The sequence below is a fragment of the Enterococcus sp. DIV0187 genome, from assembly GCF_051713785.1.
Classification (GTDB): Bacteria; Bacillota; Bacilli; order Lactobacillales; family Enterococcaceae; genus Enterococcus_A; species Enterococcus_A avium.
In genome coordinates, this window is the sequence record NZ_JBIOQO010000001.1 from 2,308,015 (window position 1) to 2,538,700 (window position 230,686).

The 230,686-nt window shown below is 37.8% G+C and carries 221 protein-coding genes, 6 pseudogenes and 1 other annotated feature (2 of these 228 running past the window's edge); of the genes and pseudogenes, 58 read left to right on the forward strand and 169 right to left on the reverse strand.

What is annotated here, in order from left to right; all coding sequences use genetic code 11:
• From IGI52_RS11275 to IGI52_RS11325, 11 genes are all read right to left on the reverse strand, one after another.
• Positions 1-49: the start of a PTS sugar transporter subunit IIC gene (locus IGI52_RS11275; RefSeq protein ID WP_438781327.1), read on the reverse strand. Its footprint begins 1,277 nt before the window's first position; the window shows 49 of its 1,326 coding nt (coding positions 1-49); its start codon is at positions 47-49; its stop codon lies off the left edge, out of view.
• A gap of 21 nt (positions 50-70) precedes the next feature.
• Positions 71-412, reverse strand: a complete 342-nt coding sequence (locus tag IGI52_RS11280; RefSeq protein WP_216409963.1) for a PTS sugar transporter subunit IIB — start codon at positions 410-412, stop codon at positions 71-73.
• Between the two features lie 31 nt (positions 413-443).
• Positions 444-749, reverse strand: a complete 306-nt coding sequence (locus IGI52_RS11285) for a PTS lactose/cellobiose transporter subunit IIA (RefSeq protein WP_016179658.1) — start codon at positions 747-749, stop codon at positions 444-446.
• 15 nt (positions 750-764) lie between these two features.
• Positions 765-1,805, reverse strand: coding sequence for an aminopeptidase (gene ypdE / locus IGI52_RS11290; RefSeq protein ID WP_438781329.1), 1,041 nt, complete (start codon positions 1,803-1,805; stop codon positions 765-767).
• A complete protein-coding gene (locus IGI52_RS11295) occupies positions 1,795-3,660 on the reverse strand; it encodes a BglG family transcription antiterminator (protein WP_070557953.1) in 1,866 nt (621 codons plus the stop codon). Before IGI52_RS11295 ends, ypdE begins: the two co-directional genes overlap by 11 nt.
• 290 nt (positions 3,661-3,950) lie before the next feature.
• Positions 3,951-4,460: a DinB family protein gene (locus tag IGI52_RS11300; RefSeq protein ID WP_016179654.1), complete on the reverse strand. Its 510-nt coding sequence runs from the start codon at positions 4,458-4,460 to the stop codon at positions 3,951-3,953.
• A 140-nt stretch (positions 4,461-4,600) separates the two neighbouring features.
• A complete protein-coding gene (locus IGI52_RS11305; RefSeq protein WP_016179653.1) occupies positions 4,601-5,017 on the reverse strand; it encodes a hypothetical protein in 417 nt (138 codons plus the stop codon).
• Between the two features lie 163 nt (positions 5,018-5,180).
• Positions 5,181-5,567 (reverse strand): C-GCAxxG-C-C family protein, encoded by a 387-nt coding sequence (locus IGI52_RS11310; protein ID WP_016179652.1) that lies wholly within the window; start codon positions 5,565-5,567, stop codon positions 5,181-5,183.
• Positions 5,568-5,595: 28 nt separating this feature from the next.
• Positions 5,596-6,033 (reverse strand): GNAT family N-acetyltransferase, encoded by a 438-nt coding sequence (locus IGI52_RS11315; RefSeq protein ID WP_438781331.1) that lies wholly within the window; start codon positions 6,031-6,033, stop codon positions 5,596-5,598.
• Between the two features lie 26 nt (positions 6,034-6,059).
• Positions 6,060-8,207, reverse strand: a complete 2,148-nt coding sequence (locus tag IGI52_RS11320; RefSeq protein WP_438781332.1) for an ATP-dependent helicase — start codon at positions 8,205-8,207, stop codon at positions 6,060-6,062.
• 305 nt (positions 8,208-8,512) lie between these two features.
• On the reverse strand, positions 8,513-9,859 hold the full coding sequence (locus tag IGI52_RS11325) for a CHAP domain-containing protein (protein WP_016179648.1): 1,347 nt from the start codon (positions 9,857-9,859) through the stop codon (positions 8,513-8,515).
• Positions 9,860-10,279: 420 nt separating this feature from the next.
• Between IGI52_RS11325 and ypfJ the strand changes: the two genes are divergently transcribed.
• Positions 10,280-11,200, forward strand: a complete 921-nt coding sequence (ypfJ, locus tag IGI52_RS11330; RefSeq protein WP_438781334.1) for a KPN_02809 family neutral zinc metallopeptidase — start codon at positions 10,280-10,282, stop codon at positions 11,198-11,200.
• 25 nt (positions 11,201-11,225) lie between these two features.
• Here ypfJ and IGI52_RS11335 read toward each other — a convergent pair whose 3' ends face one another.
• From IGI52_RS11335 to IGI52_RS11355, 5 genes are all read right to left on the reverse strand, one after another.
• Positions 11,226-11,360, reverse strand: a complete 135-nt coding sequence (locus IGI52_RS11335; protein WP_002302374.1) for a hypothetical protein — start codon at positions 11,358-11,360, stop codon at positions 11,226-11,228.
• A gap of 43 nt (positions 11,361-11,403) precedes the next feature.
• Positions 11,404-12,708, reverse strand: coding sequence for an IS91 family transposase (locus IGI52_RS11340; RefSeq protein ID WP_438781336.1), 1,305 nt, complete (start codon positions 12,706-12,708; stop codon positions 11,404-11,406).
• Between the two features lie 206 nt (positions 12,709-12,914).
• Complete coding sequence (locus IGI52_RS11345) at positions 12,915-19,808, reverse strand: VaFE repeat-containing surface-anchored protein (RefSeq protein WP_438781337.1); 6,894 nt, start codon at positions 19,806-19,808, stop codon at positions 12,915-12,917.
• Between the two features lie 95 nt (positions 19,809-19,903).
• Positions 19,904-20,611 carry a helix-turn-helix domain-containing protein gene (locus IGI52_RS11350; protein ID WP_049220891.1) on the reverse strand — a complete coding sequence of 236 codons (708 nt, stop codon included), beginning with the start codon at positions 20,609-20,611 and terminating at the stop codon, positions 19,904-19,906.
• 439 nt (positions 20,612-21,050) lie between these two features.
• Positions 21,051-22,202 carry a glycerate kinase gene (locus IGI52_RS11355; RefSeq protein WP_438781338.1) on the reverse strand — a complete coding sequence of 384 codons (1,152 nt, stop codon included), beginning with the start codon at positions 22,200-22,202 and terminating at the stop codon, positions 21,051-21,053.
• A gap of 559 nt (positions 22,203-22,761) precedes the next feature.
• On the opposite strand from IGI52_RS11355, the gene IGI52_RS11360 reads away from it, so the two are divergent.
• The 5 genes from IGI52_RS11360 (at position 22,762) to IGI52_RS11380 (ending at position 26,469) form a co-directional block, all read left to right on the forward strand.
• Positions 22,762-23,121, forward strand: coding sequence for a LytTR family DNA-binding domain-containing protein (locus tag IGI52_RS11360; RefSeq protein ID WP_438781339.1), 360 nt, complete (start codon positions 22,762-22,764; stop codon positions 23,119-23,121).
• Between the two features lie 108 nt (positions 23,122-23,229).
• The gene (locus IGI52_RS11365) at positions 23,230-23,838 is read left to right on the forward strand and encodes an accessory gene regulator AgrB (RefSeq protein WP_311893106.1); all 609 of its coding nucleotides are present in this window, start codon (positions 23,230-23,232) and stop codon (positions 23,836-23,838) included.
• 734 nt (positions 23,839-24,572) lie between these two features.
• Positions 24,573-25,292 carry an ATP-binding protein gene (locus IGI52_RS11370; RefSeq protein ID WP_225844221.1) on the forward strand — a complete coding sequence of 240 codons (720 nt, stop codon included), beginning with the start codon at positions 24,573-24,575 and terminating at the stop codon, positions 25,290-25,292.
• Positions 25,289-26,044 (forward strand): response regulator transcription factor, encoded by a 756-nt coding sequence (locus tag IGI52_RS11375; protein WP_049220898.1) that lies wholly within the window; start codon positions 25,289-25,291, stop codon positions 26,042-26,044. Before IGI52_RS11370 ends, IGI52_RS11375 begins: the two co-directional genes overlap by 4 nt.
• An 86-nt stretch (positions 26,045-26,130) precedes the next feature.
• A complete protein-coding gene (locus IGI52_RS11380) occupies positions 26,131-26,469 on the forward strand; it encodes a helix-turn-helix domain-containing protein (RefSeq protein ID WP_438781341.1) in 339 nt (112 codons plus the stop codon).
• Between the two features lie 58 nt (positions 26,470-26,527).
• Here IGI52_RS11380 and tnpC read toward each other — a convergent pair whose 3' ends face one another.
• From tnpC to IGI52_RS11395, 3 genes are all read right to left on the reverse strand, one after another.
• Positions 26,528-28,090 carry an IS66 family transposase gene (tnpC, locus tag IGI52_RS11385; protein ID WP_070557863.1) on the reverse strand — a complete coding sequence of 521 codons (1,563 nt, stop codon included), beginning with the start codon at positions 28,088-28,090 and terminating at the stop codon, positions 26,528-26,530.
• Between the two features lie 149 nt (positions 28,091-28,239).
• Positions 28,240-28,593, reverse strand: a complete 354-nt coding sequence (tnpB, locus tag IGI52_RS11390; protein ID WP_070557861.1) for an IS66 family insertion sequence element accessory protein TnpB — start codon at positions 28,591-28,593, stop codon at positions 28,240-28,242.
• A 1-nt stretch (position 28,594) separates the two neighbouring features.
• Positions 28,595-28,780 (reverse strand): hypothetical protein, encoded by a 186-nt coding sequence (locus IGI52_RS11395; protein ID WP_070557862.1) that lies wholly within the window; start codon positions 28,778-28,780, stop codon positions 28,595-28,597.
• 119 nt (positions 28,781-28,899) lie between these two features.
• On the opposite strand from IGI52_RS11395, the gene IGI52_RS11400 reads away from it, so the two are divergent.
• The 6 genes from IGI52_RS11400 (at position 28,900) to IGI52_RS11425 (ending at position 32,558) form a co-directional block, all read left to right on the forward strand.
• Entirely contained in the window at positions 28,900-29,229 is a 330-nt protein-coding gene (locus tag IGI52_RS11400; RefSeq protein ID WP_438781342.1) for a transposase, read from the forward strand.
• 35 nt (positions 29,230-29,264) lie between these two features.
• Entirely contained in the window at positions 29,265-30,122 is an 858-nt protein-coding gene (locus tag IGI52_RS11405; protein ID WP_438782248.1) for an IS3 family transposase, read from the forward strand.
• Between the two features lie 477 nt (positions 30,123-30,599).
• Positions 30,600-31,163, forward strand: a complete 564-nt coding sequence (locus IGI52_RS11410) for a TIGR00730 family Rossman fold protein (protein WP_438781344.1) — start codon at positions 30,600-30,602, stop codon at positions 31,161-31,163.
• Positions 31,163-31,600, forward strand: a complete 438-nt coding sequence (locus tag IGI52_RS11415) for a nucleoside 2-deoxyribosyltransferase (RefSeq protein WP_016179638.1) — start codon at positions 31,163-31,165, stop codon at positions 31,598-31,600. The genes IGI52_RS11410 and IGI52_RS11415 overlap by 1 nt, the downstream gene beginning before the upstream one ends.
• 357 nt (positions 31,601-31,957) lie before the next feature.
• Positions 31,958-32,125 (forward strand): hypothetical protein, encoded by a 168-nt coding sequence (locus tag IGI52_RS11420; protein WP_016179637.1) that lies wholly within the window; start codon positions 31,958-31,960, stop codon positions 32,123-32,125.
• A 109-nt stretch (positions 32,126-32,234) separates the two neighbouring features.
• Positions 32,235-32,558 carry a DUF2188 domain-containing protein gene (locus IGI52_RS11425; protein ID WP_438781346.1) on the forward strand — a complete coding sequence of 108 codons (324 nt, stop codon included), beginning with the start codon at positions 32,235-32,237 and terminating at the stop codon, positions 32,556-32,558.
• 148 nt (positions 32,559-32,706) lie between these two features.
• Here the strand turns inward: IGI52_RS11425 and IGI52_RS11430 are convergent, their stop codons facing one another.
• The 5 genes from IGI52_RS11430 to IGI52_RS11450 are packed head-to-tail and all read right to left on the reverse strand — an operon-like array spanning position 32,707 to position 38,505.
• Positions 32,707-34,071: a bacteriocin secretion accessory protein gene (locus IGI52_RS11430; protein WP_438781348.1), complete on the reverse strand. Its 1,365-nt coding sequence runs from the start codon at positions 34,069-34,071 to the stop codon at positions 32,707-32,709.
• Positions 34,072-34,090: 19 nt separating this feature from the next.
• Complete coding sequence (locus IGI52_RS11435) at positions 34,091-36,244, reverse strand: peptide cleavage/export ABC transporter (RefSeq protein ID WP_438781350.1); 2,154 nt, start codon at positions 36,242-36,244, stop codon at positions 34,091-34,093.
• 25 nt (positions 36,245-36,269) lie between these two features.
• Positions 36,270-37,022, reverse strand: a complete 753-nt coding sequence (locus IGI52_RS11440; RefSeq protein WP_438781352.1) for a LytR/AlgR family response regulator transcription factor — start codon at positions 37,020-37,022, stop codon at positions 36,270-36,272.
• Between the two features lie 10 nt (positions 37,023-37,032).
• Positions 37,033-38,325, reverse strand: a complete 1,293-nt coding sequence (locus tag IGI52_RS11445; RefSeq protein ID WP_065422883.1) for a sensor histidine kinase — start codon at positions 38,323-38,325, stop codon at positions 37,033-37,035.
• A 39-nt stretch (positions 38,326-38,364) separates the two neighbouring features.
• On the reverse strand, positions 38,365-38,505 hold the full coding sequence (locus tag IGI52_RS11450) for an EntF family bacteriocin induction factor (RefSeq protein WP_161799680.1): 141 nt from the start codon (positions 38,503-38,505) through the stop codon (positions 38,365-38,367).
• Positions 38,506-38,875: 370 nt separating this feature from the next.
• Here IGI52_RS11450 and IGI52_RS11455 point away from each other — a divergent pair, with 370 nt between their 5' ends.
• Positions 38,876-39,019: a hypothetical protein gene (locus tag IGI52_RS11455; RefSeq protein WP_161799681.1), complete on the forward strand. Its 144-nt coding sequence runs from the start codon at positions 38,876-38,878 to the stop codon at positions 39,017-39,019.
• A gap of 515 nt (positions 39,020-39,534) precedes the next feature.
• Positions 39,535-40,194: a lysostaphin resistance A-like protein gene (locus tag IGI52_RS11460; protein WP_438781354.1), complete on the forward strand. Its 660-nt coding sequence runs from the start codon at positions 39,535-39,537 to the stop codon at positions 40,192-40,194.
• A gap of 308 nt (positions 40,195-40,502) precedes the next feature.
• Here the strand turns inward: IGI52_RS11460 and IGI52_RS11465 are convergent, their stop codons facing one another.
• The 3 genes and pseudogenes from IGI52_RS11465 to IGI52_RS11475 all read right to left on the reverse strand — a co-directional run.
• A complete protein-coding gene (locus tag IGI52_RS11465; protein WP_438781356.1) occupies positions 40,503-41,120 on the reverse strand; it encodes a hypothetical protein in 618 nt (205 codons plus the stop codon).
• A gap of 509 nt (positions 41,121-41,629) precedes the next feature.
• Positions 41,630-42,184, reverse strand: a complete 555-nt coding sequence (locus tag IGI52_RS11470; protein ID WP_438781358.1) for a helix-turn-helix domain-containing protein — start codon at positions 42,182-42,184, stop codon at positions 41,630-41,632.
• Positions 42,185-42,211: 27 nt separating this feature from the next.
• Positions 42,212-42,361: pseudogene (locus IGI52_RS11475) on the reverse strand (helix-turn-helix transcriptional regulator); the annotation flags it as partial.
• Between the two features lie 528 nt (positions 42,362-42,889).
• Here IGI52_RS11475 and IGI52_RS11480 point away from each other — a divergent pair.
• The 6 genes from IGI52_RS11480 (at position 42,890) to IGI52_RS11505 (ending at position 45,789) form a co-directional block, all read left to right on the forward strand.
• Positions 42,890-43,093, forward strand: a complete 204-nt coding sequence (locus IGI52_RS11480) for a hypothetical protein (protein ID WP_438781359.1) — start codon at positions 42,890-42,892, stop codon at positions 43,091-43,093.
• A gap of 22 nt (positions 43,094-43,115) precedes the next feature.
• Positions 43,116-43,328: a DUF2922 family protein gene (locus tag IGI52_RS11485; RefSeq protein WP_176675240.1), complete on the forward strand. Its 213-nt coding sequence runs from the start codon at positions 43,116-43,118 to the stop codon at positions 43,326-43,328.
• 69 nt (positions 43,329-43,397) lie between these two features.
• Entirely contained in the window at positions 43,398-43,784 is a 387-nt protein-coding gene (locus IGI52_RS11490) for a hypothetical protein (protein ID WP_016180589.1), read from the forward strand.
• A gap of 51 nt (positions 43,785-43,835) precedes the next feature.
• The gene (locus IGI52_RS11495) at positions 43,836-44,444 is read left to right on the forward strand and encodes a hypothetical protein (RefSeq protein ID WP_438781361.1); all 609 of its coding nucleotides are present in this window, start codon (positions 43,836-43,838) and stop codon (positions 44,442-44,444) included.
• 122 nt (positions 44,445-44,566) lie between these two features.
• Positions 44,567-44,980, forward strand: coding sequence for a phage holin family protein (locus tag IGI52_RS11500; RefSeq protein ID WP_137439511.1), 414 nt, complete (start codon positions 44,567-44,569; stop codon positions 44,978-44,980).
• Positions 44,981-45,054: 74 nt separating this feature from the next.
• The gene (locus IGI52_RS11505) at positions 45,055-45,789 is read left to right on the forward strand and encodes a peptidoglycan amidohydrolase family protein (RefSeq protein ID WP_438781362.1); all 735 of its coding nucleotides are present in this window, start codon (positions 45,055-45,057) and stop codon (positions 45,787-45,789) included.
• Positions 45,790-46,062: 273 nt separating this feature from the next.
• Here IGI52_RS11505 and IGI52_RS11510 read toward each other — a convergent pair whose 3' ends face one another.
• The gene (locus IGI52_RS11510) at positions 46,063-46,782 is read right to left on the reverse strand and encodes a lysostaphin resistance A-like protein (protein ID WP_438781363.1); all 720 of its coding nucleotides are present in this window, start codon (positions 46,780-46,782) and stop codon (positions 46,063-46,065) included.
• Positions 46,783-46,882: 100 nt separating this feature from the next.
• Here IGI52_RS11510 and IGI52_RS11515 point away from each other — a divergent pair, with 100 nt between their 5' ends.
• Complete coding sequence (locus tag IGI52_RS11515) at positions 46,883-47,767, forward strand: helix-turn-helix domain-containing protein (RefSeq protein WP_244299440.1); 885 nt, start codon at positions 46,883-46,885, stop codon at positions 47,765-47,767.
• A 146-nt stretch (positions 47,768-47,913) separates the two neighbouring features.
• Here the strand turns inward: IGI52_RS11515 and IGI52_RS11520 are convergent.
• The 16 genes and pseudogenes from IGI52_RS11520 to IGI52_RS11595 all read right to left on the reverse strand — a co-directional run.
• Positions 47,914-48,225: pseudogene (locus IGI52_RS11520) on the reverse strand (JAB domain-containing protein); the annotation flags it as partial.
• Between the two features lie 12 nt (positions 48,226-48,237).
• Entirely contained in the window at positions 48,238-48,384 is a 147-nt protein-coding gene (locus IGI52_RS11525; RefSeq protein ID WP_349720938.1) for a hypothetical protein, read from the reverse strand.
• A 61-nt stretch (positions 48,385-48,445) separates the two neighbouring features.
• Positions 48,446-48,682, reverse strand: a complete 237-nt coding sequence (locus IGI52_RS11530; RefSeq protein ID WP_349720936.1) for a DUF960 family protein — start codon at positions 48,680-48,682, stop codon at positions 48,446-48,448.
• Between the two features lie 325 nt (positions 48,683-49,007).
• A complete protein-coding gene (locus tag IGI52_RS11535) occupies positions 49,008-50,132 on the reverse strand; it encodes an IS4 family transposase (RefSeq protein WP_438780127.1) in 1,125 nt (374 codons plus the stop codon).
• Between the two features lie 639 nt (positions 50,133-50,771).
• Positions 50,772-51,545 (reverse strand): HAD family hydrolase, encoded by a 774-nt coding sequence (locus IGI52_RS11540; protein ID WP_428202827.1) that lies wholly within the window; start codon positions 51,543-51,545, stop codon positions 50,772-50,774.
• Between the two features lie 11 nt (positions 51,546-51,556).
• Positions 51,557-53,419, reverse strand: a complete 1,863-nt coding sequence (locus IGI52_RS11545) for a glucose PTS transporter subunit IIA (protein ID WP_349720932.1) — start codon at positions 53,417-53,419, stop codon at positions 51,557-51,559.
• Between the two features lie 252 nt (positions 53,420-53,671).
• Positions 53,672-56,116: a GH39 family glycosyl hydrolase gene (locus IGI52_RS11550; RefSeq protein WP_349720930.1), complete on the reverse strand. Its 2,445-nt coding sequence runs from the start codon at positions 56,114-56,116 to the stop codon at positions 53,672-53,674.
• A gap of 127 nt (positions 56,117-56,243) precedes the next feature.
• Positions 56,244-57,599 carry an MFS transporter gene (locus IGI52_RS11555; RefSeq protein ID WP_349720928.1) on the reverse strand — a complete coding sequence of 452 codons (1,356 nt, stop codon included), beginning with the start codon at positions 57,597-57,599 and terminating at the stop codon, positions 56,244-56,246.
• An 18-nt stretch (positions 57,600-57,617) separates the two neighbouring features.
• Positions 57,618-58,712, reverse strand: a complete 1,095-nt coding sequence (locus IGI52_RS11560) for a Gfo/Idh/MocA family protein (RefSeq protein WP_349720926.1) — start codon at positions 58,710-58,712, stop codon at positions 57,618-57,620.
• Between the two features lie 60 nt (positions 58,713-58,772).
• Complete coding sequence (locus IGI52_RS11565) at positions 58,773-59,885, reverse strand: Gfo/Idh/MocA family protein (protein ID WP_438781365.1); 1,113 nt, start codon at positions 59,883-59,885, stop codon at positions 58,773-58,775.
• Positions 59,886-59,912: 27 nt separating this feature from the next.
• A complete protein-coding gene (locus IGI52_RS11570; protein ID WP_349720922.1) occupies positions 59,913-61,094 on the reverse strand; it encodes a lactonase family protein in 1,182 nt (393 codons plus the stop codon).
• A gap of 1 nt (position 61,095) precedes the next feature.
• Positions 61,096-62,229, reverse strand: coding sequence for a hypothetical protein (locus tag IGI52_RS11575; protein ID WP_010767740.1), 1,134 nt, complete (start codon positions 62,227-62,229; stop codon positions 61,096-61,098).
• Between the two features lie 16 nt (positions 62,230-62,245).
• Complete coding sequence (locus tag IGI52_RS11580) at positions 62,246-62,704, reverse strand: C-glycoside deglycosidase beta subunit domain-containing protein (RefSeq protein WP_349720920.1); 459 nt, start codon at positions 62,702-62,704, stop codon at positions 62,246-62,248.
• Positions 62,705-62,918: 214 nt separating this feature from the next.
• Positions 62,919-63,878 (reverse strand): ROK family protein, encoded by a 960-nt coding sequence (locus IGI52_RS11585; protein WP_349720918.1) that lies wholly within the window; start codon positions 63,876-63,878, stop codon positions 62,919-62,921.
• 54 nt (positions 63,879-63,932) lie between these two features.
• Complete coding sequence (locus IGI52_RS11590; protein ID WP_349720916.1) at positions 63,933-64,847, reverse strand: sugar phosphate isomerase/epimerase family protein; 915 nt, start codon at positions 64,845-64,847, stop codon at positions 63,933-63,935.
• Positions 64,848-65,164: 317 nt separating this feature from the next.
• Positions 65,165-66,532, reverse strand: coding sequence for an MFS transporter (locus tag IGI52_RS11595; RefSeq protein WP_349720914.1), 1,368 nt, complete (start codon positions 66,530-66,532; stop codon positions 65,165-65,167).
• 533 nt (positions 66,533-67,065) lie between these two features.
• Between IGI52_RS11595 and IGI52_RS11600 the strand changes: the two genes are divergently transcribed.
• A complete protein-coding gene (locus IGI52_RS11600; RefSeq protein ID WP_432763367.1) occupies positions 67,066-67,167 on the forward strand; it encodes an IS3 family transposase in 102 nt (33 codons plus the stop codon).
• A 96-nt stretch (positions 67,168-67,263) separates the two neighbouring features.
• A complete protein-coding gene (locus IGI52_RS11605) occupies positions 67,264-67,824 on the forward strand; it encodes a peptidoglycan amidohydrolase family protein (protein WP_349720912.1) in 561 nt (186 codons plus the stop codon).
• Between the two features lie 286 nt (positions 67,825-68,110).
• Here the strand turns inward: IGI52_RS11605 and IGI52_RS11610 are convergent, their stop codons facing one another.
• On the reverse strand, positions 68,111-68,506 hold the full coding sequence (locus IGI52_RS11610; protein WP_311893098.1) for a MerR family transcriptional regulator: 396 nt from the start codon (positions 68,504-68,506) through the stop codon (positions 68,111-68,113).
• 208 nt (positions 68,507-68,714) lie between these two features.
• Between IGI52_RS11610 and IGI52_RS11615 the strand changes: the two genes are divergently transcribed.
• Positions 68,715-69,476: an SDR family oxidoreductase gene (locus IGI52_RS11615; RefSeq protein WP_311893097.1), complete on the forward strand. Its 762-nt coding sequence runs from the start codon at positions 68,715-68,717 to the stop codon at positions 69,474-69,476.
• A 46-nt stretch (positions 69,477-69,522) separates the two neighbouring features.
• Positions 69,523-70,950: an aldehyde dehydrogenase family protein gene (locus IGI52_RS11620; protein WP_438781366.1), complete on the forward strand. Its 1,428-nt coding sequence runs from the start codon at positions 69,523-69,525 to the stop codon at positions 70,948-70,950.
• Between the two features lie 362 nt (positions 70,951-71,312).
• Here IGI52_RS11620 and IGI52_RS11625 read toward each other — a convergent pair.
• The 13 genes and pseudogenes from IGI52_RS11625 to IGI52_RS11685 form a co-directional block, all read right to left on the reverse strand.
• A pseudogene (locus IGI52_RS11625) lies at positions 71,313-71,564 on the reverse strand (JAB domain-containing protein); the annotation flags it as partial.
• A gap of 319 nt (positions 71,565-71,883) precedes the next feature.
• A complete protein-coding gene (locus tag IGI52_RS11630) occupies positions 71,884-72,765 on the reverse strand; it encodes a hypothetical protein (RefSeq protein ID WP_252654308.1) in 882 nt (293 codons plus the stop codon).
• The gene (locus IGI52_RS11635) at positions 72,762-73,229 is read right to left on the reverse strand and encodes a hypothetical protein (protein ID WP_252654309.1); all 468 of its coding nucleotides are present in this window, start codon (positions 73,227-73,229) and stop codon (positions 72,762-72,764) included. Before IGI52_RS11635 ends, IGI52_RS11630 begins: the two co-directional genes overlap by 4 nt.
• 108 nt (positions 73,230-73,337) lie before the next feature.
• Complete coding sequence (locus IGI52_RS11640) at positions 73,338-74,483, reverse strand: hypothetical protein (protein ID WP_252654310.1); 1,146 nt, start codon at positions 74,481-74,483, stop codon at positions 73,338-73,340.
• Between the two features lie 28 nt (positions 74,484-74,511).
• Positions 74,512-76,416 (reverse strand): hypothetical protein, encoded by a 1,905-nt coding sequence (locus IGI52_RS11645; RefSeq protein ID WP_252654311.1) that lies wholly within the window; start codon positions 76,414-76,416, stop codon positions 74,512-74,514.
• A 428-nt stretch (positions 76,417-76,844) separates the two neighbouring features.
• Positions 76,845-78,539 carry a recombinase family protein gene (locus IGI52_RS11650; RefSeq protein ID WP_438781367.1) on the reverse strand — a complete coding sequence of 565 codons (1,695 nt, stop codon included), beginning with the start codon at positions 78,537-78,539 and terminating at the stop codon, positions 76,845-76,847.
• A complete protein-coding gene (locus tag IGI52_RS11655) occupies positions 78,526-79,914 on the reverse strand; it encodes a recombinase family protein (RefSeq protein WP_438781368.1) in 1,389 nt (462 codons plus the stop codon). The genes IGI52_RS11650 and IGI52_RS11655 overlap by 14 nt, the downstream gene beginning before the upstream one ends.
• A gap of 179 nt (positions 79,915-80,093) precedes the next feature.
• Positions 80,094-80,327 carry a hypothetical protein gene (locus tag IGI52_RS11660; protein ID WP_438781370.1) on the reverse strand — a complete coding sequence of 78 codons (234 nt, stop codon included), beginning with the start codon at positions 80,325-80,327 and terminating at the stop codon, positions 80,094-80,096.
• Between the two features lie 59 nt (positions 80,328-80,386).
• Positions 80,387-80,995, reverse strand: a complete 609-nt coding sequence (locus IGI52_RS11665) for a hypothetical protein (protein ID WP_438781371.1) — start codon at positions 80,993-80,995, stop codon at positions 80,387-80,389.
• A gap of 29 nt (positions 80,996-81,024) precedes the next feature.
• On the reverse strand, positions 81,025-81,459 hold the full coding sequence (locus tag IGI52_RS11670; protein ID WP_438781372.1) for an RNase H family protein: 435 nt from the start codon (positions 81,457-81,459) through the stop codon (positions 81,025-81,027).
• Positions 81,460-81,601: 142 nt separating this feature from the next.
• Positions 81,602-82,414 (reverse strand): replication initiation factor domain-containing protein, encoded by an 813-nt coding sequence (locus IGI52_RS11675; RefSeq protein WP_438781373.1) that lies wholly within the window; start codon positions 82,412-82,414, stop codon positions 81,602-81,604.
• A gap of 96 nt (positions 82,415-82,510) precedes the next feature.
• Entirely contained in the window at positions 82,511-82,942 is a 432-nt protein-coding gene (locus IGI52_RS11680; RefSeq protein WP_438781375.1) for a hypothetical protein, read from the reverse strand.
• 155 nt (positions 82,943-83,097) lie between these two features.
• Complete coding sequence (locus tag IGI52_RS11685) at positions 83,098-84,036, reverse strand: hypothetical protein (protein WP_438781376.1); 939 nt, start codon at positions 84,034-84,036, stop codon at positions 83,098-83,100.
• A gap of 553 nt (positions 84,037-84,589) precedes the next feature.
• On the opposite strand from IGI52_RS11685, the gene IGI52_RS11690 reads away from it, so the two are divergent.
• Positions 84,590-85,462, forward strand: a complete 873-nt coding sequence (locus IGI52_RS11690; RefSeq protein ID WP_270716743.1) for a hypothetical protein — start codon at positions 84,590-84,592, stop codon at positions 85,460-85,462.
• Positions 85,463-85,583: 121 nt separating this feature from the next.
• On the opposite strand, the pseudogene tnpA reads toward IGI52_RS11690, so the two are convergent.
• The 20 genes and pseudogenes from tnpA to IGI52_RS11790 all read right to left on the reverse strand — a co-directional run.
• Positions 85,584-85,907 (reverse strand): annotated as a pseudogene (tnpA, locus tag IGI52_RS11695) (IS200/IS605 family transposase); the annotation flags it as partial.
• Positions 85,908-86,174: 267 nt separating this feature from the next.
• Positions 86,175-86,546, reverse strand: coding sequence for a hypothetical protein (locus tag IGI52_RS11700; RefSeq protein ID WP_270716745.1), 372 nt, complete (start codon positions 86,544-86,546; stop codon positions 86,175-86,177).
• A 2-nt stretch (positions 86,547-86,548) separates the two neighbouring features.
• Positions 86,549-86,893 carry a Mor transcription activator family protein gene (locus IGI52_RS11705; RefSeq protein WP_137439457.1) on the reverse strand — a complete coding sequence of 115 codons (345 nt, stop codon included), beginning with the start codon at positions 86,891-86,893 and terminating at the stop codon, positions 86,549-86,551.
• 104 nt (positions 86,894-86,997) lie between these two features.
• The gene (locus tag IGI52_RS11710) at positions 86,998-87,570 is read right to left on the reverse strand and encodes a DUF1643 domain-containing protein (RefSeq protein ID WP_137439456.1); all 573 of its coding nucleotides are present in this window, start codon (positions 87,568-87,570) and stop codon (positions 86,998-87,000) included.
• A gap of 45 nt (positions 87,571-87,615) precedes the next feature.
• On the reverse strand, positions 87,616-87,765 hold the full coding sequence (locus tag IGI52_RS11715) for a hypothetical protein (RefSeq protein WP_216410781.1): 150 nt from the start codon (positions 87,763-87,765) through the stop codon (positions 87,616-87,618).
• On the reverse strand, positions 87,758-88,060 hold the full coding sequence (locus tag IGI52_RS11720) for a 4'-phosphopantetheinyl transferase (protein WP_438781377.1): 303 nt from the start codon (positions 88,058-88,060) through the stop codon (positions 87,758-87,760). The genes IGI52_RS11715 and IGI52_RS11720 overlap by 8 nt, the downstream gene beginning before the upstream one ends.
• 57 nt (positions 88,061-88,117) lie before the next feature.
• Entirely contained in the window at positions 88,118-88,591 is a 474-nt protein-coding gene (locus IGI52_RS11725; protein ID WP_438781378.1) for a JAB domain-containing protein, read from the reverse strand.
• A gap of 61 nt (positions 88,592-88,652) precedes the next feature.
• Complete coding sequence (locus tag IGI52_RS11730; protein WP_438781379.1) at positions 88,653-88,973, reverse strand: DUF960 family protein; 321 nt, start codon at positions 88,971-88,973, stop codon at positions 88,653-88,655.
• Between the two features lie 163 nt (positions 88,974-89,136).
• Positions 89,137-89,643, reverse strand: coding sequence for a GNAT family N-acetyltransferase (locus IGI52_RS11735; RefSeq protein ID WP_438781380.1), 507 nt, complete (start codon positions 89,641-89,643; stop codon positions 89,137-89,139).
• Positions 89,644-89,778: 135 nt separating this feature from the next.
• Positions 89,779-90,189, reverse strand: coding sequence for an arsenate reductase (thioredoxin) (arsC, locus tag IGI52_RS11740; RefSeq protein WP_438781381.1), 411 nt, complete (start codon positions 90,187-90,189; stop codon positions 89,779-89,781).
• A gap of 134 nt (positions 90,190-90,323) precedes the next feature.
• Positions 90,324-91,094, reverse strand: coding sequence for an ABC transporter permease (locus IGI52_RS11745; RefSeq protein WP_431413860.1), 771 nt, complete (start codon positions 91,092-91,094; stop codon positions 90,324-90,326).
• Positions 91,087-92,022, reverse strand: coding sequence for an ABC transporter ATP-binding protein (locus IGI52_RS11750; protein ID WP_222226326.1), 936 nt, complete (start codon positions 92,020-92,022; stop codon positions 91,087-91,089). Before IGI52_RS11750 ends, IGI52_RS11745 begins: the two co-directional genes overlap by 8 nt.
• Before the next feature lie 94 nt (positions 92,023-92,116).
• Positions 92,117-92,284 (reverse strand): hypothetical protein, encoded by a 168-nt coding sequence (locus tag IGI52_RS11755; protein ID WP_434266829.1) that lies wholly within the window; start codon positions 92,282-92,284, stop codon positions 92,117-92,119.
• A gap of 69 nt (positions 92,285-92,353) precedes the next feature.
• On the reverse strand, positions 92,354-93,439 hold the full coding sequence (gene arsB, locus IGI52_RS11760) for an ACR3 family arsenite efflux transporter (RefSeq protein ID WP_438781382.1): 1,086 nt from the start codon (positions 93,437-93,439) through the stop codon (positions 92,354-92,356).
• Between the two features lie 292 nt (positions 93,440-93,731).
• Complete coding sequence (arsA, locus tag IGI52_RS11765) at positions 93,732-95,459, reverse strand: arsenical pump-driving ATPase (protein WP_438781384.1); 1,728 nt, start codon at positions 95,457-95,459, stop codon at positions 93,732-93,734.
• 34 nt (positions 95,460-95,493) lie between these two features.
• Complete coding sequence (arsD, locus tag IGI52_RS11770; RefSeq protein WP_438781386.1) at positions 95,494-95,871, reverse strand: arsenite efflux transporter metallochaperone ArsD; 378 nt, start codon at positions 95,869-95,871, stop codon at positions 95,494-95,496.
• Positions 95,849-96,196: an ArsR/SmtB family transcription factor gene (locus tag IGI52_RS11775; protein ID WP_137439433.1), complete on the reverse strand. Its 348-nt coding sequence runs from the start codon at positions 96,194-96,196 to the stop codon at positions 95,849-95,851. The genes arsD and IGI52_RS11775 overlap by 23 nt, the downstream gene beginning before the upstream one ends.
• 254 nt (positions 96,197-96,450) lie before the next feature.
• Complete coding sequence (locus IGI52_RS11780) at positions 96,451-96,681, reverse strand: thioredoxin family protein (protein WP_438781388.1); 231 nt, start codon at positions 96,679-96,681, stop codon at positions 96,451-96,453.
• A gap of 20 nt (positions 96,682-96,701) precedes the next feature.
• Positions 96,702-97,688 carry a permease gene (locus tag IGI52_RS11785; RefSeq protein WP_438781389.1) on the reverse strand — a complete coding sequence of 329 codons (987 nt, stop codon included), beginning with the start codon at positions 97,686-97,688 and terminating at the stop codon, positions 96,702-96,704.
• 16 nt (positions 97,689-97,704) lie between these two features.
• Positions 97,705-98,004 carry an ArsR/SmtB family transcription factor gene (locus IGI52_RS11790; RefSeq protein WP_222226320.1) on the reverse strand — a complete coding sequence of 100 codons (300 nt, stop codon included), beginning with the start codon at positions 98,002-98,004 and terminating at the stop codon, positions 97,705-97,707.
• A gap of 496 nt (positions 98,005-98,500) precedes the next feature.
• Here IGI52_RS11790 and IGI52_RS11795 point away from each other — a divergent pair, with 496 nt between their 5' ends.
• Both IGI52_RS11795 and IGI52_RS11800 read left to right on the forward strand, forming a co-directional pair.
• Positions 98,501-99,430 (forward strand): rhodanese-like domain-containing protein, encoded by a 930-nt coding sequence (locus IGI52_RS11795; RefSeq protein WP_438781391.1) that lies wholly within the window; start codon positions 98,501-98,503, stop codon positions 99,428-99,430.
• Positions 99,430-100,140: a TVP38/TMEM64 family protein gene (locus tag IGI52_RS11800; RefSeq protein ID WP_438781392.1), complete on the forward strand. Its 711-nt coding sequence runs from the start codon at positions 99,430-99,432 to the stop codon at positions 100,138-100,140. The genes IGI52_RS11795 and IGI52_RS11800 overlap by 1 nt, the downstream gene beginning before the upstream one ends.
• Positions 100,141-100,479: 339 nt before the next feature.
• On the opposite strand, the gene IGI52_RS11805 is transcribed toward IGI52_RS11800, so the two are convergent.
• The 4 genes from IGI52_RS11805 to rlmH form a co-directional block, all read right to left on the reverse strand.
• Entirely contained in the window at positions 100,480-101,712 is a 1,233-nt protein-coding gene (locus IGI52_RS11805) for a phosphorylase family protein (protein WP_438781394.1), read from the reverse strand.
• A 4-nt stretch (positions 101,713-101,716) separates the two neighbouring features.
• Positions 101,717-102,163 (reverse strand): hypothetical protein, encoded by a 447-nt coding sequence (locus IGI52_RS11810; RefSeq protein WP_438781395.1) that lies wholly within the window; start codon positions 102,161-102,163, stop codon positions 101,717-101,719.
• The gene (locus IGI52_RS11815) at positions 102,160-105,606 is read right to left on the reverse strand and encodes a tetratricopeptide repeat protein (protein WP_438781396.1); all 3,447 of its coding nucleotides are present in this window, start codon (positions 105,604-105,606) and stop codon (positions 102,160-102,162) included. The genes IGI52_RS11810 and IGI52_RS11815 overlap by 4 nt, the downstream gene beginning before the upstream one ends.
• Positions 105,607-105,960: 354 nt before the next feature.
• Positions 105,961-106,440 carry a 23S rRNA (pseudouridine(1915)-N(3))-methyltransferase RlmH gene (gene rlmH, locus IGI52_RS11820; protein WP_252654313.1) on the reverse strand — a complete coding sequence of 160 codons (480 nt, stop codon included), beginning with the start codon at positions 106,438-106,440 and terminating at the stop codon, positions 105,961-105,963.
• A 414-nt stretch (positions 106,441-106,854) separates the two neighbouring features.
• Between rlmH and IGI52_RS11825 the strand changes: the two genes are divergently transcribed.
• Entirely contained in the window at positions 106,855-108,144 is a 1,290-nt protein-coding gene (locus IGI52_RS11825; protein WP_252654312.1) for a S1C family serine protease, read from the forward strand.
• Positions 108,145-108,214: 70 nt separating this feature from the next.
• On the opposite strand, the gene IGI52_RS11830 is transcribed toward IGI52_RS11825, so the two are convergent.
• From IGI52_RS11830 to IGI52_RS11845, 4 genes are all read right to left on the reverse strand, one after another.
• Entirely contained in the window at positions 108,215-108,400 is a 186-nt protein-coding gene (locus tag IGI52_RS11830) for a hypothetical protein (protein ID WP_102871909.1), read from the reverse strand.
• 182 nt (positions 108,401-108,582) lie between these two features.
• Positions 108,583-109,194, reverse strand: a complete 612-nt coding sequence (ytpR, locus tag IGI52_RS11835) for a YtpR family tRNA-binding protein (protein ID WP_016179620.1) — start codon at positions 109,192-109,194, stop codon at positions 108,583-108,585.
• A gap of 193 nt (positions 109,195-109,387) precedes the next feature.
• Positions 109,388-109,843, reverse strand: a complete 456-nt coding sequence (locus IGI52_RS11840) for a universal stress protein (RefSeq protein ID WP_016179619.1) — start codon at positions 109,841-109,843, stop codon at positions 109,388-109,390.
• A 9-nt stretch (positions 109,844-109,852) separates the two neighbouring features.
• A complete protein-coding gene (locus tag IGI52_RS11845; RefSeq protein WP_016179618.1) occupies positions 109,853-110,170 on the reverse strand; it encodes a thioredoxin family protein in 318 nt (105 codons plus the stop codon).
• A gap of 215 nt (positions 110,171-110,385) precedes the next feature.
• On the opposite strand from IGI52_RS11845, the gene IGI52_RS11850 reads away from it, so the two are divergent.
• Positions 110,386-110,721: a PepSY domain-containing protein gene (locus IGI52_RS11850; RefSeq protein ID WP_016179614.1), complete on the forward strand. Its 336-nt coding sequence runs from the start codon at positions 110,386-110,388 to the stop codon at positions 110,719-110,721.
• 61 nt (positions 110,722-110,782) lie between these two features.
• Here the strand turns inward: IGI52_RS11850 and IGI52_RS11855 are convergent, their stop codons facing one another.
• Together IGI52_RS11855 and pepV are read right to left on the reverse strand one after the other, a co-directional pair.
• Complete coding sequence (locus tag IGI52_RS11855; RefSeq protein ID WP_016179613.1) at positions 110,783-111,703, reverse strand: nucleoside hydrolase; 921 nt, start codon at positions 111,701-111,703, stop codon at positions 110,783-110,785.
• Positions 111,704-111,973: 270 nt separating this feature from the next.
• Entirely contained in the window at positions 111,974-113,386 is a 1,413-nt protein-coding gene (gene pepV, locus IGI52_RS11860) for a dipeptidase PepV (protein ID WP_049222237.1), read from the reverse strand.
• A 394-nt stretch (positions 113,387-113,780) separates the two neighbouring features.
• Here pepV and IGI52_RS11865 point away from each other — a divergent pair, with 394 nt between their 5' ends.
• Together IGI52_RS11865 and IGI52_RS11870 are read left to right on the forward strand one after the other, a co-directional pair.
• Complete coding sequence (locus IGI52_RS11865) at positions 113,781-114,620, forward strand: NAD(P)H-hydrate dehydratase (protein WP_102871911.1); 840 nt, start codon at positions 113,781-113,783, stop codon at positions 114,618-114,620.
• 2 nt (positions 114,621-114,622) lie between these two features.
• Positions 114,623-115,057, forward strand: a complete 435-nt coding sequence (locus IGI52_RS11870; RefSeq protein WP_016179610.1) for an acyl-CoA thioesterase — start codon at positions 114,623-114,625, stop codon at positions 115,055-115,057.
• A gap of 46 nt (positions 115,058-115,103) precedes the next feature.
• On the opposite strand, the gene celB is transcribed toward IGI52_RS11870, so the two are convergent.
• The 11 genes from celB to IGI52_RS11925 form a co-directional block, all read right to left on the reverse strand.
• A complete protein-coding gene (celB, locus tag IGI52_RS11875; RefSeq protein ID WP_438781397.1) occupies positions 115,104-116,477 on the reverse strand; it encodes a PTS cellobiose transporter subunit IIC in 1,374 nt (457 codons plus the stop codon).
• A 14-nt stretch (positions 116,478-116,491) separates the two neighbouring features.
• Positions 116,492-117,001 carry a hypothetical protein gene (locus IGI52_RS11880; protein ID WP_311855993.1) on the reverse strand — a complete coding sequence of 170 codons (510 nt, stop codon included), beginning with the start codon at positions 116,999-117,001 and terminating at the stop codon, positions 116,492-116,494.
• Positions 117,002-117,043: 42 nt separating this feature from the next.
• Complete coding sequence (locus IGI52_RS11885) at positions 117,044-117,358, reverse strand: PTS cellobiose transporter subunit IIA (protein WP_016179607.1); 315 nt, start codon at positions 117,356-117,358, stop codon at positions 117,044-117,046.
• 12 nt (positions 117,359-117,370) lie between these two features.
• Entirely contained in the window at positions 117,371-119,392 is a 2,022-nt protein-coding gene (locus tag IGI52_RS11890) for a BglG family transcription antiterminator (protein WP_311855994.1), read from the reverse strand.
• A gap of 15 nt (positions 119,393-119,407) precedes the next feature.
• Positions 119,408-119,722 carry a PTS cellobiose transporter subunit IIB gene (locus IGI52_RS11895; protein WP_016179605.1) on the reverse strand — a complete coding sequence of 105 codons (315 nt, stop codon included), beginning with the start codon at positions 119,720-119,722 and terminating at the stop codon, positions 119,408-119,410.
• A 96-nt stretch (positions 119,723-119,818) separates the two neighbouring features.
• Positions 119,819-121,252, reverse strand: coding sequence for a 6-phospho-beta-glucosidase (locus IGI52_RS11900; RefSeq protein WP_049218101.1), 1,434 nt, complete (start codon positions 121,250-121,252; stop codon positions 119,819-119,821).
• 207 nt (positions 121,253-121,459) lie between these two features.
• The gene (locus IGI52_RS11905) at positions 121,460-122,812 is read right to left on the reverse strand and encodes an APC family permease (RefSeq protein WP_016179603.1); all 1,353 of its coding nucleotides are present in this window, start codon (positions 122,810-122,812) and stop codon (positions 121,460-121,462) included.
• Positions 122,813-123,056: 244 nt separating this feature from the next.
• Entirely contained in the window at positions 123,057-124,058 is a 1,002-nt protein-coding gene (locus IGI52_RS11910; RefSeq protein WP_016179602.1) for an NAD-dependent epimerase/dehydratase family protein, read from the reverse strand.
• 40 nt (positions 124,059-124,098) lie between these two features.
• Positions 124,099-125,304 (reverse strand): glycine C-acetyltransferase, encoded by a 1,206-nt coding sequence (locus IGI52_RS11915; protein WP_016179601.1) that lies wholly within the window; start codon positions 125,302-125,304, stop codon positions 124,099-124,101.
• Positions 125,305-126,181: 877 nt separating this feature from the next.
• Positions 126,182-129,667 (reverse strand): MucBP domain-containing protein, encoded by a 3,486-nt coding sequence (locus IGI52_RS11920; RefSeq protein WP_438781399.1) that lies wholly within the window; start codon positions 129,665-129,667, stop codon positions 126,182-126,184.
• A gap of 667 nt (positions 129,668-130,334) precedes the next feature.
• Complete coding sequence (locus IGI52_RS11925) at positions 130,335-131,261, reverse strand: aldo/keto reductase (RefSeq protein WP_102871957.1); 927 nt, start codon at positions 131,259-131,261, stop codon at positions 130,335-130,337.
• Positions 131,262-131,415: 154 nt separating this feature from the next.
• Here IGI52_RS11925 and IGI52_RS11930 point away from each other — a divergent pair, with 154 nt between their 5' ends.
• Positions 131,416-132,864, forward strand: a complete 1,449-nt coding sequence (locus IGI52_RS11930) for a helix-turn-helix domain-containing protein (protein ID WP_137439402.1) — start codon at positions 131,416-131,418, stop codon at positions 132,862-132,864.
• Positions 132,865-132,873: 9 nt separating this feature from the next.
• Here the strand turns inward: IGI52_RS11930 and IGI52_RS11935 are convergent, their stop codons facing one another.
• Positions 132,874-135,426, reverse strand: coding sequence for an HAD-IC family P-type ATPase (locus tag IGI52_RS11935; protein WP_438781400.1), 2,553 nt, complete (start codon positions 135,424-135,426; stop codon positions 132,874-132,876).
• A gap of 326 nt (positions 135,427-135,752) precedes the next feature.
• Between IGI52_RS11935 and IGI52_RS11940 the strand changes: the two genes are divergently transcribed.
• Entirely contained in the window at positions 135,753-137,069 is a 1,317-nt protein-coding gene (locus IGI52_RS11940; RefSeq protein ID WP_438781402.1) for an ISL3 family transposase, read from the forward strand.
• Between the two features lie 129 nt (positions 137,070-137,198).
• Here the strand turns inward: IGI52_RS11940 and IGI52_RS11945 are convergent, their stop codons facing one another.
• The 7 genes from IGI52_RS11945 to IGI52_RS11975 form a co-directional block, all read right to left on the reverse strand.
• Positions 137,199-137,327 carry a hypothetical protein gene (locus IGI52_RS11945; protein ID WP_016179596.1) on the reverse strand — a complete coding sequence of 43 codons (129 nt, stop codon included), beginning with the start codon at positions 137,325-137,327 and terminating at the stop codon, positions 137,199-137,201.
• 189 nt (positions 137,328-137,516) lie between these two features.
• Positions 137,517-138,191 (reverse strand): GTP pyrophosphokinase, encoded by a 675-nt coding sequence (locus IGI52_RS11950; RefSeq protein ID WP_016179595.1) that lies wholly within the window; start codon positions 138,189-138,191, stop codon positions 137,517-137,519.
• Between the two features lie 316 nt (positions 138,192-138,507).
• The gene (locus IGI52_RS11955) at positions 138,508-139,620 is read right to left on the reverse strand and encodes a M20/M25/M40 family metallo-hydrolase (protein ID WP_311893264.1); all 1,113 of its coding nucleotides are present in this window, start codon (positions 139,618-139,620) and stop codon (positions 138,508-138,510) included.
• Between the two features lie 43 nt (positions 139,621-139,663).
• A complete protein-coding gene (locus IGI52_RS11960; RefSeq protein WP_049218096.1) occupies positions 139,664-140,659 on the reverse strand; it encodes a SepM family pheromone-processing serine protease in 996 nt (331 codons plus the stop codon).
• Between the two features lie 26 nt (positions 140,660-140,685).
• A complete protein-coding gene (locus IGI52_RS11965; RefSeq protein WP_048721992.1) occupies positions 140,686-141,891 on the reverse strand; it encodes a hypothetical protein in 1,206 nt (401 codons plus the stop codon).
• A 15-nt stretch (positions 141,892-141,906) separates the two neighbouring features.
• Complete coding sequence (locus tag IGI52_RS11970; RefSeq protein ID WP_082158204.1) at positions 141,907-142,830, reverse strand: YitT family protein; 924 nt, start codon at positions 142,828-142,830, stop codon at positions 141,907-141,909.
• Positions 142,831-143,170: 340 nt separating this feature from the next.
• Entirely contained in the window at positions 143,171-144,112 is a 942-nt protein-coding gene (locus IGI52_RS11975; RefSeq protein WP_016179590.1) for an L-lactate dehydrogenase, read from the reverse strand.
• Positions 144,113-144,426: 314 nt separating this feature from the next.
• Here IGI52_RS11975 and IGI52_RS11980 point away from each other — a divergent pair, with 314 nt between their 5' ends.
• Positions 144,427-145,863 carry a helix-turn-helix domain-containing protein gene (locus IGI52_RS11980; RefSeq protein ID WP_438781404.1) on the forward strand — a complete coding sequence of 479 codons (1,437 nt, stop codon included), beginning with the start codon at positions 144,427-144,429 and terminating at the stop codon, positions 145,861-145,863.
• A gap of 32 nt (positions 145,864-145,895) precedes the next feature.
• Here the strand turns inward: IGI52_RS11980 and cls are convergent, their stop codons facing one another.
• The 17 genes from cls to IGI52_RS12065 all read right to left on the reverse strand — a co-directional run bounded on the left by cls (position 145,896) and on the right by IGI52_RS12065 (position 159,436).
• Positions 145,896-147,425: a cardiolipin synthase gene (cls, locus tag IGI52_RS11985; RefSeq protein ID WP_137439393.1), complete on the reverse strand. Its 1,530-nt coding sequence runs from the start codon at positions 147,423-147,425 to the stop codon at positions 145,896-145,898.
• 724 nt (positions 147,426-148,149) lie between these two features.
• Positions 148,150-148,869, reverse strand: a complete 720-nt coding sequence (locus tag IGI52_RS11990; RefSeq protein ID WP_438781406.1) for a DUF3800 domain-containing protein — start codon at positions 148,867-148,869, stop codon at positions 148,150-148,152.
• A 204-nt stretch (positions 148,870-149,073) separates the two neighbouring features.
• Complete coding sequence (locus tag IGI52_RS11995) at positions 149,074-149,304, reverse strand: excisionase (protein ID WP_438781408.1); 231 nt, start codon at positions 149,302-149,304, stop codon at positions 149,074-149,076.
• Between the two features lie 91 nt (positions 149,305-149,395).
• Complete coding sequence (locus IGI52_RS12000; protein ID WP_438781409.1) at positions 149,396-151,765, reverse strand: phage tail tape measure protein; 2,370 nt, start codon at positions 151,763-151,765, stop codon at positions 149,396-149,398.
• Entirely contained in the window at positions 151,741-152,103 is a 363-nt protein-coding gene (locus IGI52_RS12005; RefSeq protein ID WP_438781410.1) for a hypothetical protein, read from the reverse strand. The genes IGI52_RS12000 and IGI52_RS12005 overlap by 25 nt, the downstream gene beginning before the upstream one ends.
• Before the next feature lie 129 nt (positions 152,104-152,232).
• On the reverse strand, positions 152,233-153,366 hold the full coding sequence (locus IGI52_RS12010; protein ID WP_438781412.1) for a phage major capsid protein: 1,134 nt from the start codon (positions 153,364-153,366) through the stop codon (positions 152,233-152,235).
• A 6-nt stretch (positions 153,367-153,372) separates the two neighbouring features.
• On the reverse strand, positions 153,373-153,972 hold the full coding sequence (locus IGI52_RS12015; protein WP_438781413.1) for a hypothetical protein: 600 nt from the start codon (positions 153,970-153,972) through the stop codon (positions 153,373-153,375).
• The gene (locus tag IGI52_RS12020; protein ID WP_438781415.1) at positions 153,965-154,264 is read right to left on the reverse strand and encodes a hypothetical protein; all 300 of its coding nucleotides are present in this window, start codon (positions 154,262-154,264) and stop codon (positions 153,965-153,967) included. Before IGI52_RS12020 ends, IGI52_RS12015 begins: the two co-directional genes overlap by 8 nt.
• A gap of 10 nt (positions 154,265-154,274) precedes the next feature.
• Positions 154,275-154,733 (reverse strand): sigma factor-like helix-turn-helix DNA-binding protein, encoded by a 459-nt coding sequence (locus tag IGI52_RS12025; protein ID WP_438781417.1) that lies wholly within the window; start codon positions 154,731-154,733, stop codon positions 154,275-154,277.
• Between the two features lie 111 nt (positions 154,734-154,844).
• Positions 154,845-154,976, reverse strand: a complete 132-nt coding sequence (locus IGI52_RS12030) for a DUF2292 domain-containing protein (RefSeq protein ID WP_438781418.1) — start codon at positions 154,974-154,976, stop codon at positions 154,845-154,847.
• A 31-nt stretch (positions 154,977-155,007) separates the two neighbouring features.
• On the reverse strand, positions 155,008-155,160 hold the full coding sequence (locus tag IGI52_RS12035; protein ID WP_438781419.1) for a hypothetical protein: 153 nt from the start codon (positions 155,158-155,160) through the stop codon (positions 155,008-155,010).
• A 393-nt stretch (positions 155,161-155,553) separates the two neighbouring features.
• Positions 155,554-157,920: a phage/plasmid primase, P4 family gene (locus tag IGI52_RS12040; RefSeq protein ID WP_438781420.1), complete on the reverse strand. Its 2,367-nt coding sequence runs from the start codon at positions 157,918-157,920 to the stop codon at positions 155,554-155,556.
• A 267-nt stretch (positions 157,921-158,187) separates the two neighbouring features.
• The gene (locus IGI52_RS12045; protein WP_438781421.1) at positions 158,188-158,388 is read right to left on the reverse strand and encodes a hypothetical protein; all 201 of its coding nucleotides are present in this window, start codon (positions 158,386-158,388) and stop codon (positions 158,188-158,190) included.
• Positions 158,378-158,554, reverse strand: coding sequence for a hypothetical protein (locus tag IGI52_RS12050; protein WP_438781423.1), 177 nt, complete (start codon positions 158,552-158,554; stop codon positions 158,378-158,380). Before IGI52_RS12050 ends, IGI52_RS12045 begins: the two co-directional genes overlap by 11 nt.
• A 122-nt stretch (positions 158,555-158,676) precedes the next feature.
• A complete protein-coding gene (locus tag IGI52_RS12055; protein WP_438781424.1) occupies positions 158,677-158,883 on the reverse strand; it encodes a hypothetical protein in 207 nt (68 codons plus the stop codon).
• 74 nt (positions 158,884-158,957) lie between these two features.
• Positions 158,958-159,242 carry a hypothetical protein gene (locus tag IGI52_RS12060; RefSeq protein ID WP_438781425.1) on the reverse strand — a complete coding sequence of 95 codons (285 nt, stop codon included), beginning with the start codon at positions 159,240-159,242 and terminating at the stop codon, positions 158,958-158,960.
• A gap of 2 nt (positions 159,243-159,244) precedes the next feature.
• Positions 159,245-159,436: a hypothetical protein gene (locus IGI52_RS12065; protein ID WP_438781427.1), complete on the reverse strand. Its 192-nt coding sequence runs from the start codon at positions 159,434-159,436 to the stop codon at positions 159,245-159,247.
• A gap of 159 nt (positions 159,437-159,595) precedes the next feature.
• On the opposite strand from IGI52_RS12065, the gene IGI52_RS12070 reads away from it, so the two are divergent.
• Together IGI52_RS12070 and IGI52_RS12075 are read left to right on the forward strand one after the other, a co-directional pair.
• The gene (locus IGI52_RS12070; protein WP_438781428.1) at positions 159,596-160,225 is read left to right on the forward strand and encodes a helix-turn-helix domain-containing protein; all 630 of its coding nucleotides are present in this window, start codon (positions 159,596-159,598) and stop codon (positions 160,223-160,225) included.
• A gap of 52 nt (positions 160,226-160,277) precedes the next feature.
• A complete protein-coding gene (locus IGI52_RS12075; RefSeq protein WP_438781430.1) occupies positions 160,278-161,516 on the forward strand; it encodes a tyrosine-type recombinase/integrase in 1,239 nt (412 codons plus the stop codon).
• 37 nt (positions 161,517-161,553) lie between these two features.
• On the opposite strand, the gene rplT is transcribed toward IGI52_RS12075, so the two are convergent.
• From rplT to infC, 3 genes are all read right to left on the reverse strand, one after another.
• Positions 161,554-161,913: a 50S ribosomal protein L20 gene (rplT, locus tag IGI52_RS12080; RefSeq protein ID WP_010747118.1), complete on the reverse strand. Its 360-nt coding sequence runs from the start codon at positions 161,911-161,913 to the stop codon at positions 161,554-161,556.
• Between the two features lie 63 nt (positions 161,914-161,976).
• The gene (rpmI, locus tag IGI52_RS12085; RefSeq protein WP_010747119.1) at positions 161,977-162,177 is read right to left on the reverse strand and encodes a 50S ribosomal protein L35; all 201 of its coding nucleotides are present in this window, start codon (positions 162,175-162,177) and stop codon (positions 161,977-161,979) included.
• A gap of 73 nt (positions 162,178-162,250) precedes the next feature.
• Positions 162,251-162,775: a translation initiation factor IF-3 gene (gene infC / locus IGI52_RS12090; protein WP_010747120.1), complete on the reverse strand. Its 525-nt coding sequence runs from the start codon at positions 162,773-162,775 to the stop codon at positions 162,251-162,253.
• Between the two features lie 27 nt (positions 162,776-162,802).
• Positions 162,803-162,931: a sequence feature (ribosomal protein L20 leader region), on the reverse strand.
• A 192-nt stretch (positions 162,932-163,123) separates the two neighbouring features.
• Between infC and IGI52_RS12095 the strand changes: the two genes are divergently transcribed.
• Together IGI52_RS12095 and IGI52_RS12100 are read left to right on the forward strand one after the other, a co-directional pair.
• The gene (locus tag IGI52_RS12095) at positions 163,124-164,158 is read left to right on the forward strand and encodes an FUSC family protein (protein ID WP_048720971.1); all 1,035 of its coding nucleotides are present in this window, start codon (positions 163,124-163,126) and stop codon (positions 164,156-164,158) included.
• A 79-nt stretch (positions 164,159-164,237) separates the two neighbouring features.
• Positions 164,238-165,047: a Cof-type HAD-IIB family hydrolase gene (locus tag IGI52_RS12100; protein WP_048720969.1), complete on the forward strand. Its 810-nt coding sequence runs from the start codon at positions 164,238-164,240 to the stop codon at positions 165,045-165,047.
• 48 nt (positions 165,048-165,095) lie between these two features.
• On the opposite strand, the gene IGI52_RS12105 is transcribed toward IGI52_RS12100, so the two are convergent.
• The 4 genes from IGI52_RS12105 to IGI52_RS12120 all read right to left on the reverse strand — a co-directional run bounded on the left by IGI52_RS12105 (position 165,096) and on the right by IGI52_RS12120 (position 169,688).
• Complete coding sequence (locus tag IGI52_RS12105; protein WP_016179579.1) at positions 165,096-166,001, reverse strand: magnesium transporter CorA family protein; 906 nt, start codon at positions 165,999-166,001, stop codon at positions 165,096-165,098.
• A gap of 132 nt (positions 166,002-166,133) precedes the next feature.
• Complete coding sequence (locus tag IGI52_RS12110; RefSeq protein ID WP_016179578.1) at positions 166,134-166,973, reverse strand: sugar ABC transporter permease; 840 nt, start codon at positions 166,971-166,973, stop codon at positions 166,134-166,136.
• Entirely contained in the window at positions 166,973-168,334 is a 1,362-nt protein-coding gene (locus tag IGI52_RS12115; RefSeq protein WP_048720965.1) for a carbohydrate ABC transporter permease, read from the reverse strand. Before IGI52_RS12115 ends, IGI52_RS12110 begins: the two co-directional genes overlap by 1 nt.
• A gap of 97 nt (positions 168,335-168,431) precedes the next feature.
• Positions 168,432-169,688 carry an extracellular solute-binding protein gene (locus tag IGI52_RS12120; RefSeq protein ID WP_102871963.1) on the reverse strand — a complete coding sequence of 419 codons (1,257 nt, stop codon included), beginning with the start codon at positions 169,686-169,688 and terminating at the stop codon, positions 168,432-168,434.
• Positions 169,689-170,130: 442 nt separating this feature from the next.
• On the opposite strand from IGI52_RS12120, the gene IGI52_RS12125 reads away from it, so the two are divergent.
• Genes IGI52_RS12125 through IGI52_RS12140 form a run of 4 tightly spaced genes read left to right on the forward strand, consistent with a single transcriptional unit; the run spans position 170,131 to position 176,294 of the window.
• Positions 170,131-171,234 (forward strand): ABC transporter ATP-binding protein, encoded by a 1,104-nt coding sequence (locus IGI52_RS12125; RefSeq protein ID WP_127978020.1) that lies wholly within the window; start codon positions 170,131-170,133, stop codon positions 171,232-171,234.
• 14 nt (positions 171,235-171,248) lie between these two features.
• The gene (locus tag IGI52_RS12130) at positions 171,249-173,015 is read left to right on the forward strand and encodes a glycoside hydrolase family 13 protein (RefSeq protein ID WP_438781431.1); all 1,767 of its coding nucleotides are present in this window, start codon (positions 171,249-171,251) and stop codon (positions 173,013-173,015) included.
• Between the two features lie 28 nt (positions 173,016-173,043).
• Complete coding sequence (locus IGI52_RS12135) at positions 173,044-174,675, forward strand: glycoside hydrolase family 13 protein (RefSeq protein WP_438781432.1); 1,632 nt, start codon at positions 173,044-173,046, stop codon at positions 174,673-174,675.
• A complete protein-coding gene (locus IGI52_RS12140; RefSeq protein WP_438781433.1) occupies positions 174,672-176,294 on the forward strand; it encodes a glycoside hydrolase family 13 protein in 1,623 nt (540 codons plus the stop codon). The genes IGI52_RS12135 and IGI52_RS12140 overlap by 4 nt, the downstream gene beginning before the upstream one ends.
• Before the next feature lie 25 nt (positions 176,295-176,319).
• Here the strand turns inward: IGI52_RS12140 and IGI52_RS12145 are convergent, their stop codons facing one another.
• Entirely contained in the window at positions 176,320-176,976 is a 657-nt protein-coding gene (locus IGI52_RS12145; RefSeq protein WP_048720956.1) for a deoxynucleoside kinase, read from the reverse strand.
• A 380-nt stretch (positions 176,977-177,356) separates the two neighbouring features.
• Here IGI52_RS12145 and mvk point away from each other — a divergent pair, with 380 nt between their 5' ends.
• The 4 genes from mvk to fni are packed head-to-tail and all read left to right on the forward strand — an operon-like array spanning position 177,357 to position 181,401.
• Positions 177,357-178,298, forward strand: coding sequence for a mevalonate kinase (gene mvk / locus IGI52_RS12150; protein WP_438781434.1), 942 nt, complete (start codon positions 177,357-177,359; stop codon positions 178,296-178,298).
• Positions 178,291-179,283: a diphosphomevalonate decarboxylase gene (gene mvaD, locus IGI52_RS12155; protein ID WP_438781435.1), complete on the forward strand. Its 993-nt coding sequence runs from the start codon at positions 178,291-178,293 to the stop codon at positions 179,281-179,283. Before mvk ends, mvaD begins: the two co-directional genes overlap by 8 nt.
• Positions 179,280-180,368 (forward strand): phosphomevalonate kinase, encoded by a 1,089-nt coding sequence (locus tag IGI52_RS12160; RefSeq protein WP_438781436.1) that lies wholly within the window; start codon positions 179,280-179,282, stop codon positions 180,366-180,368. The genes mvaD and IGI52_RS12160 overlap by 4 nt, the downstream gene beginning before the upstream one ends.
• Positions 180,358-181,401 carry a type 2 isopentenyl-diphosphate Delta-isomerase gene (gene fni / locus IGI52_RS12165; RefSeq protein ID WP_349727045.1) on the forward strand — a complete coding sequence of 348 codons (1,044 nt, stop codon included), beginning with the start codon at positions 180,358-180,360 and terminating at the stop codon, positions 181,399-181,401. The genes IGI52_RS12160 and fni overlap by 11 nt, the downstream gene beginning before the upstream one ends.
• A gap of 85 nt (positions 181,402-181,486) precedes the next feature.
• Here fni and IGI52_RS12170 read toward each other — a convergent pair whose 3' ends face one another.
• The 8 genes and pseudogenes from IGI52_RS12170 to IGI52_RS12205 form a co-directional block, all read right to left on the reverse strand.
• Positions 181,487-181,960 carry a hypothetical protein gene (locus IGI52_RS12170; RefSeq protein ID WP_368756849.1) on the reverse strand — a complete coding sequence of 158 codons (474 nt, stop codon included), beginning with the start codon at positions 181,958-181,960 and terminating at the stop codon, positions 181,487-181,489.
• A 231-nt stretch (positions 181,961-182,191) separates the two neighbouring features.
• Complete coding sequence (adhE, locus tag IGI52_RS12175; protein WP_016179564.1) at positions 182,192-184,792, reverse strand: bifunctional acetaldehyde-CoA/alcohol dehydrogenase; 2,601 nt, start codon at positions 184,790-184,792, stop codon at positions 182,192-182,194.
• Between the two features lie 276 nt (positions 184,793-185,068).
• Positions 185,069-186,661: an MSCRAMM family protein gene (locus IGI52_RS12180; protein WP_438781439.1), complete on the reverse strand. Its 1,593-nt coding sequence runs from the start codon at positions 186,659-186,661 to the stop codon at positions 185,069-185,071.
• Positions 186,662-186,962: 301 nt separating this feature from the next.
• Positions 186,963-187,343 carry a preprotein translocase subunit YajC gene (gene yajC, locus IGI52_RS12185; protein WP_034875538.1) on the reverse strand — a complete coding sequence of 127 codons (381 nt, stop codon included), beginning with the start codon at positions 187,341-187,343 and terminating at the stop codon, positions 186,963-186,965.
• An 86-nt stretch (positions 187,344-187,429) separates the two neighbouring features.
• Positions 187,430-188,575 (reverse strand): tRNA guanosine(34) transglycosylase Tgt, encoded by a 1,146-nt coding sequence (gene tgt / locus IGI52_RS12190; protein ID WP_438781440.1) that lies wholly within the window; start codon positions 188,573-188,575, stop codon positions 187,430-187,432.
• A gap of 121 nt (positions 188,576-188,696) precedes the next feature.
• On the reverse strand, positions 188,697-188,903 hold the full coding sequence (locus IGI52_RS12195) for a helix-turn-helix domain-containing protein (RefSeq protein ID WP_016179560.1): 207 nt from the start codon (positions 188,901-188,903) through the stop codon (positions 188,697-188,699).
• A gap of 9 nt (positions 188,904-188,912) precedes the next feature.
• The gene (locus IGI52_RS12200; protein ID WP_438781441.1) at positions 188,913-189,374 is read right to left on the reverse strand and encodes a DUF2975 domain-containing protein; all 462 of its coding nucleotides are present in this window, start codon (positions 189,372-189,374) and stop codon (positions 188,913-188,915) included.
• Between the two features lie 165 nt (positions 189,375-189,539).
• Positions 189,540-192,181: pseudogene (locus tag IGI52_RS12205) on the reverse strand (cation-translocating P-type ATPase).
• An 887-nt stretch (positions 192,182-193,068) separates the two neighbouring features.
• On the opposite strand from IGI52_RS12205, the gene IGI52_RS12210 reads away from it, so the two are divergent.
• Positions 193,069-193,290 (forward strand): hypothetical protein, encoded by a 222-nt coding sequence (locus IGI52_RS12210; protein WP_438781442.1) that lies wholly within the window; start codon positions 193,069-193,071, stop codon positions 193,288-193,290.
• 95 nt (positions 193,291-193,385) lie between these two features.
• On the opposite strand, the pseudogene IGI52_RS12215 reads toward IGI52_RS12210, so the two are convergent.
• The 3 genes and pseudogenes from IGI52_RS12215 to IGI52_RS12225 form a co-directional block, all read right to left on the reverse strand.
• Positions 193,386-193,538, reverse strand: a pseudogene (locus IGI52_RS12215) (hypothetical protein); the annotation flags it as partial.
• Between the two features lie 90 nt (positions 193,539-193,628).
• Positions 193,629-193,928 carry a DUF4176 domain-containing protein gene (locus IGI52_RS12220; RefSeq protein ID WP_438781443.1) on the reverse strand — a complete coding sequence of 100 codons (300 nt, stop codon included), beginning with the start codon at positions 193,926-193,928 and terminating at the stop codon, positions 193,629-193,631.
• A 66-nt stretch (positions 193,929-193,994) separates the two neighbouring features.
• On the reverse strand, positions 193,995-194,309 hold the full coding sequence (locus IGI52_RS12225; protein ID WP_438781444.1) for a hypothetical protein: 315 nt from the start codon (positions 194,307-194,309) through the stop codon (positions 193,995-193,997).
• A gap of 347 nt (positions 194,310-194,656) precedes the next feature.
• Here IGI52_RS12225 and IGI52_RS12230 point away from each other — a divergent pair, with 347 nt between their 5' ends.
• Positions 194,657-196,099 carry an IS5 family transposase gene (locus IGI52_RS12230; protein ID WP_438780235.1) on the forward strand — a complete coding sequence of 481 codons (1,443 nt, stop codon included), beginning with the start codon at positions 194,657-194,659 and terminating at the stop codon, positions 196,097-196,099.
• A gap of 27 nt (positions 196,100-196,126) precedes the next feature.
• Here the strand turns inward: IGI52_RS12230 and IGI52_RS12235 are convergent, their stop codons facing one another.
• The 13 genes from IGI52_RS12235 to IGI52_RS12295 form a co-directional block, all read right to left on the reverse strand.
• Entirely contained in the window at positions 196,127-196,318 is a 192-nt protein-coding gene (locus tag IGI52_RS12235) for a hypothetical protein (protein ID WP_438781445.1), read from the reverse strand.
• Between the two features lie 10 nt (positions 196,319-196,328).
• A complete protein-coding gene (locus tag IGI52_RS12240; RefSeq protein WP_438781446.1) occupies positions 196,329-196,559 on the reverse strand; it encodes a hypothetical protein in 231 nt (76 codons plus the stop codon).
• An 87-nt stretch (positions 196,560-196,646) separates the two neighbouring features.
• Positions 196,647-197,213, reverse strand: a complete 567-nt coding sequence (locus tag IGI52_RS12245) for a hypothetical protein (protein ID WP_438781447.1) — start codon at positions 197,211-197,213, stop codon at positions 196,647-196,649.
• Positions 197,197-198,477 (reverse strand): T7SS effector LXG polymorphic toxin, encoded by a 1,281-nt coding sequence (locus IGI52_RS12250; protein ID WP_438782249.1) that lies wholly within the window; start codon positions 198,475-198,477, stop codon positions 197,197-197,199. Before IGI52_RS12250 ends, IGI52_RS12245 begins: the two co-directional genes overlap by 17 nt.
• Positions 198,478-198,482: 5 nt before the next feature.
• Positions 198,483-199,136: a DUF4176 domain-containing protein gene (locus tag IGI52_RS12255; RefSeq protein ID WP_438781448.1), complete on the reverse strand. Its 654-nt coding sequence runs from the start codon at positions 199,134-199,136 to the stop codon at positions 198,483-198,485.
• 6 nt (positions 199,137-199,142) lie between these two features.
• A complete protein-coding gene (locus IGI52_RS12260) occupies positions 199,143-199,424 on the reverse strand; it encodes a hypothetical protein (protein ID WP_438781449.1) in 282 nt (93 codons plus the stop codon).
• A 12-nt stretch (positions 199,425-199,436) separates the two neighbouring features.
• Complete coding sequence (locus IGI52_RS12265) at positions 199,437-199,880, reverse strand: YwqH-like family protein (protein WP_438781450.1); 444 nt, start codon at positions 199,878-199,880, stop codon at positions 199,437-199,439.
• Positions 199,881-200,590: 710 nt separating this feature from the next.
• Positions 200,591-205,060 carry a type VII secretion protein EssC gene (gene essC / locus IGI52_RS12270; RefSeq protein WP_438781451.1) on the reverse strand — a complete coding sequence of 1,490 codons (4,470 nt, stop codon included), beginning with the start codon at positions 205,058-205,060 and terminating at the stop codon, positions 200,591-200,593.
• The gene (essB, locus tag IGI52_RS12275) at positions 205,041-206,210 is read right to left on the reverse strand and encodes a type VII secretion protein EssB (protein ID WP_438781452.1); all 1,170 of its coding nucleotides are present in this window, start codon (positions 206,208-206,210) and stop codon (positions 205,041-205,043) included. The genes essC and essB overlap by 20 nt, the downstream gene beginning before the upstream one ends.
• Positions 206,197-206,469 carry an EsaB/YukD family protein gene (locus IGI52_RS12280; RefSeq protein WP_438781453.1) on the reverse strand — a complete coding sequence of 91 codons (273 nt, stop codon included), beginning with the start codon at positions 206,467-206,469 and terminating at the stop codon, positions 206,197-206,199. The genes essB and IGI52_RS12280 overlap by 14 nt, the downstream gene beginning before the upstream one ends.
• A 12-nt stretch (positions 206,470-206,481) precedes the next feature.
• A complete protein-coding gene (essA, locus tag IGI52_RS12285) occupies positions 206,482-206,964 on the reverse strand; it encodes a type VII secretion protein EssA (RefSeq protein ID WP_438781455.1) in 483 nt (160 codons plus the stop codon).
• A complete protein-coding gene (gene esaA / locus IGI52_RS12290; protein WP_438781456.1) occupies positions 206,957-210,331 on the reverse strand; it encodes a type VII secretion protein EsaA in 3,375 nt (1,124 codons plus the stop codon). The genes essA and esaA overlap by 8 nt, the downstream gene beginning before the upstream one ends.
• A 56-nt stretch (positions 210,332-210,387) precedes the next feature.
• Entirely contained in the window at positions 210,388-210,684 is a 297-nt protein-coding gene (locus IGI52_RS12295) for a WXG100 family type VII secretion target (RefSeq protein WP_218257399.1), read from the reverse strand.
• Positions 210,685-210,879: 195 nt separating this feature from the next.
• Here IGI52_RS12295 and IGI52_RS12300 point away from each other — a divergent pair.
• Positions 210,880-211,796 (forward strand): IS982 family transposase gene (locus IGI52_RS12300; protein ID WP_438781457.1). Its coding sequence is split into 2 segments (ribosomal slippage): positions 210,880-211,693 and positions 211,693-211,796, totalling 918 coding nucleotides; the frame shifts between segments, so codons are not numbered across the junction.
• 660 nt (positions 211,797-212,456) lie between these two features.
• Here the strand turns inward: IGI52_RS12300 and IGI52_RS12305 are convergent.
• Both IGI52_RS12305 and IGI52_RS12310 read right to left on the reverse strand, forming a co-directional pair.
• A complete protein-coding gene (locus IGI52_RS12305) occupies positions 212,457-214,235 on the reverse strand; it encodes a MucBP domain-containing protein (protein ID WP_438781458.1) in 1,779 nt (592 codons plus the stop codon).
• A 738-nt stretch (positions 214,236-214,973) separates the two neighbouring features.
• Positions 214,974-215,282 (reverse strand): helix-turn-helix domain-containing protein, encoded by a 309-nt coding sequence (locus IGI52_RS12310; protein ID WP_438781459.1) that lies wholly within the window; start codon positions 215,280-215,282, stop codon positions 214,974-214,976.
• Between the two features lie 202 nt (positions 215,283-215,484).
• On the opposite strand from IGI52_RS12310, the gene IGI52_RS12315 reads away from it, so the two are divergent.
• Together IGI52_RS12315 and IGI52_RS12320 are read left to right on the forward strand one after the other, a co-directional pair.
• Positions 215,485-216,861 (forward strand): hypothetical protein, encoded by a 1,377-nt coding sequence (locus IGI52_RS12315; RefSeq protein WP_438781460.1) that lies wholly within the window; start codon positions 215,485-215,487, stop codon positions 216,859-216,861.
• Positions 216,862-216,883: 22 nt separating this feature from the next.
• Positions 216,884-217,633, forward strand: coding sequence for a hypothetical protein (locus IGI52_RS12320; RefSeq protein WP_438781461.1), 750 nt, complete (start codon positions 216,884-216,886; stop codon positions 217,631-217,633).
• A gap of 25 nt (positions 217,634-217,658) precedes the next feature.
• Here the strand turns inward: IGI52_RS12320 and IGI52_RS12325 are convergent, their stop codons facing one another.
• A complete protein-coding gene (locus IGI52_RS12325) occupies positions 217,659-219,104 on the reverse strand; it encodes an IS1182-like element ISEfa7 family transposase (RefSeq protein ID WP_438781462.1) in 1,446 nt (481 codons plus the stop codon).
• Positions 219,105-219,277: 173 nt separating this feature from the next.
• On the opposite strand from IGI52_RS12325, the gene IGI52_RS12330 reads away from it, so the two are divergent.
• Genes IGI52_RS12330 through IGI52_RS12350 form a run of 5 tightly spaced genes read left to right on the forward strand, consistent with a single transcriptional unit; the run spans position 219,278 to position 220,976 of the window.
• The gene (locus tag IGI52_RS12330) at positions 219,278-219,574 is read left to right on the forward strand and encodes a hypothetical protein (RefSeq protein ID WP_438781464.1); all 297 of its coding nucleotides are present in this window, start codon (positions 219,278-219,280) and stop codon (positions 219,572-219,574) included.
• Positions 219,568-219,705, forward strand: coding sequence for a hypothetical protein (locus tag IGI52_RS12335; RefSeq protein WP_438781465.1), 138 nt, complete (start codon positions 219,568-219,570; stop codon positions 219,703-219,705). The genes IGI52_RS12330 and IGI52_RS12335 overlap by 7 nt, the downstream gene beginning before the upstream one ends.
• Before the next feature lie 12 nt (positions 219,706-219,717).
• Positions 219,718-220,047 (forward strand): hypothetical protein, encoded by a 330-nt coding sequence (locus tag IGI52_RS12340; RefSeq protein WP_438781467.1) that lies wholly within the window; start codon positions 219,718-219,720, stop codon positions 220,045-220,047.
• 18 nt (positions 220,048-220,065) lie between these two features.
• Positions 220,066-220,521 carry a JAB domain-containing protein gene (locus IGI52_RS12345; protein WP_438781468.1) on the forward strand — a complete coding sequence of 152 codons (456 nt, stop codon included), beginning with the start codon at positions 220,066-220,068 and terminating at the stop codon, positions 220,519-220,521.
• Between the two features lie 8 nt (positions 220,522-220,529).
• Positions 220,530-220,976: a hypothetical protein gene (locus IGI52_RS12350; protein WP_438781469.1), complete on the forward strand. Its 447-nt coding sequence runs from the start codon at positions 220,530-220,532 to the stop codon at positions 220,974-220,976.
• A 921-nt stretch (positions 220,977-221,897) separates the two neighbouring features.
• Here the strand turns inward: IGI52_RS12350 and IGI52_RS12355 are convergent.
• From IGI52_RS12355 to IGI52_RS12400, 10 genes are all read right to left on the reverse strand, one after another.
• Positions 221,898-222,938, reverse strand: a complete 1,041-nt coding sequence (locus tag IGI52_RS12355; RefSeq protein WP_438781470.1) for a hypothetical protein — start codon at positions 222,936-222,938, stop codon at positions 221,898-221,900.
• Positions 222,939-223,006: 68 nt separating this feature from the next.
• Complete coding sequence (locus IGI52_RS12360; RefSeq protein WP_438781472.1) at positions 223,007-223,486, reverse strand: hypothetical protein; 480 nt, start codon at positions 223,484-223,486, stop codon at positions 223,007-223,009.
• Positions 223,487-223,496: 10 nt separating this feature from the next.
• On the reverse strand, positions 223,497-225,062 hold the full coding sequence (locus IGI52_RS12365; protein WP_438782250.1) for an AAA family ATPase: 1,566 nt from the start codon (positions 225,060-225,062) through the stop codon (positions 223,497-223,499).
• Positions 225,063-225,089: 27 nt separating this feature from the next.
• Positions 225,090-225,533, reverse strand: a complete 444-nt coding sequence (locus IGI52_RS12370; RefSeq protein WP_438781473.1) for a hypothetical protein — start codon at positions 225,531-225,533, stop codon at positions 225,090-225,092.
• Complete coding sequence (locus tag IGI52_RS12375; protein ID WP_438781474.1) at positions 225,530-225,961, reverse strand: zinc-ribbon domain-containing protein; 432 nt, start codon at positions 225,959-225,961, stop codon at positions 225,530-225,532. Before IGI52_RS12375 ends, IGI52_RS12370 begins: the two co-directional genes overlap by 4 nt.
• Positions 225,961-227,676 (reverse strand): hypothetical protein, encoded by a 1,716-nt coding sequence (locus IGI52_RS12380; RefSeq protein WP_438781475.1) that lies wholly within the window; start codon positions 227,674-227,676, stop codon positions 225,961-225,963. Before IGI52_RS12380 ends, IGI52_RS12375 begins: the two co-directional genes overlap by 1 nt.
• Positions 227,677-227,785: 109 nt before the next feature.
• Entirely contained in the window at positions 227,786-228,715 is a 930-nt protein-coding gene (locus tag IGI52_RS12385) for a zinc-ribbon domain-containing protein (protein WP_438781476.1), read from the reverse strand.
• 24 nt (positions 228,716-228,739) lie between these two features.
• Positions 228,740-229,666, reverse strand: a complete 927-nt coding sequence (locus IGI52_RS12390) for a serine hydrolase (protein ID WP_438781477.1) — start codon at positions 229,664-229,666, stop codon at positions 228,740-228,742.
• A gap of 187 nt (positions 229,667-229,853) precedes the next feature.
• Positions 229,854-230,141 (reverse strand): hypothetical protein, encoded by a 288-nt coding sequence (locus tag IGI52_RS12395; RefSeq protein ID WP_438781478.1) that lies wholly within the window; start codon positions 230,139-230,141, stop codon positions 229,854-229,856.
• Positions 230,119-230,283: a hypothetical protein gene (locus tag IGI52_RS12400; protein WP_438781479.1), complete on the reverse strand. Its 165-nt coding sequence runs from the start codon at positions 230,281-230,283 to the stop codon at positions 230,119-230,121. Before IGI52_RS12400 ends, IGI52_RS12395 begins: the two co-directional genes overlap by 23 nt.
• Positions 230,284-230,432: 149 nt before the next feature.
• Here IGI52_RS12400 and IGI52_RS12405 point away from each other — a divergent pair.
• A protein-coding gene (locus IGI52_RS12405) for an IS3 family transposase (RefSeq protein ID WP_438781480.1) occupies positions 230,433-230,686 on the forward strand; the annotation gives its coding sequence in 2 pieces (ribosomal slippage) (positions 230,433-230,661 and positions 230,661-230,686; 1,131 coding nt in all) (it continues 876 nt past the right edge of the window).

Sequence of the window (230,686 nt, forward strand, 5' to 3'; positions counted from 1 at the left end):
CTAATGGGACGAAGAATCGGTTCATAAAAGCCTCAAATTTTGCGAACATAGTATTCCTCCTCAGATATAATTAAACGACTTGTTTAGCTAGCTGATGTTTCTTATGCGTCACTAACGCAAGCTTCATTACGGTTGCGCCATCCATTTGTCCATAAACATCTTTATCAATCACGGCATAAGGAATGTCTCGCGGTTCAAGAATTGACTTGATAAAATCGATTTTATGAGTGATTTGCGGTCCGACTAAAACAATGTCCCAGCCATCAATTTGACTTTCGATGGAATCTGCGGGAATCGCAGTGAAATCAAAGTCCGCATCGTTCAACTTGGCACTCTGTTGCACTACCTTCCGCATATTTTGCATCAGCATATTTGTCGAGAAACCTCCGGCACAGCATAGTAAAATTTTCATGTTCTTTTTCCCCTTTATCTTTATTTTTTTATTATTGCAATACTGAAATAAGTGTTTCGATCAAGTCACGAGCCAATTGACTGGTCATGTAATGATCCTGAGCATGAACCATCAATAATCCAACATTCGAGGACTCCACTTCTTCATTCAACTCACGAGAAATTAGCTCCGTTTGGATATTATGAGCCTCTAAATCAAGGTTGCGAGATTCTTCGATCAGTCCCTTGGCCAAATCAAAATCCTTGGTTTTGACACATTTCAACGCTTCGAAGGCTTTGGCTTTGCTTTCGCCAGCGATCGAGATCAATTGGACGATTTCTTGTTCTTCTTTTGTCATGTCGTTCTATCCCCTTTAAATAAAGTCCACCATGCGGTGATACGTTTCTCCTGTAAAGTTTTTGATTAGGCTTTCATACAAATCGATCATTTGCTGCACATCTCTTATATTCACGATCGAATAAGCACAATGCCCATAGCGAACAGGCAAAATCGTTACAACAGTCGGTTTGCCTTCATTCACCTTATGGGCTTCTCCGCCATCGGTTCCGCCAGAATTGAACATGTCTAATTGCAGCGAAATATTTTGGCTCTGCGCTGTTTCCTTAACATAGTGGATCATTTCCAAATTCGCTGCTAAGGTTCGGTCAAAATGGGTTAAGATCGGTCCTTGACCGATTTGCCTCTGATTCGTGTGATCACGAACGAACTCGGTACTAAAAGTGGCGACATCAATCACGAAAACAATATCCGGGTCCACAGCTTGAACAGCCGTCTTCGCACCGCGAATGCCGACTTCTTCACTGCTAGTATTGGCAAAATGAACGGTTAACGGCAGCTCTGCATTTGCGAAGCGCTTCATTAATTCTCCCATCACAAAGCAAGCCAATCGATCATCAAAGGCTTTTCCAGCGTAAATATCCTTCACAGCAAATTCTTCAAACTCCGTTGCGTAGCAGGCCATGTTCCCTACTTCGATTCCTAACTCAGCAACCTCTTGAGCTGTCGTTGCGCCGATATCACAATAAAGATTTTCCGTTTTTCCATCGCGATACTCGCCGTTAATGACTCCGCTGATTTTTTTTCCGTCAAAGGTCGTAATGCGGATTTTTTGCAGATGCTGGGCGATTGGTTTGACACCGCCAACCACCATTAAATGAATCAACCCCAAATTACTGATGCTGCGCACCATAAAGCCAACTTCATCCATGTGCCCACAGATCATAATACTCTTCGAACTTTTGCCCTTTTTCGTAAAGATCAAGCTGCCAAGTCCGTCTGTCTGTTTTTCGTAAGGCAGTTCCTCCAGCTCGGCTAAAATGGCTTGCCGTACTTCTTTTTCATTGCTGGCAATGCCGTCTGCATTGGATAGATTTTTCAAAAACTCAATGTTCACTTTGCTTCCTTCTTCCTAAAACACGTTTTAATGTATAGTAAAATTCATGGTAATCTTTACTTTCAACCAGCGCGTTGATTGCGGCTGGATGGTTCATTAGCTTGCTTAATTCTTTTGAGATGATTTGGTGAATATCTAGCTGCTCGGCCTTTAACGACACCATAAAAATGATTTTGGCTTCGCGCTCTGTTTCGCTGGCTCCTTCTGGTAATAAGCAAACCGCCACGCGATTCTCCTTGCCTGACATCACCAGCGGATGGGGAATCGCGATCCCATTTTGATAGATGGTTGACAGGTAATGTTCTCTTTCCATCAGGGAACGCTTATAACCTGAAAAGCCAACCTGTTCTTCTACCTGATCAGCTAAGTCGTCCAAAATTTCGGAATAGACACGATCCTTTTCAATACAGAAAAGGCCTTCAGAAAATAAGTCAAAAAACGCACGTTCAATCGAAAAGGTTTCATCGCTTTTTAACAAACTAAGATTTTCACTGACCTCTAAATAATCAAGCTCGCTTTGAATCTCGCTCATTAAGATCACTGGACAATCCACTTCGATCGTTAACTCAATAATCGAAAAGATCAAATCCGGGAAATAGGTTTGAATGTCTTCGATCTCAAACATCGAAAAGGTTTGAATCTTAGCTCGAGGAAAAATTCTGCGCAGCTTCATTTCAACCAGATAAGCCATGCCGCCGCCAGAAGAACAAACCACGGCAATTCGATAAATATTTTCAATCAGATGCTGCTGCCACTTATGATAAGGAACCGTCATATGCGTCGCCAGATAGCCGATCTCATCTGAAGCGATTGTTAACTGGAATCTTTCCTCCAGCCATTTTGAGAACATCACTGCATAATTAAACATCACCGGATAATCCTTGCTGATATCCTCCAAATATGGATTGCTGAAATTTACGTCCTTTCTTGAACGTTCGATCAATGCCGCAACATGGAGATAGACCAGATCAAGAAATTCCTGATCAGTGGAAAACCAAGTCTTCTGTTGCGCATCCATTTGCTGAAAGAAGTGGATAATCTCTTCCTTCAACAATTGTTTGTTGCTTAGAATTTCCAACTTTTTAGTCTTCGCTAGTAGACTAGCTTCAAAAAATTCGTGAACCTCCTTTTGAATCGGAACAGAGAAAGATGTCTTCTGCAGCACCTCCGTTAAATAGGAGACTGGTGCTTCAGCTTGCGTTTTTTGCCACTTGATCAGAAGAAGCAAAAGTAATTCCTCTTCTAATCGCCGAAACTCACCATAATCGATTTCCCATTCATGGCTGTTGATTAACTGATAGAGCTGATCTTTTATTTTCTTTTGTTTTTCAAGATCGTAGGCTTTCTCCAATTTCTCCAGCAATTTATTGTTTCCTCTTTGATAGCAATCCAATAACAATAAGAGTCGATTTTTCACCTCACTGATGATGCGAATTCCATAATGTGCCTTGCGCTCCAGCACTAATGAACTGCCCTTTAGATATAATTCAAGCTTGGAAAGATCCTTTTTTATCTGACTTCCACTGACTAGCAGCTCATCACTTAATTGTTTGACTGTTTGATAATTTTCATCAATCAACAGCAAACTTAATAAAGACTCAATTCGATCCTTTTGCATTTCAATGGTTATCTCAGAAAATCCGGCTAAATATTTAGAAAAAAGCGTATCATCTGAAATAATCAATCGACAACCCAGCTTAGCGGATTTTTCAATCGTAAAGCCCTGTTGTAAATCCGATAACTCTTGCAGATCATTGCGGATTGTTCGGGAGGAAACACCAATCATTTTTGCTAACTGATCAATTTTCAAGTAACCATGCTCTTTCAATGCAGTTAGTATTTGTACCTCTCTCATCCTCACCTCTCCTTTTTTGCAAGCGCAATCATTTACACATTTAGTATAGGAAATCCCTTTCAAATAGAAAAGTTGAACTTTTTCCACTTCACTGTGCAAAACGTATCTGTTTATTGATATACGCGCTTTAAGGATTGTAACAATCGCGAACTCTTCAAACAATAAAAATGAAAATTTTGATATATTGATTATTATTATCTTCTGTAAAAAAAATGAATTGTTTAGCTTGATACAAATTTCTGAATACAAAAAAACAGATCTCCCTCAGAAAAGACCTGTTCTCAAAAAAACTATTTCCCAATAACCATCCGTCTGGTATAAACCGCTTGACCTGAATGCATCACCGCGTCATCGATTGCCGAAACGATCCGTACTTGCCGAGTTACCGGCGGGTCCCAATTCGTATCGATCACATCATTTAGGCTGCTCTCATCTAGCTGCTTCAAATACTCTTTAGTGAATTCGATACTAGCTGCTAGATAATCTAGTACCAATTGTCGATCATTCACAATGACTTTCGCCGCTTCTTCAGGTGTATGTCGATAATCTGGCGTATCATCGGGTAAATCCAAGGCAAATTTTTCTGACCAGCCAGCACTTGTCCATAAGAAATCTGTTCCATTTAAATCAGAGATCTGCATATCCAACTCTCGAGCTGTATGCCACATTAGCCAAACGACTGATTTGATCAACGGAGCGGGCATCTGATTGGCTTCTTCTATGGTCATCTGATCAAAGGTATCCTCAAAACGTTCCTGAGCACGCTCTAACATTTCCATCGCGAATTCCGTGTTCTTCATCTTGAAACCTCCTAAATAGCACTTTCTTTTCACTTTACTACGAGGGTGGGTTATGAGCAACTATTAAACATTCAGCAAAACAATTGGGCTTTATGCAATAATAAAAGACCAATCCTCTTCACAGAATAATTGGTCTTGATCTATTCTTTTTGCAGCTTTAAGCTATTTTTTGACTTGCCGTTTTTCATTATTTCTAGCTTTAGGTGGTTGCGATCCAGCTTGGTCACCTGATATTCTACGGTATTTCCATCATCAGTCAAAATAATGCGTTTTTTATTAGAATTCACCGTTACCCACGCATGCTTTAATACGAATAAGCCTTTACGCTTGATGGCCCATTTAGTGAAGCCCTTATTTTTTGCTTTAAATGAATAGTCGACTGACTGATTCGTCCAATTCCCCTGCAGCCAGGCAGAATTATTCAGCGTTGCTCGCTGAATGATGATAAACAAAAGAAGGACGGTCAAAACCGCCAGAGCACTGGCAATTTGCTTTTTCCATCGGATTAGATAATTCACAAGATTTATTTTGATTTCTTCAATAATTGAAACACTCATCTTATGAACACTCCTTCAACCATCTTTTCAAATTCTACGTCTAGATAGTGAAAATCGTAACATATTATTTTGGAGGTGACAAACTCTTTTTGTACTCGTTTACTTTGTCGGATGAATTAGAAAAGATCACTCAGCTTTATCCGTTGAGTGATCTTGCTTATTTTTACTCTGCTACATTTTCGTCAATAATTTTTATCGCCGCACAGACATAGTCAGAACAAGGGCGTTTTCCCAGCAGCTTTATGCAATAGAGTGAACCACACGCGCCTTCAAAATCTTGGGTCATTTCAACCATCCGTCTGCCAGCCTCATCGTCTTTGCATTTAGCCGGATCATTCAATTCCGGTGAACCCTTCAAATAATTAGCTACTATATAGGTCCCGGCTAATGCACCGCACAACCCCTGATAATTACCGCCGCCGAAACCTGCCGCAAGCTCATTTGCTTGTTCTTCAGTAATCCCAAGCTCCGTACAATAAGCACCCACGACCGCTTGGCAACAGTTACGACCTGCTTGAAAATAAGTCATTGCTTGTTCTTGATGATCCATCACCTGTCCATCCTTTCACTCAATCACTCTAAAGCTGCTTTTCTAATGTAATACAAGGTACGCCATCCTCATCGTAGGGCTTTCCTACGCTACAATATCCCAAACCTTCATAAAATCCGGCCGCTGTTAATTCCGCGTGAATAAGCAGTCGTTCAATCTGCTTTTCCTTTGCCAAAGCTTCCAGCGAATTGACGACACGACTGCCTAATTGCTTGCCTCGATAGTCCTTCAAGGTTGCTACACGACCGATCCGGGCAACACGTTCATCCTCTTGTAAAAAACGAGCCGTCGCCACTGGAAGGGCCTCATCAAAAAGCACACTGTAAATCGTATCTGATTGATCCTTTTGATCAAACCCATCAGATAATGCCAAGGATCTTTCTAAAACAAAGACCTGCAGACGGATATAGCTGCTGGCCGCTCGTAAATGAACGCCATTGCCTACTTCGATGCTCAAATTGTCCATAAGCCCTCCCGTTTTCCTTCATTATACTATTTTTTTTGTTCTTCTTTGAGCGGTAGTCCCGCTTCTTTTAAAAAGGGCGAAGGCTCCGTTGCTTTATTATTGACCGTTTTAGGATAGGTCACATAGAGATTTTCCTTTGCGCGTGTGATGGCAACATACATCAAACGGCGCTGCTCTTCCATTGTGGTAGGCGGAGCAGCTTCTTCCTTAGCCTTCTTCAGATCACACTCTGCCTTTTTGACCGTATGATGGTTCGGCAGCGCATCTTGATACACCCCTTTGATGAAAATATTTTTCTTACCTAATCCTTTACTAGCGTGGATCGATAGCAGATAAACAGCGTTCAATTTATCCTGATCGTAATCATTCAGACGCTTTTTCATGCCCTGATTTTGCTCACTAGCCTGCTGGTAAGCCGCCAAGAGTCCCGGCCAATCACCAGCTGCCGTCAATTCTTTGTTCAGCCAGTCTGCTTCTTCTTCACTCAACTCTTTTTTGAATTTCGGTGTCGCAAGTAACGCAGCCGATAACGGCGCAAGCTCTAACTGCTTGCCTTGATAAAACAAATAGATTTGCTTAAAGAATTGCTTCGCTTGATTTTGAGCTGCTTGCGACAGCTTACGCTCACTGACTAAAAAAGCGACGAGATCATTAATCTTGAATTTATTTTGATTGAATAATTCCTCGCTGAACTTAGCGCTGGCGCCAAATTTGATGAAATGATAAAAAGCGTATTGCTGGATAATTTTTCTTAGTGCTTCATTTTTCTGCTGAATCGTCGTAGCTGCCGCCAGCATGTCCAATTGTTGAAACAGAGTCTTGAACAAGGGCAAACCGAAGATTCCCAGCAAATCATCATTGGTTGGCGTCACAAAAGGAATTTTTTGTTTTTTCAGTTGCTTCAATAATGAACGCAATTGCACACGAGTTGGGTACAAAACCATCGTCTCCCGATAATCTGGACTGCCATCTCTCAGCGGCGTATTTTTCGCCAGTTCTTGGATTTTTCTTCCAATCCACGCAGCCTCTTCCTCATCATCAGAAAAACCAATGGCATAGCAGTCATGTGCCATTGTCGTTTTACTTGCGATCATCGTTTTTTCTAAACGATCATGGGCATTGTGTTGTATCAGCCGATTCCCCGCTTCTACAATCGGTGCCTCCGAACGATAATTGGTCATTAATTTCAAGGACGTTTGCTGATACTCTTGTTCAAACGCTTTGATATAGCTCGGTTCGGCTCCGCGAAAATAATAAATACTTTGATCGTCGTCTCCAACGATAATCAGTTTTCTTGAATTTTTCTCTTCAGCCGTTTTGTCAGGGGGACAAATCAACGCCACGATTTGTTTTTGCAATGGATTGATGTCTTGAAATTCATCAATAAATATATAGCGGTATTTTTCCTGTAAAGAGTTGCGTGCTGCCTCGTCGTTTTCCAAAATCAGCTTGAGATTGTACAACATATCGTCAAAATTAATAAATTGTTCCTTCTTTTTCAACAGCTCTAATTCAGCCAAAAATTGTTGAAAAACCACACTCAGCCTTTGATTTAGCAGAAGTTCCTCCTGATCAAAATGCTGCGCGACAAAATCCACCATCTCCTGATCGGAATACCCCATATTACGCCAATAACTAATTCGCGTAACAATCGGACGTTCTTCGAATTTATCGAAATTATACAAGCGATATTTTTTAATCAATTGATTGACAGTTTGATAATAGTGATCTTCGTCGATCGTACCTATGATTCCCCACTGCTTCGCTGCGGGAAATTGACGGATTAACTCATTGTACTCGGCATTGAACCAGCCGTGAAAGGTTTGAACGCTGATGCGGGCATAGCCACCCAAATAGTGATTGACCCGCGCTTCCATTTCCAGCTTCGCCTTGCGAGAAAAGGTACACATCATGATTGTCTTGGGATCGACGGATTTTTCCAGCACTAAATAAGCTGCTTTGGCACAAATCGTCTGGGTCTTGCCGCTTCCGGCGCCGGCAATAATCCGTAAATGGGTCTGCATCGGAAAACGAATCGCTGCCAGCTGATCCTCACTGAAGGGATGACCGCCATTTTGAGCGATCAATTGTTGCAAGGTGTCTTGATCCTTTCCTGCATTTATGTCAGCCTCGATTAAATCGGATTTTATGTAATTTGAAAGCTTTGTAAGCATCTATCAATGGTCCTTTCTATGTAAAAAAAATCATACCTGTTCATTATACCGAAATTCCAAAACTTTAATAGTGATTCACGGATCATTAAAAAGGATTCGCGAACTCGATCAGCTTTTACTTATTGCCGTGCTTATTTTGCTTAATGAAATTTAATAGTAACTGTATGCGTAGAAAAGCTCGTTCGTGAAGCTGAACATGTATCTACCTACTCTAAAACGATTTATTCATGTGAAATTTTTACATTCCTTGTAGGTTAGAACCCAAAAAAGAGCCTCCGATTTCTCGGAAGCTCTTTGTCTTATCCTTATGGATGAATATATTGTAAACCGGCTGCGCTTAATGTCGCAGTATTTGGTCCAGTTGGTGATGGGAAGCCCATACCGCCTTGAGTAATAGTGATAGTATTGTTTGACGCATTGTATGATTGAACATAGGCAACATGTCCGTATGCTGGATCAGCATTCCATGTTCCAACTGATTGACCTTGTGCGAAGACAACGATCGAACCAGCGGCAGGTGTTCCGTCTACTTGGAATCCGTCAGCAGCAGCTGAGGCACCCCATTGACAACCGTTACCCCAATAAGTTCCAGCCCAAGGTGCAACGTTTTTAACATACCAAGTACATTGACCTACTGCATAAGCATTGCCTGAACCAGTGTGATCTACTTTGCTACCGCCTGTGCTTACAGTAGGAGCAGGTGTTGGTTCTGGTGTTGATGTTTTAGCTGTACTTGATTGCTCAGTTTTTTCAACTGTTGCAGAAGATGACGTTGCGCTTTCTTCACTGGCACTTGATGAAGCTTCAGTTGAAGATGCTGTTGAACTTTCTTCTGTTGCTTTTGCTTGTTCTGCAGCAGCTTTTGCTTGAGATTCTTCGAAGGCTTTTTGGGCTTTCGCCGCTTCTTTCGCTTGGCGTGCTTCTTCAGCTTTTTGAGCTTTGGCCGCTTCTTCTTGTTCCTTCAAGATGCGTGCTTGTTCTGCTTTTGCCGCTTCTTGTTCTTTTTTCAATTTAGACTTATCTTGTTCAGCTGTTGCTTGTTCTGCAGCGTAATTTGCTTTCACAACATTCAATTCAGCTTGTTTGTTTGCAATTTCATTTTTTTGTGCTTCTAATTCTTTTTGGTTTGTTTGAATTTCAGCGACTTTTGTTTCATTGTCTTTAACTTTTGCTTCAACCGCTTTTTCATCGGCTTTTTGTTGTTCCATCAATGAATGGTTCGCCTTCACCATGGTTGACATCGCTTGAACACGACCAATCACATCTGATAATGAATCTGCCTCTAAAACAGCAGAAACATAGCTAGAAGCTTGTCCCTTTACTTGGGTATCACGTGCTTGATTTTTAATGACTTCGTTACGTTTTGCGATACGCACTTTTAAAATGGCGATTTTTTCTTGTAATTTCATTGTATCTTTATTTAATTGATCTTGTTTTGCTTCTAAGTCTTTTACTTTTCCGCTAACTGTTGCAATTTCGTTTGTTAATTCGTCAATTTGTGTTTGAACACCAGATTGTTTTCCTTGTAATTCACTGATCTTTTGATCTTTTTCTTGGATCTGTTGATCGTAATTATCTGCTAGTGCAATATTCGGTACTGCTGATACTGCGATTGTGCATACCAACAATGCTGATAATAAACTCTTTTTCACTAATTATTCCTCCGGCTATTATGTAGATTTAAAATGTTAGATCGCATAACGTCAGAAGTAATTCTACCATAGGGATATATCATGCATATAAAAGAAATGTTACAAATACATTTCAATAATATTTTTTAATTTATTGAATGAATATAAAAACATTGTTATACCGCCTGTTAAACGAGATATCAAGCTAAATCGTCATTCTTCCGTTTTATGCTAATCGTATATATATACTCGAAAAAGTGAAAATAAACTCAAACTAAAAGAATCAATGATTATTTCTAACAGTCTCTCTCATTTATCAAATAAACACCGTTAATCTACTCTGAAAACGTACTAGATTTAAAAACACTAGGCTTAATTCTTTGGTTCTATGGGCTTTTCGTCTAAACTATACTTATATAGATGAAAAAAGGGGGAAATGTTATGCGTTGGCGTGGGGATCGGCAAAGCTCCAATGTGGAGGACCGTTCAGGCGGCGGACGACCAGTCGGGAAAATAGCAACTGGCGGCGGGATCGGTGTCTTTTTGATTGCTGTGATCGTCTTCTTTTTATCGGGCGGAGATTTAAGTACCGTTACTGATACATTAGGCGGCGGGATTACACCAGCAACTTATGAAACAGAAAATGTTTCTTCAAAGGAATATACGGAGCAAAAAGAGTTCGCTGCTGTCGTCTTTGCTCATTTAGAAGACTATTGGAATGGGGAGTTTGAAGAGCTGAATGAATCCTATCAAAATCCAAAGCTCGTCTTGTTTACTGATAGTGTCAATTCGGCCTGCGGACAAGCCAGCTCGCAAGTAGGTCCATTTTATTGTCCGGCAGATCAGAACGTTTACTTAGATCTGAGCTTTGCGGATGAGCTATCTAATAAATACGGAGCAACAGGCGATTATGCTATGGCGTATGTCATTGCCCATGAGGTGGGACACCATGTTCAAAACGAGCTGGGCATCTCCGCTCAATTAGATAAAATTCGCAAACGCGTTTCTGAGACTGAGTACAATAAATACAGTGTTCGCTTAGAGCTGCAAGCCGATTATTTAGCTGGATGCTTTTCGAAATATCTAGCCGGAGAAACCTATGAAGATCAACCGATTTTAGAAGAAGGCGACATTGATGAAGCCATCACCGCAGCCAATGCGATCGGCGACGATACCCTGCAAAAAGAATATCAGGGCTACGTTGTTCCCGACAGCTTTACGCACGGAACTAGTGAGCAGCGCATCAACTGGTTCAAACGCGGATATAAATATGGTGATTTAGATCATGGCGATACCTTTAATGAAAAAAATCTCGATTTATCGACTGCAGCTAAGAAAACCTCAGGAGAAAACCGCTCCTGAGGACTTTTTGTTTAGATAAATCATTTTATTGTCGATCACTGATTCTAAATTCGTATCCAAGTACGTTCTTATAGTATTCTGGATACATCTCTCCACCACATTTTTCGCAATCAAATTGCGGAGCGTTCTCAGGATCAAATGCAACATCTCCTGCATCCAAAAATTGAACTACTTCCTTTGGAATTTTTTCCTTTATCCCACATTCAAGACAAATGTAATGAACCACTCCATTGGAATCGAAGTTTTTTAAAAGCTGCTTCTTTTTCTTTTTCATACTTACGTTTCGATGCTTCTTCCCCAATTTTTTTATTCTCCTCTCGCATGAATCGTTCCGATTCTTTATTCTTCGCATATTTCACTACAAGTCGTCCATTTTTAGACACACTAACTCCACTAAATTCATAATATTCGCCACATCTAGTACATTCCAATGGATTTACTCCGAATTCTTCGGCTATTCGTTCATACCATGATTTTGGTTTAAGTGCTTTCTTCACATTCACAAGCATTCGTTGAATCTCTTTCTGGTAATTACTTAATACTTTTTTCATGATTGTCTTGATCCGCCCACTATAAATGCCGTATCTACGAATTGTTTTGAACTGGTTCTCTGGAATATGACGAATCAGTGCACCAATAAATTCCTCTGCCGACATCGACTTTATCTTATCCGTGTTAGTTCGTTTATCATGATATTGAAACATCACTATTTTCCCATCGTACAAAAGGATACGATTTAAAGCAATGGGACCACGTTTCATATAACGACTGATATATTCTAATATCTTTTTGAGAGAAGTTCGGCTCCTTTTGGGTGCATGCACGTAAAAACCCTCTGCATTTTTCGTGTACGCCGCTTGTAAAAGCGGCTGGACTCGTGCCTTATCCCATTGGGATAAGGTTCTTCGAATGAGCTTTAGGACCGCATTCTGCCAATATTTCCTCAACATTGCGAACGGAAAATAGTCATAGTCCTTCCATTTTCCATCCTTCGTCAGTCCACCCATGGTGACGACTAAATGAACATGCGGATTGTATTCTAGCTGAGAACCGAAGGTGTGGAGTGTTGCCACAACCCCAGCTTGTATATGGTGCTTTCTAAAAAAATCTAATAGTATCCGTGCAGCTTCATCCATTAATCCTTTTAAAAGCTCCTTACGATACTTCTCCTTCAGAAAAATCTCACGTAAACCTTCATCGATCGTGAAGATGACGTGTCGATGCGTCACTGTAAACAGATCATTCGCCGCAACCTCTGCCCACCGTTGACTTTCCCCAGTTGCACAAGTTGGACAAAATTTCCCTTTACAACGAAAAGCCACTTTCTTTACATCATGGCATCCTTCACAGACAAATAGACGATAACCTTTTTTAAGGTCACCACAATCGCGAAACTTCTTCACTTCTCTTTTCACAACGGATCGAATCCTTCTCGTGTACCTTTGATTGAATTTCTCCCAGTTTTGATATTCATCAAAGAAAATAGCGTGTAAAATATTGGGTTTCATATCTCCAGTTTAATAGGAAAAAGACCAGATGAAAAGCGGTCAAAAGATTGATGTATCAATCCTTTGACCGCTTAAAATGTTATACTTCCTTTAATGTCTAAAAAACCGTAAACTTGAGCTATGGCCCAAGTTTACGGTTTTTTCCTTTTTTACATTTTTTTGTTTGTGAAATAGGAATCTCTAAACAGAAATCTTCTATATAATAATTAAATCTGTCTTTTCCGATAGAAATACAACGCGCCTGCCAGAACAACTATTACGAGTCCGATATAAGGTAGAATCTTCAACACTTGTTCGCCAGTTTGCGGCAGACTGCCTCCAGAATCATAACTGCCCCCGTCATAGGATGTACCGATACTACTATTACTAATGGTGTCGCCTTTTGTCTTAGGCAGCTCAGGATTGGTCTTCTTAATCGTCACTGTTTGCGCTTCATCGTTGATATCTTCATGAGCACCGATCAAATTTCCCTTCGCATCAAATAGTTTTTCAAACGCCACTAATGTTAGGTCATTCGATAACAGACTACGACGGAAAGTAAAGCTCATCTCTACAGTACCTGTACCTGTGTCACTAGCTACAAATGTCGCTTGGCTTTCTACATCACGACCCATGATTGTGAACGGTGCATTTGCGTCCTTCATCATCAATTTTCCACGAACAGTATAACTTTCACCTGGAATCAGATTTTCGTAAAATACGATATCTTTGATTACGACGTCTTCGTCACTTTCTTGACTGATTTCAGCCGCTTGTGTTCCAACTTTTGGATAGTGAACCGATTGATCGTTATCTTCAATATCCGTATGAGCGGCTACTTCTTTATCTTCTTGATACAACGTCTCGAAGACTACCACTGTTTTACCAGCTAAATCGCCCTTCGTAATCTTGAATTCCAGTTCGATCGTCCCATCACGTTTCATTGCGGTGAAGGTCTTCTCAGCATGAACTTCATTACCATCACGAGTGATGAACGGTTTATTGGTCTCTTTGTCCATTAACACTCCTTTGACCGTGTATTCTTTCCCTACGATCAAATTCTTGTAGTTGACTTCATCGACGACTGTGACTTCTTCATCCGCAAAGCCTTCATTGGTCCCTGTTTCTTTATCTTTAGCTTTCGTTGAAACTTGTGGTTGACGAACTGTCTGATCCTCATCTTCAAGGTCTTCATGTAATCCAACCAGTTTGCCTTCAACATTGAATAGTTTCTCAAAGACCACGAGTACCGTTTCTTCCGTAAGGTAACTGCGATCAAACTGGAAGGCTACTTCGACAGTGCCGCTGCCAGATTCAGAAGCGATAAAGGTTGCTTTGCCTGTTACCTCTTTATCTCCCGCTTTAAAAGCTTTTCCAGTGGCTTTATCCATCAAGGTACCAGTCACCGTGTATTCCTTGCCAGGAACTAAGTTTTCATAGGAAACGATATCCTTGATGATTACTTCTTTATCAGTCGATCCAGTTGTTTCAGAAGCTTTCGTGCCAACTTTTGGATAAGTCACTGTTTGTGCCTCATCTTCAATGTCTGTATGGACAGCTACTTCTTTTTCATCATGATACAGTTTTTCGAAGACAACGACTGTCTTACCAGCTAAGTCGCCTCGCTTAATATAAAATTCTAGATTGATCGTACCATCAGATTTCTCTGCTTTAAAGGTTTTCTCAGCATGGACTTCATCACCTTCGCGCGTCAAGAATGGTTTGCCGGTTGCTTTATCCATTAAGACTCCTTTGACGGTGTAATTCTTGCCGACAATTAGATGTTTATAAGACACTCGGTCCACGATCGTTACTCGTTCATTCGCTAATCCTTCATCCATTTCTGTGTCTTTATCAATGGCATCTGTTTTCACTTCGATTTCTGGTTTGACTTCGACGGTTTGATCTTTATCTTCGAGATCCTCGTGAAGTCCAACCAATTTGCCTTCAACATTGTACAGTTTTTCGAAGACAACTAAGTTTTTCGGATCTTCTATGGCTTTGCGGTCAAAGATAAATTCGACTTCTACTGTACCAGTCCCTTTTTTATTCGCAGTAAAGGTTGCTTCACCGGTTACTTCCTTGTCATCAACTTTGAAGGCTTCACCAGTAGCTTTATCCATTAAGACACCAGTTACCTTATATTCCTTGCCAGGAACAAGATTATCGTAAGAGACAATATCTTTTAAGACAACAGTATCGCCATGGATGCTAGATTCAGAGGCTTTTGTTCCGACTTCTGGATAATTAACGGATTGCTCTTTGTCATTGATATCTGTATGAGCGCCTACTTCTTTATCTTCCACATACAATGTTTCAAAGACAACCACTGTTTTACCCGCTAGATCGCCTTTAGTCACAGTGAACGTTAACTCAATGGTGCCATTTTGTTTCTCTGCAACAAAATCACGTTCCGCATGAACTTCTTTGCCGTCTTTGGTCAAGAATGGCTTGCCAGTTGCTTTATCCATCAAGACACCTTTGACAGTGTACTCTTGTCCAATATTTAAATTCTTATAAGAAACTGTATCGATGATTTTCACTTCTTCTTTAGCAAGACCTTCATTCATCTCGGTTTCTTCATCTTTTGCGGTGGTTTTGATTTCGACCTCTGGTTTAATTTCAACCGTCTGGTCTTCGTCATCAATGTCTTCGTGGGTGCCGACCAGCTTACCGGTCGAACCATACACGCGTTCAAACACCACTAATTCCTTATTGTCTTTTAACGCCTTTCGATCAAAGGTAAACGTCACTTTGACCGTGCCATTGCCTGTATCAGAGGCGTTAAAGGTTGCAGAACCAGTCACTTCCTTCTTATCGACTAAGAAAGCATTCCCCGTCTCTTTGTCCATCAAGATACCTTCGACTTTGTATTGTTTTCCAGGAATCAAGTTCTCATAGGAAACAATATCCTCGATAACTACCTTATCCCCGTGTATACTTGACTCAGCGGCTTTCGTACCGACATTAGGATAGTAAACGGTTTGGTCATCGTCTTCTATGTCAGTATGGGAGCCTACTTCTTTGTCTTTGTTATACAGTTTTTCAAAGACAACAATTGTCTTTCCTACAAGATCACCTTTAGTGATGGTAAATGTCAGTTCAATACTACCATTTGCTTTTTCTGCAGTGAATTTCTTCTCCGCATGAACTTCGTTGCCGTCCTTGGTTAAGAATGGTAAGCCTGTTTCCTTATCCATCAAGGTCCCTTTAACCGTATATTCACGACCGATAATCAAATTCTTATAAGTTACTTTATCAACAATCGTTACTTCATCTGCCGCATTTCCTTCATTTGTACCTGTATCGCCATCTTTAGCGTTGGTTTCTAATTCAGGATAATTGACTGTTTGATCTTCATCAGTGATGTCTTCGTGGACGGCGACTTCTTTCTCACCTTCGTAGAGTTTTTCATAGACCACGACAGTTTTTCCGCGCATATCTGTTTTCTTCACGACAAAGGCTAATTCGATTGTGCCGTTTTCTTTTTCGGCTTTGAATGTTTCTTCAGCGGTCACTTTCTTGCCATCGGAATCAACAAAAGCCTGTCCCGTTGATTTATCCATCAGCACACCTTTGACTGTGTACTCACGACCGATAACTAAATCTTTGTAAGAAACGGTATCGATGATTGTGATTTCGTCTTTCGGTTGACTATTTTCATCTACCGCATTTCCTTCATTAATATCTGAATCTTTGTCTTTTGCACTTGTTCCGATTTCAATTTTAGGACGGACAATCACATTTTCTGTTTCTTCACCTTTTTTACCTGTGTGAACTAAGTTGCCTTTGTCGTCATAAAGCTTTTCAACATATCCGTAAGAACCGACTTCTTTTGGTGTAAACGTTCCTGTCTTGTACTCACCTGAGGCGCTGACCTTGATCTTTTCAGAAGTCCAAACGATATCTTTATCGGTTGCCTTATCAGCATTCGCGAAATCATTGACTTTATCAGAGAATTTATACAGGTCAACAATGACGTAATACCCATCAGGTACGGTTGTTTCAAGGATGACAGTATCATAAATTGATTCGCCTAAATAGGTATCATTGCTTGAGGCTTTTGTATGGATATTTACCTTGTGAACATTAAAGACTTCACCCGGGTCACCATGTTTTCCTTCATAGATCACTTTATTGGTTTTTGTATCAACAACCTTAGCTACCCAGCCATACGTTCCTTGATCCGTGATGCGAACATCTTCTAAGCCGTAACCTTTCGCATTTGATTTGTATTCACCATATTTCTTAATCGGCATCCCTTTAGACGATTTTGTGATTTCTTTAGGATTTGAATAATCGAAATCATTGGCTTTGTCACTGTATTTGTACAGTGTAAAAGTGACTTCTGCATCATCACTAGACAATGCTTTATTGACATGCAAACTATCATAGACAGGAATGTTCGAGAAGACATTCTCTTCATTTACTTGTGTGTAAAATTCTTCTTCACTGCCAGATGGCACATGGACTGTTTCAGACGGAATACCATAGTCGGTTTGGAACTTCGCTAGACGTCCAGAGTCTGATCCGCCAGTTACAACGATCGTATACCAACCGGCCTTGTCGAAGGCTTTGAATTCAGTTGTACGTAATTCACCAGAAATCAATGGTGCCTTTACGACATCAAAAACTTCTGCCCCAGCAGGGATTTGATCATCGCGGATTGGTTTTGTCGGGCTATAGTACATCGTGAAGGTCGCAGTCAGATCTTCTTTCGAATCTGCGCCGGTTCCCCAACCATCGGGTAGATTGTAATCGCCATTTTTATCTGGATCGCGATCCTTCCCAATCAGCTCAGGATTTTTATTGCCCCATTTATCTGTGTCGCCTTTACCGTCGATTGGTAATCCCCACATCCCAGGAAGATCCAACACTTTGATCGTGTCATAGATTTGAGCGCCCACGGTACCAGAGGCATCAGAAACAGTTGTTTCAACATTTGGCTCCCATGGAACCACGACGTATTCATCCGCGCTACCAAAATTTGAATGCCACTCTTCTGTGTAGGTAGTAGACTCAATTTCTTCAACCCAGACATACCAGCCTTTTTCAGTAACCTCAATCTCAGGTGTAGTAAATGTGCCATTCCCATTGATTGTTGTTGAAACAGTCCCCGCGACTTTTGAACCAGCTGGTACTGTCGTACTGCCGCCATCGTGTTGATTTGGACTTTGATTGAAGTCTGGTTTGGTTAGATAAGGTCCGTACAAGGTACTCTTAACAACCAATTGATGCCCATCCTTATTGCCAGAAACCGTTAATTTATCGGCTACTTTTCCGCCTTTCGGTGACAATTGAGCAACCGTTGTTTCAGTTTTTACTTTTGGTTTCCATGGGGTTTTCGTCTGTTCATCTTGCTCATTAAATTTCGCTTGGAAACCATTGTAATAATAATCTGGATACTCTTGTTCCCCCACAACCAACTTCAAAACTGGATAATAGAAGCCTGGTTTTGTTGAGGTTAAATGTGAATTTACTGTATAGTTACCTTCACCTGTAATCGTCTTTTCATCGCGTCCTAAATATTCGACGTTTCCAGGAAGACTGTTGACATCAATCTGTGTCGTACCAAAATCTTCTTCTGAATAAAACCAGTCAACCACTAATTTCGCGGGAACTTTATCATTTGTACCAAGAATATTTGGCCAAGTCATGTCTGGGTCCTGCAAGGTGATATTCAGATCATCAGTCAGTTGTTCGCCGACTTTTGCCTTTTGTTTCGCTTTAGTTGTTCCTTTAATCGCAAAACGCTGGCTAACTTTAGTTTTTTCATTCGTTTCATTGAATTGAGCTTGGAAGCCTTCTTTCAGATACTTCTGAACATTAGCCGTTTGTTTGCTCTTGTCGATTTTCAATACAGGGTAATAGTACCCTTGTTTATCAGCATCAATACTGTCTAGTCGATAATCGCCAGGCCCAGTGATCGTCATTTCTTTTGTATCAATCTTTTGAACACCGCTCGGCAAATTAGTGACATCGTACTTAGTCGTGCCGAAATCTTGCGTCGAATAATACCAGTCGATCTCCACTTTTACCGGAACGTTATTACCGTTCTCGACTGCCCAACGACCTTCAGTCACTTGAATGTTGAAATTGTCATGTAATTGTTCGCCGACTTCTAATTCAGTTGGTGCTTGAGTCGTTCCACCGAGTTTAAATTCTTCGTCTTCAAGCTTTAATTTATCATTGACATTTAAATTTGCTTGTAGCGGCACATATGCTCCTAACATGTTTTGGCTATCGCTCCAATTGTAACGAATCAATTGGTTCCCCGGTAAATTGCGAATAGTTGCTGTAATTTCTAAATCTTGTCCGGCCGGCCCCTGCACCATTGTATAACCATCTAAATCAGAAGCTTTATTGATAGTAACAGAGGGACTTGTTGTCGATTCGCCATCTTTCCTGATTTGACCGCCTGCAGGCATAGTTACGGTAATATTACTACCATACCATTGACTAACATCCGTTCCGCTTGCAGAGCGAATAATCAATTTCGCCTTTGCTGTCTTCGTCCCAGCTACTTGCGTCATCTTGATTTCAGCTTTATATGGCCCTGCATACTTTTGAGCATCAGCATAATGCTTGCTATAGCTGGCAAGTACTTTTTGTAGATCTGCATCATTGCTGAAAGCAGCTACACTATTTTTAAATTTTTGTGCAGTCGTCGCGTTTGGTCCGCCTGTCTCTAGGACTGTATGGACATAATAAGAAACGGTCGCATGGTTGATGTGCCGATTCCCCGCTCCACCATAATCTTTATTGACTAGCTCATTCATTAAATAAGCACCAATCGGGTCAGTAATAGTTTGCTTCTGAGCAGAACTAAAACTAACTGGGTTAACCATTTTTCCATTCTCCGTACAGAACATATACGATGCTCCGTTTGGTTCTAATCCACCAGTTGAATAAGAGACTGTTCTAAAGCGATTTGCATTGTTAGTCCCTCCAAATAAATAACCATAGGCATTCTGGCCAAATCCAGTTCCCCCACCAGCGGTTGAACCAGCTTCTGCATCCAGCGTCATAAAATTCCCGACACCCACTGAAGAAGCCACCATAAAAATTGTTGCTGCGACTCGAGTCATTTTCCCAAGAATCTTACCAATCCTTGTCTTCATTTTCTTGCACTCCCTTTCCTTTTCGCTCCTTTTTATCACTCTTTTGCTTCATTCCCCGTTAAGCGTCACCTCCTCCCTGGTAACTTACTTAAACCCTACTGTATGACCATTATTTCTTGCTTTATACCGAGATCATTTTCAAAATGATCAAAAAACTCTTTATTTAATCGATAGCCTTTTCCCCAGAGTGTTTGAATCGCTACATGACCAAATTCATTCTCTAGTTTTTCATTTACTTTAGAGACAACTTTTGACAGGCTTGCCAAAACTGAAGCATTCGGTTCTTTCCCCCAAATCTGACGACTAAGCTCCTCTCTGGAGACGATACGATCACCGGCTTGAATTAAATAGTAGACAATCTCTTTTTGCTTTAGCTTTAAGGTCAAATCAGATAATTTTTGTTTGACACTAAGTTGCTGATCCTGTTCTTTCTTTTGAATTGCCAAGCGGGATATTTCCACAATCTGTAAAGTATCTCTAAGATTCTCCAAATTTGAATTCACAGGAATCAAGGCATCATAATTGGACTTCACTCTTTCATCACAATCAACATCAATCACACGACGAAAAAGTTTAAATCGGCCGTTAGGCAACTCCTTTATCAAATCCTCAATTTCTTTTTCAAACAATGTTTCACTGAAAATAATCCCTTCAAATTGTGTTAAAAATTGTTTATTAAACGTTTCTATCCTAATCATTTCAAGCAGCTTGCTCGAGCAGTAAACCTCATTTCCTAGTTGTTTCAATTGATTCTCGAAATTTTCTTCATATAAAGGAACTTTGGTTAAAACTAATAATTGCATTATTATCGCCTTCTCTTCATTGAATTTTTGTTCAAGCATAATTCTTTCTAAATATAAGGATTCAAAAAATTAAATAATTATAAAAAATAAGAATATATCAATAAAATTATTATAGTGTATAGTTAATTTTAAATCAAATGTTATTTATATAGAAATTTATACCGTTATATAATAACTACAATTATTAATTTGCCGTAAAAATTACGATACAATTAAAAAGAGAAATAAATTTTTTTATCAATAAAATACAGTATATTAAAAAGATATAGCAGAAAAGTCCTTCTTCGTAATAAAAAGCTACCGCCTTCCTTAAGATAAATTTTCAATTTTATCAATCGAAAAGATTTTAATACTGAGTCTATTTCCATTTACATGAGACACAAAAAAGGCATTCTTTTTAGAACGCCTTTTCCTACAATCATTATTCATTTATTACCTATCAGAAGAGCCTTCGCCGTACACCTAGCACACGAACGATATTTTCAACCGTTCGTTCCAAATTTATTTCGCCTAAAGCCAAAGCCTCTTCCAGTGGGCCAGCTTTAGCTAAAATGCCAAAAATCGCCGTGATCCCTTCCTTATACAGCGCATCGACTTGCTCGCCGATAAAACCAGCACAAGCAAAAACTGGTTTATTGTATTTCTTCGCGATTTTTGCCACGCCATAGGGAGTCTTGCCAAATTTTGTTTGAAAATCCATTCCGCCCTCACCGGTAAACACGTAATCAGCATGTGCAATCTTTCCCTCTAGGTCGGTCAATTCAATGACTAAATCAATGCCAGAATGCATCTTCGCTCCTGTAAAAACTAAAAGTCCTGCGCCTAATCCACCAGCGGCTCCAGCACCAGGTTGTTCTTTTATCTTTATCTCTAAATCTCTTTCAATGACCGCCGCATAGTGAGCCAGCGCCTGATCCAACTCTTCAACCATCAATGGTGTGGCGCCCTTTTGCGGACCGAAAACAACCGAAGCCCCCTTTGGACCTATCAATGGATTGATCACGTCGCTGGCAATAATGATCTCCGTATCCTTAATCCTAGGATCAAGCTTAGTTGTATCGATCTTAGCTAATGCTTTTAATGCTGCGCCGCCCAGCGGTAATTCATGGTTGTCTTCATCTAAGAAACGAGCGCCCAACGCCTGTGCCATTCCTGCACCGCCATCATTTGTCGCGCTACCGCCGATACCGATAATAATTTTCTCAACGCCTTGATCCAACGCTGCTTTGATCATTTCTCCGGTACCATAAGTTGATGTAAGCAAAGGAATTCTTTTTTCTTTTGCCAATTGTTCGATACCGTTCGCTTTAGCCATTTCTATTACAGCTGTTTTTTTATCACCCAATAGGCCATAATAGGTCAAAACTTTTTCCGGCGGTAGCGGACCAGAAACGGTCACTTCTATTCTTGCGCCCTTGCTGCTGTCAACTAACGCATCAACCGTCCCTTCTCCTCCATCTGCCATTGGAACCTGAATGACTTCGGCCTCGGGAAACACATTGCGAATTCCTCGTTCCATCGCGTTACAGGCTTTTTTTGCAGTCATACTTTCTTTAAAAGAGTCTGGAGCCAAGACAAATGTTTTCTTCATGATAGTTCCTCCTCATAGTGATTCCTGAGCATCCTTCTAAAAAATGGTTGTACTTATCAATATTCAAATTTTCTATGGCGAACGTTAGAAAACTTGAATTTATAGTTTTCTACTTTCCTATATTAATAGCCTCTATTGAAATTGGTTTGACTAATGCTTTAACAGTTTGCTTATCAGACACAGCAGACGATCTTATCTTCCTTCGTAATTTGAATACTATCATGCCCTAAGTGTTCTTGAATACCAAGAGATCAAATATTTTTCGCTAAGCACAGCTACATGTCAAAAATTCCCAATCATATTTTGACATGATCTCTGCTTCCGCGATTCATCACTTTTTTCATCTTTTGAATATTTTCCCACTGCTCTGTTTGCTTAGATCATGCTCTCACTAACATCAGCCATTTCGTCCTTCAATTTTCTTGCATAGAATTTGAAACAACAAACCATTAAAAACTCAAAACATACCGTATACGATTGAAATTGAACCATTCGCGGTATAAGTCTTAACAAATCATCTTCAACTCACTATTATTATTCTTAAAAAGGGGAGAAAAAAATGCGGACGTCGATTTTTTTAGAAACAAAAAAAGGGCCAGTGGTTATCCAAGCGACTGAATTGCTATATATCACTGTAGATCCTGCAAAAAACCATACGTTATGCTTTGTTACTAAAGAAGAGAAGCATTATGCTTCAGGCGACTTAAACGACTTCGAAGATACAAGTCAAAGCTGGCTATTTCGGTGTCATCGCTCCTTTATCGTTAACCTGTATATGATCCGAGAGATTAACAAATACGATCGAAACATTTACTTTTTAGAAGATCATTCTAACAATAGTTGTCCCTTTTCCAGAAGAAAATATGCTCCATTAAAAGACTCTCTTAAAGATTTTTTATTAGCCGAACAAGAAGTATAATTGATCATGTAGGAGTAATTTAGCCTATTCACGTTTTTTCGTTGTAGTCATTAAGCAAATACTTTACAATCGAAAAGTAACACAAAGTTACTCAAAAGAGGTGAGACAATGACACATACCTTCACGTTTTTCTTATTAAATAAGATCCAAGCAAAGAAGTATATGACAGAAGATGAATATGAAAATGTCGCCTATTCTCTGGAAATTTTTTTGATTAATATCTTCAAAACTGTCCAGGTTTATGTAATCGCTTATCTTTTAGGGGTTCTATTTGAAACATTTATCATGAACCTGCCCTACGTTCTTTTGAGGTGGCACGCTGGGGGTTGGCACGCGAAGTCAACCATTAATTGCTCTATTTTTGGTATCACAACATTTGTTGGCATTCCATTTATACTTCAAAAAATGGATTTTAGCTTATCTTTCTTTTGGATGACGATTCTTTCCCTCGTGATCCTATGCTGCGTCTTATTATACGCCCCAGCGGATACTGAAAAAAATCCCTTGGTTAGTGTAAGTGAACGTAAAAGAAAACGAGTATTTTCTTTCTTAAGTGCTTTGTTAGCTATCTTCATAGCTGTATTTTTTGTAAATAACGAAATAGGAACATTAATGATCACCGGGTTATTTGTGGAAATCATCATGATTCATCCACTGTTTTATAAATTAAATAAAAGGAGCTATAAAAATTATGAAAACTATCAAGTACAACCGTAATCAACTGAAAAAGAACATTTCAAAAACTCTTGTCACTGCTTCTACTACTCTATTAGGCGGACCTTGTATCATGTGGGGATATGAACCAAAAAATCCAAAACTAAAAAACTTAAAAATGAAAAAATAGAATGGGAATCCTTACGTTATTCCTATTAACTTCTATAGAAAATTTTTCTCAGTTATTTATCTATTCTAAGTTAATAAACAAAAAGATTCCTATCAGAGTAATGATTATTCTTCCCGTAATTTCGATTCTAGTTTATCTAATCTTTAGTTACGGGATTTTTGTAGCAATTATGATTTATTTTTTGTTTATTGGAAAAAAGTTAAACAAAGACTGTAATATTAATTTAATCTGGTTTTTCGGTATATACACAATATTCTCTTATGTTGTTTTTGCTTATTTCATGAACTCGTCAATTAGTTTTATTATTGGAGAAAAACTTTTTGATCAATACATGTACCTAGTAAACATTGCCGTCTCGCCCATTTTTTCAATAGTATGCAATCTCGTTTTATTGCGATTGATTAAACCTAGCATCTCCCTTTTAGAGAAGTTTCAGGATAGTTGGAATCAAGTTTTTCTATTATTTATAAATGTTTTACTAACTCTATGTTGTATCATTCAGTTCGGGAATTATTGGATAGAAAAGTATATTTTAAAAGACGAAAACCCCATTCGAAAATATCTGATCGCTATATTCATCCTAGTCATCGTCCTATTGGTAATCTATTTGAACATCAAAACTCGTCAGCTGGACAAACAGCGCATCCAACAACTAAAAGACAATCAGTTGGCTGATTTGACCTCTTATGTTCAGCAAATCGAAGCAATGTATAGTGAGCTTAGAAGTTTTCGTCACGATTATCATAATGTGCTGATCAGCTTGAATCAGAGTATCAAAACAAAGGATTTGTCTGTGATTGAAGATACGTATGCCCGGATATTGGAAACGGAAGGAATCGTTTTAGAAGATGACCACTATGCCTTAGGGAAATTGAACAATCTGAAGACTTTACCGATAAAAGGGATATTTTCCACCCACATTATTCAAGCGTGGCAGAAAAATATCCCTGTTCATTTAGAAATTGAAGATATTATTCAAGATGAACCGATTGAGGTTTTAGATTATGTGCGCATCACTTCCATTTTATTAGATAATGCGATTGAAGCTGCTGAGGACGCTGAAAATCCTTTTGTAACGATTGTCTTTTTGAAAAATAAAAAGGAAAAAGAGATACAACTTACTATTGAAAATTCCTGTTCTGATGAACCAATTGATATCGTAAGAATCTTCGATAAAGATTTTTCAACTAAAGGGAAAAATCGTGGTCTAGGTTTAGCCACGATCCAAACAATTCTTCAAAACTATACAAATCTTTCATTGCAGACAGAATATCAGGATGGTGTATTTCGACAAATTTTGATGATCAAGGAGGAAATCCCACGATGAACATTTTTTTATTAGAGGACGATATCATGCATCAGCAACGTTTAGAGCTAGTCATTCGCGAAATCCTTTTAGAAAAACGTTGGCCAGCGAAATCAATCGTTACCACTGCAAGACCAGAAACTCTACTAAAAAAAGTTCAAGAAACCGTTGATCAAAACATCTACTTTCTCGATATAGAAATCAATGGAGAAAAGAAAAAGGGGTTAGAAATCGCTAGTCAGATTCGGACTATGGACCCTTATGGAGTGATCGTCTTTATTACCACTCATTCAGAATTTGCGCCAATTACTTATGCTTATAAGGTTTCTGCTTTTGATTTTATTGCTAAAGACAGTCCCATTGATACTATCAAACAGCATTTAGTTGACTGTTTTGAGAACCTTTTAAATAACCGAGCTAGTGAAAAAAAAGAAGAAACGTTCTTTTTTAGCAATCAGCACAGCAATTTCCAAGTCCCCTTCTCTGACATTCTTTATTTTGAAACAACTGAGATTTCTCATAAACTGCGGCTTATTTGCAAATCTCGTTTAGTCAATTTTTATGCGACACTTGGTGAAATCGAAAGTTTGGATGAACGTTTCTTTAAGGTCCACCGCTCTTTCGTCGTCAACTTAGAAAATATTGCACAGATTGATCGATCAGAAGGTGTAGTTTATTTTGATCAAAATCATTCCTGTTTAATCTCTCGCAGAAAAATTAGACCCGCCCTGGAGAAAATGAATGCTATAAATCAGATTTTTCAAAAAAAATAACCTAAAAAAGACAATCAGTAGTGTTTGATATGCTCCCCCTATATAGGACACTGAAATATAAAGTGGCTTATATAGGGGGAGTTTGTATGTCTAGAGGAAAAATGAAATTAAGTTCAGAAGAACGGCTAGCTCTTGCAGAAAGAGCTTTAAGAAATGAAGCTAGCATAAGCAGCCTGGCCAAAGAAGCACAAGTCGATAGCAGTACGATAGAAAGGTGGATCACTCTTTATGAGAATGAGGGACCCACAGGTTTACTCCCTACAAAAAGGAATCAATCATACTCAACAGAATTGAAACTGAATGCGGTCCATGATTATTTAGCTGGAACATATGGTAGCTTAAGAGCTGTCGCCAAGAAATACGGGCTTCGTAACAAAAAACAATTAGAAGACTGGTTAAAGATATATAATACTCATAGAAAGTAAATGCCCAATCACCAAGTACCTACACACCAAATAACCTAAGCCCTATAATGGACTTAAGTTATTTGGTTGTTTTTGCGTACTGTTTGGCGCACGTTGCTTGTGCGAGAGGCTGCCAAGGCAAAAGCTCATCCAACGCTTCATTAGAAACATGCGCTAGATTAGGAATGCGATCAAATAGAAATTCCAAATAGCTCACTGGATTCAGCCCATTTACTTCAGCTGTTCGATACACGCTTAGAATGATTCCCGAAGTTCGAGCACCTTCCAAACTGCACGAATGCATAGAATTCTTGCGACCGATTACCAGCTCTTTTATCTGGCGCTCTGCTAAGTTATTACTAAGTTCCAAGCGTCCATCCTCAAAAATCCGCTCAAATCCTCCACGCAACTTTAGCGCATACTTGACCGCTGTATCTAGTTTGGATTTTGGAACTGCTGTAAAGGAGCCCAGCCATTCATAGAAATTGATGAATAGAGGGGTTAAATAATCCCGGCGTTTTTTCTGCCGATCTTCAACGGATAAGTCGACCCACTCTCGTTCCAATTGGAACCAGATATCGATCATTTTGACAGCGATCCAAGCAGGCGTTTCCTCGTTTTTATTGTTCTTTGGAAGAGCTTCAAAAAACTTCCGACGTGCATGAGCCAAACAATAAACGAGTGTGACATTTTCCACCGCGTTATAGCCTGCGTAACCATCACAATGCAGATACCCGTTGAAATCTGCTAGAAATTGCTTTGGCACTTCGCCAGCTCGCGATACTGCGTGATGGTAATATACGATTGGATGTGTACTATGCTTTCCTGTGCTGAATAGCCAGTAATGCGTGTCTTTCTTGCCCTTCTCAATGACCCGATACGTGGTTTCATCGGCGTGAAGGATTTCCTCTTGGGTTAAATGACTTTTTAATCGTTGGGCTAAACTGTCTAAGGCGTTATGACAAACTTTGATATGCCAGTTGGTGATGTTATCTCGGGAAATATCCAGACCCAATGTTTCTTGCCAATAACTTTCCTGCCGATTGGCAGGTACTTTTTGACCAAACTTCAATCGGATGGTTTCGGCAATCACGCTGTTTGACCCTAAACTATTGGAAACGACAGGTCTTGGAACAGGAGCTTTTTTATAGGAAGAAACATCTGCCTTTTCGCATTCTTTGCAACAATACGTATGTTGGTAATGAACGAGCCGATCTAACATGGCTTGATGGAAAAGCACCTCTTCGCGAATCTTGGTTGTGCCAATGTCGGTCATTTGAGTGCCGCATTGGTCACAGATTCGTTGCTCAGTTGACAATTCATGGTGTCTTTCTTTTAAGGGAAGATAGGCGATCTTCGCCGCTTTTTGACCGATTTTTCTTTTGTGTCCTTTTACCATTGTTTCTTGTCCTTCTTCTGTTTGGGGAACGGCCTTACTATCTTCAACCTCATCAGAAAATAGGTTTAACTGACCAGTCACTTGTGAATCCAGTGTTTCTTTGGAACGACCAAAAAAACGATCCGTAAAATAGCTCAATTTCTCATTGAGAAGATGAACCTCTTGGTTCAATGCTTGATTCGCATGCTGGAGTTCTTTGATTGTTTCTGTCTGAGATTCAAGGAGTTGAAGTAGGATATTCACATCTACTTCGACGTTATTGTTAGAAGAAGAATTTGTTTGTAAGGACAAGAAATTCACCACCATTTTCATTGTTACTACTGTTATTATTATACCATTTAGACGCATCAAAAAACAGAGAAAACCGCATAAAATCAACGATTTCACTCTGTTTAAAAGAATCCTTTTGTCCCAGCCTTGATTGCTTTGGGTTGGTGAATACTTAATCCCTCAAGTAGCCAGTGAATCTGTTGCACAGACAGTTGGCGAACTTCTTCCTTTTTTCTCGGCCATTGCAGTCGACCGTTTTCAATTCGTTTGTATCCCAGAAAAAAGCCATCGTTATGCCAGTAGAGCAATTTAAATCGATCACAGCGATTGCCGCAAAAAAGAAAGATGGCATCTTCGTAAACATCCAGCTCATAGTCTTGTTGGATAATCCTAGCAAGTCCGTCAATTCCTTTGCGAAGATCTGTCTTACCAGTTACGAGAAAGATTTTTTCTACTTTGGTAAAATCGAGAAACATCTTATCCCAACTCCTTAAGGATCGCCGAGAGGATATAGCTGTTTACGCCATTATAGATCAAAACTTCAGAACCATCCTTCTGACGGATACGCAGGGCAATTTTTGCGGTACTGTTTTTTCTCTGATCACGAGCCGTTCTCGATTGATCGTGAAGTTGAATAGGAACGATATCATTTATGTTTTTCAAAAAAACACCTCCGTTTCACTTGATAGCTCAAGTATAGATGAAGGTGGAAATATTTTATAGGTACCGATTTATTAGGCATTTACCATAGAAACTTCAAATCAGAAAGTGGTGGAAGTAGAATGAGTAAATCCAGAAAAACAACATTGAATGAACGAGTTAAAATTGTGCATGACTGTATTATCAACGGTCGAGACTATGGGAAAACTGCGATTCAGTACCACGTCTCTTACCAACAAGTTCGGAACTGGGTGTTGAAATACGATGAGATGGGGGAAAAAGGCTTAGAAGATCGACGAGGGCAACGAGCGGGAAGTAAACCTGCCAGAACACCCGAAGAAGAAATGCGCGATAAACTGGCTCAACAAGAACGACGGATCAAGTTGCTTGAAATGGAAAATGACCTGTTAAAAAAAGTCAGCGAGTTAGAAAGGAGGCGGGATTTGAATTAGTTCGTCATACGTTTGAATACCAATCGATCAAAGAGCTGCACGAGACAAAAAGCTATCCAATTAACACCATGTGTACCCTGCTCCATGTCACAAGATCGGCCTATTATCGTTGGTTAAAAAATCCCAAACTGCCTGAAGTGTTGTTTAATGAACAGTTGGCTGACCTTGTTCGTTATATTTATGAAGCAGACAACGATAAAGGATATCGCAGAATCTGTGAAGATCTCGTGAATGATTATGGCTTTCAAGTGAATGACAAGCGTATTCTTCGAATCTGTCGCAAACTTCAAATCCAATCAACCATCAAGCATTCAGGCAATAGTATCACTAAGGCATCCAAGACTCCGTATCATATTGCGAAAAATCATTTGAATCGAAAGTTCTATGCGGATCAACCGAATCAAAAATGGCTAACAGATGTGAGTGAATTCAAGTATTATGAAGGGGCCGAAGTGAAGAAAATCTATTTGAGCGCTATTCTTGATCTCGCCGATCGTCGCATTGTTTCATTTGTCATCAGCGACAAAAATGACAATAAATTAGTCTTTGATACCTTCGATCAAGCAGTCGCCGCCGAACCAACCGCTCACCCGCTATTTCATAGCGATCGCGGATTTCAATATACAAGTAAAGTTTTTTGCACAAAGCTAAAGAAAGCGAAAATGAAGCAGAGTATGTCTCGTGTCGCCCATTGTACCGATAATGGTCCAATGGAAGGCTTCTGGGGAATGCTTAAACGAGAAAAATATTATCGGCGAAAGTTTATCAGTAGAGAAAGTCTCGTTGAAATGATCAAAAAATACATGAACTATTACAACAATGGTCGCTATCAACGGTGTTTGAAGAGTAAGACACCGAGCCAAGTTCATCAAGAATTATTAATGGCAGCTTAATCACTCTCCCTCTTGGACAAGCGAATAGAATAAATCCGCTTAACCAAGAAGGAGACCCGCCGAGCAAAGTTGAGGTTAAACAAAGTAAAAAACATAAAAACTGCCTACCGAATTTCGGTAGACAGTCGTCAAAATAATTTTATTCTATTTCATTGTCCACTTGACGGGGAGCCCAGCATTCACCATTGATTGTCTTTTTTTTTTGCCGATTTTTGGTCGTTAGACAGATGCATCATTCATATTGACCGTAAAGCTGTTCCCTTCACCACCACAGCAGAAAACTAAAAATAATAACCTGCATGTATTAATAAATCAGTTAAAAAAATTCATATTAAGCAAGTACGCGCCTTAGCCAAAACACAACATATTGTATGTATTTTAGCTAATAACACAAATTCAATACAATATCTAGTCTTTTATTTTAATTTTTTTAGAGCTATGATGAACTCTCAAAGAAAAAGATTGGTGGTAATATTTATGAAATTAGCAGTTTTTTGTGGCGTATGCTATGGAAAAGAAGCAAAATATAAAGAACTTGCAGAACGTATTGGCGAGTATATCGCTGATAAAGGATTGGACTTAGTTTCTGGCAGCTCAATCAGCGGTTTAATGGGAGCAGTAAGCAATGGTGTTATCAATAAACACGGGAATGTGACCGGAATTTGCTCTCGTGGATTCTTTGATGATGATCTTTCTCGTAAAGAGATCAATGAATTTATTTTTACTGAAACAATGGATGAAAAAAAACAACTTCTGATCAATAAATCAGATGCCTATTTGATCTTACCTGGAGGACTAGAAACACTGGAAGAATTATTTCATTTACTGAGCTCAATCGCCATTGGACTTGTTCCGCCAAAACCTATCGCTATCCTTGATATTGACGGCTACTATCAGTCCTTGATCGAATTTCTGATTAAGGCTTCAAATGAAGATTTCATTGACTATCAAGCAATCAAACACATATTGATCTCAGACGATTACCAATCATTGATCAATAAAGTCTGTATCGAATTATCTGAGATGGGAGTTGTTGCCTAATGAAAATTTATTTAGCAGGGCCATTTTTCTCTAAGGAACAAATTTCTCTAATTCACTCAGTGGAAAAAGCCTTGAAGAACAACCCAACTGTTACCGAATTTCATTCTCCACGTTTAGACCAAACATGCGAGTACGAAGCCTTCACACCGGAATGGGCAAGCGAGACCTATTTTAAGGATATGCATCATATTGAAACAGCCGATGCTATCGTCGCTATTTTAGATTATGAACACGAAATTACCGACCCAGGAACCGCTTATGAAATCGGAATCGCAACGATGCTGAAAATCCCTGTTATCGGTCTGCTGACTGCCGGCGATACGGTCAATATCATGTTGACTGAATCTCTCCATGCTTTCACCAAACACGTAGCCGAGATCGAGAAGTACGATTTCAATACATTACCCTCTTCACCTTACTTAGGAAATTACATTTAATCAGCTCTATCGTCACACATCTGTAACTTTATGAAGAGTTCATCTATCACTTCGTTGACTGATTATCTAATACTAGAGTAAGAGGACGCTCTAGTATCATTAATAAACTTAGCAAGAAGAGAATAGGATACGGGCATTCCAACTGAAAAAAACGAAAACTTCTGAAAAAGCTAAATCTGGTTGTTTCAAAGTCATTTTTACTGGGCTTTACCGTCACCGATACATCTTAGAAGACTATCTCAATCAAGCAATAAAAAAAGCTCAAGTATAAATTTCTCTTAATCCGCAGGCAAATGATTTGCTTTCGTTTTTTCACTCCGTATACTAATAGCTAAACTAAAAAAAGCAGGTGATCTTATGTATGTTGTCAAAGTCCTCCATGGTTATATTGATAAAGAAGGTCAGCGCACCCGTGAAAAAGACCCTGAGAAGCTTTGGGTATTCCAAAGCAAACAAGAATCCGACCATTTTGCTACTAAAATTGGCGGACGCAGCAAACACATTTCGAAAATTCGGAAAGATTGAACCTACACGTCCATAATCGGGCGTGTATTTTTTCTATAAGCGTATTAATTTCAAATCAATCGTTTCCATAGTAAGGTAGATATATAAATTATTGAAGGAGGACGTATGTATGCCTTGGAATACGAATGATTACCCAGCCTCAATGAAAAACCTAGACCCATTGATTCGAAAAAAAGCCAAAGCGCCACAAAAAAATGATTCTCACGACCATGATAAAAATGCAAAAAAATTGATGAATGCCGACGTTTTAGTCAAATATCAAGAAGATCATTGGATCGTCATTTCCGAAAAAGCCAGTCAAGCCAGTGACACCTTCGACAAAAAGGAGCAGGCCGTCGAACGAGCGAAGGAAATTGCGAAAAACAAAAATTCTTCGGTGAAAGTCTATAAACAAGACGGCACGCTGCAGGATACGTTTGATTATTCTGAATAGGTAAAAAGAGAGCAGTGGTCACTATCTAGAATCAATTCTGTTTATGGATTGTTTCAACGTGACTATTGTTCTTTTTTAGTTGTTTAGTAAATTTTATAAGAATAGCTACATAAAAAATGATGAAAAATCAATTTAGAAAGCTTCTAAATCAATCCCGATTCAGTATCGTATCTTTAATGGATTGCCAATACGTTTTTTCCCCAACTATGAGAGACAATTCTCCCGTAAGACCGTATCGATTAGGAATCTTTTTAGTTGGAAACAGCTCTCCCTTTACACTAAATAGCCCTCCTTGCTTCGTATTAGTGCTCTTTTCAGCTATTTCTTTTAACTTACCACTCATAATTACTGGTTCTACTCCTTTTTTATCTAGTTTAAAGTGGACTTTCATTCCAGTTTTAACATGGGTCATTTCATTTGCTGGTATCAAAGCAGTAAATTCCAGATTTTCATTTGAGCTTAAAGGGTATATCTCTGCGAGCAAAGTGCCTTTAGGTATTTCCTGTTGACCACGGATTTCTTCGTTTACATGAATAATACCATCCGTAGGAGCAACCAAATTCCCCTGACTAATTTGATCTGTTAACGATTGAATTGCTAAATCATTTTTTTTCTGGTCATCTGTTAATTCGGATAACTTTTGTTTTGTCGTGGCTAATGCCTGTTCTTTCGTTTGTTTGATTTTTTCATTTTGACTGTTAATTTCATTGTCATAATTTATGGGGGGACTCAGCTTTGACTGCTCTACTTGAATCTGCTCGATCTCCTTTTTGAGTTGAGAAATATGCTCTTCAATTGTTGATAAAATCGTTGCGTTTATTTGGCTCTTTTGTTCTTCGGATGTATTTTCTAATTGGGATCGCCAAGCCTGAAATTGAGCTTGAATTTCTGATGAACCATCTTGAACGCCCTGTTGATTAATCCAAGCAGAACGAACAATATTCCACTGATTCGTATCATTTTGAAGAGCTTGTATTTGTTGTGTCAATTGATTTTTAGTCTTATTATAACTATCCTGAGCTTTTTGATCTTCTTCAACTTTCTGTTTAACTAAATAATCATTAGAAGATTGCTCTAAGAATAGACTTTTCAATTGATTACTGTAACCAAAAGAATCTTCTTCTTCGAATAAATTTGCTCCTTGGGTCAGGCTATCAACAAATAGGTTGCAAGCCTTTTTTTGACTTTCTATTGAAGCATTTTGTTGTTTGATTTGCTCTTTTTCACTTGATAGATTTGACGTATCAAATAGAATTAAAGATTCCCCTTTTTTTACTCGCTGATTTTCGTTTAATTTGTTCTCTATAATTTTTGTATTTATCGGAACTTGTAGTATCTTTGTTTCCGCTGTTAACTGTGCAGAAGTTTTTATGACTATTTCTTTTTTTATAAAAAACAAGAATAATCCTACCAAAAACAGGAGTAAAATTACCGGATACATGATCCAGCGGTAAAACGAATGATGTTGGTGACTATAAATGGTAGAATGATCCAACCATTCTTTTTTTGCCATTTTAACCAACCTCCTTTAGCTAAATTTCCCATAGACGTTGATATATTCCTTGATTAAAGCGTAAAGTTTCGTGAGAACCCTGTTCAACCAACTTTCCTTCATGAAGAACCAGAATCTTATCACATGCCTTAGCTATTGGTAAATGATGAGCAATAAAAAGCAAAGTTTTATTTTCTAAACTTAGAAGATACTCTAAAATGGCATGCTCTAACAAAGTGTCTAATCCGCTTGTTGCTTCATCCAAAATCAATATATCTGCATCTTTTAAAAGTGCACGTGCAATAGCTAAACGTTGCCGCTGTCCACCCGAAAGATTGGCTCCACCCTCTTCTAGTACAGCATCAAAACGCAAAGGTTGTTGGTTGATAAATTCTGTAAGCTGAACCGCATTGCAAACTTCCAAAATCCGCTCAAAACTTGGTATATTCGACAAGCCAAAGGTTAGATTTTCGATAATAGTCCCACTGAAGAAAAAAGATTCTTGCGGGACGTAAGTAACATTTTCTCGTAACAATTTATAGTTGATATCCAAATGATTGATTTGCCCATAGTAGATTGTCCCTTGCGTGGGTTGATAAAAGTTCACAAGTAATTTTGCTAGAGTTGATTTTCCTGAACCGCTAACACCAACCAATGCAATCTTACTCTGAGCCGGAATGGTAAAAGATATATCTTTCAGTGTAGACTCTTTCATGTTGTATCCAAAAGTAACGTGTTCTAAAGAAATTCCCTTTTTGAAATTTTCTTCAGAAAATTGATGACCATTTTCCGTATTTGAGTGCTCCGATTCAATAGCAAATACCTCATTTAATCGTTTGTTAGCAACTTGTGCTGCCTGCATTTTCACTTGGAGATTAATAATATTTTGCAATGGATCTGTAAAAAAAACGAGCAGTGCATTATATGTGATGAGCTGACCCAAGCTAATTTTTCCACTCATAACATAATAAGAACCTACCCAAAGAATTAAAGCACTACTTATTAATTGAATGGACTGCTTGAATCCTTTTTGTACATTATCTAAGGTTACGGAGCGAAATGATTTCTTCATCAGTTTAATGAACTCTTGATCCACGCGATTATATACTCTCTCCTCGCCATTATAAGCTTTGATAGTCTCCATTCCTTTAAGGCTTTCAATAATACTAGAGTTTAATGTAGCACCTGCTGACATTTCTTCTTGATTAGCTTTCTCATACCCCCTAACAAAAGCGAAGATGGCTATCAAATAAAACGGCAGCGAAGCTAATGTAATTAAGAAGAGCGTACCGTTTTGTACCGCTAAAGTAATACCAACTAATAAAACCATTCCGATATCTAAAAAAACAGAAAGTGTTGCGCTTGCTAGTGCATCAATAATCTTATTTGCATCTAGAAAACGAGAAATAATTTCGCCAGATTTTCGTGTCGCAAAAAAGTTCATTGGAAGCGTTAATACATGCTTGAAATAACCAAGCATAATTGCCATACTCATTCGTTGTCCCAAAATCACTAATAAGTAGCTGCGACTATACTCGAAAATAACTTTGAATAGGTATACAACAATTAATCCTACAGAAATAATATTTAATGTCGACTTAGCTTGATTTGGGATAAAATAATCAAGAATACCTTGGAAATAATAGGAGCTAGCTATGCCAAATAAAGTAATAAAAAGAGCTGCTAACACAATATGAAAAACTAATGATTTCTGCTGCCAGATAATTGGAAAAAAAGAACTTAATCCAGCTACTTTTTCCTTGCTCGGTTCATAAGATGCTTTGGGTGTGGGTATAAGTAAGACACCGGTCCACAGTTTAGAAAAGTGTTCAATTAATTCCTTTTGTTTTCCTTTCGCTGGATCAGCGATCAATAAATTTTCACCATTTACTCCATATACAACAACATAATGAGTATAACTATTATCAACGACTATGTGAGCTATCAAGGGAAATGAAAGTTCTTTTTCCTGCCAAACTTCTGAATCTGCTTGAACAGCCAAACAATCGAAATCTAATTTTTCTAGTGTATTCTTTAGCCCAAAAGCAGTTGTCCCTTCCAAATCAGTACCTGATAATTCTCGTAATTTATGAATAGGTATTTCTGTTTTGTAATATTTTAGGATCATAGCCATGCAGGTCACGCCGCAATCTTTTTCATCTTGTTGTTGAATATAGGAAAATGACTTTATCAATGGACAGCGATCCTTTCGAAAAATTTTAGTTTTTAATTTGATTGATTTTCTCTTTAATTTTTGAAGCTTTACCTATAGAAAAAGGTCTCACTAATTCTGAATCAAAAAAGATAGATCTGGCTTTAAAATCAATTTCTTTTATATTACGTAGATTTGCTAAACATGATCGATTAATTCTAAAGAGAACAGGATATTGCTTTTCTAAATCCGTGAGTTTTCCATAGAACTCATAGTGCCCATTTTTTGTATAAAGACGAATTCGGTGCGGTAATTCTGATGGTTCCATAAAATAGATATCTTGTATATCAATCGTGAATGTTTGAGAACCTATAGAGAAAATAAATGCTTTGTCTTGAGATATTCTCAGCGCGTCAATTCTTTCTTGTGCAAGTACAAGTAGTTCAATAATTTCTGCACGGTAGGTTTCAAACGGTTGATCTTTTGAAACGAACCCTAGCGTTTCAACCCGTCTTTGAATGGTCAAGGGGATCATTTCCTCATGGGTAGTGATAAAAATAATTTTTGCTTGAATATCTTTTGCGCGAATTTTTTCTGCGAGGTCAACTCCATTCATTGGATGATTTAAATCAATATCTAAAAAGTAAATTCCTTGCTTTGGATGAAATTTGTTTAAATAATTCTCTACTTCAGTTGGACTTTGCGTTTTCAAACTTAGTTGAAATATATCACTGTGAAAGAGAATAAAATTTTGAACAATTGTCTCAAGTTGATTTAATTGAACAATTTGATCTTCGCAAATAATGATGGGATAGCTCATAATTTCTCCTTTATTGCCACATTAAGATCACTTGAGTGGTAAACGTTAGATGATCTTTCTTATATTGAATAAACATATTGCTATTTTTTTCATTGACTTCCTGAACGGTATTTAGCCCTAATCCTTCATGACCTTTTTTTGTCGAAACTCCTTTATTTACAAGAGAATCTATTGAATGGATCAATTCTTGACTACTATTAACAATCAAAAATTCTACTTGTCGATCGTCTCGATAAATTAATAAAGAAATTTTTCTTTCTTCACTCTCTAAAGCTGACTCTATAGCATTATCCAAAATAATTCCTAAAATACGTACACAATCAAAGATCGGTATAGGTATTTTTTCAATCGGTTTTAAACATTCAAAATGACAGTGAATTTGAGCCTCGTTGGCTTGATAAAACTTTGAAATAAGTAGACTTTTTATGTAGTCGTTCTTCACGTTTTTTAAATATCTATAATCAAAATCCGTTGATGTAATATGACTATTCGAATAATCTTCCAATTGTTGAATTTGTTCAGTAAGCTCAAAATTTTTATTTAAAGAGGATAGCTCCTTTATACTCAATAATAGATTTTTATAATCATGCCTAAATTTTGCTAGTCGTTCTTGATCTTTTTCCAATTGTTCAGTGTACGTTTTCAGATGATCTAACTCCTGAATTTTCAATTGTTGTTCATATCTTTCTTTTTGTCTCAAAGTTGTTCTAATAAATAAAAAAAGGACAAAGATTGTTTGAACAATCAGTAAAATGGCTACACCTAAAATAAATCGATCAAATACTTCATAATAATGAGAAGCATATGAAATGAAAAAACTAATTAAAAAAAGATAAATCATCAAGATGGTTGTAGATTTAGAACTATTCTCTGAAACAAAATTTTTTATACCTAATTTCCTGTAAATACCTGCGAAAAATAGAATAAGAAAAAAATTAATACTTATTTGAATGGAAATGTAGCCGTATCCTTTAATTCCCTCATGAGAAAACATATGAAGCATGGTCACTGAGCTAATGAGCGATACGCTATAAACAATTAGCATACAGATAATAAGCGTATTTAGAAGAATTTGATCAACTTTCCCTTTATTTTTCAATACCAAATAACTACCAAGGATAGGTACAATATCCCCCACCTCGGTAAAAATTTGTACAAAAAAAGTCAACGGAATAAAGAAAAGCACGCTTAGAAACTTCTTTTTGTTTTTCCAACAGTCGCTGATGAGAAAAAAAAGTAGATAAAAATTAATAATATCCATAATCATTCGAACAATGTAGGCCTTAGTATCAATAGTAATCAAGAAATCCCCTCCTGATTAGATAATACCAAAAAAAGACTTTTAGCACTTCTTAAAAAGAGAAAGCACACATTGAGCAACATTTGATTTAGAATTTCCCAAAGTCCATTGATTTCCTCCACAAATTCTTTTTAGCTTTTTGTCTGAACATTCCTTAACATTCATTAGTTTTTTATTTTTCATTTTTTCACTCCTAGTCTTTTGATGAAACAAGCATGCCATTATCTCGGAAAAAGTAGGGAAAAATTCTTAAACAACGGGGAAATCATTCCTAAACGAAGGGAATTCCTAAAAACTTATTGGTTCACGAAGAAAAGTACAAGGTTTCAGGAAGGATTCCTTTAGAGATATGAACCTTATGCTACAGTCATTTTGTACCATAAATAATTTATAAGGAGTGTGTTGAAACATGCAAAAGGTAAAAGAATTGAATGTTAGAGAACTGCGACAGATTAATGGTGGAGGTAACTTTATTGATTATATGAAAAGTTACTACAAAGGTTTATGGAAAGGCTTAACTCAGTAACAAAAAAATAAATGGAGAGTGAAATACATGGAAAACTATAAAAAATTGTCTTCATCAGAAATTTTAAAGATTAATGGCGGTGGTAAATATGATAAACAGGGTTATCAATTGGGACTGAATGTAGGAAAATTTGTTAAAGGCGCAGTCACAATCTGGGGCTTGATTAAATAGTTGCATGTAAGGATCGGATTTACTTATAACCCCGTCTGTGAAAATTACTAATTAATCAAATCACCGTTCTTTATTATCAACAGTAAAAACTTTCAATATTATTACTAAGAATTTGTATTTATAAATTTCTAAATGAATCAAGTCAGAGTTTCAAATAACTTATTAGAGTCCCTATTCAGGGTATTCGATAGTACGATGAGATAAAAGATTTGTAGATACAAATTCTTAGTATTGTTCCTCTTTTTTAATTATTACATTATCGTTGGGAGGTGAGATGAAAATGTTTCAAGCAATAGGTATTTTATGTGGCGTTTTCTTATCAATAGCAGGCCTTATTAAGGGATTTAAGTCGATAAACTGGATGATAAAATTGGGGTTAGTTTTCATACTAGTAGCGGAGAGTCCCTTCATTATCAATTTCATTAGAGGGTTATTCCAAGGTATAGTTGGCTGATAAATCTACTAATAGATTCGATCACTTTATCAAACGTTTAAAAATATAGGAGAATAAAAATATGCGGATTTTTGTGTCAATGCTAAATAAAATAATAGTTGCTATCATCTTGTTTATCTTCATACGCTCAGAGTCAATGCTTATCACGATTGCGCAAAAAAATCCAACAAAATTAGTCTACCTTGTTGTCTCAATAGCAATGGTTGGAGTGATATTCTTAAACTTACTTTTTTCAACAAAATTGACTATTATAAATATAAAAAAGATGAGACTAAGCTGGAAAGATCTCAAGAATAGCTTCTCTTGGTTATTGCTAATTATTGGTGTGAAGCTGATTGGTGGAATCATTTTAACCTTTGAAAATACCGACACGACTTACAATCAAGTAGGTCTTGAGAGTTTTCTGACTGGTGTACCAATTTTTATTATAGCTTTATTTACTATCGTTTCAGCTCCAATCATGGAAGAAATTCTATTTCGCGGATTTCTTTTGAAGCTATGCTTCAAAGATTATTTACTAATTGGTGTGCTCGTTTCTAGTATTCTTTTTGGAACAGCTCACCATCCAACCAATTTTGGAAGTTTCGTTACATATACTGGAATGGGGCTAGTATTAGGTATTTATTACAAAAAATATAAAAGGTTAGAACTTACTATGTTGTTACATTTTCTAAATAATTTAGTTGGTTTTCTGCCTTTTATTTATCACTCTTTTTTTTAGAATTTTAATCACTTTCAGTCAATTATTGTTTAGGCTTATGATGTTCAATTTTTACGCTCTACGATGAGAAAAAAAGTCTATCTAATTTGGATACGTGAAAAAAACATACATAAGCACGCTATTAATTGAAGAATCTTAGAAATCAAAGGGTATTTTTTGAATAATGGTGATTCTGAAAGCCCAGTATTTAAAGCTATCATCAAAATACCTAAACTTAATAGAAATTCAGGATCGAACATTTTATTCAACTACTTTCTGAGGTCATTGTGAAGCTATCCAGTGAGGAATTGGTAATGGTTTATTTATGCCTAGTGTGTGCCTATAAATGCGATAATAACCCCCTGTCCTTTATCGGATCTTTGAATTAGAATCACTTGTGCTCCACAAATGGCTGCCAGAATAGTCCCTAATGGCGCTCCGAGAAACGGAGCAAATACAGTAACCATCTGTTGTGCATCAGTAACATTTTCACAATGAGAATGCTTCAAGTAAAGATCAAAACCTTTCCATGTATTAACAATCTTTGTGACGCCATCAGGTTTTGGATTTGTTGGAACATTTTTATCAACTAGTACAATCGCTGCACCATCTGCGTACACATCATAATCCTTATCTCTATTTTGTATAACGAGATTTGCCTTAATTTCATCGATCCATTTAGGTGTTACTTCCAAATTTCCTGATGAATCGACTTCTAAATAACCGTTCGCAATTTGTTGTTTAGTAAATTCTTCGCCAGTAGCTTCAGCAGTTTTGATTTCTTGATCTGGTGTTTGTAAATAAATCCGAGAATTTTGTTCAGTTTTTCCAGTAGTTGAATCAACTTCTGAAGCCATAACTGTTGATTTGGCGATAAATAAAGGTGAAATTGCTATCAGTAACGTTGCAATGAAACAAAAATATTTAGGACCTCTCGTTTTAATCATAATGCATCTCCTTTTTTATGTTCATTGCAGAGCAAATTAATATTCTACAATGATTTTTTGATTGTCCCTAGATTTCCTTACTGTTATCTGCGAATAGTTTCTTAGATAACACTAATAAAAAGACAATTAAGAGAAAACATGTTTTCAAATTAATAAACGTTTATGTAAATTATGGTAACACGGAAAATTAGTGACTCGTTTATTCTCTATTAAATAAAGGAACCACTTTTTTTATGCATTAAAAAAAAACTGGAAAAAGATTTTTTTAACAGCCATTTATTTCCTGCAAAATTTAACTACCTATTGGAATCTTCATTGTCTCAGTTCTCCAATCCAATACCTACAGAAATCATCCAAAAGAATACATCCCCGGCTGAGGTGTATAAACAAGACGGCATATACGTTTGATTATTCTGAATAACAGTAAAGAAGCAGAACCAATTACTAAGGGGTGTCTTAGCAATTGCTTCTGCTTCAAATTTTTGTTAAATTCTTAAACCAATGCGAAACTATTTATTATTAACCTCTTTCCAAACAACTTCTGTCGCTCGGATATCCCTGTTAAGCTCTTTGCGATACTTTTTCATAATGGCTTTTGCTTCATTAGTGGTGGTTAACTTTGAAAGTTCTTTCTTAGAAACATTTTGATCTAGTCTCTCAAAAGACGGATTACTTTTTCCACTTTTTTTATAACGCAAAAAGAAGTTTGTGTCTTTTGGAACATCTAGATTCGTTCGTCCTGCTAGTTCATAAAGGGCTACATAGATATAGTCCCCGTCTATCCCCACATGGAAGGAGCCCCCTTTATACGTATGGACTGGAATATTCCCATTGTGTAATGGTTCAAGGTAACGAAGATCATGTGCTTGAAACGTATAGTCCCCTTTTTCCAGATAGTTATTTACCTCTGTGTGCTGCCAATGGGCTAGATTTTTATTTTTGGTATAAACCGTACTAAACCAATAGATATTATATAGAACAAATACTGCTAGTAAAACGATCCCAATCCTTTTAATGATTTTGAAATACTGCAAGCTTTTCCGCTCTTTAACAATCGTTTCCATGATCACCGGCTCCTCTTTGATTAATTGGTCTAAGGAAAGATCATACAAATTACTTAGATAAACTAATTTTTCGATGTCAGGAAAGGTTCTCCCTGTCTCCCAACTTAAGATCGTTGCTCTAGAGACATTCAGTTTCTTTGCAACATCCTCCTGAGTGAATTCTTTAGCTAATCTATGTTTTTTTAATCTTGACCATAATTTCCCTCCCTAACCTATTTTCAGTATAGCTCACTAGCGGCGTTGTTCTTGTCTATGAATTGTGTCATAGCCGGTTTGCTACAATTCATAGCGTTCATATTTAGGAAAAAATATGAACTTTTATTATAGCAGCATCTATTATGCAATAAAAACAAGAATAGAAATAATTTATTCTTTGAATGAAAAAGTTATTTTAATACTCTGATACCCAATCAATGTGCCGGTCTGATTGAAGGATGCTGATTATAAGGATAACTGGCTATAGAAATTATTATAAGCGTTTTATATAAACTTTTTATTATACACCATTTTTATCCGCTTTGTAAAATCGCAATTTGACACTTACCCCCCCTAATTTGACCTGTTTTTATGCAAAAATAAGGGTTTTCACCTAAAAACAGGTCAATTTGAGGGGGGTAGCGGTTATTTTGCGATTCGCACTTTTTTTAGAAATCGTTTATCTTTTAGTCACCGGCCGGAAACAAAAAAATTTAGGAGGAAACAATCATGATTCAAAAAATCGGCAATAAACTTCAAGTAGAAATCGATGCAGGCGGAGAAAAAACTAAGAAGATCACCTTTACAAATGTAATGGATGCGCCCAGCGAAGAGAAGGTCCTTGAACTGGGAGAAATTATGAAAGCCTTGTCAGTCGAAGGCAGTGAATTAACCGGCGTGATCCTAACCAGTCAATTACGCTATACCAAATAAATCATAGAAAGGAACATGAAAGATGTTAAAAATCGTCGCAACCTTTAAAAACAGCTTAGGGAAGAACCACACCTGGAGCTTCAATGATCCTGATACTCAAAAGACCGACACAGAGATCAAAGGATTGTTACAACGCATGACAGAGGTAAAACTTTGTCAGAAAGATGGCGCTGAATTATTCCACACCGTCGAAACCGCCAAGTACGTCGAAACAATTGAAACAATTATTTTTTAAACCAATACGTTGAGGAGCAGCGGTGCTACTGCCGCGCTCCTCCACTAATTAACGAAAGGATGAGCATCAATGAATGTCATACAAACACTGTCGTTTCGGCAGTTATTCAACTTAAAAGCTAAAACACTCGAACAACGAATCACCAATTTCTACCATGAAACACAAAACAGCAGTGTCACCATCAAATACATTTTAGCCTTAAAAGTACGCTGCCAATTAGGAGCGGCGGAGTTTGATCACTTTCTAAAGGATCTTGTCCGCGAGGTATTTATGCACACCAAAGCTACCCGCACCATGAAACGTCTCTTTTATTATTTTGAAGACTACTTTATGGCACCGGAATGGCGGACTTTGAAACTGAGAGTCTTTCCAGTAAAAAAATTCGGTGAAACAGTTGTCTCTGTCGCTCGCTCCCTTATTTCATTTGTCCGACCAGAAGAAACTAGCGAACCTTGATGAAACCATGAACCAACCTACGCAGAAAAAATCAAAGAAAGGAACAGAACAATGACCAAGGATTTAATTGCCACCTTTGGAAAAAGTGATGGCGGCACCCACAATTGGAAATACAGAGATCTTGATCCCAACTTAACGGCGCCACAGATCAAAGAAGCTTGCGAATTATTGACGAACTTAGACATTTGTACACAAAACGGCGTAAAACTATTTGATTCTGTAGTCACCGCCAAGGTCTTGACCCATAAGGAAACTCTGATATTTGATCCAGAACATGAGACGAGAGGTGTTCGTTACGATGGAAAGCCTGTTGAGGAAGCCTCTTATGATGAAGTTAGCTGCTTTGATGTCGCAGAAAAACAGGAAGAAGAAGTCGCTTTGCCGACTCCGAAACTATCCGCACTACCAACAACGCCGTATGGTCGCTACTTTAAACAATTAACTACGATTGAGCCTTCGGAAAAAGCAGCGATTAAAGTAGAAAAGGAGTCGCTTCTGCAATCCAGATATAGCGAAACTAACGATCAGCAACCCACTGTTATGCCTTTGATTGAAGATTCATCAAATAAAGACACAAAAGAACAAAACAGACTGCTTCAATGGCTTCATCGAATCAGGAAGAAAAACAAGGAAGGGCCGCCTGAGACACCACGGGAATAGGCCTTTTCCCAATTAAATCCGTTCATTGACAACCACATACTGCGTAGGGATCAACAGCTATTAGCCCCTGCGAAAAGAAATTCGCAGGGGCTATCAATTAATTTAGAAAGCGAGGAATCTATATGATACAACTTCCCTTAATCAATTATCTATTCGGCGGAAGTCTGCCGATCATGGGCGTTTTTTTGACCATGGTTGGCCTGGACCTCACTACCGGATACGTCAAAGCGTTGAAAAGTCATACCTGGGTGTCTTCGATTAACCTATATGGCTTGTTTACAAAATTCATTACCTTTTCCACAATCATTTGCGCCGCTGCCTTAGACAAAATCGCGCCAACTGTAGGAATTACTCTGCCAATCAATGTAGCATTAATCTGGACAGCGCTGTTAATTATTTACGAGATCGGTTCGATTTTAGAAAACGCTCATGAATTCGGACTGAAGATCACTTGGCTGCAGAAATGGCTGAAGGTATTTGAACGAGACATTGGGAAAACGCCTGATAAAGACGATCAGGAAAATAATGTTCAATAGGGGTGAATCAAATGCCAACTACTGAAACTGCATTGCAATACGGATTAAATCTACAGGGAAAAATTTGCTACTCCATGTCACATAGATTGGGCCCACGTTCCATGGATTGCTCCAGTTTTGTTTTTCGAGCGTTGATTGCGGCAGACTTTTTGCCAAACGGCGCCTATATTGGAAACACCGAAACGCTCTTCAACTTAAAGGGCACCTTATTAGAAGAAATCAGCCGCTCCCAAGTTCGCCGTGGAGATCTCTGGATTGCTGGACATCAAGGTGCATCGCTGGGGTCAGCGGGGCATACCGGCTTTTTCTTAGGGGATATTAACGGTAACGCATTGCACTGTACCTACTCAAAAGGCTGTCAGAATATCGCCGTGACCAAAGCGATAGGCTGGATGGGGGATTATTCCGGCTTACCTGTACGCTATTTTCGACTAAAAAATACGAGTGTTAGCGGGCCTCACGAAAATATCGGGCAGCAACGAATGCTGGCCATCGATGGTTCATGGGGACCTGCCACTACGAGACATCTGCAAGAAGTATTGAATTGCACCATCAAAGATGGCATCATCAGCGGACAAATCAGAAATCGGGCGAATCAATCTATTCCCTCGGTTCAATTTGGGTACGGTGGTTCGAACATGATCCGTGCACTGCAATCAATATTAAAAGTTGCAATAGATGGCAACTTTGGACCCGCTACCTGCCTTGCCCTGCAACAAAAAATGGGCACGATTCAGGACGGAATCATCAGTTCCGAATCTGATTGTGTTAAAGCCATGCAACGAAGATTGAATGATGGGGTAATCTAGTGTAATCTTCAAAGTTAGGATGTGTACGGAAATTGGTGTACACATCCTTATGTTTCAATTAAATTTGTAATCGGCTAAACTTTTAATGCTTTTCAAGTGCGTTCACTTCATCCAATCGGTTAGAACTCCTGTAAAATAAATGAGCGTATGTTCCAGCTTGACTACTAAATAAACGCATTTATACCTTGTTAAAAACTAATTTCGAAAGCTTTTATAGAGATATTTCAAGATAGATTTTACATGGATTCAAATAGACCAACGACATAAACAGCTCTAACTAAAAATCTTTTTTGAACTGATCATACGGTAATGGAACAAAAATAAAAGATAGAAAATACTCAATAGAATTACCGCGATAATATTTTTCTCGATTGAAGAAATACTAGAAATTGAGGCACATACGTTGAATAGCGCATGAAACAAAATGACTGTGTAAATCGATTGATTTGAATAATAAATGAATGAAAATACGAATCCCAGCAGTAAAGCATTAATGATTTGCAAAATGACTAAGATGAAGGCAGTATTCGGATTCAAACTACTGGCCATATGAAGAAGTCCAAAAAGTATGCTAGAAAAAATAATAAAAAACTTTGGCCCTTTATCTCTTAAAGAATTGAAAATAATTCCGCGAAAAAAAGTTTCTTCAACAAAACCAACTAACAACATCTGAATGATAATCAATCCTAATGTTGAAAAAGAAAGATTGAAATTAATTCCTAGAACGACTGGCTGTATACAGATAATCAATGCCATAAATCCTATTATTCCTCTACTTAGCTTCCCTTTTTTGAACCCGAATTGTTTCAAGGTTGGATCTTTTTTCTTCATATAAAAGAAACTAACTACTCCACAAATCAGAAATGCTGCTATCTGACATAAAATAACTCCATTCTCGTTCATTTTCAATGCAATTCCGATAGCTGAGAAGAAACTGATTACCATTGTTAAAGCAAGTACCCCACCGATTAATTTAAAATATGTTTTGTTCATTTTATTAACTCCTCTGTTTGTTTTTTTACAATATAGCATGCAAAAAGAAACTAAAAACAAGTATAATTCCTGTATACAGGAATTATAGATGGGAGAACTCATGAACGAAGTAATTATTAAATCAATCCGCAAACAAAAGGGACTTACACAAAAGGAAGTGTACTCAGGTATTGCATCGAAGACTTTTTACAGCGATTTTGAAGCTGGAAAACACTCAGTTGAAGTAACGAAGTTTCAAGGATTTTTGAATAATCTAGGAATTAGCCAAGCAGAATTTGATTATTTTAGGGATAGTCAGATTATAAATGAAGAGAAGATTCTCGATGCTGAGATTGATCAATTGTATAACAGCGGCAATTTTGAAGCTTTATACGAAATTTTTGAAAAATACAAATCCCACACTCACACAGAAATTCGTTATCTAGCGATTAAAGCCTACTTATTGGTGCTTATTACGAATACCAATTTTTACAATTTTTCTCGTGCTCCCTTTTTAGAGATTCTTACTTATTTGGATACAATAAAAATGTGGACACTAAAAGAAATAAAATTGGCTAAACTTGTCCTTCTTTCCTATTCCGAAAAAGAGAAGGTTAAGGAACGCAGCCTTTACGCGAGACTGCTTGATGAACTAGCAAAATATGAAATTTTTGAAGCGAAACGATATTATGAAGAAATCAGCGATCTTTTTTTCAATCGTATTCAATGGTTGTTGATGATCAATGATATAGACGAGGCTAAAGATTGTCTGCAGCTTTATGAACGTGTTATTACTAAGGCGGACAATCTATATTTTTCCTTACAGCTGCGCTTTATGACATATATCGTAAATCTTTACTTTGATTTTCCCATCTATTCACAAAAAATAAATGCGTTACTCGATCAACTAAGCAGTATGCCCACTTCTGAAACACACTTTTACAAAATTATTTCTCAACTTCATATGGAAAAAGCGAAGAATTATTATCAAAGATATCAAGAATAGACTTTAGTCTAAAAGAATCGTTTCCTTGGTAAATAGACTATCAAGATTGTAATGAAATTATTATTAGGAATGCTATTTGACTAGTTATGTAATATCCATCCTCTCTGCAAAAAGAAAACCCTAATGACCAGCAATCGTCATTAGAGTTATTCGTCCTCTTCAATTTGTCCTTGCTCTCTTAGTGAGCTATTATCCGTTGCACATCCAATGATTATATGATCTACCAATTGAATTTGAACTGTCTTACACGCTTGGATCAAGTTCTTGGTAAATTGTATGTCTTGGATTGATGCAGTGGTGTCACCACTTGGATGGCAATGAGCAACGATAATACTCGTTGAATTCGCCAATATTGCTGGTTTTAAAATATCTCTAGGTACTGCGATTGCTTGGTTAATCGTACCAGTAGAAGTTAAATTAAAAAATGTTGACTCCTTTTTCGTATTCAACCCAACGACATAAAGATGTTCTCAACCCTTCTCTTTCAAATAAGGTTCAAAAAGCTCATAGGCCAGCCGCATGCTGGTAATTCGCCCTGGACCATACAATAGTGATGATTCTTTTATCAACTGTAAAGACACGACGTTTACTCGCTTTTGCGGTTCTTTCTTCTTCATTAATAACCTCTTCTTTCTGTTAATTTTTGAAATTTCTTACTCATGAGCTTACTATTTGCGATCAATACTCCTCTGGTAATAACATCGTTTGATACGTATGATCATCAATCACCCACAGCTTTTTTATTTGGAAATTTACCAAATCTTTGGTAATTCGGATACCAGAATAATCAATAAAGAAAGGTTCTTCTTGCCGATGGACAATCGTAATGATTCCTCGTTGATCATCACGATTGAACTCAAAGATTTGTAGATAATCTAACTGAATTTCTGCCTGCTTTGCCTTTACATCAATCAACTGAAATCAACGTTGCTGCATTTCCTTTGGTACTTGTTCATTCACTCCCCTCGTGATATAGCGATTTTCTTGTGTATCGAACATTGCTTGATCCTCCTTTTAAGGCACAAAAAATAGCCCAATCACGGATTAGATGATTGAGCTTCATAGTAATAATATATCACTAGTGTTGCATAAATATTGTACCGGTATTATCAGAATATACTGACAATAACTTTCTGCTAAAATTTACAAAAAAAGGAAATGCTCACGCAAAGGATAACTTTTTCCAGAAATTTTTAGCCCTATTCAAGTGAAAACATGTGAGATGCCAACTGTTTTAACTTCAGCCATCTGATTGATAGTGAGCGAACCAATATTCAGCGGGGGCAAACATTAGGTAATGAAGAGAGCGTTTTAAAGCAAAAAGTGTGGCGGTTGTCCCCAGTTCGATCTTTATTAGAAAGGTCAGAAGTGTTGCTATTAGTGTAAGAATCACTTGATTGATGGCGCCTTGTTCCTTTTGTGAATAGATCCGTCGGATCATTACGTTTTGTTTCAAGTGCTTGAAGAAAAGTTCAATATGCCATCGTGCTTGGTACATATCTGCGATTTCATTTGGAGAAACATCAAACCGATTAGTGACAAGACGCAAAAGCCGTTGTCCTTTGGTCAGAATCGTGACCAATCTGAAGCGCTCAGTACTGTAATTGATACCACCACCCAGAATTACTTGTTGATCACTGATGATTTGTCCATCTGCTGTTTTTTGATTTGCGACTTCAAGTTGATCTAAAACTGTGATTTTAGTATTCGACCTTGTGCGAGTCACAAAGAAGTAGCCATCAGTATTTAGTTGATCTAATAATTTATAATCAAAATAACCACGATCTACTACATACGTAGCTTCTGTCTTATCAACGAAGCATTCGAAATGATTTCGATCATGTTCTTCCGCGTTTGTAATAGTGAATTTTTCGGGATACTGATGCTCTTTATCCAGATAACAGAGATTTAAATGAAGTTTGATGCCAGATTTTGTTTTTCGGAATTTCGCCCAAGGAAACCACGTTTTGTTCAATGGGATGGTTGTCGAATCAATGAGTTGAAGACTTGAAGTTTTTGAGCTTGGTTTTTGGGTGGAAATTTTCTGAACAAGTTGTACAAAAATTTCCATCAAGACTTCTGAATCAATCTGAGGCATCCTACGAGATAGTGAGCTGTGACAAAGTCCACTCAATCCTAGTTCCTTGCAAAGTCGCGAATCCATAAAGGCTCGATCAATTTCCCGAAAGCTAGGCATTTCTTCATAGACTGCATAAAGCATGAGTTTTAATGATGTTTTGAAATCTAGTTTTTTACTGTAATAATCATATTTATTGATGCTATTGAGGTTTTTTTCAGATAATTCAGTAAAATTTATGGAAGAAAACCATTTCTGAAACGAAGTTTCTGATTTATACTTATCCATGTGTGCTGTCCTTTTTATTGGTCTTGGATAAGTTATCCTAGATTCAGTATAAAGGACTTTTTGCATCTAGATAGCTTTAAATCAATGATTTGGTTAGAGTGGGGATCTTTGCAACACTAGTGATAATATATATTTGTAAATAGAGATAAGTCGATGAAAAATGCCATACATAATTTTCTTACGATCCGTAATTCCAATAGTTTATACAGAATAAAGTGTTTGCTATTAAAAGAACTAATAGGTAAATTTCTGAATCAAGCAACCTTCTCTGTAAATTTTGCTGGACTTTATCTTATTGTAGTTGGTCGCAAAGCACAGCGCTTCACGACAAGTTTTAAAATTTTTTTCTTCTTTTGTTTTATCCCTATTAATACAAACTACTAGATACTTCACTTTTTTCCTCCTACTTTGAGAGCGACAACAAACAACTGCTATTTCATTCTTTCGATACGCTCAGCGTTGCTACAGTTTAATCATACGACTTACCTCATTCAAATGCTGTCTACATCGCGCTGATTTCTTCGATACATTTTGCTCAATTTACTTTAAAATTCAGACTAAAATACAAATAAGAACAAAAATTAATAAGTACTTTACGACACAAAAAAGGTGGAAAAATTAGCATTCTCCACCCTCACTTTATAATAGCTTGAACTTTTCTAACGCATACACGATACCATCATCATCATTCGTTTTGGTCACAAAATCAGCGATTGCTTTTACAGAATCATTAGCATTGCCCATAGCTATCCCCGTTCCAGCCGCTGTTAACATCTCAATATCATTTGTTTCATCTCCAAAGGCAATAATATTCTCAGTTTTTATTCCTAAGTTTTGTGCAATAGTCAGCATTGTGACTGCCTTCGACCCTTGATTAGGGACGATGTCAACGAATGAAGGATGCCAACGAACAAAACGAAAATCTGAAAATTCTCTCTGTATTCTTTCATCAAGCTGCGGGTCATAAAATGCCAGTCCCTGATAGATATCATTTTTCAAGTGGAAATCTGGCAAATAGTCGGGGATTTCTGCACCGATAGAGCGCATTGCTTGTTCCATTTGAGAAACTTGAAACGAGGATATCCGACAAAAATGATCTAATCCAGTTAATGCAATATCAATCTTTTGTTTCCTAAAATGGGTAAGTAGAGTCTTTAATTTAGTTTTTTCCAGTGTTCTCTTAAACACCTGTCTATCGTTAAGAAAAGCAGCAGAACCATTGCAAACAATATAATCTTTTATAGTTAACTCATCTAAAATATCTTTGATGAGAAAACGACTTCGTCCTGTTGCCAACATTACCGTGTGTTTTCTTTGTAAGTAATCCAATGCTAGCACCGTGCTTTGAAGTAACTGATTTTTACTTGTTAGCAGAGTTCCATCAAGATCAAAAACGAATAACTTTTTCTCCATGTCTCTCCCTCTTAACTCTCTGTCTCAAAAATCGAATCATCGAATCCTAAAACCCAAGTTGCCACAAAAGTCACTACAATCGTGATTCCAATCGTGCATAAGGCCAATATAAAATTCGTATTTGACCCATCAGGATTCATAAAGATGGGTAACGTAAAAAATGATGGTGGCGCAAATGAAAAGATTTTAACATTGGCGATAGCACAAAAGATCCCGTTTGCAATACAACCAATAAAGGTCGCATAAAAAGGTTTTTTCAGCTTCACGCTGATTCCATAAAGAGTTGGCTCTGTAATGCCGCTTAAAAATGCCGTAATCGCACAGCTAGCTGCAAGCTGTTTCAAATTACGTTTCTTCGTCTTGAACATCACCGCTAACGCCACCGCGAATTGTGAGAAGTTCATCCCAATAAAAGCAATCAGAAGCATATTGTCATAGCCTAAGTTCTCAAAGTTTGTCAAAATAATTATCGGAGTCAAGGCGATGTGCATCCCCGTCATGACTAGAAGTGGAGCAAAAGAAGCTACTAATAGAATTGCTAACCAACTTGCGTGACTATAAATCAAAGTTAGAATACTTCCAATTCCTTCACCCAATAAGAATCCTGCCGGACCAGTAATACACAAGGCGATCGGTAACATAACCACCACGATTGCAAAGGGTTTAAAAACATATTTGGCCGCATCCGGAACATATTTGTCAGCTAGTTTTTCGACGTATGACAGAACCCACACGCTTAAAATGATCGGCAATAAACTAGAAGAGTAGTCCACAGCTGTCACAGGCAAGTGAAATAAATCAATAGTCCCACCATTTTTAGCAAATCCAAGTATACTTGGATGCAAAAACAATCCGCCTAAAAATAGCGCATAGATCGTATTGCATTTAAAGCGTTTCGAAGCAGTGTAAGCTAGCATTATCGGTAAGAAATAGAAAACAACATTGGCTGCGCCATTTAAGATCACGTAGGTCGAGCTTTCCTGATCCATGCCCAATCGAGTCATAATGACCAAAATCGCGGAAATAAATCCACTAGCCATAATCAATGGAACTGCTGGACTTAAAATATCGGATAATACGTTCAAAATCCGATTTGGAACCGATCCTTTTTCTTTCATTTCCTCTGTCGAACTTTCTATATTGTAGAGTTTTTGAATATTGTCATAGACTTGATTGACGGCATTACCGATGACGATCTGCAATCCACCCATGGATTTAACTATACCTAGTACACCAGGAATTTTCTCAAGCTTTTCTTCGTCTGCAGCTGCTTCATCCTTTAAGTTAATCCTCAATCTGGTAGCGCAATGCCCCAGTGAAGTGATATTGTCTTTACCTCCCAATGTACGAATGATGGCATGTTCTAAAGCATATTCTTTTGAGTTCATTTCCTTTTTTTCCATTGGTATCTCGGCTTTCTCAATATCCAATAGAAGTGTCTCACGATCTCCCTGTTCCAATTCGTTAACCTCGATTATCTTATAATCTGGCGTATTTAGGATTACTAGTGGGATGATGGGATCATATCCTCGCTCCTTTATTTTCACTAAATCAAAACGCATGATTAGATCCCCTGTTTTTACACGGTCATTTTCTGAAACTAGCGGCTCCAAAAGTTCTCCATTCAGATTGACTGTATCAATCCCTACATGAATCAATACCTCACAACCCTGATCACTTTTCAACGTAATCGCATGTTTCGTCGGAAATACGCTGACAACCACCCCATCAAAAGGAGCATAAACTTCTCCTAGATTTGGTCTCATTGCCGCTCCTTTTCCCATCATCTCCTCTGAAAAGATCGGATCTTTCACTTCGCTTAATGGAACAATCTCTCCTTGTGTAATCCCATGAATTTGCTCTTTTTCACTCATCTCTATCTAGGTCCTTTCTTTTTCAAGTAATCCGCGTACACATTGGTCCTTCAACGTTCTCTTAATGATAATAATAGCGTTTGTCCTTAGCCAACTCCGCCGAAGTTATGGGCAAAATAGTAAGGGAATTAGGCTGATTTCTTCCTTATAAAAGGCCTCGTGTTTGAAAAGGCAAAAAAATGAATGTCAAATTTTGTCCAATAAAAGACCTGAAACACCTCTGATCTGTTTAGAGATATTTCAGGTTATGAATTATTCCATTGTTACGTGCAAATAACGGATTTCATGAGGCTTTAAATGAATCGAAAATTGTAGACGATTATTCTCAACTTTTACTTTTGTGTTTAACAGCCGTGGAGTACTGATGCGATGCAAATAGTCCTGTTCATTCATACTCAACTCTTTTAAGTCAAAGCGACTCCATTCATCTTGAACACTACCATGTGCACGGTTTACCACACGTGATTTGATGATATAACCGCCATTTTCGACACCGTTAATATCGATATTCAACGTTAAGGATTCATTGTCCTCAAAAAAATTGGACAAATTTTCTAGTTGAATTTTACTCTCATCTGTCAGGTAGTAATTGAAATTTAATTTACGATAGTTGTGACAAGCAAGGCGAAAAGAGCCTCTGCTGTTTCCTGTAACAATGCAATGTTTTTCTTTATAATAGATATCTTCATATAGCGAATTTAAAAATTCAAGTGCATAAAAGGCCGGTTTCGCTACTCCTGTCTTCGTAAGTAAACCACAGCCTCCAAAAAGGAATCCCTGAGAATCCTGAAGATCCGCATAGATATCCGTGCCTAGCCAATGTCCAAACAACTCGGCACCACCGATTGTTGAGATCATATTTTGAATCAAATAACTCCCCTTTGCACAATGGTCATTGACTGGATTTCGATTAGAGAGTGTCAGACTATACTCTGAAACATGGATCGGCGTCTCTGGAAATGCACTTTGTGCTAATGCTTCTTTGACGATCTCTAAATTATGTTTGATAAAGAAAATGTCCGTTGATTTTTTTTCGTAGTAATTATCTGATTCCTTTTCTAATTGATAAGGATAACAAGTGATCGTCAAGAAATTAGGTTTCTCATCGTACTCCTGCCATAGAGACAATAAATCGCAAAAGCCTTTATTTCCATAATGCTGCACTGGAAATCCGCCACCGCCGATCTTAATATCCGGTAAAATTTTTCTCATGGTTCTAGCGATTCTGTCAAAGTTTGAAAAATAATTGCGATGCACTTCTTCCGTTTGAGGCGAATAATTATAGCGTAAATCTAGAAAAGCAATGTCTTCTTTTTTCCAGTATTCAAAATACCATTTTTGTACCTCTTCTGAACCATAGCGTTTAATAAAGTGCCGAAGCAATTCTCTGAAAAAACGCTGCATTTCTTCTGGTGAATCAAAATCTTCATTTCTCGGAATCTCCACTAATGCATCTTGCGTATTTTTCAATAGCCGAATCGGTTTGAACCCCAGTTCGATATAAGGTTTCAGCTGATTCTTGACGAGAAAATCTATCGCTGTATCCAGCTTGCTAAAGTTTAAATTTTCCTTTGTCGCATGAATATCTAGATAAAGATTGGGATCATAGATGTCCCAAAAACGTATATATTCTGCCCCAAGCTTATTTTTTAAATAAATGATTTGTTCCTGAAAGTCTGATTTAGTTAAATCAATCGCTGTCCCAGCATTGATTAGCTTACTGTAGTAGCTGGTCTGCTTATAAGCTTTTTGGTGGTCCAAGATAAATGAGATGTTTCGATCATGGCTTTCTTCCTCTTGATCATCGGTTATCTGATTTTCATTTAGATAGCTATTAAGTTTCTCACGCAGTTCTTCTTCATCTTGAGTGTGCTGTTCTTTTCTTTCTGTCGTTACGGCATTTTTCCGAAACAAGGAGGGGGTCATATCGTAGGCTTCTTTAAATACTTTATTGTACGCAGCGACACTCGCAAATCCGTTATCCATAGCGATCTTCATAATGGACGCATCTGAATAGAGCAAATCAGTCATTGAATGTGTCAGTCGCACAGAATTGACCAGATCTGTAAAACTAACGTTGCATTTTTTCTTGATGTATTTTGAAAGATATGCTGTTGAAAGAAAGAAATGATCAGCTAATTCCTGCAACGTAATGCTCTTCTGATAATTCGTTCGAATGAATTGGAAAATCTCTTCCATTCGACTATCATTTTTCTTCTCCGATTGATAACGAATATTTTCTGATGTCAGCAAAAAGTTCTTAGAAATCACATGTAGCAGCTGATAATACAAACTCATTCTGTAGATTTGATTTTTCTGATTTGTCACAATCTGCTGATTAAGAATCTGATCGATGATTTTTCTCATCTCATCGTAAGACTCGTTTTTTTCTAACGTGGAATTACACCAAAACAGAATCATATCTTTAGTTAATAATTCTTTCACCTTGCTGTATGAAATAACAAAACGAGCGAGAAAAAGATCATCAGATCCTATGTAACGATGCTTGCGGTTATAATTAACAATGATCAAATCTTTTTGCTTTAGCTGATATTCTTCACCCTCGACTGTCATCGATAATTCACCATTTAGCACATATAATAACTCAAAATTTTCGTGATAATGAATTTTGGTTTCTGCTTGGGTTGTAAATTCGACATCCATTAATACATCTGAAGAGAGGTAATCTTTTTCCATCTTTTCCCTCCTAACTCTTGTTTATTCATTATAGCAAACCGGTTTCATTTAGTTAACAGACGTACAAAAAGCGCTGTTTAACAAAAGAAGCAGTTGATAATTCTACCAACTACTTCTTTCTTTTTTATTAGCCTTTTATTGCATCTGCTTTATCAATTTCAGCTTCCTTTGATTTGGTAATCAAGTTGATCGCCACGAAAGAAGCGGCAGCAATCAATCCTGTAGCTCCAAAAGTAACAAACCACGTACTGATTGACGCATTGGCAGATAACAATAATCCGCCTAATGTCGGTCCAAAGATTCCGCCTAAACGCCCCACACTATTCACCAAACCAACCGCTGAAGTACGCAGCTCTTCTGGATAATGTTGTGAAACAAAAGCGTTAACTAAGCTATGCGCTGAGAATAGGAAGAAACCAATTAAGAAAACAAAGAGATATAAAATGATGATATTGGTTTTTACACCCATCAGCATCAATACAACTGCTCCGATTCCATAAATTGCTGGTAAGAGAACCTTAAAACCTTTGCGATCAGCTACTGCGCCCCAGACAACCGTACCTGCGATCGTTCCTACATTCAAGAAGATCGAGAATGCTAAACTAGAACCTAAGGAGAAGCCATTTTGAACCATCACTCCCGGCAACCAAACAATCACTCCGTTAATGAAAAGCAGCCCCATAATATAGATGATACAAGCCAGTAATGTTACGAGAATGAAACGACTGTTAAATAGTGCGAAATACGATACTTTTTTCTCTGGTTGTATCCCTTCAGCACTCATTGTTTTCAACTGTTCAAGATCAATCTTCTTCGTATAATCCTGATCAATTCTTTCTAATACTTTTTTCAGCTTTTCTGTTTCTTGGTGTTTTACTAAGTATTGGGCCGATTCTGGCACAAGTTTAATAATGAAAACTAGGAACAAAATAGGAACGAAAGCCATCCACAACACCGGACGCCAACCCAAACGCGGCAGTATTACAATCGCTAATAGAGAAGCAATGATCGAACCAATTTGATTTCCACATAGAGCAATTGCTACTGATTTACTTTTACTGCTCTTTGGGGCATATTCCGACAGCAATGATATTACTAACGGAATCACCCCGCCAAAACCAACACCTGCTAAAAATCGGAAAATGGCGAATAATACCGGTGTATTTACTACGGATTGTCCAAAGGTAAAGACACAGAATATCAAGACCGAACCGATCAAGACCTTTTTCACACCTAAACGATTGCTGATAATACTTAAAATTACTGCACCAAACATCGAGCCAAATTCAGATAGACTACCCATATACCCCAACACTGTCGCATTCAAATTCCATTCAGACGTGATTGAAGTAATAATCGAACCATACGCTGTTGCACCATAACCAGTAAAAGCAATCAGAAAGACCCCTAAAGCAACTAACGTAATATGGAATTTTCCAAGTTTGCTATTATCGATAAAGTTACTTACTACATTTTCTTGCATGTTCTTTCCCCCTTAAAACTAGACCGTTGCTTCCACAGATGACTCAAATGACACACTTGAGAACGTTTCGGCAGACTTCCAGCAAGCTTCCATGACTTCCAATACTTTACGAACTTCTTGCGGTTTGACTAATAGTTCTGCTTTGCCATCCAGAGCAGCAAAGTAATTTTCAAAGAATTCAATATGTTCTGTCTCAACTTTTGGAATATCCTCGGTGACGATCAACCCTGGTTCCGGTACTCCGAATGAACGCGTAGGTCCGTAGGATTTCGCTGATTTGTCTTGATCCTCATTCACGTTTTCCAATAGTTTTGTTGTACGAACGATCTTGCCTTCTGGATCAAATTTGTTGGCATACATACTTCCCGTATTGCCGCCCATATACCAATGACGTTCAAACCATTCTTTTTGATCAGATAAATAGTACGTACCTAGTTCAATCTCAGCAGTCACACCATTTTCAAAGCGCAGTAGAATATTAAAGTAATCATCAACTTCTTTATTGATTACACTGCGAATATCAGCAAACACTGCTTTTAACGGGCTTTCCATCATGTACAAAATCTGATCGATCAAGTGAACGCCCCAATCATAAAGCATCCCTCCGCCTTCCGCTTTGTAAACGTGCCAATCGTGCATATTGCCGTTATATCCATATAATGAACTTTTGATCGTATAGACATCACCCAAAGATCCCTCTTCGTAGCATTTTTTTACGGTTTGAAAATCCTTATCAAAACGACGTTGCTGATGAACCGTTAAGGTCACGCCTGCTTGATCAACGGCTTCCATCATTTCGTCGAATTCCGCTACACTCATAGCGGCAGGTTTTTCACAAATAATGTTCATACCTGCTTGTGCGGCTTTGATAACTAATTCTTTATGCTGGTTATTGTTTGCCGAAATAACCACACCATTGATATCTGATTCCTCCAAAAGCTGATCAATTGTTCCATAGGTCTCGATTTCTGGATAAATCCCGCGTACTTCTTCTAACCGTTGCGCATTTATATCGCAAACCGCTACACAGTCCACATTCTCTAGGCTTTTCAACGTTGCCACATGGCGGCGACCGATAAAGCCGTAGCCAACTACTGCATATCTATATTTCATGGCGACTCTTTCCTTTCTTTTTTAAGAAAAGGCGGCCAATCCTTGACCGCCTTATTCAGCTTATTCCATCTCTAATTTGATTGTTTGATTTCCATTAGAAGCTTGATAAATCGCGTCTAAAATTTGTGTGACTTTGAAGGCTTCATTTGGTTTTACACATGGCTCACCATCGGTCAAAATTGCATCAATCCATTGCTTTGCTTCCACCACACCAGCTGGTTCATTGACTCCCTCGAAATAATCCACTAAGGCTTCACCAGATAAGGTTTCTTCACTCATTTTTCCATGACGAGTATGATTGAACCATAATTCCGCATTTTCGTAGCTGCCGCCATATTTGATTTCGGCACCTTCTAAAGTTCCGCAAAGCGTCGTTGCTGCTTCTCTGGCATCCATATAATTCAATGCCCAAGATGCCCGTAAATTGATCAGCGCACCATTTTTAAATTTGATAAAGCCCATCGCTGAGTCTTCTACCTCAAAGGTTTCAGTATCCCAAGCGCCGTAAGTATTACCTTCAGCTGCTGATGGCAGGTTCCCTAATTTATAGAAGACTTGACCGCTGACGCTATCCACTTCGTAGTTGTCCATACACCACAATGTGATATCTAACGCGTGCGTGCCAATGTCGATCAAGGGACCGCCACCTTGTTTGGATTTGTCTTGGAAGACGCCCCAAGTAGGTACAGCTTTACGGCGAATTGCATTCGCTTCTCCGTAGTAAATATCTCCTAAATCCCCAGCTTGACAGGCCTTTTTCAAGACCTGCACATCGTGACGGAAACGATTTTGGTAACCGACAGTAAATTTCTTGTCGCTCTTTTTCCATGCTTCCATCATTTTACGCGCATCTTCTGTGGTCGCTGCCATTGGTTTTTCACATAACACATGCTTATCAGCAGCGAAGGCTGCTACTGTGATCTCACAATGAGAAACATTTGGTGTACAAACATGGATGATATCAATGCTTGGGTCCTTCAATAATTCGTTATAGTCTGTGTAGATTTTGACATCCTTCAGATTATGACGCTCGGCAGTTGCTAACGCCTTTTCTTCTTCGATATCGCATAATGCCACGACTTCCGCTTTATCTGCTACTTTTTCTAAGGATGGAAGGTGTTTGTTGTTACAAATACCTCCTGTTCCGATAATACCGATTTTTAGTTTTTCCATTTTTCTCTTCCTCTCTGCTACATGGTCTTAACCAAATTGAATATTCACTGGATTATTTACTTGAATTTCTGAACCTGTATTTGTCAGTTTTCCATTTGCTTCATCGACTAAAAATTTATTGATCGTCCCTGAACGTTGATTCACTACATATATATGATCACCCGCTAAATCAAAATTAATGCTGCGAGGTATCGCTCCGCCTGAAGAAACGATTTCGATCAATTCCATTTTTCCGTTCTCGCTCAAACGATAAGCTGCAATGCTGTCATCACCGCGATTTGAGACATATAAATAGTTACCGGATTTGTGTATTTTTAGATCGGCTGTTTGATTATGAGCGAAGATATCAGTTGGATCGTCCTTTGGTTGATAGTTATCCGACACTGTAACTGCACGTTCCAAATGATTCATCTCGCCTGTCTTTGAATTAAAAGAGTAACTATGGACTGTATGGTTTTGCTCACTATTACAATAAAGAATTGGCTGTGTTGGATGAAACGCGATATGTCTTGGCCCAGATCCTTTTTCTGTTTCTTGAGCCCAGATTTCGTTCAAGGTTCCTCCTTCGTAATCGATCTTATAAACATGAATCAAATCACAGCCCTTATCTGCACAAAGCAGATAGTTTTCGGTTGGATCGAGACAAACACTATGAGGATGACTTGTCCATTGGAATAACGGCAAATCGCTAGAGCCTTCCAATACTTTCAGTTCACAGCACTCACTTAGACTTCCATCTGCATTAATTGGAAACATCGCGATACTGCCTTCATCAAAGAAGCGTTTGGCTACATATGTTCCTTGTTCTGTTCGCACACTGCGAGTAATGACTTCTTCATGATTGCCATGATTAGCCGCAAAGGCGTATCTGTTTTGACTATCTACCGTAATATAGCAAGGATAGGCTCCGGCTGAAGAGACTTCATTCAAAAAGGAAAGCTTTCCATCCCCATCTACCGAGTAAGAAGCGATACCTCCGCCATTTCCGTGCACTTCACCTAGATCTTTGCGCTCATCCGTGGCATAGATATAGCGACCATTTTTAGCAACCGCCATACTGCCGACATTGACATCTGGCGTTACTTTGCTGATTAATTCAAACGTTTCCGAATCATAGGCTTTGATCCCGCCATCGCCTGCTTCAGGGTTATTCACGCCTTGAATGTCCGCGCCCCACGCGCCTACATAAATGATTTCTTGTTTATTCATCCTATTCACCAATCAATCGTTTTAGCATTTCTTGATGTCTTCTCACTTGTTCGATTTCACTGTTTAATTCTTTTTCGGTCCGATCTTGGTAGTAACGTTGACCTTCGTACTCCGAATTGATATAGCCTTCATAACCGTTTTCCTTCAAGAACTTGATTGGCCCTTCGTAATCAATGGCGATATCCTGGTATTGACCTGGTTTTCCAGGAATTTCAGACATATTGTAGAATTTACCGTGGATGCTCACAATGTAAGGCATGATCGCACCTAAGTCCTCTGGTTTCGTTCTAGAAAGCAATAGTGCTTGTGACATGACTTCAAAATCAATATCTGTATAATCTGGCACATTGTCACGGATCATTTGCTGCATTTTTTTGAATGCTGGCAATAAATCAGCTGGTGCTTCATCATGCTTCAAATAGCGATGGAACAAAGATTGGACATTCCCTGCACTATATAATGAAAGATCAATTTCATTTAACTCATTGCTCTTGCCTAGATGATTGTCCATACATAATTGAACAACTAAATCACAGCTTTCTTGTTTGGCTCCTTGACGCATGTACCATTCCAACGCCGCTTCAGAAGGTCGAAAAGCGAAGATACCCCAGTCAGGAACAAGTCCTAAATGTTTGGTTCCAGATTTCTTAGCGTATTCCACAATCTCATTGACATACTGACCATTGATTGGAATCGGTGCATGGATCTCTTTGCCTAATTTGATGTCACATTCTTCCGCGACAGGCAAGGCTTCGATCATGATTTCAACTGGCGTAGTTGCTAGTGTCCGAACATTTTTGAAGCCTAAGCGTTTCGCCAAGCGAATATCATTTTTCAAACGCTCTGCTGATTCTGAATAACTCATCACATGATCACGAAATTGCAATACATCATGGAAAACATCCATAGTCACAGGAGTCGTCTTGTATTTATCCATCCATTCAAACCATTGATCGAAAAATTCCTCTGGCGGATTTGGATATTGTCTTAGAGACATCTCATCTAAAATCTCGATTCCATCCGCTCCAAAAAGATTTGTGCCAACTTCTTTGACCTGTCCTTCTAAATCTAATTCTTTAAAAAACTGCGTTTGTTGGTAACTGTAAAATGAAACGCCGCGTTTGATTTTTCCCATTACTAACTGCTCCCTTCTATGCTTGTAATTCCAGTTCATATTTTACGATATTACGTGTCTTATCTGATCCTGCGCCGGAGCCCGGAACAGGAGGATTTTTTACCCATTCTTCATCCGTTGGCATATATCCATATGCAGCCAGAACAGATTGCTGGAAAGCTAAAATGTGTTTCCCTGGAGTTAATCCACCTGGCTTTTTCACATGGACGATTCCCTCGTCATCGTAATCCCAGTGCTCCCAAACAGCTTTTTTAATTTCTTCAAAATCACGAGGTTCTTTTCCATTGACTTCAAAAGTCTGTAATTCTCTTGGGTATTCAGTGTCATCTACTTTGATATAGTAGCCATTGTGAAGGGATAAAAATACTCCTCGGTAGTTAGCATTTCTTGCTGCAAATTGAAAGCCCACGATATTGCCATCTTGGTCAACATCGTTTTTCAAACTGTCTTTTCGAATTAAAAAATTATCGAACATCTAAATGTCCTCCCTTTTGTTATTTGCTATACTCATAATTTAAGCTATTTTTTAAGTGCGCTCCATTTCATTTTTACCCATTAATACTGCAATTTCACTCTTCTTTTTTTATCCCGACTAAACTTCTTCTATGAAAAGACAAAATTTAACTATTATATTTTGTCTTGTCCGTTTATGAGCACTCTTTTTGTCACAATCTTTTGTTTTCTTTTTGTCATCTTAGTAACGTTTCTTCCATAGTCAGTATCTCATTACTAGACAGATACGAATAGACAGCTCCGTAGATTCCCGCATCATTTCCGAGTTGTGCTTTACTTACATTGTAGTTTCCACGAATCGCTGGAAAAATAAATTGATCAATTTTTTCTTTCAGTGGAATTAACAACGCGTCACCGGCTCCAGATAACCCGCCTCCAATCACTACCTCCTCCGCATCAACCGTATTCATGATTCCAGCGATGGCTTGTCCTAAATAATTTACTGTAATCGTTAAGGCGTTCATGGCCTTTTGATTTCCTGCCTCAATCCAAGTAAAAATATCAACCGCTGAAAGATTTTCTTGATTCTCTTCCATTAGATTCCGCATCGTTTTTACGAGTCCATTTGCAGAAGCGAAAGTTTCCAAGCAATTGGTGTTCCCACAGCCGCAGGTTCTTTGTTCTTGCGAATAAATAGGAATATGACCAATTTCACCGCCAGAGGAATGAACGCCATTAATCACTTTTCCATTTAGAATAATTCCTCCACCGACGCCTGTCCCTAAAGTAACGAAGACCAAATTAGATTTTCCTCTCGCAGCTCCCTTCCACATCTCACCAAGAGCTGCCGCATTCGCATCGTTTAAAAGTACAACAGGAATATCTAATTCCTTTTCAATCGCCGATTTCAACGGCATGTCTTCCCAACCTAGATTCACTGCACGAACGACTATCTGCCCATCAGGTGAAATCGGTCCGGGAACTCCGATACCAATTCCAATAATTTCTGCTTGCTGATCGTTTTGTTCAAGCATCGTTTGTTGAATACTTCGAACGATGTCAGTCGGTATATTTCTGCCATTTTCAGTGATATTGGTTGGGATTTGCCATTTTTTATAGATCTCTCCATAAACATCGATCAAAGCCAACTTAATCGTTGTTCCACCTATATCAATACCAATCATTTGTTTAATCATTGCTTTTCCTCCTAAAAAAGAGAACGAATACTTCGTCCTCTTCGCTAAAATTCTCTAAATAATGAAATTTCGTAAATACTTCGTACTTAAGGTAACAGACTTTTTGACGTCCTCATAAGTTTTCTCAAAAGCTTTATCTTCTACTTCAATACACGTATACCCTTCATAACCAATATCCGTTAAAGCAGACACATATTGACCCCAATCAACATCACCTAAACCTGGTAATTTCGGACTCATGTATTCTAACGGTGTAGCCATCACGCCAACGTCAGCTAACTTATCAGCATATACTTTGATATCCTTGTAATGAACATGGAAAATTTTCTCTTTGAACTCATACAAAGGACGAATATAATCGATTTGCTGCCAAATAAAGTGGGATGGATCGTAATTAATCCCAAAGTAGTCACTATCGATTACTTCAAATACTTTTCGCCAATTACTAGGCGAAGTCATAATGTTTTGCCCTCCCGGCCATTCATCTTCAGTGAAAAGCATCGGACAATTTTCGATCGCGATTTTTACTTTTTTCTCTTCAGCGTATTTAACAATTGGATTCCAAACTTTAGCTGCTTCCTTCAAATTCTCAGAGACCGATTTACTTTGCATCCGCCCGACAAATGTCGTAACTAAATTGATGTTCATTAAGCTCGCTGCATCGATCAAGGTGTACAAATGATCGATCGCTTCTTGGCGTTTTTCTAAATTTTCATCTAACGGATTTGGATAATAAGCTAAAGCAGAGATTTCTACCTTCTTTTGCTTACAATAGGCTAAAATCTCTTCAGATTTTTCTTTGGTTAAATTTTTAGTGTCTATATGCGAAACACCTGCATAGCGACGCTCAGCTTTTCCCAGTGGCCAACAAGCAACCTCGACGCAATCAAGACCATTTTCTGCTACGATATCAATCATCTCTTCGAAATTACTTTGATCAAAAATCGCACTGACGATTCCTAATTTCATGATTTTTCCTTCTTTCTGTTCTTTCATACCTTTATTCTAATGTCCTCAAACTGTTAAAGCATTGGAAGTTTTATTCAATATTCATTGAAATATTTATCCTTATTTTTGTTCTGAAAATCATTCATTCCGTATAGAACAAAATTTAATAGTTAAATCTTGCTTTTCGCAGCTAGCTCAAATTTATGGAGGTTCATTTTTCCAAAGCCCGGAAAAATGAGCTTATCTTCGTACGCATACGATTCTTCTAACCTGCTAAAGCAGGAAGAATAACTCGCATAAAAAGCAATCAAGCAAAGTCGCTTGATTGCTATAAGATCTTATTTTTCCACAACCGTATTTTCTGGAATCACATTTTCTTTTTGTTTAAAATGCTTAGTTTGAATATTAATTAATGTTATTGATATAGCGGCAACAATACCTGGTATCGCAAAAACCAAAAACCACATAGTGATGGAGACATTTGCTGTAAGCAACATTCCACCAACGATTGGCCCTAACATTCCACCAATTCGACCTGTCGCATTCGCAAAACCTACTCCTGTAGTACGAATTTCGGCTGGATAATATTGAGACGCAAATGTATTCATTAATGAATGTGCCGAAAATGCAAACATACCGATTAAACCAACAAACAGATAAAGAACCAAAAGATTTGCCTTAATCCCCATACCAAACAAGCTGATTGCTCCAACAGAATAAATGATTGGCATCAACACTCTAAAGCCAACTTTATCTACCATAATTGCCCAAAGAACGGTGCCTAAAAGCGTGCCTAAATTTAACACCACGGAAAACGTTAAACTAGAGCCTAATGCATAGCCATTTGAGTTCATAACCTGTGGCAACCAAACGTTTACACCGTTAATGGTAAGCAGCCCGCAAATATAAATTAACGTAATAAGAACTGTTCCTAGTGCATATCGCTTGTTGAATAACTTTAGGTAAGAAACCTTTTCTGCGTTTTTTTCATCCTCAGCATCAAAAGTAATCGTTTCTTTAGTTGACTCCAATACCGCTTGATAATTAGGATCAATTTTAGTTAATGTCGCGTTTAATTTGTCTGTTTGGTTACTTTGAGATAAATAGCGTGCTGATTCAGGAATCACTTTAACGAAGACAGGGATTAGTAACAAAGGTAAAATAGAGAGCCATAATACAGGTTTCCACCCAAATTGTGGCATTACATTCATCGCTACTAGCGGAGCTAAGATTCCACCAATTTGATTTCCACAAATAGCAAAAGCAACCATCTTTGCTTTGTTTGCTTTTGGAGAATACTCCGTTAACAAGGAGATAACGATTGGAGTCGCTCCCCCACTGCCAACACCAGCCATAAATCGACAAATCCCAAACATTAACCCACTATTAGTGAAGGTTGCACATAGAATGAAAAAATTGAAGATAAAAATAGATACGATCAATAATTTCTTTACTCCAAACTTATCTGCTAAAAAACTTAGTAAAATGGCCCCTAGCATCATCCCAAACATAGCTGAACTTCCAATAAAACCAACCTGTGTCGTACTGATATTCCATTCTTTGATAACTACCGGTACGATAGATCCGAAAACTGATAACTCATACCCAGAAAACGTGATGACAAAAAAGCCAATAGCCAACAATACTTTATGAAATCCATTAAACTTGCTGTTATCAAGAAATGAATTTAATACTTTTTGATTCATCGAAACCCTCCATAATTATATTCTGATATCAAACAAATCCCTCCAATAAGACCAGTTACTATTTGGCCATTATTGTTTCCACTGAAGCATTAAACAAATCCGTTCAGTTGGAATATTCCTGCTTCCTCCTTTTTTTGTATATAGTCAAATTTAGTCTTTTTGAGATTCTCTAACTATATTTTTTTTACACAAAACAACTGTTTAAGAAAGCCTTTTACAAAAATAGGAGTTTAAAAGAAAGAAAAAGTGCAAGATTCAGAATATAAATGAGGATTTATGTTTAGTAGTTAGACGGCGTGCTAATTTATCAGTTAAACATAAAAGTATATTAGTCCATTAAAACAATGTCATAATTTGGTTCGATTGAATCATGAAAATAAGTAATTAAGTTTAGTTCAGATTCTATAAAATATTCGTATTAAAAAATAAGGCCTCAGATTATCGTTTGATATGCTTCCTCTAACTAGGACAAAGAAATTATTAAGTCCTAGTTAACGGAAAGAAATCATGAGTCGTACAGAATTAGTCACATCATCGAGAATTATAAGGACTATTACAAAAATGGGCGCTATCAACGAAAATTGCATACAATAACGCCTATGGAATATCATAATTTATATTATGAAGCAGCCTAAAGCACGACCAACCAAGCACTAGCGCAGCGGTTATTGGGTAGAAAAAGTAAAAAAACTACTCTCCAAAACTGAAAGAGTAGTTCTAAAAATCATTTATTGTTTATTGACGGGCATCAAGGCGCATCGCTGGGATCGGCGGGACATACAGGATTTTTCTTAGGGGATATTAACGGTAACGCATTGCACTGTACCTACTCAAAAGGCTGTCAGAATATCGCCGTGACCAAAGCGATAGGCTGGATGGGGGATTATTCCGGCTTACCTGTACGCTATTTTCGACTAAAAAATACGAGTGTTAGCGGGCCTCACGAAAATATTGGTCAGCAACGAATGCTCGCCATCGATGGCTCATGGGGACCTGCTACTACGAGACGTCTGCAAGAAGTACTGAATTGCAGCATCAAAGATGGCATCATCAGCGGACAAATCAGAAATCGTGCGAATCAATCTATTCCCTCGGTTCAATTTGGACACGGCGGTTCGAACATGATCCGTGCACTGCAATCAATATTAAAAGTTGCAATAGATGGCAACTTTGGACCCGCTACCTGCCTTGCCCTGCAACAAAAAATGGGCACGATTCAGGACGGAATCATCAGTTCCGAATCTGATTGTGTTAAAGCCATGCAGCGAAGATTGAATGATGGGATATTTTAATGTGATCTTCAAAGGTTAAAAGGATGTGTACGGGAAATTGCGTACACATCCTTATGTTTCTCTAACAGGCTTGGAAGGAATAAAGTGTTTACAACAAGGTCATTCGCAGCTCATTAAACTAAGCTATTCTAATTTTCTCTCAATTATTTATGTAGTTAATATTCTATCTGCTATTCTGGCTTAGACTTTCCGGTAATCATTCTTCATTTTCTAAAATGAAGTTCTAATTATCCCTTGAGACTCAATTTCTTTAATCTTCGCTAATTAGACGCTAAAAATAGCCGACTTATCTTCCACTTCCAATAGACACTTCTACTTCTTTAGATTTGAGCAGGTGTTCAAAACGCTCCTTCTTTCGTGAAAGATATTCTCTTTGCTCTTTTATATCAGTTAATTTCTTAATAAGCTGATTATCAAGATTATCTAAAAAAATAATTTTTTCTCTTAGTTCCGATGCAGTAACTTCTTTTTCATTAAAAAGAAAATCCTTTATCTCTTTTATAGAAGCCCCCATATTTCTTAGATGAATAACTTTACCAATTTCTTCTAGGTCATCATCTGAATAGGAACGAGTTCCATTGCTGTCACGGTGGATATTGACCAAAAGCCCTTCACTTTCATAATACCTCAACGTATTTTTAGAAACCCCATATTTTCCTGCTACTTCAGTGATTGTGTACATCTGAATCCCTCTCTTCAAGTTTAATAGTTGTGTCAGTTTAGCATGGATACGAGATTAATCCAATAAAATTCTTTTGCAAAAAATGAAAGTTCGAGTCCCCTATCCGGTAGATTAAAAAAAATTTTCGAAAAAGCCTTGCGTTCATGTTACACGAACCTGCTATTATCTACCTGTTACAATTTTAAAAAAAAAACAGGAGGTAATTTCAATGAGTAAAAAACAAAAATTAGCCTTAATAACAGGGGCAAATCGCGGAATGGGATTTGAAATGGCAAAAGAAATAGGAAAAAAAGGGCATCGTATCCTATTAGGAGCTAGAAATGAAGAAAGTGAAAAAAATGCAGTTAAACAGCTCGAAGAATTGCATATTGATGCAGATTTTATTCAAATAGATGTATCTAATCATAGTTCAATTTTGCAAGCAGCTGAGACGATTAAGCAGCGATATGGCTATTTAAGTATTTTAATAAATAATGCAGGAATTTCTCTCGATAATTTTCGTACACCAACACAATTAGACTTAGATACTATAAGAAAAGATTTTGAAGTTAATTTCTTTGGTTTAATTGATGTAACACAAACAATGTTGCCATTACTTGAGCAAACCGATGATGCTAAAATTTTAAATATTTCTAGTGAGATGGGTTCCTTAACAGCGGCTACGTCAGTTAATTCGCCACTTTATAATGCAAGTGCTGCTGGGTATCAATCATCTAAAGCTGCTGTCAATATGTACACTATTAAACTAGCAAAAGAATTATCAGAGCGAACTGATTCGATCATAACAGTAAATGCCATTGATCCTGGCATGGTTGCTACAGATTTTGGTGGTGGAACCGCTGAAGATGCAAAAAAACATGGTGCCAAAAGTATTGAAGAAGGCATTGCAAGAGCTGTGGAGCTTGCTATTTCAAATGAAAATAAAATTACTGGTACATTCAGTAATACTAGTGGAACTGTAGCATGGTAAAAACTGATTTATATAAATCAGTAAGTCAAATGAAGGAGCCTACGTAATGAAAAATAAAAAATACAATAATCTTATAAACGGTCAGTTACAAGGAGCAGCAGAATACCTGAGCATTTTTTCTCCTATCGATGGAAGCCTAATTGGTGAAACACCATCAATGTCACAAAAGGATATAGATGGTGTCATGGAAGCAGCAAAAGCAGCTCAACCTAGTTGGGAAAAAATCCCCCGAAAGGAAAAAGCAAAACTATTATACAAAACAGCAGATCTATTGGAGCAACATGTTGATGAAATCGCTGAGATAATGATGTGGGAAATTGCAAAGAGCTTAAAAGATGCGAAGAATGAAATAATCCGTACAGCAGATTTACTTCGTTATACAGCAGATATTGGTGTGGAATCAACTGGAGAGATTATTTCAGGTGGTTCTTTTGATTCAACGGCTGAAAACAAGCATGCTTTTATTACACGCAAAGCAATGGGCGTGGTTTTAGCCATTGCCTCATTTAACTATCCTGTAAATTTAGCTGCTTCGAAAATTGGTCCTGCGCTTATGGGCGGAAATGCTGTCGTTGTAAAACCAGCATCACAAGGAGCTATTAGTACTCTATCACTAATCAAAGCCTTTATTGATGCAGGGATTCCAGCTGGGGTAGTCAATAGTGTTACTGGTAAAGGGAGTATAATTGGTGATTACATCGTTACACATTCACTTGTAAATTTTATCAACTTCACCGGTAGCACTAAAGTCGGCGAACACATTGGAAAATTAGCAGGTATTAAGCCGATACTTTGTGAACTTGGTGGTAAAGACGCTGCTCTCGTCTTACCTGATGCCGATTTAGATTTAACTGCCAAAGAAATTGTCGCTGGGGCTTTTAGTTACTCAGGTCAACGATGCACAGCCATTAAGCGTGTATTAGTAACATCAGAAAATGCAGATAAGTTAACAAACAAGCTACAAAAAATCGTTAAAGAATTATCCGTTGGAATGCCTCAAGATAATCCTACAATTGTACCTGTTATTAATAATGCTGCTGTCGAGCAAACAAGGCTCTTAGATGAAGATGCGATTAAAAAGGGTGCTACGGCTATTCTGCCATTAAAAATAGAGAAAAATCTGGTTTATCCTACCTTACTTGATCATGTAACAGGTGATATGGACCTTGCTTGGGTTGAACCATTCTCCCCAATTTTGCCTATTATACATGTACAATCAGTTGAGGAAATGATTGAGGTGGCAAATGCATCTGAATATGGATTACAGTCCTCTGTCTTTTCAAATGATTTACAACAAGCTCAAAAGGTTTCTAACGCTTTAGATGTCGGAACTGTTCAAATTAACAACCGTACACAAAGAGGTCCAGATAATTTCCCATTTTTAGGTATAAAAAAATCGGGTATTGGCATTCAAGGCATCAAATATAGTATAGAAAGTATGACTCAAATGAAGTCGATTGTTGTTGATATGTAAACAACTGCAAAGTTGCCAAAAAGAGAGCTTAGCAGCTAAATTGGGGTATTTTTTAGTTGAGTACTCCCAGTAGGTAGAATACCTTAACAACTTGTAGATCTAGAAAAAATATTCTTATCTATAGGCAAAGCTAAATAGATTCAACACTATGGTAAGTAAATGAGGTCCTTTCCAATACGTACAGAAAGTTTATCATTAACTGATTAGGCACTATAGTTTGCTTTGAATATGATTTCCGTATCTTTTATTGTGTAGTTCTTTATACATATTAATAGAGTAATTCAAGAAAAACCTAAATGACATTTGCTTGTTATTTAGGTTTTTTCATGTTTTAAATAGTCTTTTCTTTTATAGAACTATTTTTAACTGTTCAACAGCCAATAATTAACTAGTCTATCAGAACTACTTATAGAATCTTTCCTGAGTTTTTCAGTAAAAACAATGTCGGAAGTTGTGTTCCTACTTAGGTGGCAATGAACAATGATGATATTGGATGATTTATATAGTATTTCGGGTTTCAAAATGTCTCTAGGTACTGCGATTGCTTGGTTAATCGTACCAATAGAAGTTAAATTAAAAAATGTTGACTCCTTTTTCGTATTCAACTCAACGACATAAAGATGTTCTCAACCCTTCTCTTTCAAATAAGGTTCAAAAAGCTCATAGGCCAGCCGCATGCTGGTAATTCTTTTCTTTTTCTCGTCACCGATCTGCAATAATCTATCCTTCCGATTCATTTTTATCTATTAAATGTGCTATAAAGCCTATCATACCGCGGAAAAATAAAAAAATATCATCATTTATGGTACGGCTCTGGGTATCGTAAGTGAATGATATTTACGATAATATTTAATGGAACGTAAAAAAGAGCAGTGTTTAAAAAGCTCCAGCTAATTTACTAAACTGCTCAATATTAGTACACTTTAAATTATCTTATAGTATTGCTACAAGTTCGTCTTTGTCTTCTTTACTTATTCGTTTCAAATCCATCAAGTTATATAATTGAGCGCCTAACCCTATCGGAGCCACTATCGATGGATTAATCTGAGTAATGTCTATTATAATTTGGCCTGACATATGCAAAATTCCCATTCTAATCAAATCATATATATCTTGTAATAATGAAATTTGTTCATATCCTTTAATTCCACATTCCTGATAGTTTTTTTCTGGTATCTCTACATTTGCAGGCAAATTTTTCTTAAAATCCTTAATTGGAAAATTCATTGATTCTAGATTTTCTAAAAAATTTTTGTCTTGTAAAAAGCTAAAAATATCAAAGCCCGTTTCACCTTTCATGTGATTTTGTGCGAATAGAGAAATCAGTTTTATTTGTCTATAAGAAGTTCTCTCTCCTATTTCCAATAATTTATTAGCCTCATCTTTAGAAATAGTGTCGTCGAAAAGAATACCTGCAAATAGATAGCCTAAAAACATTAATTTCATTTCATCATATTCTTTTTGAGCAATAATCAATGTATGTTCAAATACTTCTTCAGCTGCATTTCTATTTCCCTGATAATCCTCAAAGAAATTATCTTGCCTCATTTCTTTTCCTTCATCAAAAAGTTCTTTCATTCTAATTGTTGCAAACGTTGCTGTTTTCACAACTTTTCTTTCTTCTATTGGAGCCAACTGACGGCTTTTCATTTCTTCACTGATAATATTGAATGTGTCTTCGATTTTACTTCCAACAACGGTTCCAATTACAGCGCTAGCGGCTCCATCCCCAGTAATTCTGTACGACGAGTATGCTCCTATCCCACTTCCTAAAAGTCGTACACCTTCTGTCAGAAGCCATAATTTCTTTTTCATATTGAAATATCCTTTTCCTTCTCCACAAAAATTTTATATGAACAAATTTTACCAACAAATAGACAAATTGTTCCAAGAGTCGTGAAAAAAAGAGTGATTTTTTCAGCGGTATCAATTTGCATATTTGAATACTCAACATGTTCTTCCATTTCTGAAATTGTATTAGAATTGTGAGACCTTTCAGTCGGCTCATCTAGGTGTTGATTTCGCTCTATATGATTAAGTCGAATTTCAATTTTTCTCAAAGATTCTTTTATCACATACAGATCACTGTTATTAAATTGATCCAATATACTAGAATTGATAGTAAAAAACAAAACTGCACTCATTACTAAAAATAACTCACCAGTCAAAGTAATTAACCTAGCCTTATTTTCATTAACTTGAATAAGCTTAAACATAAAGTAAACTATTACTAAACTTATGGTTGTTATTAGAAGAGCCAAAATAAAAATAATGTACATTTCCTTCTCCATCGCTTAAAGTCTTAATTTATTATTTGTCTCTTTCTTCAAGAAAGACTAAACCTTTTATTAGTCATAAGTTCCCAAACTTTCATGATTATAGATAGCTTAAACATTTGATATCTCTCCAATAAAACTTGTAAAAATGGAGTTGATTGCATCAATCTGCACATCTATTTGTGATAAAAACAAGTCTGGTTCCATATCAGAGCTAGCCTTTATTAGTTCATTGATTATATTGTTAGTATAATCAATCTTACTAGCATCGATATCTGAAATGCTGTAATGAAAGATATTATTTCTCAAAGGACTGTCCTTAGGAAACAATCTGTTTTTCTCTTTAAATATTTCGGATATATCTATCAAATCAAAATTTCCAGACGATAATAAGGTATTTTCTACACTTCCCAAAATCGACACTACTGAAAGATAATTAATAAGCTTAATCCTTAAATAAAATTCGGACGTAACAGGAATAAAATTGGGAAGTAATTTGTCCACAAAATTCAGCTGACACTGCGACACAAACACCATTAATTGAATAAATTTATCTTCACTAGACGTAAAAATATCTCTTCGTTTATCATCACTAAAATAATATTCCTTTGTATCTATACAAATCTCAGAAGTCCGTTCTTTAGCAATGTATTCTGAGATATCTATCTTAAAACTTTCTTCAAAACCTGTTGCTACAGTAGAAATATATGCACCAACATCTCGAGAAAAGTTTTTTAGCTGTTCACCCATGTGTTTTACATATCCCTCAAACGTATTTTCATTATTGTTCTCATCTAACAGGAAGTCCACCCAAAAAAGAGTCTGTTGAAATGTATTTGCAATGGGGAAACCATTATAAAAGGAGACACCAAAATCTTTTTGACCAAAAACTTTAATGTATATCTTTTGGAGTGCACCATAGTCCATTCGTAAAACTTTGTTATTGGAGTCTATAATTTTACTCAGAATATTAATTTTTTTCCTTAGTCTTTTCTTATCGGAAAGAAGCTTCATACCAATTCTGTTTCTCTTTAACATCTTAATAAAATCACAATTTACTATCTCTTCAATTTCGTTAATTGGAAAAATCACTGAATCTAAGCCTATGCATAAATTTGAGTAATAGGGGAAAAGATTCATGTGTATAGCAGCCTGTGATTCTGTTGGTGCAAATTGTACCTGTAACATACATGCCTTAACTTGGCTTGCTTCGCGCATTATTTCTAGTTGTGAAAGCATCATTAATTTTTCTGACATATCAGATACTCTCCAATCGAACTATATTTCATCTATATTTTATTCCTTCTGATACTAATTCCAGTAAATCTAACTCTTCGCTGATCCTTATTGTATAAAGTAATAGTACAGTTAACAATTTTAAATAGTACATTTTTGCTTCAGAAGCGTTCTTTTTTGTTGCTCTCCCATGAGTAATTTTATTTCTAATTGCCATAGAATTACCAAACTTTTTATCATCCATATAGTAAGAAATCATATCTGCTTCCTGTTCAGAAAATAGTGTGTCGCCATACCTAACATCATCATTCTCATATAATTTATTAATAGACTCAACTACCTCAGTAGGACAATAAAGGAGGTTCATGTAGCCTGAACTCCAAATATGAAGTAGACAATTAATCATAATTTCATCTCTAAAATACAACTGATTAGCAATACTTACTCCTAAAACTTTTTCTTCAATTAGCTTTTCAATGGTAGGAAGTTGATACTTATTAAAATCACTTTTTGCAGCTCCTTTAATGATTCTGATGAAGAATTTTTTTTCATCTTTTTCTGAGTCAGCAGCTAATATAGATTGATTCGAAAATAGGAGATTAGCGAGTTTTACAATTCGTTCAGATTTAAAATAGCAAAACTTTTTTGTGCTAAAAGATTCTAAATTTTGATAACTCTTACCTTTTGATCCTATTGCATAAAGTTCTTCGTCAATTTCTCCTTCTTCTCGAAGTAGTTCATATTGCTTTAAAACACCATCCATTTCGGGTATAAGTGCCTTACATCTTTCGTAATAAGATACATTCTTTGATGACGGGCTGAAGAAAAAACCTGACTGATTGTAATCCTCTTCAATATATTCGCTGTAAAATGATCCAAAAATTTCTTCTAGATCCTTCCCCTGATATTGCAAAAAGTCGAAATACGCTAGAAAGACTAAATCCCACATATTATCTGTAGTTTTTTGTGAAAATCCCCGTCTATAACCATATCTTGATTTTGGTTGTAATAGTTCTAAAAGACCTTCAGATTCATAGCCCGATTGAGCATAACTAAAACCATCAAATGGATTATAAAAACCAAAAAAATAGATATAATTCATTAGGATAGTTCGATTATCCAAATTATTCAGCAACCATTTCTTATTGAAAGTTAATTTGAAACTAAAAGCTCCCTTATCCTCAAATTTAAAATCCGATTCCATTTGTTCTGAAAATTCTACTTCCATTTTGGTAGTATGACCAGTATTCTCGCTAAATAATTTAGTGAGATTCTCTTTCTTTACTTTGTTAGCTAATAGTTTAGTCTTATCGCGAATCTTATACTCTTGTTTTTCACTCCAATTACAAATTCTTTCTAAATAATTACTATTGTTATCCGAAAGCTCACAGTATCTCCTAGCCCAATCATTAATCTCTTCCTCCGTAAATCCAGAAGGAAAATTAAAAACCGGGGGGATAGTTGAGTCAAAGTAGTTAATGAATAGTTCAAAATATCTTGGGGTCTTTAGTAAGTAATCCCTCAATACTGAAGAATATTTTTTTACTATTGACTCATGTTGTAGCATTAACATAGGAGTAACTTGCGTCTCTTCAATAAATGTTTTAAATACAGGAATTGTGGTCCGCTTTATCAACCCAAATCTGACAAACAATTGCCAAAAATCTTTGTAATATAAATTTTCCAAAGAATTATAATCGTTAATCGCATCAGAGTCTAATTGATATTTTGAATAAAACCTTCCTAAAATAGTAGAGGTTTCCGTATTAAAAATATTAAATGAATTATTCTCATCCATCCAAGAATTTGATTCAATCATTTGCCTAATATTAAATACCTCAATAATATCCTCCAACGTCATATTTGACTCAAGATCAATGTGATTAATGTATTCAAGAATTTCCTTTTGATTTTTATTTGCATACCCATTTCCATAATACTTAATACGCTCCACTATGCTCACTTCCACCAGATTAATTGATTCTCTACTAACTTCGTCCTATATTTAATGATAACCGATCTCACAATATAATACATATTGTACCCAAAAAATATTTATCGTTAACAGCATCATACATGAATCGATAACAGCTCACATAACTACTTAAAAAATATTCCGACTTCCTATGCATTGAAAGATTTTAACAGGAACAATGATTGGCTGAAACAAACTAGAATTGGGTATAATTCTGATATTCCTGCTGCTTTGAAAGTTTTTAACATTATTTATAATTATGATAACAACCAACTTAATGAGTAGCATGAGAGTTCTTATGGATCGATTTTTTTCATTCAATTGTTACGCCCCTCCATAACAATCACCCTAGCTACATAGAATAGCTAGGGTTTCGTTACGGAACAAACTAATTACATAGCGAGTTGTTAGACAATCAACGTAAATGGACGATTAAGCACAAATAAGGCTGTATCCATAGGATTGGATACAGCCTCTTGGTATATTTGGTTTAGTTGTTGGATGACATTTTCGTCAAACCTCATGGTAATTCTGACATCTTCTTTGTTCAATGGATCAAACTCTACCTTCTCGATAAAGGAACGATAGACTTGTTTGATTACCGCTTTCTCTGCATGCTCTAGCATCTCATTTAAAGCCTTCAATATTTTCTCGACATCAGTAACTTCTACTAGTTGATCTTGATGCTCTAAAACTGAAAGTATCTCCCGTTCTCGCTGCTTAGAAAAAATCAACTGTTCAGTCAATTCTTCCTTTCTTTGGTTGATATCCTCACTGAACTCATTTGCAATGGCCTCAAATTGCTTCCAGCTTTCAAGCTTCTCACTAATATCTTGGATAGTTGTTTCAAGCACTGCTAATTCTTGTTCCAAAGGTTTGATTTCTTCACGAATTCTTGCATTGATTTCCCTCACTAGCACATCTAAAAATCCAGGTACAGTAATAATTTCAACTAATCTATCAGCCACAAACTTTTCAATAAAATCAGCGCGAATAGAATTAGCACTACACCCCGAACCAGCCTTCCCTTTTCTTCTGAAATTCGCACATGAATAATAGCGGATTTTCTTCTTCGTGCCATCTTTCAAGGTGTTTGTTACATTGGATGCTGCAGTAGGACCAGAGCAGCGGGGACATTTTAGAATACCCGTGAGAAGATTCTCTCCCCTATGATTCCATTTAGGTTGGATCGATTCTGTTTCCAATCGTTCTTTGACCTTTTCGAAAAGTTCTTTTTCTATGATTGCTTCGTGAATAGAATCTGTAACAATCACGTCATTGCTCAAACCACGTCGGCGTTTTTTCTTCCACTGTCGATACTTTCCGTATTGAATAACGCCGCCATACTTTTGATTTTTCAAGATCGTTTTGATTGAATCGGCACTAAAGCTGTTTCCTTTAACAGTTTTAACACCACGTTTGTTAAGATCGTTAGCTATTGCTAGATAGCCCTTTCCTGATGCAAATGCAGAGAAGATGTATTTTATGATCTCCGCTTCTTCTGGAACAATAAACAAAGTTTTCCTTCCCTGCTCGTCTATGCCACTCTTATATCCCAGCATTTTTCCGCCAGTGAACCGACCTTCTTTTGCTAACGTGTTCATACCCTCAGCAGTTAGCTCACTTCCTCGTTCTCTTTCGAACTGTGCTACAATCGCAAACAGGTTTCTCGTCAGATTTCCAGATGAACCTTCTTCATTTAACTGTTCCGTAATACTGATTAATTCAATATTGTAGCTTTCTAGCGTGCTGACAATTAATAGAAAATCTTCTAAATCACGACTTGCTCTTGAAACGGAATAGATTACAACGGCATCAAACAGGCCTTTTGCAGCATCCTCTAGTAATTGAAGCATTCCTAAGCGATGATCGATATCCGCTCCCGATATTCCACCATCCACATAGGTTTGACCGAAAATATAACCTAAACTCTCAGCTTTTTCCTTAATCTCCGTCTCTTGCGTCACTAGGCTGATGCCTAATTTTTGTTGGCGTTCAGTTGATACACGCACATATCCTACAGCAACTTTCACTCCAAGCTTTCGGCGTTGTTGTCGGTTAAGTAGTTGTGGTTGAGTAGGCGATAATTTACTTTCTTTCATTTTCTTCACTCCATTCTAGTAGGTTGTGCTCTGGTAATTTAGTAAGATAAAGTTCTTGAACCTCATTCAAATCAGACAATCGGATCTGTTCAATCAATTGAAAGAAAAACGTATCTGGTACACTGCTGTCCGTAACGAATAAACCTTTGACTTCGCTCACCGTAATAGTTGAGCGATTGTTAGTCAGCACTTTTTCTCCATTCAATTGTGATAGTTGCTGCGTAAATTCTTTCGCATCAATACGTTGCCCTTCGTACTGTAAGAACAGTTTTTTCTTTCGGCGTTGAAGATATTCTTGTTGTTTTTCTTCCTGCTTCTGCTTGGATGCTTGCTGACGCTTTATTTGGCGAAGAAGTTGATCTAAAAACTTTACATTGGACAAAAAAGTTTTTGTTGTCTGTAAAACCGTCTCTTCCAAATGATCTGCTGACCAACGGATAGCCAATTTCTTTTCACGATGAATGGGATTCGCACACTCATAATAACGCCTTATTTTTCCTTTTTTGCTTTCGTAGGTATGCACTCCTATATGCCACCCACATGAGCAAAATAATTTCCTTCTTAAAGGATACTGAGCATCATGTTTCTTAGGCTGTTGTCGTTGTTTACGGATTTTCTGAACCCGTTCAAACGCTTCGAGTGAAATAATCGGTTGATGATTGCCTTTGTAAGTGGTACTTCCTTTTCCTAAAAATCCTGCATAGGTTTGATTTTTCAGTATTCTAGAAATATCTAGATCTAAAAAGGATCTTCCATATATAGTTAATCCTTTCTCGGTTAGTACTTGGCAAATTTTCTTGTATCCCAAACCAGAAAGATAGAGGTCAAATATGTCTTTCACAACGTCACTTTCTGCAGGAACGAGAATCAATTTTTCTTTCGTATAGGTATATCCAAAAGGGGCACTCCCAATCGGTTTTCCTTCTTTTCTTCGTCGATCACTATTACGTAAAGCATGTTGCCGACTCGTCTCTAAATGTGCTTGGGCCACTGCACCTAGCGAATAGATATAAAATGTACGTGTTGAGCGTGACATTGTATCAGGGATTTTTTCTTTCACCGAATGAACGGTAATAGCATGTTGATCAAATAGATTGAGTAAATAGTTTAAGTCGGTTATTTCTCTGGTCAGCCGATCGTAACTAGGAACGAACAAATGACCATGATCCAGTACATCTGAGCGAATCCAGTTTAGTAATACCTTCATTTTTGGGCGATTCAAATTTCGTGCAGATTGTCCTTTTTCCAATAAGAAATTCTCCTTCGGAATGATCAAGTTGGACTTTTTTGCTTCTGTTTCGCACAGACCTTTTTGAGATTGTAAGGATACTTTTCCCTTTTTCCAATCAGAGCTTCTACAATAAGCGACGTTCATCCTGGTTCCCTCCTAACAAAAAAGAGGACGATCTGTCCCCTTTTCATGTTTGTTCTATGGTTGTAAGTAGTACATTAGCCCTTTGGCCAATTCCTTTGCCAAAGGTTCAAACTGTTGGGTATACTCCTCATCTAGTGGAAGATGATGGCTGTTTTCTGTGTTCATTTAATCACCACTTTCTATTTAACTGGCACGACTCTCCAAGTCTTTTGAATGTGTCCGTTTATTGTTTCACGTTTACCATAGTTCTTCAGCAATCCCTTTTTCTTTAGGCTATTTAGTGTTGCACCTATGCTTGCTGGGTTAATACCAATAACGTTTGCTGAACTGTAAATCTGCTCTGTAGTGAAGGGATTCTCCCCATACACCCTATACACATATTCATAGACTTTTTGATCATTTGTTTTTTTCATTTAATTACCGCCTTTACAGTTATTTTGATTACTTGATACTGGAAAACCTGTTGAATGCATTACTCGCTTTCGTCATCTGTACTTGTCGATTCTTCAACGACCGAGGTCAAAACAGAGGTTTGTTTCGTTTGTTCACTTGCGATCCGCTCCTTTGTTGCTTCGTAAACATCCCAGAAAAGATCCGTTGTCCACCAAACCCGAACAGGCTTTTTCATTTTTTCGGATTCCTTAGGACTAAGTTCCCGATTGTCCAAATAACCGGATTTCTTTTTGGCATAGTAATAGCTACTGATATCGGAATCTGTTAATCCATGCTCGTTTTTCAGCTGATCGTTGATTATCGTTGGCAAATATTCAAGATTTGGTTGTTCTGCGTAATTCGCAATTACTTCGTGTACGCGCCAAGATATAGAATTTGGGTTAAGCGTTCTCACTGTTCGTGGAGACGTTTTCGCTGCCATCGTTTCTTCCCATCCTTTTATTTTTGCTCCAATCGTATCACTAGAGGATTGATTATCGATTGGTGTTTCTTTTTTGACAACAGGAATATCATTTACTGTATCCTCGTTGCCTTGAATATTTGCATCACTAAGACTCTTTGCTATGTCTGTCTTAATTTCTGATTGTTTGTCCTCATTGAACATTCCTGGTTTCTTAATGACTACCATTTACATCAGCCTTCTTTCTTTTATAGTTATTATTGATTTACGCCTTTCTTAGCTAAGCGATCCGCGACTAGATTGAATGGATCATTCGCATGTGCTTTTACTTTCTTAAAATGAACAGTGATTTTTTCTACTTTTTGGCCTATAAGGTATACATATGATTGAGCAATTGCGCTCCTTGCCGCCCATGTACCATCAGCCCATTTTTCTATTCCCTCATAGTCGTAGCAAATGCAGACCTCAGCGTATCCTTTGTATTCTGCGTAATTTAAAGCCTGCAATACAGCAACAAGCTCTCCACCGATTTGACGACTACTTAAATAACTAGGATTACTCCCAGAACCATATTTGTAGTAGCCTTGCTTACCATCTATAACAGTCACAAAGCTCCATCCATACTGGTTCTTTTTAGGATTATAAGAACCATCAGTATAAAACTTGATATGTGAGTTTTTCTTTTTCTTCATAACAAATTCCCTTCCGTATTCAATATAGAACTGATCTTGAAAGCTCTGGAATCCGTCATTCAAGATCAGCAAAGATTAAAGATAAATACCCCATTGTGGTTCTGTTTCTTCTAAGGATCTAAAGTTGTCCGGATCATCATAATCAATCATCTAGGGTTACACCCCCTCTTGTTTCGGGCGAGTCAAGTCCATACAAGGTTTGCCGCCGAACATAGGATAGATAATCTAAGTACCATTTTGCCAATGGTTGACGTCTTACTTCAGAACGCTTATGAATACTTGATCGAAACTGAATATTTGCCTCAAGAACATCTGCGATAAACTCCGAAAACGTATCTGGCTGACCCAACAAAGCGGCCATCACTCTTGTCCCCCAGAGATTACGGAAACGAAGTTCTAATCGAAACCAGCATGAATCACTGTCAGACTCTAACTGCTTGTCATAGACGATGATATACAGATCACTCGTACGTCTGCCAAAGTAAATACTATCGCCTGTAACCTCAGCTGTTTTAACGTGATACTCCTTAATCGTTCTGCTTACCCTAAAGCGAGAAGTCACTAGTCGTTTCTTTAGGTAGCTTTCAGCACGAGTAGGAGATAACGTTTCTTTAGTGTAACTATCTATCGCTATATCCATTCGTTTGATCGAATAACGTTCAATCGAAACATGCTTAGCTATCATCGTTAGTTGTTGGAAAAAGTTTCGCCAAGAGTGATCTGCCTGCTCTTCCAAGAAACGACATCCAGCAGAACGAATTTCCAGCAGTACCACTGGTTTTGTTCCCTTGTTTTCGTAATGAATAAATATCACGCCATTGGTAAGCGCACTTTGGAAGCCGCGCATATTGCTATCCACTACTTTAAAATCATCAATTAAATGATCAAACAGATAGCCGCACACATCCGAAACACTTGCACATACAAATGAAATCATGATGTAATCAATAGTCATAAGTAACTCCTCCAGTGAGACTGTCACCCCCGATACTACTAGTATTACTAGTCACTCTCGGGGTAACATTTTTAGCGCGGCTTTCCTTTTCCACTACTAAAAATTGTCAACATTTCCGGCGTCAGGAACATTGATCCAAGGAAACTGCACTACCTGTAAAGGAAACAGATCTCGATACAATGTGTAAACTCGACCGTCTTTTGTGACTTTTTGGTGAAAGAAAACGATACAGACAGTCCCTATGAGCTGATCGAGGTCAAAGCTTTTCGCCCCACTATTTCCTGCTGGTTGTCCAAAAGCTGTCAAACATGCTCCAACTGCTTCACCTACTGAATAATTAAAGCCTTGACCCAATCCCTTTTTGGAAATTTCAATCCGAGAGTTCTGCAAAATCATGTTGCCTGTGTCATCTAGCTCATCGCCTGTGATGAAAAGTTTTCTCCCATCGCTACTGTGTGTGACTTGCTTGATTTTTATTATTCTCGGCAAAACTTCCGCGCTTTGCCCGCTGTAAATGTAATTCGGCATTCAAAATCATTCCTTTTTTTATTGAAAAATAGTACTAATTTTCAATTCAATCGCTCAATCCTCTGTGAACAGAATTGAGCGTGATATTCATTTTTATCAGTTTTAATTGATGATGAAAATTTTTTAATAATGTAGTAGCTTGATTTAGTTTGAAACTACATATAATCTTCTAAATCACTAATAGCTTTTCGAAACTTATTTATAAAAGGCCTATTCGCTGAAAATTCTTGGAGACTGTAGATTTTCCAAAAGTTTAAAAACTCAGTATTTCTTTCATTAGAAATGAAAATGGATCCCTTTCCCGGCGTATTACAAAAAAGAATGCATAGTCTATCGTACGATGTCACCTCTATTAATTCCTGAAAATCATTGATCGCCAGACTATCCTTTTCACACATTGAGTTGGTTTTTTCAGTTAGCTTGTCAAAAAAAACGTCTCCATCTGATTCACATAGAACTTCATCTACAAATAAATCACGCTCGTACGCATACTTAATCGTTTGATGATAAAATTCTGATGGACAATAATCCTTTGGAACCATTAGATGAAAGGCATTTTGTCCGTTCTTTTTCTCACTTTTCGGCATTGGGCTTCCAATCTCCAATAATTGATTCTTTCCAACAACCCACTCATACTCAGAATCATGACCATTTTGAATGAAATAAAAATCTCCTGGTTCCGATCCAAATACATCATAAAAATCGTTATCTGGATTTAGTTGTTCCTCTGGGGGGAACTCCTTAGCGAGTATGATTTCTCCTTCATCACAGGAAACCTCAATGTTTTCGACCCCATACTCATCTGCCGGATAAAGCTCTGCAAGTTTTTCTAAAGCATTTTTTACTTGTTCTACTTCTGTTGGAATGACATAATTGGTGGTTCGATTCACAAATTCAGCCCGATAATTTTCTCCTTCAACAATAATCACATCCGGTGTGATAACAGCCTTCGAAAAGGACTGAAAGAAATTTTTCTTTAAATCGGTTTTTACTTTTGGAATCTTACCACTCATAATAATCGTTTCCATGGACCAAAGTGTTTCAGATTCTGGATCGCTATTCTGCTTGCACATTTCTTCTAAAAAATCGTTCATTATTTTTCCTCCTAGGCTTTTTCTAAGAAAAAGTGTAAATATTTACCTGACAATGTCTCTATACAGATACTGTTTCATCTCAGTTGTCAATGATCTAAACGCATCAAACCTATTTTCTATTAGCAAATTCTTTCAACTAGTTTTCATCATGTAGATTTGCTAATGTAAAAATTAAATTTCCCTTAATTAATTTCCAAGCCTCAGACCCCTATAATCATCATGACCTTGTTATTCAATAACCTGATTCAGATAGCTGAAAATTTAACTCCAATAAGTTTCAATATTGAACACTTTTTATGGATTCTAAGTTTAAAAAAAACGAATTTATTGAAAGCGCTTACCAAAGGGCTTATTTCACTTTTGACGATCCAGATGTCTTCAATTAAGATGAATCCACAGCGGTCAGACAAATCTTACTTGTTGATCAATCGCAACGTTGCTATCAACAAAATCAATGATAAATGATTGGTCTTAAACGTTATATGTATTGATTAGATTGTTTCACTACAAAATGCGATTTGGTGCTTAAAAAAAATTTTTAGGAGGATTAATTATGACGTTACCATTGCAGAACAACGAAGATCTTATTTCATACACAGAAATTTTACGTGAACTAGTGCTACAAACGTTCCACGAAACAAGCGATATTGACGCAAAAATTGCTGAGCTTAAAAATAAACGTGATTTGAATAAGTTTACCAAAGTCATTTCCGATAAAAATCTGAAAAAAAAATTGGATAAAATCACAAAAAGCTGCGATGATAAAGGAAAAACTCCTTACTTTGACAGAAGTACATCCAAAGAGTTTATTAAGTTTATTTCACTTTATGAAAACGATATTGACACACCTAAGATCGCTTCGTATAAAAAATTTAGGAGCGGTAAAATTGGGGAAATGACCAATTCTGAGTGGTTTGATGTTTTCGATGCATTTTCAGTCCAATTAGGAAAAAGCCTAGGTACTGATGATGAAAAAAATGGGGCATTTACTGCTTTCATTGACGCCTTCAATCTATATGTACAACATTTGGAATGGAAAATCAGAACAGAATTGAAAGAAAAAGAAAACAGCCTTTTTGAAAGGGTAAGCCAATTGCCAAAAGATAGACATGAAGAAATCGCTCAGTTTTGGTTTAATCAGTTCGATGCTTATTTGTCTACTATTGAAACGGAAATCGATAAGTTCGAGCAAAAGAATGGTACTGAAAAATTAATCGCAGAACCCAAACTGAAACAGCAAGAATTTGAAGATGAACTATCTGAAATTCTAGATAGTTCCTACGGTAGAGCTTTTGTGGCGAATTACCCAATCGACAATTTTGAATTTTCTACAAAAGATCTACAACTTTATTATGGTGCTAAAACCATGGATGAAATTGACTGGTATGATTTTGATGAAAACTTTGACTCCTCTTCAACTGATTAATAAGTAACTCATCCACCCGTGAAAACGGGTGGCTTTTTAACACCTCTAGAAGAGGTCACTGCTCGCGTACTCCATAAATGGAGCTTTTTAAAAGACCGCCAACCGCTCATCGCTCGCTACTTTATTTCTTTTTCTTCATTTTAAATGGATCGACGTATTCTCTTTTACTTATGCTATCTCGATTTCGATCCTCTGCTTCTTGTTCTCTTTTATATTTTGCAATTGTTTTCTGATTTAACCCTACTGTACTTACATAATAGCCTTTCGACCAAAAACTCTTATTCCCATATTTATACACTAAGTTTCCATGCTGCTCATGGATAAGCGTGGCGCTTCTTCCTTTTAAGAATCCCATGAAACTTGAAATGCTTATTTTCGGTGGCACTCTAACTAACATATGAATATGATCTGGCATGGCATGTGCTTCTATGATTTCTACCGACTGTGTGATAAACTTTTGTCGTCATTTGATGACATAGAAAAACTCCTTTCGATAGTATGAGCGGTTGGTAGCCACTTATTAGTATATCGAAAGGAGTTTTTATCGCTAAAGCTATCTCGTCCACGCGTAGAAACGCGCGGTTTTCTTGTTTCACTCGCTAACGCGAGCGAAACTGACTAAAGTCATTAATAAAAAGAACTTGGGCATCGCTTGTCAAAGCGGATGTCCAAGTTCAAAGTCTGCTAATTCTGACTGATCTGGCAGTTAATTTTATTTATTAATCATATTTTTCCGCCGTTTGATTCGCATCTCCATTATAGTTCTTGCTGCATTCCGTTCAGCCATATCATTTCCAGAGTCCACAATTCGCATCAATTCTTCATTCGAGAGCTTATTCAGTCGATTCATTAAATCAGAATTGGTTGACCGCTTGTTACTTTCACTTGACCAATACAGGCCAACAACTGCTAGTAGAGCCGCCCCAATCGCCAATGGTATATGGTACCATTTAAAATCTGTGTCTAACTTTTGATTGATCCATGGCAACATCTTTTTCACAAATAAATAGCCCAGAACACCCACTATAACCAAAAGCAATAACAAGTTACCGAGTCCACTTCCATTATTAGTTTCTTCGTACATTTTCATACCCCATTTCTTTCATCATTTTTTTGTTGCTTTATATCGGTTATGTACGGAGGATATTCCGTCTCGTTAACCTCGTCTACTTTTTCATTCTTGATTTCTCTCAGCATTCTTTCTACAGAGCGTTGGCTATACCCGTAACGTCTTGCTAGCTCTTGCTTGTTGTATCCAGTGTACTCATTCCGAAGCACTTCCAACATATAGGATCGTGAGATCAACCGGATTGGTAGATTCAACTGCATTCCACGATATTCCTTAAATAAGCTTAGTGTTGCATCTAATCCAATAACTTTTTCAAGCTCACGATACACCTTGTTCCATCCTTGAATATTGATCTCATTCATCTGCCCTCCTCCATTCAAACCATCTAGTAAAATAATAATAACCCTTCCAAAAAAGCATATCTTGCGTCTTTTTCTGCGACATTTATTTGCTTTTGTCGCAAGAGTTACTCTTTGGCATCAAACACTTTTGGATCAATAGCTGCCAATTTCCAGCCTTTCCTACAGGAGGGGTTCAAAGGATGTGACCAATTTCCAGTATTGGGATCTGTCAGCACCTTCGTCATTTTCTTCTGTTTCGCATTAAGCAAATTGTAAATCGCCTTAGTCTGTTCAATCGCAGTCGTATTGGACTGAATTACTGATCCCACTGCAAAAATGATCGTATCTACCCCTTTTTGAGAGAGTGCCGTACTTAAGGTCTCCATCGTGTTCTCGTCCGTTCCTTTAGACGCGAATGAAGATGCCGTTGTTAATTCTGTGGAACTAAACAGATTAACGGCTAGGAAACCAGAGTAGTTCCCAAGCTTTCGAATATTTTGTTCTATTAGAAATAACGTCAAATCTGTAGTGAATGGTTCAACATCACTTGGTCTAATGGTTATCACGACTGCCAATGGACCAGTCTTTTCATCTTTTTTCGCGGATTCCCATTCTCGCCTAAAGACATATCGATGGGTACGTGTTTCCGAGTCTCGCCAAATTTCCGTTTTTACGATCTCCAATTTCTTCTCGATCATTGTGTTCACCCTCTCTATTGTTATCATTATTAAATAATTTGCGCATTAATCAACGTCACAATCACTGCTGTTGCGATCTTCGCAATCAATCTGAACCACTTCATCGTTGTCACCAATCCTTTCATTTTTCTCTAGTGCCAATAGGATGTCCTGTAGGCATTCAGCTATCGTTTTCCATATTTCAGGGCTAATCATAGGCGGCACCATTTAGATACCACTGAAGCTTTCCTTCTATTAATAACCCACAAGTAAGTTCGTGCTCACTGTTTATATCCGTCAGGAGGTACACCACGTAATCCTTTCCTGATTCTTGATCAACGTACACGTACAAATGAGTCATAACTAATACTGGTAACTCCATGTTGCTTACCTGAATAATTGCCAGGTCCAATTCTTCACGTTCAGCGGTAACCGATTCAAATCCCCAGTCTTTTTCAGTTGTTTCAATCCCCGTTTGTTCTTTTAGTATGTTGATTGCTTGATGTAACATTTCGATCCGTCCCCTCTGCAAAAAGAAAACCCTAATGACCAGTGATCGTCATTAGGGTTAATCTTCATTCTTTAAATAGCCTTGTTCCTTTAAAGAACTATACTTATCAGTCGAACAACCTATAATTAAATGGTCTACTAAATCAATCTGTAATAGTTTGCACGCTTTCCTGAGATTTTCAGAAAAAGCAATATCAGCGTAGCTAGCTGCAGTGTCACCGCTAGGATGGCAGTGTGCAACAATAATACTAGTTGAGTTTGCCAATATAGCTGGTTTCAAAATATCTCTAGGTACTGCAATTGCTTGGTTAATCGTACCTATTGATGTCAGATTCAAAAATGTTGGTTCCTTCTTCGTATTCAATCCAACGACATACAGGTGCTCTCGATCCTTCTCTTTTAAATAGGGGGCAAAAAGCTCATAAGCTAGTCGTGTATTGGTAATTCGCCTCGGGCCATATAAAAGTGATGATTCTTTTACTAGTTGTAAGGACACAACGTTTACTCGTTTTTGTGGTTCATTTTTCTTCATTAATAAGTCCTTCTTTCTATTAATTTTTGAAATTTCTTACTCTTGTACTTACTATGTGCGATCAATACTCTTCCGGTAACAACATAGTCTGATGTGTAAGATCATCAATCACCCACAGCTTTTTTATTTGGAAATTTGCTAAAGCATCCGTTATTCGACATTCATGATAATCAATAACGAATGGCTCTTCCTGCCGATGGATAATCGTGATCGTTCCCCTCTGTGCATCGCGATTAAACTCGAATATCTGTAGATTATCTAGCTGAACCTCTGCTTGTTTTACTTTGTCATCAATCAGCTGAAAACATCGTTGCTGTATTTCCTTTGGTACTTGTTCATTCACTCCTCTCGTGATGTAGCGATTTTCTTGTGTATTGAACACTGCTTAATCCTCCTTTTAAGGTACAAAAATAGCCCAATCACCGATTAAGATGATTAGGCTTCATAGTAATAATATATATTTGTAAATTGAGCTATCTCATTGAGAAACTGGAAGCAAAATTGCATAACTAAAAGTTATCCGAGACGCTTTTCTAAGGAATTATTCAATCAATTCCTGTAACTTTGCTTCTTCGTTCTAAAAGTAAAGTATCTCGCCAAGTATCCTCAAGCTTTCCAATTTTTTCTCTTCTACCAACAATTCGAAAACCATTCCGTTCATGTAGCTTTAAACTGGCTTCATTCTCAGGGAAAATACTCGCTTGAATCGTCCAAATACCATTTTCTTCACTAGCCTTAATTGCACTGATCATGAGAATACTGCCGATACCTTTACCACGTCTAGCCTTTTCTGCATAAATGCTAATTTCCACGACACCACTATAAACACATCTTGAAGATACAGGTGAAAACGAACTCCATCCAACTACATTATCATTTTCTACAGCTACAAAATTACCAAATGATGAATGCTCAGCTTGCCACTCTATGTAACTATTCGGTAAAGATGAAATAGTTGCAAAGGTAGCTTCACCGGATTTTATTCCTTCAATATAGATTCTTCGAATATCAAGCCAATCGCTTTCTACCATTTGTCTAATCTCTACAACCATTGGTTTCCTCCTTCGGTAAAAGAATTACAGATATTTCTATCCATAGACTATCCTAAATCGGATGTCTTGCACATAATCATACTATGATACATTCTTTTGGTAATGTAAATCCCAATCAAACAATTGTAATTTGGCTTATATTGAAGATAGACCTTTTACATTATTCTTGATAATGTCTCTGACATTTCTAAATTCTGCTAAAATTTCTTCTTCTGATCCTTGTGCTTGAGCAGGGTCTTTTAAGTCCCAATGTAAATGTTCGACACCTTTTGGAACTCTTGGGCATTTGTCTTTTGCGTCACCACATAGAGTAATAATTAAATCAGCATGGTTAAAATAGTCCAAATCAATCAAATCTGATGTTTGTTTTGAGATATCTATACCGTCTTCGGACATGACTTTCACAGCTCTTGGATTCAGTCCATGTGTTTCAATACCCGCACTTCTGACCTCAAACTCTGAATCAGATAAAAATTTGTGACCGTAACCTTCAGCCATTTGACTACGACACGAATTGCCTGTACATAAAAAGTAAATTTTTTTCACTATCATTTTCCTCCAATCAATAATGGAAAGCTAATTTCTATTTTTCGTTTCTCAATCTATTTCTGATAGACTTATTTTATTCTGTGCATCATTACGGCTTATAAAGAAGTGGTTAGGTGAAACTGATGATTCTATTAACTTCTTAATCCCCTACCAGTATTAACTAGATAGTAACAAACAGTATAAAGAACTGAAATGAACAGAACAAGTATTGTGATTGAAACGGCTATTGGTACATCGGTCGTCCCTAAAAATCCATATCTAAAAGCTGATATCATATAAACAATCGGGTTGATTTTTGAAACTCCTTGCCAAAATGGTGGCAACATCGAAATCGCATAAAATACGCCGCCTAGATAAGTTAGAGGTTGTAAAATGAATGTTGGTACTATTGATACATCGTCGTAAGATTGAGCAAAAACGCCGTTTATTAAGCCTGCTAATGAAAACAAGATCGCCGTCATTAACAATGTGAGAATAACAATAATCCATGAATGTACGTTAAGTGGTACAAAAAATAAAGAAACAATCGTTACAAGGGTTCCTACAAGTAAACTTCTTCCAAGTCCCCCAATAACAAAACCCCAGATAATTATATGAGTTGGCACTGGCGCAACTAATAATTCTTCAATATTTTTTTGCAGCTTCTGCGAAAAAAACGACGAAGAGACATTTGCGTAAGAACTAGTGATTGCTGACATCATAATTAATCCTGGTACGATAAACTCCATATAGGAAAACCCGCCCATGTCTCCAATTCGACCACCGATCATTTTCCCAAAAATGATAAAATACAACGATGTCGTTATAACAGGCGGTACTAACGTTTGTACCCAAATTCGGAGATAACGATTGGTTTCCTTAACGGCAAGACTTTTTAACGCGGTAAAATAAAGATTAAACATTGGTTCCCTCCGAAAGACTTTTTTCTTCTGTGATTTTCAAAAACAGCTCTTCTAAACGATTGGATTTATTACGCATCGATAAAACTTTCATTCCTTGATCGCTGAGTTGATTGAAAATATCATTTACTCCTTGATTTCGTTCAACTTCCACTGATAAAGTCAGGTCATCTTCTAAACAATACGTATATCCTTCTATCTTAGGTGCTGCATTATGAGGTGCAAGGTCTAAAATAAATGTTTCAAACTGTAATTTGGATAGAAGTTCTTTCATACTGGTATTTTCGATCAATTCTCCTGATTGAATGATCCCGATATTTCGACAAAGCATTTCAGCTTCTTCCAAATAATGAGTGGTCAAGATAATGGTAGTTCCATTTTCGTTTAGTTCTTTTAAGAAGGACCACATTTCACGTCTTAGTTCAATATCCACCCCAGCGGTTGGTTCATCCAAAATTAATAGCTTTGGTTCGTGCATTAGTGCTCGAGCGATCATCAGCCGGCGCTTCATCCCGCCAGAGAGCATTCGAGCACGTTCGTTACGTTTTTCCCATAAATTTGATTGCTTCAAATACTTCTCACTGCGCTTCAATGCTTCTTTTCTCGGAACTCCGTAATACCCTGCCTGATTCACTACAATTTGTTGAACAGTCTCAAAAGGATTGAAATTGAATTCTTGCGGAACAAGACCTATTTGCTGCTTGGCCTTTTCTAAATCAGTATCAAGATCGTAGTCAAAAACTTTTACCTTCCCAGATGTTTTATTGACAAGAGAGGTGATGATTCCAATCGTTGTCGATTTTCCAGCACCATTTGGACCTAAAAGAGCGTAAAAATCACCCTTTTCAACCTGTAAGTCGATTCCTCGTAATGCCTCGACACCAGTTGCATAGACCTTTTTCAAATTTTTTATTTCTAGTGCATTTGCCATTTAAAAATTTCCTTTCGTAATAAACCTCTTCATAAACAAACTAGTTCTAATACTATTACTGTAAAAAGTCATGTGGCCAATCGACCACATGACTCTATTTTTCTTGCCTTTCTTTCCTTTTTGCTAATAAATAGAGTACCAAAATTAGCGTAATAAAGTTGATAAATATTCCGATACTAATTGGATAGTTTAATAGTTTTGCTAGAATAAAAGACATTGACATCCCTGATAATCTAGCGACTACTCTTTTTTCTTCTGACATAAGCTTTATTTCCTCAGCGACTTACTAATTAATCAATCTCCCTACAATTATTAAAAACTTTCGTCTTAATCAGTTGTACAGATTATCCATTTTGGTCATCTCATCTGACTTCACAAACCATGACTTTGTATTATTGGAAATTTTTACTAATAACAACATAACAGGCACTTCAACCAGCACTCCTACGACTGTTGCTAAAGTCGCACCTGACTGTAGTCCGAAAAGAGAAATAGCCACTGCCACCGCCAGTTCAAAGAAATTACTTGCCCCGATCATTCCCGCTGGTGAAGCAATTTCATGAGGCAACTTCCAAAATCTTGACCATCCATAAGCTATAGTGAAAATTAGTAGCGTTTGGATGGTTAGTGGAATTGCAATTAATAAAATATGCGTTGGATTTGCCAGTATTTTTTCTCCTTGAAAAGAAAAAATGATAATCAACGTTAGCAATAAACCAACGATTGTAACAGAATCAAATTTCTTTAGAAAAACATTTTCGAAATAGTCTTTGCCTTTATTTTTTATTATCAACACTCTAGTAGCAAAACCTAAAAGTAACGGCACTACAACAAACAGAATAGTCGATAAAAGCAGCGTTCCCATCGGAACAACAACATTGTCTACACCAAGAAGAAAAGCGACTATCGGTGCAAACAATATCAAAATAATCAAATCATTGATCGCTACTTGCACTAAAGTATATGCCCCGTCCCCTTTTGTTAAGTAACTCCATACAAATACCATAGCTGTACATGGTGCAGCCCCTAATATAACCGCTCCAGAAACATACTCTTTAGCTAAATCAACTGGGATAAGATTTTTAAAAACTACATAGAAGAAAAATGCGGATATAGCATACATTGTAAAAGGTTTGATCAACCAATTCGTCACGCAGGTAACAACTAATCCTTTAGGCTTTTTAGCGGCTCTTACAATACTGGTGAAATCAATTTTTAACATCATTGGATAAATCATTAACCATATTAAGATTGCTGTGGGGATAGATACCTGATAATACTCAAACTTACTTAACGTATCTGGAACACTCGGTAAAAATTTCCCAATTATTACTCCTGCAGCCATGCATAAAATTACCCATAACGTTAGATACTTTTCAAAAATACCTAAACCCTGTTTATCATTTTCAGAACTCATCTATTTCCTCCTAGTGGCTTGCGCCTTCTTTTAAACTATTTTTTTACTGTTAAAGCAACATTCACTAAAGCAATTAAATTTAGCTCCCGGTAGTGAATGAGAATAATCTTACAATCAGATAGCTTGTACTATTCTTTTTTAAAAAATGCATAATTACAAATTAGTATTATGGTGGCTATTCTAGCAACACCCAAAGGCGACTCAATTACTTTTTCACTCTTTTTTCTGAATTTTTCGCAAATTAATAGATGAACCCCTATATAGAGATTCATCTATATTAAATTCAAAAAAATTAATGAACTAATTCTGCGTCAAAGTTTGGAACCCATTCAGCTACCGCAAAATGTCCATCTGAGAGATCTTTTACTTTGTTAATCCATTCAATCTCATTCGTAGCACGTGCCTTTAACACTTCATTGGATGTATCTGTAGCGTACATACTTTGATTGACTAACCACCATGTATGAGCAATTTTTGCACGATCCAAATCCTCATCCAAGCGCATCGACTCGTAAACTGGTGTTGTTTCAGGAAGTGTGACCATTAATACTTCCGTTTCATTCCCGTTCTGCAATCTTGGTAATAGCTTTTGAATCGATATTGGTACTTCACCTGAGCTTCTCTCAACTTCTTTTGCATAGCTTTGAGTAGAGTCTAAAAGAAGTAACGTATGTCCCGTAGGTGCTGTGTCAATAACAACAATCTCATTTTCTGATTTATCTACGATCTCCGCAAAAGCTCTAAATACTGCGATTTCTTGTGTACAAGGTGAACGCAAATCCTCTTCTACATAAGCAACATCATCCGCGTCCATCGTCTCGCGAGCTTTCGAAAGAACCTCTTCTTTGTATGCCTCTAGTTCTTTTTCCTCGTCGATATGGCTGATTGAAATTGGCAGCTTATTTGAAAGAAACAAGTTTAGATGATCAGCAGGGTCAGTTGTCGCCAAATGAACCTTTTTACCTGATTGTGCCAGCTTCTCAGCAATTTGAATTGCAACTGTCGTTTTACCAACGCCGCCCTTCCCCATCGTAAAGATAATCTTTTTATTTGTGCGAATAAACTCATTTACGATCGCATCCAAATTAGGAAACTCAGCATGTTCTTGTGTCTGTTCTAAAATGGTAGGCTGTTGATCGCTCAATAAAACTTGAAGCTTATCTACACCAGTAACATTATAAGGTCGAAGTGGAATAAAATAAGTGTCAAATTTACTCAACGGTTCTGGCATTTCTTTTAGATCATTTTGTTGTTCAGAGTAGATTACTTGAGAAATCGCGTCATCAGGATTAATCAATAGACCATTCACAACTAATTTTTGATTTTCGATTCCCAATTTTAGCAACTCTTCTGAAGCACGCTCCGCCTCAATCAATGGAAAAGTTTGCGGACGAGTGACTAGGATCAAAGTCGTTTGGCTGGCGTCGCTCAAAGTCTCTACCGCTTTTTCATACATCTCTTTTTTGTCGCCCAAACCGGATAATTGCCCCAAGCAAGAAACCCCAGTGGTGTTTTCATCAAGGAAATTATTCCAAGCAGAAGGCAATTGCAGCATTCTTAATGTATGACCCGTTGGAGCTGTATCAAAGATGACATAGTCATATTGTTCTGCAACCTCTTTATCGGTCAAAAAGTTCGCGAATTCGTTAAACGCAGCGATTTCCACTGTACAAGATCCTGATAATTGTTCTTCCATATTGACTAGAGCACTATCTGGAAGAATCCCACGATAAGGACCAACGATACTTTCTTTATACTCTTCAGCAGCCGTAATTGGATCAAAGTTCGCTACTTTCAAATTATCGATTCCATCAATCGCAGTTGGCTTGTTGGTCAAAGTGGTTTGAAAAACATCTTGCAGGTTTGAAGCTGGATCAGTACTAACCAACATGACTTTATTACCCTCTTGCGCCAAAGATGTTGCAGTCGCACAAGCAGTTGTTGTTTTACCAACGCCACCTTTACCTGTGAAAAACAGATATTTAGTTAATCCCATCTTTTGGGGAATATATTGAAGCATTACATCTCCTCCTTACTTTTCTTTAAGAAGGCTGTTAGCAACAGCCTTCGGACCCACTATTTCCGCCGCAGCAACCGCCAGAGTTATTTGCTGATTGAGTGACAAAATGAACATCACCATATTTTCCAAACTCTTCAAGCGTAGGATATGATCCTTCTTTTACGATTTCGCCGTCTAATAATGTCACTGGCAAAATGTCATTTCCTTTTTCTTGGAGTAATTTTAAAATTGTTGGTTGATTCACAAATGCGTCTGGATCGCTCGTTAAATTATGACGAGAGGCATCCACTGAATCAATCCCTTCGAAAGTTTCAAAGACTGAGGTCACCATTAATAATTCTTCATCCACTGATGGACCGCAGACTCCTGTTGAACAGCACATGGCTGGTTCAAATAGTTCCAATTTTTTCATCACTTTTTTCTCCTTTACAATCACAGTTTATTTTTTTACAAATGCAATCATCTTTAGCAGAGAATAATTGCATCATTGAACCCATAAATTGATCGATAAAAGCATCAGTTAGTTGATAATGATGCCAAGTACCTTCCTTCGTTACAAGAACGACTCCAGCTTTCTCCAATACTTTCATATGATGAGAAAGTGTTGGCTGTGTAAAATCAAAATGATCTAAGATATCACAAGCACACAGACTGCCGCATGACAAAAGATCGATGATCTTCAACCGTTTAGGATCAGCAAGTGCTTTTAATGTTTTGGACATATCTTCATAATTCATAATCCTATTCCTCCTTACATAGAAACTCATCTATGTTTACAATATAGATGTACATCTATGTGTTGTCAAGAGTTTCTTTGTTCAATAATCAATTATTTTATTTTGTAATATGTATACTCAAATAGAATTTACTCATAATAAAGAGTGCGTCCTAATCCAGTAAAAAGGTTCTTCAAGTCTGATGGCTACTTCTTGCTTGAGGAGCACATTTTTAAGGACACACTCTTTAAATCTGGTTGTAAACTATAGCTCAATTAAGCGAGTAGTTCTTTAATTTCTTTCGCTTTAGGGACTCGTCCGGATACAACTACTTTGTCATTAATAACCAATCCTGGAGTTCTCATTACACCATACTTTTGGATCTCAATCATGTCTGTAACTTTTACGATTTCCGCTTCCTTACCCGACGAATCGAGTGCCTCTTTTACGTTTTTTTCTAGATTTTGACAATTCTTACAACCTGGTCCTAAAACTTTGATAATCATTTCCTTCATCCTTTCATTTTCTAAATTGGTAATAAATTAAAAGCAAATCCAATAAGTAAAATGCCAACCATACATATACCTATGAATAATGCTAATAGTTTCGGTTTTACAACCTTACTCAACATAATCAATGATGGTAATGACAGTGTGGTAACTGCCATCATAAATGATACTAGTGTCCCTATTGGAACTCCTTTACTGAAAAGAGCTTCCGCAATAGGCAGCACTCCAAAGATATCCGCGTAAATTGGTGCGCCGATAACCGTTGCTAAAACGACCGCAAATGGATTGTCTTTTCCTAGTACAGTTTGAATAAAGCTTTCTGGTATCCAATTATGGATAGCTGCCCCGATACCTACGCCAATGATTACATAAGGCCAAACTTTTCCGGCTACTTCCTTAACTTGTTCAACACCAAAACGGAAACGATCTTTCCAAGTCAATTCTTCGACAAAGGTTGCAGCGTCTTCCATCTTTCTGATGTAGCCTTGGATCTCATTTTCCATTCCTAGTTTATCAATAATCGTACCGCCAATAACTGCCAAAAACAGACCTACAATTACATACAGTATTGCTATTTTAGCTCCAAAGAAGGACATCAACAGTATTATTGAAGCAATATCAACCATAGGCGACGAAATCAAAAAAGAAAATGTCACGCCCAATGGAAGCCCAGCAGTAGTAAAACCAATAAAGATCGGAATACTAGAACAACTACAAAAAGGAGTCACAGTTCCAAGTAAAGCTCCCAAGATATTCCCTTTCCAACCTTTCAAACCACCAAGTATGACTTTCGTTTTTTCAGGAGGAAAAAAGGATTGGATTACTCCCATTGTAAAAATCAAAACGGACAATAGAATGAAAATCTTTATCGTATCAAAGATAAAAAATTGCAGACTACTTCCAAGTTTACTGTCCAAGGACATCCCGAAAAACTCCAACAACCTACCAGCTAAATCGTTCAGCCAGACCATTTTAAAAACTTGATCACTAACCCATTCCCACATCTAATACTCCTCCCAACTAACTCAAAGATTCTTCCACACTTGTTGAAATAGAGAGAATTTCTTCAAGTACACCCACTTCTTGCTTCAAAAAATCTAACTCTAACGAATAATGATGCCAACTTTTGTTCTTTGTCACAAAAATGATTCCGGCCTTCTCTAGCACCTTCATATGATGCGAAAGAGTTGGCTGAGTAAAATCAAAATGCTCTAAGATATCACATGCGCATAAACTACCATTTGACAAGAGGTCCACGATTTTCAAACGATTGGGATCAGCGAGTGCCTTTAACATTACGGACAATTCAACATAGTTCATAATGTATATGCCTCCTTACATAGATATCTGTCTATATATAGAATATAGATGATCATCTATGTATTGTCAATGGTTTCTGTCTTTTTCTTTTTTTGATAATTTATTCTTTTATAGAAATAAGAATAAGTTGGTATTGTAATCAAGAAAACGTTTTTATATACTTCTACATGAAGACTGCCGTAAAAACAATTGGAGGTGAAGGAAATGTTTGCATTGCATCTATGACAATGAGTAACTGGTAAACTTAGAGTTTCTAAGAATGTAAATGAATCCTTCCCTCCAAATCTATTCTTTTATTTAATGTGAAATCAATCACTACTAGAGGATTATTCTGGAGAACATACGAATACGTATGTTTCTTTTTTGTGCGTTGAATTATTGTAGGTGGATGTCTTCCGGTTTGGAAGGAATCGTTTTTCATTTATTTTTGGTGTTATCGTATTTTTTATTTGTTGGTTGATTTGAATGATCAAATCAATACATTAGGAGGATCATTATGAAAAAAGTTTTAACATTAGCAGTACTGGCTTTAGGATTAACTCTTACAGGTTGTGGAAGTTCAAATGATGCTACAGACGATTCAACTAAAGAAGCAACTAGTCCTAAAACGACTTTTAAGGGAGAATATACCGTTGATGCAGATTACGTAAAGGATAACCTTGATGATATCATTCTGATCGACGCTCGAGGTGATGATGCTGCCAAGAAAGGGACAGTAAAAGAAGCTGTTCCAATGGCCTGGCAATATCTAGCAGATGTAGAAAGCGGGGCTTCTGGTGACGAAAATTGGGGCTTAGTTTTAGAGCCTAAAAAATTAGCTGAGCGTCTTGATGAAAAAGGGATCGATAAAGATAAAGAAGTCGTTCTATTCGCTTCTGCTCAAGAAGGTTGGGGTGACGATGGCCGGATCGCATGGGAGTTGCTTGCTGCTGGATATAAAGATGTAAAAATGGTCGATGGCGGTTTCTCAGCGCTTAAGGATGCGGGAATAAAAACGAATAAAGGCGGAACTGAATTAAAACCTGTAGACGTTGAGATAGATTCTCTGAACCAAGATCATATGATCAAAACAGATGAACTCAAAGCAGATTATGATGACTATAAAATTGTCGATGTTCGTGCAGATGAAGAATACGATGGTGAAGTATTATACGGTGAGGCAAAAGGCGGCCATCTTCCTGGAGCAATCCAAGTTCGATACACTGATATGTTCAACAAAAATGGTACTCTAAAGAGTAATGAGAAATTAACTAAATTATTTGAAGATGCTGGCTTGTCAAAAGATGATAAAATCGTGACTTACTGTACCGCAGGTATTCGTTCAGCCTACACGCAATTAGTAATGGATATGTGCGGATTCAAAAACGTTAAAAACTACGATGGCTCCTTCTATCGTTGGGCTAAAGTAGAAGATGTTGAAAAATAATGAAGAAGTTCAATAAGAAACAACTAGCCAGAATTATACTAATACTAGTCGTATTAATAGGTATCATTAGCTTCATGTACGTCCCTGCTTTCAAATCAAAACTTACTCAAGTATTGATGCTGTTTCGTTCAATGAGTGTCGAAAGTATTATTGGCTATATAAAATCATTTGGTGCTTGGGCAATCCTGATTTCGTTTCTACTAATGATGTTTCAATCAGTAATCGCACCATTACCTGCATTTTTGATTACCTTTGCAAACGCAGCGGTGTTCGGTTGGTGGCAAGGAGCAATTCTTTCTTGGAGCAGCGCAATGGCTGGAGCCCTACTGTGCTTCTATATTGCTCGGATCGCTGGTAGAGATGTCGTAGAGAAAATAAATAAAAACTTTTCCTTACAGAAATTAGATGAATACTTTGACCGATATGGAAAACACACGATCCTTATCTGTCGGTTGTTGCCCTTTATCTCTTTTGATTTTATTAGTTATGCCGCTGGGTTAACGGCGATCAAACCAATACCGTTTCTAATTGCTACTGGATTAGGACAATTGCCTGCAACTATTGTTTATTCATATGTAGGAAGCAACTTAACAGGCAATAGTCAAAAAGTTATGTTTGGTTTACTGAGTATGTTTGCCTTGTTCATTGGGATTTACGTAATTAAACAGATCTATAATGAACGAAGAAAAAAAGAATCAACAGAACAATAGAATTAGAGAGGGCTGATTGATTGTATCAACAGCCCTCTTTAATCATTTCTAGCTTCTCGCTATCACCTTATAATCCATCCTATACTGTTAAAACATAAAAAATATCATCATTTATGATACGGCTCCGCGTATCATAAGTGAATGATATTTGTACTCCTCTTCAATAGGAATAACTGAGAAAGAGAGTGTTACGAAGCAAGTGACATATAAGATTTAGTCTTAACCATACACTATTTATGAATCTGAATAGGAAATATAGCTTGGAGTTACTTGTATTTCGAACATTTAAAATAAGGATTTTTTACAATTACTTAATTCGTTGTAAAAAATCCTATACTATCAAAAGTCTAACTCAGTTTTTATAAGGTGATAAACGATCTGACTACTTGTATACGCTGCGTAATTCTGATAGCTATCATTTTTATCGTCATCTGCAAAATCACAAACTGACTTTGCAACGATTGGAACTGGTTTTGGAAGTAGTGCTTGATCTGCAGAAAGAAAAACTGAGTATGCTTCCATTTCAATACCAAGTATTTTTCTTGCATGAGTTTTAATATTTGCAACTATAGCAGGAGTGGCAATAACGGCTCCTCCAGAAGCTAAATCTCCTATTGCCACAGATAAAGATGTTTCTGGTTTTAACGCTGGCCACTTATTTTTAATATCTGCGAGTAAAGTATGATCACTGGCTATTAATCTAAACTTTCTAGCAATCTGACTATCTAATCTTAGTGGATAACTATCCGGCATAAATGTATCTTCTCCCGAAGTATTTCTTTCAATTTTCCCACTATTATAATCCCAACTATTACTGGCTACTATTATATCACCTAAATTTACTTTTCCTCTAACGCCTGCAGTTATTCCATGCATAATTACATATCTTGGTTTAAAAAGTGCGATTACTTTTGTTGATAAAACTCCTGATGCTACCATCCCCATTTGATTGGCCGCAGCAGCTATAAGACGGATTTGCTTCCCAGAATTTGTTTCAAGTTTTCCAGAATAATATGTGGTGGTTTCATCCCTAACCACATCCATTATTTCCCAATTATACTCCTTAATACTTAGCAAACTTTCTAACTCAACTTTTTCAAGCGCGCACAGAAGTGCAACATCATAATCGTAGTCATGAAAAGTTTCTACTTGATTAGAAAGATTATTGTTCATAATTTGCTCTATCTTTACTGATAATTTTTTTTCCCACGTGTTATTGCTCTCATCATAATGGATTAAAGAGTACAACATATCATCGAACTTCTCCGATTCAGTGGTAAACGTATCCTCATAAGCAGTTATGCCAATTATATGCATAGGCGTTTTAAATCTACCCATGCTAATCTCCTCAAGAAGTTTAACTCCTCCATCGGCTATAACATCTTCTCCAATCCTTCCGGGTAATTGAATATCTAAAACAACTAAATCGTATAAATTTTTTAAAAGATCTTTTTTTGCATGGTCTAAGGACACAGCTGTATCAATCAAAGCTGTAGTATCAGTTTTTTCATTTATAATTTTGGCAATTTTGGTCATTTTTTTTGTGTCGTCTTCAATCAATAAAATTCTCATATTTTCAAACCCCTGATAGTAAATTTTCTAGTTCAGTCATCCAATTATTTTCGGCAGAGTTATAATAAACTGTTCCCATATAAATATCATTGTATTCTGTTTCCATTTTCACACGTAGTTCCTTTAATGAAATATGATTCTCTAAATCACCAAATTGCTCAAATTGAGTAATTACTATTGTTGGCGTCTCAATACCTCTACGATCCATCTGACTCAATATTTCCAATCCAGCAAATGGTCGATATCTTCCGCCACTTTCTGATTCTGATATGTCAAATGTTGGCATACTCATGTCAAGAAGAAGTACGTCATAATCATTTTTATACATATCCATCAATCCTGACTGATAAGAAAATCGATCCGTAATTTTTATATCTGGATACCTTTTAATCAAAAAGTTCTTAACTTGCAATACTTTATTTTTATCATCCTCTATTATCAAAACGTTCATACACCAATCCCCCCACTATCAATTACAATTTCGACAGAAAAAGTATCATTGTCTTTATAGTCAAAGTTAATTGCATTCGATTCTTTACTATTGAAATCGATAGATAATATTTTAGCAATTTTGTGAAAACCTGATCCACCCTCTTTTTTTACATATTCGAGGTTATTCATTGCTTTTTTTCTAATATCATCTAATTTTTCTTTGTTTTCTACAGTAATAATGTCTGAGTTTATTTTATTTTCACATATAAGACGAATTTTATCATTATCTTTTTTTAGTTCTATCGTTACAGGTATGGCACCATTGATCTTTGAATGCTTAATAATATTATCGAATAAAATAAATGTAATGTCCGTAAGTCCCTTCAGTGTATCTCCCTTCATTTCTGTTTGCGGGATTAATTTAGTCAGTTCTATTGATTGTTGATTATAAATATTCTTCGTCCATTCTAAAGCTATATCTATAGGGAGGCCAATATCATAATTAGTGGATTTAGTGCTATTGCTTCTACTGAACCAAGAAGCAATCTTCTGCAATTCATATTGAGTTGACGTTTTAGCCTGTAATGCACTCTTTCTAATATTCGAAATATCCATTATATCTTTCAATGAATCAATTTCTTCAACAAGTTTATTGAACGCCTCTTCAAAATCTACAGAAAGTTCTCCAACAATGTGGCGTCTTACATCTTCTAAACTTTTATCTGTTTTCTCCCATAAAGTAGTCATTATTAACTCTACTACTTCCTCATATGTTGTATCTACACTAACTTGAGACTCAAGAAACTCCAATTCATTTATATACATCCTGAAATCGAAAAGACCTTTTTTCTTAATTGAAGTTTCAGTGCGAATTTGAATCCAATCATCTTTAAGTTTTTTTATAAGAGAGTCTACTGTTTTTCCAAAGTTATCTAGTGTTCTTTCCAGTCGTGAAGAGTTACTATTATAAATTTCTGAAATCCATTTTGGTGAAACTTCATATTTGTCCGTTTCACTATCTTTTTTTGTAATTAATTCTTCAACTTCAATTTGTGAACGCAATTGACCAGATAGAGTTCCGTGTCTTATTCCTACACTTAAGTATCCATCTAAACCGTATTCGTTGCTACTTACAAAACTATCTCGTAATTCGAAAACTATTGTATTAAACAATCTACGTTTTTCATCAGAAGGCATCATGACTTTGACTGTAGTATCATACTCCTCATCTAGAGAAATATGAATATATTTTGGTTTACTTGTGTATCCCTTTATGTCTCCTGCGAGGAAACTTTTATAGCGTTCAAAATTCTCTCTCAGATTTTTTTCCAAAGCCTTCATTATTCCTGAAGTGTCAACTATAATTTTACTTTGCTCAACTTCAAGAATTCCACGCTGAATAATTTGTTTTCTGGTTATTTCTTTTATTTCATCCAAATATGCTTCTTCAGATGATGGATCTAATGAAATTAAAATTTTACATATTTTGATACGTTCATTTCTAATACTCTCGGAAGTCTCAAAGTACATTGAGTTATCCATGATATTTTCTATACAAACATTTCTATAAAAGTAAACGACAAGTTCTCTAGGTACTCCAATGAAATTCTCTTCACTTAATTCTGAGGGTTTAGTCACTCCGTGAGCCATCAAATATTCTTCATAAAAAACATGAATCATATTATCTTTATCGTGTGAATAGTATTGAGAATAAATAGCATAAAGTATGGGTAAAGAAATGTCTTTCAATAATTCGCTATTGTATTTTTCTTTCTTCATTTTAATTTCTATACAATTTAAAAGTGAGTTTAATGACAATTGTTGAATAATTTTATTATCTTTTAATACCATATTGACCAACAAATTAACAGCCTTCTCAAACTTTTGCTGCTCTATAGCGAGATTAATAAACCCTTGATAACCCTTAACATTTGAATCAAAATCTTTTGATTGAATTAACTGTTCAAAATTTTCTTCTGCATCTTCAAATTCACCTTTTCGGAAGAAAATTTTTGATAGAAAATTTTGTTTTCTGTAGTCTGGAATATCTAATGACGAAATAAAACTATCATCATTATTAAGTAATGCATCGGCAATCTGAAGTGTGATGCTGTCCTCATGTTGCTCAAGTATTCCCAGAAAAGAATTTAATGTGTGTGCATCGTTATCTCCCCCCTTTAATATAAGTAAGGGATTATCAGTTCTTACATTTCTCCAATAACTTGAAATAAAAACGTTCTCAGATCCTAAACCTTCTCCTAATCGAATTTCTTCAAGTAGACCACGAACCTGCCAAGACCACAAATCATTAGAGAATAGAAAAGTAATTTTCTTTATATCATTATAAGAATCTTCAAATTTGTTAGTACTCAAATATATTTCATAAAATCCTTTTAAGATATCATAAAGAACACTCTTCTGAGGTATCTTAACGATATCATCAATTTTTTGGTTGTTTCGTATAATGGCTTTCACTAAAAGAGGGTAAAAATCGGTTCTTGTCGGCTGCTCTATTAAATATTCTAGTACCCTTTCTATTGAAGATTCATAATCTCCAATTGTGTAAAGATCTAAACATTCAAGGAAATTGCTATCAGAATTCGTTCCAGCTTTAAGAATGGACTGTACCTCATCGAAATCTTCTAATAAATTTGACAATAATTGAACACATCCATTGGAAAGCTCGCTTATTGGGATCAATCTTAAAACTTTGATAAAGGTGCAATAGCGATCCACCATTGACATCTTACTCTCAAAAACAAGTGAGGATAAAAAATCATAGTTAGGTTGAGTTTCAAAATTCAGTTTATAAACTAGATAGTCAATGAACGTAGTCGGGTTATCTTCATTTTTTAAATGTTGAATAATTTCATTAACGCGGGATATATACTTGTCTGCAGAAACGTTATCTTCTATCAATATTGTCAAATATGAAAAAACAAATTGAACCGTCATTTCAATTTTAGAATCTTCACCTAGAATATCACCGACATACTCTTTATGTTTTTCTAACCCATCAATCTCCTGTAATAAAAATATTTTATTTTGTAAGCTCCACATAGAGACGCCTATATCTGATTCTATTTTATTCAACATTACTCTTGCAGTTTCTTTGTCACCTAGAAGCAACGAATGGTAATATTCTTCTCGTAACTTCAGAAAAAGATCCAATTCCTTTTTGTAATGCTGCAGAAACGATGCTGTCCAAATCAATTCTTTCTCTATAGAAAGGCTACTATAATAGTAAGGAATACTTCCTAACTCATTAAGAGTATCAGGAAATGGCGCGTTTGATATGGTTTCTTTGTTATAGTATGGAACTTTTAGTAACTTCTCCACATACATAGGTATTTCGTTTATTGATAAATCAATTTTCGACATCGAAACTGCTTTCCTTAATGGAGTTTTGACTGAGGACTTTGAAACGTAACTATAAATATTTCGAATATTATTACTTAACATTATACCCCTCCTTTTTCATATATAATTATAACGATGCATCCCTCAAATTGCATCACACTTTTTATGACTTTCCTTATGCTGTGATTGATCTCTTCAAATTCCATCTAAAAAGACAATGAAATAAGTATTACTAAGCCTTAATATAATTTTATACTGAATTACATTAATATTAATCCTAGGATTGCTTTAGTTACGCCCCTCCGCAACGATCGCCTCAGCTATTATAAACAGCTGAAAAAACGTGGCGGTTTAAACCATATAAAATGCAATTAATCATTTACTCATGCTTTCCAATAAAAAAGGAATCGTACTCGATAATATCAAGCACGATTCCTTTTATTGTGTTCTATATCCCTACTTATGATAAGGAGCCCCCGCATTAATCCTAAATGCCCGATAAATCTGCTCCACCAAAATCAACCGCATCAGTTGATGTGGATAAGTCATCTTGCCAAATGAAATCTGCGCATTGCTGCGTTTTAGGACTTGATCACTTAATCCTAGTGAGCCGCCGATGACAAAAACGAATTGGCTTTTGCCGCTGGTTTGCAATTTGTCTAGCGTGGCAGCGAAGTCTTCGCTGCTAGGATTTTTGCCATTGATGGCTAGGGCGAAGACGTATTCTTGTTCTTTGATCTTCGCAAGGATGCGTTCTCCTTCTTTTTCTTTGACTTGGATCATTTCGGCATCGCTGAGTTTTTCTGGGGCCTTCTCATCTGGGACTTCGACTAGCGTGATCTTGCAATACTTCGATAAGCGCTTCGTATATTCTGAAATTCCTTGAACGAGATATTTTTCTTTTAATTTTCCCACAGAAATAATTTTGATGTTCATCATATTTCACCTTTTTCATTATAGTTTCTTTTGCTTATTAAACTTTTCCACCGATCAAAACAGTTAAAAACAGAAGTCTTTGTCTTTTTCCACGTAGTTATGCACACTAATCACAGGTTTATCCACAGTTTTTCGGATATTGATTCCCTTTTTGTAAGGAATCCTCTATACAAACATACGTTTTCCACCGAGTTATCCACTTTATCCACATTTATGTGGATAAAAAAACTAAATCAATTAACAAACTTTTTCCTTAGTTTTCCACTAATCTTGTGGAAAACAAGTTTTTTCATCATTTATCTATATTTTCCTACGAAACTTTTTCATAAAAAAGTCAAATCGCTGTAGTAGACTTACCTTACAATAAAATACTATACTTAATATAACGTATAACACAGTAGAGGTGGAGTAAATATGATGAGAAAAGATATTACACCAAAAAAATCTCCAGGTTTTTTTAGGCGCTTTGGGACCAGCTTATTAGGCGGTGTTCTTGGTGCTGTTTTAACAATTGGGATTTTTTATGTAGCGAATGGTTCGCTGCTTGCACCGAATAACCAAAATGCTAGCGGTTCACCAAGTGCTGGTAATACAAAAGTCAGCAACATGAAGGTGGATGTAAATTCAGATATTACTGATGCGGCTAGTAAAGTACAAGATGCGGTTGTCTCTGTTATCAACTTGCAAAAACAACAGTCACAAAGTGGTTTAGGCGGCTTCTCTGACTTTTTCGGCGGAAATGACAATCAACAGTCACAGGAAGATAGCGGACAGCTTGAAGAAACATCAGAGGGTTCTGGGGTCATTTACAAGCTGGAGGGCAAAACAGCCTACATCGTAACCAACAATCACGTGGTGGAAAAACAGGATGGTTTAGAAGTCTTGTTGAAAGACGGTTCAAGAGTTAAAGCAACCTTGGTGGGAACCGATTCTTATACTGACTTGGCTGTCTTAAAAGTCGAATCAGACAAAGTGGCAGATATCAAACCAGCAACCTTTGGTGATTCTGACAATCTAAAAGTTGGAGAACCAGCCATCGCCTTAGGTTCTCCTTTAGGCTCTCAATATGCAAATTCCGTAACATCGGGGATTATTTCTTCCTTGAATCGTCAAGTCGTCAACCAAAATGATGAAGGTCAAACGGTGAATATCAACGCGATCCAAACAGACGCGGCGATCAATCCTGGGAACTCCGGTGGTCCATTAGTCAATATGGCTGGACAAGTAATCGGAATCAATTCAAGTAAAATTGTTCAAACGGAATCAAATGTTAGTGTGGAAGGAATCGGCTTCGCCATCCCAAGTAACGATGTCGTGAATGTTATCAACCAATTAGAAAAAGACGGCAAAGTGGTTCGCCCAGCTTTAGGTATCACAATGGTCAACCTGTCTGATCTATCGACGGAACAAGTCAGCGAGATCGTCAAAGTCCCTAGCTCTGTTACCCAAGGGGTCGTAATTAACAACGTTCAATCTTCTACCCCAGCGGATCAAGCGGGCTTGAAGAAATACGACGTGATTACCAAAATCGATGACACAGACGTTTCAACTGGCGTCGAATTGCAATCTGAATTGTACAAACACAAAGTTGGCGATACCGTGAAAATCACTTATTATCGCAAGGATAAAAAAGAAACGGTTTCTGTTAAATTAAGTATTGATGCCAATTCTTTGAAATTGAACTCACAGCAACAAGGGAACTAAAAAGAATCAAACGCATCTACTTACAGCCTGAGTAGATGCGTTCTTTTTTTGAAATTCAAAAATAGAGATCTTACCCTAAGGTTCTTCCTTTGATTAACAAGATCAATAATATTATTACTAACGCACCTAAAGTTCCACCTTGAATAAAGGCGATTATGCCAAATGATGTCTCTAAAGCTTGTTTTTTTATTCTAGTATTCATCATGAAAGACAAAACTAGGCTAATAAGTGATAAAACGAATAGAAATAAAAGCAATTTTTCTCCCTCCTTCGAATAAACTTTTTCTGAGTGTACCATTTCACACAACAATACTGAGTCGTTTTATCTTAAATGGTAGAAAAAACATCCTAAACGTTCTTTTAGCGAATAAAAATTTTCCTGCTCATACAAAAAATCTCTGTTTTAACAGCCAGTCGACTGTCAAAACAGAGATTTTTTTATTTCCCTACTTCAAACTTCTCACCAGTTTTAGCATCTTCAGCCAATACTAAAATGCCCTTCTTCTCAGGCGCATTTGGTAAATGCAATTCTCTGGCTGAACAGATCATGCCAAAGCTTTCTACGCCGCGTAAGCTGCCGGGCCAAATCATTTGTCCATCAGGCATCATCGCGCCAGGCTTTGCGACAACGACTTTTTGTCCAGCTTCGATATTAGGAGCACCACAAACGATTTGCAACGTTTCTCCACCGTCAATTTCTGTCTCGGTAATATGCAAATGATCTGAATCCGGGTGATCAATACACGATTTTACATAGCCCACAACAAATTTTGGTGAAAGATCTGCCACCAAGCGTTCTTCAAAACCGGATTGCTTTAATTGTTCATTCAAGACTTCAATATCTTTTTCTGATAGCTCAACTTGTCCATTGCCATGAATGGTTAAGTAGTCTGAAACATTGAAAAAGTTCCAAGCGACAGTTTTCCCATCGGTTGTTTGAACACGGGCAACCGTGCCCTTTCGTTCGACAGAATTTTCCTTGTTTTCATCATTTTTGACGATGACCATTAAGGTATCGCCGACATTTTGTTTATTATACGCAAAAATCACGTTTTTACCTCCAGTCGTATTCCTCTCGTATCTTAACAAATCTGACAGGACTTTTGCATGAGATTTTTTTCATTTCTAGCTCAGCAAACAAACTTCATCAGCAAGAAGCAAACTTTAAAAAGCAATTTTAACGAGTTTGCCAATCCATCCCGATCCTCTTTTTTTCAAAATAAAAAGCTGGTCAAGCCAGCTTTTATTCGGCACTTGGATGAACGATCAACACGTCACATAAGGCTTCTTTGATCACATAGCTGGCAACACTGCCGGTCATGAAGCGTTCTACCGCATTCAACCCCGATTGTCCAACCATCACTAAATCAATGTCGTATTTCTCTGGCAGGGTTCTCGCCATCGCTTCTTTGGCTGATCCATAGGCGATAATCCCTTCGATCTTGTTGTAGCCATATTCTTTGCCAAAGGCTTTGCATTCATTGATCAGATTTTTCGCATCGGCGGTTAATTGATCCATGATATTTTCATTTAAAGGCGAATAACTCATGAACGTATAGACTTGATGATCGATCACATTGGCCACATAAACAGTTCCGTGATTACGTTTTGCCACAGCCAGCGCTTTTTTGAAGGCTTCCATGGCTTGATCGCTGCCGTCAATTCCGACTAAGATGTTTTGATATGATTGTGTAAACATAACAATCTCCTACCCTTCTACTCGTTGCAAAAAGCCAGCGATTTCGTCTTTTGTTTTGCGATTTTTATTAACTAATCGACCTAATTCTTCTCCGTCATTGATTACGACAAAACTAGGAATCCCAAAGATATTCCACTCGGCTGCCACATCAATATATTCGTCCCGATCGACTTGGATAAATTGAAACTGCGGAAATGCTGCTTCGATCTCTGGCATCTGTGGTTTGATGAAGTTGCAATCGCCGCACCAATCAGCAGTAAAGAAAAACACATTCTTGCCTTTTTCCGCATAACCAGCTAACTCTTCAATACTTTTAGGGATAATCATAGCGTCACGACCTTTTCATTTACTACCTCTGATTATACACTTTTCATTCTTTTTGAGAAAGAAGCGAACTCTCCCATTCCTATAATCATTCCCTTTTATCTAAAATAATGACGTATAATTTTCAAATTCGTTTGTAACAATGGTAAAATAAGGCGTACACACAAAACTATATTTGACTAGAAAATAGATGAACGACAAACAAGGAGGTCTATGCTATGGAGAAAACAAAAAGATTCGCGCAAGGCTTGGCTATCGGTTCAACGATCGGTTTAGCTGCAGGCATCGCAGCAAATCACTATTATCGAAAAAAACAAAAAATGTCCCCAGACAAGGTCCTGGATCAAATCAAAGCGGCTTTTCTGAAAGAAGGACCAATCGAAGGCTCTTGGATTTCCTTCGACACTGAGCCCATGCAAAAATTCGCTATCACGATGGATATTCTTTCTGGCGGAATCACTCGGACAGAAGATGATCACTTGGTCGCTTATGAATTTAAAGCTGATGCTAAAACCGGTGCGGTATTAAGTATCGATCGTATCATTAATGACTAAAGCGTAGGTCGAAAAAATCGGCCTACGCTTTTACTGTCTGTATAAATAGTTTATTCCTTTTTTAGCTCATTGTTTTTGCCAAAGTCTCAACAAACCATTGTTCAAACTGCTTTGGATCAACCTTAGTCGCCACTTCCGCATTTGCTGGTAAATGCAAATAGTTCTCTAGGTCAACTAGTGATGCACCATAGCTCAATGATGGAGTTGTTTCAATCTCAACTCTAGTAGAAACAAGCTCAAACATCTCCGGCTTTAGAATCAAAGCGATTGCCAGCGCATCATACATATTTAGTCCTGATACCAAACTGCCGCTGCGATAGTTCGTAAATAATTGATGGATCATCTTACCGATTTCTCCGAAGTTGCGAATCTTATCTGTAGTTTCTGGCATGATTTTGGCTTGATTGCCTACTTCTAATGGCGCTACTTGGATCGGTACGCCGCTGTTGAAAACGATCTTTGCCGCTTCCGGATCGGCGGCAAAATTAAATTCAGACAACACACCATAATTTCCTCGCCCTAAGCTGCCGCCCATCACAACGATGCGATCAAGCTTCGGCAAATCTTGGGGATAAAGATGAATGAACAACGCGATATCGGTTAAGGGGCCGATCCCAACTAGAATCGTCTGCTCTTCTTGGCTCACGATCTCATGCATCGCTGCAACAGCGGTTTGGGATTCATCCGCAAAAATAGTAGCTTCAGGAAAATCATAGCCATCCATCCCCGACTCTCCATGAATCTCACTGGCATCGATTGCTTCTCTTAGCAACGAATGTGAACTTCCCAAAACAACTTCAGGGGACTTTTTCAATAGAGTTAATAATTTTTCCGTATTTGATTTTGTATGTTCTAAATTGACATTGCCAAAGGTTGGGCAAATCAGTTTTACCTCCAGCTCTTCACTAAAAAGGGCTAAGACAATCGCTACGGCATCATCGATTCCCGGATCGGTGCTTAAAATGATTGGTTTTCTCTTCATAGGGTACTCCTTTAAACGTTCTCAAAAAAGCATACAACAAGATCGGTATTTAAGCCAATCGCAGACAGCTAGCTCAGTTTGAAGGAAAGTCATTTTCCCAAAAACGGGAAAAATGACCTTATCTTCGTACGCATATCATCACGCTAAACAGTCTGTTTGTTGTATTAACGAAAACTATTAATTACAAGTTACTCTTTGCAAACTGCAAAAAGCGTGACTGACAAAAAGGCCTCGCAATTAAGAACTTGCGAGGCCCATTTCAATAATCAATTATTTAACCAAACGATAAATCGCATCTGCGTAGATCACAGCAGAGTTCAAAATGTCTTCAACAGACATATATTCGTTGGCTTGGTGCATTGTATCTTCAAAACCTGGGAATTGTGCACCGTAAGCCACACCGCGTTCTAGTAAACGACCGAATGTGCCGCCGCCGATGACTTTTTCTTCCCCTTTGATGCCTGTATGTTCTTCGAAAGTATCTAGCAAAGTAGCAACCAAAGGATCATCCGCTGGTACATAGTGAGGCAGCATATGGTGTGCGCCTTCTGTTACTTTCACATCTGAACCGAATAATTCTTCTAATTTTGCTTTGATCTCATCGTTAGTTGTACCTTTAGGGTAACGGAAGTTCAACGTGATCCGGTTGTCGTTTTCTTGACCATCTTTGAAGCTGAAGATTCCAGCGTTCATTGTCAATTCACCCATTTTTTCATTGTTGAAGTCAACGCCTAATTTTTTACCATAGACATCTTCATGGATGTATTTTGCACTGTTTTCGATGAAGGCCTTAGCACCTTTGTCGAAATCATAGTTATTTAAGAAGACTGCTAAGAAAGTACCAGCGTTGGTTCCTAATTGAGGGCTGGCACCATGAGCTGCTTTCCCGTCTAAATGTAAGGTAACGCTTGAACCAGCAACATCTGCTTTACCGCTAACCGGGTTGTTCTCTACATAGTCTGCAAATTCTTTGGCTAATTTTTCCGCAGCGTCTGCATCGGCAACTTTTACTTCTGCCACAGCATTGCCAGGAACCATGTTTTCACGCAAGCCTGCTTCGAAGCTTACTAAAACATAAGAAGTGCCGTTTGTTCCGTCAAAATGAGGGATCATGGTTACGTTCCCTTTTTCACCATTGATGATTGGGAAATACGCATCTGGTGAGAAGCCGAAATCAGGCTTTTCTTCATGTTCAAAATAGTAGTCCATATCTCCCCAGCCGCTTTCTTCGTCAGTACCAAAGACAAAACGGATTTTTTTAGAGATTGGCAAGCCTAATTCTTTGATGATTTTTACTGCATAATAAGCCGCAACTGATGGGCCTTTGTCATCGCTTGAGCCGCGAGCGTACAATTTGCCGTCGCGAATTTCTGGTTCGTAAGGATCTGAATCCCAACCGTCGCCAGCTGGTACCACATCTAAGTGACCGAAGATTCCTAAGGTTTCATCGCCGTCACCGTAATCAAAATGGCCGGCATAATTGTCGACGTTTTTTGTTGTGAAGCCATCGCGTTCTGCGATTTCAAGCATTTTTTCTAATGCTTCCACCGGTCCAGGTCCGAATGGTGCTTCTTTAGTTGCTTTGTCGTCTTCACGTTCACTCTTGATACGCAATAAAGTGAATAGATCCGCTAATAGATCGTCTTTACGTGCTTCGACTTCTTTCTTAAAATCGATTGTCATTGAAAGATTCCTCCTTATTCGATGCGAATGCCAAATATCCAACTAGATATCTCATCAACTGCTAGGCGAGCTCGTGGATAACGAGATTGCATACTATAAACAATACGAAATGTCGAGCCTACTCTAATGAAGAGGTAAAATTTGAGTCAAATTTTCTTATTGTCGTTGGCATACGATTCCACTAACGTATTAGAAATACGAAGTAGAACTCGCAACTGACATTCTTTAATTTAAACCACTTTAATGATAGCACTCTATTCAATAGAATAAAAATGAAAACTCTTTAATATTTGTTAGGAAAATTTCTCCTTTTTCCCTTATAATGATACCCATAGTGAATTTTATCTTGAACGGTTTATTCGCTACGATTTATAGGATGAAAGCAGGTGACTAGATGGTCCAATTAAATAAAGACATCTTACATAAAGTGATTACGAAAAGGCCCGAGAATTCTCATAAGGGAACCTTTGGACGAGTGGTATTGATTGGCGGCAATCACCAATATGGCGGTGCGATCATCATGAGCGCCGAAGCGTGTATCAAAAGTGGCGCAGGACTCACTACTGTCGTCACTGCTGAAAAAAATCATACTGCACTTCATACTCGTTTACCAGAAGCAATGGTATTGGATTTCAATGAGACGAAGACGCTTTATCAAGTATTAGAAAAGGCCGATGTCATTTTGATTGGTCCTGGTTTAGGACTAGCAAAGGAAATGGCAATGCTGTTAAAAGAGGTTTTGACCAATCAACAGGCCGAGCAGTGGTTAGTGATTGACGGCTCAGCGATCACGCTGTTTAAGGACTACAAATTATCCCTAAAATTTCCTGAACAAACCATTTTTACCCCGCATTTAGCGGAATGGACACACCTAAGTGGTTTAAGCTTTATCCAGCAGACCGATGAAAATAACCGTGCAAAGCAAGCGCTCTTAGGCGCCAAGATCGTCCTAAAAAGTCATCGCACAACGATTTATGATGAGGCGGTCGCCTATTATCAAAATCCACTTGGTAATCCTGGGATGGCCACAGGCGGCATGGGTGACACTCTGGCTGGCATGATCACTGGTTTTCTCGCTCAGTTCGAAAAAAATACCGATACAATCGGTGCTGCTGTTTATCTTCATAGCTTGATCGGCGATGATTTGGCTGAAGAGAACTATGTAGTTTTACCTACAACCATCAGTGAGGCGCTTCCTCGTTATATGAAAAAATACGCCCTCGAAAGGAATTAATCATGGAAAAATATCCCGGCTATTCTCGCAAGCCTTTTTATTATGAAACCGATAAGATGGGCATCATCCACCACTCCAATTACATTCGCTGGTTTGAAGAAGCTCGCGTTGACGCTCTGAACTTTATGAATTGTCCCTTTGAAAAAATCGAAGCAGACGGTATTATGATCCCCGTCTTAGGAGTCAGCTGTGAATACAAGGAGATGGTTCGCTTTGGCGATGAAGTCCTGATTCAGCCTGTCGTTAAAAAATATACGGGCACCCGTTTGGATTTCGAATACCGTGTCTATAATGGTGAAAAATTAGTCACGACGGGAACGAGCCAACACTGCTTTATGTCCTATGAAACCAATCGTTTGGTGCAATTGCGAAAAACACATCCTGCGTTACACGAATTATTTTTAGACTATTACGAAACAACGAAAGAGGAATGCTAAAAAATAGCTGCCGACAATTGCCGGCAGCTATTTTTTCTCTGAGTATTTATACTGAAACGCTGTCTCCAGCAGTTTCTTCTGTGCTAGCCACTTCGTCATCGACCAATTTCTTATCGTAGGCACGAGCAAATGGTAAATAGATGACAAATGCTGCTACTGCACCGATAATCGCAACTAAAGCTGCTTTCCAGTCACCGCCAGTACTGATAAAGGCACCGACTCCGACTGGTGAAGGCCATGGCATATTAGCAATTACAGGACGAATCAATTCAAATTGGATCGCGAAGTAAGCAATTGATGCCGAAACCATTGGCGCCAAGAAGAATGGAATCGCCATGAATGGATTGTAGATCAATGGAATACCAAAGATCAACGGTTCATTGATATTGAAGAGACATGGAACGATTGAAGCCTTTCCTAATACCTTCAACTGTTCTGATTTAGCCATATAAACTAAGAAGAGACACAAGCCCAACGTCGCACCTGAACCTCCAATAGTTACGAAGGCATTTTGGAATTCACCAGCTAACGGAATATGCGCGCCATCAGCATTCAATGCCAAGTTTCCTAAAGTAATCGGAGCGATCAATGAAGAAATGATATTGGCACCATGAATACCTACGATCCACAACGCATGGATCAAGAAGTAGATGACCATAACACCGATCCAGCTACTGGTTAATTTGGTTACGAAACCAAACGGAATCGCGATCAATTGGAAAATATCTGTATTAAAGAAGACTAAAATGCCGATAATGATTAAAATAACAAAAGCAACCACAAAGGCTGGAATCAATGCGGTAAAGGCTCTTGATACGCCTTCTGGAACTTGTTCTGGCATTTTGATGACCCAATTTCTCTTCACACATAAACGATAAAGCCGAACAGCAATCACTGCCATGATAATTCCAGTAAAGATCCCGACTGTTCCTAAACGAGAGACCCCATCACCGCCGATTGCCCAGCCGTTGATAATTCCTTCGTCAAGGTTCGTCAAACGAACGATGCTGCCTTTTTCCATCATTAATTGCGGAATTGACAAGAAGAAAGCGAAGATTGATAGTAACGCCCCTGTAATCGGCGCCATGTTCAATTCTTCTTCTTCAGCAATAATTTTTGTATATTCATAGCCTAATCCAACACAGAAATATAATGCCAAAATACCCATCGTTGTACTATTTGCTAACATATAAAGACTTTCAAATTTAAAGAAGGTTGAATTGAAGATCCCTTCTAGAAACGGAAAGGTCATTGGTAAAATATTGAACACTAAAAACATGGAACCGACAATTGTAAATGGAATTGCGCCCATACCAGCACCCATGATCGCTCGCACAACTTTTAGTGAGGCAAATTTCCCCATAGGGCCCATCAGGTTTTTCTCTAAAAAAGCAAAAACTTTGTTATTTGATCCGTCCATTTTTTAATCACCCTTTATTTATTATTTAGTTTACTGAACTCTGTAATATATGAGGCGTGTCTATCTTTCTGACTATAAATGCTCTGAATGCGTTTTAAAATAATTCCTGACAACAACATACCGACTAATAAAATGCAGCTGACAAATCCTTTGCTGGTTGCACTAGTTGTGAAAAATGGAAAAACTTGTTCGAACCCAAAATTGGTTAAAACAGATACCAATAGAACAAGATTGATTATTCCTTGGGTCATTTGATACAAGCGATGCCATTTTAACTGATTGCGAACATCATCTGATGGATAGCCGTAAAGTCGCAAATGTTCTGCGATGGCAGGGACTGAAAGCACAATTAATCCCAGCGGCAGCAACGACCAAGCACTTCTGCTCATAGCCAAAGAAAGCAACCAATATAAATTAGTAAAGAAAAAACCAGCTAATAAGTATCTAAGTAGAAGGAAACGATTGTAGCGAAAATTCTTCAATGCCGTTTCTTTTTTTAATTGACTAACAGTTTCTTTATCCATCGTCTGTTCTCCTCTTTATTTCAAACTAATGACTATCATTTCTTACGATACTTTGCGATATAACGACAGCATCTCGATCGCAACTTCCCGTAAGGTCATAGTGGTCATCAGGTGATCCTGAGCGTGCACCATGATAATTTCCATTTCAATTTTTTCTCCGCTGGCATATTGCTGCAGGAGTTCGGTTTGCGCTTTATGCGCTTTGACTAGTGAATCATTTGCTTCGTTCAAATGTACCTCTGCTTCTTCATAGTTTCCTTCACGCATACTTTTGAAGCCTTCATGTACAAGTGTTCGGGCATCCCCACTACTCAAAATAATTTCAAATGCTGCTTCTTGTAATTTTTCTGAGTCCATTGTTTTCTCCTTCTACTCTCTTTTTTTAAATTGATCAATAAACGCTTTTATAAAGTTATCAAAAGTATCACTGAAGGCTAAGGCTTTCCTGAAGGTATCATCCTCCATAATCTCAACCAGCATTTGACTAACCTTGTCTATCTCAAACTTTCCAAATTTATCCGGTGATAATAAGAAAACTAACTGAATATTTTGATATTCCTTGTCCCAAGTAATCCCTTCAGGTGCTACCGCAACGGCCACATGCCCCTCTTTGGTCAAGGCTTCGATGGGATGCGGAACCGCCATAAATTCAGAAAATACGACGGAGCTGTAGGATTCACGCAGTTTTAATTGTTTTAAAAAGTTTTCTTGCAAGTCGGTTCCTTCAACAGCTTCGATTTTGCTGATTAATTCTCTTAAAACAGCATCTTTGGTTGAATGTTCTCCGACAAAATAGAATAAATCAGGTTTGAAACTTCGCTCAATTAATTCAACTTGTTCTTCAACCAATTCTTTTCGATCGCTTTCCTTTCGACCTGCAACGAAATAGCTACCCTTATTACTAGATATTTCATGATTGATTTTTTGAATGTCATCTTTTCCTAAGAAAACACTGACATTGACGATTGGTGCATTTAAGACAATATTTCCTAAATTAATCGAAGAAATGACTAAATCAATGTGACTTAAATCCTGTTCAGCGATTTCATAATAACTAATGACCTTTTCAATCAAAATTCTCGAACCAAATTCGCGTTCCAGCCGATTTTTGATCATTTGCGAGCTGCCTAACCCGGTGGCACAGATGACCAATACATGAGTCTTCTGTTCATTGAAGTAGCGTTCCACCGCCGCTGTGATGTGGATCGCAAGATAGGCCCACTCCCCTTCAGTCACTTGATATGATCTAAACACCGGCATTTTCGAAAAATAGTTGACCGTCAATTCAAACAAATCCGGGTATTGCGTCTTAATTTCCTCTAGCAGCGGATTTTCGATACTAGAGTTATTTTGCAGTCTAGTTAACAGCGGGATAAAATGGAGCATTAATCCATCAATCAAAATCGTATCGTGTTCTAAATCAAATGGTGTATCCTGATCAATGGCCTTCAATGTTTCAAGCAATTGTGCTCGGATTTGCTCTTCAGTTGCATCCGCTTTTTTAAAAATTGTTTTCGCCGTAATCTTGTTTTTTAAATGAAGAGCAATAAAATCCGCTTCTTCCGAAGAAAACGTAATCCCTACCGCATGCTCGATTCTGGCTAATATTTTCAAAGCGGTTTGATATTCAATCGAATCTTCATCAAAAGATATCGGCGCCTGAATATCCATAAAAAAGCCATTTTGGATTCGTTTGATCGCCAAACCAATATGAAGGACTAAATTATAAACGATGAAATCTGAAAGCTTTAACTGTGATTCTCGACATTCATCTAAAACAATAATGACAATTTCTTCAACACTGATCCCTGCCAATAAGTTCGCGTACATGGAAAAGGCAAATAAATTGTCATGCAACCGCTCCATAAAGAAATAGTTCATAATGAAGTGACGGATATTTTGCTCATTTCCGACAATGAAAATCCCTTTATTACTTTTGCTTTGAAGCTCGATTTGGTAAGGCGTGATTAGTTTTTTTATTTCTACTAAATCATTTGATATCGTTGAGCGAGATACAAACAGTTCATCGGCTATGGCATCCACATAGACAGCACTTTGTTCAAAAAACAAACGGTTCAAAATATAGTATTGTCGATCATTTGATTCTTGAATCGTTGTGATATCTTTAGAAGCCATCTGACTTTTGACCTCTTCAAGATAAAATTCGTCGAATCGCCTAGCATCCTCAATTTTCAACTGGTACCCGTTTCCTTGTTTTGCCTCAATTGTAGCAAGTGATTCTTGCTTTAATGCATCCTCAAGCAGATGAAGATATTTTCTAGCTGTTCGATTGGAAACATCAATTCCTGAAGCGATTTCTTGACTCGTCAAATACGTATGCTTATGGTCAAATAATAATTTTAGGATTTGTGTCTCACGCTTGCTCAACATGGTTATCAGCCCTTACTAAATATTTTCAAGAATCACGTTAGACAATTTATCAATCCCCATTGGAATTGGTACATACGCTTGTGGCGGAATATTGACGATCGGTTTATTGTATTTCTTTGCGCTTTTTTCTAAGCTGTCAAAATACATTTTGGTTTGCGGACTAACTAGATACAAATCGTATTCATCCTTAGCGATGGTATTTGCTCCTTGGGATTGCGAAGTCGCGTCGACTTGAATCTCATTTCCTTTTCCTTGCAGACTCTCGGTTGTTTTTTTCGCAATGACGGATGAAGACATTCCTCCGGCACAGATAATCAAAGCTTTTTTCATCGTTTTTTCCTCCCTATTTTTAATAGATTTCTTATCCCCATACATTCATCTACTCTTATTTTAACGTAGGCATGAATGTCAGCGGATTCGTTTTTTTTATCCTAAATCCTCGCCATTTGAAGCAATGACTTGTTTGAACCAATCAAATGAATCCTTCTTGCTGCGTTCTAACGTACCATTTCCTTCGTTATCTCGATCAACATAGATAAACCCATAACGTTTTTTCATTTCGCCAGTATTGGCAGAGACTAAATCAATACATCCCCACGGGGTATAACCCATTAACTCCACGCCATCTTCCACTACAGCCTTCTTCATTTCTTTGATATGATCACGGAAATAATCGATCCGATACGTATCATGGACACTGCCGTCGGCTTCTTTTTCGTCGATTGCGCCAAAGCCGTTTTCGACAATGAAGAGCGGCACACGATAATGATCCGTAAACCAATTCAGTGAATAACGCAGACCTTCTGGATCAATTTGCCAGCCCCAGTCGGTGACGTTGAGGTATTCATTTCTGACAAAATCTTCCTGTTCGTGATAGTCAAAGTACACATTGTCTTCTTTATGCGTGATCGCAAAGGACATGTAATAACTAAAGCCAATATAATCGACTGTTCCTTTTTTCAATTCGGCTAAATCTTCTGAGGTGATATCTAAATCATACCCTTTTCTAGCGAAGTATGTCAGCATATACCCCGGATAAGCTCCATGAACATGAACATCCGTAAAATAGTACCGTTTTTCCATCGCCTTTTGGGCCATCAATACATCCGCCGGCTTACACGTTGCCGGATAGATAGGACACATAGCGATCATACATCCAATTTCAAAATCTGGATTGATTGCTTTGCCAATTTGAACCGCCTTTGCACTGGCAACGAGTTCATAGTGAGCCGCTTGATACATGATTTGCTCGCGATCATCGCCTTCCTTATAGGAAATTCCTGAATTCGTAAACGGGAAAAATTGATCATTGTAATTGGCTTGGTTGTTAATTTCGTTAAAGGTCATCCAATACTTGACTTTGTCCTTATAGCGCTTGAAGCAAACTTCAGCAAACCTAACAAAGAAATCAATCACCTTACGATTGGCAAATCCACCATATTCAGTAACTAGATGATATGGCAGTTCAAAATGCGAAAGTGTCACCACAGGCTCAATCCCATACTTCAAACATTCATCAAAGAGATCATCATAAAATTTTAACCCAGCTTCATTTGGAACATCCTCATCCCCCTTTGGAAAGATCCTTGTCCAAGCAATCGAGGTTCGGAAACATTTAAAACCCATTTCAGCAAAAAGTGCGATATCTTCTTTATACCGATGATAAAAATCAATGCCCTCATGGTTTGGATAATACTCTCCTTCAAGGACACCCTCCGTGATTCTACGTGGAATACCAGGACCACCGACAGTCATCACATCCGCTACGCTGATACCCTTGCCGCCTTCTTGCCAAGCTCCCTCAAGCTGATGCGCTGCTACTGCACCTCCCCACAAAAAATCTTTTGAAAATCCTGTCATAAATCAACCATCCTTTCTCTTTCTAACCCCATCATAAAAGATAGCGTTTCCATTTAGAACACAGACAATTACCATATCGTTGTGGTAATTTCTTGGCAACGGCTTTTCTTCTATAACAATAGAATAGAAAAAACACCTAAAGCAGAAAATCTGCCTTAGATGTTTTTTGTCGGAATAGTTTACAGTCCTGAGTCAAATCAGCCGTTTCTATTTATATTTTCTCTTCAAGTAAATGTAGAAAGGAATACCTAATGCTGTAATGGCAATCCCAACCATCGCTAATTGGAATTGGTTGATCAACGTCATTACTAAGATAAATACCCCACCAATAATCGCAACAATCGGAATGATTGGGTAAAGCGGTACTTTGTAAGGACGAACCAAATCTGGTTCAGTTTTTCTCAATTTGATTACCGCGATAAAGACTAATGTGTAGAAGATCCAGATAACGAAGACTAACATGTCTGTTAGCATATCGAATCCGCCCACCATCATCATAGCAATAGCGATGACTAATTCTAGAATCCCAGCGATATAAGGTACGTGATTTTTGTTTAATTTCACTAATTTATCTGAGAAAGGTAATTGCTTTTCAAGACCCATCGTATAAGGAAGACGCATCCCTGTCATCGTATAACCATTGATTGTTCCATATACTGAGATTAAGATCCCGATCGTTACTAACTTACCGCCCATGCCGCCGAAAATTTTTCCAGCAACGTCCATCGCCGCATTTTCGTTCCCAGCTAACGCAGACATATCAATCGTACGCAAGAAAGCAAATTGTACCAATAAGTAAACAGCCATGATTCCTAAGATCCCGCCTGCAATTGCTCGAGGAAGATCACGTGCTGGTTTTTTCAATTCTCCTGCGATGTTTCCAACGTGAATCCAGCCATCATAAGCAAACATTGTCGCTAACAATCCAGCACCTAAAGCTGGAGCAAAACCGCCAACTGCTGGACCGGCTTGAACTGGGAATAAGCTGACAGACACATCGCCTTGACGTATCAAACCGAAAATGACAATCAATGCTAAAGGCACTAACTTACAAACTAACGTGATTGATTGGAACATTCCGCCAGCTTTTGAGCCTAAGAAGTTGATCAACATGATTGAAGCTGCTGCCACGATTGCGATCGGAATGATCGTTGAATCGCTCATACCAAATAGATTTTTGAACTGAGTGGCAAAAATAATTGCTAAAGCCGCTACATTAGCTGGGAAGTAGATGACTACCTGTGCCCATCCAAGTAAGAAACTCCAAAATTCTCCATACGCACGTTCGATGTAGCGAAGCATACCGCCTGTTTCTGGAATAGCTGCTGCTAATTCTGCACCCGTTAGTCCCGCACAGACACTGATCAGTCCGCCTAGGAACCACGACAACATGTGCAGACTCGTTGATCCAGTTACTGCAGCAACACTGGCTGCTTTAAAGAATACCCCCGCCCCAATTACAGTACCCATTACTGTCGAAAGAGCTGGGAAGAACGTCATTGTTCGCTTTAGTTCACCAGATGGTTGTGAACCCACGAGTTCTTGTTGGTCGACTGCCATAATTTTTCCTCCTAATTTTTGAAGTGGCTTTTGCTCACTTCTTAACTTGATCTTTAAAACAAACAGCTGAAGTTATTCCATAAAAGAAAGAGAACAAAAAAATGCGATATAACAACTATTTAATAACTTCTCTTATTTGTCCGGACATTATTTTAACATGGAGAAAGAAAAAGGGAAACGTTATTTTAAACATTTCCTTTTTTCTTAGTTCCTCCTCATGTTCTGTTAAGAAACCTCTGCCGTTTTACGAGTTCACTTTATCAAAAGACACTTTTGTTTCGATGCCTTCTGCCTTAAATTTTTCTGATAATCTTTCTAACATTTCATCAGTCATTTTATCTAAATCAAAGCTTGGACTGAAGTCCCATTCTTTACGAGCATCACTGTCATCGATCGAATTTGGCCATGAATTAGCGATTCCTTGACGAACTGGATCAACGTCATACTTCAATTCAAAGTCTGGAATCCGACGGCGAATTGATGCGGCAATTTGTTCTGGTTCAAAGGACATTGCAGTGATATTGAATGAGTTGCGGTGTTCTAAACGATCAGCATCCGCGTTCATTAATTTCACGATTCCTTCAATCGCATCATCCATATACATCATGTCCATATAAGTTCCTTTATCGATAAATGATGTGTAAGATTTGTTTTTTAATGCTTCGTAATAGATATCTACTGCGTAATCTGTTGTACCGCCGCCAGGCTCTACTTTATATGAGATTAATCCTGGGAAGCGGACTGAACGGCTGTCTACATCGTATTTATCATGGTAATAGTTTTCTAATAATTCGCCTGCTACTTTGGTCACTCCATACATGGTAGTAGGATGCATCACTGTATCTTGCGGTGTATTGTCTGGTTCACAATCTGGTCCATAAGCTGCGATTGAAGATGGCGCAAAGAATTTCGTTTTTGGTCCGATTTCACGAGCTACTTCTAAGGCATTCATCAATCCAGTCATATTCAAGTTCCAAGCAAAAGCCGGACGTTTTTCAGCTGTAGCAGAAAGTAACGCCGCTAAGTGAATAATAGTATCTACTTCATAGCGTTTCGCAATATCCAAAAAGCTTTCGTAATCGGTTACATCTAGTTCTTCAAACTGTCCATTTTCAACAACAGGACTGCCTTCAACTGTACGAATATCTGTTGAGATAACATTTTTTACACCTAAATCATTGCGGAGTCTTTCTGTTAATTCTGAACCAATTTGTCCTAATGCGCCTGTGATTAATACTTTTTTCATGGATGTGACTTCCTCTCTATTTATGGTAAATTTGATTTTTTTATTGAACAGTTTCTTTGATAATGCCTAGTTCTTTCCCAACTTTTTCGTAAACCTTGATCGCGTCATCTAGCATTTCTTTTGTGTGACCTGCGTTTGGCATGTTCCGTACACGACCTGTTCCTAATGGTACTGTTGGATATACGATTGGTTTTACATATACGCCGTTTTCCAATAATTTCTTAGAAAATTCTTGTGCTAATTTTTCATCGCCAACAATAACTGGGGTGATCGGTGTTTCTGATTTACCAATGTCATAGCCGATGCGTTTTAATTCTGCTTTGAAGTAATTGGCATTATCCCAAAGTGTATCCACATATTCCGGATGCTCTTCAATCAAGTCGATTGCTTTAATACAAGCACCCGCAGCCCCAGGTGTTAATGAGGTTGAGAATAAGAATGGGCGTGCTTGTGATTTCAACCAAGTAATCAATTGCTTCGTTCCAGCGACATAACCACCGACAACACCGATTCCTTTAGATAAAGTTCCCATTTGGAAATCAATATGATCTTGCATTTCAAAATGTTTCACTGTTCCATGTCCATGGCCCATCACGCCTGTTCCGTGAGCATCATCGACATAAGTAATGACATTGTATTTTTCACAAATTTCAACGATTTCAGGAATCTTAGCCACATCGCCATCCATTGAGAAAACACCATCAGTAATATACATCACCTTGTTGTATTCGCCGCTTTCAGTTGCTGCTTTAGCTTTCGCCTCTAAATCTTCCATATCTTGGTGGTTCACACGGATGATTTTCGCACCAGATAAGCGACAGCCGTCAATGATTGATGCATGATTCAACTCATCTGATAAAATAGCGTCGCCTTTTTTCATGACTGCTGAAATAGCTCCCATGTTACAGTTGAAGCCTGATTGGAATGCAATTGCCGCTTCAGTTCCTTTGAACTCAGCAATTTTTTCTTCTAATTTTTGGTGAATGTCTAAAGTTCCGTTGATCGTACGAACCGCGCCAGCGCCGGCACCATAGTGCTTAGTTGCCTCTACATCTGCTTCGATCAATTCAGGACGAGTAGCAAATCCTAGATAGTTGTTAGATGCCAAGTTGATCATCTTCTTATCATTAACTGTAATGATCGGACCATTGCTTCCTTCCAAAACATCGATCGTGTTGAACAATCCTTTTTCTTTTAGATCTTCCAAATTCGTTTCAAGAAATTGGTCAAGAACTTTTGAACTCATAACGATTCTCCTCCATACTGATTATTGCGCATTAAGTTGTTATTTTTTCTCACATTGAAAAGAAACAGCTCGTTTATTTGTTTGCGCTTTCGTAACTTACACACTCAGTTTATAAGCGATTGATACCGTTTACAACTTTAACACTCGACAATTTCTTGAATTATAATGAAAGTTAGAACTCTTCTAATTAATTTTATTTAATGATTGGAAATTTAGGTTTTCGAGTAAGAATCGAAAGAAATTTACCATACTGAAATTACCAATACATAACGTTTCTTTATTCACAATAAAACAAAATTTAGCAAAAAATATTTGCCGCATTCTAAAAAAAGGCTAATATAAGGATGATAATTTTATTGTCATACATGTTCTTTTCGTCACAATGAAAATTTGTTTTTTTAATTAAAAACAGAAGCAGAATGTTTGCAACACCAAAAACTGGTTCTAATCATTTACAAATAAAACGGAGATTCATTTTCATATAAAACTGAGATTTTGTATTTTTAGACCAACTTAGCGCCAAAAAGGAAGAAAATAAAAAAGAAAAATTCCTCCTTCCATAGAAAAAAATTACTTGAATCAAAAGACTGCCTCTTTGTTTAGATTAGGTCGCTGAAATCTCCGTTTGTTAAATAGCAAAGTTATTTTGACAATTATAAGTTCCGGTATTTAAGCAGTATGGGTTTAAGCCTTTCATATTGAATAAGTCTTTATGCTCACGATGCTGCCCAGCAATCGAACGACTTGAGAAAGTTAAATGCTTGATACCTGTTGAATATAATCAAAAATCGGCTGTTTATTTCCCGCAGACTACAGGAAATAAACAGCCGAATCACTCATAATTCTATTCATTTTTTAGATATCGCGTTTATTGATTCTAAGCTCTTCTTCTTTTAATTGCGCCAACACAAGCAATCGTCAGAAGTAACAATCCGAACACTGTAAGAATTGTTGTATTATTCTTTTGCTCACCAGTACGTGGTAGAACCTTGCTAGTAGCCGTAGTGCTTCCGCCTGCATTTGGAAGTATTTTTGTGGAACGGTAGGTCGTTATACTAGCATTTGAGTTGTTTGTATTTTCTCCGCCATTTCCTGTTGTATCACTTTCAACGTTTGCTGCAGGTTTATTCTCTTTAAGGTAGACATACGTGATGGTTTGCTCTGTTTCTTGATAGTTTCCTTTAGCATTTTTTGGCGTTTCCTTCACTGTCCAACCATCGATAGCTTGGGCTTGCGTTTCATATTTGTCTCCGATGATGCCAATTTTTTGCTCGGCAGGTGCTAATTCATTGCCCTGTTCATCGACATAAAGAATCCGGATCGTAGCTTTATTACTGTAAATATAAGTAACGATTTGCAGCTCTGATGTGTATATTCCAGTCGAATTACCTAATGTCTCTTTAAACTTGTAGCCTTTGAACTCTTTTTTCGCACTTTCATACCCATCACCAACATCGCCGCTCATCAAAACAGGGTTTGCTAATACTTTACCAGAATCGCTAATGTGATTAACAATCACCTTCCCAGTCAACTTGCGATAGATCACCGTAATTTCTTGATCCTCTGCTGTGTAAACGCCTGAGATAAATCCTTTAATTTCCTTAAATTCGTAGTTTTCAAAGGTTTTATTCAGCTGCTCCAACGGAATTGATGTCCCGATTGGTTGTGATTCAGTAAAATCTTCTGCTAGTTTTTCGCCCTTTTCATCTTGATACTTAATTGTAAGGTTACCTAATTTCTCAGGTTCTTTATCTTTCGTGTAGATATACGTAACTCTAGTAATACCATCGACATATTTTCCAGTGACATTTCCCTGAACTTCTTTAAATGTATAGCCATCAATACTCTTTTGTGTTGTTTCATAGTCTTCATCGATTTCACCGATCGTAACTTCACTATTTAAAAGCGGATGACCAGTCTCGTCTTGATAATCGACAATGAGTACCCCTTTTTCAGTACCTGAACCCTTCTTCGCATAAATCAAAGTAACTTCTTGATCTTGAGCTGTAAACTTCCCGCTTACATTTCCTTCGATGCCTTTTAAAACATAGTCATCAAAAGGCTTCACCTCTGCCGTATAGATATCATCAATATCACCGGTTAATTCAATATCTGGACTTAATGAATTTTGCTCTTCATCTTGATAATGAACGATCACCTTGCCTTGTTCAGCAGGTATTTTCGTGTACACATAAACAACTTTTGTAATCCCTAGTACATATTTTCCAGAAGGAGTTCCAACGACTTCTTTAAACACGTAGCCATCGATGACTTTTTGAGTCGTAGTATATTCACTACCTACCTCACCAGTCATAACTTCGTCGCCGATCAATGGTTTACCAGATTCATCTTGATATTGTGCAAGAACGATGCCCTGTTCTTTCACGGCCTTTGTATAAATCAATGTGATTTCTTTTGCTTCTTCACTAAAGAAGCCGGTAATTGAATCTCCTTCTTTGACCCCTGAGAAAACATAATTATCAATCTGCTTGATGTTTGCATGATACTCTGCACCTAGTGCGCCAGTTAATATTTCGTCTGGACTAATTTGTACCAGCTTTTTATTTTCATCATAGGTCATGTAATGGACCGTCACCGGTTCTGATTTTTTCCAAACAGCGTATAACGTCTCGTTGCCCTTCGGTATTGTGATTGTTTGACCAGCGGCTAAATTCTCATCCGGATCTTTCGCATCCTTTTCTTTCGACCAGCCAGCAAATTGATACCCGTCGCGTGTTGCTTTTAAATCCGTACCCGCTGGAATCGTCTGATTCAAATCCTTATAGCCAACTTGGTAATAGGTTTCAGGTTGCGTTCCTTCATAATAGATCGTGCCTTCATATTTCGACAGTGCCGTGCCTAAATCAAAAATCCCGCCATTACTGTCATACTTAATCCAATCAATTTCCACCGAACCAATGTCTGCTTTCGCTGTTCGTGGCAACCCTCGCTGATCTTCGTTCACTTCACGTAAGTTCTCAACTTGATCATCCGCCAGCTTCTCTGGCGCGATTGGTACTGTTGGCAAAATTATCGCATCACCTGACGTTCCTGCAGTGATTTTATTGTAATTATCAACTAAACCAACCGGAGCGGTCCCAAAAACATTCTCCATGGTCACGGATGTAACTGTCCCATTATCGTATCCAAGATTGGATTCAATATTTCCAGCTCCAGTAACATTGGAATCTGCAATATTATTCTTGCTGGCTGTTCGAGATTTGTTTCCAGCAAATAGGTTATTCGCATAACGACCTGCAGATAAATTGGTAACATACCCAGAACTACCAATGGCTCCACCATCATAGACAGCTTCATTCTCAACAAATGAATTATTAATGTAATCAACGACGGCTCTTCTGCCTTCCATTATCCCGCCATTGGCATAAATTTGAATCGCTCCACCATTATTTGCAGAGACATCTTGTCCTAATGCCTTGTTTTGATAAAACGTGTTATTTATAAATGTCGCTGCACTCGAAATATTTGCGTTGGTCTGAATTAAGATCGCTCCGCCATCATCCCCAGCAATATTTCTAACAAAAGAGTTTCCATCAAACTGAATATCTGTTCCATCAACTGTATTGAAGAAGGCGATCGCTCCGCCATCAGCTAGTTTCTTCGATCCACCACCAGAGACATCTTCAACCGATTTATTTCCTTCAAAATAGTTGTTCTTAAAAGTAAATTTTGCTGAAGCACTCGGCTGGAAAAAATAAATCGCTCCGCCTTCACCACCGACGTTTCCTGTTCCTACTTGCTTTGTTTCATTCGCAATAAATTTGGAATTGTAGGCTTTAAAGTTTGCCGAGTACCCTTTACTAGCGATTGCACCGCCTGAATATCCTGATGCATTGTTTACATTATTTGAGAACGTGCTATTTTTCAGTGTTGTATTCCCACTAGTATAGAAGGCGCCTCCATCATCATATCCGTGAAAATTATTGACGATTGTGTTCTCGAGAATAAATTCTCCTTTATACCCAGAAACTGCTAAAGCTCGCGTATTATTCCCTAAACCTTCAAGCGTAAAATTCTTAAGGGTCAAACTTGAGGCTGTCGTTCCAGTACCGCCCCCATAAGAAAACAGTTGTTTACTTGTAGTAGATTGAAGTGTGATACCAGCGCCATCAACCTCAACTTGATACGGTGATTCTACCAGAGCGATTGTAGCCCCAATATCTGTCGGAAAGCTTCCGCCAAGTGTAACTTTTCGGTTTTCTGGCGCATTTTTTACTGCATCCTGAAGATCAGCTACAGTATTAACCGTTACTTCATCAGCTGATACTGTTTGACCCGCTGCTCCTAATAAGAAAATACTTAAAACAAATCCAAATAAAACAATCCATCTATCCTTTTTCATTTTTATCTTCCTCTCTATCCAAATTATTAACTATATTTTTTTGTAAAATGTTTTATTTACACATACGCAAACGTCCAATTTATACATTTTTACTATACTTATAAAACCAAACACAAAGGCGACATTTTTTTCTATTTAAGTATCGTAAACTGTCATCGTTGTCCCCTTACAAGAAACTGTCTAATAGCCTCCAATGAAAACGTTTGTTATTTTAAAATCATGCTCTTTTCATCATCTAAAAAACACATACTATGAATATAGTTTTGTTAGATTAATTTTCACTTATTATTCGTTAAGTGGTTAGCCCAATAGATTTATAATTATCTTTTATCTTCAAAAATTAAATAATATTTGAATTATTTGTAATCATTGTAATTTATAAAAGAAAAAACATCAACTGTTTTTTAATTAAAATATAGGATAAACTTTCAAAAAAATATCTTCTATAATTTATTTCGTATTACCAAAGCTTCAGTAAAGTTATGCAGCGATTCTTTTCTGAGTGTTTCAATCTTTTTTGACAAGAAAATAAAGATAAAGTCTCGTTTTAAGTAATTTATCAAAATTATTTCGGAAATTAAGCAAATTAAAAAGCAAGAATCAACAACAACTACATAATTGCTGATTCTTGCTTTTCTTATATTTCTAAGATTTGTTCTCTTACTTTTTATGGCAGGTCATTTCCTGCTGCAAAGTACACATCATACCATTCTTGTTTCGTTAAGGTCACGTCTCCACCTGCTGCGCTTTCTTTAATGCGGGTTGGATTCATGGTACCTAAGATCACTTGCATATTTGCTGGATGGCGCAAAATCCAAGCGGTTGCGATCGCATTTTTATTCGTATCATATTTTTTCGCTAATTTGTCTAATAGCTCATTCAACTCTGGGAACTTGTCATTATCAACAAAAACTCCTTCAAAGAATCCATACTGGAATGGAGACCAGGCTTGAATTGTTACACCTTTACGACGAGAAAATTCTAATATGCCACCATCATGATCAAATGAGCGAGTATCTGTCATATTCGTGTGCATTCCATAATCAATCATTCCCGTGTGCATAATCGAAAATTGCAATTGATTCATCAATAATTTTTGATCTACCTGTGATTGCAATAATTGGAACTGTTCAGGATTGAAATTTGATACCCCAAAGTGACGAACCTTTCCACTTGCCTGTAAGATATCAAACGCTTCTGCGATTTCTTCTGGCTCCATCAATGGATCGGGACGATGCAATAGATAACTATCTAAATAGTCGATCTCCATCCGTTTCAAGATGCCATCAACTGAATCCAATAAATGCTGCTTAGAAAAATCATAGCGTTTTTCATCACCAGTGACGATTCCGCCCTTTGATTGAATAAAAAATTGATCACGAGAAATGCCCGCTTCTTTCATAGCAGCAGCAAAAACCAATTCTGATTTACCATCTCCGTACATATCTGCTGAATCAATAAAATTGATGTCACTTTCTAAAGCAGCCTCTAAAGCAGCGGCTGCTTTTGTTGGGGTTAACGCTGCCATTCGCATAATGCCTAAAGCAATTGCGGAGGTTTTCCAATAGCTGTTGCCAATTTTTCGTTGTAACATGATGTCCATCCTCTCTGGAAAAGCATTTTTTCTTACCTATAGAAGTATAGACTATTTTTCCCATAAAAAAAATCCCTAACCCCTAGTCAAAAAAGTTTGTGCTTGACCCATTAACCCTTTCTTCGTATGCTTATTTTCAAAGGAGTGGCCTATTATGTACTCAATGTTGAAAAAAATTATCACTGAAAAAGACATCCGTCGCCAGATTCTACTCTTGGAACAGCTGCTTAATCATTCCCAATTGACATCTAAAGAACTGGCGGAGAAAATTGACACCACTGAGCGAACCATTTTTTCTGATCTGCAGCTGATTCGTAGTTATCTGCCAGAACATTGGGTATTAGCTTCCGATAAAAGCGGCATTCGTTTGAGCTCACAAAAAAATTCATTAACTAATGATATCTGGGAGTCTTTTTTGCCCCATTCGGTCAGTTTGCAGCTGATCAAAAAATTATTTTTTACAAAGGAATTGAACATTCCGCGTTTTCTTGATGAAACGGGTGTCTCCTATGAAACACTCAAACGTCATCGAACAAAAATAAATCATCACCTTCAGTCTTTTAATATCAAGATTCATTTAACTTCCAAACGAGCCTACTTGAATGGCGAAGAAAGTGCCATCCGAATTTTTTATCATCGGCTGCTGCTGCCCTTTACTCATAACAACTATTTTTTTAAAGATTATGCGATTCATGAGGAGCATTATTTACGTTTCTTAACAAAAGAATTAACCGAAGAGCTAGTTGTAGATACAGAACAAATTTTTGGAATTTGTTGGTTCTTTATTAACAGTATCCGGATCAAAGCAGGTTGTTCAATCAATGATTTCAACTTTGATGCAAATGATTCACTATTTATTCTTTATGCACCCTTTCTTCAAGATTTATACAAAAAAGAGGGGGTCTATCTGAAAGATAAGGAAATCTTTTTTGCTTTCTTCTGCTTTTTAGAAAGCTGGAATTATGATAATCATCTAGGCAAAAATGTTTTAAACGCCCTTACCGAAGACTATCCCTTACTACGAGAGAAAGCTCAACAAATCGTCCAGGAAATCGCAGACAGACTAAATTTACAAGAGTTACTTCAGACAAATCTACAAACAAATTTATTGTTGCTACTATTAAAGTATGCTGAATCACCCGCACTTTCGGAGCAATTTCAATTAGAGTATCAGGAGCTGCTTCTCCAAAGACATGAGGAATACGCCTTTCTAAATGAAAAAAGTATGGCACTTTTTAATAGTCTGCCGCAGTTTTCTACGATTGAAGATACGAGCTATTTTGTTAATCTCTTTTCCTTGCTAAGTCAGCAGGCAATTTTCACGGTTCGTCCTCATACGAAAACAGTCTTCTTTATTTTTCAAAGCGAGCCAGCCTGGAAAATTTTTTTACAACAAGAATTAGCAGACCTTTTAGGTAAACGGATCAACTTAGTTCCGCTTGAGGTTTCTCAGTTACAAGAAGAAATTATTCAAACCGGAGACGTGATACTTTCTAATGTTCCGCTGAATTCAACGCCCCTACCGGTAATCTACTTATCTACGATTCCAACAAAAAATGAGCTCAGCCAATTGACTGAACTCACTTCTCATTCCTATCTTTAGTCAAAACGGTTAGTCATTTTGGTAGCGACTGACCGCTTTTTCTTTTCTTCGGAAAATCCCTTTGCTAATCCGCTTCTCGATTTCGACCACCAAAAACAGTAGCAGAGCATTTCCTAAAATGACTAATTGCTGTGCCAAATTAAGCGCTGTAGTCCCAATCAGTTGCTGTCCTAATGGTAGGAAAATCACTCCTAATTGAAGAACTAAAAGGATTCCTAATGAGATAAATAAGAATTTATTTTCAAAGAAACGACGATTGATTGCCGGATCAAACATCTCTCGACAATTGATCATGTAAACCGCTTGCCCTAGAACAATACTCTGTAAAAGAATCGTTTGTTGTAAAGCCGCCCCCTCAAAGCGCATGGACAAAAAGTACGCTGGAATCATGATCAGCAGGGAAACATACAGGATTCTAAAAAAGCTGTAGCCTGATAAAATTCCCTTCTTTGTCTCTCTAGGCGGACGATTCATCGTGTCGCCGCTCGCTTTTTCAAAGCCCAAAGCATATGATAGTGTGATCGTAGTCACCATATTGACCCACAAAATTTGGGTTGGGGTCAATGGCAATGGTTGATTCATCAATAAAGCTAAAATGACTATCAGCCCTTGTGCTAACGCTGTTGGTAAAAAGAAGTTAATCGTTTTTTGCAGATTATCAAAAATCCTTCGTCCCTCTTTAACAGCCTTCACGATCGTGTAAAAATTATCATCCGCTAATACCATATCCGCTGCCTGTTTACTAACTTCACTGCCTTTGATTCCCATCGCAATGCCAATATCCGCCTGTTTCAATGCCGGCGCATCATTCACGCCATCGCCAGTCATCCCTACGACTTCCTCTTTTTTCTGTAAAGCTGTTACGATTCTAAGCTTATGATCTGGTGTCGTTCGAGCAAAGACATCGACTTTTCCAACTGCCTCCGCTAAATCCTCGTCTGTCATGCTGTCAATATCTGTCCCCTCTAAAATTTTAGAGGTGTGCTTCAAACCGACCTGTTCACTAATTGCTTGCGCCGTTGCTTTATGATCACCAGTAATCATCTTGACTGAGATACCTGCCTGCTGCGCCTGTTCAACCGCACGAACGGCACTTTCTTTTGGCGGATCAATAATTCCTGCCAGACCAACAAACGTTAAACCTGATAATGACTCGTGGGTTAACTCCTCTGAAGATATTTTTTTATAACCAAAGCCTAATACACGTTGACCTTTACGAGCTAATTCTAACCCGCGTTTCTCCCAATTCGTCTTCTCCTCATTTGTTAAATCAGCTTTTTCCAATAATACTTCAGGTGCTCCCTTAACAAAGATAAGTTGATCTTCTCCATCATTATGCATTGTTGCCATATACTTGTAACTGGAACTGAAGGGAATTTTCGCTGCAACAGGTTTTAATTGCTGTTCTTCTTCCGCTATATATTTCAATAATGCAAGTTCTGTGGGATTGCCATGGATGTCTTCAATTTTTTGATGATCTTTGGTCTTTAAGTCCTGACAATTATTCATGATTTCTTTGACCCGCGGCAGTTCTTCTGTTACGACTTCCTGTACAGTCATTTCATTTTTTGTAAGCGTGCCGGTTTTATCCGAGCAGATCACCGTCATTGACCCTAATGTCTCTACCGCAGGCATGGCTTTAATAATCGCGTTCTCATCAGCCATTTCTTTGACCCCCATTGAAAGGATCATCGTTAAAACTGCCGGCAGACCTTCCGGAATCATCGCAACGATCAATGCGATGCTCGCAGAAAACAGCAAGCTCCAATCCATTCCATATCTAAAACTTGTAAAGAATAAGAGAAAAACGATCAATGCCAAAATCCCTCTAAAAATTTGTTTATTCAATTGATGCATCTTTTTAACTAACGGTGTCGTTTGTGTTTGGATCGATTGCAGCGCGTGATTAATTTTTCCAATTTCTGTTGCATCTCCAGTCTCAACTACTACTCCGAAAGCTGAACCCGTCTGTACGAGTGTTCCTGAGAAAGCCATATTTAGTTGATCACCAGCTAAGGCATTTTGCGAAATCACCGCAACTGTCTTTTCAACTGCCTCAGATTCACCTGTTAAGATTGATTCTTCAACTGTTAAATCATGAACTTCGATCAAACGCAAATCCGCTGGAATAACATCCCCTGCTTTTAGGATCACTACATCCCCTTTAACCAAGTTTTCTGAATCCAATTTTAACGGCTGACCCTCATTTAGAACAGTCGCTTCTTGTCCCATCATTTGCTTCAAGCCATCTAACGATTCTTCTGCCTTACGTTCTTGCCAATAACCGACAAAACCGTTGATAATCACAACTAGAAAAATAATTCCACCTTCAGCCAACTCACCTGTCGCAAACTTCAACAAAGCAGCCGCGATTAATACGATCATCAATAAATCAGTAAAATGCTTTGCGATTTTCCGCCATAATTTTACTTGTTCTTTTTCTTCCATTTTGTTCGGACCATTATTTTTCAAACGGGCCTCACGTTCTTCTTTAGATAACCCTGTAGTTTGTGAATCCACTTTAGTTAAAACCTCTTCAATTGATTGCTTATACCATTTCATATATGTATTCCTCCATATCATTCATTCGATACCTTAAGTATACCTATAAATAACAATTATTAAGGTCGGTAATTTCATGGAAGTCTGAAATAATTGTGTTGAAAAATGCCTCGCGAGTTCGTAAAGCCAGACATGGATATGCCTGCTGCAAAACGATTTATTTATATGGAAATTTTGTACTTTCCCAATAATTAAAAAAAATCGGTTCTATAATATTTGGTGTTGTTACTCTTTCTGAGTGAGAACACCAAGTCTTTTTTTATACAAAAAGACATTTGGTTGTCCTATAATTAAATCGCTGAACCCAATCATAGGAGGCGAACCAAATGTCCAGTATTAAGAATATCAAATATAAAGATAATTGCCTAGACAAAACCATCAAACAAATCCTAAATATTCACGATTCCAACATTACTTTTTCTAAAGACGCCGTCTCAAAAGAAAAAGTCCATAACAGAATGGCCACCGTCTTTACTGGTCGACTGAGCTATCCGTCTCCTCGGTGTGAGTGTTGCGGCTACGACTCCGTCATCCATCATGGCTACAAAGATAGCTGGATTCAATTACTCCCTTATCAAGAGGTGTCTACCTATCTTCATCTCTATAAACAACGGTTTTATTGTAAACAGTGTCACCATACCTTTTCAGCTAAAACCTATTATGTCGCAGAAAACTGTTATCTCTCCCAAGCGCTCAAGTTTGCGATCGCTGTTGATTTAAAGAAGAAAATTTCGATGAAAGATATCGCTCAACGTTACTTGGTTTCCGCTAAAACGGTCGAACGGGTCTTGGATTCTTTTTTTGAAGAACCACGACTGAAGCCCAATTACTTACCCAAACATCTATTGATTGATGAATTCAAAGGAACTAAGGACTGTCAGGGCGCCATGTGTTTTATTCTCAGTGACGCGGATACGGGGAAAATCTTTGATAGTTTAGAGGATCGAAGAAGCTTCAAGCTGATCGCCTATTTCATGCGTTTTACTTATCACGCACGGAAAAACGTTTCTCATGTCGTGATGGATATGAATGCGGGCTATGATTCTGTGACAAAGGTCGTTTTCCCAAATGCTCGGATTTCCATTGATCGATTTCATGTGATCCAACAACTCAATCGTGCGTTTAATAAACAACGGATAAAAACCATGAATCACTTGAAAAAGAGCGACCCGCAAGCCATGAAAAAATATCGCAAGCTTAAGAAATATTGGCGAACCATTCTGAAGAAAAATAGAAAAATCAATTATTCTTCGCTCAAACAATACCCGCTTTTCCAACGGAAATACCTGACGGAATCGGAAGTATTGGATTATTTATTATCGATTGACGAGCGCTTACGGACAAGCTATGATGTGTATCAAAATTTGTTAGATGCCTTTGATGCCAAAGATTATACAGACTTTTACGAACGCATTGATCACTTACCTCCGATGCTTGATCCAGCATTTAAAAAAGCGATTCTTTACTTAAACAAACACAAACAAGCGATTATCAATGCGTTAAAATACCCCTATTCGAACGGAAAACTTGAAGGGAAGAATAACTTGATTAAAGTGATCAAGAGAGTGGCATTCGGTTTTAGAACTTTTCGCCACCTTCGTATGCGAATTCTGATTCAACAGAATCTTTGCGACATTATTTGAGCAAAAAACAAAAAGAAAAAAAGGAAACGCCGAAGCATTTCCTTTCAGTGATTTAATGAGAACAACACGATTTGACTTAGAGCCAAAAAATCACACTTCCAAACAAGAAAGTGTGATTCTGAGAATAGATTAGTGTAAAAAGTTTTGCAGATCGTCGCCGTATTTGTCGATCTTCTTCGTTGTCAAAATTGTTCCTGCTACTAAAACGCCGCCTACAATAAGTGTACTAGCAACCATAAACTTAAATAGTGATTTCATACGATTTCCCTCCTAAGTGTTTTGATTATTGTTGAAAAACACAGTAACTAAAATTAGATTAAATGTCTCGATCATTGTATATATTTACCATAGCACAAGTAATTCTATGTATCTCCAAATATGCTCATTCTTTCTCTCAAAAATTTACACTAGAAAGGATTCTAAGCGACCGGATCACGAGGTCAAGCTTTATCTATTAAGAAAACGGCTAAACTCAGTGTCCTTTTTAGAGCGTTCTAGCTTTTGATTAAACTCGATGATTCGGTCTCTCAGCCCCATCATTTCATCATCTAATAGATGCGCTTTATCTGAACAGACGCGCAACTCATTTATTAACGCCGGATCTTTATTATCACTTTTATATTTTAATTCGTGCTCAAGGCTGGCCCAAAAATCCATCGCTGCTGTACGAAGCTGAACTTCCACAACAACATTTTTCTTCATATTAGATAGAAAAACGGGTAATTGAACAATCAGATGCAGGCTGCGATAGCCATTTGCCTTAGGACATTCAATAAAATCTTTTTCATTTAATAAAATCACGTCATCTTGACCAAGGAACATTTCTCTGATTCGGTATACATCATCGATATAAGAGCAGATCACCCGAACACCGGCACCATCAAATATATTTGACAGAATTTCATCCAATTTTATAGGTATTCCTTTTCTATCACACTTTTCATAAATCGAGGTACTGGTCTTTACTCTTGAGCTAACTCCTTGAATAGATGAGCGTTCATTTTTCATTAATAATTCAGAAAAAAGAATTTGAAATTTTGTTTCGCATTCCTTCATGGCGCATTCATAAAAAAACTGCGCTTGTTGGATTTCTTTTTGTTGAAATGAATGAATTTCGTTCATTTTTCCCCACCACTCATAAAATTTATAGTACAGGCATTGCTAGTTTCGTTCACAGTCTAAAAAATAAACGAACAGAGGAAAGAATAATTAGTAATAGAGAGAACAGTACAAATAATAACGAGATCATCAGCTGTTCTGTTGCAGAAAAAGTTTTTTTCCACCATTTTAGAATGATCTTAAAAAAACATAAGACACTAGCTAACAAAATAGCACTTATTGCAAGCATGCTCTTTCCCCTTTTCTTGATTTATTCCGCTCATTCAACGATTTATTGAAAGTCCTCTGTTCATAAAAAATTTCTCTCGACTATTAATCCTTAAGAAGCCATCTCCGCCAATTCAATCACCAATTTAACAGCCTTCTCCATTTCTGCAACAGCTATATATTCTTCAGTCGTGTGAATTTTTTCATAGCCAATAGACAAATTAACAACTTCTTTTCCTTTTTCATTAAAAATATTAGCATCGCTTCCGCCGCCGCTAATCTCCTTTATCAAGGAAAGATCCTGTTTATGCATTGCCTTATCTAACCTTTTCATTATCACTGCTTCATCAGGAATATTGTACCCAGTGGCCATTTTTTCTACCGTCATCTCAAAGGAGCCGCCATATTTTTGCACTGCTGCACTAAAGGCCTCTTCTATTTCCTTGAGTAATTGTTCTGCTACTTCTGGCAATACTGAACGTACTTCTCCTTTTAGCACCAACGAATCCATAACAATATTTGTCGCGTTCCCTCCATTAATTGTTCCGATATTCGCGGTTGTCATCTCGTCGATACGACCTATCTCAATTTTTTGTAAGGCTTCTGATAAAATTGAAACAGCAGATATTCCCTTTTCTGGTTCTATACCTGAATGCGCTGATTGTCCTTTTACTTGAATCTCATACATAAATAATGTCGGACTGGCTATAGTCACACGACCTACCTCTCCGCCGCTGTCTAAAACATATCCACTTTTGGCGTTGATCAGCTGCATATCTAAGGCTGATGCACCAATTAATCCAATTTCTTCTCCTGGAGAAAAAACAAACTCTAAATCTCCTGTTGTGATGCCTAGTTCTTGAATTGTTTCAATCGCTTCGATGATAATCGCGATTCCCGCTTTATCATCTGCACCTAGTATCGTTTCTCCTTTAGAGGATAAAATCCCTGATTCTTCAATCACTTCAATACCTTTTCCCGGAGAAACTGTATCAGTGTGGCAGGAAAAGAAAAGAGGCAATTTATTGCGGTCTTTTCCATGAAGCTTAACAATTAAATTATTTGAACCCAATCCGGTATCTTCCTTACTGTTATCTTCCACGATCTCCAAGCCAAGCTTCATAAATTTATTTTTTAAATATTCATGTATTTTTCCTTCATTTCCCGATTCAGAATCAATCTGAACCAACTCAATAAATGTTTTAACTAATCGTTTTGTATCCATAATTTTTCCTCCTTCTTATTTTTGATACTCTTGAAATGACAACTTAACCATTCAATTCCAAGTATTCAATAATATCGGCCATATCTCCAACGGGCACAATTTTCATCTCAGTCTGAATATCCTCTGCCACTTTTCTAGCTTCAAAATAGTTTGTTGAAAAAGTTCCTTCTTCATTTCCCAGATAAGGGACAAAGAAAATATCCGCTTGCGAGTTATGTGCGGCGTAGACTTTTTGCGGAATTCCGCCAACAAGTCCGACACTACCATTCGTTTCTATCGTTCCTGTACCAGCAACCGTTCTTCCATTTAGCAGATCCTGACCTGTAATTTGCTGATAAACACTTAAGGTTAACATCGCCCCAGCTGAAGGTCCGCCGAATCCTTTAGAATTTATGCTAATTGATTCGTTGGCAGTCACTGCCAGTACACCGTTTAATAAATAGCCGCTTCTTGTAATTCTCGGGATAGATAGTTCCTGTTTATTACCTTCCCTCGCAACAACAAGCTCGGTTCGTGCCGCCCTTAATTTTTGTGGGAGTAAGGCTAGAGCGCTAGGTGTGACTGCTTCACCATTTATTGAAAGAATGACATCGTTTATTCTCAGTGAATTCAAGTTTTGCACATCTCGATTAATATTCATCACTCGTATTCCAACAAAATCAAGCTCCTTCTCCTTTTCAGCAAGTCTATGAGCCTCCATCACTGCTGTTTGTTTAGAATTTGCCATGAAAGCCCGCTGAACATCTCTGCTATCCTGTTTTACCGCTTCGTAGTTCTGGCTTTCTTTTGTTAGATTTTGATAAGGATGGATCAAGGCCCTGATTAGCTTAAATACTGTTCCTTGTTCACGTTTGACTGTTGTCACCAAAATTTCTGAATCACTTTTTGAGGTGTGGTCTGCTACCGACACCATTTCCATTGCATCTGCTACTGGACCCGGCTTAGTTATATATAAATCAGGAATTCTGTAAAAAAAAGCAAAATATACAACTACAACACTTAACAAAGCAATCACAAAATATTTACTAAATTTCTTCATAATCAACCTCTTTTATCAATGAACACTTATCCCAGCATCAACCCAACAATCAACCCTCCGGTAATGACAGAAGTTATCGTTATTGTAGAAAATCCTGCCGTTACCATGATCGGTAGAATATTTTGCTCAATTACAGCGATTTCTTCTTCTGTTTCCCCTACAGCTGCAGCTGCTTCTTTGGTTAAGACCATTGTTCCTGGAAATCCAAACAAGGTTGTCATACCTACAGCAATCGACAATGAACCAGAGTAACCGACCTTTTTACCGATAAGGAATGACGCTATAAAGATTATCCCCAAACCTGCTGCTAAGTAGAAAGCAATTGGACCAATCAAATGCAATAGATCTGCCGGAACAATATCTGCTAATGGACCAAACGCAATAACCATGATGGAAATCATTAGCAAACCAAAAGAGTCGGTAGATGATAATGCATTAGGCTTCAGAATTCTGAAGTGTCGCAAAATGATTCCCAATAGTAAGGCAATCACAAAAGCATTTACCGTCCCATTAGTTAATTGACTTAAAAATCGAGAAACATACATTGTCAGTCCCAGCAAAAATAACGTGCCATAAGGTGTCCGTAAAAAATCTGGTAAAATACTTTCTTTAGCCTCCGTAGTATTTTCAGCTACTTCCTGTTCAAAAAAAGTCAGCTCGCCATCACGATATTGCTTCTTCACGCGAAGTGCTTCTTTTTTCAAAATATTCGCCGTAAATAAGAAACCAACCAAATTTTTTAAGTTTAGTATCAAGAGCGGAAAAACTGCTAATAAGTAACTAGATAAAATCCCTAGATCGCCGCCAGCATTCTGAATCTCATTTACTTTTTCCTGCACCATTAAAATCGATAGTGTCCCTCCGGTTATCGACGCGGTGCCAGCTACGGCAATATTTCTGTCAAAGATCAATTCACCGATAAAGATTAGAATCACCGTCATTAAAACAACTGTTAACGATCCTACAACAAAGGTCTTCCACTGCAGTTTCAAATCTTTAAAGCTCATCATTGTTCCTAAATGAACGATAATTACCCCAATAACAGCATTTCCTAAGCCTAACAATCCTGAGTCCTGAATCAGATCATGAGGTAATAAATCTGTTGCAAAACCCACCAAAAAGATCAAAGAAGCTACTAACATCATCGAAATCAAAGCCTTGCTTTTGTTTGATACAAACTCCCCAATCGTCCAAATAAACATTACAATAGTAAAAGCTAATATAGGTTCCATTATTTTTCCTCCTTATTATTGAATCGGATGATACGTGAATCCCAAGCCATGAACTTCTGCCACATTATAAGTGATCATAAAGCTTTTAGGATCAATCTCATCTACGATTTTTCTAACCAACGGATACTCCTGCCCAGTCACCACTACCATGATCATTTCTCTATCACAATCATTTTTTCCGCCTCTAGCGTCGAATACTGTCATACCTCTATCCAATTCATTTGTTAATTGATCGCGTATTTCTTTTGTATAGTCTTGACTTATGATCATAATCGCCTTTCTTCTCTTCAAACCATTTTCAATATAATTCATAACGATTGAAGTAATCCCAATAGATAAAATAGCGAACAAAAACTCTTCGAAACCAAAAACATAAAGACTCATAAATACGATCACCATATCAGTAAACAATAGTCCTAGTGATGGATTCATACCAAAATATTTTTCAAAAATCAGCGGTGGAATTGTTGTTCCTCCACTAGATGCTTGGATCTTATATAAAATAGCTACTCCGACTGCAAAAACAATACTTCCAAAAATAACTGATAGTAAACGATCTTCAGTTAGCATACCGATCGGTACTATACGTAATGCTAAAGGAAACAACAAGCTCCCAATTAACGTATTGAAGAAAATCTTTTTTCCTAAAAATAAAGCAGCTAAAATTAAAACAACAACATTCAATGATAGGACGACCCATGAACGATCGATTCCTAACGCTGATTCTGCTAAAATCCCAATCCCGCTGGCGCCTCCAGCGGCAATATCATGCGGTCCTAAAAATAAATTAATACTAATGGCTAATAGTAATACCGCCACGGATATTTTTAGTAGTTGCAATAGAAAAGAAAATAGCGTATCGCTTTTATTTTTTCTATCGACAACGGATTTTCTTTTTTTCGCTCCTGCTTTTAAGCTTAAAGTAGTATTTTCTTTCATACCCTTTCCCCTTTCGTAATAACTCCTTAATGAGTATGGTGCTAGTTTAGTAAATTAATACCGCCCTCTCAAACAAACTATTTCTAAAAATTGGAAAAAATTTGTTTGAGAGCATTACTGTTTTTTAATATTGGCGTATTTAATAAAAAATAGCCTAAGAGAAATGGTTATCTCTTAGGCTATTAGTATCTGCTTAAACAACTATGCGGCTGTGAAAAAATTGGTCGTAATGGAAGGACTTCTTGAAAAAGCATAGATGGATATCTCTTGTTTTCTAAGTGAGGTTTTGCTTTTTTAATATTTTCTCTTGCCGCAAAGTGAACAAAAATATTCCATTACATCAGCTATCACTCTCAAGTATTTCTTTCTGCATGTCTTTCAAGGTCTGAATAGAAAAGCGCATTTTTTCTATTTCATCTTTATCTAACGGTATTTCAATGATCTCTCGAATCCCTGATCTATTTAAAACAGCATTAGAACCAATACAAACATCCTTACTATTATATTGACCCTCCAAATGTACCGAGACTGGAAGAACAGAATTTTCATCCAGCAAAATCGCTTTTGTAATCCTTGCCAAAGAAATGGCAATCCCATAATGAGTAGAACCCTTGTAATGAATGATCTCATATGCTGCATTCTTAACGTTTTCTGACAATTCTATTAAGTCAGAGTCGGAAAATTCAGGATGTTGATTCAACCATTCGCTGATCTTTAAACCACCAATATTTCCATGAGACCAAACAGGAAATTGTGTGTCCCCGTGCTCACCTAAAATATAAATATTCACGTCTCTTGGATCTATTTGAAATTTTTCTCCAATGGCACTTCTTAATCTAGCGCTATCCAAAGAGGTTCCCGAGCCAATAACTCTATTTGCGGGAAATCCTGTTAGTTTTTTTACATAATGGGTGAGAACATCAACTGGATTGCTGGCAATCAAAAATATTCCATTAAAATGATGTGCCATAACTGATTGGACAATTGACTTAATAGTGCGTGCATTGCGCTTCACCAAATCCAATCGAGTTTCATTTTCCTTCTGTGCCGCTCCAGCTGTGATAACAATTAAATCTGCATCAGAACAATCCGAATACTCTGCAGAATAAATTCTTTTAGGCCCAACATAAGCCAAACCATTCGTAAGATCTTTCACATCACCGGCAACCTTTTGAGAATCCAAATCAATAATACCTACATTATTCCCAACACCCTGTGCCATTAGAGCAAAGGTATAGCTTGAACCGACATCTCCATTACCAATTACCACAATTTTATTCATCATAATTCTCCTTTCGATTCTCTATCTTATTAATCTACTATCGAACTTTTCCTTAATGATTTTTACAATTATCAAGCAATTTCAAGGATAGCTTGTATAGTAAGTTTAGTGAACAGCTAAGCTTTTCACAAATAAACTAATTCTAGAAATCGGAAATAATTTGTCTGAAGGAATTAAAAAAAAGAAGCTTTAAATAGAAATAAATCATCTGTAAAAAATAATTTATAAATATCAAGACAAATATTTTATTTATAGGCTTCGTTCGTATTATAATGAAACCGTATCACCACTTTTTGATAAGGGGGCTTTTTCTAATGAATACCTACTCCTATGATTTGCTAGTCGATAAATCTATAAAAAGAAAAATAAAAATCCTTCAAATCTTACTTGAAGCCAATCGTCCGGTGTCATTAAAAACTTTTAGCGATCTCTGTGATGTTTCTTTCAAAACGATACAACAAGATGTCGCTTACCTAATCGATAACTTGCCAAACGCTCTCTTATTAGAAGAATTCAATCATACTTTATCCCTTGAAAAATATGGCCCGAGCCGTGAGATTGTCACTTATATTGATAGTCTAATTTCAGATAATCCAATATTTCACATTATCGAATCCATTTTCTATGAAGAAAAGAAAGATTTGGTTACTTACGCTTTGGACTTATACATTTCCGAATCAACAATGAAAAATTACATCAGAACCTTCCGAAACGTTCTTAAAGATTTCAGGCTTGACCTCGATACCACTACCTTTTCCTTAGTCGGTGACGAAGCAAATATCCGTTATTTTTTCTTCCAGTATTTTCGCTCCATTCATGAAAGTAGTGCACCCATCATCCATAATGATCAATATCATGAGATAACAGAAGTCTTAGAAAAAATGAAAAGAGACTACGATCTAAATTTAAATTTCGATTACTATAGAGCAACAATTTGGATGTTCATCATAGAAAAACGAATAGAAAACCAGCATTTGATTGAGTTTGATGCTTCAATACTGGAAAAATATGAAAATAAAGACAGCTACCGCCGTTTTAAAACAGCCTTCTCTACTTATTTTCATTCAAAGGTACCTAAGGAAAACAATCGGAACCAAGAAATCTTGTTCTCTTATTTTGCACAAGTCGATACCATTATTTATGAATCAAACAGCTCATACTTAACCAATGACTTTATTCAAGAATTCACTGAACAGGATTTGCTTATTACAAATTTTTTTATCGCCTCAAAGCAGAATTTAGTACTCAACCATAAGGCAAAATCAGCTATTCAATCCTACCTCACAAATCTATCGATATTGACGGAGTGTACGGATCTGTTTCAAAAATATTCTCGCATTTTGATACGCAAGGCTAAAAATAATTACTCTGATACATTTTCTATTTGGTGTCATATTTTAAAAAATCACGAATATTTTTCACAGGTTGAGGATGTCGCCGCCAGATTAACCTTATTGTATGAGGTAAAAAAATATAATAAGAAAAAAGTACTCTTTGCGCTAACTGGAGACTCCTCTTCTGTAAGTTATTACAAGGCTCTAGCAAAAAAAGTTATTCCAAATGACGTTGAATATCATTTTTTATTCAATCGACCATTAACAAATGAATTGCTAAGTACACTGCAGATAGATTTGTGCGTATACAATTTTGAACCACAGCTCCATCTTACATCATCAGATCTTTATCGTTTATCTGATATTCCCTTAGATACTGAATGGCAGGAACTGCAAGACCTGCTTTTTAACATCTAAAGATAAAAAACACCCCGTTGCTTTAATATCAATTAAAGCAGCGGGGTAAAAAATTCACTTAATCTTTCCTTTACAATCGTCATTGCTCTTCTTTTTTTCTGGCTTTCATTGCTTAGACGTTCAGATCGGCGAACATCCTCTTCAAACTGTGCTTGAATTTCAGAGACCATCGGACTCGGCCCATATATAAAGGCGGATATTTCATGATTTAGATGGAAGCTTCGAATATCAAAATTTGTCGAGCCTATTGATGCGACGAGACCATCTACAATCAGATATTTACAATGTAAAAATGACTCTGCATCATACGCATAAACTTCAACTCCCGCAGACAGCAGACGATCCACAAACGAATGATTTCCATAATAAGAAATCGCTCGATCTCCTTTGCCGGGAATAATTAATTGTACCTTCAACCCGCACCTTGCTGCACGACGTATAACAGATAAAGATTCCTCGTCCGGCACGAAATATGGGCTTGCTATCTGAATCGTTTTTTTCGCCTTTCCAAACAATTCCATGATCGAATCCTTCAAAATACGTTCTGAGTCATAAGGGCCGCCAAAAATTATTTGACAGATTTCAGTTTGTTCTTCGGAAGAATTCTTTTCTAGTGGGAAGTAATTTTGTGGCTCATTAAAAAAAGGCAGCAATCCTTGTTCATCCTCATTTAAAAAAAGCCAATCCAATAAAAATGCATACTGTACATAGATCGTACTCGGTCCTAATATTTTTAGATTGGTGTCTCGCCAATAGTTAAATTTATCTGTTCGGCTGCGATATTCATTGCCTAAGTTCATACCGCCCATGTGAGCTATTTGACCATCGATGATGACCATTTTCCGATGATTTCGCCAATTTATTCTAGTGCTCAAAGACGGAGAATTCACTAAATCATACGTACGAACTAAAACACCTGCTTCTTTCAGTTTAGAAATGAACTCAAAAGGCAATTTAATCGATCCAACGCTATCATAAATAAAACGAACCTTTACGCCTTGTTTGGCTTTTGCTATTAATATATCCGCTAATTCACGACCTGTTTCATCTGCCTTATAAATAAAATACATTAGATGAATATGATGCTTGGCGTTTTGAAGGTCTATCAGTAATTCTTGATAAGCTTTTTCACCATCAGCTAAATGTGTAAGCTGATTTCCTCTCAAGGATTCATTTCCAGAAAGATAAGTCAGTTCTTTCGAAATAGCGTAGGGCTCATTAATTATTTCCGGATGATCGTTTAACAACTGAGACATGTATTGGTGCAATAACTGCTCATTTCTTTTTTGTATTGGAGAAAAACGCCTAAAGCTTGGCTTACCCCCTACTAAGAAAAAAAGCAAAATCCCAATATAAGGAAAAAACAAAATAGCGGATAACCAGGCAAATTTTGAAGTAGCAGGACGCTTGTCGATCAGTATTAAATACCCGCACAATGCAAAAGATACCACTTCTGCAAAGATTGTTAGGATAATCATACTATCAAAAAATTGATACGCTGCAAAGCAAACGCAAATAAATAGCAAACTGATAACCAGCAAGCGCTGTAGTTTATTTTTCATTACTGCTCTCCTCAAGATTCACATTGTCATTTATACGCATTTCATAACTTTTATTAATTTAATTTTACGCTATAATTTGGAATCAATCTAGTTTATCGAATTTCTGAATAGCTATTTAAAAAAAAGTATTCCATCTGTCATTCGTACTTCTCATTAGTTAGCTTTCCTTATATAAGAAAAGCTCGTTCGTGAAGCCGGACATGGATATAGCTGTTGTAAAGCCTTTTTTTCTGTGAAAATTCTATACTCCCTTTAATAACCAAAAAAGGAACTGACCCAAAAGTCTTTAGACTTTTGAATCAGCTCCTTTTCACGAATAAACGACGGCAGCTCATAAGTTGATGTGCCAACGTTTATAGGCTTTATTTATTTAATGAATCTTTAGCTTGGTCAGCTAGGATATAGGTATTTCTCCTATTTCACCGATGTGGATTATACCTATTAAATCGATGTTTAGACCTGTACTAAATTCATCTCATTTCACTAATTGAAAAATTCTCTGGGTCAATTTCTGGGTCAGAAAATTATACAAAATTTCTCATCTAATGTGGGGCGGCCGTTCACTTTGTGGATGGTTTTTTCATATAAAAAACCGCCTATAAGGCGGCCAATGGGTTAGAGGTGCTAATACATAGCACTTACTAAATTATAGCTCATGGCCCATTTATCAGAGGTCATGCTCTGTAACACTACTATAATTGACTTTTTTAACTGCGTCAAGATATTAGCAGATATTTTTCGTGCCAGACGAAAAATATTTAGGGTGTTTTCTACACCTTACATCCGGGAGATTATCTAAAATGACTTGTAAATCAACACAATGATTTTCAAAACGATTAAATTTACAGTTAGCTAAAAGATCCGCTATCTGAATAGTTCTATGCGCTTTAGAGTCAAGAAACAAGCATTCAAATGCGGCTTCTGAAATGGTATATGTGTCAGAAACATAACTTCCTGGTCTAAATTTTTTATTCATATAAACGCTCAAACTATCTCTTCCTGTTAGTTTGGTCTGATTTTGATTGTCAATAAAGACTGATACTTTTTCGATTTTCCCAATTTCTAAGTCTCTGGCTTGATGAATTACATCTTCAACTAACCTTCTAATAAGATAGTTTTTGTGAAGTTGAACGTTCTCTTTGTTCTTAAAGTCAATAGTAATTTCATCTACATTTGAAGCCACAAAAATAGGATGGAAGGTGTCCTTGAAATTCGTCGCCAATCTTCTAAGTATCTTCCGTTTTTGCTTATGCTTCATTTCACTAGCTTTTATTTCCTTTTTCGTGCGATATATTTGTCGAATCATCCTTGCATAACAGTTAGCAATTTGTTGTTCGTCACCCTTTATACACCAGTAACCGCCATAAACAAAAAAACTTGAATAATAGTTAGGATGTAGTTGACCAGAATCATCGAGGTATATGCTTAATTCAATACCACTCATTTTTTTCTCCTCTGTTCTATTCCTTTTGGATAAATAGTATCTTTATTCACGTATTAGCTGCTTACTACGTTACAATATTTCACAAAAATAATCAATGTTATTACCATCCAATTAAAGTTCAATTGTTCAAGCTGTGATTTTATAACTAAAGATCACATTTGAATATTAAGGATACACCACAACAAATGTCACAATGATCTAGACTTATGTTGTCTTTCTTTTAAGTAGCTCATACATTGCGATAGAACTGAACTTCCAATCCTTTCCGATCCGAACAGCTGGAACGTTTCCTTTTTCCACTTCTTTCAATAGTGTTGGTACCGTCGTTGTTAAGTAATCAGCAGCTTTCTTGGAATTCCAAACTTCATTTTTTATTTCATTCTCTGCCAACAGTATTCTTAAATCATCCAGATTTACTAAAGTTAAATTGATCACTAATAACGTCCTCTCATTAATCTATTTCCAAGCAATAAGAGCTATGAAATACTTGGCAATAACCAGTATCTCATAGCTCTTATCTAATTTACTATGTCGGAATACCTCCCAGATCATAGACAGCTTGCCTGCTGGCTTGTTCCATCTTGCGATTCAAACGATTTAACTCAGAAGGATTATTTGCGTCAACTTGGCCAATATTGATATGCTGCTCAACTGTTATTTGTTTAGGACTCGTTTTATCTTTTTTATCAGGTTCAGATAATGGAGTCACTGTGGTTTTCCCATTTTTAGCTGATAACAGTTCCGGACCAGCTTCACCTACAATTGCTTGACCATTGATAAGATGGCCACCCTTAGCCAGATAAGGTATCTGCGCTATATTAAATCCTCGACCACCTACTTTAGGTACCCACTTTGGAATCTTAATCCGATTCAACCCACCTAAGAATCCATTGATTAAACCGATCATCGCATTTATAGGAGCTTTAGCCATTGCAGCAATGCCATCGAATATTCCACCAAAAATATTGGCAACACCTTGCCAGGCGCGTGACCAATTCCCTGTGAATATTCCTGTAACAAAATCAATGAGTCCATTAAAAATTCTCATACCGGAATCCTTGAAATTGTTGAAGTTCGCTATAATGCCACCAAATACATTGCCAATGTAGCCGCCTAAAAACTTGAATACTTGAACCCCAATATCTCGGATGCCGCCAAAGAATGCATTCACTCCGTTTCTAAACCATTCAACTTTGTTATAGGCAAGAACCAAACCAGCGATTAACATTGTAATCCCTGCTATGACTAAGAGGAAGGGATTTTTTGCTAAAAAGCCAACTAGTTTTACCCAACCACCTTGCAGTGTAGCGATCCCGCCAGCAACTTTTGTGACTGAACTCATTAAAGAACCTAAAATTATTAGAACCGGACCAACCGCTGCTACGATCCCTCCTATTGTCACAATCCAGTTTTTCGTATTCTGATCCAAACTCTGGAACCATTGTGCAAAAGCGCTGAGAGCTTCTGCTGCGGCTTGAATATATGGAGCAAATACTTCTCCGATATCCGAACCGGCCAACATAAGTTCATTCATTGCACTTTGATAGGTCACAGTTTCTTTCATTTCATCTTTTAATTTTGCACTAGCGCCAGTGACATCCTCATAGGCTTTCTGATTTTCTTTTATTGCACCGTTTGTCTTAGTCATCGCATCCAGCACTTGTAGTCCTGAGTCTTCCCCCTGAGATCCAAAAATTTCAGAAAGAGCTGTGGCTCTCTCCTGTTCTGAGCCAAGGTTATTGATTTCTCTACCTAACATTTGAAAAGCATCTTTATTTGAAAGATTACCGTCCTTAATCTTTGCATACAACGCTTGAAAATTACCGCCTAGATTCTCAACCGCACTCTCAATTGAACCGTCACTCATACGAATACCAAATTCTTTGATAAGATCATTCACTTTATCAAGGTTGTAAGCACCACCGTCTAAACCGGCTTCAAGAATAGCAAACATTTCTTGTGCAGAATAACCTGATTGTTCAAACTGTGTTGCGTATTCTGCCAGATTATCTCCTAATTCATGTGTTTTATCCAAACCGTTCTGGGTTGCTATGGTGATCAAATCCAGAGCCCTCTCTCCGTCAAATCCGTAGGAAGTCATTAATGCGTTCGCACCACGCATAGTCTCATCCATATCCGAATCAAAGAGCTTTTCCAAAGTTAAAGCTTTTTCAGTCATGGCTTGAATAGCTTCCGCACTCTGATTTTTGAATTCTGGAAATTGGTTGATGATTTTGATAACTGCTTCTTTCGCTTCATCTATACTTTCTACCATCCCGCCAGCAAAAACTAATTCAATAGATTTTTCCAGATTTTTCGCTTCTTCACCGGTTAACCCAAATGCTGCTCTAATCTGTGTATTAGCTGTGCTTAAATCGTTCGCGGCTTTGAAGCCAGCTGCTCCAATACCTAACAAAGGAGCGGACACTCCTGCAGTCATTCCTTGCCCGACACCTTTAACTTTCTCCCCAGCTTCTTCAATTTTCTGCAATTTCTTTGCTGTGTCTACAGATACATCGCCTTGTTTTTTCAAAGCATCATTTGTCTGTTCTAATGCTGAACGAAGTTTGTTCTCGCCTGTTTCTGACTCTAACAAACGTTTATAAAGCTTTTGCGATTCTTCTGAATACTCACCAGTTTCTTTAACAGACTTTTCGTATTCTTCCCTAAGTAAACCAGTCCGCTTTTCGGCCAAGCCTAATTGTTTTTCTAATTTTTGTTTTATAGCGGTTAATTTTTCAGTTTGTGTTGCATCCTTATCCATTGCAGATACCTGGTTCTTGTACTCGGTAGCTGCTAAGTTCATTTCTTTGTTGATTTCCTTAACCGTTTTTGCATAGGAAACTTCACCATTTGTTTTAAAGTTTAAAACTACATCCGACTCCTTCTTTGCCATTTCATCATCTCCCTTAATACTTTCTTTTTAAATGCCTTGTCGTTTTTTTTAACTGACTTGATTACAGCTTGTTTATTTACCAATTCATCCTCAAGAATCCTTGAGCATTGATCAATCCTGAATTGTACCAATTGAGTAATTATCCTTAACATACCAGCATTTTCATGTTCCTTTATCTCAGTCAATAATTTACTGTAATTGTAGATAATTATTTTCACTCTATTTTTTTCAACGTCCGTTACTTTACCGGTTTTCGTGATATTCCAATGGGCCAACCATGTTTTATCTATCGTTCCTATCAGGCTTTCTAAGTATTCAATATTTACTACTTGCTTCATATGGGTGTTTACCCCCCTTTCTTTTTTTTAAAAATGTTCCGGAGGTGTCTGGAAGTGTGCCCCTACCCTATCCCCAAAAACTTTTTTAAAAATAAAAAGGAGAGGGGGGCTTAAAAATAATTCGCCGGCTTAACTCAAACCATTGATATCTAATTTGTAAATTGGAATTTCAAATGGACCGAAGATTAATTTTCCATCGCTGATTTCATACACTGAAACACCAACTTTATTTTCTTCTGCAAACAATTCATCCAACCTTTGAACTTCAATATTTTCCAGTACATCTTGAATATGGAAAAAAGAAAAATCTCCAAAATAAATTATTGGCACTGATGGATCTGTACCATCTATATGATCGGAAACTTCTACTGGATAATTGAATACTTCGAATTCAAAATCATCATTCGCTAAATCTTTGAAGATAGGTTTTCCAGTATCATCAAGAAGTGACTCTAATTCTGTTTGTGCAGCTCGGTTAATTAACCAGATCGCCTTTTTCCTTAACGCTGTAGGTATAGCATTCTTTGCCCCTACTAGATATTTATACATGCTGTTTGTGAGTGTGCCGGGAATATACGGGACAGCTTTAGAATTGAGTGAATAAGCATTATCTGTTGAATGAATAAACCAAGCTACTTCTCTTCTTAAGATTGCCTTACCCAACTCCTCGACCAATATTTTTTCAATATCAAACTCTGACATGCGATCTAACTTTTGTGTGAACTTGGCCATACCATCAAATTCAATTGGATCTAGCCAAACCATATCGAAATCCATATCCGATTCATCTATAAGATTGCTGTCATCACGCTCAATAGTTACAATATTGGCCTCGATTTTTTTCATCTGAATAGGAATACCTTTTTTGCCTTTTTGTCTGTGTACGATCCCTAATTTACGAACTGGATTTTGTTCTTGAACGTACGAGATAATTTTATTAGATAGTTTTTTTGAAAGAAGAACTTTCCCATTGTTGACAATTATTCCCAGACTCCTTACTTGTTCTTCGCTGATATGTCCGGCTAAATACTTAGCAATACTCCTTGTGCTGCGGTTTTCTATTTTAGCCGGCTTTACTTTTTTTATCTTTGCAGATTTTCCCATTTTTTTACTTTTCTCCCTTGCCTTGTCTATTTGATTTAAAACCTGTTTCCGTTTTAGTTCCTTCATTTTCTTTGCATTTTGTTGATATGTTCCCAGTCTTGTAGCGGTCCTAAAATTCCTCGATTGTTCTTCTCCAATTAATTGTTCGATAGTTGCCATGTTTATCTATCCTTCCTTTTTGCATAATTCACTATTTCCCATGATTGTATGAATACCTGGTCGTTGTCTGTTTACCCTTACTCCAGTTTTTCTATCCCAGTAGCTGCCATCACGATAAAAAACATCATCATTAAAAATCTGATCCAAATAATTATTTGTAGAAAGAATTGAATTATTGGTTTGCTCTAACATTTCAATATACAGACGTTTCTTATCTAAATAGGATCTATGCAATTCAATTGCTTCGTTTTCCAATTTTTTTAGTCTTTCCTCAGACTGTCCCTTTACTTCGTTCATTTCCTTATAAATCCTGTCTAAAGAAAGATTGTCTTTTATAGAACTGGCTTCTAATAATTTCAATTTATTTTGTTCATTTTCCAGTTTTATCTTTGTTTCTAGAAGCTGCTGCTCGATTTCCTCTTCCGACTTTTTCTTACCGAGAAATCTTTTTACATTAATCATTCCTAAGATGACATTTTTCTGATCGTGTACCAGCGTTTCAATTTCCTGTTCAAGATTAGAAATTGATTCTTTACTTTTTGCGATCAATTGATTTCTTTTGCTCGCCAATTCCTTAACCTCTTTAATCGTTTGTAAATCATTCATTTTCCGTTCCTACTTCCTCATTTTTTATTGGGTTATCTTCTCTTACATTTTGAAGTTCAAAAGCAACAACACTTAGGCTGTTTTGAATATAGTTTCTTCTTACCATTAAGCTTTTGAGTGATACCTTCAAATTCAAAATCATCCCATTCTGAATTTCATAAAATAGTTTGTGTGTGCGATCAACACTGAGAATAAGATCTCCTGTTTCCTGATCATTAAAAATGAATCTACAGTGATTTATTCCTGGATTAATTATTCTTACAACCATTCCTTGAAGTTCTATGATCTTCATTACCCATCCCTCACTTTTTCAACTTATCTTCATAAACTTCTATCTCTATTGTCTTTTTTAAACGTTCTTGCCTTTTCGCAAGATAGTTATCTAAAAAATTCAAAGTCTTTCTTATATTAGCGTGGCGCTTTCTTATATAAGAACTACTGTAGCCTAGCTGTTCAGATATCTTTTCAAGAGTAAGATTGTCAATATATTTAAGTTTGAGTATCTGGTTATCCACTCCATTAAAACTAGATATGAAATCCTTAGCTTCATCTATTTCTAAAACAATTTGATCAATTTCCTTTTCTAAAAATTGGATTTTTTCTTCTAAAGAAGATGCCCTCGAATTTTTTTCTAATTTGACTCCTTGAAGATCCCCTTCGACCCAGCGAATTAATTCAAGTTTAGATTTATTAAGATTCCACTTTAAGTAAATCAGGTGCTCTTCTAGTTCCTGATAGTCTTTTAACCATTGAAATTTCACTCAGATACTCCCCTAACCCTTCTATTAAACCGACGAATAAGAAAAAGGACACAAGGCCGTTTCCCGCTCATGGGAACTGGTCTCATGTCCTCTGGTTTTCCAGTCAGACTATTAAATTTTTTGTGTTGTCGTTGTTTCGGTCCGAATTACTTTTCCATCTTGTACGATCACCTTAACCGTACCGTATTCCGGTAACTCCACTGCAATTGCCTTGTTTTTGCTGTCTATATACAATTTGTCCATGTAATTAATCTACTCCAATATTTATAATTTTTTATTCCTTATACATAAGCATGTAGGTTCCGCCTTCATCCAGCTCAGTATAATTAACTGATATGATACTAATGTCATCATGATCATAAAAGAAAGCATTCACTTTCATTTCTATACTTTTGGGACTTCCTTCAAAAACTTTCAATTTGTACATATTGATTTTCTCCTTTCTTTTTTTTGCTATTCATATTATTTCTATCGCCAGTTGAATATTTCGTCTTAATTTCGAAAAAGTTACTAGTTTGCAAAATAATTGGTAACCAATGTAAAGCATGTGCGAGTAAGGTGCAATCGCCTTTGGATCTCGGTTACCAATTAGTATGGCTATTACTATACTTTTTTATTATCTTTTATTTTTTTTATAAAATAGTAATAGAAATCGGTAACTCGGTAACCGAACGATCTAAAACCATGGGAGAGTATGGTTTCAAGGGTTACCAATTTAAAAAAACTGGTAACTCGTTTTTTGATTTGAACTTGAACTAACCTTTGCATAGCTTGACTTACATACGGTTACTAGTTTTAATTCAATTTGGTAACTTACCCTCTAATCTTCTCTAACAAAAGATTGGTATGCTTTGCCAGTCTCTGGATAATTTACAAAGCTATTAAAGTCATTCGCCAAATCAATTCTTCCTAAATCACCGGCCATGTATTTGGTTTTCTTTTTTGCCCACTTCTCGCCTAGAAGACTCAGAAACTGTTTAGAAAACTTGATTTTACTAAGCGGATTGAAATTGTTATCTTGGCAAAAAGACTTGTAACACGAGTAAACAATATAAAAGGGAATCTTATTCAATCCGATTTGCTCAAAAACATTTTCTTTGAAATCTACTAACGGATCATTTTCCTGTTTGTATTCTTCTAGTAACTTCTCAGATACATCCGGAACGGTGAATCTTTCAAAGTCCATGTTTACTGCCTTATGCAGCACATATTGCAAAACATCTGAGCGATTAATGTAGCTGTCTTTGATTCTCCAATCATCTTTTTCCGCTTCAAAACTTGCATTGAAAGGAACGATCAGTAATCTTCTATAAGTTCCTTTTGTCTTATTTCGAATTTTTGGCATTTCATTGGTGGATTGAATCACCGTTACATACAAGCGCACACCATAGGGCATTTTATTCTTAATTTCTATCAGAATCGTTTCATTGGTGATCACACTATTAAATTCTGAACTGTCATCAATATAGATCCCGGCGCCCACATCATCGCCAATGCAACAAACTTTTTCTAACAACAATGCCAGCTTGAAACGCTCTCCAAATTGGTTGATTTTCAGTGTAGCGATGTTTTCCGCACCAATAAGGTTATAGATAAGCTGCTGATATGTTCCTTTTCCGTTGGATCCATCTCCAACAAGCCAAATCGATTTCTTTCTTGAATAGTTTCCGTTTATTGCATCGCTGATCACTTCCCATAAAAGTTTGGCTATTTGATCATCATTGCAGGAAACTTCTTTCATCCACGTTTCGATATCCCAGCCATCAATTTTTGGTAACGGCGGATTTTCAACATACGCCGTTGCAATCTTTGAAGTGAAAACATAATTCGGCGAAAAAGATTCAAGCTTTTTGGTTTTTAGATTAAAAACGCCATTTTTGACAGGGATCAGATGCCTTGAAACGGTTTTTGGTTTGATTTTAGCATCTTTCCAAATATGATAAATTACTTCACTTGACTTCTGTGCATTGTGCTTTGGTTCTAACCACCCGATCACACGTCTTAATTGTGTTTCGTTTTGTGTCCAAGTTCCTTCCTGTGGCTGATACATCGCCAAGCGAGTGTTTTCTTCTGAATCAAATAGACAAAATTCAATATATTCTTGCAGGATCAAAGCACACTGTAATGTTGATAGCATTGAAGGTGGTCTTCCTTTTGAACCTTCTTTTTGCCATTTTGCGTGAGCTTTTTCCATTTCAGCTTTACGCCGTTTGATAAGAGCGAATTTCAAATCATTTTCTGTCAGAAGTAACTGCTGCTCATTTGCAAAATTCATTCTCTCAGAGTTTTCAGTTTCCGTAGCTCCTAACGCCCATCCAAAAAATGAAGTAAACGGCGTACCATTCTTAACAGATGCGTTATCTTGTTTAAAATGATCAATATTCTCTGCTACCCAATCATTATTACCCATCGCAAGAATGGCTAAACATTCTTGAACTGTTTCCCAATCAATTGCACCGATTTCAAAATTATACTTGATGTTCATATAGGGATATTTAATGAAATAATCTCGATCGAGTAACTTTTCACCTATACGCTGAGTGTAGGCTTGTACCATAGTTACTGCTAGTTCATGAGTTAATTCTCCTTTGAACGCTTTAGAAGGTGACGATTTCTTTTTAGGCACTGGATCAAACAAGAAATCATCCACGTTGAGTGGCAATCCTTCATTTTTAGTGATTAGTGTTGCTGGCGACAGTTTATTGAGTACCGGCATTCCCATAAGTTGTGCCCAAGTTTTAGAAGCACTATCCGCCTGGATTCCGATATGATCTATCACATTTTGAATTAAGTTGTCATTTTCTTGTTGAGTATACGGTCGATTGGTATCGATCACCAATCGGAACCGCAAACCCATTTGACCTACATAATTAGAAATAGAGGGATACAAAATAAAACTTATACTCTGCAGCCGATCTTTCAACGTGTTAACAAATGCAGTGTATTGAATATCGATATCATCATAGTCAATGACGATCAATTCTTTTTGAAGAAGATTTTCATTGCTACGCTGGCCGCTCTTAAGATCACCAGCGAGGAAATAGAGAATCTTCTTTTTGTATGGAGCGATGGCCGCCTTTGTTTCTTTAATACCATCTTTCGAGAAAGTATCATCAATTGGAACATCTGGCGGATCATAGTCCCACAAATATTGAAACGGACTTTTATCCGACTCAACTTGTTTCATCCTCTTTGTGCTGTATCCAACACTGGTGTACAAACTCAAAAATCATCACATCCTCACAACATTGCTTAATTTCATATTTTTTCTTCTAACCTACTGGTTCCGTATCGCGCATAATTCTCAATGGATATGATAAGCTCCCTAACACTTTCCATAACCTTAAGATCTGCGTATTCGTGAAGTTTATTTGCTAGAATGATCCGATTTTCAATAGAACAAAATCGAATGCAGATTATTGATTTGATCAAATTTTCTTCTATGCTGCTGTCTTCAAGTATTCTCATTACATTCACCATCCATTGAGTTAATATATTCAGCTAAATTGATTAGTAAACTACGAATAACCTCTTTTTGCTGCAATGCCACATCTTGATAAATTTTTGCTACTAAAGTAGCTCGATCTTCTTTGGTGGCCCTTTCCGCTACATCAAGTAATTCCTTTGTCAATCTTGCTATTTTTTCATGCCTCATAATCAAGACCCCCACCACGTCGTTGCTCATACTCCCAAAAATCAAATTTAATGTGAAGATAAAAAAGTATACTTCCATAAATAACGGCTTTCACGAAAGTGGGAAAACATGTTATGCCCCCTCCAAGTAAAAAAGCTGCTAAAAATAAATTCTTTTTTCTATTCATGATTTTCTGTCCTTCCTATGATAGAATGAACAAAAGAAGATTAGTTTTATACTTTTGCCTTTATCCCGGTCCGCCAAGACTTTGTAGGGATAAGGCTTTTCTTTTGTCCATTTTCATCATCATTACTCCAATTCTTCATGCTTTGCTAACTCCGCGGCCAGCTTCTTGGCATCTTTCATCATCGCAAAACAATCGTCAAAAGCATCTTTATTGGTTCCTACCGCTAACATATCATCCGGCATATCACTCATGCAGTCACCATCTTGAATCGTTAACAGTTTCAAAACAATATCTTTTTTCAAGCGATGGAACTCTTTGTATTTATCCATCTAATTCCTCCTAATATATTTTATCGATCGATCATCAATAAACTTGCTTCTCCAACGCCCCACGCTAGGATTAATTAAATTTCGTGTTCCTTCAAAAAATCATCGCAAGCTTCTTTACGAATGCGTTCAATCCCATCAACAACAGAAACTTTAAGACCGTTTGGAATATAAACATTCATTAATGTATTGTATGAGATGTTAAGATACACACAAGCTTGTTTTTTATTCATTGCTTCTGGCAATTCTTTCCGTTTTTCTTGTAACTTGAAAGCATCAGCGACGCTCTCGGTAATCAATAGAACCAAAGGCGCAAAAGCTTCGTCTTTCAAATCCATAGAATCAATTTGTATTTTTGCCATCCTTAAACCTCCTTTCGTTCCAACAGTAGTTCATCAATTGCTTGTTCTACTCGTTCTTTGCGATCTTCCCGAAGTGGTGTACGTAACCAGACAGTAAATCGATTATCTGAGATTCCCACTTTTTCAGCTACTTCCCAATAACGCAAACGACAAATAAACATTTTTTCTCTAATTTCCTGATTTGCCTTTTCCATGATCAAAAATCTCCTTTCAAATTGTCGTCAATAGCGTCATTGAATGTCCGTGACGCTATTGACGTCATAATTAAGATATTACATATTCAATCTATTGTCAATAACTTTTATTGCTATTGACGTCATTTTTTGATATATTTGCACAAAGGAGGGATTCTAGTGACTATTGGAGATAATATAAAAAAGGTTAGAAAACTCCGTGGTATGACTCAATTTGATTTAGCCGCAGCAACTGGATTGTCCAGATCATACTTAGGCGATTTGGAGAATAGCCGGAGAAATCCCAGCACTGAAACAATAAAGAAACTCTCAAAGAAATTAGGGGTTTCATTATTATTTTTAATGACAGGTAATCCAACGGCAACTGATACTTTAGTGATAACTGATAAAAAAGAGAATCCAATAAAATTTTCCGAAATGGTCTCTAATTCATCTATTGATACTACTTTTGAAAAGCTTAGTAATATCACGCCCACAAATACTTCTAGAGTAGATTTCAAAGCCCTAGGAGACTTGCTTGATATACTCAATTATCTTGAAAATGGTAACAACGACATTGCAAAAGAATTTTTAGAGAATATTACTGAAATTCTATATCTGTTTAGTTCAATTGCCACCTATACTGATTCACTTGATTTTGAAGGTAAAATTAGTTCTTTCGAAGATTCATTCAAAGAAGCTGATTACTCTCTTAAAGAAACTATTGATTTGTTGCCTAAAATTGAAAAACAAGCTGAAAACTTAAACGATACACTTTGGCAATTAAGAGATGATTATTTACAAAAATAGTTTTTCCATACATATCCAACGCCCCACGTTAGGTACTGGGAGGAAAAACACAATGATAAAACAAAAGAAAAAGAATCCAATCAAAAAATATACAAAAAGAGACGGAACAACCGCCTATATGTTCAAGAAGTATTTAGGTGTCGACCCACTAACTAAAAAGCAAATCGAAACTACACGTAGGGGTTTTACTTCACCAAAAGAAGCCAAAATAGCTTATGCTCGTTTAGGCGTTGAAGTTGCTGAAAATGGTGTTAAAAAGCGGTCCAGGAATCGAACCTATACAGAATTGTTTGAGGATTGGTTTGAACTGGTGTATAAAACGAAGGTTAAGGAAAGCACATACTGGAATACACGGATTACTTTTGATAAGCACGTCTTGCCAGCGTTTGGCGCTTATCGAATCAAGAACATCACAGTGACTGCTTGCCAGAAACAAGCAAATAAATGGTGCAAGGATCACCCGAACCGTTATGGTCGCTATATTAATTATGCTGGAATGGTTTTTAAGTATGCGGAATCGATCGGGGAAATAAAATCTAATCCGATGGAAAAGATTATAATGCCCACGCCGTCAGAAGAACTTGACGACGAGGAGGATAACGAAGAAAATCAAAACTTCTTTGATCGTGATGAGTTATTAATTTTTCTTGAGAAGCTGCAGAAGAATTACCCAATGAAACGGTATGCCCTATTCTTCTTACTAGCTTATACCGGACTTCGTAAAGGAGAAGCCTTGGCTTTGACCTGGCGAGATATTGACTTCAAGAAAAAGACTCTTACCGTCAGCAAGACACTGGCTATCGGTAAAAATGGTAAGTTGCTGATCCAGAAGCCAAAGACAAAAGCTAGTAATCGATCGATTAGCCTAGATCCCGATACGATTTCAGTTCTTAAAGAATGGAAAGTTGAACAACGAAACGAAAACGAACTGCTCGGATTCTTGCCGGATCTCAATCAATTGGTTTTCTCCAAGCCTGAGGATAATTCCTTGATGTATCCACGCACCCCAATCACATGGCTGGAAACATTCTTTCGTCATAACAAGGATATGCGGCGGATCACACCGCACGGGTTCCGGCATACCCATGCTTCTCTATTATTCGAAGCTGGCGCAAGTATGAAGCAAGTTCAATTGCGTTTGGGTCACAGCAACATCAAAACAACCATGAATGTTTACACTCATGTGACCAAGGAAGGCAAAGAAGAAACCGCAGATATTTTTGGCGATTATATGAAAAATGGAAAAAATCTGGGTCAATCTCTGGGTCAAAAGAAAAACCCCACTCAATAAGAGTGGGGTACACGTTGATGGGACAACGTTTATAAGCTTATTTAGCTAATGAATCTTTTGCTTGGTCAGCTAGTGCTGTGAAAGCAGCTGCATCGTTAACTGCTAAATCAGCTAACATTTTGCGGTTGATTTCGATACCGGCAACTTTAAGACCGTGCATTAATTTTGAGTAGCTCAAGCCGTTCATACGAGCTGCAGCGTTGATACGTGCAATCCACAATTTGCGGAAGTCGCGTTTCTTTTGACGACGATCGCGATATGCGTAGTTGTATGAATTCATTACTTGTTCTTTAGCTGTTTTAAATAGAGTGTGTTTAGAACCGTAGTAACCTTTAGCTAGTTTTAATGTCTTTTTACGACGTTTACGAGTTACTGTTCCACCTTTAACACGTGCCATGTTTAATTCCTCCTAATAAATATAAATCATTGAATTTTTTAAGTTGTAAAGCGGGTTGCGCAATTATTTCATGCGTGCCAATTGTTGGCGGATACGTTTGTAATCGCCTTTTGAAACCATAGACGCTTTACGTAATTGACGACGTTGTTTTTTCGTTTTTCCGTGGAAACGGTGACTTGTGAACGCGCGGAAACGTTTCAAACCGCCTTTACCAGTGCGTTTTACGCGTTTTGCTAAACCGCGATGTGTTTTTTGTTTTGGCATGACTAAATTTCCTCCTACTTTTCATTTCGCATACTCTTTAACTAGAGTCAAAGAAGCATTCTCAAAATTATTGCTAGTCTTTCTTCTCTTTCGGTGCAAGCACTAAGAACATGCTACGTCCGTCCATCTTCGCTTTTTGTTCCACTGTCGCGATATCGGCAGTTTCTTCAGCTAAGCGATCAAGAACTTTTTGACCAATATCTTTGTGGGTAATGGCACGGCCCTTGAAGCGGATCGAAGCTTTCACTTTGTCGCCTTTTTCCAGGAATTTACGCGCATTACGAAGTTTTGTATTAAAGTCGTTCACGTCGATCGTTGGGCTTAAGCGAACTTCTTTAACGTTGATCACTTTTTGTTTCTTGCGAGCTTCACGTTCTTTTTTCTGTTGTTCGAAGCGGTATTTCCCGTAATCCATAATACGCGCTACAGGTGGTTTCGCACCAGGAGCTACTAGGACTACATCCAGATTTGCTTGTTCAGCAATCTTTAAGGCTTCTACTTTCGATTTAACACCTAATTGTTCGCCGTCTTGTCCGATCAAACGTACTTCACGTGCACGAATGCCGTCGTTAACCATCATATCCTTTGCTATGGTCATTCACCTCCAAAATTTTTGAGAGAAAAAAAGCAAATAAAAAAACGAGTTCTTTACGAACCCGCACGTAGTTCGACTCATCAAAATGACTCGTCATTAACTATCTAGCCCAGCGAGATATTCGCGTAAGGCGAGAAGCGGGTGCTTCTGCTTTCATTTCTCAACTTTAATAGTATACAAGCTAAACTTCATGTTGTCAACCACTTAAGACTCATTTCTGTTTACTTTCAGAAACTTTCTATTGAGTTTTCTTTGATTTGTATGCTAACCTGTAATTAAAGCTTTTTTTCTTACTTTAATACATACATAGCTTAAAAACTTAATCCATTATTTATAGAAGGAAGTGATAGGATGGAACAATCCTTTTTTAAAGAATTGATTCATTACAACAAACCAAAGGAATCACCTGTTCGCTTAATCGGCGCCGGCCTTTGTATGATCAGTGTGTTATTCACCGGTTATTTATTCCACCAGCTCGCAATCTCTAGCTACGGTTCTTTAGGTATCTTCACCTTTCTTTATTATCAACGACTTCCATTAAAACAATTAATGTTACGTTTATCAATAGTAGGTACTTTTTTGACTGCCGCTAATTTTCTTGGCATGCTCTCAACTCATGCTGTCTGGATCGCACCAATTATTGTTGCGGTGGTCGGTTTTTTAGGACGCTTTTTCTTCCGTTTGTATGGCATTGCTAAACCAGGACCTTTTTTTATTGTTATGGTCACGGCAATGGGCGTTAGTACCAATGTCCCATTGGCTAAAATCCCAGTAATGAGCAGCTATTTTTTTATCGGTGTACTATTTTCTTTGGCGGGGGCTTTTATTATGCATTTCATAGAAAAAGAACCCTTGCCTATCAGTAAAACAAAAAAAGCACTCAAGTCACGAATTGATGAAGATCCGGCTGTAGTTATCGATAGTCTACTATACAGTGGCATCCTTTTTTTCGCAGTCTACCTAAGTATGGGCTTGCAGCTGAAAAATCCTTACTGGCTAGTTGTTTCTTGCGCCGCTATCTTACAAGGAGATAATCTTCGCGCAATGGCTCACCGTAATATCCAACGTATTTTCGGTACAATTATTGGTCTAGCGATCGCTGCATTTTTGCTGAATCTACCTTTATCAATTTTCGAAACACTGTTAATGATCACAGTCTTATTTGTAACAGTTGAATATTTTGTGAAGCGCAATTACGCGATCGCTCAATTCTTTACCACCCCGATGTCATTGATGCTGTCCATGCTAGTGAAGCAGCAATATCTCTACAGCCTGATTCAATTTCGTTTTCTCGGCATTGTAATCGGTAGCCTGTTAGGCTTACTTGCTGCTTGGATGATGACCACCAGTCTGAGTTTTTATAATCGAAAATTTCATTCAAACTAAATATGATTCACCGAAAACCGAGTGGGAACACTCGGTTTTTGCTATAATGAGGACTATATAAATTGAAGGAGGCTCTTCTATGTATCGATTAATCGCCTGCGACTTGGATGAAACCTTGTTAGATAAAAGTCGGCATGTTTCAAAAAGGACGCAGGAAACAATAAAAATGGCCGAAGCACAAGGGCTGATATTTGCACCAGCCACTGGACGCGGCTTTTACTCAATTAAACAGACTTTGGAGGAATTGGAGGCTGTAAACAAATCCAATCACTATATGATAGGGTTTAACGGCGGCGTAGTGGTAGAAAATCACGGACCTACCATTATCAAAGATTTCCCTATGCCCTTTGAAATCCTGTCACGTTTGTTTGAATTCGGTTCCAACTATCAGGTAGCAATCCATCTTTATACGTTTGAACAAACCTATGTCTATCACAGTAATCCTGAGGAAGACGCCTACTTAACGACGATTCCTCACGAAAAAAGATTCGATGATGATATTCACTTTTTAAAAGACCACGTATGTTACAAAGCTTTGTTTCAAAATTTGGACCGCAGCTATTTAGAACAATTAGAGCAGGAAATGCCTAAAGAGCTGCACGATGTATTGGAGATTAGCTATTCCTCTAATCGTTATATCGAATTCAATCCAAAGGGCGTTAACAAAGGTGCAGCATTGCGAACATTGGCAGATCATTTAAGCATTCCGATGAACGAAACCATCGCCATTGGTGACAATATCAACGATCTAGCCATGATCCGCGAAGCTGAATTAGGAATTGCAGTAGCGAATGCTGTGCCTACTATAAAAGAAGCAGCGCAGCATACAACAATTGCGGATCATGAACAAAGCGCTGTGGCTGAAGTCATCGAAACCTTTATTCTATAATCTATAATAGAAAAAAAGCGAAGCAACTCATTTGAGCTTGCTTCGCTTTTAACGTATTCTGCGCCATAAAATCAAAATCAACCAGATGGACAGTCCAATACTAATCACTACCGTAATCACCCAACCGATTTCAGAATGGGTAAATGGCAGCGGCATGTTCATTCCGAAAAAACCAGTCACAATTGTTGGTATCGTTAATAACAACGACCAGATCGTTAAAATTTTCATTGTGTCGTTCAAATTATTGTTCAATAAATTATTGTAAGTTCCCGATAGCTGATCCAGGACCTCACTGGACAGCCTGGTCATTTCTACCGCCTGCTTGGCCTCGATCAACGCATCATCTAACTCTTCTTTTTCTTTATCTGTGAAACTCGAAAAGATCACTTGGACTTTGACTTGCTCTAAAAGTACGGCATTCTGTTTTGTCGCAGTTACTAAGTAAACTAAACCAATCTCTAGATCAGAAAGTGCTAATAAATTTTTATTTGTTGTTTTCTCTCGAAGTTTTTTATTTAATTGTATTCGTTGGCTATCAACTTCCTCAACTAAAGGAAAATAATAATCAGAAATCAAAAATAGGGTATGGAACAATAAACTCGCGGTGCTTTGATTCGGCTCATTCATTAATAAATTGTCGATAATATTTTCAACATAAGCGGTCCGCTCATTTACAAAAGAAAAGAAATAATGATCCTTTAAAATAAAGGCCATTGGACTTGTCTCATAATGATTATCCTTTTTTAACAAGTTCGGTACATTAAAAATCAGCAGCAAGGCTTTTTCCATCGGATCATACTCCACACGTGCCCGCTCATTATCGTCCAGCGCGTAGGTCAACATCTCATCACTGATTGCGTAGCTTTCCCGCAATTTCTTTACTTCGTGAGATTGCGTGCTGTCCACATTAATCCACGAACACATCTCTTGATTGAATGTTTGTTTGCTGTCCATTAAACCCCTCCTGGTCTAGATCGTTCTAGTCCAGTATAACAAAAACTGGGCTTTGATAGTTCACTGCCGCCCTCCAATAAAAGAAAAACAGAAACGAACTCTTGTCGTTCCTGCTCTCTATCACTTCATTAATTATCCTTTCACGCCGCCAGCTGTGATTCCTTCCACATAATACTTCTGCATCACCATAAACAACAGCGTGATTGGGATCGCGATAATTACACAACCCGCTGTAAAAGGCATAAACCAGTGATTAATTTTATCCGGCTGCAGCATCGTGAACAATCCGATCGCTACGGTATATTTTTGTTTTTGCTGACCCAAAATTACTTGGGCGAAAATGAAATCCATCCATGGAATCATAAATGTCATCAAAGCCGTGTACACAATGATCGGCTTAGATAACGGCAATGTGATTTTAAGGAAAATATCTTTTTTCGTAGCGCCATCAATCATCGCCGATTCATCCAGTGAATACGGAATCGTATCGAAAAAGCCTTTAGCAATATAAAAACCTAACGCGGCCCCTGCAGAATAGACGATGACTAGTGCAACCAGCGTACCATCCAGCTCCATCGCCTTTAAGATGTAATACACAGCGATCATGCTCATAAAGGCCGGAAACATATTCAAAACTAACGCTAATTTCAAGAAACGATTACGAAACTTAAACTTGATTCGAGAAACAGAATAAGCGATCGCCACTGTAATAAAGGTTGAAATAAGGCACGTAGCGATGGCGACAATCAGCGTATTCATAAACCAGCGGGCAAACGGATACGAGCTATTGGTGAATAGCATTTTGTAATTTTCTAACGTGAAGGTTTTTGGAATAATATAATTAACCGACATGGCACCTTCTCCACGAAAACTGGTCAAAACGACCCATAAAATCGGAAATAACCAAATCACTGAAAGAATGATCAACAAGACATAGACAAACGTTAAGGTACGGCGTTTTTGCTTTTTCATTATTGCAGACCTCCTTCATAAGATTTCGAGCGTGTGTAGGCCAATAAGCTAAAGACCGCACTCAACACAAAAATAATGATTCCGATAACACTAGCCAAATTATAGTCGCTGGCGATGACCGTCAGTTTGTAGAGCCAAGTGACCAGCAAATCGGTGTCTCCGGCTTGATACAGGGCAGAGTTGTTCGGCTTGCCCTCTGTTAATAGATAGATCACATTAAAATTATTGATGTTGCCAATAAATTGCTGAATCAAATTTGGTGTCATAATCAACAAAATTTGCGGAAACGTAATCGAGCGAAAAACTTGAAACTTATTCGCACCATCAATCTCTGCCGCTTCAATCTGTTCAGTTGGCAAGTTCATAATGATTCCAGTCGCAATTAGCATTGTCACCGGAATTCCTACCCACATATTGACAAAAATAATTGAAAATTTTGCCCAAGTACCATCACTCAGAAACGGTAATGCGTTAGAAATCAATCCCCATCTCTCTAGCAGCGCATTCACTGGTCCCCAATCGGCTAATAAATTACGCATAATCAACAAAGAGACAAATTGCGGTACCGCCATCGTAATAACGAAAATCGTTCGAAAAATCTTTTTTCCGCGTAAGCCTTTGGTGTTGATCAATAATGCCAACAAAATTCCAAAGAAGAAATTGGTCGCTGTCGCAGCAACGGCCCAGATCAGTGTCCAAGACAACAGTGGCATAAACGTCTCTGCCATACGTCCCGTCAAAATATTTCTAAAATTCGCGAATCCAACCCAATCAAACAAATGCCCTGGCGGCAAGTGATTATGGTCATAATTCGTAAACGCCAGACCGATCATGTAAACCAAGGGTAAAATCGTAAATAGCAATACTCCAATCAATGGTAGGATCATTAACGTCATGTGGAAACGACCATTAGTCAGTGTTTTTAGATCCTCCCTAAAGCTCGGAATGCTCTTATGTTCCTTGTTCAAGACAAATAATTTACGGTTGCTCTTTAAACTGCACCAATACACATAAAAGAATATTCCACAAAAAATAATGGCTGCTAATCCATAAATCATTAATAACATGGAATTGTCGCCTTCAACAGAAACCTTCATCCTTATTCCATCAATCGTTTGCCACTGCATTCCTTGCGTTTTCGTCCCTAAAGTTATCAGACCAACGATCCCGGGAATAATTTGATAAATACAGGCGATAATAAAGAAAATTTCAGCTAGTAAAAATAAAATCCCTTTGAAGATTTGCTTATTTAACAGATTACTGAATCCCATAATTAAAAATGATAGCTTTGTTTTGAGATCACCTTCTTTGAACACTTGTTTCATCGAAATCACTTCGCCGTAACTCCCGGCTATTTCCATCGATAAAACCTCCCTTTTTCGAATTAATTCGGACAATTATACAAAAAGATTTCGGAGCAAAAAAAATGATTTCTTTTGCCCCGACATCCGCTAAATCTTACTTATCACCAGAGATATCCTTCACTAACTGATCCAGTTTTGCTTGATATTGATCCGGTTTGATTTTTCCATTATAGGTATCACTTAAAACAGCTGCAGAGGCAGTCCAAAAATTCGTCATTTCAGGAATCTTCGGCATAACGACGGAGTAATCCGAACCACTCATAGTAACGACTGCATTTGCTAATTCATCATTCGTCACATAATCGGCTTCTTGAATCGTTGTATTCGATGGAATAATATTTCTAGTTTCATCCTTAAACTGGGCTTCTTGCACCGCTTCGCTGGATAAATAAGAAGCTAGCTTATAATCTGCAGCGATTTTCTTTGAATCGCCATCAGCCGGTGCTTGGTTCACCGCGTAAAGCTTCACACCCAAGAAGGCTTTTTGTTGAACCTCATTACCGCCGATAGTCATTTTTGGATAAACTGCAATCCCTAAATTATCTTCTCCAACTGCTTCGATGGCTTTTTCTTTATCCCAAGGACCAGATTCGAAGGCTGCAATCTTCTCATTCTCAAATTGTGAAATATAATCGTCCCCGACATTTACAAAGCCAGAATTATCTTTCTGATCTGCAATCCATTGTAAGACGGAAACCCCAGCAGGATTGTTCCAATCCGTGCCTTTCACATCTTCTCCAGTATCGCCGAACAGCTTGTCGCCGACTGACATAAATAATGGTCCGATTTTATAAGCATCGACAGCCTTCAAATTTGCACCAAATGTTGCTTCTTTAGTGATGTTCTCATAAGAGCTGACTTGGTCTTCATTTAACATTTTTTTGTTGTAATACAGAACCTGCGATTCAATCCCATATGGGAACGCATACACTTTATCTTTATAAGTCGCACCAGCCAAAGCTGTTTCTGATTGATCTGCCTTGATCTCATCCACATATTTTTCAGGAATTTCCTGAATGACTCCTGAATCAACCAATTGTCCTAATTGATCATGAGGGAGCGCAAAAACATCCGCAGCGGAGGAAGGATCCTTTTTCACGTTTTCCTGTGCTTTTGCATCTTCCGTTTCAACGACCTTCACATGGATATCTGGATTATCTTTCTCAAAATCCTCTAAAACTTTCGTATAGAATTTTTTTGAATCCGTGGTGATCCATAACGTGACATCTGTTTTATCAGACGAGCCTGATGCTTTCTTTTCACCTGACCCTGAACCACATGCCGCCAATGTTAAGGCTGTTGCACCTAACATTACCCCTGATAATAAATACTTTTTCAAATTGCTCTTCATTTCGCTTCCTCCTGTGTCAATTGAATTTTTGCTACAAGGCACATTATGCAACCGGTTGCGCATAATTGCAAGAGAAAGCGCTTAATTTATTTATTTTTTTCTAGAATTATCTTTGTTCAAATATTTTTACAAAATAGCAAAACAAGAAAAGAACCATATATTTGCGGTTTTCCACCATGTTTAGTACTCAAAATTTCAATTAGAACTCTTAGAAATTCTATTGAAACTATAAATATACTTGTTGCAACCGATTGCGCAATATGTAATAATTGCACCACAATAACCGGTAAATAAAAAATGATTGCGGTCCAACTTTTCCCAATTTTATTCGTGCAAAAAGAATGTCAGGTGAAACGAGACGATATTATGGCAAGCAGTATAGTTGGATGACATACGACTTGACAATCAGGCTTATTTTTCTGGAGGAAAAAGGAGTAATCAAATGGTCGAACTAAATTTGAAGCACATAAACAAAAAGTATCCGAACAATAATACCTATTCTGTAAAGGATTTTAATCTCAAAATTGAAAATCGTGAATTCATTGTCTTCGTCGGCCCTTCCGGTTGCGGAAAATCCACTACGTTAAGAATGATCGCAGGTCTAGAAGATATTACGGAAGGTGACTTTGAAATCGACGGCATAAGAATGAATGATACACCGCCAAAGGATCGCGATATCGCTATGGTTTTTCAAAATTATGCATTATATCCCCATATGACTGTGTTCGAAAATATGGCTTTTGGATTGAAACTACGAAAATATCCGAAAGAAGAAATTAAAAAACGCGTAGAGGATGCTGCTAAAATCTTAGGCTTAACAGAATTATTGGATCGAAAGCCAGCAGATATGTCAGGTGGACAGCGACAGCGGGTCGCTATGGGACGAGCAATCGTTCGTGACGCGAAGGTCTTTTTGATGGATGAACCTTTATCAAATTTAGATGCGAAACTGCGGGTTCAAATGCGGGCGGAAATTGCTAAGATTCATCAAAATCTTGGCTCTACCACGATTTACGTAACACACGATCAAACTGAAGCCATGACACTAGCAGATCGCATCGTGATTATGAATCAAGGCGTGATTCAGCAGGTCGGTTCACCGCAAGAATTGTACAACAGACCCGCTAATAAATTTGTCGCTGGCTTTATGGGCAGTCCAGCAATGAATTTCTTTGAGGTCATTTTCAAAAATGGACGCATCACAAATCAAAAAGGGTTAGATTTGCCTTTACCAGAAGGTCAGGCGAAGGTCTTATCGGCACAGGGGTATGAAGGAAAACCTTTAACTTTCGGAATCCGCCCAGAGGATATCACAGCTGAAGAGGTTGCTTTAGAAGCTTATAAAGATTCAGTGGTTTCAGCTACTGTCATTGTCAGCGAACTGCTTGGATATGAATCCATGCTGTATTCAACGATTGGTGACACAGAATTTGTTTCTAAAGTAGATGCTCGAGATTTCCATGATCCCGGTGAACAAATTGATCTAGCCTTTAATTTAAGCAAAGCGCGCTTTTTCGATAGTGACACAGAAAAAGCAATCGATTAACTACGGAGGTTTCTATGAATACAGCAGCAATCTATCATCGTACTGAAAGCGAATATGCCTATCTATACACCAACGAACTGATGCACGTGCGTTTACGTACAGCACGCGCAGACTGCAAAAACGTTTCGTTAGTTCATGGGGATCCCTATGAACTAGAAAAAAAGCGCTGGTACAAGCAGCCGTCTGCAATGCGAAAAACACTATCCACAGATCTTTATGATTATTGGGAAGTTGATGTCACCGCTCCTTATCATCGGTTAAGCTACGGATTTATTGTTACCGGCTATGATGAAACGACGGTGTTCTTCACTGAACATGGAGTTTTTCCGGTTGAAGAAAACTATTTATTGATGGCGAATAATTATTTTCGCATGCCGTTTTTCCATGAAATCGATCGTTTTAAAGCGCCGCAATGGGTGAAAGAAACTGTCTGGTATCAAATCTTTCTGGAACGCTTTGCCAATGGCGATCCGTCCAACGATCCAGAAAGTGTGCTTCCTTGGGACAGTAAGGAATATCCTGGAAAACAGGATTTTTATGGCGGTGACCTGCAAGGTGTCATTGATCATCTAGATTATTTAAGCGATTTGGGAATCAATGGGATTTATTTTTGCCCGATTTTTACAGCACCTTCCAATCATAAATACGATACTACGGACTATTTAGAGATTGATCCTGCCTTCGGTGATAAAGAGCTCTTCCGTAAACTCATTGAGGAATGTCATCGACGAGGAATCCGCATTATGCTGGACGCAGTATTTAATCATATGGGAGATACTTCCCCACAATGGCGCGATGTTCTCGAAAAGGGAGAAAAATCTCGCTTTAAAGATTGGTTTCATATCCATTCTTTTCCTGTTCAATATACGAAAACTGACGATTTTGAAGTTGCTGAAGACTTGAATTACGATACGTTTGCGTTTACTCCACACATGCCAAAGCTGAATACCGCCAACAAGGAAGTTCAGGAATATATTTTGTCGATCGCAAAATATTGGATTCAAGAATTCGACATTGACGCTTGGCGTTTAGATGTTGCCAATGAAGTAGATCATCAATTATGGAAAAAATTTGCAGCGACCTGCCACGAATTAAAGGATGATTTTTATCTGCTGGGTGAAGTCTGGCATAGCTCTCAGCCATGGCTTCAAGGAGATGAATTTACTGCAGTGATGAATTATGCCTTTACCGAATCGATCATTAACTATTTCTTGGAAAGAACGATTCCATTAGATAAATTGGTCAGCAATTTGAATGAACAGCTGACGCTTTATCGCAAACAAACCAATCAAATGATGCTTAACACGATTGATAGCCACGATACACCACGCATATTGACCTTGGCTGGTGGTAATAAAGACCTAATGAGACAGGTTTTAGCCTTTCTTTATTTACAGCAAGGAATCCCCTGTCTTTATTACGGTGATGAAGTCGGTTTGGATGGCGGCATAGATCCAGATTGTCGAAAATGTATGATTTGGGATTCAGAAAAACAAGATTTGCAACTTTTCGAATTTGTAAAGCAGTTGATCGCACTTCGCCGAGAAAATCAATTCACCCTCTGTGAAGGATCGCTTGAATGGCAAAAGGTGGATACGTCTACGGGAACGCTGATTTTTTCACGAGACATTTCCAACGAAAAGATCATCGGTATCTTCAATACGGGGAATCATTCCATTTTCGAGCAGGTATCTGATGAAGTCCTTATGCTGCAGCTTGCGAATATCAAAGGAGATAGTATCGCAATTGAGCCCAATGGTTTTGTCATTTTGAAAAAGTAACCATGCATTTTTTAGGAGGTTAAAGTATATGCATCATTGGTGGCAAGAAGTTGTCGTTTATCAAATCTACCCACGTAGCTTTCAAGATACGAATGGAGATGGGATTGGAGATTTGGCAGGAATTATTTCGCGTCTTGATTATTTACAGAAGCTGGGAATCGGAGCAATCTGGTTAAGTCCGGTCTATCAAAGTCCAAACGATGATAACGGCTATGACATCTCAAATTATCAAGCAATCATGCAGGAATTCGGAACGATGGCGGAAATGGAGCAGCTGATCCAAGCAGCAAAAGAACGTGGTATTCGAATTATCCTAGATTTAGTCGTCAATCATACCAGCGATGAACACAACTGGTTTATTGAAGCCCGAAAATCGAAAGACAATCCTTATCGTGATTTCTATATTTGGCGTGATCCTGTTCACAACACCTATCCAAATAATTTGAAAAGTATCTTCAGCGGACCTGCTTGGCAGTATGATGAGACAACGCAACAGTATTACTTCCATCTTTTTAGCAAAAAACAACCGGATCTGAATTGGGCAAATCCTACTGTACGACAAGTGGTGTACGATATGATGAATTTTTGGATTGATAAAGGGATCGGCGGCTTCCGCATGGATGTGATTGACCTTATTGGAAAAATTCCTGATGAAGAAATTACCGGCAACGGACCAAAGCTGCATGATTATTTACAGGAGATGAATCAGGCAACCTTTGGCGGAAAAGATTTACTGACTGTCGGGGAAACATGGGGCGCTACTCCCGAAATCGCCAAGCTCTATTCTGATCCGGAACGCGATGAACTGTCGATGGTCTTCCAATTTGAACACATCGGCTTAGATGAAGTCGCCGGTCAATCCAAATGGGTGAGTCGCCCCTTACAGATAAAAGAATTGAAGGAAGTCTTTTCAAAATGGCAGACCGAATTAGGTGATCAAGGTTGGAATTCACTTTTTTGGAACAACCATGACCTTCCTCGTATTGTGTCACGTTGGGGAAATGATGAGGATTATCATGAAAAATCAGCGAAATTATTAGCCATTTTGCTCCATTGTATGAAAGGAACGCCCTATATCTATCAAGGAGAAGAAATTGGCATGACCAATCATGTCGTCGCGGACATCACAGAAGTCGAGGATATCGAAAGTCGAAATATGTATGCCGAACGGCTCGCTGCCGGACAATCCAAAGAAACGCTTTTAGCAGCAATCAATCGAAAAGGACGGGACAACGGACGAACGCCAATGCAGTGGGACGCTTCCCCTTACGCCGGTTTTACAACAGGTACTCCCTGGCTGGCAGTCGTGCCAAATTATCCCAAGATCAATGTGACACATGCTTTACGTGATCCTCACTCCATTTTCTACACCTATCAACAATTGATCCAGTTGCGAAAAGAACAACCGATTATGGTATGGGGCGAGTACAAATTATTGACTGAAACAGCCGATGACGTCTTCAGCTATCTCCGAATTTATGAAAACAAGCGCTGGCTGATTGTCACGAACTTTTCAAATGATCCTCATTCATTTACTTATCCCGAGGGAACGTTAGGAAAGGTCATCATTTCAAATTTAACGACTGATATCCCACGTGAACAAACCATTCGCTTAGCTCCATGGGATGCCTTTGTCGTAGAACTAGGAGAAGACATATGACTAAATGGTGGAAAAATGCCGTAGGATACCAAATTTACCCTCGCAGCTTTATGGATAGTAACGATGATGGTATCGGTGATCTAAAGGGTATCCAAGCAAAACTCACTTATCTAAAGGAGCTAGACATTGATTTTATTTGGCTAAATCCTATTTACAAGAGTCCAAATGTAGATAATGGCTACGATATTTCAGATTACCAAGCCATCAATCCTGAATTTGGGACACTTGAGGACTTGAAAGACTTGTTGGCTGCTGCTCATGAGCTGGGGATTCGTCTTATTATGGATTTAGTTGTCAACCATACCAGCGATCAGCACCCTTGGTTTATAGAATCAAAAAAAGGCAAGGACAATCCTTATCGCGACTATTACTTATGGGCCGATGCGACGCCGGAGAAAATGCCGAATAATTGGCAAAGTTTTTTTGGCGGATCAACCTGGACTTATGATCCCAACACAAAACAGGCCTATTTTCACGTCTTCGCTAAAGAGCAGCCTGATTTAAATTGGAAAAATCCAGCGATGCGGGAAAATATTTACCAAATGATTCGCTGGTGGCTGGACTTCGGCATTGACGGTTTTCGTTTAGATGCCATCAGCCACATTCAAAAAGAACCTTGGGATTTTAAAATCACGTCTAACCCTTGGGCGCCCTTCATGAATGTTGTCGGAATCGAAACGTATATGGCCGAATTGCGAGAGATTTTCCGAAGCTATGACATCATGACTGTCGGTGAAGCAAGCGGGGTGAATAGTAAAACAGCCCCCTTTTGGACCGATGAAGAGAGCGGCTATATCGATATGATTTTCGAACTGGAGCATCAGGTTCGAACTGGTGAACCCGGCTCTGAAACAGGCGATCTGCTGGGCTTCAAAAAGGTATTATCCCGCTGGCAAAAAGACATGCAGCCGCTAGGATGGAATGCATTGTATACCGATAATCATGATAATCCCCGCAGCAACTCAACCTTTGGCAATGAAACCCATGAATCAGCTACGGCACTAGCTACTGCTTATATGCTATTGAGAGGGACACCTTTCATTTATCAAGGTCAGGAATTAGGAATGACGAACTTCCCTTTCGAATCGATTGAAGAGGTCAATGCAACAGATTCACTAGCGGCGTATCATGATTGTCTAAATAAAGGAATTCCACCAGAAGAAGCCTTGCGTTTAATCACTCATTGGACCCGTGATCATTCTCGAACACCCATGCACTGGACTGACTTTGGCGGCTTTTCAACAAATCTCCCTTGGATGAAGATCAATCCTAACACGGATAAGATTAACGTTGCACTTCAGGAAGCAGACCCGTTTTCTCCATTAAACTATTACAAGAAATTGATTGCACTGAGAAAGTCATTGCCTGTTTTTCTAAACGGTAGTTATCATATCGAACTAGCAAAACATCCCAAAGTCTGGGCCTACACCCGCAAACTAGACTTAGAGGAAGCGTATGTCCTCACAAATTTGAGTGACCAGTCGCAGTCTGTCACCCTACCCAATCGCTGGGTAAACGCACCAGCCATGATTTTATTGGCGAATTATCAAGATTCGTCATGGAAAAAAACAATGACATTGCGACCATTTGAAGCGGTGGTGGTAAAAAAAGATGCTTAACCAATTAAGATTAAGCATCTTTTCATTATTCGAATACGACACCTTGGACTTCTAAAATTTTTTCATCAATCAAGCGTATGACTTCATCGCGTGCGGCAGCATCATCTACAAAGTTCAAACGATCCCCGTCGATTTGAATTTTAGGACTCTCATTGTAGTCCTCATACCATTGATCGTAACGGCTGTTCAATTCTTTATAATAATCATAAAGGGTTGGATCAAATTCCAGTTGTTCATATTCACGTCCACGCTTTTGAATCCGTTCCATCATCGTTTCAAAAGAAACACGGATATGAACCAACAAATCTGGATGCTTCTTGTGAGCGGCATAAGGCAATTCCTGCATCATATTCGCCAACAATTCATCATAAACCTTCACTTCTGTCTCCGTTGCCCGACCAAGATCGGCATTTAGATGGAATAATAAAGAATCCTCATATATTGAGCGATCTAGCACATTATTGTCATCCTGCATTGCTTTTTTGATGCTGTCAAACCGTTTGTTTAAAAAATAAATCTGTAATAAAAAAGCATATTGCTCTGGATCAGCATAAAACAGCGGCAATACCTCATTATCATCAATTGATTCATAAAAAGCCTGACTACCTAGATGCTCTGACAACATCGCGGTCAAACTTGATTTCCCTGCTCCAATGGTACCTGCTAATACAATCACGCTCATAAACCTCCAACTCGCTTCATACAAAATATAGTAATTATTTCTCAACTTTTCTAATATACCCCCAATATCTTGTATCGTCAATCAAAATACCTATCTAAAAAATCACTTTTTTCTTCTAAAGAATGTTTAAAAAATCACTGATTTTCAAAAACTTTTCAGTCGTTTCGTTTACTTGTCCGTCTTCTCTGAGTAAAATGGGAAGAGACTAAAGTAGGAAATTATTACTAAGTAAGGTTTCTGTTAGCACTTCTAGTAAAAGATAAAATGAAAACAAATTGTTTTTACTACAAGAACAGTTCAATTAAAATAAATATTAACAAGAATATTTTAATTTTTCTTATGAGAAAGAACGACTCTAAAACGAAATAGGGGTTTTTTGAATGAAATCGATTGGCACGGGTTATGCCAGCGGGAAAATCATCTTAATGGGGGAACACTCAGTTGTCTACGGGGAACCAGCGATTGCCTTTCCTTTTTCAGGAACGGGCATCCAAGCAACGGTCCGCGCAAATAAAGTAGAATCATGGATCGAATCTAGTTTCTTCCATGGGCCGCTTTCAGAAGCCCCAAACACAATGCGCAACGTGACGGTCTTACTATGGTATTTAGTGAAGCATTTTAAAATTCCAGAACCATTTTATTTAAAAATTGAAAGCTCCATCCCCGCTGAACGGGGAATGGGCTCTAGTGCAGCAGTAGCGGTCGCAATTACACGTGCTGTTTTTGACTGGATGGAAGAACCCGCTACACAAGATAGCGTACTGTGTTTTGTCAATCAAGCTGAAGCGGTTGCTCACGGCAATCCTAGCGGTATTGATGCGACAACCATCAGCGGTACTGAACCGATCCTTTACCAAAGAGGCATTGGTTTCCAACCTTTCCAGTTAAATATGGATGCCTTTTTAGTCGTGGCAGATACAGGTGTGAAGGGACAGACACGTAAAGCGGTTAAAGACATCGCAAAATTAATGGAGATGCGTCCCTATGAAACTAATAAGCAAATGCAGACACTAGGAAAATTAACTAGCCAAGCACAAAAAGCCATTTTACAAAACCAACCACGGAATTTAGGCGACTGCATGAATCAGGCACAAGGCTTATTACGATTATTAGGTACCAGCAATCGTCACTTAGACCACTTGATTGAAACAGCTTTAGAAAATCAAGCCCTGGGAGCAAAATTAACGGGCGGCGGACGTGGCGGCTGCATGATCGCTCTGGCAGAAGATGAGACTAGCGGACGTCAGCTGCAGCAAATTCTATTGGATGCTGGTGCGCGAAATACATGGATCGAAGGGTTAGGTGTGTACGCACATGTTTAGTGGTAAAGCTCGAGCTTATACGAATATTGCCTTGATTAAATATTGGGGCAAAGAAAACCAAGAATTAATCATCCCAATGAACAACAGCTTATCGCTGACATTGGATGCTTTTTATACAGAAACACATGTGACCTTTTTAGAAGAGCTCATTGAAGATCAATTCTATTTAGACAATCAACTACAAGATTCGAAAGCGACCTTAAAAGTGAGTCGCTTTCTTAATGTCATCCGCGACAAAGCCGATTGTTCCTTGCGAGCAATTGTTAAAAGTCAAAACTTCGTACCGACCGCAGCAGGCTTGGCTTCTTCTGCTAGCGGATTGGCCGCTTTAGCAGGTGCCGCAAGTGCCGCATTAGATTTGAAGCTCTCTTCTGCAGAGCTGTCTCGTCTCGCACGTCGTGGTTCTGGTTCTGCCTGTCGCAGCATTTACGGCGGTTTTGCGGAATGGCAAAAAGGTGATTCTGATGAAACCTCTTATGCTGTCAACATTCCCAGCGGCGGCTTTGAAGATGACTTAAGTATGATCTTTGTCGTCGTCAATGATGCACAAAAAGATGTTTCAAGTCGCGATGGCATGCAGCGCACTGTGGAAACTTCTGCTTTTTATGATGGCTGGCTGCAAACCGTACCAGCGGATTTAGCTAAGGCAAAACAAGCAATCGCTGAAAAAGATTTCACTGCTTTAGGCGAAGTAACCGAAGCCAGTGCATTGAAAATGCACGGTACCACTTTAGCAGCGAATCCGCCGTTTACTTATTGGTCAGCGGAAAGTATGAAAGTGATGAACCTTGTTCGTCAAATTAGAAACAGCGGATTGCCTTGCTACTTCACGATGGATGCTGGTCCAAATGTAAAGATTTTAGTAGAACGTAAAAACGAAGAAGCATTACTTCGCACATTGAAGGATCAAATGGACAGTCAACAACTCGTTGTCGCCCACGCTGGTCCTGCAATTGAAATTTTGACAGAGGAGGAAATAAGATGATCGAAGTAACAGCACCTGGGAAATTATATATCGCCGGTGAGTACGCGGTGGTGGAACCGGGACACCCGGCTATTATCGCAGCGATTGATCAATTTATTTCCGTTTCGATCGGCCCTACTAAAAAAAGCGGCAGTATTCAATCTGCCCAATATAGTGATATGCCGATTCGTTGGACAAGACGTAAAAATGAATTGGTTTTAGATATTCGCGACAATCCCTTCCATTACATTTTGGCGGCAATCCATTTTACTGAAAAGTTCGCTCAAGAAAAAGGGAAACAACTAGCCTTCTTTGATTTGAAAGTAACCAGTGAATTAGATAATTCTAACGGTCGTAAATATGGTTTAGGCTCTAGCGGTGCGGTAACAGTTGCAACGGTTAAAGCGTTGAATGCTTTTTATAATTTACAGCTTTCTCAGCTGGAATTGTTCAAATTAGCAACTTTAGCCCATTTAAATGTACAGGGAAATGGCTCTTGCGGAGATATTGCGGCAAGCTGTTACGGCGGCTGGCTGGCCTTTTCTACTTTTGATCACGATTGGGTACTAAACAAATTAGAATCTGAAAGACTGACTACATTAATTGAAAGTGACTGGCCTAGTCTAAAAATTGAACCTTTAGAAGTGCCGGAAGATTTACGTTTATTGATTGGTTGGACTGGCAGTCCCGCATCGACTTCCGATTTAGTCGACCAGGTTCATCAATCTCGGGACGAGAAGAAAACTTCCTATGAAAACTTTCTTCAAGAAAGTAAAAAATGTGTCGATAAAATGATTCAAGGTTTCAAACAAAATGATGTGGCTTTGATTCAAAAAATGATTCGTAGAAACCGTAGTCTATTGAATCAATTAACCAGTCTTAGCAACGTTTCGATTGAAACAGAAGAATTGAAACGTTTGAATGATTTAGCAGAACAATATGGCGGCGCGGCGAAATCATCTGGTGCTGGCGGCGGCGATTGCGGTATCGTGATTGTTGATAAGCGCGCAGGTATTCTTCCTCTGATGAGTTCTTGGGAAAAGGCCGGCATTACACCGCTTCCTTTACACGTCTATCATTTCACGGAGGGCTACCATGAATCGTAAAGATGAACATGTTTCCTTGGCGCGAGCCTTCCATCAACAACCAAAAGAAAATGATTTCGATGCTGTTCGTCTGATTCATTCCTCTTTCGTCACTATACGACCAGAAGAAATTGATTTAAGTACCGAGATTCTCGGCTTGCAGCTTAGCGCCCCCTTCTACATCAATGCGATGACCGGCGGCAGTGAGAAAACCAAAAAGATCAATCATGATCTAGCGATTATCGCTCGTGAAACAAACTTAATGATGGCTACCGGTTCTGTCAGTGCGGCGTTAAAAGATTCAACTGTTGCAGACTCTTATAGTGTAGTCCGTGAAGTAAATCCTGACGGTTTGATCTTAGGCAATATGGGTGCAGGCAGAACAAGTGAGGATGCCAAAAAAATCGTCGATCTGCTTCAAGCCGACGGGATGCAGATTCACGTAAACGTGCCACAGGAACTTGTCATGCCTGAAGGCGATCGTGATTTTCACGAATGGCCGCATAATATCCAGCAAACCGTTCAACAATTAGATATTCCTGTGATTGTTAAAGAAGTTGGCTTCGGGATGAACCGAGAAACCATTCAGCAATTCCAAACACTTGGCGTAAAAGCCGTAGATGTTTCTGGGCGCGGCGGTACCAGCTTCTCACAAATCGAAAATGCTCGTCGAAAAAAAAGAGAGCTGAACTATTTAGATGACTGGGGCCAATCAACGGTAATCTCTTTGCTAGAAGCCCAAGAATTTGATCATCTGACGCTTCTTGCTTCCGGCGGAATTCGCGATGCTTATGACATTTTTAAAGCTCTTTGTTTAGGAGCTAAAGCAGTCGGCATCTCCGCTACGATTCTAGATCATCTAATCAGCAATGGCATTGATGCTACGATTGAAATGATTGAAGATTGGAAATCCCAGCTTCAACGTTTGTATCTGATGACTAACAAAGCAAAGACTGCAGATTTGATCCATAATCCTATCATTATCAGTGGCGCACCAAAAGAATGGTGCCAAGCTCGCAGCATCGATTATAGAAAACTAGCGGTACGCAATTAAGGTACAAATAATAAGAGGATGAGATCAATAGGTCTCATCCTCTTTGCTTATAGTAATATTTTACTTCTAAAATCAAGAGCAGTATTTATTTTCCGAAAAGACGTTGCAGCCAATTTTTCTTTTCACCGATCCGAATATTACCGCTAATCTTTTTAGCATCTAACATTGATTGGAAAAAGATATTGTCCTGTAATAATAATTGATTAATAACCTGCAGACGTCGAAAATGCTTTTTCTTATCCTTATCAAAGGTTAGCTCCTCTGGGATAGTTCCCTGAGCCTCAAGCCGAGCATAGTCTCTTTGGATCATTTTCATCAATTCATATTGTCGTGTTAGCAAATGATTGATTTGTTTGATTTCAGGAAGTGCCACAGACTTTTTCGAATCCGAAGGTGTTAATTTTTTTAGCGCAGCTACATAATCCTGCATATCTAACATAAAAATATGGTTTGACTTACTTGCCATTAAATTTTTTTCATCCACTAAATAATCAATCAACATGCCTAATCTTGCATTTGATTCAGACAACTCATTTATCTCTCGTTTCAGTTTCTCCATGCCCTTCGAATCCTTCCTCTTATCCTAATTCTAGTCTATCGTTTTTCACAGACTATAACAATCAAAGAGGACCATTTTGCGTTAAAGAATTGAATTTTTTAAACAAAAACAATTATTGTTATCTCCTTCAAAAATTATAAGAATACTTTCTTTCCTATTTTGATATAGACAGCAAAAAATAAAAGCCATTTGAAATCAGATAATCTGATTTCAAATGGCTTTCTAAATTTTTTATGCTTTGTAATCGTAAGCTGTTACGATGATTTCTTTCAACTCACTGATTAATGGTTCTTTCGGATTAGCTGTTGTACATTGGTCTTCATAAGCCAATTCAGCCATACGATCAACGGTAGAATTCAATGTTTCTTGAGTTACACCTTGTGCTTTCAAGTTCATGTCAATGCCACAAGTAGCTCCTAAGTTGTAAACTGCTTCGATCAATGCTTCAACTAATTCTGCTGTTGTATTGCCTTTAAGTCCTAAGAACTTAGCAATGTCAGCATAATCTGCATCTGCACGGAAGTAGTCATATTTAGGGAACATCGCATGTTTTTGCGGATCTTTCGCATTGTAACGGATGATATGAGGCAATAGAATTGCATTCGTACGTCCATGAGGAATGCCGTATTCTCCACCAATCTTGTGGGCGATAGAGTGACAAATTCCTAAGAATGCATTGGCGAATGCCATACCAGCCATTGCTGATGCGTTATGCATTTTTTCACGTGCTTCTGGATCAGCTGTCTTCACTGATTTTTCAAGGTTTTCAAAGACTAGTTTGATTGCTTGTAAGCTTAATCCACGAGTGTAGTCAGATGCCATAACAGACACATAAGACTCGATTGCGTGTGTCAATACGTCCATACCAGTATCAGCTGTTACTGAAGCAGGTACTGTCATAACGAATTGAGGGTCAACGATCGCTACGTCTGGTGTCAACGCGTAATCTGCCAATGGGTATTTCACGTGTGTTTCGCTATCTGTAATAACGGCAAATGGCGTTACTTCAGAACCTGTACCAGAAGTTGTCGGGATACATACGAACTGAGTCTTTTCAGGTTTGCCGATATTGTACGTACGTTTACGGATATCCAAGAATTTTTGTTTCGCACCGAAGAACGAAGTGTCTGGGTGTTCAAAGAACATCCACATACCTTTCGCCGCATCCATTGCAGAACCACCACCAAGAGCGATAACTGTATCAGGTTGGAACTCGTTGAACATTTCTAAACCTTTGTAAACAGTATTTGTTGAAGGGTTAGGTTCAACATCAGAGAATACTTCGATTTTCACATCATTTGTACGACGTCCAAGAACTTCACGAACGATGTCCGCATACCCAAATTGAACCATACCAGGGTCACAAACTAACATTACGCGTTCAACATTTTCCATTTGCGTCAAGTACAATAGAGAGTTCTTTTCAAAGTAAATTTTTGATGGTAATTTAAACCATTGCATATTATTTCTCCGTTTCGCTATAGTTTTAACATTGATTAAGTTAATAGCAGATACGTTTTTAGATACAGAGTTCTTACCGTATGAACCACAACCAAGAGTCAATGATGGGATCATTTCATTGTAGATGTCACCGATACCGCCTTCAGCAGATGGTGAATTTACTAATACACGGCAAGCTTTCATACGCAAACCAAATTTCACTTGTAAATCTTCGTCTTCAGTATGGATAACTGCTGTATGTCCTAATCCGCCTAATTCAAGCATGCCTTGGCAAAGATCGAAACCATGTTGGTGATCATTTGCTTTGATCATAGCTAAAACTGGAGAAAGTTTTTCACGAGATAATGGATAATCAGCACCAACACCGTCTAATTCTGCAATCAGAATCTTCGTGCCTGCAGGAACTTTGATTCCAGCACGTTGAGCGATATCTTCAGCTGAATGTCCAACAATTGCAGGGTTAACTGCATATTTGCCTTCGTTCATTACAGCGTCTTCTAATCTCTTCAATTCTGCTTTTTTCACTACATATACTTGATGTGCTTGGAACTCAGCTTTTACTTCTTCGTAAACTTCTTTATCAACGATGACTGCTTGTTCAGAAGCACAGATCATGCCGTTATCAAATGATTTTGATACGATCAAGTCGTTTACTGCGCGTTTGATTTTCGCTGTTTTTTCGATATATGAAGGTACGTTACCAGCACCAACACCTAAAGCTGGTTTACCAGTAGAGTATGCTGATTTCACCATGCCAGGTCCGCCAGTCGCAAGAACGATTGCTACGCCTGGATGGTTCATTAACATTGATGTTGCGTCGATCGATGGCTTTTCGATCCATTGGATACAGTTTTCAGGAGCGCCCGCCGCGATTGCAGCATCACGAACGATACGTGCGGCTTCAGCAGAACATTTTTGAGCACTTGGATGGAATGCAAATACGATTGGATTCCCTGTTTTCAATGCGATCATTGATTTGAAAATCGTTGTAGAAGTTGGGTTAGTTGTAGGTGTAACACCACAAACAACGCCGACTGGTCCAGCAACTTCAATCAATCCTTTTTGTTTGTCTTCGCCGATTACGCCAACTGTTTTGTCATGTTTGATGCTGTTCCAGATATACTCTGATGCATACATATTTTTGATTGCTTTATCTTCGACAATCCCACGGCCTGTTTCTTCAACCGCCATTTTTGCCAACATCATATGTTTGTCTAGTGCAGCCATTGCCATTTCGTGAACGATATGGTCAACTTTTTCTTGATCGAAATCTTCCATTTCTTTCAGAGCAACATTTGCTTTTGCTGCTAATTCATCAATCACTTGCTCAACGCTAATTGCGTCTTTTTCCTTTTCAATCGCTTTAGCCATGTGTATCCTCCTAAAAATTTTTGTGTTACTTTTCACATACACATCATACAACACCGTCAATCGTTTGTAAATAGTTTTTGTGATTTTTTTCACACCATTTATAATTCTTAACAAATGCTATAATATCAATATTATTTGAACATTTGTTTTTATGGTATTTTGAACTTATAAAAACGCTATCAAAGAACTTTTTTCACAATTACAGTCTCTTGAACGAAAAAAGAAGAACGCAGCAATGATAAAATTGTTGCGTTCTTCCTTCTTCTTAACCAATCATTATCCTATCTTTTTTCTAACTATCCAAAGTACACCCAGTATGCCAAAGCCTAAGATCGTCACTAATGGATTTGTTAACTCTCCCGTCCGTGGATATTGTTTTTTTGAATTGGAGCTGGGTTTGCTCGCTTGCTGGCTGCTGAATTCTTCACGTGTTTCTGACGATTGAGGAAAATCTTTTTTTACTGGAACTGTTGCCCCATCCTTCGCATTCTCTTTTGTTAATACGACTAATTTATCCTCTTTAGTAAAAGTAAATGTTAATGGTTCACTATCAAGTACATATCCTTCTGGTGCTTTTATTTCTACTAATGAATACTCGCCCTCCGGTAAGGAGTTGATATGAAGTAGCCCATTCTCGTCAGTGATCAGCTTCCTACGAAGATACATTTTTTCCCCTGCCGCATTTTTTAGTTCAAACTCAGCCCCCTGAAGTTTTTCTCCCGTCGCTGAATCAGTTTTCGTCAAATTGATTCCTTTCTCTTCTTTACCTTCCTTATCAGAGCGGCTCGTCGATACAGGTGTTTTCGTTTCTTTTGTTAAGAAATCGTTCGCTGCTTGTTTTTTTATGCCTCTTTCAATAGACGTTGTCTCCTCTATCTTCTTCATTTTAGGAACTGCTAACATTGGAATATCTGAAATTTTACTTGCCAATTGTTTCTTCGTTACCGGTTGCTTCAAGATTCGAAAACGAACGCTTCGATTTTTCTCAGCTTGATAATCATATTGATTTCCCTCTCCGATACCGCCAGTAATCACAGCAACGTATTCAGGATCAGGAACCTCATGAATCAAATAACTATGTCCATCCTTTAACAGTGTTCGCCAGTCTGTTTCAATTTTATCTTTAAAGGCACCTTCAATTGTTTTAACTTTATAAAAATCAATCATTACTGATTCGTCCTGCCGGTCCAGCATTCTTTCTGTCACTCCATAGGCAATTGGTTTTCCTTCATCTGATTGATCCACGATAACATACTCAAAATTTCTAGAAGCTGCCATTTTTCCTTCAACCTTCATTTCAGCTTGAAGGAGTTCAACAGTTGTAAGAGGCGTCTCAATAATCTCGAGTTTAGGTATATTCAACGAGCTATTGCCTCCTGCATCAATCTCATTTCCTGCCTTTACAGCTTTCAGCCCGATCGTTAGTTGAAGACTATTTAACACTTTTTGCCTTGCACCTGACTCATTGATGGTCACTATCAAATGATTTCCTGTTAGCGAAGCTTGACCAAATATTTCTCCTGTTACTGAATCCTTCAATGATAGCGCTGAAAGATTATCCTTAACGCGAAAATAAGTGTCATCCGGCAAAGAAACTCTGAATGTATCTCCTACTTCAATTTGAGTCATCCATTCTTGGTTGATCTTCAATAAATAGCTTATAACAATCGAATCATTTACCCGAATCGGATTTTCTGTTGATTTTTCGACACCCTTGTTGTCTATTATCTTCGAACCCATAATGCTTATGTTCTTTGTAATATCGCTTGCCGCTGTTGAAGCTATTGGTAATGCTGAACCCAACGTCATTAAATAAGAAACCAATAGTAACAGCAAAACAAACAATGAAAATTTGCTTCCTTTCTTCATTTTTTCCCCCTCCAATGCACACGATTTACCAAACAAACTTCCTTGGAAGTAAAAGCTTCTCTTAATCCCCTTATGATTCTATCCGAAATACTACTTTTACTTATTTTCTCAGAATATCCACGAAATCTGGGGCTTTTTCCTAAACTAATTCTCCTTATTTTTTACTTATAATAAGCAATCTGGTTTTTTCAGTTAATGATTGGTTTACTGTTCAATATGTAAGAGGACATTAGAAAAATGAACGAAAAAAGGCGCGTATAACTACGCACCTAATTAGAGCTTATTGAAGCAAGAAAAAATCTTACTTTTCTTCTGTATTCTCTTCAGTTTTATCTTCTGGTGTTTCTTCAACGACTGGTTCTGTTGGTTCAGTTGTTTCTGGTTCAACTGCGGCTGGTTCAACAGGTGCTGCAGCTGGACGTACGCCAGATTTAACCGTTCTAATTGACGCGCGATCAAATATCAGGTAAATTCCTTCGCAGTCTAACGTGACTGTTTTGTCGCTATTGTTGATCTCAGAGATTACACCGTGTAAGCCGCCGATGGTTACAACGCTATCTCCAACTTTCATTGCATCTAATAAATTTTGACGTTCTTGCTGTTGTTTCTTTTGAGAACGATTCATAAAGAAGAACATTCCCAGCATCAACACAAGTAAGATAATCATTGAAAAGTTTCCCATTTTTAAATTTCCCCTCGCATTCTTAGTAAATCCACTTTTAACTGTAACAAAGTTTTTAAGGTTACACTAGCTTTTTTATTCAGACTTTAGAAACTTTTTGCGTTTTGCTTATTAAAGCCGTACTCTTCAAAAAAGGCTTGGCGGAATTCTAATAGATTATCATCCATGATCGCTTGACGAACTTGCTTCATTAGATTGATTAAGAAATATAAATTGTGGTAAGACGTCAGACGAATCCCAAAAGTTTCATCACAATGGATCAGATGGCGAATATAGGCACGCGTATAGTTACGACAAGTGTAGCAATCACATTTTTCATCCAATGAACGGAAATCGTGCGCAAACTTCGCATTCTTAACAACTAAGCGTCCAGATGAGGTCATACAGGTACCATTACGAGCAATTCGCGTTGGCAATACACAGTCGAACATGTCGACACCGCGAATCACGCCATCGATCAATGAATCTGCAGCTCCTACGCCCATCAAGTAACGTGGTTTATTTTCTGGAATCAATGGGGTCGTAAATTCTAAGACCCGATTCATTTCTTCCTTTGGTTCACCGACTGAAAGTCCACCGATCGAGTAACCAGGAAAGTCCATGCTGACAAGCTCCTTGGCACTTTGACGACGCAAATCCTCAAAGCCAGCACCTTGAATGATTCCGAATAGCCCTTGAGTCGCTGGATTGGCATGGGCTTTCAAACCGCGTTCCGCCCAGCGAGACGTGCGCTCGACTGATTTTTTAACATAGTCATAGCTTTCATCAAATGGGGGACATTCATCAAAGCTCATCATGATGTCGGAGCCTAATTTATTTTGGATATCGATGGCCTTTTCTGGTGATAAGAACATTTTTGAGCCGTTCAAATGATTCTTGAAATGAACACCTTCTTCGACGATATTTCGCATATCCGCTAATGAGAAAACTTGGAAGCCGCCAGAATCGGTTAAGATCGGCTGATCCCAATTCATAAATTTGTGCAGGCCGCCTGCTTCAGCAACTAAATCTTCTCCAGGACGTAACCAAAGATGATAGGTATTGCTTAAGATAATACCGGCACCCATCTCCTTTAATTCTTCAGGCGACATCGTTTTTACGGTAGCCAAAGTTCCTACAGGCATGAACATGGGTGTTGGGAATGTTCCATGAGGCGTGATAATCTCACCGAGGCGAGCTCCTGTATGTTTTTCTTTCTTTATTAAACGATAAGAAATGGCAGGTTCAGTCATTTAATTTCCTACTTTCTTCTATATGTATAAGTCTGCAACTTGTATCATGATACTGGTTTTAAACCGCTTTTGCAACTTTCTATCTAGAGCTTAAGAAAGAAGGATACTTCCTCTATTCATCTCAATCTCCTTGATACTTTATAATATCACCAGGTTGGCACTCCAGAACTTCGCAGATCTTGTCTAACGTTGAAAACCGGATTGCCTTTGCACGGTTGTTTTTCAGTATTGATATATTGGCAAGCGTAATTCCGACTTTCTCCGAGAGTTCGCTCACACTCATTTTCCGCTGTGCCAAAACAACATCTAAATCAATGATAATCGCCATCTTTTCCCCCTAAATGGTTAACTCGCTGTCACTCTTCAACTCAGTGGCACTTTTAAATAATTCCTCGACAATTTGCGTAAAAATAAACGCTGTGAACGGAATCGAAACGAACGCTAAACCAATCACCATTACGCCAGGAGCATCTTGCCGATCAGCAACTCTGTAAAAAAACGGTAAAATACCTACAAATACGATACTGACCAACAAAATAAGCTTCTTAATCTGCGAAACGACCTTCAACGTCTTGGCAGAAAAAGCCTCCGCACCCTTAATAAAATTCAAAATTCGATTTAATAGAAACAATACACGAAATCCTAATACAACGGAACCAAAAACCACGTAGTAAAGTAGACTGTTAATGACGTCTTTTCTTTCCGAAGAGAATTGGAAAGTAAAAATCACTGTGACAAAGATAACCAAGAACGAAATAATAATTAACGCCAGTTTAAGCAAATTGACCTTACGCTTCATCAAAACACCTCGCTAAAATTGATACCCATAGATTAGCATTCGAAAAATTGATATTCAATATTTTTTTGTTGATAAACGATAAATTTAACTATTTTTATAGATTTATACAGGTCGCTTTTAAAGAGACAAAAAACGCTAAGCAGATTTCAACTTAGCGTTTGCTTTTTATATATTTTCTGGATCGACTTCCGGCGCTTTGTGAAACTTAATTAGTTCAGTCACAATAATCGGAACTAATGAAAGCAGAATCGCGATAATCCAATGATTCATACTAATCGGAACCAAGTAGAACAGCTCCTGAGTTTGCGGAATCAAAGCAATCGCCGTGGTAATTCCTAGTGCCAACCAAGCCATTTGCGCCAATGATTTATTCGTAGCTAAATCAACTTTGAAAATCGACTTGCTGCTGCGAACATTAAATACATGTAGTATTGATGAATAAGCTAAGACCAAGAATGCCACAGTTTGACCAACTTCTAAACTAGGCGGAGTAAAGTAGCTAATATGTTCGACAAAAGCCCCGATATAAAAACCGATCAATGTCACTACAGTAAAGACCGCTGCATTCAAACCAATTTTCTTCCAGAGGCCACGGGCAAAGATTCCTTCATCACGAGGAATTGGTTTTTCATCCATGATTCCCGCTTCTGCTGGTTCTCTACCTAACGCAAAACCTGGCAAACCATCAGCGACTACGTTTACGAAAAGCAATTGAACGGCTGTAAATGGCGCCCCCCAACCTAGCAGCATAGCAATAACCACAATAAAGATCTCTGAGATATTACAGCTTAACAAGAAATTGATCGCTTTGCGAATCCCTTGATAAACAGAACGACCGCGGGCGACTGCATCAACAATTGTCGCGAAGTTATCATCCGTCAAAACCATATCGGCTGCGCCTTTAGCCACATCTGTTCCTGTAATCCCCATCGCACAACCAACATCACTGGCTTTCAATGCCGGCGCATCATTGACACCATCACCAGTCATTGCCACAACAGCTCCTGATCGTTGCCAAGATTTTACAATTCTGATCTTATCCTCCGGTGTTACTCGAGCATAGACAGATAGATCCTTGACGCGATCATCCAGCTCTTCATCAGTCATTTTTTGCAGCTGAGCACCAGAAATCGCCTCTTTGTGGCTCTTCATGATACCTAGTTCTTTTGCGATTGCTCCAGCAGTCACGACATGATCTCCTGTGATCATAACCGTTTTAATTCCGGCTTTTTTCGCACGGGCGATTGCCGCTTTTGATTCTGGCCGCGGTGGATCAATCATTCCGATTAATCCCATCAGACGTAAATTTTTCTCTAAAGCTTCTGAAGTAATCTCTTTCGGTTCTTCTTCATGGATCGCATAACCTACTGCAATGACCCGTAAGGCCTTTTTTCCAAAGCGATCATTGACGATCGCCGCTTGGTCTACGTCACCATAATGAAACTTCGGATATAAAACGTCGAAAGCGCCTTTTGTAATGGAGATAAATTTCTTTCCGCGCTTATGTACAGTCGTCATCATCTTTCGATCTGAGTCAAATGGTATTTCTCCAATTCGCGGATATTTTTCTTCCAGTTCTGCTTTCGTATGATAATTTTCTTCCACGGCACGAACAATCGCCGCTTCCGTTGGATTTCCTTTTATTTCTAATTCATTATCATCATTTTCCACGATGACATCGGTACACAAGGCCGCGATACTTAATACTTCCATCGCTTCATCAGTCATGCCTTCTTCTGTATCCACCACCGAATCCCCATGCGTCCAAACGCGACGAACCCGCATTTTATTTTGCGTTAGGGTTCCGGTCTTGTCTGAACAAATCACATTCGCAGAGCCAAGTGTTTCTACCGCAGGTAACCGACGAATAATCGCATTTTTCTGCGCCATCTTCTGTACGCCAAATGCCAAGGTCAAGGTCACGATAACGGTCAAGGTTTCTGGAACAGCGGCAACTGCTAATGAGATTGCTGTGATGAACATATCTAGCATTGGTTCCCCTTGCATCTGTCCAATGAAGAACACAAAAGCCGCAGCTGCCAAAGCGATCAAACTGATCCGTTTGCCTAATTGATTTAATCGTTTTTGCAGAGGTGTTTTTTGAGTTTCATCACTATTTAAAAGGCCAGCGATTTTTCCCATCTCGGTTTTCATACCTGTTGCCGTTACAATTGCTTTTCCGCGGCCGTTTACTACTGTCGAGCCTTTGTAAAGCATATTTAAACGATCACCTAAAGAATCGTCTTCTTCACCTTGGTATTCCGGATCTTTCATCACTGGTTCACTTTCACCAGTCAAAGCGGATTCTTCTACTCGTAATTGTGAGGCTTCTGCAATTCGCGCATCTGCTGTGATCATCGAGCCTGACTCCAGTAATAATGTATCACCTGGCACTAAGTCCTCTGCATCAATCTCTTCCTGTTTACCATTTCGTATAACAGTAGCCGTTTGCTTGTTCATGTCCTGTAAGGCTGATAATGCTTTTTCTGCATTTCCTTCTTGTACGATTGCTAAAACAGAGTTAATCACAACGATCGCAATAATTAGAAAACTCTCGAAATAATCACCATGATCTGTAGCAATGGCAGTGTATAAAGATATTACTGCAGCTACCAATAGAATAATCGTCGTAAAATCAGTCAAACTATGGAAAAACTTTTTTGCCAATGATTCTTTAGACGCTTCATCAAACTTATTTTTACCGTTATTTTTTATTTTCTCTTCAACTTTTTTTCTGTCAGTCCATCATCCAAACTAGCATCGTATTCGCTAACTACAGCATCCACTGTCTCTTTGTAGGGTTCCATCCTATTCCTCCTTTTGTTATAAAAAACTTGTCTATATTATTACTATAACACAGAAAAGCAGGTGAACTCAAAGCATACACCTTTTATTTTCGTCAAAAAGTAACAAATATAAATATCTAAAATAACCAGAGGTAATCGCTTTCAAAAAAGTTAGTAATATGCTATATTACAGATACAAGGAAGGAGGAACTTAGATCATTCGAAGGATTTCTCGATAAAGGAAAGTAGAAAAAAGTAAACAATAAAATTGTTAGTAATACAAGATTCACCGAAAAGTTGTCAATAGTGTACGTGTGAAGTATTTCTTTATAAATAGTGAATGCGTATCCAAGGTTGAGTAGTACATCAAACACACAAGTAAAATGATACGTAAGTAAGAAAAAGTTTCTTAAAACTGAATAGAAGTGAAAACGTAGTAAAAACAAATATTTATGTTTATAGTCAAGAAATTCATGTAATACTTTGCATGTATCATAAAGTAATATAAAATTCGAATGAACTAATCCTTCCGAAATTCTAAGAGCCAGGCTTATCGAGAGCCTGGCTTTTTTGTGTTTAAGTTTGCAACCCATTGAAACAACAACGATTTAAAGCGATTCTGAAAAAAATGATTACCTAAAGTTTGCACTGAATTGCTGTAATTTGAAGGTCGATTTTAGCCAAATTTTAGCCACTATTTTAACCGCAACACAGGAGGAATAACGTTGATACGTTGTTCCTTTTTTTATCAAAAAACCCTATCTCACTGATATAGAGCACTATTGTGATATCCGCCAACCAAAATCCCTTCTAGTGACACGATTATTACCACCTTCAATTTTATAGCCAATCCCCCCATATAATGATGGTGCACAACCTTGTGCAAATTCTTATACAGGAGGTTTTTTATGATTCACTATCGCAGGATATTGGAGTTGGCCGATGGAGGATTGAGCGTTCGTGCTATCGCCGACAGTCTTGGACATGGACGCCCGAAAGTCAGAGAGGTCATCGAACTGGCTAAAGACAAAGGATTAGCTTCTCCTTTGTCGGAGGAAATGGATGACCATTGGTTGGAACGTTTCTTTTCCCACATAAGACAATTGAAGGTTCTGATTATTATGGCATGATGAATTTTGATCAAATCCATCGAGAGTTAGCGATACCTGGTGTGAACTTAGCGCTGCTTCACCAAGAATATGAGGTGCTCTGTCGAACATTGCTTTTACATACTGCATTTACAGTCACTTTGTATTTGGTGACGGACAGGATTTTTCATATAGTTAAATGTAATAGTTTTGTTGCTGTTCGCTGTAATTGTCTGAGATTTGTTGCCTTTTAATGTGTAGCCATTAAATGTTTCTGATTTTGCTGTATAAGACTTTCCTGATTGAAATTTTTCTCTAAAGTATTTTCAATACATTTTGCTACCTTTCTAACAATTTATACAAACTCATTTTTTTCGGTTTTAATAAGTATCTTTCACTGATAGTTTTGGATACTTTATTGTTGGTATTTGTTTTTCAAGTTCTGATTTTAACTGTTGCTCTTCATCCGAATGATATCCTTCAAATTCTATTGATTTAATATCATCTTCATTAAAGAAAAAGTTATTCTCATTCATTTGCCCTTGTGGAAATACACAACCTGCATAATCAAAATAACCTATACTTCCCTGATTATCATAAAGTGGAAATCTTGATGTTATCATTAACTGTTGCTCGCCATCTATAAGTGTTACTACTGTACCAATTGGATGAATTTCCATCTCAAAAAACTCCTTCTATAATAGTTTAATCTGACTTTGTTCGAAATAATTTTGAAAGTAGAATATCTATTTGATTTTCATTTCCTTTAGTTCCGCATACAATTTTTTTCTAGCTTTTAAATTGTAATCTATTAAATAGAATACTCCCATACTCATTAAGACCATTCCACCAAATAAAAGATATACCGGACCAGAAATATGATATGCAATAATGCAAAGTAAGGTTCCAAATAGTAGAAAAAAGACTGCTCCTTTATTTTGATCCAATTCAACATTTGCTAATGCAAGATAATTGTCCATTCTTTTTTGGTCTATTCTTATACTCTTCACTACAATTTCTTTTTCAGCTTTTCGTTTTCGCTGCCACAGTCCAGCTACCATTCCATATACTGTTCCTAAAAGTACCGTCAGTAAGACACCGAATATCTCGTATTCCCTTTTTAAAACAAAAAAATCAAACTGTCTAATAAAGGCATAACTCAGTATATTTGTCGTTAATAAAAAAGCTGAACTAACTTTTTTTTCAGAATAATATACGCTTCCAAAACTCTTAGTTACTTTATTAAAGTAAATCTTTTTCTTATCATCTGTTTTACATAATGTCTACTGAATCGTTCAATTTCGTGATTATACCAGTACAATCCGTCTCTTTTTGATAAAATAAGTGCAAGACTTTTATCGATGAAAAACTAAAATCCATGCACTTTTATTATTTCTGGAGGGCTATGATGTATAAACCACACATTCATACACAACTTTCGTTCGAAGATTTTAATCAGCCGATCGGACTAAAAATGAATCCTGAAAACCGCTGGATCAAAAAAGCGGAACGAATTCCTTGGCTAGAACTTGAAAAGAGCTATGCCAAGAATTTTCGCAATAAAAAAGGAAACGTTGCGAAACCTCTGCGTATGGCGTTGGGCGCTTTGCTTATTCAAAAGGAATACGGCTACAGTGATGAAGAAACTGTCCTACAAATTCAGGAAAATCCGTACCTGCAATTCTTCATCGGTTTGCCCGGTTATCAAGACGAAAAACCTTTTGACGCGAGTTCAATGGTGCATTTCCGAAAACGATTAGACGAAACAACCTTGATTGAAATCAATGAAAAAATCATTGCTTTCAACACAAGGGCTGAAAAAATGAGCACGAATAAAGATGACCATGATGACGATGGTTCAAATTCTGGCACACTGATCTTAGATGCCACTTGTGCGCCACAAAATATCAAGTACCCTACAGATACCGAACTGTTGAACGACGCCCGTACGCATTCGGAAATAATTATTGATGCCGTCTGCGAAGAAAATCAATTGAAAAAACCTCGCATTTATCGAAGAATGGCGCGTAAGGTTTATTTGAATGTGGTTCGCCGCAAGAAAAAAAACAAAAAGTGGCTGCGTGCCCAAATACGCAAATTGTTAGGTTTCGTCAAACGTGATATCCGTATGATTCAAGAGTATCTTGATGAAGGTTATGTGTTATCAAATAAGCATCAAATTTGGTGGGGGACGATCCAAAAAATCTACGAGCAACAACAGTTCATGTATGACCACCGCACCCATTCTGTCGGGGATCGAATCGTCAGTTTCCATCAACCTTGGATTCGCCCGATTGTACGGGGAAAAGCTAAATCCGCTGTTGAGTTCGGAGCGAAATTCGATATGAGTGTGGATAATGGGATCGCCCGACTTGAGTGCACCAGCTTTGATGCCTATAACGAATCAGAAGTACTCGTATCGGCAATCCGTCGCTATCATGATCGACATGGCTGTTATCCGAAACGAGTGTTGGCGGATAAGATCTATCGAAACCGGAACAATCTGGCGTATTGTAAAGACCGAGGGATCCGACTTTCAGGGCCAGCTCTAGGGCGTCCAAAGAAAAATGCGAGTCGAGATAAAACCATCGAACACCAAGACAACGCGGACAGAGTAGAAGTGGAACGCGGGTTCAGTCTAATGAAACGCTGTTTTAGTGCGGGTTTGATCCGAACAAAACGCAGGGACACGACGCTTACCAGTATCGCTCTGAGTGTGATCGCCATGAATCTGTCAAAATTGACGGCAGATTTTTTACGCCAAATTTTCAGTTGGTCTTTGAGTTTCAGAAAAACATGGTCAAAGTCATCGAATTTTACATTTTACGAATATTTGGTAATTATTCAGTAGGCATTACATACATAAATCTGTTGATTTTTATTTTTTTTCATTATTTGTGTTATTCCTCTTAGGTTTCCTTATTGCATCGTATGCACTATCTGTTATATTACCAGCAGCCCAACCAACTACAGCAGCTCCAACTATAGCAACTCCACCTGTTAAACCTATGGCAGCTACTCCAGCACCGATAATTACCCCTGTTGCTACATGAATCAGTGTTTTATCCATTGCAGCTTGTCTACTCTCTCCTTAGTTTCTGATTGTAGGTCCTAGTATAGGAACGGCTTTGCTCGCTTTCCGCTCCTGCATATATAACCGAAGAGACGCCTGATCCAGAAACTTTCGTTCCAACATTATAAACAAATGTTGAAGCTGCTGGTCCAAGTTCTTCTAGAACGCCTAATCCAGAATGTAGAAAAACGCTTTCCCATGGATGCATACTCGCTGTAATTAATGTATGAAACAACATTCCTGCCTACTATTTTTAGAGGCCTGACATTCCATCTAGAATTTTTCGGAACATCTACAACGAGTGCTCCAACATTAGCTATTCCCACTATTTGATTTTCATCTTCTTTAGATCAGCATACATTTCTTGACGCCTTTTCAAATCGTATACAAAAATATAGAATACTCCCATTATCATAAGAATCATTCCACCCAGCAAAAGATACAGCGTTCCTGTAAAATGAAAAACGATAATCGAAAAAATGGAGAAAAATAGTATCAGAAAAATCGCTCCTTTGTTTTGATCCAATTCTACATTTGCTAACAGTAAAAAATCATTTAATTTTTTCTGATCTATTTTTATCTTTTTTACTACAATTTTTTTTTCAGACAATCTTTTTTGTTGTACTGTTCCGCCAACCGCACCAGTTAGACAGCCCAAAATAACTGTTATCAAAACTCCGAATAATTCATGCCGACTATCTAGAGTTATATGACTAAACTGTCTGATAAAAGCACCACTTAATAGAAATGTAGTAACTATCAAAGCTGTACTAGCTTTTTTTTCACTATGATAGACACATCCAAAGTCCCCAGTTTCTTCATCAAAGTAAATTTTCTTCTTATCATCTGTTTTACATACATAGACTTGTTTTTTTCTACTTTTTTCTATCATTTTTGTTTTTCCTTTGATTTTTTCTAATCGAGTCGTATGCCTTATCTGTTGCTAGACCTACTGCCCAACCAGCTATAGCTCCAACTACAATAGCTGGTCCTATGGTCAATCCTGCCGCTGTGATCCCAGCACCTATTACTACCCCTACACCAGTGTTAATTAGTGTTTTATCCATCGCAGCTTGCTTGCTTTCTCCTGAGCTTCTTTGCAAACCGTATTCGATTGCAGGCCCTAGTATTGGAACGACTTTGCTCGCTGCACCTGTTGCTTTCGCTCCTGCATATATAGCCGAAGAGACGCCTGATCCAGAAACTTTCGTTCCAACATTATAAACAAATGTTGAAGCTGCCGGTCCAAATTCTTCTAGAACGTCTAATCCAGAATCTAGAAAAACGCTCGTTTCAAAATCAATCATTCCACTCGTAAATTCTCTCATGTTCAATTTTTTTGTATTTTTTTGCTTCGGTCCAACTTCACCAAGCTCAGAATTGATTTGATTTATTATTCGATCAAGCTCTGCTTTTGACATTGTCCCTTTCATAACGGCCATTGATGGATGGATATTACTTATTGCTTGTCTTTTAGCTCTCAATTGCTCCTTTTCAAACTCTTTGACTGAAGCATGTTGTTTACTAACCCCATTCTTAAATGCTTTATTTTGATAAATCTCTAATGATTTCGGATTCGTATAGCTTAATCCTGCAACACCTTTCAGGCTATTAATCTGTGATTGCTGCTGAGAAAGAATACTGCTAATCGCCTTACTGGATTTCTTCCCATTGAATGCTGCCATCCAATTTTTCGTGTTGGTAAGAATCTTTTTCGTCTTTTCCATTTCTTCGGTGAAGCCTGATCCAGATACAGTGCCAACAGAGACCAGATCACTGATTGAGCTATAAACGGTTTTAAATTTGGATTCAATTTCTGTAAACTTTGATAACTGATCGGAAAATTTACTTTCCGCTGTCGTCAGTGCTTCTGTATCAATAATAGCAGCCCCACTAGATTCTTTCACTGTTGACTTGAAATCACTAATGGCTTTTTCAAAGCCCGTAGATAAATGATGCATTGCATCATAATAATTCGTTAATAACGGTATTTGATAATTATTAATTTGCGCATCAATTGCTGTTTTAACAGATCCTGATAATCCATCACTGCTTGCGACTCCTTTCCAAGAACTTTTAGCACTATTAATTTGCCCCTGTAGCTTTGCCTTGGAAGAATCAATACTTGTTTTGGCTGCTGTTACTTCGGACATCACTATTTTCAATTCGATCGCCTCACTTTATATAAATGGGATCGGTTGCCTGCTTCGATCCATTGTTTTCTCAACACTTCAAAGACAAATTTTTCTTCATACTCATTTGTCAATCCAGATGAGATCACCCTCTTAATCATCAGATTCGTTATATAGATCGGTTCAGTTTCTGGCATCATCCCGAATGGCCAAAGCGATGCAATATAGTCGATGCAGGCAGTTGAATCTTCAAAAGGAAGCCTTCGACCATGGATCAATACGGAAAGGCCTACTTCACTATCACCAAACATTTGTTTTAACTCATCGGAGAGCAATTCTTCATTCAATTCGATCACACTGCCTGTAGGGTATATTTCACTAAAAACGGCATCAATCAAGCCCATATAGTTTAAGTATTGATTGAAAGTCAATGTGAGTTCCACAGGGTTTCGTTGGATCATTACTTGTTGCTCATCGTAATCAAAATGTACTTGGAAACGCGCTCCTATCGTCGGCTTATACTCAAACTCTGCTTTTTCTTGAAAAAATGCCAGATTGACATTTCGAAACAATACAGACTGACCACCTAAGAAAAGCCCGATACTTTGCAACTCTTCAAGATTACTCATTTCCAAATTTTCTTCAGTACAAACCTGTTGCCACAATTCTCTTCTCTGATTCATCCTTTATCACTTCCCAACAATTTTCATGCTGGATGCCCCAGCTTTGTCATCTTTTGCTTTGTTCTCTCCGGCCTTGATCATTTTGGTCACATCTTGTTCAGCCATGCCCTTATAGCTAGCGAGAGAACGATTAATCTCTGAAATCATTTCTGTAAATTGAGTAAAGGGGGATAAATTGGTCTGTCCAAAAGTAACAGAAGCTACTTTTCCGATATTTCCTGCAGAACTGCCTGCTTTGGAAACCTCTCCTGACCAACCGCCCTTCACTCCTACTCCTGACTTTGCCATCTTTTTTCCTCCTTATGCTCGTAAACTTCGAGCCGCTGCGGTAAGGCTCGCAATGCTCGTACTCAGTGAACCAATCGACATACCCATCCGTTGTGAATTCTCTTTCAATTCAGTCAATTTCTTATCAATGAGTGTTTGGTTCTTTTTATGTTTACTTACTAATTTTGTTAACTTCTTCGTCACATCGCCAACTTTTGAATCATATTTATCTCGGCGTGTTCCCTGAAAAGACCCAGAATCAATAGACTTTAAGCTACTCGTTACACTCGAACTAAAACTAGATAAAGCGGATAGTGCACTTGTTAACTCACTCTTAGCCTTTTCCAAACGTTCAATTTTTCCATCAACTTCTACTTTTTTAGCTTTTACATCATTCAATTTAAGTTGTTGTTGGTGAGCAGCACGTTCTTTTGCTTCTGCTTGTCGAATACGTGCTTCCTTTGCTGCATCGCTCATTTACTACCCCATCCTTTCATTCTTTGTTTAGAAACTATTTTTAATCATCTGTCTTCTTATTTCATTGGAACAGTATAAATTCCATCTTCGACACTTAATTTAACCAATAAAATCTACACAGATTCTTTTTAGTCTGACTTTACTTTTCTTTTCGTTGAACATACACAAACCATCAACAATAAACTACTAATAAATAACACTCTCGTTTTAATGACCTTTTTTAAGCTTTAAATATTCCGCACGAGAACTCTTTGCATCTTGTTTCATGGTTGGATAGGCTCGTTTTATATCAGCGGCACTAATGAAAAAGAAAATAATCATTAGCAGTTGAAGTGGAATTAAAATTAACCCTAAAAGTACAAAGTAAGTGTCCCCAAATCCGCCTTGTTGGATATCTGAGAATAAAACAGGAATCAAAAGTAGTGAAATTATGTTTGAAACATAGAGTATACTTGGAGCCACATATTTTTTTTGAAACGACTCTCAATTTACGAGCCTCAATATGCGCAAATATAGTAAAAACAAAGAGCACACTGCCTATCGTAGTTCCTATATCAATCCCTAAGTAAGACAAAATCAATATGGTTATAAATAAAATCGGTAAGCTTACATAATAGCCGTACGTATTATAGGGCCTACTCTCACTTTTCATCTTTTGTTTTGCTGCTTTCAATGTTTCTTTCAAAATATCTCTCCTCTTCATTCCTTTATCAATAGCTATTTTGCTCACTAACCAGCTTCACCCGGCAGGCATTCCTACCTATAAAGAAGTGACTTTCATCCAACTCAACGGTTGGCTCGTTGTAGCTGCTTTTCACGTTGACAAAACTTTGATCCACCAAGCGGGTGCCTGCCATTCCGGCTGGAATATTGGCTCGTAAGGTTTTATTGACATCATCAAAGCTGTTTTCGATTTGTTTTTGATTGCCTTGCAGGATGAAATAGATACCTACTTTTGGTCCTTTCTTCAGGTAGCGATTAAAGTTCTCACTAGTGATAAAGGATTTATCACTAAATGATTGAACATCTGGGATATAGACGAACATCGGCTCATGAATCCCGCTGGCTTCGCGTTCACTGATTTCACTGATCAAGTCATTGGTAAAGGTACTGTACTCACCTTCAGAGACCAACATGTCCGCACTTTCTGAATAGGGTTCAAATCGATCCCCACTATTAAAAATGACCCGTTGTGCTTGCCCAGCCAATCGTTTGAAGTTTTCCATGATGACTCCCTCAATGGATTCAGTCTGTTGCGGTGTATCGTCTCCGATCACGAAATAACCATGAGCTTTGGGATCAAATCCGACCACCGCTGTCGACTCTTTATCCAAAGCAATCGGCAGCTGCAGCTGATCCAGCATAAGCTGCGTTTCTTTATTTCCATAGAATTCTTCCAAGCTGATAACATTGGACAACATTGGAATCTTCGTAGGCCGCTCGCCTTTCCAAGCGTGATCGATTTCTACGATTTCCGCTTCGAGATGGTTCAACCGATCAATGTCATTTTCACCTTTTGCTGGCAGATAGATTTGAACCTCCTGCGGCATTTCTAATTTGATTTGTGCCCGACCGATAATTTCTTGCGAGATCAACGCATCACGACCAACGACATCGCGGATCGCGCCATCTTCGACCAAGAACAGGCCAATATGAGACGGAATATTACTCGACATGCTCATCTTGAAGCTATTGGTTCGTAAGACAGCCATTACAGCATAAAGCCCTAAACTAGCCCCTTCTCTTAATAATTGATTCAGCACAGACTCGATTGGTTCCTCTAATGGGCATTCTTTGATCGCATCAAAACCATCCACGACTGTGACGATTACAGGTAAAGAGACACCAGCTTTCTTCTCATATTGTGAAAGGCTGGCAACACCATAGTTCGTGAAAGCGTCTTTTCTTTGTTGGATCTCGGTACGAATTCGTTTCAAGAATTTCAATAGCTTCTCTTCTTCCTCCAAGCGAACATGATCCACTACATGCGGCAGCTCCTTTAATGGCAGCAAGCCATTCGTTCCAAAATCAAAGAGGTTGAATTGAACTTGCTCAGGATTATTTTGCCGCGCTAAGTTCATTAGCAAGGTTTGCAGGAGGGTTGATTTACCAAAGCCTGGTGAGCCATAAACCGCGGTATGACTGAAGCTTTCTAAATCAAAATCAAAATTGACCTGCTCTTGACGTGTCGGAATATCCATTAATCCTAACGGTACGGCTAAGCGACGTTCCTTTTTCCATTCATTTAAATTGATCACCGGTGTATCGAGAATTTCTTCTAACGGCGGAAGCCAAGGTTTATCCGGCAGAACCGCACTAGAATGATCGGCGTATTTAGCGATAGCTTCAACAACTGCATCTAACTGTGTTTGTTCTTCTTCCTTTTTAACGACTGCGACTTCATCTTCAGAAAGGTCCATAGTCAGTAATTCATATTGACCTAGATTATTAATCCACCAGATCCGCTCGTCGATTTTTTCTTCATGGGTCGCATTTGGATCGTAGGTGGCACCACTCCAAGCGGATTGGAACAATTCGTAAATTTCATTGTTTCCGACTTGCAGATACGCACGGCCAGGTTGGGTAATACTTGCCGCATCCGGTGTTTTGATAATCTCATTTGAATCAGCAGGATCGGCTACTTTCAAAGCGAGTTTGAAACGAGAGTTAGACCAGATTTGATCATCCACGACACCGCTTGGTTTTTGCGTTGCCAAAATCAAGTGAACCCCTAATGATCGACCGATCCGAGCTGTGGAAACTAATTCTGCCATGAAATCAGGTTCGTTAGCCTTCAACTCGGCAAACTCATCGCTGATTAGGAACAAATGAGGCAATGGATCACTTGGATATTTTCTCTTTTCTACTGGATCGGTGATTTCTTTTCCTTGTTTATAAAGCTTGGTATAGCCATTGATATGATTGACCCCGAACTCACCAAATTTTCGTTGACGCTTCTGCAGCTCCGCACGAATACTTTGCAGCGCACGAGCAGAACTGGCCCCATCTAAGTTGGTGATAGAGCCTAATAGATGCGGTAGTTTCGCAAATAGATTTGCCATCCCACCACCCTTAAAGTCGATCGGCAGGAACCCAACATCCTCTGGCGCAAAATTGACCGCCAAAGATAAGATATAGCTTTGAACGATTTCGGATTTACCTGAGCCGGTCGTCCCAGCAACTAAACCATGAGGGCCGTGTGCTCGCTCATGCAAGTTCAATGAGACAATATCGTCTTTCCCACGTAGCCCTAACGGCACTGCTAATGACTTAGAGGTATTGGCCTTTTGCCAGCGCTGAGCAATCTGCAGCTCCTCAGTTCTTTTGACTTCATACATGCCAAGAAAATCGATTGCTTCTGGAATTGCATTTTTTTCTACTTCCACATGGTTCAGATTTGCCAGCCGTTGAATCGCTTCGGTTACGGTAAATTCCTTTGGTAAATGAACAGGGCGGAAAAATTGACTCACATACACATGATTTTCATTGACTAAAGTTGCCGCTTCACTACTTTGGTATTCGATCATGGTCGTCGTTGTTTCCGGCAACATATTCGCTGTTTCTTTGCCCCAAATAACGGTGACTCCGTATTGACTCATGTCTTCGGCCAAATATTCATTCAACCCATGGCCGGATAACCAGCTCTCATCTAAGATCGTCAGTACATAATGGGGAGAGAACTGAATTTTTTCATTCTTTTCAGATTCTTTGAGCTGCTGCCGGCGTTTCGAAATCAGTTGATAAAAAGAATTGAGTCCCATATCACGACTTTGCGCATTGTGGATCATGCCCCGCAAATTTAATTGCTGCAATTGAAAATGGGGCAGCCACCGCCAATCATGCCATTTTTCTGCGTAATCTTCTTCATTTAATAAGGCAATAAACTGAACATCACGATACGAATGAAAAACGGAGATTTGGAAAAGAATCGTTTGAACGGCGTTACGAAGATTGTCTGGCGTTCCCGCTAAACCAATCGTCTGATCAAGTAACGTGGTAGTAATCGGTGCATCCTTCAACATTTGATGCGGCCAAACGATTTTCTCCTCTGCAAAATCAGCTAAAGGATCCGCTTCATTTTCATTTTTACGAAAATCGACTTTGAAGCTCGTTGGAATTTCGCCAGTTCCTAAACGGAATTGAAGAAAATCTGCATTCATTGCCGTCCGTTCATAAATTCGCGGATGGTACTCTTTCGTCATCTGAGATACTGTTTCCATCGCAGGATTCTGGTATTCCAAAGCCTCCCGCTGTTCGGCTGATAATTGTTCTAATTCTTTTTTCTGCTGAATCATATAACGTTGGTAGGTCTCATCACGCAATTCATTTTTTCGTTTAGTTTCCTTTTTATTGGTAAAATAACTAGAAACTGAAAAGCCGGCGGTGAGTAAGCTCGCTCCGCCCATACTGAGCATCATAATCGGATTTCCTCCGCTCAATACACTAGAGGCACCACTGAGTACAACCATTCCTAATGGCGGAACAATCGATCGAAGAATCTCGCTTTTTCCCTCTGCAGTTTTCGCGCTCGGTGGCGTCACGGTCTGCTCCTTTTTAGGCGGTTTAAGATGGATTCGCGGACTGCGGCGAAAATCAGGGAAGCTGACTGGAAACTCATTTTTCATTGCTTCAGGCATCACTTTGCGAAAATCCAATTTGACGTTCTGTTTCAAACAAGTGATCTTGAATTGCTTTTCCCGTCGTTCGATCATAACACCGCTGATAATGACACGATCACCGACACCGAATTCTGTTGTCAGTTGTGCCACTCGTTGATCATTCCAGTAGACTTTCTCCCCATTTGCCTCCACTCTCAATTTCAATTCTTTCTTATCTTCTTTAATAGAAAGGACGCCAATAGCTTCGCTTGCAATGCAAATTTCTGAACCCAATGCTTTTGAGATTATCCACTTCTCTTTTGGCAAAGTTGTCGTAAAGACAGTTAAATCAGAATGAGGCAATAAAATCATTTCTTTTTCAGGTTTTACAGAATTTTCAGAGAAGATTTTTCCGTTTACACAATTGATTACCGATCCATGAAAATGAACCCTTTGTCCTTCAGAAAGTTCGATATGGTCAAAAAGCTCTCCTAAAAGAAAGACATCATAAAGGATTGTTTCCTTTTCTATGATTTGATCGTCAATCGAAGGACAAGGCTGATTATTTAGCTTGGTCATCATTGGCTTGTCCTCCCAGCAATTTCACATAATTGTTGATTTGTTCTTCGTATTCCTTCAACAACTCTTGTTTCTTCTCGCCATCCATTCGGGAATTAGCCTTTGTCGCATCGTATAGCTTGGTATACGCATGAAGAACGTATTGATTATCTCCAATATTTTTCGCTAGGCTTAACGCTTTTTCAAAATCACCGCGACCTAGATAAATCCAGAAAAGTAACGTGTTCTCACTGGATTTTTGGGAAATCGTGTTTAGAACAGCTTCCTTCTGTTCATTGGTCAAACTGTCTAATTGAATATAGCTGACTGCCAAAATATACTGCGCCGAAGTCGGCAACTTTTCCGCTTCATCTTGTTTCAATTCTGTCGCTGCACCAGAGTAATCGTTGAAGATGAATTTCGATTCCGCTTCGATTACCCGCTCTTGTAAGGGAACAATTCGACTCGCATAGACGGACAAACCGATCCCTAAGCCAATGGCAACAATCAGCAGTCCGATACTTCCCCACTTAAATAAACGATAATACGATTTCCTCACTAGTTTCTTTTCCCGTCGATTCCTTTCCCGCAGAATCGTAATGGATTCTGAAAGATACTGATCGATCTCTGCTGGTGTCGTCGCAAGATAGATTTTTTCTACTAAAGAATGCTTAACGGCTCCTAAACCATCTACTAATCCTGCAAAATCAAGTTTCGGCTGCAGAATAAAGCAAATTAGTGCCTTATATTGTTTTAAAAAATCTGCATCGGTTGGTTGAAAAGGAGCAACGATTTCTAATAACCCTCGATGACCTAATCGAATTGTGTTACCAACAACAAATAAATTTTGCGGATGCATAAAAGGGTTGATCAATTGCTGGTGCTGCTTCAAAAGAAAACGCAGCTTTTGAGCCAACTCCAAACGTTCCAACTCATTCGAACGTTCAGCCAATTGCGCTACTGGCTCTCCAAGTTTTGGGATCTCATAATCAATCACCAATTCTTCTTCCGTATGTTGAACGATTTTCCCTTTTAAGCAATCATCCGTTTGCTCAAGAATCGTTTGATAGTGTTCAATCATCGTTCCTTTAAACTGATTCGCCGTTAGTCGTGTGGTTAATATTTCTTGATTTAACGTTTGCTCGATCGTTGTTGAGCCATCATTTCGTTCCATTATTTTTTTTCTCCGTTCTCACAAGTAATTGATCACCATCACTGACTGGATAGTTGGCTAACGGCAACCGTGGATTGATCCTAATTGGCTTATTGATCAACTCTAAAGAAAAGCTGTCCGGCAACGTAAAATTCATGATCGCCAGCGCTTCTTGTAGCAACGGTACCAGTTGCTCCAGCGTTACCCGATTCGGGATACGCAGATCAATCACCCGTTCATTAAAATGTAGGCCAATGTTGATTGCTGTTTTACCTTCCAAAATTGTTGCCCCCTATTTTTTTCTAACAAAAACCGTTGAAAATCTTCGTCCCAACAGAATCCCCAGAACTAGCATGCCAACAACCGCTACTGCGGCAAAGAAATAAATCAATCCTTTTGAGATAATCCCTGATTGTTGTATTCCTTGATTCGAATGTGCAGCTGCGCCTTCATAGTTTTCTAGAAATAGTTTTTTAACATACACTTTTTGGGCTTGACCTGTTTGAGGTAATTGTTTCGCTACAAATACCTGCTCTTTTGCTTGCTGCGAGATTTTTTCATGGGCTGCTAAATTTTGTTGATTGATAGCTGTTTTATGTTCTAAAAACAGATCCGGTGCGATCAAGTATTCGATCGAATCTTCCTTTTCTTTATTTTTTTCATAGATCACCTGATTGTTGATCGTCAATTTTCCATTTTCGGCTGAAGCCTCGCCGCTAATAAAAAATGCGGCAATTAACAACATAAATACACCTAAAAATTTTTGCTTATTCATGATCGATCACCTGTCCTAATGGTTCACCCATTGCATCCTTTTGCACATTCACTAAGAAGTTCAACCCTAAAGCAATCAGAATAAGCAGAATTAAAATCAAATAAGTCAGCCATCCAATCGACAGACCATTGATTAATGCGCTGTATCCATTCTCGATATTCTGTAAAGGTGAGAACCTAAATATAAAACGGACGATACTTCCAGGTGTCGTTGTCATCCCTAATAACGGAGTCATCATTAAGTAAAATCCAAAGAGTACGCCAACAACGAACAAACTCGACCTTCTAAACTGTCGTGCGAAAGCTGTAGTGAACAATAAACACATCAAGAAGACTAAGAATGTGTAACTGGCCCAGCTACCTACTGATTTCACGTTGACCATTGATGTCGTCAGCCCACTGACAAAACCAGCAATGATACAGCTAATAACTAATGTTCGTAGCGCATTTGGTGTATTTTTCCAAATACGACTTTGCGTAACAAAAAAATCGTACTGGCGCAACTGTCGTTCAAACAAACTTGATGAAAGTCCGTAGCCGATAAAAATCGCTACCAATGTTCCAATGAATGTTAAATAATAAGGAACCACGGAGATCGTGCGACTTTCACCAAACGCACCTAACGTGTTCATTGGACTCGCTAAGAAATTAAAGACTTTCTGATTGTCTGCACCGCCCTGTCGTGTATTCGCAAGGACTTTATCAAAATTTTTGCTATAACTATCATTGGTGGTATCTTTTTCATTTGCATCTTTCACGACCTTGTCCAAGTTATTCAGCACTTTATCTGCGTTTCCATGAACCTCTTTCGTCGTTTTCGTTAAGTCTTCAATTTTCGATCCCACATCTTCGACTTCAGCGGCCGATTTACTCGTAGAATCAGCGGATTGCTTCGCTGTCTCTACAAGTTGCTTCATTGAATCTACGATGGCTGCCGTCGATTCGGCGATCGGTTTCGTATCGCCAGACTCCGGATGAGGGTTCTCATCGTTGATAATTGATTCGGTCTGAACCTTGTCCGCTTCTGTCCAGCTGCCATAGGTTGTTGCGATTTGTTCATTTGCCTGCTTAAACCATTGATTAAGTTTGTTGGCTTCATTTTTCAGCATTTCCGGTGTCATCATAAAGTGCAACGTGCTATAGAGTGTATTTTTTTCATTTGCCGCATTGTCTTTTGTTCCGATTGTTTGAAGCAGGGCGTTGATTTGAGCTTCTGTTTGGCGGTAGAGTTTATCGCCGCCATCTTTATATTCTTTTACCAAAGAATTTTGGATCAAATTCTTTTTCGCTTCGTCCGTGATATTGTCATATGAATGATAAATCGATTCGCTAGTCGCAAAATCTTCTAGTTTCATTCCAACATTTGCCGGATCGTTAATTGTAGCAAGATAACTCGCTACATTTGATTGCTGACTTGGATCAGCAAAAAGCGTCATAATCTGTTGTGCACAGCCGCCTAAAGCTTCAAATTGCGCTAAAATATGTGGTAAATCATTGATCAATGGGCTTTTTTTATCAACAAAGCTCGCGTAATAACCCGAAACCTGTTCAGAACCATTTACACTCCAGTTATAGATCAGGTTAACAAAAGACTCTTTAGATTCTATATCTGACAATGTCCATTGAATCGTTGGTTGGATTGTTACGCTAATTTGATTCGGTAAATTAGCAGGTGGCGTACCACCTGGTTTCAATGCCATAGTAATGGTTAGGCTTTGTGAAGAAGCTGGTGTAACTGTAGCTTCATAGTCATAAGCGCTCAATTGACCATCAAGTGTTGCTTTGATCTGTGTTGCAAGAACTGCTGCATCCTTGATTTCTATGTTAGAACCTGAATTTAAATCAAGCGTAGTCGTTCCAGTAGTTTGGATGACAAATGTTCGCGATTGAACAATATCAACTGGGTTTATATGTGGCGCATTGTTGTTGGATAGGTAGGTAAATGTCGGCCCCGAATTAAAAGCTACTCCATAATCAAGAGCGTATCGCTCGATGATTCTCAATTCTTGTTTATATTGATCCGCTTGCGGTGTTGTAATCTTCCCTTCACTAACTAGAAGATTCAATAAAGCTTCTAGTTCTCCGCTATTTAAAGTATTGATCTTATCATTCAATACTTGCAGGTATTGAGCTTTCAATTTTGATGAATTCTGACTAACAGAAAGATCAGCCATGTTTAATATCGCTGTTTTCGCATCTTCATCGGTTGCAGTGTCAGGTGTCTTTTCTCCGTCGGCATAGTAGGTTTCAGCGATTGTTTTTCGCAATTCTTTTAAGGTCTCTACTTGTTCGGTCAACTGAGTAATTTCATTTTCTATTTCCGCTTTGCGCTCTGCTTGGTTTTCTTGAAAATAAGCGGCTTGTGCATAAAAATCAGCCAAGACACCGCTGGTCTTCGAAGAGTTTGAATCCGTTTGATAAAAGTTGTTCATCTGCTGCATCAAAGAATGATTCAATCCGTCAAATTGTCCTTGGTAATTCGTCAGATCACTTTCCCACTGCAAAGCTAATTGTTTTTTTTGAAGCTCAACCTGATCGTTAAATTGCTTGATCGCCTCTTCTATTTTTTTATTTACATCATCTGTGAATTGATCTACAGTCTCTTTATTCTTTTCAACGGATTCACTGGAGCTGTTTAATCCCTCGTTATTTGAATCCAGTAATTGCTTTACGGAATCGACAAAGCCTTTTTGCTCTGCAATAAATCGTTTATTATCCTCATCTAAAATACTAGAAACATCCAACACAGACGAAAAACCACTCGGTAATTCTTTAAACGGACTCTGAATAGTTGATGCTAATTCTGTATGGGTTTCCTTATCGCCTTTGACGATAGTGTTTACATTTCTTTGCGCCTCAGAAAGATTACCGACAATGCTGGAAAAATACATTTGAACAATTCGTTGATTGAATTCTTTTAGGATGCTGTCCACTTTTATCTGGACTGTCTGATTCGTTAACTCATTCTGTCCTTCACCCACTTGATAATCCACCACAGCCTGATCCGGCGCAATGCTTTTCAAATCCAATAATCTCTCAGAAAAATTTTGCGGAATATAAATGACCGCATCAAACTGACCGTTAGTAAGCCCCGAATCCGCAACACTTCTCGTTGTAGTTTGCCAATTGTGCTCTAAATCATTGTTGATCAAGGTCACAAAATCTCTGCCTAATATGTATTGCTTATTCTCAAACTTCGCACCCTTATCCTCATTTACTAACGCATAGGTTACTTGCTTTGTCCGATCCTCACCCGCTTTTCTGAGATTGTCATCCTTCAGGGCAAAAAACAACAGTAGTGTAACTAGCACTATCCCGCCAATCGTTATGGCCAGTAAAGAGAATGTGCTATCTATTTTCTTTTTCATATTCTTTCCCTCAAAAAAACGCCAGCACGGCTTGTGTGCTGACGTTTTCCGCTCTTTTAATTTAATCCAAATGAACCAGCATCTTGACGGTCGCGTTCTGCCACTGTATCCGCATATTTGTTCAACTGTCCATGAATACTCTCCAACAGTTCTTCCATTTGTTTTACGTTACCTTCCAATTGGTTATACTGTTCTAGATAAGCACGGAACGCTTCCCCTTGCCATTGCTGAGAGATCGTTTGATTCATTGAGTTCACCTTGCGAATCGCATCCTCGATTTGTGATGATGCTTGTTGATACACCTTCGCTTGCGATTTCAGCTGCTCGGGTGTTACTGTAATTGCTCCTGACATTTAATAACTCCTCCTTGAAAACATAGGTTATTTTAACACTTGTTATTCTACATCGCCTTTACAAAAATATCAATAAAAATTATATTTATTTGAAATAGAAAATATACCCGTGGTGCTAGTTGATTAGAAACTGAGAAAAATAAAAACTTTGCGATAGAATAAGCTCAAAACAACGACGAAATGAGGGGTTATTCTATGCAAAGTCAAACTAAATATATCGAAATTTACACAAATACTCAACTAATGTTTTCTGAAATTCTAGAAATCATTCAGTCACTTTACAAAAGATACGTTCCTGCGAAAATAAAAAATCGAAAGAACACTCATCTGTTAAAGCAACCTGATACCGTCATCATTTCTTGTGTTATATGGGGAATGATGAATGGATTAACTACTCAAAGAGCTATATATCGCTCCGTACGGAGCGTTTTAGCATTAGAACATTTTCCTGATCGATCAAGATTTACTCGATTATGTGTCAACCTAACCACAGCTATTAAACTCATTCGTTACCGTTTTGTGATTGAACATGCCAATCCTAAAGATCAACTTTTTGCAATTATTGACAGCTTTCCTAGCCCATTGTGTAAACCCGTAAGAAATCGAAGAGCAAAAGTTTTGTCTGAAGTAGCTGATATCGGCTACAACTCAACTAAAAAGTTATATTTTTACGGATTGAAGATTAGTGTTATGGTTACCAAAACTGGCTTTCCCTTAACTTACACAGTCACTAAAGCTTCAATTCATGATGTGAATATGGCTGAAACACTTGCCTTTGATTGTCCTATTGAAAAACTATTGGGCGATAAGGGCTACGTTAGCTCAGACATGCAAAAAAGACTGTTGAATAAAGGTATAGAGCTATCTACTCCAGTAAAAAAGAATGCCAAAAATAACAATAAACTTAACGATTCATTATTATCTGAACACCGCAAGGTGATTGAAACGGTGTTTTCTAGTTGGGAAAATTTTGGGATTCAGAATTTTAAAAGTAGGTCATTATTAGGGGGGAAAGTCGATTAGAAAGCATCTTGCTTGTCTACTGTTTAATGCTTTCTAAGGCACAAGAACGTTATGGAGAAACGTTAAAATACTCTTTGGGGCGTTTCTAAAATCAACTAGCACCACGGGTAAAATATATATGTCTATATAAATTATGTTTTAGCTATAAATTACTTAATTACGAATGTTGCTATCTAAAAAAAGAGAGAGGCAAAAATCATATTAGTGGAAATTGATCTTAATGTATAGATGAATTTTTGATACAAATCGAGCAAACAATATCATTAAAAAAATTTGTCAATGTACAAGACACCAAATTGGCGAATCAAAATTGATGATCTCGTGATCGCAGAGCTAGACTACACATTGAAACGTATAGATGTGCACAGATTTCGTCATACACATCACTCTTTTAACTCAAAATGGGCAACGTTCAAAATTATCCAACAACGCTTTGGACAAAGCGATTAAAAAATGACATAAATTTTTTACGTAGTTGCAACAGCAAAATAGGAATGATGTTATATCAACATTTTTATACTACAAGTTCGACTCTCGCCAGCTCCATAAATGGTTTTTAGTAGTTGAAGTAAGATGAAGAAGTGCTGAAATCACGCGGTTCTAGTGCTTTTTCATTTTCTAAAGTTTGCAATAAATTGCAGTAGTTTGAAGTAACAAGACAGCCACTTTCCAAAAGGAATGACGTTAACGCGTTGTTCCTATTTTTAATGAAAAAACCCCATCTCACTGAGATAGGGCATGACTTGTATTTAATTGTAACTCATAAACAATTGGGTTCCATATACTGTGTTTTTATCTGTGAATAGTCCGATACCAATATATTTGTAATTTGCATCTAACATGTTAGCTTTGTGACCAGCACTGTCAAACCATTGATCATATAATCGTTGACCGACTCTTTGTCCATCTGAGAATGAAACAGAACTGTTTGTAGCAATATTTTCTCCAAAATAGCCAGCATTGTTAATACCAAACTCAGCTAAGACTGTTTTACACTCTGAACCATCAGGTCGATAATGAGAGAATAATTCTTGAATTTCTCTTGCTCTTAAACCAGCCGCCGAATTTAATTGCGTCAGCGCTTGAACTGGTTGCCTACCATATTGCGCACGCAAAGCATTAACATTGGTGAGAATAGTGCTAACAGCTTTTGCTTTTTCAGTGTCGGACAATACTTCGTACCTTGATACATAAAAATCATAATTGTACGTTTGACCACCGATCCAATTTTTTTGTTGATAGGTTACGCCATCAGATAAATCAAATTCATTTTCATCCAATCCAAGATTTTTTGTTGCAGGCTGATAACTTTCACCATCATTGATTGTTTTGACGATGGTCTTATAGAACACATCATCTACATAAACATGTAAGTTAAATGTGTCGGGTCGTTTGATTTTTTCATACGTGAATGTGATCGTCGCGTTGTTTTGTACATTAATTGTTTGTGATGCATTACCAATCAATTCATAATCAGTAAAGGTCCTTGCTTTTGCTGTGAAATTTTGACCTTTTTCAGCTTGATTTGTAGTTGAATCAAGCAATGTATTGTCTGTAGTAATGTGTTTTGTTGTCACAGTGAATTTTGGTTTTGGTTCTGGATTTTTCTTGTAAGAAAATGTGATGATAACAGAACCCTTAACAGTAATGGTTTTTGCTGCTTGTCCAATCAATGTGTAGCCACTAATTGAAATAGCTTTTGCGGTATACTGTGTGTTTTCAACAACAAACTCATTTGTCGTTTTAAGATTTTTTCCGTTTTCATCATTATGTTGTGTTGTAATGAGATGTTTTTGTACAGGTGGTGCATTTTTTGTGTAGTTAAAGGTAATTGTTTTGTTGCCATTTACTGTGACTGTTTGAGAATTGCTACCTTTTAATGTATAGCCAGAGAAGCTTCCAGCTTTTGCTGTGTAAGATTTTCCTTTTTCAATAGATATAGATGCAGATTTTAATGTTTTTCTATCTGATCCAACATGTTTAACAGTCACGGTATATTTGGTAATAGGTTTAGGTGCAGGTTTCGGCGGTGTAGGATTAGTGTTATTAATTCCATACCAAGCAATCCCTTCATTACGCCAACCTACCTTTAACAAATTCTGTTGTTCCCCATAATTTACAGTGTAGTTGTGGGAGCCAGCTTTTGCATTTGGATTGTACGCTCGATAAAGCGGAACTGATTTTTTCGTGTCTGAATACCAGCCAATCCCTTCGTACTTCCAGCCAACTTTTACTAAATGATTCTTTTCATTGGCATTCATGGTATAGTGATGATCGCCAGCATTTTTGTTGTACATACGATAGACCGCATTCCCACCAGATGGTGCTGTCCAACCAATCCCCTCGTACTTCCAACCGATCTTGTTTAAATGATTTTTTTCGTTTGTGTTGGCTGTGTAGAAATGCTCTCCACTGTTTGGATTGTACAAGCGATGCATTTCTGCTGCACTAGCTTTGTCCGCAAATGCGACTGTACCAAAGAACGCTAATGACAAGACAAACAATTTCCTCAACTTATTCCTTCTCACTAAATTTCCTCCTTTTTTGTCAGATGACAAACATTCTAAGATAATCATATCTCACATTTAAGAGCAAAACAATACATATAATACATAATCCGATCATCAATTAATATATTTTTTTGTTAACAAAGTTCATCGCGTTGTTAACGAAAGAGATAAAACTGCTAACAATCTGTTAGCGAACTGTTAACACCATTTTCGACGTTAAATCTACTCTACTCTACTCGTTAACAAATTCCATTTACGATTTAAAATAACACTTTATTTGGCAACATTAACTCTAAAAAAAGAGATTATCCATTAAATGATCTACATTCCAATACTAACGCGTCGTTCGTCATCTCTAACAGAGGGATGCGGATCCAACGTCCCCCTGTCCTACACTAATTATTTTAAATCGCAAAAAAGTTCCCTAATCCCCCTTTGCTACATCAACATTTTGGGGGGAGTAGGACCCTATGGTCCCTCATCCTTCGAGAAAATCACTCTCAGAACTCGCTCCAAACGTTATCATACCAGTAGGTCCTTGATATGTGGGACCTTTTGCAAGCAAAAGTGGTGTCCTGACGACAAGAGCATAAGGGGCGTGTACTCACAAAAATTATTTCATAATTTTTCCTCGGTCAGCATAGCTGACTGCGCCCTTTACCGCACGAAATGCTACGCATCCCGTTAGCCGCGTTGCGGTGCTCTTAATTGCATTGTATAACAAAAAAAAAGACCCAATTGCTGGGTCCAAAATCTTTAGTCATCTATTTGCAATAAGATTTGTATCGCTTGCATGATGTATTCCTTTTTGTCTGACGATTCGACTTTGCTGATAATTTCTGACCATTCATCATCGAGTGTGAACATTGAAAAGAAATCATCATAAGTAATATCAAGCGATTTTATGATCTTATCGAGCGTTTGAACTGTCGTGTTAATTTCATTTCTTTCGATTCGACCTAAGTATGTTTCATCGATCCCTGACTTTTCAGCTAAAACGGCTCGCGACATATTTTTGCTCTCTCTGATCTCACGTAGTCTTTTCGTGACTAATTCATTCAACATATCAACGCCGCCCTCTCTCAAACAAATGATACAGACAAACAAGGTTTTTCAGCAGTTAATGATATGTATCTATTTGAATTATATTATAGTAATATATGTATTGAAAATGATCTGCAATTACTGTACGATTATTTAAGAATCACTAGCAATAGTCATGCGACTATCAATGAATGATTTGAATGAAGAACGAGGAGGTTAACTTATGAAAAAGAGAAAGTTTAGTAAATTGTTGGTTGTAACAACTTTATGCTGTATGACATTCGCACCTATCGCAGTCAACGCAGCCACTTGGAACGGCGTGGCTGGTGTTAGTGACAGCTTAGTAAATTCGATCACTCAATTTGAAAACGAAGCTGCTTCATACGACGACGAAATCAATCAACTCACATGGAGTATCAATCAGAATCAAGGCATGATCGACACATGGACACAAAATCTAAAATACGCAACTGATCCATCCTCACCTTATCATCAAGTGTGGAAAGGCCGTGAAGCTGAATGTCAGCAAGCGATCGATAATAACCGTGGTCCAATGATGCAACGTATTGCTCAACGATCAGCATTACAACAACGAAAAAATGCAGCATTAGCAAACGCACAAAACGCACGCTCACAAGCTGATGCGCAAGCAGCTCAAATTAAAGCAGAAGCAAACAAACCAAAACCTGAACCTGCACCAAATCCAGAACCTGCTCCTGTGCCGAAACCTGAACCAACACAACCGTCAGATGAAACAAAACCATCTGAGCCAGCTAAACCGGTTCAGCCAGAGTCGTCAACATCTGATTCTAGCTCGGCAGGAACAAGTGATTCATCAAGCAAAGAATCAAGCGAATCGTCGACATCTGAATCGTCAGAGTCAAACAATGAAAAGGATGATGAAGAAAATAAAGATAAAGACAAAGAAAAACCTGAAAAACCATCAGAAGCAAAAGATCCAAATGATACAGTTATCGAAAAAGAAGATGAAATTAAAGACGAGATCAATGATTTTGATCATAACAAAAACGTCAAAGATTTCATCACCAAAAATGATAATGGTTCCTACACAGCATCAGAAGACGCACTAAAACGTGCAATCTTAGATACGATCAACAAATATCGTGGAATTTATGATCTTGATGCCGTAAAACAATCAGATGAATTAGTTGATTATGCTGTTAACAAAGCTAAAGACGCAAAAGAACAAATGCCACTTGGCTTTTCAGGTCATTACGATTCAAAAGAATCAAGTGATGCTTATTATAAAGCTTTAGAATCATTGCGTATCAAACACAAAAATATTGGCTACTTGAAAAATGATCTAGCGTCATTCCAATCTGATTTCAACACTCGTGAATACGAATCACAAGAAGACGCACTAGAATCAATCAACAAAATTGCAGAAGGTATTGTTGGACCATATGGTGGATTCTTATCAGATGAACACATGTACGACATTTTGAATCCTTTCGCATGGTCAGCACATGTAGAACTTGTCTCATCACAAGAAACATATACCGATGTATGGACAGGACAAGAAAAATCAACAACTGTGTGGTACTTAGCATATGTGTACTCGGCTACCACTGAAAACTAAATATAGAATGAGGTATATTTGAATGAAAAAATTAGCAATTTTGGCAGCATCACTTTTAGCACTAATATCGTTAGCCTCTTGTGGTAACAAGGAAGAAGATCCAAATTCAACAAACGAACAAGGTGAACAAAGAAGTAATCAATCAGAACTGGTAACTGCATCAGAAGCGTTCACTAATTCGAAATACAAGTTTTGGTACAGCTTTGGTAAATCAGATATTGGCAAAGATGATGAACCGAATGGAATTTATGTTTCAAAAGATGAAAAATTAGCAAGTTATAGCATATATCGAACAGCTTTGGATGGCATGACAATTTCAGAAATACTAGATTTAAGCGATAAAGAAAAATTAACTAAACTTACAACACAACCGGAAGAAATAGACATTGACGGTGTTATACGAACAGCTACAAACTCAATAACACTTGATGATTTATTGACAAAGCCAACATTCAATTTGATTACTGATAAAACAGGAAATTCTGTAGAAAGCGAACGTGTATATACAAAGTATCTTGATAACAATCTTAATGACGGCACGAAAGAATTTGAGAAAACGTTTAACTGGGTAGCTTCTGAAACTTCAATATCTCTCGATGCGACAGGAGCATCAGCAGTGATTTATGACCACACGATGCGTGGTTTTTATGGTGTAAATTCGAAAAAAGAATATAATAGTATGATTCTAACCGAGACCGGCAACGACAATGTCAATTTCACTTTGAACTCTGTTGATGATAAAGGCAAAAACGTTACTGTTGATGCTGACTAAAATCTTTAGACCCAAATTTTGGGTCTCAGACTGTAGACAAAAGCTGTTCCAAACTCGTAACTCGAGCTTGGAACAGCTTTTTATCTACTTCGTTTCGAATTTTTGAACAAAAAAATAAAGGCTCCTTGCCTTTCCATAGCCAGGTGGCTAATTTCTTTAAATTCATTGCAGCAAACACTAGCATCGTATGCGTCGCGACTTTTTCCAAGCCTCGATACTTGGTCCAACGCATCCCATGCTTTTCTTTTGCATCCGCAAATATTCGTTCAATCGTTTGTTTCCGTTTTTTGTAAATTGATTTATTCAGATCCGTTAGGTGAAGATGTTCCACTTCATCCATCAGATCTCCCCAAACATGTCTCGTGATGACTCGTTGATGATTTTTACTTTTGGTACATTGGTTTAGCAGAGGACAGTTCACACATTCTTTTGGATTGGATTTGTATTCTCGGTACCCTTCTCGAGTAACCGTTGAAAAAGCGAGCATTTGATCCTGCGGACAAATGTAACAATCATAATACTCGTCATAGAGAAACTCGTTTTTTGATAATAGCCCTTTTTTCCCTTTGGGCCTTGAATAAGGCAAACAAGGTCGAAGATTCAAATGAGTCAAAAAGTGAACAAACTTAGGTGTCTTGTACCCAGCATCAGCGACAACACAGTTGATTTCAGGAAAAAGTCTCTTCAATTGTTTGACGAGCTGAAAGGCGACTTGACTGTCATGAATATTTCCAGGAGTGATGATTGTGCTAAGAATAAATCCGTTGTCGTCACATGAAGTATGGGCAGAATAAGCAAATTGTTTTTCTCGTTCGCCTTTGACGTAGTAGCCGCTTTCCGGATCAGCCTTACTTATTTTTCTTTCTTTCAGCTTCACTTCCTTTTCTAAGTCCAAAGTAAAAGGGCGTTTTCCGGCCTCTATTCGTTGACGATTGATCTCATCTTCTAATTCATCCTGATAGGCTTTCGCTTCATCGTGGGTCATTTCCTTCGTAAACTTATGTTTATTGGCGTTAGCTTTGATGTGGGTAGAATCAAGATACAAATTATCCTCTGTTACAAAACCTGCTTTAACTGCTTGTTCTAAAATATAGGCAAAAATATCCTCAAACACCGTCGTTTCTCTAAATCGGCGGACATAATTCTTTCCAAAAGTTGAGAAATGGGGGATTTTCTCCTCGAAGGAATAGCCTAAAAACCAGCGGTAAGCGACATTGGTATCGACTTCCTTAATGGTTTGCCGCATGGAACGGATACCGAATAAATACTGAATAAACACCAATTTGATCAGAATCACTGGATCGATACTTGGGCGACCTAAATCGGAGTAAGTGGCTTCGACGATTGGATAAATAAATTCAAAATCAAGCGCGGCATCAATCTTTCGAACGAGATGATCTTGAGGAACCAGATCATCAATCGTGAGCATCGCAAATTGATTTCTACCGTTCGTATTGTTTTTAGACATCATAACTATCACTCCTTGCATTCGTTTTCATAAATCTATTATAAAAGAAAAGACTGTAGACATCATCCATAAAACGGACTTTGTCTACAGTCTGAGACCCAAATTTTGGGTCTATTTTTTTGCGCAAATTCTTGCGCCTATCAACGATTTGAATAAAAAATTGGAGGCGCAAGAATATGAAATATAAACTGACACTACCCCATTTTGAAAAGACATTTACCAACCTCGTTTTTGTAAAAGAGCGAATTGAAGATGAAATTAACATGCGTATCGATAAAGAAATCAGTGATGGCAGCGTTGTGTTGCTTAACGAATCATTTGATGATGGTTTTGAATTAGAGATTAGCGATAAAAGTGATATGACAAATTTTGCTAAAGAAATTTTAAACGAATGGCTTGAAAATACTGAACAAAAAACATTGACGGATCAGATTTTGACACTGATCGGCGGAAAGGTTGATATAACATGGTAGAACTATATATTATTTTTGCAATTATCGGAGCGATCTTGAAAAAACGTGATGATCGTCGTAATAAACGTATGAATGAACAAGCCCGAAAAGAATTAGAACAAGAATGGAATGAGATCAATATTTCAAAATAGGAGCTGATGGAAATGGTCTTTAATTACGATCAAAAAAGAAAAGAGTATCTTACAGGTAATTTGTCTCACGAAGAATTTTATCTGGAATACGCAGATGCAATTGCATTCGATGATCTTCAATCGCTGGTGCCAGAAATTGCTTGCAAATCTCGTGATCCACATCTAAATGACGTACCTTTGAAAGTTTGGGATCATCGTTTCGCTGCTGTAAGAATGTTATTAACACGTGCGATCAACCAAGGGCGTGTTGTGAAACGTGTTAGAGGATTATCAGTCGCAGAATCATGCTGTATTTTGAAAGCGGTAGCAAAAGAAATCAATAACGAATTGATGTACGTATAGAGAAAAGGATGATGAATGATGGAAAATACAATTATTTGCGAAGAAATACTGACGTTAAAGCAAGTAAAGCGCAAGCGAAAAAACAAGTTGATTCCTGATAAAGTGACCTCCAGTTTTCAGTTGGGACAATGGCTAGGCCAAATGATTGGCAATCAAACGCAGGAACATTTTGTAGTTGTTTGTTTACATACCAAAAATGAAATTGTTAGCTACTCTACCGTCCATGTTGGAACGTTAAATCAAAGTGTCGCACATCCGAGAGATATTCTACAAAGAGCCTTGTTATCAAACTCTGTGAGAATTTCAATCGGTCATAACCACCCTTCTTCACACACAAATCCATCGGTTGACGATCAAGATTTTACGCAAAAGTTGAAGTCGGCCTGCGATGTTGTGAGAATAGAATTGTTAGATCATTTGATTGTGAATGACAAAGATGAGTATTACAGCTTTAAAGAAAATGATGGACTGTAGGTGGAAAAATGGGGAATTTAATGGATTATTTCAGTTTAGAAGATTTAGAATCTTTAAATTTGAACGCGGAACGCACTGCCGATAATTTAATGCTATCGATGCTAATCAGAACTGACCACATTTTTGTCGAAAATCAGGAAATAAAAGAGTTTTTAGACAAACATACTGCTGACAGAATGTTATTGTGGCAGTTTTCAGGTCAAGACTGCGATGACAATTTTGATTATATTTTTGTCTGGTATAACGATCAAGACCAGATTTTTGAAATCAACAAAGTTGTAAACAACGATGGTGATCCGCGAACAATTAGACTATACAATTTGGACGCATCGATGATGCATCATGTTGAGTTTTACCGTACAATTTCTCTTTTTGATACGATTGAACACAACAAATCGATGCCATGTTTGAACGATATTTTGGTGATGGTGACTCGATTAGATCTACCAGAATAAACTAAATAAGCAAACAAAACCCTCTATCCTTAGTTGTCATTTTGACTTTAATTGATAGAGGGTAACTTTTTTAATAAGACTTCACATAAGATTTTTAGTATATCAATAGTTTCATTTTGTGATTAAACTAACTATTGAAACAGTTCACTTCATAACAGATGAATTAATTAAGTTATTGACTTAATTCCTCTTATGTTAGATTGTCTAGAACCATTCTATACTTCATTTGAATGGTATAGCATTTTTCAAACATTGCCATTGGGACAACCTTCAAATGGAAGGTATCATATTTAAGATGTTTATTGTAACATTAAATATCTGTCTTTTATTCACTCGTTGTAGTTTATTCGGTTATTTGACTCCTTCATCTGTCTCGCTTTCACAGATCTTCTTTGATTCATAATAAATTCCTGATGTTTAATCATTCATTCGGTGTTTCCTAGTTATCGCCACACTCTTTTCGCTTCCGTCATCACCACTACCATCAACATTAGAAAAGCTGTTCGGTATTGAGTTTAAATTTGCAAAAATGATGTCAATTAATACGGTGTAGGTCTCCGGTAGGTATTCATTGAAATGCTCATGGCGTCGAAAAGTTCATTCGACCTTTTGAAATCAACAATCTGCAAGACCATTTTTCTATATGGAAAATTAACTTTGTAGATTCTTTTTATCAATGCACATACTATTTCTAGAACAATGTCAAATTTTTCAAATTTGTATCTTGAAAAATTTAAAACACTAAAAGATACCACTTTAGATTTTCTCCGTTGCAAGGAATTTAAGTTATTTTATTTTTTGAAAGTAAGTTCTCTCTTCACATTCCAATAAAAACTAAAATTCTTACATATGAAGACTTTTAGTAAACATATAAATGCTTCTGCACATACTATGACACATTCAAGTATTCATAAGAATCACTTACCGTTTTATTGTCCCGCTATTTATTCCACTATCCGTATAACTAACCATTCGAAACGTATTTTGATCAACGAGAACAATTCTTTTTTCCATTACTAAATCGTTATGTGCCATTGGCTTTTTGAAGCGGATAAAATAACCATTTTCCCAATTGGCTTCTGTATCTGCTTTGAATTCTATTTCATCGAAAGGTAGCTCGCCCTCTTGCCCCATTAAGGCAGTCGTACTATGCAATACTCCCGAACCATCTTCTTTTACTTCAAAACTTCCCAAGGTAGAATCATCGGTGTAGGTGATTGTCCAATTTCCTACCATGTTTACAGGCGCACTATGTTGTTTTTCTTTCATCTGCTCTTGGAGCTTCTCACGATGTCCCACAACATCTTCACTCGCAAAGCCTTGTTTGCCGTTCACGTTGTATAATCCATAAAATGGTAATTCAGGCTCCAAATTCCCATAAGTTAACTTCAATGGGTGATACATCCACTCAAGAAATTCCTTGGGTAAATCAGTTGTCGATCTTCCGGGTAAATAGATTCTGATCTCTTCTGCGTCGTCTAATCCATATATGCGATCTGTTGGGATCAATTCATATTTATCCTCCATACCAGCTTGTGGTCCAGTAACTTCTAAGTTCTCTATATTCATCTTATATTCATAATCTGATAGTTGTTCAACTTTTTTGAAACGCCCTTTGAAATCGCAACGATGAACCTCAGAAGCATCATAATCTGTATAAATCCCAGTAAATCCACCTTTGCCATCCATCGTTAGAACTGTCCGCCAGCCACCAGCACCGCTTGAAAATGTAAACTCTTCTGGCAGCTGCGAAAAGAGGGCTGTGTCCTCATTCGTCTCTGGCTTTGATTTTTGACGAATGTCACTGCTCTCAGCATTCTCAGTTTTTGAATGGGGCAGTGAGTAGGTTTCTGAGATCTTACTGCTGTTGCTTTCTTTATTGGCCGCCTCTTTTTCAGTTTTGCACCCTGCTAAGTTCACTAGGCAAATACAAAGTCCTATACCCACAACAATCTTTTTCATCTGATCATCCCTCCCTGTTACACATGCTTTTCATTGCTGCTAAAATCGTACTGGATGCTTTCGCACCATCATTTTATAATGGCAACTACCCCATCTTCAGATACAGCACGGCAACAATCTGTGTAAACCTCAACAAATTGATAATTTCCGTGACAAGCAAGTGAGCGCGCTTTTTCCATCCCGTTTGGTAAAATTTTTCCGATTTCATAATGTTCTACAATTTGTAAATCATAGGATAATGTATGAACTTCGTAAGGCTGCCCTAAATAGCATTTGGCTACATAGCCTATCAACAAACCGCCTAATTCTATTTCAGGAAATTCTTTCTTGATGGTGTCTACGACCTTATCAAACTGGTGATTGCTCAGGCTTGAGCCAGAGGCATCTAATTGTCCCAGCGCTTTGAGATAGTCAGAGGAGCGCTTCTGTCTCAGTAATCGATTGATTTTTAGTGGATCTTGCGTTATTGGTTTTGGTGTGCTCAGTGATGCGGATAATTGTGTCTGATTTTTTTGTTTTTCTGAATGGTTCAAAAATACTCTCGGCATAACGGCCCCCTTAAACTAATACTTTTCTAGTTTTGAAGTTGGTTGTTTCATTTTCCAATACTTCTGCTCCTATCGGATGTCCTGATGCTGGAACTGCTCTAGTCTTTCCCCATTCACGAATGGATTCAATTTTTTCTGGCGATGTTTGAGATAACGGAACGACGTTTTGAAAGGTCTCAATAATTGTACTTTGGGTGATCTTAAATTCTTCAGAGGCAATGGAATTATACGCAATTTCTCTGACTGCAGATTCTAAATCTGCACCTGTGAACCCATCAGTAATTTCAATAATACGATTGGCAAATTCGCCTTCGAATTTTAGTTTCAAATACTTCGCCATATAAATGGTTAATATTTCAATTCGTTCGTCACTAGTAGGTAGATCAACAAAAAAGAGTTCATCAAACCGCCCTCTTCGCAGTAATTCAGAGGGAAGTTTACTGACATCATTTGCAGTCGCAACAACGAATACCTGTTTTTTACTTTCTTGTAGCCAGAAAAGAAATTGCCCCACCATTCGAGTAGACACGCCCCCATCATTTGATCCTGATGCTCCAGCTAACCCCTTTTCTATTTCATCAATCCACAGTACGCAAGGGGAAACATGCTCTGCTGTAGTTAATGCGTCCTTTAATTGTTGTTCTGACTGACCGACATAACTCCCTTGAACAGTAGCAAAGTCCAGTCGATAGAGTGGCAGCTTCCAATTTGCTGCGATTGATTTGGCAGATAAGGATTTTCCACAGCCAGGTACGCCCACTAATAAAATTCCTCTAGGGGATTGGAGTCCTCGGCTTTTCATTTCAGCTCTTTTCTCCGGTGTCAGTAATTCTTTCTTTACATTGAGCCATTTCCTCAAGCCAGATAACCCACCCACATCTTTTACATTTTCATCAACATCAATTTTTTCTAACCCTGAGATGTCAGAAAATAGACGATCTTTTGAAAAACGAACTTCATCAATATCTTGTTTCTTGATTTCTTTATTTGCAATTAGGGAAGCAATGATGTTTTCGGCTTCGATTCTTGTAACGCCCGTCAAAAGTGAGGCGACTTCCCGAATATCAGAATCGTCCCACTCGATCGGAATTTCATTACGATAATCATCAATATAGTCTTTAACGATTCCATACATTTCATTTTCATCAGGAGAATCAACTTTGATCAGCATTCCTAGTCGTTGTAGCTGACTCCAAATCGAATGGTTCGTGAACACTATGATTGAGCCGCCTGTTTCATTTGCTAGCGTTACTAAATCTAATAGCTGTTTGGCTTCACTGTTGTCAGATGAAAGATCTGGAACTTCAGTCAAGATCATTGTGACATTTTCTTTGCGTTTCATCTGATCACTCATAAAGTCAATGGCGCTATAAAAGGATTTATCTTCACTCATTGTCTGACCTGCTGTTAATTCATACACTCCTTTTGAGAGCGTATGGACGTAAAATCTCAGTGTCAGGTCTTGCGCAACTTCATTCAACATCTCTAAAGTTCTCGATCGTTCCACTGTGTTTATGGTAATAAAAGGAATTCTGGCAATTGAATATCTTCTCATTAAATCTTTTACTTCAGTCACTGCAGCCAACTTTTTCTATCTCCTTACTTAACGATTCACTCGATTATTTCGTACTAAACTCATCAGTTTCCCTGTTCTATCAGATTTTGCACTATCTTCCAAAGATTTTTGGATTTGATCTCTTTGTGATTGTACTAAGTGGATCAGTTCTCCGCGAGTATCCTCTGGCAGAATGGGCAAATTCATAAATGATTCGATTACCTTCAGTTCTTTTCTCAGATTCAAGATCGATTGGACGATCGCACTTTCAGTTCCTGCTGTGCGTGAGAAATTTACTTGAAACTGATCCACAGCTTTCTGTATTCTATCAACAGCTGCTTCGGTTAATCGCTTAGTAAATCGATCAGCGACTCCTACCTGCCATTCTAAATACCCGCTGCACATTGCATCTAATGTTTCTTGGTCATTTTCCCCTGATTGAAAACGGCTAATACTATTGACCCACTCGTTGTATGTCCTAGGCGATCTCATATTTTTCTTTTTCTCCTCACAGTTGTGTTTGGCGGAATGATCTCCCATTCTGGAAGTCCGTGGGCCAACGGATTTTCTTCTTCCTCATCTTCTTCCACCGTTGTATTAAACTCAAAAATGAGCGGTACTTCATTTCCCTCTGCTTCTGGATTTTTTTCGAGCTTTGCTTTTTTTGTCGGTGATCCATTTCCAGAAGGCTTAGGAATAGCCTCAGAAGGCAACTCATCTATTGTTTTTAAATCTGAAGCTGTCTCAACTATTTCCACAATCTCCTCAGTATCTGCTGATTCACTTAAAGGTTTTTCTTCCTTTACTAAGCTTTTCGATACTTCTTGTAAAACTGCTTCTTGATTTAATTTTGTTCCGCATTTGAAACAAAAATTCGCAGTATCACTTTTCGCTTCATACCCACAGTTTGGACACTTCATTATTTTCCTCCTCCTACGTTGATTTTTCTTTTTTCGCCAGATAACGAACGAATATAATGATCGGGTGAAAGTTGTTTTAAGAAGTCCAGAACTTTTTTACTATTCTTATCTTCTTTTTCAAAGTCTTTTCTAAAATCAACAGCCTCAGCAATCATCGCACGAATGATCTGTTGTCCGCTTGTTTTTCTTTCTTCCATTTCTTGAGAAATTGTTTCTTTTTGTTGCAGAATCTGCTTATTCTTACTATACGTGGACCAAGCGAAATAACCGCCAGCAATTGCTGCGATCCAGCCCAAAACTCCGAGAAAAGCAATTCCTAAAACAGCAATTCCTATTCCAGCGATGATCCCTATATTAGAGGTGACTAATTGACTCAGGCGTTTTTCTTTCTCCGCATCCATATGTTCAATATATTTTGCTATTATCTCATTCTCATTTTCTCCATCAATGGTTGCTGCTGAAAAACCATTCAACGCTAACTCGATTTGATGAGGAACACAGGCTCTATTCGTGGCTACGACATCATTATAAGCATCCGTAATCCAGTCTTTAGAAACAGAAATTGCATATTTTTGTGTGGAATAGCTGGCATTTGTGCTCTCTGGTTTCAGCGCTGCATCTGTCAATAGCTGCGAGTAATCTTTTTTCTGATCCAGTGCGGTTTCTTCGATCTTCATTTCATTGTGAGCCGATTGCATATCGCCACCATTTTCTATCACTAAATGATTCAGCAACTCGTCTTTGCGAAGCGGCGTTTCTTCGTCATCAAAACTTGAGACTAGAGTAAATAATATCTCATCTAGCTGCTCTTTCAACGTACGAGTAGAATTGGGCTGCTGGAAAATATTTACAAAATAGTCAAGCAATCGTTCATGAAGCAACGCACCTTTGAACACATCTAAAATCTGAGGATAGGTGGGACTGTATTTCTTTAAATAAGGATAGTTCAATCCTGGATCATGGGGTCGATACAGATTAATGGCTTGCGACCACTGATCAATCTGTTGTTCTGTAAAGCCTGTTTTTTCTGCTATTTTTTTCAACCATTCTTCTAGACGACTCGAAACTAAGCCTTCAGAATCCACTCCTAATAATCCGCTGGCAAACGCATCAATGATAATGATTGTTTGCCTATCTAAATTCTCTTCTTCTTGGTTCTCTAAAAAGCGTGCCACCCATTTAAGACTCGCTTGCTTTCTTCCAGCTCTCCGGCAAATTAGGGCGAAAAGCAATGACGTCTTTTCATCATCTCGGCGAATGGCTTCTTTCACCGCTCTTTCTGCTAGTTTTTGATCATCATTGATCCATGCAGAGACAGCCACCGTACACGAAGCTAGCCAATAATTCGGTGCATTCAACATCATCTCTTCACTGATTGACGTAATGGTCTCTTTGCGGATCACTTCGAGGTCATCTGCTTGCAGGATTCCTAATGTTGTTCTGCGAACCTCGTCATAGTGTCCATAGGTTGATTCTAATTCTTGGCGAATCTTAACTAAACGTGTCTCTGCCACCGAAAGATTATGTTGACGATTTGCTTGATCAACGTACGTATGAAATTCTTTCGCTAACTCTGCCAGTTCTTGGTAAACTGTATGCAAATTCTGATCCACTGCACCTATTCGATCATCTACTAATTCCATTCGCTGATTAATCGCTTGTAGATTCCCTTCAATGATGCTTAAATTTGCTGTACTTATCGCTTTATCTGCCATACCCACAACTCCTAATTCATTTTATTCCTGTTTCTTTTATAAAAATATGGCAAATTCTCTTAATAGAAAGCTTGCCATCATTTATTATTCGTTATTTTGCTCTCTTACATCAATACGATATCCAAACCTCATTGACACCGTCGTTTTTAGTCACACCATCTGTTAATGCAAGTCGTGAAGAATACGAAAGATAGCCATAGAATGTTTGGCTGCTTCCAGAATCCCATTGAACGGTTATTTTTGCGTCTGGTCGAATTGTTTTTGTGTCTGGCATTGAACGAGGGTACATGGTAGTCGTCTCATAACTTAAGATATTGCCAGCTGCACCTGTGATCGTAGCCTTTCCAAAATATTGTTTTCCACCATAATTATTTTGGGTTACCCCACCATTGGCTGAGATCGTTAACGAGCTTTGCTTTTGCCCACCCTGAGAATAGTAGAAAGTATAGGTATTTGCCCACTTAGCAAAATCCCCATTAAATCCGCTGTTTGAAGCATTCTGAGAGGTTTGATCGTTTGAGTTGTTTTTATTCTTTTCTTCTTGAATCCCTTGATTATTTTCTTTCTCCAGCTCTTCAACCTCCTCTCGAATCGAATTGAAATTTTCTTTGGCAAGTTTACTAGCTGGAATAGACGCCAGTTTCAATGAAGATTCTTTATACTCTCCATTGATCGTCAATTTTTTTGCTTCTTGAATAATATCGTCGTATTTAGAAATATCCTCAACGCTTGATTCAGAAGTTTGACTTGAAACAAGCGATGTTCTTGCAGGGGAATCCGGTTCTTGATTCCTTGCCATGGTAGAATACACTCTAGTCCCTACGATCACGCCCAAGATAATCACTGCACCGAGTACAAGGAGGACTTTATTTGAAAAGTGCTTTTTTTGACTACTTCTAACCACGTTTTCATCATTATGTTCAACTTTTTGATCCGATGCATCAGAATAGTCATCGTCTGAGATAAAATGATGCCCACATTGTTCACAAAATAATGCAGATTCTTGATTCTCAGTTCCACAGTTTGGACAGTATTTCATTTAAATCTTCCCCTTTTTAATTAATCATTTGTTTAAAGCAACTAATGTGAAATTCCCAATCGCTGCACGCATTTGCCCACTATCTATCACGTCATTAGAAAGGATAACTATCGCGAAAGGATTATTCTCTGCCAGAACCAGTCCGATATCATTTTCCACTGAAGGAAGTTCTCCTGTCTTATTCGCTACTTGGACAGTAGTCGGTAATTTACTTGGAATTTTAGTTCTTATTTGTTGCCCTCGCATCATTTCCAACATGTTCGAATAGGGTGCTACACTTCTATTTTGATACACTTTTTTTAGAAAACTCATTGTATCTTCCAGCGAAGTGTAATTTTCTTTCCCCATACTTCTCGCTTGTTCATCTAGCATTTTTCGTTGCAATTGAGTAGTCGTATAGCCGTTTTCTCTAAAATAATTATTCAATATATCCATTCCACAATGGTCGATAATGGTATTCGTTGCCTGATTATCACTCGTTTGGATCATTTGTTGAATCAAAGTATCTAATGTTTCTCCAGTAGCTGTCGTTTCTGTTTCTAGTTTTTTTCGGTAAACATACTCCATAATAAATATTTTTATCACGCTTGCTGAGATCATCGGATCATTATTGTGGTTAGATATGTACTTCTCATCATTAAAATAATAAATTCCATAACTAACTTCAGCTGCATTTGACACCAGTTCCGAATCATCTAAAGAGTCTAACATCATTTCACTTGAGCTTATGGTCGACCTCTCATCAGTTACTAATTCACTCTGTTCAGAGACAGTACTGTTTGAATCTTTTATTTTATTAATTTGCTCAGGTACTATTTTTGCAGGTTGTCTACTATTATAAATCTTCATAACACTGAAGGTTAGGCCTATCGCCAATACAAAAATGATCATGTATAGCATTAACACTTTTTGAATTTTTATTTGTTTTTTCCTTCTATCTTCTCTCCTCATAATTTTCCCTTTTTAAATTATTAATTATTGTGATTATACCACAATTATCGCTTCATACAATTATATCCAGAACTTTCACCTGTGCAATATGACTTATTTAAAATAATTGTTTTCTTTTAAGTCATATTTATAGTTTTTGGTAAAGTTAATCTGAGAGAATTAGATAACGATTTTTTGCGAGCAAATTTTAATATTCCTCGTCAAGCTGATTTAGAAAAAAATTAACGATCTCAACATGGCCTTTCAGCCGACACAAATTTTCGGGTGGTTCAAGTAGCCGCAAAGCTTGTGATGGGGTAGGTGAACTTGGTAAGTGGGAATTGCCTTTGATCCAAGCGTTAAGATCGGCAGGAGTCCAAGTATGCAGTAGAGCTTCTTCGTAATATTGTACTGATTGACGATTATAATTGTAGTTACGTAATACACGTCGTGCGTAAGATAGAGCTTCTTTGCTAGTTTGCTGTGATGTAGTCATTATACGTGCCCTCCGTTTGTTTGTGTGATTCAAGTTCTTGTTTTAATTGTAGAATTTCAGCATTTTTCATTTCAAGTTGATTCTTCACACATGTTAAGTCATCATCGATGAGAATCAATGCTTCATTTTTTGCAATAATCATCGGAATTAAATCTTTTTTTGTAAAAGCAGTGTATGTTTGATAAATATCATTTAAATCAATATTCATATCAATCGTTGGTGTTAGGATGATTTAGTGGACACATTTTGGGAGAGGACTATAATATCCTCGAACGAAAGGAAGTTCGCCAAATGAAAAAGTACAGTCAAGAAAGAAAAGACATGATTCTTCAACTCGTCGCAACTGGTAAACCCGTCGCCGAGATTTCCCGTGAATATGGCATTGCAGAACAAACGATTTATAAATGGAAGAAAAACAACAGCCCAGTCGCTGGTAGTTCCTTGACTCCGACTCAGATCAAACAGATGGAAAAAGAAATGACTCGTCTGCGTCAGGAGAACGAAATCTTAAAAAAAGCAATGGCTATATTCACGAAGTAAACTTA

Excerpts from the sequence above, each read along its gene's own strand:
- IGI52_RS11540 (WP_428202827.1), bottom strand. The coding sequence starts at position 51,545 with ATGGAGAAAAAGTTATTCGTTTTTGATCTTGATGGAACTCTGCTAACA.
- IGI52_RS11545 (WP_349720932.1), bottom strand. The coding sequence starts at position 53,419 with ATGAGTGAAAAAGAGCAAATTCATGGGATTACACAAGGAGAGATTGTT.
- IGI52_RS12235 (WP_438781445.1), bottom strand. The coding sequence starts at position 196,318 with ATGGATAAAACACTGATTCATGTAGCAACAGGGGTAATTATCGGTGCT.
- cls (WP_137439393.1), bottom strand. The coding sequence starts at position 147,425 with ATGAAAAATAAACTACAGCGCTTGCTGGTTATCAGTTTGCTATTTATT.
- IGI52_RS12135 (WP_438781432.1), top strand. The coding sequence starts at position 173,044 with ATGCATCATTGGTGGCAAGAAGTTGTCGTTTATCAAATCTACCCACGT.
- IGI52_RS11815 (WP_438781396.1), bottom strand. The coding sequence starts at position 105,606 with ATGTTAAGTAATAATATTCGAAATATTTATAGTTACGTTTCAAAGTCC.
- IGI52_RS12265 (WP_438781450.1), bottom strand. The coding sequence starts at position 199,880 with ATGAGCGATGCAGCAAAGGAAGCACGTATTCGACAAGCAGAAGCAAAA.
- IGI52_RS12380 (WP_438781475.1), bottom strand. The coding sequence starts at position 227,676 with ATGGCAGATAAAGCGATAAGTACAGCAAATTTAAGCATCATTGAAGGG.
- IGI52_RS11725 (WP_438781378.1), bottom strand. The coding sequence starts at position 88,591 with ATGAAGAAAAATGAACCACAAAAACGAGTAAACGTTGTGTCCTTACAA.
- IGI52_RS12140 (WP_438781433.1), top strand. The coding sequence starts at position 174,672 with ATGACTAAATGGTGGAAAAATGCCGTAGGATACCAAATTTACCCTCGC.
- IGI52_RS11935 (WP_438781400.1), bottom strand. The coding sequence starts at position 135,426 with ATGAAATGGTATAAGCAATCAATTGAAGAGGTTTTAACTAAAGTGGAT.
- adhE (WP_016179564.1), bottom strand. The coding sequence starts at position 184,792 with ATGGCTAAAGCGATTGAAAAGGAAAAAGACGCAATTAGCGTTGAGCAA.
- IGI52_RS12310 (WP_438781459.1), bottom strand. The coding sequence starts at position 215,282 with ATGTTGAATGAATTAGTCACGAAAAGACTACGTGAGATCAGAGAGAGC.
- IGI52_RS11315 (WP_438781331.1), bottom strand. The coding sequence starts at position 6,033 with ATGGACAATTTGAGCATCGAAGTAGGCAATGGCGTTCATTTACGAGCG.
- IGI52_RS12395 (WP_438781478.1), bottom strand. The coding sequence starts at position 230,141 with ATGACTACATCACAGCAAACTAGCAAAGAAGCTCTATCTTACGCACGA.
- IGI52_RS11490 (WP_016180589.1), top strand. The coding sequence starts at position 43,398 with ATGAATGTCATACAAACACTGTCGTTTCGGCAGTTATTCAACTTAAAA.
- IGI52_RS11790 (WP_222226320.1), bottom strand. The coding sequence starts at position 98,004 with ATGAACTATGTTGAATTGTCCGTAATGTTAAAGGCACTCGCTGATCCC.
- IGI52_RS11650 (WP_438781367.1), bottom strand. The coding sequence starts at position 78,539 with ATGAAAGAAAGTAAATTATCGCCTACTCAACCACAACTACTTAACCGA.
- IGI52_RS11415 (WP_016179638.1), top strand. The coding sequence starts at position 31,163 with ATGAAAATTTATTTAGCAGGGCCATTTTTCTCTAAGGAACAAATTTCT.
- IGI52_RS12110 (WP_016179578.1), bottom strand. The coding sequence starts at position 166,973 with ATGAAAAAGCAAAAACGCCGTACCTTAACGTTTGTCTATGTCTTGTTG.
- IGI52_RS11850 (WP_016179614.1), top strand. The coding sequence starts at position 110,386 with ATGGAGAAAACAAAAAGATTCGCGCAAGGCTTGGCTATCGGTTCAACG.
- IGI52_RS11775 (WP_137439433.1), bottom strand. The coding sequence starts at position 96,196 with ATGAATTATGAAGATATGTCCAAAACATTAAAAGCACTTGCTGATCCT.
- IGI52_RS11990 (WP_438781406.1), bottom strand. The coding sequence starts at position 148,869 with ATGAGTGGTATTGAATTAAGCATATACCTCGATGATTCTGGTCAACTA.
- IGI52_RS11780 (WP_438781388.1), bottom strand. The coding sequence starts at position 96,681 with ATGATTATCAAAGTTTTAGGACCAGGTTGTAAGAATTGTCAAAATCTA.
- IGI52_RS11455 (WP_161799681.1), top strand. The coding sequence starts at position 38,876 with ATGGAAAACTATAAAAAATTGTCTTCATCAGAAATTTTAAAGATTAAT.
- IGI52_RS11970 (WP_082158204.1), bottom strand. The coding sequence starts at position 142,830 with ATGAAAGAAAATACTACTTTAAGCTTAAAAGCAGGAGCGAAAAAAAGA.
- IGI52_RS12050 (WP_438781423.1), bottom strand. The coding sequence starts at position 158,554 with ATGAATAGAAAAAAGAATTTATTTTTAGCAGCTTTTTTACTTGGAGGG.
- IGI52_RS11355 (WP_438781338.1), bottom strand. The coding sequence starts at position 22,202 with ATGAAGAAAACATTTGTCTTGGCTCCAGACTCTTTTAAAGAAAGTATG.
- IGI52_RS11310 (WP_016179652.1), bottom strand. The coding sequence starts at position 5,567 with ATGGATCATCAAGAACAAGCAATGACTTATTTTCAAGCAGGTCGTAAC.
- arsD (WP_438781386.1), bottom strand. The coding sequence starts at position 95,871 with ATGAAAAAATTGGAACTATTTGAACCAGCCATGTGCTGTTCAACAGGA.
- IGI52_RS11485 (WP_176675240.1), top strand. The coding sequence starts at position 43,116 with ATGTTAAAAATCGTCGCAACCTTTAAAAACAGCTTAGGGAAGAACCAC.
- IGI52_RS12075 (WP_438781430.1), top strand. The coding sequence starts at position 160,278 with ATGATAAAACAAAAGAAAAAGAATCCAATCAAAAAATATACAAAAAGA.
- IGI52_RS11735 (WP_438781380.1), bottom strand. The coding sequence starts at position 89,643 with ATGGTTGTAGAGATTAGACAAATGGTAGAAAGCGATTGGCTTGATATT.
- IGI52_RS11720 (WP_438781377.1), bottom strand. The coding sequence starts at position 88,060 with ATGTTACATCAAGCAATCAACATACTAAAAGAACAAACGGGGATTGAA.
- IGI52_RS11465 (WP_438781356.1), bottom strand. The coding sequence starts at position 41,120 with ATGATTAAAACGAGAGGTCCTAAATATTTTTGTTTCATTGCAACGTTA.
- infC (WP_010747120.1), bottom strand. The coding sequence starts at position 162,775 with ATGACCATAGCAAAGGATATGATGGTTAACGACGGCATTCGTGCACGT.
- IGI52_RS11470 (WP_438781358.1), bottom strand. The coding sequence starts at position 42,184 with ATGGAAACGATTGTTAAAGAGCGGAAAAGCTTGCAGTATTTCAAAATC.
- IGI52_RS12255 (WP_438781448.1), bottom strand. The coding sequence starts at position 199,136 with ATGAATCAGAGAAGAGAATTGTGGCAACAGGTTTGTACTGAAGAAAAT.
- IGI52_RS11430 (WP_438781348.1), bottom strand. The coding sequence starts at position 34,071 with ATGGCAAAAAAAGAATGGTTGGATCATTCTACCATTTATAGTCACCAA.
- IGI52_RS12065 (WP_438781427.1), bottom strand. The coding sequence starts at position 159,436 with ATGGAAAAGGCAAATCAGGAAATTAGAGAAAAAATGTTTATTTGTCGT.
- IGI52_RS11885 (WP_016179607.1), bottom strand. The coding sequence starts at position 117,358 with ATGGACTCAGAAAAATTACAAGAAGCAGCATTTGAAATTATTTTGAGT.
- IGI52_RS11785 (WP_438781389.1), bottom strand. The coding sequence starts at position 97,688 with ATGTGGGAATGGGTTAGTGATCAAGTTTTTAAAATGGTCTGGCTGAAC.
- IGI52_RS12015 (WP_438781413.1), bottom strand. The coding sequence starts at position 153,972 with ATGAATGATTTACAAACGATTAAAGAGGTTAAGGAATTGGCGAGCAAA.
- IGI52_RS12035 (WP_438781419.1), bottom strand. The coding sequence starts at position 155,160 with ATGTACAAATTGAAAGTTTTTGAAGGAAGTCCCAAAAGTATAGAAATG.
- IGI52_RS11300 (WP_016179654.1), bottom strand. The coding sequence starts at position 4,460 with ATGAAGAACACGGAATTCGCGATGGAAATGTTAGAGCGTGCTCAGGAA.
- IGI52_RS11825 (WP_252654312.1), top strand. The coding sequence starts at position 106,855 with ATGATGAGAAAAGATATTACACCAAAAAAATCTCCAGGTTTTTTTAGG.
- IGI52_RS11480 (WP_438781359.1), top strand. The coding sequence starts at position 42,890 with ATGATTCAAAAAATCGGCAATAAACTTCAAGTAGAAATCGATGCAGGC.
- IGI52_RS12020 (WP_438781415.1), bottom strand. The coding sequence starts at position 154,264 with ATGAAGATCATAGAACTTCAAGGAATGGTTGTAAGAATAATTAATCCA.
- IGI52_RS12400 (WP_438781479.1), bottom strand. The coding sequence starts at position 230,283 with ATGATTATTGCAAAAAATGAAGCATTGATTCTCATCGATGATGACTTA.
- IGI52_RS11460 (WP_438781354.1), top strand. The coding sequence starts at position 39,535 with ATGCGGATTTTTGTGTCAATGCTAAATAAAATAATAGTTGCTATCATC.
- IGI52_RS12030 (WP_438781418.1), bottom strand. The coding sequence starts at position 154,976 with ATGGACAAATTGTATATAGACAGCAAAAACAAGGCAATTGCAGTGGAG.
- fni (WP_349727045.1), top strand. The coding sequence starts at position 180,358 with ATGAATCGTAAAGATGAACATGTTTCCTTGGCGCGAGCCTTCCATCAA.
- IGI52_RS11565 (WP_438781365.1), bottom strand. The coding sequence starts at position 59,885 with ATGGAAAAACTAAAAATCGGTATTATCGGAACAGGAGGTATTTGTAAC.
- IGI52_RS11440 (WP_438781352.1), bottom strand. The coding sequence starts at position 37,022 with ATGAGCTATCCCATCATTATTTGCGAAGATCAAATTGTTCAATTAAAT.
- IGI52_RS12295 (WP_218257399.1), bottom strand. The coding sequence starts at position 210,684 with ATGTCAGGAGCAATTACAGTAACACCCGAGCAGCTGAAATCGCAAGCG.
- IGI52_RS11410 (WP_438781344.1), top strand. The coding sequence starts at position 30,600 with ATGAAATTAGCAGTTTTTTGTGGCGTATGCTATGGAAAAGAAGCAAAA.
- esaA (WP_438781456.1), bottom strand. The coding sequence starts at position 210,331 with ATGAAAAAGAAAATAGATAGCACATTCTCTTTACTGGCCATAACGATT.
- IGI52_RS12390 (WP_438781477.1), bottom strand. The coding sequence starts at position 229,666 with ATGAGGAGAGAAGATAGAAGGAAAAAACAAATAAAAATTCAAAAAGTG.
- IGI52_RS12385 (WP_438781476.1), bottom strand. The coding sequence starts at position 228,715 with ATGAAATACTGTCCAAACTGTGGAACTGAGAATCAAGAATCTGCATTA.
- IGI52_RS11640 (WP_252654310.1), bottom strand. The coding sequence starts at position 74,483 with ATGTCAGAAAAATTAATGATGCTTTCACAACTAGAAATAATGCGCGAA.
- IGI52_RS11560 (WP_349720926.1), bottom strand. The coding sequence starts at position 58,712 with ATGAAATATAGATATGCAGTAGTTGGCTACGGCTTTATCGGTCGCCGC.
- arsA (WP_438781384.1), bottom strand. The coding sequence starts at position 95,459 with ATGCTTCAATATATTCCCCAAAAGATGGGATTAACTAAATATCTGTTT.
- IGI52_RS11630 (WP_252654308.1), bottom strand. The coding sequence starts at position 72,765 with ATGAAAAAGAAATTATGGCTTCTGACAGAAGGTGTACGACTTTTAGGA.
- IGI52_RS11360 (WP_438781339.1), top strand. The coding sequence starts at position 22,762 with ATGCGGACGTCGATTTTTTTAGAAACAAAAAAAGGGCCAGTGGTTATC.
- IGI52_RS12330 (WP_438781464.1), top strand. The coding sequence starts at position 219,278 with ATGAAATATAAACTGACACTACCCCATTTTGAAAAGACATTTACCAAC.
- IGI52_RS12360 (WP_438781472.1), bottom strand. The coding sequence starts at position 223,486 with ATGCCGAGAGTATTTTTGAACCATTCAGAAAAACAAAAAAATCAGACA.
- IGI52_RS11905 (WP_016179603.1), bottom strand. The coding sequence starts at position 122,812 with ATGGCAGTCGACCAACAAGAACTCGTGGGTTCACAACCATCTGGTGAA.
- IGI52_RS11950 (WP_016179595.1), bottom strand. The coding sequence starts at position 138,191 with ATGAACGAAATTCATTCATTTCAACAAAAAGAAATCCAACAAGCGCAG.
- IGI52_RS12200 (WP_438781441.1), bottom strand. The coding sequence starts at position 189,374 with ATGAAGCGTAAGGTCAATTTGCTTAAACTGGCGTTAATTATTATTTCG.
- IGI52_RS11685 (WP_438781376.1), bottom strand. The coding sequence starts at position 84,036 with ATGAACGATTTTTTAGAAGAAATGTGCAAGCAGAATAGCGATCCAGAA.
- IGI52_RS11505 (WP_438781362.1), top strand. The coding sequence starts at position 45,055 with ATGTCACATAGATTGGGCCCACGTTCCATGGATTGCTCCAGTTTTGTT.
- IGI52_RS12045 (WP_438781421.1), bottom strand. The coding sequence starts at position 158,388 with ATGAGGCATGAAAAAATAGCAAGATTGACAAAGGAATTACTTGATGTA.
- IGI52_RS11845 (WP_016179618.1), bottom strand. The coding sequence starts at position 110,170 with ATGATTATCCCTAAAAGTATTGAAGAGTTAGCTGGTTATGCGGAAAAA.
- IGI52_RS12210 (WP_438781442.1), top strand. The coding sequence starts at position 193,069 with ATGATTCACTATCGCAGGATATTGGAGTTGGCCGATGGAGGATTGAGC.
- IGI52_RS11940 (WP_438781402.1), top strand. The coding sequence starts at position 135,753 with ATGTCCAGTATTAAGAATATCAAATATAAAGATAATTGCCTAGACAAA.
- IGI52_RS12000 (WP_438781409.1), bottom strand. The coding sequence starts at position 151,765 with ATGGCAAAGAAGGAGTCGGATGTAGTTTTAAACTTTAAAACAAATGGT.
- IGI52_RS11755 (WP_434266829.1), bottom strand. The coding sequence starts at position 92,284 with ATGTCAGAAGAAAAAAGAGTAGTCGCTAGATTATCAGGGATGTCAATG.
- IGI52_RS11895 (WP_016179605.1), bottom strand. The coding sequence starts at position 119,722 with ATGAAAAAAGCTTTGATTATCTGTGCCGGAGGAATGTCTTCATCCGTC.
- tgt (WP_438781440.1), bottom strand. The coding sequence starts at position 188,575 with ATGACTGAACCTGCCATTTCTTATCGTTTAATAAAGAAAGAAAAACAT.
- IGI52_RS12355 (WP_438781470.1), bottom strand. The coding sequence starts at position 222,938 with ATGAAAAAGATTGTTGTGGGTATAGGACTTTGTATTTGCCTAGTGAAC.
- rlmH (WP_252654313.1), bottom strand. The coding sequence starts at position 106,440 with ATGAACATCAAAATTATTTCTGTGGGAAAATTAAAAGAAAAATATCTC.
- IGI52_RS11510 (WP_438781363.1), bottom strand. The coding sequence starts at position 46,782 with ATGAACAAAACATATTTTAAATTAATCGGTGGGGTACTTGCTTTAACA.
- IGI52_RS12195 (WP_016179560.1), bottom strand. The coding sequence starts at position 188,903 with ATGGCGATTATCATTGATTTAGATGTTGTTTTGGCACAGCGGAAAATG.
- IGI52_RS11280 (WP_216409963.1), bottom strand. The coding sequence starts at position 412 with ATGAAAATTTTACTATGCTGTGCCGGAGGTTTCTCGACAAATATGCTG.
- IGI52_RS11575 (WP_010767740.1), bottom strand. The coding sequence starts at position 62,229 with ATGGGAAAAATCAAACGCGGCGTTTCATTTTACAGTTACCAACAAACG.
- IGI52_RS11535 (WP_438780127.1), bottom strand. The coding sequence starts at position 50,132 with ATGGATAAGTATAAATCAGAAACTTCGTTTCAGAAATGGTTTTCTTCC.
- mvaD (WP_438781435.1), top strand. The coding sequence starts at position 178,291 with ATGTTTAGTGGTAAAGCTCGAGCTTATACGAATATTGCCTTGATTAAA.
- IGI52_RS11585 (WP_349720918.1), bottom strand. The coding sequence starts at position 63,878 with ATGATTAAACAAATGATTGGTATTGATATAGGTGGAACAACGATTAAG.
- IGI52_RS11525 (WP_349720938.1), bottom strand. The coding sequence starts at position 48,384 with ATGAAGAAGAAAGAACCGCAAAAGCGAGTAAACGTCGTGTCTTTACAG.
- IGI52_RS11680 (WP_438781375.1), bottom strand. The coding sequence starts at position 82,942 with ATGCCGAATTACATTTACAGCGGGCAAAGCGCGGAAGTTTTGCCGAGA.
- IGI52_RS12350 (WP_438781469.1), top strand. The coding sequence starts at position 220,530 with ATGGGGAATTTAATGGATTATTTCAGTTTAGAAGATTTAGAATCTTTA.
- IGI52_RS11710 (WP_137439456.1), bottom strand. The coding sequence starts at position 87,570 with ATGATCGAGAAGAAATTGGAGATCGTAAAAACGGAAATTTGGCGAGAC.
- IGI52_RS11745 (WP_431413860.1), bottom strand. The coding sequence starts at position 91,094 with ATGTTTAATCTTTATTTTACCGCGTTAAAAAGTCTTGCCGTTAAGGAA.
- IGI52_RS12095 (WP_048720971.1), top strand. The coding sequence starts at position 163,124 with ATGGAACAATCCTTTTTTAAAGAATTGATTCATTACAACAAACCAAAG.
- IGI52_RS12170 (WP_368756849.1), bottom strand. The coding sequence starts at position 181,960 with ATGGAGAAACTGAAACGAGAGATAAATGAGTTGTCTGAATCAAATGCA.
- IGI52_RS11655 (WP_438781368.1), bottom strand. The coding sequence starts at position 79,914 with ATGAACGTCGCTTATTGTAGAAGCTCTGATTGGAAAAAGGGAAAAGTA.
- IGI52_RS11810 (WP_438781395.1), bottom strand. The coding sequence starts at position 102,163 with ATGAACGTTTTGATAATAGAGGATGATAAAAATAAAGTATTGCAAGTT.
- IGI52_RS11965 (WP_048721992.1), bottom strand. The coding sequence starts at position 141,891 with ATGGAACCTATATTAGCTTTTACTATTGTAATGTTTATTTGGACGATT.
- IGI52_RS11345 (WP_438781337.1), bottom strand. The coding sequence starts at position 19,808 with ATGAAGACAAGGATTGGTAAGATTCTTGGGAAAATGACTCGAGTCGCA.
- IGI52_RS12245 (WP_438781447.1), bottom strand. The coding sequence starts at position 197,213 with ATGATAGAAAAAAGTAGAAAAAAACAAGTCTATGTATGTAAAACAGAT.
- IGI52_RS11400 (WP_438781342.1), top strand. The coding sequence starts at position 28,900 with ATGAGTAAATCCAGAAAAACAACATTGAATGAACGAGTTAAAATTGTG.
- IGI52_RS11665 (WP_438781371.1), bottom strand. The coding sequence starts at position 80,995 with ATGGTAGTCATTAAGAAACCAGGAATGTTCAATGAGGACAAACAATCA.
- IGI52_RS12335 (WP_438781465.1), top strand. The coding sequence starts at position 219,568 with ATGGTAGAACTATATATTATTTTTGCAATTATCGGAGCGATCTTGAAA.
- IGI52_RS12260 (WP_438781449.1), bottom strand. The coding sequence starts at position 199,424 with ATGGCAAAGTCAGGAGTAGGAGTGAAGGGCGGTTGGTCAGGAGAGGTT.
- IGI52_RS12180 (WP_438781439.1), bottom strand. The coding sequence starts at position 186,661 with ATGAAGAAAGGAAGCAAATTTTCATTGTTTGTTTTGCTGTTACTATTG.
- essC (WP_438781451.1), bottom strand. The coding sequence starts at position 205,060 with ATGATGACCAAGCTAAATAATCAGCCTTGTCCTTCGATTGACGATCAA.
- IGI52_RS11590 (WP_349720916.1), bottom strand. The coding sequence starts at position 64,847 with ATGAAATTAGGAATCGTCAGTGCGATTTTTGATCAAAGTAATTTCGAA.
- IGI52_RS11925 (WP_102871957.1), bottom strand. The coding sequence starts at position 131,261 with ATGTTACAACGAAAAATTGGCAACAGCTATTGGAAAACCTCCGCAATT.
- IGI52_RS11690 (WP_270716743.1), top strand. The coding sequence starts at position 84,590 with ATGACGTTACCATTGCAGAACAACGAAGATCTTATTTCATACACAGAA.
- IGI52_RS12375 (WP_438781474.1), bottom strand. The coding sequence starts at position 225,961 with ATGAAGTGTCCAAACTGTGGGTATGAAGCGAAAAGTGATACTGCGAAT.
- IGI52_RS11285 (WP_016179658.1), bottom strand. The coding sequence starts at position 749 with ATGACAAAAGAAGAACAAGAAATCGTCCAATTGATCTCGATCGCTGGC.
- IGI52_RS11980 (WP_438781404.1), top strand. The coding sequence starts at position 144,427 with ATGAATACCTACTCCTATGATTTGCTAGTCGATAAATCTATAAAAAGA.
- IGI52_RS11675 (WP_438781373.1), bottom strand. The coding sequence starts at position 82,414 with ATGACTATTGATTACATCATGATTTCATTTGTATGTGCAAGTGTTTCG.
- IGI52_RS11295 (WP_070557953.1), bottom strand. The coding sequence starts at position 3,660 with ATGAGAGAGGTACAAATACTAACTGCATTGAAAGAGCATGGTTACTTG.
- yajC (WP_034875538.1), bottom strand. The coding sequence starts at position 187,343 with ATGGGAAACTTTTCAATGATTATCTTACTTGTGTTGATGCTGGGAATG.
- IGI52_RS12315 (WP_438781460.1), top strand. The coding sequence starts at position 215,485 with ATGAAAAAGAGAAAGTTTAGTAAATTGTTGGTTGTAACAACTTTATGC.
- IGI52_RS12340 (WP_438781467.1), top strand. The coding sequence starts at position 219,718 with ATGGTCTTTAATTACGATCAAAAAAGAAAAGAGTATCTTACAGGTAAT.
- IGI52_RS11800 (WP_438781392.1), top strand. The coding sequence starts at position 99,430 with ATGAAGAAGTTCAATAAGAAACAACTAGCCAGAATTATACTAATACTA.
- IGI52_RS12040 (WP_438781420.1), bottom strand. The coding sequence starts at position 157,920 with ATGAAACAAGTTGAGTCGGATAAAAGTCCGTTTCAATATTTGTGGGAC.
- IGI52_RS11910 (WP_016179602.1), bottom strand. The coding sequence starts at position 124,058 with ATGAAAAAAGTATTAATCACAGGCGCATTAGGACAAATTGGTTCAGAA.
- IGI52_RS12055 (WP_438781424.1), bottom strand. The coding sequence starts at position 158,883 with ATGGATAAATACAAAGAGTTCCATCGCTTGAAAAAAGATATTGTTTTG.
- IGI52_RS11840 (WP_016179619.1), bottom strand. The coding sequence starts at position 109,843 with ATGTTTACACAATCATATCAAAACATCTTAGTCGGAATTGACGGCAGC.
- IGI52_RS12120 (WP_102871963.1), bottom strand. The coding sequence starts at position 169,688 with ATGAAGAGCAATTTGAAAAAGTATTTATTATCAGGGGTAATGTTAGGT.
- IGI52_RS11635 (WP_252654309.1), bottom strand. The coding sequence starts at position 73,229 with ATGTACATTATTTTTATTTTGGCTCTTCTAATAACAACCATAAGTTTA.
- IGI52_RS12005 (WP_438781410.1), bottom strand. The coding sequence starts at position 152,103 with ATGAAGCAAGTAGTAAATATTGAATACTTAGAAAGCCTGATAGGAACG.
- IGI52_RS11375 (WP_049220898.1), top strand. The coding sequence starts at position 25,289 with ATGAACATTTTTTTATTAGAGGACGATATCATGCATCAGCAACGTTTA.
- IGI52_RS11420 (WP_016179637.1), top strand. The coding sequence starts at position 31,958 with ATGTATGTTGTCAAAGTCCTCCATGGTTATATTGATAAAGAAGGTCAG.
- IGI52_RS11960 (WP_049218096.1), bottom strand. The coding sequence starts at position 140,659 with ATGAAGAAATTTAGTAAATATTTTGTGATTGCTTTGTTAAGTGTTGTA.
- IGI52_RS11615 (WP_311893097.1), top strand. The coding sequence starts at position 68,715 with ATGAGTAAAAAACAAAAATTAGCCTTAATAACAGGGGCAAATCGCGGA.
- IGI52_RS11610 (WP_311893098.1), bottom strand. The coding sequence starts at position 68,506 with ATGTACACAATCACTGAAGTAGCAGGAAAATATGGGGTTTCTAAAAAT.
- IGI52_RS12345 (WP_438781468.1), top strand. The coding sequence starts at position 220,066 with ATGGAAAATACAATTATTTGCGAAGAAATACTGACGTTAAAGCAAGTA.
- rpmI (WP_010747119.1), bottom strand. The coding sequence starts at position 162,177 with ATGCCAAAACAAAAAACACATCGCGGTTTAGCAAAACGCGTAAAACGC.
- IGI52_RS11515 (WP_244299440.1), top strand. The coding sequence starts at position 46,883 with ATGAACGAAGTAATTATTAAATCAATCCGCAAACAAAAGGGACTTACA.
- IGI52_RS11955 (WP_311893264.1), bottom strand. The coding sequence starts at position 139,620 with ATGGATACAAAACGATTAGTTAAAACATTTATTGAGTTGGTTCAGATT.
- IGI52_RS11305 (WP_016179653.1), bottom strand. The coding sequence starts at position 5,017 with ATGAGTGTTTCAATTATTGAAGAAATCAAAATAAATCTTGTGAATTAT.
- IGI52_RS11975 (WP_016179590.1), bottom strand. The coding sequence starts at position 144,112 with ATGAATAAAATTGTGGTAATTGGTAATGGAGATGTCGGTTCAAGCTAT.
- IGI52_RS12105 (WP_016179579.1), bottom strand. The coding sequence starts at position 166,001 with ATGGACAGCAAACAAACATTCAATCAAGAGATGTGTTCGTGGATTAAT.
- pepV (WP_049222237.1), bottom strand. The coding sequence starts at position 113,386 with ATGACAATCGATTTTAAGAAAGAAGTCGAAGCACGTAAAGACGATCTA.
- IGI52_RS11865 (WP_102871911.1), top strand. The coding sequence starts at position 113,781 with ATGGTCCAATTAAATAAAGACATCTTACATAAAGTGATTACGAAAAGG.
- IGI52_RS11700 (WP_270716745.1), bottom strand. The coding sequence starts at position 86,546 with ATGTACGAAGAAACTAATAATGGAAGTGGACTCGGTAACTTGTTATTG.
- IGI52_RS11555 (WP_349720928.1), bottom strand. The coding sequence starts at position 57,599 with ATGCAAGAAAATGTAGTAAGTAACTTTATCGATAATAGCAAACTTGGA.
- IGI52_RS12240 (WP_438781446.1), bottom strand. The coding sequence starts at position 196,559 with ATGTTGTTTCATACATTAATTACAGCGAGTATGCATCCATGGGAAAGC.
- IGI52_RS11570 (WP_349720922.1), bottom strand. The coding sequence starts at position 61,094 with ATGAATAAACAAGAAATCATTTATGTAGGCGCGTGGGGCGCGGACATT.
- IGI52_RS11365 (WP_311893106.1), top strand. The coding sequence starts at position 23,230 with ATGACACATACCTTCACGTTTTTCTTATTAAATAAGATCCAAGCAAAG.
- IGI52_RS12320 (WP_438781461.1), top strand. The coding sequence starts at position 216,884 with ATGAAAAAATTAGCAATTTTGGCAGCATCACTTTTAGCACTAATATCG.
- IGI52_RS11805 (WP_438781394.1), bottom strand. The coding sequence starts at position 101,712 with ATGAGAATTTTATTGATTGAAGACGACACAAAAAAAATGACCAAAATT.
- IGI52_RS11915 (WP_016179601.1), bottom strand. The coding sequence starts at position 125,304 with ATGAGTTCAAAAGTTCTTGACCAATTTCTTGAAACGAATTTGGAAGAT.
- IGI52_RS12115 (WP_048720965.1), bottom strand. The coding sequence starts at position 168,334 with ATGGAAATAGCCGGGAGTTACGGCGAAGTGATTTCGATGAAACAAGTG.
- essB (WP_438781452.1), bottom strand. The coding sequence starts at position 206,210 with ATGGAACGAAATGATGGCTCAACAACGATCGAGCAAACGTTAAATCAA.
- IGI52_RS12125 (WP_127978020.1), top strand. The coding sequence starts at position 170,131 with ATGGTCGAACTAAATTTGAAGCACATAAACAAAAAGTATCCGAACAAT.
- IGI52_RS11715 (WP_216410781.1), bottom strand. The coding sequence starts at position 87,765 with ATGATTAGCCCTGAAATATGGAAAACGATAGCTGAATGCCTACAGGAC.
- IGI52_RS11855 (WP_016179613.1), bottom strand. The coding sequence starts at position 111,703 with ATGAAGAGAAAACCAATCATTTTAAGCACCGATCCGGGAATCGATGAT.
- IGI52_RS12130 (WP_438781431.1), top strand. The coding sequence starts at position 171,249 with ATGAATACAGCAGCAATCTATCATCGTACTGAAAGCGAATATGCCTAT.
- IGI52_RS11380 (WP_438781341.1), top strand. The coding sequence starts at position 26,131 with ATGTCTAGAGGAAAAATGAAATTAAGTTCAGAAGAACGGCTAGCTCTT.
- IGI52_RS12100 (WP_048720969.1), top strand. The coding sequence starts at position 164,238 with ATGTATCGATTAATCGCCTGCGACTTGGATGAAACCTTGTTAGATAAA.
- arsB (WP_438781382.1), bottom strand. The coding sequence starts at position 93,439 with ATGAGTTCTGAAAATGATAAACAGGGTTTAGGTATTTTTGAAAAGTAT.
- IGI52_RS11425 (WP_438781346.1), top strand. The coding sequence starts at position 32,235 with ATGCCTTGGAATACGAATGATTACCCAGCCTCAATGAAAAACCTAGAC.
- IGI52_RS11580 (WP_349720920.1), bottom strand. The coding sequence starts at position 62,704 with ATGTTCGATAATTTTTTAATTCGAAAAGACAGTTTGAAAAACGATGTT.
- essA (WP_438781455.1), bottom strand. The coding sequence starts at position 206,964 with ATGAATAAGCAAAAATTTTTAGGTGTATTTATGTTGTTAATTGCCGCA.
- IGI52_RS11795 (WP_438781391.1), top strand. The coding sequence starts at position 98,501 with ATGAAAAAAGTTTTAACATTAGCAGTACTGGCTTTAGGATTAACTCTT.
- IGI52_RS12230 (WP_438780235.1), top strand. The coding sequence starts at position 194,657 with ATGTATAAACCACACATTCATACACAACTTTCGTTCGAAGATTTTAAT.
- celB (WP_438781397.1), bottom strand. The coding sequence starts at position 116,477 with ATGGACGGATCAAATAACAAAGTTTTTGCTTTTTTAGAGAAAAACCTG.
- IGI52_RS11340 (WP_438781336.1), bottom strand. The coding sequence starts at position 12,708 with ATGAAACCCAATATTTTACACGCTATTTTCTTTGATGAATATCAAAAC.
- IGI52_RS11890 (WP_311855994.1), bottom strand. The coding sequence starts at position 119,392 with ATGTTGAGCAAGCGTGAGACACAAATCCTAAAATTATTATTTGACCAT.
- IGI52_RS11750 (WP_222226326.1), bottom strand. The coding sequence starts at position 92,022 with ATGGCAAATGCACTAGAAATAAAAAATTTGAAAAAGGTCTATGCAACT.
- IGI52_RS11450 (WP_161799680.1), bottom strand. The coding sequence starts at position 38,505 with ATGAAAAATAAAAAACTAATGAATGTTAAGGAATGTTCAGACAAAAAG.
- IGI52_RS11660 (WP_438781370.1), bottom strand. The coding sequence starts at position 80,327 with ATGAAAAAAACAAATGATCAAAAAGTCTATGAATATGTGTATAGGGTG.
- IGI52_RS12010 (WP_438781412.1), bottom strand. The coding sequence starts at position 153,366 with ATGGCAACTATCGAACAATTAATTGGAGAAGAACAATCGAGGAATTTT.
- IGI52_RS12220 (WP_438781443.1), bottom strand. The coding sequence starts at position 193,928 with ATGGAAATTCATCCAATTGGTACAGTAGTAACACTTATAGATGGCGAG.
- IGI52_RS11880 (WP_311855993.1), bottom strand. The coding sequence starts at position 117,001 with ATGGATAAAGAAACTGTTAGTCAATTAAAAAAAGAAACGGCATTGAAG.
- IGI52_RS11550 (WP_349720930.1), bottom strand. The coding sequence starts at position 56,116 with ATGGAAAAAGATTACCTCTCTTCAGATGTATTAATGGATGTCGAATTT.
- IGI52_RS11500 (WP_137439511.1), top strand. The coding sequence starts at position 44,567 with ATGATACAACTTCCCTTAATCAATTATCTATTCGGCGGAAGTCTGCCG.
- IGI52_RS12060 (WP_438781425.1), bottom strand. The coding sequence starts at position 159,242 with ATGGCAAAAATACAAATTGATTCTATGGATTTGAAAGACGAAGCTTTT.
- IGI52_RS11350 (WP_049220891.1), bottom strand. The coding sequence starts at position 20,611 with ATGCAATTATTAGTTTTAACCAAAGTTCCTTTATATGAAGAAAATTTC.
- IGI52_RS11900 (WP_049218101.1), bottom strand. The coding sequence starts at position 121,252 with ATGACAGGATTTTCAAAAGATTTTTTGTGGGGAGGTGCAGTAGCAGCG.
- IGI52_RS11870 (WP_016179610.1), top strand. The coding sequence starts at position 114,623 with ATGGAAAAATATCCCGGCTATTCTCGCAAGCCTTTTTATTATGAAACC.
- IGI52_RS11670 (WP_438781372.1), bottom strand. The coding sequence starts at position 81,459 with ATGAAGAAAAAGAAAAACTCACATATCAAGTTTTATACTGATGGTTCT.
- IGI52_RS11705 (WP_137439457.1), bottom strand. The coding sequence starts at position 86,893 with ATGAATGAGATCAATATTCAAGGATGGAACAAGGTGTATCGTGAGCTT.
- IGI52_RS12160 (WP_438781436.1), top strand. The coding sequence starts at position 179,280 with ATGATCGAAGTAACAGCACCTGGGAAATTATATATCGCCGGTGAGTAC.
- IGI52_RS11320 (WP_438781332.1), bottom strand. The coding sequence starts at position 8,207 with ATGCTTACAAAGCTTTCAAATTACATAAAATCCGATTTAATCGAGGCT.
- IGI52_RS12325 (WP_438781462.1), bottom strand. The coding sequence starts at position 219,104 with ATGATGTCTAAAAACAATACGAACGGTAGAAATCAATTTGCGATGCTC.
- IGI52_RS12145 (WP_048720956.1), bottom strand. The coding sequence starts at position 176,976 with ATGAGCGTGATTGTATTAGCAGGTACCATTGGAGCAGGGAAATCAAGT.
- ypfJ (WP_438781334.1), top strand. The coding sequence starts at position 10,280 with ATGCGTTGGCGTGGGGATCGGCAAAGCTCCAATGTGGAGGACCGTTCA.
- IGI52_RS11945 (WP_016179596.1), bottom strand. The coding sequence starts at position 137,327 with ATGAAATCACTATTTAAGTTTATGGTTGCTAGTACACTTATTGTAGGC.
- IGI52_RS12225 (WP_438781444.1), bottom strand. The coding sequence starts at position 194,309 with ATGGTAGCTGGACTGTGGCAGCGAAAACGAAAAGCTGAAAAAGAAATT.
- rplT (WP_010747118.1), bottom strand. The coding sequence starts at position 161,913 with ATGGCACGTGTTAAAGGTGGAACAGTAACTCGTAAACGTCGTAAAAAG.
- IGI52_RS11495 (WP_438781361.1), top strand. The coding sequence starts at position 43,836 with ATGACCAAGGATTTAATTGCCACCTTTGGAAAAAGTGATGGCGGCACC.
- IGI52_RS11595 (WP_349720914.1), bottom strand. The coding sequence starts at position 66,532 with ATGAATCAAAAAGTATTAAATTCATTTCTTGATAACAGCAAGTTTAAT.
- IGI52_RS11920 (WP_438781399.1), bottom strand. The coding sequence starts at position 129,667 with ATGAAAAAGGATAGATGGATTGTTTTATTTGGATTTGTTTTAAGTATT.
- IGI52_RS12370 (WP_438781473.1), bottom strand. The coding sequence starts at position 225,533 with ATGAGATCGCCTAGGACATACAACGAGTGGGTCAATAGTATTAGCCGT.
- tnpB (WP_070557861.1), bottom strand. The coding sequence starts at position 28,593 with ATGTTTCTCGATTTTACCAAAGTAGAAAAAATCTTTCTCGTAACTGGT.
- IGI52_RS11930 (WP_137439402.1), top strand. The coding sequence starts at position 131,416 with ATGTACTCAATGTTGAAAAAAATTATCACTGAAAAAGACATCCGTCGC.
- mvk (WP_438781434.1), top strand. The coding sequence starts at position 177,357 with ATGAAATCGATTGGCACGGGTTATGCCAGCGGGAAAATCATCTTAATG.
- IGI52_RS11620 (WP_438781366.1), top strand. The coding sequence starts at position 69,523 with ATGAAAAATAAAAAATACAATAATCTTATAAACGGTCAGTTACAAGGA.